We start from the raw sequence: 223,453 nt of genomic DNA, 5'->3' as shown, positions 1-223,453 counted from the left end.
CGACGAGATCGATCCGAGCGAGTACGGCGACCACGAACTCCTCCCTCACGCGCTCGTCATCGACGGCACCGACGCCGACGGACCGAGCACCTATTCGTTCCGGGTAAGCGGCGCCGCCGTCCGCTCGAACTACCGAAACGCCTCGATCGACGACGAGGACGTCGTCGAGGACCGAGCCGTTCGCGGCGCGGTCGGGAACTGGCTCGACGCGTACTGGTTCGACGGCGACATCGAAGACTTCCGATTCCTCGGCGACGCGGCGGTCGACGTCCAGTACAACGCGCGCGGCCAGTAATCGGCCTCGTTTTTCCACGCGGTGCTGTCAGTCATTCGATTGCTGTCCCCGAATGCGTCGGTCACTGTCACTGATTCGTCGCGGCGGCTTCGATTTACGGCAGTCTCTTCGTGCTGAGTGTGCGTCGCGTTCAGATTCAACTGGGGGTAGCCGGCTGCAGTGCTCCTCGAGTGCGGGATGCGACCGGGGAATTACGCCGTATTGCGCGGGTACAGAATGGCTCCCGCGCCTGGAACAGCGAGCTGGCACGCGAACTGCTCCGGTACTGGATGACGGTCGCCGGGAGCCAACTGTTGGTACGAGCGGGGTGATTAAAAGTCCTTCTCGAGTGAGCGGTTCAGTTTACCGAACGGAGACAGAGTAGGGTTCGCGGTCGAGACGGTGACGGTGGCAGTCACCACGCGGCGACGGCCGTCACGGAACGGGTCAAGAACGAACGGACAACCGTGACGTGAGTCGAGTCGCGCCTGCAACGGTCGTACTGGCCGCGGAGCGATTCGAACCGTGCTCGGGGGCGCGAACGCGGGGTCGAATCGGAATCACTCGATCCGGGACAGTTTCCCGTTGACGTTGCGTTCGCGCTGCCGATTCGTCACGGCGTGGGCGACCGAGAGACACAGGAACGCAGCGACGACGACGCTCGTTCCGGCGTACCATCGGTCCCACCGATCCTGCTGGTGGGTGTCCGTGTCCAGGTACATCATCAGCAGGTCGGCGTTATCCGACAGCGAGATCAGCCCGCGATCCTGATCGTACTCGACGATCCCGGCGTCGTCCATCTTCGGGAGATGGGTCTGATAGAGGGCGACGTAGACGCGCTTTCGCTGGTCGGAGCTGAGCGCGTTGACGTCCGTATCGTTCTCCCAGGCGGCGATCTGCTCCGCCAGTTCGCCTAACGTGACCGTATCGTCGGCCTCGAGGAGATAGGTAAGGACTTCGCGGCGGCGACGGTTCTTCAGGAGTTCGAAAATGACGTCCTTCGAGAGGGATTCGTCATCATCGTCGCCGACCGACGATGCGATTTCATCGGGGAGCGAGGTATCGATCGAGGACATTAGTTTGCGCCTCCGTACGTTGTCGTTACGGGCTGGCCCGTCCGCTGCCGTCGCCAGTAGCTGCCGCAATCACCACCGAACTGTCGGGTCGACAGCGACCGCTGTACTTCCAAACGGCGATTCGCAGTCACGATTGACACACCAAGTTGTACGCCAACACTGATACTCTTAAACACGGCCACGTTTCGCACCGGCTGCAAAGGCGAGGCCGGTACGGGACGACTTCTGCGCGGTGCCGTCGGCGGACGGGTGCGACGGCGTCCCCACCCGCTGCTCGAGGCGCGACCGGGGGCGCGGTATCGGGCCCCTGTGGACGCGTATCGGCGGCGTACGTGCGAAACAGCTATCGAAGACGGAATGTTAGATTCCGCGATGTAGGTCTGCGACACGGCACTCACGAAAACGTTCGACTCCATCGACATAAATTGGACCGTCGGTTCGGTCCCGAAATCGAGGTTTACACGATGAACATTCTGTTTACGCCGCAGGGAGGCCGGAACAATCGATGGCTTTCATGTGCCACGTTCACGTTGTCAGCAATGGGTCGAGGCGACCGTGACCGGTCGCTTCGCCCGGAGACGATCGATGGGACACTACGTCGGTGCGGGCCGGCCGATCGTTTCGAGCGGGCGATCGGTGGCCCGTGCCGACGATTTTTCTCCTCTCTATCGACCGGCATCGGCGGCCACAGTAAGACCGTGTTTCCGGCGAAACCATGTGAGCCCCTTACAGTGACGGCAGCGTTGCACCAGTGTGATGACACAGTCTATTATCGGTCGCGCCAGAAACGACCCCCAGGAGACGAACGCCGAACTGTGTCCCGACTGCGAAACCGATACGATCGTCCACGATCCGGATCGCGGCGAGCGCGTCTGCGAGGAGTGCGGCCTCGTCCTGACCGAGGACCCGATCGATTACGGCCCCGAGTGGCGTGCGTTCAACGCCCAGGAACACGACGAACTTTCGCGCGTGGGGGCCCCGTTGACCCAGTCGATGCACGACCGGGGGCTGACGACGACCATCGACTGGCGCAACAAGGACGCTAACGGCCACTCGATGTCGGCCGAGAAGCAGGGCCAGATCCACCGACTGCGGGTCTGGCAGGAACGGATTCGGACGAAAAACGCCGGCGAACGCAACCTCAAGTACGCCCTGTCGGAGATCGACCGCATGGTCAGCGCGCTCGGCGTCCCCAACCCCGTCAAGGAAACCGCGAGCGTCATCTACCGACGCGCCCTCGAGCAGGACCTCATCCGCGGGCGCTCGATCGAGGGCGTCGCGACCAGCGCGCTCTACACCGCCTGCCGCAAGGAGGACATCCCGCGCAGCCTCGAGGAAGTCACCTCGGTTTCCCGGGTCGACCAGCGCGAGATCGGTCGCACGTATCGGTACATCGCGGACGAACTCGACATCAACCTAGAGCCCACGAATCCGCGCCAGTTCGTCCCCCGGTTCTGCTCGGAACTGGACGTCGGGAAGGACGTGGAAACGAAAGCCGTCGAGATCATCGACGAGACGACCGAGCAGGGCCTACACTCGGGCAAGTCGCCGACGGGCTTCGCCGCTGCGGCCATCTACGCCGCCGGACTGCTCTGCGACGAGACGATCCCGCAGCGCGCCGTCGCCGAAACCGCGCAGACGACCGTCGTGACGGTCAGAAACAGGTACCGCGAGCAACTCGAGGCGATCGACCAGCAGCCGACCGCTACATGATCGACCGCTCGTCCTCGCCGTAGGCGTCCTCGTCGACCAGCGCGTGGAGGTTGGCGTACGGGACGAAGCCGATGAACTCGTCGTCCTCGTCGTACAGTTCTAGTCCCTCGTCGGCGTGGTCGTACCGTTCGCAGACGATCTGTCCTTCCGGGAGGATAGCACGGAACATACGAGTGGCTACGCCGTCCACGCAAATATACCGTTCGCCGCCGTCGGATCGCGACGGGCCACCGGCGCAGTCACGATTCCGGCCGTCCGTCAGCGATCGACGGTAAACGCCGCGAGCTGTCCGTTGAGTTCCGACGCCGTTTCCGAGAGTGACTCGGCCGCCCCCGAAAGTTCCGAGATCGTCGCCGTCTGTTCCTCGGCGGCCGCGGCGACGCCGCTGGTCTCCTCGAGGGTGCGCTCGCTCTCCGCGGTCGCCTCGTCGACCATCGTGACGACCTCCTGGCTCGTCTCGGCCTGGGCGTCGGTCGCCTCGTCGATCGACTGGACGCCCTCGTTTGCCTCTTGGACTCGGTCGGCGATCTCCCCGAGGTGTGCGAGGCTTGCCTCGATCGTCTCGGCGCCGTCGACGACCTCCCGTTGCATCGCGCGGATTTCCTCGACCGCTTCCTGCGTCGAGGTCTGTACGTCGGTCACGATCGCGTCGGCTTCGGCCGTGGCCTCGCCGGTTTCTTCCGAGAGGGACTTGATCTCGTCGGCGACGACGGCGAACCGGCTGCCGTCCGCGCCGGCCCGCGCCGCCTCGATCGAGGCGTTGACCGCCAGCAGGTTCGTCTCCTCGGCGATCTCGTCGATCAGGTCGACGATCTCCCCGATCCGTCCGAGTTCCGCGTCGAGGGCCTCGATCCGCTCGACGATCGCCTCGGAGCGGCGCTCGAGGCGGTCGAGTTCGTCGACGGCCTCGCTGGCGGTGTCCCGACCGTCGCGGGCGCTCGAGGCGGCTCGCTCGGAGACGTCGGCGACCCCGTCGGCCGTCGACGCGATCTCCTCGATCGTCGCCGAGAGGTCGCTCATCTCGCCCCGAACCGACTCGAATCGCTCGTTTTGGGCCTCCGTGGCGGTGGCGATCTGTTCGGCCGACTCGCTGACCTCGGCGCTGGCCGTCTCGATCTCCGCGACGCTCGTCGAGACGTCCGTGCCGACCTCGTCGACCTCGTCCGCAAGTCGCTGGATGCTCGAGAGCGTCGCCTCGAGGTCGTCGAGCGTGGCGTTGAGTGCGTCGGCGATTTCGACCATCGCGTCGTGGTCGCTCTCGATCGTCACTCGGCCGGTGAAATCGCCCTCCGCGCAGCGCCGGAGGACTTCGCGACACCGCTCGGCGTCGGCTTCGAGCGCCTCGTTGCGGCGTTCGACCTGTTCGCGCTGGCGCTCGATCCGTTCGCGGCTCTCCTCGAGGTCGGCGATTCGAGTCTCGAGGCTCGTCTGCATCTCGGCGAGTGAATCACCGAGGTCGCCGGGAACCGACTTTGAGAGAACGTCGGCGTCGAACGCCTCGGTGGCGAGCGCATCGGCCTGGGCGGCGACCGTCGTCAGGTAGTCGTCCATTGCGACGAACGACCGCTGGAGATCGCCGATCTCGTCGGCCTGATCCGGTTCCGGCGGCCGGTCGTCGAGTCGCCCGTTCGCGATGCCGTCGGCCACCGCCCGGAGCTCCTGCAACGGGCGGATAACGTCCTCGCGAGCGATCAATAGCGTGTTGACGAAGGCGACGAGCGCGAGGCAGAAAACGACGCCCGTGAGGACGATCTGTCCCGTCGGAAAGACCGCGAACGCTTCCCGAGGGCCGAGAAAGACCAGCGGGAGCGCGAATACCGCAAGCGTTGAACAGAACTGGAGCACGACCGCGGCCATCATCTTCCGCTCGAGGCTCTCGGTGACGCTCAGCCGATCCATCGACCCCCACAGGAGCGATTCGTACCGCCTGCGGATCGAGCCGGACGCCCCGTCCCGCTCGGCGACCCCGTCCGAAGCAATCGTCGACATACGACGAGACATTCGCCGTCACTTATATGAATTCCGTGCGGATTACCGCGCCGCGGGAAGATCCGTCCTCAAATCCGTATCGGCCGCCTGTCAGCCCCTCAAGGCATCTCTGTCGGTAATAGCGGTTTCCGGCCAGTACGCATTTGTGGGTCTCTCGACGACCCGAGTGCATGGACCGACGTGGATATCTGGCGCTCGCGGGGACGGCAGCGACGGGAGCGCTCGCAGGGTGTGTCGGAAAAGTCACAGACGTGGTCGAAGGAACGACTGAAGAGGTCGGGCAGAAAGCCAACGAGAGCGTCGACGAGACGATGAATACCCTCACGCGCCCGCCGTCCGCTGACGTGCGGGTCGAACACGACGGCACCGTGATCGTCCGCTCGCTCGGCGGGGATACGGTCGGCGTCATGTGCGGCTTTCCGGAAACCGAGTCGCCCGTTGAAGAGGTCGAGACGAGCGAGCGTGCCGTCACCGGGCCGGGAATGCTCGAGGACTGTACCGCAGACCGCCTCGTCGGGGTGAACGAAGCCGGCGACATCAAGGTCATCGAACGACTCGACTGAGCGGATTCCGATCGCGACCGGTCCGACCGACGGTTGACGCCGTCGACGGTGTCGTTGCCCGACGTTCGGCGCCCAAGCGAAACCCGTTTACTCGCGCCGCCGATACGGACCGCCAGTGACGGACGAACCCTCTGTACCCTCGGATCGCGACGACAGCGACGGCGACGGCGACGACGACGCCGACGCAGACGAACTCACGCTCGCGCAGTTCCACGAGGCGTCCCAGCGCGAGGGCCGCCCCGTCCTCACCGCCGGCGCCGTCGCGCGAACCCTCGAGCGCTCCCACGACGAGGTCAGTGAGCAACTCGACCATCTCGCCGAGCGAGGCGACCTCGAGCGGCTCTCGGTTTCGACCGACCCCGTCGTCTGGTACCCGAGCGAACTCGAGGACCTGACCGACAAGGAACGGGTCGTCGTCTTCCCGAAGCGCCGGGAGATCGTCGTCGACCGCCCCGATCAATTCACGCGCGCGCAACTGGCGCAGTTCGCACACCTCGAGGACGGAAACGGCGAGCAGGGCTATCGCTACGTCGTGCGGCCGGAGGACATCTGGCAGGCACCCCACGACTCCTTCGAGGAGCTGGCCCGAACGATGCGCCAGGCGCTGGGCCAGCGCAACGAGCAACTCGAGGAGTGGGTCCGAAGCCAGTGGGATCGGGCCCACCAGTTCCGACTCACCACCCACGAGGACGGCTACACCGTGCTCGAGGCCAAGAGTCCGGAAGTGATGGGCAACGTCGCCCGACAGAAATTAGACGAGGAGCACGTCCACGCCCCGATTTCCGAGACCGAAGACTGGGTTCGCGAGGGAGCGGAGGCCGCGATCAAACGGATTCTCTACGAGGCCGGCTACCCCGTGCAGGACCATCGCGACCTCGAGTCCGGCGAAGAGCTCGAGATCGATCTCGAGGTCTCGCTGCGCGAGTACCAGCAAACGTGGGTCGACCGCTTCGCCGAGGCCGGCGAGGGCGTCTTCGTCGGCCCGCCGGGCAGCGGGAAGACCGTCGCCGCGATGGGCGCGATGGCCCACGTCGGCGGCGAGACCCTCGTCCTGGTGCCGAGCCGCGACCTCGCGCGCCAGTGGGCCGACACCATTCAGGAGTACACCTCGCTCGGCCCCCACCAGATCGGCCAGTACCACGGCGGGCAGAAGAACGTCCGGCCGGTGACGATCGCCACCTACCAGATCGCCGGGATGGATCGGCACCGCTCGCTGTTCGACGACCGCGAGTGGGGGCTGGTCGTCTTCGACGAGTGCCAGCACGTGCCCTCGGACGTCTACCGGCGCAGCACCCACCTCCAGTCCCGGCACCGGCTGGGCCTCTCCGCCAGTCCCATCCGCGAAGACGATCGGCAGAAGGAAATTTTCACCCTCGTGGGGCCGCCGATCGGCACCGACTGGCAGGCCCTGTTCGACGCCGGCTTCGTCGCCGAACCCGAACTCGAGATCCGCTACGTGCCGTGGGGCGACGACGAGCAGCGCAACGCCTACGTCTCCGCGGAGGGCCGCGAAAAGTACCGCATCGCCGCCGAGAACCGCGGGAAGATAGACGAGATTCGGTACCTGCTGTCGGCCCACCCCAACTCGAAGGCGCTGATCTTCGTCGACTACCTCGAGCAGGGCCGCGAACTCGCCGCCGCGCTCGAGGCGCCCTTCGTCAGCGGGGAGACGCGCCACCACGAGCGCCGGCGGCTGTTCGACGAGTTCCGGCGCAACGAGCGCGACCTGCTGGTCATCTCGCGGGTCGGCGACGAGGGGATCGACCTCCCGACGGCCGACCTCGCCATCGTCGCCTCCGGATTGGGCGGCTCCCGGCGACAGGGGACCCAGCGGGCCGGCCGGACGATGCGCCCCGCCGGCGGCGCGCTCGTCTACGTGCTGGCGACGCGGGGCACGCGCGAAGAGGACTTCGCTCGCCGGCAGCTCCAGCACCTCGGCCGCAAGGGGATGACCGTGCGAGAGCAGACGGTCGAGCCCGAGCGGGAGCGGGAGGACGACGAAGCGGCGGACGAGCAAGCGGATGCGGAGGCAGCCGAACGCGACAGCGGGGATGCAGCCGAGGGCGACGTCGTCGATGAAAGTGAACCCGAAACCGAACCCGACCGCTAACCGACGTCGGCGATCGGCGGCGCGTCCGGCTCGACGGCTTCGACCCGTTCGACTTTCTCGACCGTTCGCACGCCCACGCCGTCCTCGAGCGCCGGTTGAACGCGATCGGCGTCGACGTGACCGGACGGGACGGCGGCGCGGACGCGGAGGTCGACGGTCGTGTCGTTGAGCCCGGGCGAGACGTTCCGGATCTCGGCGTCGACGACCGTCTCGACGGCCTCGACTCGCTCGACGACGCGGACGGCGCCCTCGGCGAGGTCGCCCGGACCGCCCAGCGGGACGCGGACGGTGAGGGTCGCGACGATTTCGGTCTGATTCTGCTGCTGCGGTTGGTTGGATAGGTCGGTCATAGGCCCCCGTCGAGAGTCGAACTCGACGTTCGGCCGCGTTGCCGACCGGACGACGACTCGAGTATCGTCCGGACGGACGCGGCCGCGTGTTGACCGATACACCACGGGGGGAAGAGCGCCCCCGCTGGCCGAACGTCGATACCGTCTACAGTGGATCCGAACCGAACGCTCCCCTCACGGGGTGTGGGGATCCAGAGAACGGCGTCGGACCGTCCGGCCGAGCGGCGACGAGTTCCGTTATGCGGCGCGGACGGTTCCGACGTCGACACCGATCCCGGAGAGCTTCGGGATCGAATTACGCGACCGACGGACCAGCCCGCGCGCGCCGGACTCGAGGGCGAGAATACCCTCGGGCCCATAACGAGCGTGGAATGCGCCACCCGTCCCACGGTTGCAGGAACCCGGGAACGCGGTGACGAGCGCGGTGGTGGTCATCGGTCGGAACCTACACGGACAGTGTGGCGCCACTGACATAATTATTTCCACAGTTTGGTAACACACGGCACAGTCATATCGGTCAGCGAGAGCGACAGTCACCCGAGGCCAATATTCAAGGTACCGCGTTCGAAGACTAGGTAGCATGAACGACGCGGCCTCGATCGCCCGAGCGCGAAACCGAACGCGAAATCGAGAGGTGGTGAGCCGGTGAGCGACGACGAGAACCAGCGCGAGGTGCTCGTCGGCGAGACCGACGCCGGCGAGGACCTGTGGCTGCCGGTCGTCGAATTGCTAACCGGCCGCGGGTTCGTGACCGGCAAATCCGGCTCCGGGAAATCGAACACCGCCTCCGTCATCGCCGAGGAACTGCTCGAGGCCGGCTACCCCCTCCTGATCGTCGACACCGACGGGGAGTACTACGGGCTCAAGGAGGAGTACGAGATGCTCCACGCCGGCGCCGACGAGGAGTGCGACATCCAGATCGGCCCCGAGCACGCCGAACAGATGGCGACGTTGGCCCTCGAGGAGAACGTGCCGATCATCCTCGACGTGTCGGGCTACATCGAGGAGGGCGTCGCGGACGAACTCATCCGGAAGGTCGCCCGCCAGCTGTTCGTCAAGGAGAAGAAGCTGAAGAAGCCCTTCCTGCTGGTCGTCGAGGAGGTCCACGAGTACATCCCCGAGGGCGGCGGGGTCGGCGAGACCGGCAACCTCCTGATCAAGATCAGCAAGCGCGGCCGCAAGCACGGCCTCGGCATCGTCGGCATCAGCCAGCGCCCCGCCGACGTCAAGAAGGACTTCATCACGCAGGCCAACTGGCTCGTCTGGCACCGGCTCACCTGGGACAACGACACGAAGGTCGTCGGCCGGATCATCGACACCGAGTACGAGGAGGCCGTCGCCGAACTGAACGACGGGCAGGCGTTCGTCCAGACCGACTGGATGGACGCCGACGTCCGCAAGGTCCAGTTCCGCCGCAAGCGGACCTTCGACGCCGGCGCCACGCCGGGGCTGGACGACTTCGAGCGTCCGGAGCTCAAGTCCGTCTCGGACACCCTCATGGGCGATCTGCAGGAGATTTCCGAGCGCAAGGAGCGCGAGGAGAGCCGCATCCTCGAACTCGAGAACGAACTCGAGAAGAAGGAAAAACGGATCGAGACCTTGGAGGACGAACTCGAGTCGGCTCGGGACATCTCGAACGCCGCGAAACAGATGGCCGACGCCCTGACGCGCCCGGAGACGTTCCAGACGCAACTGCCGGACCGGGACGACGGGGCCGAGGAGCGCCGGCTGCACGACGAAATCGTCGCCCTCGAGGAGGAACGCGACGAACTCGAGGACGCGCTCGCCGAGCGCGACGAGCGGATCGAGGCGCTGGAGGAGGAACTCGCCTCCCGAGCGGAGACGATCGATCGGCTTCGCGAGGCTAACGAACAGCTTCGCGAGCGAGTGCGCGACCTCGAGGACGAGACCGACGGCGACGGCGAGTCGATCATCCAGGTCAGCGGCGACGACCTCGAGTACGGCTACGCGTCCGTCGACGGCGACGACGAGGGCGAACTGGTCGTCGCAGGGGACCCCGAATCGGCGACGCAGTCGAGCGGCGACGGCACGGGCGTGCCGGAACGCGGCCCCCTTACCGGCTACGAGCGCGGGGATTGGCCGACCGTCGAGCACGAACGAGCGTCGACCGCCGGGAAAGATCAGAGCGAGCGAGCGACGGCCCGCGGCCGGAACCACGAGCGCAAGCGCAGTTCCACAGTAGTCAACCGCGGGGAACGGGCAGACGGGACGGACGATGCCGAATCGACCGCGGCCGACGTCGAGGCCGCCGTTCCCGACTACACGCTCGCCGGCCAGCACCAGCCCGGCCACGAGCTCGTGAGTAAACTCGAGGGCACGTCGGTCGGCGAGTCCCTCGAGCGCGCCAGCGAGGGCTCGCGGTGTTCGATCGAGACGGCCGGCACCGTGCTGATCGTCTTAGCGCGCGAGGGACCCCTCCAGGCGGCACCCATCGCGAAGCGGGTCGATCGCTCGACGATCGCCGTGCAGAGCCTCCTCTCGGAGTTGCGCACCGAATCGGTACTCGACAGGACGGGAGAACGGTCGTACGCGCTGGCGGACGATGCCTCCGAGGAGATCGCTTCGCACCTCGAGGACAGCGAGAAGCGCGAGGAGCGTGAGCGGACCGACTAGAGCGATCCCGCGAGTTGCCCGACAGCGAGTCCCAGCGTTACGCCCACGGCGAGCCAGAGGGCGCGTCGCGGTTCGATCCGATCGGTGAGGAGACTGGCGAGGAGGCCGACGAGCGCTGCGCCGAGAAATCCGGCGAGGAGTTGCCGGGGGTCGAGGACGGTCATAGCGGGTCTTCTCAGAACGGATACAAGAAGATATCGCGGCGAGCGAGGCGCGTCATAGCTCCGTAATTCGGCGCAGAACTATCTCGAGAGCCGGTCGCCGATCGCCTCGAGCGTCGACGGCTCGATGTGCTGGTGGACCGGCAGTGCGACGATCGTACTGGAAAGTCGTCGCGCGGTTTCGTAGGCCGGATCGTCGCGGACGGTCGTCGAGAGCCGTGGCCAGGTGTACGCCCCGATGCCGTGGTCCTCGAACGTCGCCACGAGGTCGTCGGGATGATCCGCACGGACCGGGAACGCCAGAGGGCAGATTCCCTCGGGCAGGTCGTCGTAGACGACCGCGAGGTCGTCGCGGTCGGCGAGGATGCGGTGCCACGTCCGATAGTTCGCCCGCCGTTGCTCTCGAATCCAGTCCGGATCGGCGTTCTCGAGGACGTACTTCGACAGCTTCGACATCGGGGTCTTCCCCTCCTCGTATCGCTCTTCGGGGGTGCCGACGGCCGGCGGATCGTCGCCTTCGTCGCTCTCCTCGAGCGTCGTCCCGCCGTCGGGTTCGGTCCTGTCGCTTTCGGGCGGTTCGGTCTCGGTCCCGTTCCGATTTGCGTCCCGACGGTCGTCGTCGACCTGAGTGGAGCCGCCGAGCAGCGCCCCGAGCGACGCGCCGATTCCGCCGACGCCGTCGAGAACGTTTCGGACGGGGGATTTGAGCACGAACGCGCCGTCGCCGAGACCGACGCGACCGCGGACGCCGGCGCTTTCGGACGGTTCGTAGGCGTCTACCGCCGCGTCGCTGTTTCGGTAGAGGACGGCCCCGTTCGGAATCGGGAGCAGTTTCCAGAGACTCGTAACGCCGATGTCCCCGTCCGTCCCGAGCAATCGTCCATTAGCGACGGAAATCGGGGCGTGTGCGTTGTCGTCGATATGGTAGCAGCCGCGTTCGTCCACCAGCGCCGCCACCTCCTCGAGTCCGGGCTGCGGAAAGCCGAAGTAGTTGACCGACATGACGGCCGCGGTTTCGTCGTCGATCCGGGCCTCGAGGTCGGCGAAGTCGGGGGCGAACGAGGGGCGCACGCGGTAGTACCGCGGCTCGAGGTCGAGATCGCGGAACGGTTCGGCGACTGCGTCGGGCAGGTAGGCCGGAATGAGGACGTTCTGACCGGATTCGACGAGTCCGGCGAGACCGTCCCGAAGCGCGACCTTGCCCGAGCCGTAGTAGGTGTAGGCCCTCGCGTAGTCGTCGAAGACCGCCTCGAGTCCCTGGTCGTTCCGGCTCGCGAGCGATCGGACGGATAGCGTCGGCGTGGCGCGGTGCATGCGTAACGGACGGCCGATCGGCGGCCGCGTAGTACGTGGATTCAGTACGCGAATACAGCCTTAGTGATGGGGGTGATACACCCGGTCGCGCGTCGACAGGCACGGCTTACACCCCCCGCGGGTCGTGTGAAGTATTCGACATTCGTGACTGAAAACCTAACTTACGGTCTGCAAGCACTCGCATAACAAAGCGCGGGTAGACGAACCGATCAGTTATGGTAGATTCGACCGACGAAGATGATCTTCGCCTTCTCGTCGTCGGGCTCGACGCGGGGTGTCCGCCGATACTCGAGTCGCTGTTCGAGTCGGACGAGGTGCCGACGTTACGGCGGATACTCGAGTCCGGCTCCAGCGGGCCCCTCGAGTCCCAGATCCCGCCCTGGACGGCCAGCGCCTGGCCGTCGCTGTACACCGGGAAGAATCCGGGCAAACACGGTGTCTTCGACTTTCTCTCGTTCAACGGCTACGACTGGAACGTGGTGAACTCGACCCACGTCCGGGAACGGCCGGTCTGGGAACTCCTCTCCGAGCACGGGATCACGAGCGTCGTCGTCAACCTTCCCGTCACCCACCCGGCCCGCGAGTTCGACGGGGCGCTGATTCCGGGGATGACCGCCCCCGAAGATCCGGACTGCCATCCCGACGGCATTCTCGAGGACGTCAAACTGGAGTGTGGCGGCTACCGGGTCTACCCCCAGAGCGGCCCCGAACCGGACCAGTCGATCGAGGGGTACGAGCGAACGATCGAACTCCGGGGGAAAGCCTTTCGCTACCTCTGTCGGCGGATGGAACCCGAGTTCGGCTTCCTCCAGTTCCAGCAAACCGACTCGGTCTTCCACGAGCGACCCGGAGACAAGAAGGCCATCGAAGCCGTCTACCGCGAGGTCGACCGGCAGGTCGAGCGGACCATCGAGGAGACCGACCCCGAGAACATCCTGATCGTCAGCGACCACGGGATGGGAAAAGTCACGGGCCACGAGTTCCGCGTCAACGAGTTCCTCCGCGATCGGGGCTACCTGCAGGCCCACCGGGGCGGCGAGGGGATGCCCGACTGGTCCAAGAGTTGGGAGAACGACCTGCTCTACGGCGAGGACGCGGGCAGCCACGAGGAAACCACCCTCGAGAAGGCGATGAACGTCGCCGCGCGGGTCGGGGTCACGACCCAGCGCGTCGCGAACGCGCTCGAGCGAGTCGGCCTGAAGAAACCGATCGGCAGGCGGGTGCCCAACGACCTGATCCGGGCGGCCAGCGAGCAGGTCGACTTCGCCGACTCGGAGGTCTACATGCGCTCGAAGAGCGAACTCGGGCTCCGGATCAACCTCGAGGGCCGCGAGCCCGACGGGAAGGTTCCCGAATCCGAGTACGAGCGGGTCCGCGAGGAAGTCGTCGCGGAGCTGTCGGCGGTTCGGACGCCGGACGGCGAGCCGATGTTCGACGCCGTCGGTCCCCGCGAGGAGTTCTTCGACGGCCCGTACCTCGATGAGGGACCGGACGTCGTCACGGTACCGGCGGCGTTCAACAACGCGGTCAGCGCCGACCTCGGGAAGGACCTGTTCGGCGAGCCGATGGAGTCGTGGAACCACAAGCGGACCGGCGTCGTCGGCGCAATGGGGTCGACGTTCGACGAGAGCGCTTCGCTCGCGGACGCCGACGCGTCGATCTTCGACGTCGCACCGACGATCTGCGCGCTGTTCGACGTTCCGATCGACGCCGAGATGGACGGCGAAACCCTGCCCGTCGTCGAGGACGGGCCGGAAGCGGAGTACCCCTCCTACGATCCCGAACCGATCACGGCGACCGAGGATCGGGCCGTCGAGGACCGCCTCTCGGACCTGGGATACCTATGACCGTCGAAGTCACGACGCTCGACCCGTGGACCGACGCCGACGAGTGGAACCGCTACGTCGAGCGCTCGGACGGCACCAATCCCTTCTTCCGAGCCGAAGCGCTCCGCTTGCAGGCCGAGGATACGGGCACGACGCTGCACCTCCTGACCGGGTTCAAGGGTCAGGAGGCGATCGGCCTCTTTCCCGTCTTCGAGTACTCGAAGGGGCCGATCAGCGGCGCGTTCTCCCCGGCGCCACAGTCGTGGTCGCCATACCTCGGGCCGGCGACGCTGAACCTCGCAAAGGTCAAACGCCGGAAGGCCGATCAACGGATCCAGCGGTTCCTCGAGGGTGCCATCCGGTGGATCGAACGGGAGATTTCGCCGCTGTACACGCGGGTCGTCGCCGCCGAGTTCGAGGACGTGCGCCCGTTCTCCTGGAACCAGTACACCGTCAAACCCGGCTACACGTACGTCGTCGATCTCGAGGGCAGCGAGGAGGACCTCCTGAATCGATTCAGCAGCGACGCCAGACAGAACGTGCGCACCGCCGACGAAGACGCCTACGTCGTCGAGGAGGGCGACGCCGACGACATCGAGCGCATCGTCGAGAAGGTCGCACAGCGCTACGAGAGTCAGGGGCGGTCGTTCCACCTCAACCCCGACTTCGTCCGCTCGGCGTACGCGGTGCTCCCCGAGGGATCCGTGCGGCCGTACGTCTGTCGCGTCGACGGCGAGTTCCTCGGCGGCATCCTCGTCGTCGAGTCCGATACCACCAGGTACCGGTGGCAGGGCGGCGTCAAACCCGACGCGGACGTCGACCTGCCGATCAACGACCTGCTGGACTGGACGGTGATGCGCGACGGCCTCCGCGCCGGCCTCGAGCGGTACGACCTCGTCGGCGCGGGCGTGCCGAGCATCAACCGCTACAAGGCGAAGTTCAACCCGCGCCTCGAGACCAATTTCACGATCACGTCGGGCGCGTTCGGGATCGATCTGGCGATCGATCGGTACCGAAAGCTCGGCTAGCGCCTGAAGTATCGAATCGGCCGTTTTCGTTCGACGTCACAGTACGATCAGACGACGAACGGTGTCACTCCGCGATCCGGTACTTCGACTGCCGGGCGTCCTCGAGACAGACGCGGCTGGCGATGCACTCCGCGTCCTCGAGTTTGCCCAGCGCGTAGCGGACGGTGCGGGCACAGAGGCGCGACTCGGCGGCGATCTCCTCCTGGGTCATCGCGCCCTCGTACTCGAGAACCTTGTAGACGAGCTTCGCGCTCGGCGGGAGCTCCGCGATCGACGTGGGAGAAGCGGCGTCGTCGGCGTCGGAATTGGACTCAGCGGCGGCGTCGCGATCGGCGTCGTGGTCGGTCGCACTCATAGCAATGCTGTCCCGGCCTACGCGCTCGCTCGTATATACGCTGGCGACAGTTCAGAAATATAGGGGGCCGCTAACGGCCGCGTCGGGCTCGAACGGGGCCAGTACCGACGCGGGACCGAACGGGAGTCGAGCCGGACTCGAGCGGGACGCTCCCCGATCGAGACGGCGCAGACGTGTTCATCCGGGGTGCAGTCGGTAGTCCCCACATAGTAAGGCGCTCCGTCGCATCACCGACGCGTATGTTCGGAACCAGCGGTATCCGCGGCACCGTCGGCGAGGACGTTACGGCGGACCTTGCGCTTTCGGTCGGCCGCGCGGTCGCATCGGAGGGATACGACACCGTCGTCGTCGGGCGAGACGTCCGCGAGAGCGGCACCCTGCTCGTCGACGCGGTCGCGTCGGGGCTGCGCGAGTGCGGCGCCGACGTCCTCGAGGTCGGGATCGAGTCGACGCCGACGATCGCGCGGTCGATCGAGCACTTCGACGCGGACGCGGGGATCGTCGTGACGGCCTCGCACAATCCGGCGCCGGACAACGGACTCAAGCTCTGGAACCCCTCGGGGAAGGCGTTCGGCCCCGAGCAGCGCGACGCCATCGAACGTCGAATCCGCGAGGACGACTACGACCTCGGGGCGTGGGACGAACTCGGCGTCCGTCGTCGCCGGGACACCGCTCGCGAAAACCACGCCGCGGCGATCGCGGCCGCCGTCGACCTCGAGTCGACCCCGAGCGTGATCGTCGACCTCGGCAACGGCGCCGGCGCGGTCACGGCTGAAGTGCTCGCCGACCTCGGCTGTCACGTCCGAACGCTGAACGGCCAGCAGGACGGCTCGTTCCCCGGCCGTCCCAGCGAACCGAACGAAGAGACGCTCGAGACGCTGGCCGCGCTCGTCGCCGAGACCGACGCGGATCTCGGCATCGCTCACGACGGCGACGCCGACCGGATGATGGCCGTCGACGAGACGGGGACCTTCGTCCCGAAGGACGCCCTGCTCGCGCTGTTCGCTCGCGAGGCCGCGGGCGAGGGCGACCGCGTCGCCGCACCGGTCGATACCAGCCTCGCGGTCGACGACGCACTCGCGGCCGTCCGCGCGACGCTCACCCGGACCAAGGTCGGCGACGTCTACGTCGCCGAGCGGACGACCGAGGACGGCGTCGTCTTCGGCGGCGAACCCAGCGGCGCCTGGATCTGGCCCGCCGAAACCCGGTGTCCCGACGGCCCGCTCGCCGCCGCTAAGCTCGTCGAACTGGTCGCCGATCGCGGCCCGCTCTCTGAGCTCGCCGGCGCGATCGAGCGGTACCCGATCCGCCGGACGTCGCTCGAGGTCGACGACAAAGCCGCGGTGATGGAGGCGGTTCGGACGCGCGTCAGCGATCGCTACGACGACGTCGACACGCTCGACGGCGTCCGCGTCGAGACCGACGACGGCTGGTTCCTGCTCCGCGCAAGCGGTACGCAACCGCTCATTCGGGTGACTGCCGAAGCCCGCGAGGCGGACGCCGCCGAGCGGGTTTTCGAGGAGGCGCAGGCACTCGTCGGCGATGCGCTCGAGGCGACGACGGCGGAGACGAGGACGGAGTAACGGTCACGGACGGTCCGGTAGCGCTTGCATCGCTCGTCGGTATCACTGAGGTGCTGTGAACGTGCCAGAGACAATCAGCAGCGGCCGTCGGTAGCGTCGATACGGACACGATCGCGCCACTGCAGCGCGAACAAGCGAAACTAACCGGTTATCTGGCTTCTTCGGGGATGAAATCGGACGTCTTCATCTCACGATACGTCGCACAGTCGGGACAGGCGTGGACGACGTCACGATTGTCCCCGAAGACGCGTGCGAACTGCCGGGTCACCTGGTTCCCACAGTTGACACAGCGGGGGGCGCTCGTGTGTTCTCGAGACGTCATCGGCGTCCACTTCGCGTCGGATGGTTCCGTCGACATCAACAGCCCGTAGCCACAGAACGGTATTTACTATAGACCCCATAATTCCGTCTGAGAAGGTTAGTCACTCGTTGCGACGGGTCACAGTCGGTGATCGAAACGAGTTAGATATCGGCAGTATCACGCGCTAATTCGCGATAAATATCGTATTTCTGCCGGGTAAGTAGGTGTTACTCATTGGCGTGTTGATGATTGAATCGGTCGTCGCGACGGTACCGATCCCGGTGGGCGTCCAATCGCTGATCAGGGGTCGTGAGAACCGATACCGATAGCCAGTACCGAGCGAGTCAACCGGACGTGACACCGACTCCGAGCGCCATCGGCGTGGCTCGCAACGTCCGAGTAGAACCCGTATAATTATCCCCCGAATCGGCGTACGGTGGGGCATGAAAGCTGTCGTTCTCACGGCGGGTGAAGGGACGCGGATCAGACCGCTCTCCGCGTCAGTGCCGAAACCGATGCTGCCCGTCGCCGATCGACCGCTCGCCGCCCACACCGTCGACGCGGCCGTCGACGCCGGCGCGGACGAGATCGTCCTCGTCGTCGGCTACGAGGCCGAGACGGTGCGGGAGTACTTCGGCTCGGAATACCGGGGCGTCCCCGTCAGCTACGCCGTCCAGGAGGAACAGGCCGGCACCGCCGACGCCGTCAACGCCGCGCGCGAGCACCTCGAGGGACCCTTCGCCGTCCTCAACGGCGACAACCTCTACGACCCGGCCGCGATCGAACGCCTGTTCGAGGCCTGTCCGGCCGTCTGCGCCGTCGAGGTCGACGAGCCGAGCAACTACGGCGTGTTGAGCACGACCGACGGCACGATTACCGACATCGTCGAGAAACCGGCCGAGCCGCCGACGAACCTCGCCAACGCCGGCGCGTACGCGTTCCCCGCGGACGCCCGCGAGTGGCTGGACGTCCCCGCGAGCGAGCGCGGCGAACACGAGATCACGGACGTGCTCGGGCGGGTCATCGACGAGTACGCCGTCACGCCGGTCACGCTCGATCGCTGGATGGACGTCGGCCGCCCCTGGGAACTGCTCGAGGCAAACGAGTGGAAGATCGGCGAGCTCGAGCGGCGCCTCGACGGCGCGGTGAGCGACGACGCCCACCTCGAGGGCGACGTGGTCGTCGAGGAGGGCGCGACGGTGAAGCCGGGCGTCGTGATCGAGGGCCCGGCCCTGATCCGCTCGGGCGCGACGGTCGGCCCGAACGCGTACGTCCGCGGCGCGACGCTGATCGGCGAGGGCGCGAAGGTCGGCAACGGCGTCGAGGTGAAAAACAGCGTGCTCTCGCCGGGCGCGACCGTGGGTCACCTCTCGTACGTCGGCGACAGCGTCCTCGGCCGGGACGTCAACTTCGGCGCGGGGACGACCGTCGCGAACCTGCGCCACGACGAGGCCGACGTCAAGTTCACCGTCAAGGGCGACCGCGTCTCGACCGGCCGCCGGAAGTTCGGCGTCGTCGCCGGCGACGACGTGAAGACGGGGATCAACACGAGCCTCACGCCGGGGCTGAAACTCGACACCGGCGCGACGACGAAACCCGGCGAAGTCGTCGAACGGGATCGATAACGGCCACGGTTCTGCTTCTGACTCGAGGTTACGTCGTCGCCGGTAGCGTCCTCTAGTCGCGGCGATCCGCACTGAACCGTAGCTATCAGGTAGTGACTTTATATATTCACGAAGAGCTAGCCTATCTGGAGGGTGTCGATCGGTATCATTCGGATCACCGACCCTCCAGTTCCGATTCCGACGTCGTCGAGTGTGGGTCGTTCATCTCGGCGCCGTGGGACGACGGCTACGGGGGTGGCCGAGCGTCCTGCGGCCTCGGAGACTCCCACTCGGTGGCGCACCGTTCACGCTCGAGAGGCGTTCCTGTGGGGACGGGGGACCTATCCGAAACGCTGCCTCGTGCTCGTCCATCTGCGGGCTGCGACGCGGCTATCGACCCAGTGACGACCGGAGCGCGAAGCCGGACCGGGAACAGTGCAAGTGACGTCCAACCCCGTTTATACGAAAATTCGGTTTCTAGAAAAGACCAGTTCGATCCCGATGTGGATGACCGTCGACCGCAACAGCGCCGTTACTCGACCGTGACGCTCTTCGCGAGGTTTCGGGGCTTGTCGATCGGTCGATCCAGCAGGTCGGCCGCGTAGTAGGAAACGAGCTGGAGCTGCACGTTCGCCAACAGCCCCGCGAGGTCGGGATCGGTCTCGGGGATCTCGAGGTGAGCGTCCGCCACCTCGACGGCGCGGTGGTCCTCGGGACAGACCGCGACAACCGGTGCGCCGCGGGTCTGGGCCTCCTCGGCGTTTTTCAGGGTCTTCTCGTCCTCCTCGCCGGTGAAGATCGCGAAGACCGGCGTCTCCGGCGTCACCAGCGCCAGCGGCCCGTGCTTGAGTTCGCCGGAGGCGAAGCCCTCGGCGTGCTCGTAGGTGATCTCCTTGAACTTCAGGGCGCCCTCGAGCGCGACGGGGTAGCCGAGGCCGCGGCCGATGAAGAAGTACGACCGGCTGTCCTGATAGCGGCTGGCGATCCACTCCGCGTCGGAGTCCGTGAGTATCCCCTCGATCTGCTCGGGCATCGTCGCGAGGTCGGGCAGCAGCGCTTCGAGGTCGGCCGCGGGTTCGCCGGCGGCGTCGTCGGCGATCCGCTGGGCCAGCAGCGTGAGCATGACCGCCTGGGAGGAGAAGGTCTTGGTCGCGGCGACGCCGATCTCGGGGCCGGCGCGGATGAACAGCGCATCGTCGGCCTCGCGTGCGGCCGTGGAACCGACGACGTTCGTGACGGTGAGGGTGTCCGCACCTTCGGATTTGGCCTGGCGGAGGGCGTTGAGTGTGTCAGCGGTTTCGCCGCTCTGGGTGACGGCGATGACGAGCGTGTCCTCGTCGACCGGCGGCGCGGCGACGCTGTACTCGTTGGCCAAAAGCGCCGTCGACTCGACGCCGGCCTGGTTCAGCGCGAGCGAGCCGTACAGCGCCGCGTGGTAGGAGGTGCCACAGGCGATCAGCTGGACGCTCTCGATTTCCTCGAACGCGCCGGGTTCGAACCCGTCGAGGGCGATCCGGCCGTTCTCGGGGTCGATCCGGCCCTCGATCGCCTGCGCCAGCGAGGTGGGCTGCTCGTGAATCTCCTTGAGCATGAAGTGGTCGTACTCACCCTTGCCGGCCTGTTCGGGGTCCCACTCGACGGTCTCGGGCTTGCGCGTGATCGGGTTCCCGTCGAGGTCGGTGAACTCGACGCCGCTCTCGTCGACGACGACGACGTCGCCGTCCTCGAGGTAGACGACGCTGTCGGTGTACTCGAGGAAGGCGGGGACGTCGCTGGCGAGGAAGAACTCGTCGTCCTCGACGCCGACGACCAGCGGCGATCCCTTTCGGGCGGCGTAGAGGACGTGTTCGCCCGAGAGCATCGCGGTGACGGCGTAGCTGCCCTCGAGGTCCTCGACCGCTTTCCGGAACGCGGCTTCGTTGTCCAGTCCCGAGTCGAGATAGTACTGAATGAGATGGGGGATGACTTCGGTGTCGGTGTCGCTCGTAAACTCGTGGCCCTTGGCCTGGAGCCACTCCTTGAGTTGCGCGTAGTTCTCGATGATCCCGTTGTGGACGACCGCGACGTCTTCGGTGCCGTCCGTGTGAGGATGGGCGTTCTCGTCGGTCGGCGGCCCGTGGGTCGACCAGCGCGTGTGGCCGATGCCGACGTCGCCCTCGAGCGGGTCGTCGATCGCTTCCTTTAGCTCCTCGACCTTCCCGGAGCGTTTCTCGACGTCGATGCCGGAGCCGTTCTGGATCGCGACGCCGGCCGAATCGTACCCTCGGTACTCGAGGTTCTCGAGGCCAGTTAGTAGCGTCTCGAGTGCGTTGCCGTCGCCGACGTGCCCGATTATTCCACACATCTATCGATCACCGTGCAGCGTGGCGGCGAACGTCGGTTAGCGTGTGACTCGATGCACCGGTCGACACAGTCGAGGCCGACTCCGGACTCGGATGCAAACTCGATTCCGGGGCGGAACTCGCGCGTGCGTAGATATCGCTGGCCGTCCGTGACGATCGCGCTGGCGGCGTGCGTGGTCGATCGTCCGCGGAGACCCGTCGAGATCGGAACTGATACACGGACATGAGAGGAACCAGGTAAGCCGAGCCCATTACTATAGATTGGCTACCGATCCCGGTAGCGATGGAGTACTCTCGAGCGGTCGCGCAGTCAGTTTCCGACCCGTATTCCGCGGACAGTAATTTAATTTGACCACTATTGTGATCGTATGTTCCCTTCGAGGGTTGCATTCGAACACACGACTCTAAAATACGGAGATCAGCTGAAGTATGTCAACCAAACACGACCGGACCGAAAACGTACGGCCTCCCGAACGCGTATATAACCCCCGATGAACCGACGGTTCACGCGGCAAAACGTCGGTTAAACGATTCGGGGAGATCGCTCCCCGGAAACGAGGTATAGACGGAGCGAACCGTATACGATCCGATTCGACCTTCGAAAGTGGTCAGATATGGGTTTTCGGTCCGCTATTGGAGACGATCCCGACTCGATTGGCGCACATTCGTTGCGTACACGACACTGATCGGGTACCTTACCGGAAACCCCCCGTTTTATTACGCCCCCGTCCCTCGTCCGCGACTACGATTCGGTTCAGTCGTACTGATCGCTTTCCACCCGTTTCGACGCTCTCTCGAGTTACGATCTAGATGGTTCAACCGCTACTCACTGACGTCGGACTGCCGCTCGAGCAGCCGGTGCTCGTCTTTACGGTCGCGATGGCGATCTTCCTGGTCGGCCCGTTGCTGGTCAAACGCCTCGGGCAACCGGGGATCGTCGGCGTCGTTCTCTTCGGCGCAGCGATCGGCCCGGACGCACTCGAGTTCGTCAGCCACTCGGACGCGATCGTCTTGCTCGGCGAGGTCGGCCTGATCTACCTGCTGTTTACCGTCGGCCTCGAGCTCGACATGCAGGGGTTCAAGGAGGCGCCCGAGAACGCGGCGATCTTCGGCCTGACGAGTTTCGGCCTGCCGTTCGTCGTCGGCGCCGGCGTCGTCTACGCGGTGCTCGGCCTGAACCTCTGGGCCGCGCTGTTGCTCGCGTCGGTCTTCGCCTCGCACACGCTGCTGGCGTACCCGATCGTCAACCGACTCGGCGTGACGAAAAACCGGGCGGTCGCGGCCGTCTTCGGCGGTATCCTCTTTACCGATACGCTCGCGCTAATCGTCCTCGCGATCGTCACCGGCGCCGTCGGCGGCGATCTGACGCCGTGGCTGTTCGCACGGGTCGGCCTCTCGCTGGTCGTCCTGTTCGGCGGGGCGCTGTTCGTACTGCCGCCGGTTTCGCGGCGGTTCTTCCAGACGTTCAGCGAGGAGAGCTACTTCGAGTTTCTGTTCGTAATGGTCGCGATCTTCGCCACCGCGAGCCTCGCCGAACTGCTCGAACTCGCGCCGATCTTAGGCGCGTTTATCGCCGGTATCGCACTAAACCGGCACATTCCGGAGGGCGGCACCCTGATGAACCGCATCGAGTTCGTCGGCAACGCCTTCTTCATCCCCTTCTTCCTGCTGCACGTCGGGATGTTCGTCGATCCGACGGTCATCCTCGACGGCCTCGAGACGCTGTGGATCGCCGCCGTCATCACGGGGATCATGTTCGTCACGAAGTGGACCGCCGCCTGGCTCGTCGCCGCGGTCCAGGACTACACGCCGACCGAACGCACCGTCATTTTCGGGCTCTCGACCGGCCAGGCCGCAGCCGCGCTGGCGATCACGCTCATCGGCTACGACCTCGGGCTGTTCGGCGCCGCCGTGCTCAACGCCGTCGTCCTGATGCTGGTCGTCACCGCCGTTTTGAGCCCCTGGCTCACCGAGCGCAGCGCCACGACGTTGGCCCTCGAGCGCGACGTCGGCGGCGACGACGCGGCGACGGATCCCACGATCTTGTTGCCGCTGTCGCACGACGCCGAACACCAGGGACGGCTCATGGAGCTGGCGTTCGTCATCAGGGGCGACCGCGGCACCGAACCGGTCCACGTGATGACCGTCGTCCAACCCGACCGAAGCGACGATGCGACCGAGCGTGAGATCGCCGCAGTTACCGAGGAACTCGAGGAGTTAGCCGAGGTCGGCAGTGCGGCCGAAGTGTCGGTCGAGACCGAGACGCGGGTCAACCACAACGTCGCCTCGGGCATCGTTCAGGGTGCCGTGGAGGTACAGGCCGATCAGATCGTCATGGGCTGGGACGCCGCGCGGAGCTTCCGCCACCGGATCTTCGGCAGCATCATCGATCAGGTGTTAGAGCGGACGAACCGGCCCGTGTTGGTCTCGCGGCTCGGCCACCCGATCAACACGACGCGGCGAATTCACGTCGTCGTCCCCATCGGCGTCGACCACCACGAGGGGTTCTACGAGGCCGTCCACCTCGTCAAGCGCCTCGCGGCGACGCTGGGTGCCGAACTGAACGTGATCGTCGTCGACGGCTCGGCCCACCAGTTCGAGCACCTGTTCGAGATGGTCGACGAGGAGGCCGCCGCCGAGTTCAGTTCGCTCGACGGCTGGCACCGGCTGGTCCCTCGCCTCGAGGGAGAAACCGACGACGACGACCTCATCGTCACGCTCTCGCCGCGGCGGGGCGACGTCGGCTGGCGGACCGAACTCGAGGGGTTGCCGGCCCGGTTGGCCGAGCTTCCACCGGCGTCGTTCATCACGATTCACCCCCGCCGCGGCGAGCCGGAGTACGACCGGCAGTTCCTCCGGTTCAAGTAGCGCTCGCGGGGCGAGACCGCACTACGGCGTCGGGTGCCAACGACTCCCGGAACTACCCCCGAACCGCCACACCTTTGAGGGGCGGCGTCGTGGTCTACGTATGGGTTTTGGTAGCTACGACGAATCCGAGCAACAGCAACAGACGAACGACGACGATGACACCGCTGAAGCTGTAAACGTCCACGAGAACGACCACAACGGGGAGATGTCCTTCGAGTCGGACATCTCGACCGACGAACTCGTCTCCCAGCTCGGCTCGATGAAGGACGACGCCGACGACGACGAGTAACGGCAACCACGACGACCGCACCCGCGGCCGCTTCACCGCGCGCGATACCTCGGACGCGAGTTCGCGGCTTCGGACGCACAGTTACACTCTTACACTCGGGTCGAGGGATCGAACTACACTCGAGCCGATATTCTCGATCGGCCGTATTTTCACGCCTCGCGCTCGAAAGCACGTCGTACTGATCGCCCCTCGAGCGACTAGCAACTGGTATCCGAACCCAACCAAGAACCCGAAGACGATCGGCCGTTAGCGGCGGGAGAGCGTCGACTCGCAGAGTTCGCCGATCGCCCGGCGAAGGCGCTGGGAGATGGCCGACTTCGAGACGCCGAGTCGGTCCGCCAGTTCGTCCTGTGAGATGCCGCGGGGGACGTCGAAGTACCCTTCCTCGTGGGCGACCGCGAGCAGTTCCTGCTGTTTCTCGGTCAGCGCGACGACGCCGTCGTCCTCGTCGTCCGAGACGCGGAGGTGATCCACCGTCAGCGAGATGCCGCGCTCTCGGCAGTACTCGTTGAACGAGACGAGATCGTCGCGGCTCGGGAATCGTAACTGGACGCACCAGCCGGCCCGGCAACTGGTCATCTCGAGCACGCGCCCGCCGACGGCGGCCGTCTGCTCGACGAACGTCAGCGTCCGATCGGCGACGGCGACCCGGTAGACGCGTCGATCCGTGTAGCGGTCGACCAGGACGGGATCGGCGGCGGTCGGGTCCGCCTCGAGGGCGGCCTCGAAGGCGTCGAATTCGGCGCCGTAGACGGTTAGAAAGACGACGGTGCGGTCGTTTTCGACGGTGGTCCAGTAGTCGGGTTCGACGGTGACGTCGGTCGCGCGGCGGAGGGTCGGGCGGAGGAAGAGGTCGGCGTGATCGAGTCGGAGTTGCGCGACGATGCCGCCGTCGGCTTCGGAGCGGACGCCGGTGCGGTCGACATCGGCCGCGTCGCCGGTTGGCGCCTCGGCATCGGTCTCGGCGGGGGCTTCGGCCCCCTCGGCGTCCGGGTCAGTTCGAGCGGCGGACTCGACGTCGGAGAGATCGATGCTCACAGCAGCATCCGCCATCCGGATGGACGACAGGTATCGGTGTAAGTTCGTATTACCGGGGACACGCTCATCGAATGCGTGATTCGACCGCGAGTACATGGTCGTAGACGCTATACACGGAACCGATCAATCGGCTGTCGTCAATACTGATTCACGCATCGGTTATCCGTCAGCTACGCGCTGAAAGAAATAGTGTCTTACCGGCCATCGTCGGCCGGATAAGGTCGAACTACACTGGTCGACGGTCACTCCCCGGTTCCCTGTTGCGGAAGAAATAGCGTATTACCCTCGCCCTCACCCACACTCTCACTCTTCGCCCCGCTCGTCGAACAGCAGTTCGAATAGCTTGTGCTGGGCCAACCGAAGATGACGGCTGAACGTCGGCTGGGAGATCCCCAGCGTCTCGGCGACCTCCTCGCCGGTGCTCTCGCGGGGCCAGTCGAAGAACCCGCCGTAGTAGGCGGCCTCGAGCGTTCGCAACTGCCGTTCCGAAAGGCGGTCGCGGAGTTCGGCGTCGAACGGGCGCGCGGGCGGGACGGACCGGTCTCGCTCGCGGCGTGCGGCCAGTTCGGTCCCCGAGTGGGTGCGCTCGATCGTTCGGACGAACGCGCGCACGTCGACCGTGCTCGCGAGTTCGATCACGAGTCGAGCTCGGTCGTCGACCGGCTCTATCGAGCGCAACACGCCGCCGTACTCCGCGAGGGTCTCCGCGACGGTCGACGCCGACAGGCGGATCTCGAGAGGGACTCGATTGCGACTGGTTTTGTCATCCCCGCCATTTTCGTCATCACCGTCGTCGTTGTCGCCGACCTCCCGAAACGACTCGACTGCTGAAATCCCGTCGAGCGTCGTCTGAATCGCCGCCGGGTCGGCGTCAGCGATCGTGCAGTACACCGTCGAACCGCCCGACGTCCGCGGGACGACCGTCCGGACGTCGATTCGACTGCCGACGCCGCGAGCGATCGCGGACAGCGGCTCGGACTCGTCGCGGACGACGATCTCGAGTTCGGCGACGCTGTCGGAAAGCAGGGCGCGCTTGCGCTCGAGCGCGCCGATCGCGTGGCCGGCGACGCTCGCGAGGTGCGTACAGGCCGCCCGCAGGTCTTCGTCGAACGCCGCGGACCGGGTCGCGTACGCGGTCAGCGTCCCGTACTGGAACTCGTCGTGTTCGATCGGGACGCTCAGCGCCGCACGGAAGCCCCGCTCGAGCGCTTCGCGGTGGACGTCCGCCCCGTTCTCGCGATCCCGGACGGCGGCCTCGAGATCGTCGACGACCGTCGGCTCGCGGCGCGTCGCAGTCCGGACGGCCGGATCGTCCGCGTCCGCCTCGAGCGGAAGCGATGCCGACTCGAGGAACTCGCCGTCGCGACCGGCCCACGTCGACGCGGTCAGCGTCTCGCGGCCCGCGGCGGTTCGGCCGACCCACGCCAGTTCGACGCCGTCGTCGCGGTCGCGGTCGCCGTCGGTCCCGTCGGCGGACGAGAGCGACAGCACGCCGTCGCAGAGTCGCTGTTCGACAGCCTCCCGTGCCTCCGCTGCGAGCAGGTCGCGCTCGCAGGTCCGGAGTCGCTCGTCGCGGGCGAGGGCCGACTCGAGACGCGTGCGATCGCGGCGGCAGTCGCGAACGCGGGCCCGCTCCGAGAGCCGGTCGAGAGCGAGTGACGCCGCATCCGCCAGCGCCGCCGGAGCGTCGAGATCCAGCGCCTCGAACGCCATCGGTTCGCTGCTGGTCGCCAGCACGACCGCGCGGTCGTCGACCGGGACGGCGAGCACGCGCTCGGCCCGGATTCCGGACCGAGCCAGCGCCGGCTCGAGGGCCGAGCGGTCGTAGACGGTCGGCTGGTCGATGGCGAAGGGGTCCGTACCCCCGCTCGAGCCGGCGTCCGGTTCGTCCCGATCACGGTCGTCGAACGCCGGCGGATCGCGCTCGATCGGCGGCAGTTCGACCGCCGGCTGTCCGTCGCGGGTCGTCATCGCCGCGGGCCTGAGTCGGTCCTCGTCGACGAGGTACCAGGCGGCTAACTCGGCGTCGGTGGCAGCACGAAGTCCGTCGACGACGGCCTGACGGACGTCCGCATCGGTCTCCGCGCGAGCCAAGTCGGCGAGCGCATCCTGAACTGACGAGAGCGCCGCGGCCCCAGAACGGCGCCGATCCCGGACGACACAGAGCGTCCGCTCTCGCTCGTCGTCGGGAAGCGGCGCGACGAAGACGTCGACGGGCCGTCCGTCACCGGCCTCGAGACCGTCGGCGTCGCTCGGTGCTGCAGACGCGTCCGACTCGGATCGCTCACCTCCACCTGCCACGAGGCGCCCGGTGATCGGCTCCATCCAGCGGACGATCGGCGATCGGGCGCGCTCGCGAACCGTCGCCGCGAGGGCGTCGTCGAACAGCGCGTCGACCTCTCGGCCGACGAGCGTCGTCGCGTCGGTTAGTTCGAGCAGCGCCGCGTTCGCCAGTTCGATCGTCTCGCCCTCGAGCACGGCTACTCCGTCCTCGAGCGCGTCGATCGTCGACTCGAGCAGTTCGAGGCGGTCGCGCTCCTGCCGTCCCTGCGGCGACTCGAGTGCCGACGTCCCGGGTGGCTTCCGGTCGCGAGCGAGGACCGTCAGCCCGTCGTCGTCGGGCGCGGCCACCACCTCGAGTCGGCGTTCGCCGACCGCCGCGTCGAAGCGGACGGTCGATCCGGTCGTCGCGGCCTCTCGAAGCCGGCTGGAGAACGTATCGCGGATCGACTCCGGCAGCAGGGACCAGACGACGGTCCCCGGCCGCGGCTCGCCGTCGAAAAACCGCCGCGCGGCCGGGTTCGCGTACCGCAGCTCCCAGTCGGGTCCGAGCGCGAACACCGGTCCCGGGAGGCGGTCGATCGCCGCTCGGACGCCGTCGTCGCGGCCGGCGGGACCGACGGCTGTGATGGTGACGACGAGGCCGTCGATCGCCGGTGCCGCGAGGCGGTCGGCGCAAGTCAGTTCGACGAGCCGCCACCGCCCGTCGCCGTCGCCCAGCCGCAGCGTCCGGCGCTCACTCGCACCGAACGGCGCCGCTGCGACGGCCGCGAGCAGGTCCCGAGCGTCGTCGCGGTCGTCGGGATGGACAAGCTGGGTGAGCGTCGTGCGCTCGAGTTCGTCCGGCGTGTACCCCAGTCGCGACTCGACGGCGGGGCTCGCGTACGCGATCGCGCCGTCTTCGTCGACAGTCAGGACGAGCGCATCGGATCCCTCGAGAATAGCACGAGCGCGCCGGTTCAGGTCCGATTTTTCGGTGGCGAGCCGCCAGCGCTGTGCGGCGTTTCGAACGCGAGTCGCGACGACGGCGCTCGAGTCGTCGGTTTCGACGACGTCGGTTGCGCCGGCCTCGAGCGCCCGGTCGGCCGACGCCCCGTCCGTGACGGCGACGATCGGCGCGTCGGTTCGGGCCGCAAGGCGCTCGAGCCGAGCGGGGCCGTCCCCGCGATCCGCGGCACCGGGATCGGCCCGAAACTCGCAGACGAGACAGTGGACCTCGGTCTCGGCCAGCCGCTCGAGCCCCTCCGAAACCGACCGCGCCCGGACCAGCGCGCCCGAATCGAACGCGCCGGCGAGAGCGTCCACCGTGCGGTCGATCCGAGGCGAGTCGCCGACGACGAGCACGCGAACGACATCGCCGACCGTCGCGGTAGCGCCGTCGCTCATCGGTCGCTCACCTCGCGCGTGTCGCTGATCCTATTGCGCGGGCGCTCGAGGTGCGTTCGATCGGCGGTCCCGCCGGAACGGCAGCCCACAGTGGAGGCCGATTCCGTCGCCGGCGGGTTAATTATCGATCTCGTATCGACGGGTAGCACCGGATTACGGGGCGGGCCGCCCGGCGAGTATCGTGCAGCGCCAGTCTCGGCGGTTCGGGCGGCGATCGGCTCGGACGATACCGCTACGTCTCCCGAACGACGACGACCGGAACCGGCGCGTTCCGGACGACTTCCTCGGCGACGCTGCCGACGACCAACTGATCGAGTCCGGAGCGTCCGACCGTGCCGACGATGATGAGGTCGATCGGGTTCTCCTCGGCCGCCTTGACGATCTCCTCCTGCGGGACGCCGTGGCGGATGGTCGACGTGACATCGAGGCCCGCGTCGGCCGCGGTCCGTTCGGCCTCCTCGACCGCCCCCACGGCCTCGCCCTCCTCGTCGTGGCGCATCTCGTCCCGGGTGTCGGTTGCGTGGGGGCCGTCTTCGGACACCGAGAGGATGTGCAGATTGGCATCCAGTTGTCGCGTGAGTTCGATCGCGTGTTCGGTCGCCTGGCGTGCACCCTCGCTGCCGTCGGTCGCGAGCATGATGTCCTGATACATCGTTGTCGGTAATTCGACAGGCGGAGGGATACCTTTCAGACCTGCGGGTGCCGGGGAGAGGGCGCGGTTCCGGGCAGTACGCGACACCGCTCAGAAAACGACTGTCCGTTCGTGACTGCAGTACTCGCACTCGAAGCACCGCTCGAGGCCGCATCCCCCGCTCGAGGTCGCCGTCCGCGGGCCGACACTCGCCCGCTCGGGCGGGTCAGATCACGTCGAGGATGACCACCGCGAGGTAGAGTTGCCCGAGGCCGGCGACGATCATGATCGCCCCTGCGAGGCGCTTGAGGCGCTTCCCGTGGGTGACGAACCGACCGGCACCCGCGAGCAGCCCCATCCCGGTGGCGACGGTCAACGAGACCATCAGGACGACGATGCTCCCGACGTAGGTTCCGACGACCGCGATCCCCGACGCCGCCGGCAGCGACAGCGCCTGCGCGACGACGCCGACGAACAGCGGCGCGACACAGCCCGCCGCGGCCAGCGCGTAGCCCGCACCGAAGACCCCGAACCCGAGGACGCTCGAGCGCCGCTGGGGCAGCGGCACCGACAGCGACGGCGCGCGGTCGAAGACGACCAGCAGGCCGAAGACGACCAGCAGCGCGCCGATCAGCGGCTCGAAGTAGACGATGTTCGAGAGCGTCGCGTGGCCGATCCAGAACGCGGAGCCGAAGAGCACGGCGAACGTCCCGAGCGTGCCGAGTCCCGCGACGATGCCGCGGCCGAGTGCACCGCCCAGCGAGGCCCGCTCGCCGTCGGTCTGGTTCACGTAGAAGCCGACGTAGCCGGGCAAAAGCGGATACGCACACGGGGAGAAAAACGTCGAAATCCCGGCGATCAGCGCGAACGTCAGCGACTCGAGGGTCGTCGCGTCGACCATGTTAGCCGTCGCCGCCCTCCTCGCTGGCGTCGATCGCGGCCTCGATCTTGCCGACGAGTTCGTCGGCCGACTTGACGCCGTCGTCGGCCCACAGCACCCGCCCGGACGCGTCGATCGTGACCGCGGTCGGGTAGCCCGACTCGAGGTAGCGCGCGCTCAACTCCGCGGCGGGGTCGACCGCGATGGGCCAACTGCCGTCGTGTTCCTCCCACCAGGCGGCGAGTTCGTCGTGACTGATCCCCTCGTTCGTGACCGAGACGAACTGGACGTCGGTATCGGCGACCCGCTCGTGGGCGTCGGCGAGCGCCGGCATCTGTTTCTCGCAGGGCGAACACCACGTCGCGAACAGGTCGATAAAGGTCGGCCGACCCGGTTCGGGGACGAGCATCTCGCCGGGCTCGCTGCCCGGCGCGTCGATCGTCTCGAGCTCGAGGGGGTCGGCGGGTTCCTCCTCGTCGTCGCTCTCGGCCTCGCCGGTGAGTTCGTCGACCGACGGAAGGCCGTAGACGGCGACGGCTCCGGCGCCCGCGAGCACGCCCGCGCTTCCGAGCCCGGTGAGGAGGTCGCGTCGGTGCACGATCGATCACTCCCGTGCGACGGTTCGTGCGTCGTCGACGATGTCCTCGATACCCGCCATGTCCGTGTTGAGCGCCTGCGGGTACGATCGTTCCACGACTCCCTCTTTGTTGGCCAGCAGGATCAGGTTGATGTGCTGGAAGGTGTACTCGCCGTGGTCGTGGTCGTCGTGGCCGCTTTCGTTGCCCTCGTGGCCGTCGCTCTCGTTGCCGGCACCGCCGTGTCCGCCGCCGGCGCCCGGTTCGCCGTCCTCGATCCGCTGCAGTCCGAGTCCGAACGTGTCGGCTGCGTCCCGGGCCGCCTCGTTCGTCTCCGGGCGAAGGAAGTGCCAGTTGTCGGCCTCGTGGTCGACCCCCTGCTCGGCGGCGTAGTCGGCGAGCACGTCGGGCGTGTCGCGTTCGGGATCGAACGTCATCGCGAGTAGGGCGATGTCGTCGGCGTACCCCTGCTGGGCGGCGTCCTCCTGAATGCGACGGAGCCGCGTCATGAGTGCCGGACAGGCACCGTCCGGACACGAGGTGAAGAAGTAAGTCATGACGATCGCCCGCTCGCCGGCGAACTGGTCGCGGGTGATCGTCTCGTCGGCGAGCGGATCCGGGAGCGAAAAGGCGGGGAACTCCTCGCCGTGGACCGGGTAGGCCGCGACGTCGGGATCGCCGCGCGACTGCTCCGGCGGCCCGAGTACCGTCCCGTCGTCGCCGAGTCCGACGACGCCCATCGCGTCGTCGAGACAACCGGCGAGTCCGACGGTGCCCGCCGCCCCGAGCGCCTGCAGATACGTCCGTCGTTCCATATCTGTCTCGTAGGATGGCGAGGTCAAAGGTTCGTTGGTACGCCTCCCGAAGGGACCGCGTCCCGGCCGTCCAGTTTCACTCCCGCAACTGATAGGCGCCCTCACACCACCAGCCGCGGCCGCCGCGTCGGAAGGCCCACCTTCGCTCGAGAACGAGGCCGACTGCGGATAATCAAACCCTAGTCACCGTTTCACCCGTTCGACGACGTAAACGACAGTATACCGATTCGAACGGTCCGGAACGGAACGCGTTCGGCAGCGTACGGCTGGTATAACTAATCGGGGTGTCAGCATACACCCGATGTATGTCGCAAGCGAACCGCTCGGCCATGCAGATCGGCTGTCCCGAATGTGATGCGACGATCGCTGCATCGCTGCCCGCCGGCCCCGGTATCAGCGACACCGGGTCGAACCGGCTCCAGGGCCGGGAGACCTGCTGTCAGAACTGCGGCCACGAACTCGAGCTGTACTACTACTGAGCAGCCGGTTCGGCTGCTTCACCCCTGCTTCTTTCGTCGCCTATCGTCGCCCCTTTTTGTCCGGGCGCGACACGCGAGCGGCGTCGCAGAATCGCGACTCGGCGAGCCCCGGAGTCACCGACTGCCGGCGCCGGTTTCCCAGCCGCGCGGCGAGTCGTTGAGTCGCGCCGCGCCGTCCTCGGTGACGACCACGAGGTCCTCGATCCGGACGCCGAACCGATCCCCGAGGTAGATCCCCGGCTCGACGGAGAAGACCATTCCCGGCTCGAGTTCCCGATCGTTTCCGTCGACGATGTAGGGCGCCTCGTGGACCTCGAGGCCGACGCCGTGGCCGGTCCGGTGGACGAAGGCGTCGCCGTAGCCGGCGTCTTCGATGACCTCGCGGGCGGCCCGATCCACGTCCTCGGCTGCGACCCCGGGCTCGACGGCCTCGACCGCGGCCTGCTGGGCCTCGGCGACGACCTCGTGGACGCGCTCGTACTCCGCGGGCGGCTCGCCGACGACGATCGTTCGGGTCTGATCGCCGGGATAGCGAGCAGTTCCGCCCTCGAGATCGGCGGCGACGAACGCGCCGAAGTCCAGCACGATCGGATCGCCGCGTTCGATCTCCCGATCTCCGCTGTGGTGGTGGGGTCGCGCGCCGTTGGGCCCCGACGCGGCGATCGTTTCGAACGCGGGCTCTTCCCCGCCGTACTCGGCGAGCAAGCGCTCGATTTCGGCGGCCAGTTCGGCCTCCGTCCAGCCGACCAACTCGTCACCCCGCTCGCGGACCTCGAGCGAGACGCGATCCGCGATCTCGGCGGCCCGGCGGAGCGTTTCGAGTTCGAGGTTATCCTTTCGAATTCGAAGCGGCTCGAGGACGGCACTCGCGAGGCCGAACTCGGCGTCGGGCAGGAGCGTCCGCAGGTCCTGAGTGAACGTCGCCCACATGCGATCGTCGACGAGGACGGTCGGTTCGCGGTTCGCACTCGAGTCGGCGTCTTGACTCGCGTGTGTGCGTACATCGACGTCCATGTCTTCGAGCACGTCCATGTCCTCGAGCGTCCGCGCAACCGTCCCGAGCGGCCCCTCCTCGTCGTCCCACAGTCGCAACTCGAGGGTCGACGGCGGAAGCGCGGCGAGTTGGGACTCGTACATCGTCGGTGCGACGAGCGTCGGCTCGGCATCCATCCCCTCGCGGGGCACGAACAGCAACAGGTGCCGTTCGGACGGCGATTCCTCGAACCCCGTGAGGTAGGTCAGGTTCGGACTCGGGAAACAGACCGCGAGGTCGGCGGCTGCCTCCTCGAGTCGGCGCCGGCAGGCGGCGAGTCGCTGGTCGAACGGCGTGTCCACAGCCATGGCCGAATCATCGGCCGACTGCGGGAAGTAGGTTTAGGGACCGGATCGCGTCCGGGACGGGCTTGCTCGCGGCGTGCCGTCGGGGACGGTCGCGGACTTCGTTTCAGGCGGTCGCGACCAACTGTGGATCGTCCGGAACCGACAATTTCCGCGTATAGCAGCCGTCAGAGGCGCACTCGTCGAACGAACGCTCGGGGAGACGTATCCCGACGAGTCATTAAATCCCCATGCGATCGCAGGCCGCGAATCAACCCGTCGCCGGACTGTGGATACGCAGCGAATGCGATTCCCTGAAGAGCGTTTGTCGTCGACGAATTCGTATCGGGGCCAGGTCGGTGCCGGCGGACGCGGTCGGGCGATCGAGGACCCCCGATCGGACGGCCCGAACTGCCCCGGCTCGCTGATCGTCGTTTCGAACCGGCAGCCGTACCGTCACGAGTACGAGAGCGACGGTGACGGCGATGACGACGAGCGCGATCGATCTATCACCGTCGACGAACCGGCCGGCGGGCTGACCGCGGGGCTCGATCCGGTCGTCCAAGAAGCCAACGGGACCTGGATCGCCTGGGGCGACGGCGACGCCGACTTCGCGGTCGCGGACGACGACCACTGCGTCGAGGTTCCGCCCGACGAGGGAGCGTACACGCTGCGTCGAATCGATCTCTCCGAGGAGGCCGTCGAGTCGTACTACTACGGTTTCAGCAACCGCGTCCTCTGGCCGCTCTGTCACGGCTTTACCGACCTCATCAACCACCGGTCGAACGACTTCGACTGGTACCGAACCGTCAACGAGCGCTTCGCCGATGCGGTCGTCGAGCACGCAGCCGACGACTCGATCGTCTGGCTGCAGGACTACCACTTCGCGCTCGCGCCGCGACTGATTCGCCAGTCCGTCCCCGCGTCGACGACCGTCGCGCAGTTCTGGCACATCCCGTGGCCATCCCCCGAGACCTTCCAGCAGTGTCCCGCCGCCGGCCACGTCCTCGAGGGGCTGCTCGGGAACGATCTGCTCGGCTTTCACGTCGACTGGTACGCGACCGAGTTCCTCGACTGCGTCGAGCAGTACCTTCCCTCGGCCAGCGTCGATCGCCGCGAGGGGACGGTTCGCTACGACGGACACACGACACGGGTCGTCGCGACGCCGATGGGTGTCGACGCCGACAAGTACGATCGCGACGCCCGTGCGGTCGACCGATCGCAACTCACCGACATCCGTACTGAGTACGGGATCCCGGACGACACCGTCCTCGGCCTCGGCGTCGACCGCCTCGACTACGCGAAGGGCATCCCCGAACGGTTCGCCGCGCTCGAGCGCTTCTTCGAGCGGAACCCGGACTGGCGCGGCGAGTTCACCTTCGTCCAGAAGTCGACGCCCTCGCGGACCGACATTCCGACCTACCAGCGGTACGGCGAGCACGTCCGTAGCGAGGCCGACCGAATCAACTGCCGGTTCGGCACCGACGACTGGCAGCCGATCGTCTACACCGAGGATTACGTCGAACACGAGGCGCTCTGTGCGCTGTACCGCTACGCGGACGTAATGGTCGTCAGTTCGCTGGCCGACGGGATGAATCTGGTCGCCCAGGAGTACGTGGCCGCGAACGTCGACGGCGACGGCACGCTGCTCCTGAGCGACCGGGCGGGCGCCCACGAACGACTCGGGCCCCACGCGCTCACGATCGATCCGACCGACGCCGACGGGACGGCCGCTCAGCTCGAGCGGGCGCTCTCGATGCCGATACACGAACGGCGACAGCGGATGCAAACCCTGCGGACCCGCGTGTTCGATCACGACCTCGAGGCGTGGATGGACACGCAGTTCGACTGGATTCGACACGTTCACGGCGAACAGTCGACGGCGACTGATTCGAACGAGGATAAGGGCGAGAACGAGGACGACGACCGCGACTCCCACGAATGGACGACGACGGCATAACGCACCGCGTCGAAGCCGACGACCGAACGCGTCCCCGATCGATGACGACTGACGACACCGTTCCCGACCCGCTCGAGGAACAGCTCCCGGCCGTTCGAACGGCGCTTTCGAACGCCTCGCGGTTACTCGCGTGTCTGGACTTCGACGGCACGCTCGCGCCAATCGTCGAGGAGCCCGACGAGGCAGCGCCGACGCCGGCGAACGAAGCCGCGGTCGAGGCTCTCGCGGCCGAATCGGCGGTTACGACCGCGATCATCAGCGGCCGCGCGCTGACCGACGTCCGCGAGCGCATCGACGGGCCGTCGATCTACGCCGGCAACCACGGGCTCGAGCTCGAGCGGCGAGGCTCGGTCGCCGTCCACCCGGTCGCTCGCAAGCGGGCGACGCGGATCGAACGCGCGTGCGAGACGCTCGAGACGGCCCTCGAGCCGATTCCCAACGCTCGAATCGAGGACAAGCGGCTAACCGCGACGGTTCACGTCCGGTCCGTCCCCGAGGCCGCACACCCCGTCGTCGAGCGCCGGACGCGCGAGGTCGTCGACCGGTTCGGCGGCGACGCGCTCGAGATTTCGGGCGGAAAACAGATCCTCGAGATCGAGCCGTCGATTCCGTGGGGCAAGGGGAACGCCGTCGAGTTGATCGACGCGGAACTGCCGGAGGACACGGTGGCGCTCTATATCGGCGACGACACGACCGACGAATCCGCGTTTCGGGCCGTCGAACCCGACGGCGTCGGCATCTTGGTCGGCGACGACGAGCCGTCGGCGGCCTCGACACGGGTCGCGTCGCCGGCGGACGTGGCGTCGTTTCTGGAGTGGCTCGAGACGACGGGGGTCGAACTGCTCGCGGAGTGAGGACGGGAAGCGCCACCGGGGTCGTGAAACCGACAGGGGCAGGCCGGGCACGATCAGGGCGAGTGGGGGACGTCTATCGCCGTCGCGTCGGGGGTCCGGGAGAACTGCCGTGATCGTGCCCACGCGAACGATCAGTACCGTAACCAATAATTCTTCCGATGGTAATAACCACTAGAACGGCGCCTGAGAGCCGAAAGTATTAGTTACCACTGGAAATATAGTTGCACCTACGAGAGTGAACTAGAGTGAAGCTACGTCAACCAACTGACTTCCTGATCCTCGAGGCTCTCGAGGACAAGGGACGAAACGTCGCGACGAACCTCGCAGAGCACACGGGGAAGAGTCGGAAGAACATCAACACGAGGCTGCCGGTGCTCGAGGACTACGGACTCGTCGAGAAGATCGGCCCGGCCGAGCGGTCCGGCCTCTACGAGATCACCTCGATGGGGAAGGCGGCGTTGGTCTACCGCGACCAGTACGACGAGGTCGACGACTTCGAGTCCCTTATCGAGGGACCGAGCGCCGGCGACGTCGAGGTCGAGGGCGACGCCAACGCGCAGGCGGAGTTCGCGCGCGGCGAGCCCGAGGACGACGACGAGTAACCGAACGGACAGACGCGGTTTCGGTTTCTGTGTTTGCCGTCGCTACGATCGCAGTATTCGAAGCGCACAGCGCCGCGAGTACGCGGGCCGATCAGGGTCGCCGCCACGAATTCACGAGCCGAGACTGGCCAGCAGCGGCCGCTAGCTCCCGGCGTGCACACGACGAGAAGGCGAAACTCAGCGCGCGCTCGCGACCGGTCGGGTCCGGATAGTCGGTCCCGCACCGCGAGCGATCGGTCTCGTGGTCGGGATCGAAGGCGTACGCGCTTATCATCGGCGTTGCGACGACGGCATCGCCGGCCCGGAACGCGACGCCGTGTTCGTGTTTGAGACCGAGCGCGTGGCCGACCTCGTGGACGAGCACCTGCATCGTCCGCGTCGCGTCCGTCATCGGCGCGATCCGGCGCGGGTCCGGTTCCGCCCCCGATTCGCTATCGCCGCCGGCGCCACCGAACAGTTCGTCGAACGGCTCGAGGTCGTCGATGTACCGGGCGCCGCCGACCGACGCGACCCGGGGCAGCCCGTAGCCGGTCGGCGCGCGTCGCATCCCCCCGTCCGTGACGAGCAGGTTGACGTCGGCGGCCGGCCGGAGGTCGCGCGCGCCGAGCGCCCCCGCGGCGATCGCCAGCGGCCACTCGCCGCGGCGCGTAACCTGTGCGCCGTCCTCGGTCGATACCGGGACGGTCCCGCCGATCGATAGCTCGACCGTCCAGAACCCCAGATCGAGGATCCGGCCGAGGTACTCGCGAATGCGGTCCGGTACGTTGTCGTAGTCGGCCGCCCGGTCCGAGAACCAAACGCGCACCTCGAGGGTCTCGCCGCCGGCGCGGGTCGCGTACGCGAACGTTCCGAGCGACGCGACCGATCCGACCGCCCCGAGAAACGCCCGTCGATTCACGCCGCGTCGTTCGACCGGGACGGTCTATGCCGTCCGCGTTTATATCGGTACGCTTTATATTCCGCCCGGGCGGTCAGTCGCGCCGGCGGGCAGGTTCGACGCATCCGAGCGGCGCCGATCGACGCCGATCGCCGCGTCAGCGGCGCGTCTCGAGCGACGGATACCGGGTGTCGACGACCCGCGCAGCGTCGCCCGCCACGCGGATCTCGACCCACGTCGGCAACGACGTCGGCTCGATCGCCGTCAGCATGAGCAAGCCGCCCTCGGTCGTTTCGACGAGGCGGCGATCCGGCTCCCGCTGACGAATGCAGCGGCGCCACGTCCCGCGCCTGAGGTTTCGCGTCACTTCCCAGTCGGTGTAGTAGTGGCCGTTCGAACCGGCGTAGAGTCCGTCGATCGGTGCGTCGCCGATCACGGGTCGTCCACCACCGACAGCACCAGTCTCCAATCGTCGGCCGATCGCAACGTCGTCCCTTCCATCCCGCTCGAGCGGTATCGAGCGTCGTCCATCGACGCTCGGGTTTACATGGTCGACCTTTATGAAATCATGACTATCCGCTTCCGCTGAACGTGTGCGACACGTTCGCGTCCGCGTCCGTCCGGAACCGGTCGAAACGGAGCGTCTGCCCCGGGAACAACGAAACCCACATTACGGAGACGACCCCACCTGCAGGTAGTGACCCGCGTCTGTCTCATCGGGAAGCCCGAGAGCACCCTCCGCTACGAACTCCTCTCGCGCGAGACCTCCCGCGAGGCACTCGCGACCTACGACCTCGAGCGGCCGTTCGAGAACTCGCTGGCCGTTCGGACGGTTAGCGTGGGCGCCGCCGTCTCCCTGCTGAACGACCTCGACTGGTATCTCACCCGATTCGTCGACGAGGCGCTCGTCCAGGAACCGAGCGTGAGCGACGAGGAGTGGCTCTCCCGCTCGCTGGCCGAGCAACTCCGGAACGGCGACGTCGACCCCGAGACGACCGCCGAGTACTGCAAAGTGTACGGACTCGAGGTGGACGAGCCCGAATCTGCGGCCGAAGCAGCGGCCGGCCCGGAGTCGGCGTCAGGCGGATCGGCACGGAGTGACTCGGAAGCCGCCTCGAGCGAGAACGGGGACGAGACCGCCGCCGACGCTGCCGCCGATCCCGACGGCAACCGCGGGCGACCGCGGCTCGTCGAACCGCTGTACGTGCGCCGGACGGACGGCGAGTTGCCGACGTACGACCTCCGGGACGTCGACGAGACGCTCGTCGTCCGGCTCACTGAAGAAGAATACTCTCCCTAGCGGGGGAAGTACGGCTACGACGCGACGTTGTCCTCCGTCTCGCTGTCGTTTGTTGACCCGGTTTCGTTCCCGCCGTCGGCGGTATCCGACTCGGTTTCGGTCGCAGTATCGTGGCCGGCGCCGATCCCGTGTTCGTTCCCGTCGTCGTCGACGATCCGCACCGAAATCTCCGTCACCGGCACCGACTCGAACGTCGCGCGAACCAGCAGTCCGACCGTCGTCTTCGCCTGCGCGCAGTACTCCGTCTCCTCGGACACGTCGCGGACGGCGGCCTCGAGGTCGAGAACGTCGTCGCCGTCGCCATCGATGACGTCGATCGACTCGAGGACCATCTCGTAGCAGTGGCTCGGTGCGTCGGCCTCGAGCGGGACCAGCACGCTATTCTCGAAGGTCGTGTCGGCGACGAACTCGGCGACCGGATCCTCCTCGAGGCCGCGGTCGGCGAGCCAGCCTTCGGCGCCGTCCTGCGTTACGAACAGCGCGGCGTCCGGTTGCGTTGGCGTTTCGGGATACTGGTAGGAATGGGTCTCGTACTCGAAGGAATTGTCGTCGGAGCCGTCGGTCCCGGATTCGTCCTCGGACTCGTTTCCGTCGCCGGATTCGTTCCCGCCGTCCGACTCGTCGTCGGAATTGCCGGAGTCGGACCCGGGGTCAGCGTCGCTGCCGTCGTCGAGGTTCTGGATACAGCCCGCGGAGAGGGCGAGTGCACCGCTCGTGCCGAGGAGGAGCGCTCGCCTCGAGCAGGTCGGCCGCGAAGTCGGGGATGTCATCTCGACCGAACGTAGACGCGGGTGACTAAAGACCGTTTGCGTAACTAAAAGAAGCGTTTTTCCTATGACGCCCTTCGATAATATCAATATCGGCAGAGGAAATCGAGGCGACCGGAGCGGCGAAAGCGGGGCGAACGATCAGTCGAACAGGCCCGTCGAGAGGTACCGCTCGCCGCTGTCCCAGAAGACCGTCACCACGAGCGGGCAGTCCTCGGCCGGCTGGCCGCCGTCGGGTTCGGGGGTCGCCGCCGGCTCGTCGAACGCGCCGGGAACCTCCGGACACTCGAGGTCGGGTTCGGCGATTTCGCGGGCGATGCGCTGGGAAACGAGGCTCGTCGCGCCGCTGGACTGGCCCACGAGGATGCCTTCGTCGCGGGCGAGGCGGCGACACTCCTCCTCGGCGTTCTCGAGTCGAACGGTTTCGACGCGGTCGATCAGGTCCAGATCGAGGTTGTCGCTGACGAAGCCGGGCCCCATCCCCTGGAAGTCGTCCTTGCCGGACTCGCCCGTCGAGAGGACGGCGTTGCGCTCGGGTTCGACGGCGATGATGTCCATGTCGGGGAACTCCTCCCGGAGTCGACGGCCGGTGCCGGAGATGGTACCGCCGGTGCCGACGCCGGCCACGAAGGCGTCGATCTCGCGGTCGCCGACCTGTTCGACGATCTCCTCGCCGGTCGTCTTGTAGTGGGCTTCGGGATTCGCGGGGTTCTCGAACTGCCCTAACTGAACCGCGCCCTCCGCCTCGAGTTCGTCGGCGCGAGCGCGGGCGTCTTCCATGTCGCCGTCGACGAGCTCGAGGTCGGCGCCGTAGGCGGCCATGACCTGCCGGCGCTCCTCGGATTTGTCGGCGGGCATGACGATCGTGAGGTCGTAGCCGCGGGCGGCCGCGACCAGCGACAGGCCGATGCCCGTGTTGCCGCTGGTCGGTTCGACGAGCCAGTCGCCGGGTTCGATGCGCCCCTCGCGTTCGGCCGCGCGGACCATCTCTCGAGCCGGCCGATCCTTGGCCGACCCACCGGGGTTGAAGGATTCGACCTTGGCGGCGACGGTCGCCCCCTCCGGCGAGTCGACCTGGACCAGCGGCGAGCCGATGGTGTCCAGGATACTCCCTTTCATTAGCAACCCCTAGTGCGTTCGAGCCATAAACCGGTGCTGGACTCAGGCAGGACGTGCCGGTGTATCGGTTAGTTGCGGAACGCGAGCATCCAGTACGTGCTTCGAGCGTAATGCACACCTCGAAAGCCCCTGGTCCGCTCGACTCGATGGGCTCGGTGCGCGCCTCGGCTCGCGTCCGGTCGTCGCTCGCCTGCGGTGCTTCCGTCGCCCGTCTTCGTCCAGCGGACCAGCCCCTTTCAGTCCCGCCCGCGGCGGTCGGTCGGCCCGCTACCGAAGCGGCTGGCGGTCACGCGAGCGCACGTGCAGAGCCTGCCAGAAGCACGGTCGTTAAGCCCCCCGACGAACAATCCGTGCGTATGAGTCTCGAGACCATGAACCCGAACCCGACGTGGGACGCAGCGTCCTACGAGGACGCCGTCGACACGCTCGAGGAACACAACGACGAACTGGTGTACAAGGTCTGGGGCGGCGACTGGTGTAAGGACTGCCGCGCCCTGCTGCCCGATTTCGGCGCCGCGCTGGACGCCGCGGAGGTTCCCGAGGACCGCATCGAGGAGATCGCGGTCGACGAGGACAAGCAGGGGCCGGGCGTCGACGAGTACGGCGTCGAGTACATCCCGACGATCGTCGTCGAGAACGACGACGGCGAGGAGATCACGCGGTTCGTCGAGGAGGAGGACCTCCCGCCGGCGATCTGGCTGGCCCAGCGACTCGAGGACGAACTGGCGTAAGCGATCCCGTTCTCCGTTCGGTTCCGTGCCGGCGTTCGATTCCGTTCGCTGACGTTCTGGCACCCCATCAGCGGTGCGTTTCGACTCCGAGAAGGGACCAGCACTATCCCGTTCGGCGTCGGACGTGCACCGTCATGGCAGCCGACGCGGACGATCGGGTCTACTACGTGGTAAGCGACCTCCACATCGGCGGCGACGAACAACTCGGCGAGGTCGACTTCCTCGAGGAGTTGCTCGACTTTCTCGAGCGGCTGGCGACGACCGACGAGAACGCGGAACTGGTCATCAACGGCGACGCGTTCGGGCTGTGGGAGTTCACCGAAGTCGACGGATTGGCGAAGTTCGACGTACTGACCGACCGGTATCCCGATCTGTTCGAACAGTTGCGCGAGACGGGCGAGTCGATCCCGATTACGCTGTTGCCGGGCAACCACGACAACGAGCTCGCGGCCTACGACGAGTACGTCGAGCGGTTAGCCGAGTACAACGTCGATCTCGTCCGGGCCGAGTCGATCACCCGACCGGTCGGCGATCGGACGATTTACTTCGAACACGGGCACCAGCGCGATCCCAACAACCGGTTCGAGGACTTCGGCAATCCGTACGAGACGCCGCTGGGCTACTACTACAACACCAACGTCACGAGCAGGGCCGGCCGGCTGTCCGAGCGGGGGCGGTTCAACTGGCTGAAGGACGTGCAGGCGGTGACGCCGACCGAACGAGTCCCGCGCTGGCTCCTCTCGAAGTACTTCTACCGCGAAATGAACCCCCTCCTGCGCTACGCTGTGATTCCGATCCTGCTGCTGTTCAACGTCAGCGTCCTGCTGGCGGTGCTGGCCGGGCTGGACGTCGCCGGCGTCTGGACGATGCCCGTCGAGGCGGCCGACGCGGCGCTCGCCCGACTCGGTCTCGTCGGGGAGGCGGTCCACTTCCTCCTCGTCGCCAACGCGGCGATCGCCGGCGTGTTGGTGCTCGCGGGCGTGCCGCTCTACCTCATCCTCCGCGACGTCGGGAAGACGGTCGATCGGTTCGGCGTGTTCGAGACGGACCTCACCGTCGACCCCGACGAACCGTACGCGGCGGCCGCCCGCGAGGTGTTCGCCGAGCGCCCCGAGACGGCGGTCTTCTGTTACGGCCACACCCACCGCCCGCTGCTGAACGACGTCGAGGGCCGGTTGCTCGTCAACACCGGCACGTGGCTGAAGCGCCTCCACCGCCGCGACGTCGTCGCCGGGCTGCTCCCGCCGGTGTTCTATCCGTCCTACCAGCTGTGCGCCGTGCGGATCGCCGCCGAACCCGACGGCGTCGCGGTCGAGTTCGAGCGGATCGAGAAGGACGATCCGAGCGCTGACGAGATCACCCGCACCGAGCGCCTGCTCACGCTGGGCCGAGAACCGACGCCGGCCCTCCCCGATCGAGCGGTCGTCGGCGACGCGGATCTCGAGTCCGCAGCCGATGCGGACGACTGAGCGGACGGGAGAACGTGCCACCCGCTCGGTCCGTCAGAACGGGCTTTCGTCCTCCTCGAGCGTTTCCGCTTCCGCACCCTCGGCCGCCGCGTTGTCGCCGAGCCACTCGAGGGCCTCCTCGACGTCGTGGGTCGGCGGCGAACAGGTCCGGTTCCGGCAGACGTACAGCGTCGGCTCGCCGTCGCGGGCCTCGCGGCCGGCCCAGATCGGCGGCGCCTCCTCCAGGTGCAGATGGTCGAGCCACTCCTCGAGTTCGCCCTCGGTCGCCGGTCGGCGCGCGAACAGCCGATCGGGGAAGTACCGCGAGGCGAACCGGTCGCGCCACTCGTCGGGGAGGTCGTCGGCCGCGACGGTCACCTCGAGCGCGCCGGACTCGAGGCGATCGGCGGCGAGACAGAGCGTCGTGTGCTCGAGCGAGTTGGCTTCGATCTTGTTCGCGTGGGTCTCGAGGACGGTCGCCGCGATCTCCTCGAACTCCTCGTCGGCGAACTCCGCGAGTGCGAGCAGGACTTCGACGGCGACGCCGGTCGCGGCGGGCGTCGACTGGTCGCCCAGTTCCTGCGGGCGGGTGACCAGCGACTCGCCGCTCTCGGGGGTGAAATAGAGCGTGCCGCGGTCGGCGTCCCAGAACTCGGCCTCGATCGTGCGGGCCAACTCGAGCGCGAATCGGAGGTGGTCGACATCGCCGGTGGCCTCGTAACAGCCCAGTGCGCCGCGCGCGAGGAAGGCGTAATCCTCGAGGTAGCCGTCGACCTTGACGTCGCCACCGTGAGACTCCGTCTCACGATCCTCCGACCGTGGCTCGGAGACGTCCTTGTACCGCCTGTTGAGCCGCTGCTCGTCGACGTCCCAGAGCCGATCCCGGACGAACTCGAGGGCCGCAACGGCCATATCGGCGTACTGGTCGTCGCCGAGCACGAGCGCGGCCTCGGCGCAGGTCGCGATCATCAGGCCGTTCCAGCCCGCCAGCACCTTCTCGTCGCGGTTCGGCCGCGGCCGTTGCTCGCGGGCCGCGAACAGTTGCTGGCGCGCAGCGTCGAGGCGCTCCTGTACCTCGCTGGCCTCGAGATCGTACTCCTCGGCGAGGTCGTCGATCGAGCGGACGCGGTTGGGCTGGTTCCGGCCCTCGAAGTTCCCGGACTCCGTGATATCGTACCGGTCACAGAAGAGGTCGGCCGTCGTCTCGTCCTCGAGCGCGTCGTGAACTTCCTCGGGCGTCCAGACGTAGAAGGCGCCCTCCTCGCGCTCGCCGGTCTCGGGGTGCTCGCTCTGCGCGTCGAGCGTGCTGAAGAAGCCGCCCTCCTCGTGGGTGAGTTCGCGGTCGACGAACGCGAGCGTCTCCGCGACGACCTCGGCGTAGCGCTCGTCGCCGGTGAGCTGATAGCCCGTGAGGTAGGCTCGCGGAATCTCGGCGTTGTCGTACAGCATCTTCTCGAAGTGAGGCACCGTCCAGTCGCGGTCGACGCAGTACCGGTGGAACCCGCCGCCGACGTGGTCGTAGAGGCCGCCTGCGGCCATCGCGTCCAGGGTTTCCTCGAGCACCTCGCGGTACTCCTCGCGACCGGTGCGGTCGTACGCGCGGGCGAGGGCCTGGAGGCGGGCGGGCTGGGGGAACTTCGGCCCGTCCGAACCGAAGCCGCCGTACTGGCGGTCCGCGCTCCGGAGTGCCGTGTTGGCGGCCGTTTCGAGCACCTCGCTCGAGGGCGGTTCGGCCGCGCCGCCTGCGCCCGCACCCTCGGGCGTCTCCTCGAGGCGGTCCTTCGCGGCCTCGGTCCACTGGTCGGCGCGGTGTTCCATCTCCTCGCGGTCTTCGCTGTTCCACGAATCGCTGATGCGCTCACAGAGGTCGAGGAACCCGGGCTGACCGCGCTGGCCCTCGCGGGGGAAGTAGGTCCCGATGAAGAAGGGCTTGCCCTCGGGAGTGAGCCACGCCGAGAGGGGCCAGCCGCCCCGCCCGGAGACGAGCTGGCAGACGGTCATGTAGATCGAGTCGATGTCCGGGCGCTCCTCGCGGTCGACCTTGACCGGGACGAAGTTCTCGTTGAGAACTTCGGCGACGTCCTCGTCCTGAAAGCTCTCTTCCTCCATGACGTGACACCAGTGACACGCCGAGTAGCCGATCGAGAGGAAGATCGGCACGTCGCGCTCGCGGGCCGCCTCGAGGGCCCGTTCGTCCCACGGTTGCCAGTTGACGGGGTTGTCCGCGTGCTGGCGCAGATAGGGGCTCTCCTCGTCCTCGAGCCGGTTTCGCCGGGTCGGGGTATCCATGCGCGACCCTAGGTGGGCGGCCGGTAAAAGACCCGGGCTCGCGGAATCGGGATCGGACCCTCGGCAGTCGCTACGCGTCGTTTGCGGCGGCTGCCGACTCGTCGGACTCGCCCGAATCACTCGAATCGGCCGCTCCGACGCGACGGACGGTCGTCCGCAGGAGGGACAACTGCGTGCTAAACAGTTGCGCGCCGACTTCGAATACGTAGCACGCACCCGTCTCGAGCGAGTCGCGCGTAAAGACGATCGTCGTCGACCGGACCTGCGTTGCCGTGAGCGTGGATCGGACGACGTAGCCGCGGTACTCGTCGGGCTGGGTGAGGACGGAAACCGTGTCCCCGTTCGGCAGCGCGAGGAGGTCGACGACGATCGGGGCCGGAAGCCGATCGACGACTCGGCCGGTCATCCCGGGCTGATAGTCGTTCATCGGAACCAGTACGAGTCGATCCGGCTCGTCAGTCTCGTCCGGCGAGCCGCCGTCGGCCGAACACGCGCCGGGATCGGCCTGCAACCGGATCGATTCGGCCGACCGCCCGCCGGCTGCGTCGGTCGCGTCCGATCGATCGTTCGTCGCAGTGGACACTGGATCGGCTCCTGGTACGTCTGACTCGCTCGAGCCGTTGGCCGCTGGTTTGGGCGTCATGTGTTGCTGATATGGTATTGGTTCTGTTTCGCTGCCGCTGGCGTCGACGGTCGCGCCGCCGCTCGGTCGGTTCGGTCTTCGACTGGCAACGGGACGGTGTTTCATTCATCCGCAATCACCCGGAACCGGCACCCGTCGATAAAAATAAAGGCCGAAGCGTTATTCTAGCGACGTCGAAATGAGGTTCAGTCGGCTGCTGAACATCTGTGCGTCTTCACCGAGCGAGCCGGATTCGCCGCTCTCGAAGGTCTGGTCGCGGGTGAACAGGAGCACCGTGGGACCCTGCGGTCCGTCGTCGGCCTGGTACCGGACGACGTGACCGTTGTACTCGTCGGGCTGTGAGATTTCCGGGACGGTCTCCTCGTCGGCGGTCTGGAGGATTCGGACGGTCGTCGACGTCTCGAGCTGTGAGACGACGTCGAAGCTCTCGCCGGCCTCGTAGTCGTACGTGAACACTAGGACCTGTCCGTCATCGTCTTGAACCATGTTAGTCACCTCCCTCGACCGTCGTTTCGTTCTCGGTTGTCGTCTCGTTCTCCTCGGTCATCATGTCGCTGTCGCTGGTTTCGCTATCGCTGGTGTCGGTGCCACCGCCACCGCTGGAGACCGACGTACTCATGAGGTTCAGGTCCGAGCTCAGCACCGACGCTTCCTCGCCGAGCGTCCCGCTGTCACCGGCGCTCAGCCCTGCACCGCGCACGAAGAGGAACGTCGTGATGCCGGACTCCTGCCCGATGTCGTACCGGATGATGTGCCCGGTCCACTCGTCGGGCTGGGAGATCTCCGACACTGTTTCCCCGTCTAATTGGAGGATCTCGACGGTCGTACTCTCCTGTAGCTGGGCGATGACGTCGAAATCCGCACCAGGATAGAGATCCGTCGCGAAGACCGCTATCTGGTCCTCCTGTGCGCTGACCGTGGCTGTCCCGAACCCGCCGAGCGCTAACGCGCCCGTCGCGAGGGCACCCTTCGCCATGAACGACCGCCTCGAGTCGCCTGTCGTGTCTTGTTCGCTCATTATTTCTCTCACACCCCGTTTTGGGGCGGACTGACCTTGACCGAGTTGTCGAATAAACGCCGCCGACCGTTTCTTTCCGTATCAATTAATTTAATCAGCCTGGGAGTATCCGCGAGTGATTGCGTTCGAAAGACGTTCGTTGCGCCCAATTCGCTGGGTTTAGGAAGACACGGTCGCTGACAGTTTCCCGGTCGAAAAATCGGATTCGCGAAGAACTGTCACCGCGCCACGAGCATCAAAAACGCGACTGACATCGTTTGCGAGTGGAAAACCGGAATTGCGTCGGTCGCCGAGCGAAACAATGGCGACGGTGGCTACCCGCCGATAACTGACCGTCGGTAGGTCGGTATAGCCGTCGGGCCGAGAGTAGCAGACGAATGCGCGCGCGGTCAAACGCGTAATCATCGGTAGTCGTGAACGAGCGTCCGACACGATCCACCACGAGTCCGTCGATCGTGTCGATTGCTAAACTACTTGCGGCGATAGCGGTGATCCATTCGCGAAATTGTCACCTTCCGAGTAAACAGAGCGATCGTGACAGCGGTGGAACGGGTTGTCCGTCGAACGCGCGTTCCTGCGACAGTCAGGCCGTATGAGAGACGGACTCGGCAGCGATACGTCACTCAGCGTGATGAACTCGGGGAGTAGCGATCGTGCACGGATCGACGCCAGTCCGGTGGAATCGAGCCAGTTCGCCCCGAATCGCCTCGTTTGCACTTGTGGCGTCCGAACGGCGATCGGAGCGGGTTCGAGACGCAGTTCCGACGAGACGCTCAACGGCGCCGTCCGGCGGCGACGGAAACTCTCCCTTTGCGACGGTAACGGGCATCATATCGAGTACGCCTCCGAAAACAACACCGAGATACGTCAGAAACGGTAGTAGACTTTATCGGTTTCTGCCGTCGACCACTGTCGATCATGGTAGCTCATGACAATGAACGGCCGTCCACTCGAGCGATCCGGCGTCGACGGTTCGTCCGAACGGTGGCGGCCGGAGCGGGGCTGGGTGCGATCGGCGGCCGTTCGGCGGCACAACGAGGCGCAGGCGGGAGCGATGCGACGCGCTCCCCTCCTGCAGCCCAATCCGAAGCGGCTCAACGGGCAGATGACGAAACAGCGGTTCTGTACACGTACCGGAAACGGCGTGCGCTCGAGGTGCTCCTGTCCGATCCCGAGGTCCACGCCGCCGCCGCGGACATGATCTCGAGTTACGAGGCGTACGAACCGCTCGCGAATCGCGACACCGTCAGCGTCCAGGGGTGTCCGGACGTCGAGATCGAGGGCGGCCTCGAGGAGGGGCGGTTCGACGTCACCGCCCTCGAGCGACAGGTAGCCTACGGCCACGTCGATCGGGGGACGGACGACCTCGTCGCGCTGACGATCACCGAGCCGCAGGACGTCGCCTGGCGCGCCTGGGAGGCGACCGACTTCGAGTCCGAACAGCTAGCGCGAGTTCTCGAGGACTCACGGGTGCAAGCGGCCGTCGACGGCGCCGACTGGTTTCCGCTGTTTACCGTCTCCGAGGCGATCACGTCCGCCAGGGGAATCGAACACGGCGGCGTGAATCCGGTCGTCCTGTTCGTCGCGGACGGCGACGCGACGCGGGCGGTCGTCGCCTACGTGGACATCCGAGACGGCAAGGTGGGCGACGTCGTCGACGTCAGCACGGTCGAGCGGTTCGCCGAGTATCCGCCGCACGAACTGGCCGCCAGCCTCGAGCCCGCCGAGGAGACCGTCCTCGACGCCGTCTCCGGCGTCCCGTTCGAGCGGCGACCGTGGTACACCGCGGACGACGGCAGCCATCGGACCGAGGACCCGCCCCAGTCGTTCGACCGGGACGACTGGACCATCGACTGGGAGCCGCCGGGCACCCACGGCGCCGAGATCACCGCCTCGTATCGGGGCACCCCGGTCTTCGAGCGCCTCGAGTCGCCGGTGACGTTCACCGGCTACGGGCTGCCGGAACGCGACGGCGAGTCGACGTTGGAGTGGTTCTTCCCGGACGACGAACCGGTCTTCAGCGGCGAGTTGCTCCGCTGGGACGTCCACAGTCTCGAGTTCGGCGGGCCGGGGCCGCTCGGCATCGTCGAATACGACGACGCGGACGATCGGCCGTCGGGATTCCGGTTCAGATCGCACTACGAGACGGGAGCGCAGGCGCCCGACGGGCAGGACCACCACTCCGGCTACCGGTTCGGCCAGTCGAGCCACGAACTCGCCTACGACTTCTGGGCGGACGGCGTGGTCACGCCCGTCTGGAAGCGACAGGGACCGGGATTCAGCACCGAGTACGCGGCTCCCGCGGTCGGCGATGCGGACGACGATGAGGACGGTGCTACTGCTGACACCGACGACACGGATGCTGCCGATGTCGCCGACGGCGAGGAACCCGAGTACGCCGTCGCCCACCACTCCATCTCGGCGATCGCGATGGATCCCGTTCCGGGGACCACGGACAGCGTCGCGGTCGAAGTCGTCGACGAAACCGGCCGATCAGCCCCCGAAACCGAGTTCTATCTCGTCGGCACCCCGGATACGGTCGTCCGATTGCGGAACCCCGAGGGCTCGGAGACGATCGAACTGCCGCTCGAGGACGGTACGGAGGTGGTCGTCGCCCGCCGCGCTGCCGGCGAGATTCCCCAGCAACAGCGACTCGAGGAGCCGTCGGTCGAGTCAGCGTTCTACCACCCGGCACAGTACATCGGAGACGAGCCGATTCAGGGCGAACGCGTCATCGTCTGGCTCCTGCGAGAGGCCCCGACGGCGGCGCTCCCCCATTCGACCGGAACCACGTCCTTCGTCGCTCAGAGCGCGATAACGCTCTCGGGGTACTGAACGGCGGCAGGAAACTATCGGACACACGGGTGCAGTCCGAGCCGGTCGACTCAGTAGCCGAGTCGATCCAGCGTCGCCTCGAGTTGCCCGACGTACCGACCGCCGAAGAGGTGGCCGTGGACGAGCAGCGGATAGAGCCGGTAGACGTACCGCCGCCGATCGAAAAAGCCGGACTCGAGCGGACGGTGTTCCCGATACCGGTCGACGAACGCGTCGCCGAACGTCTCGGTCCAATCGATAAACGCGAGTTCGATCTCGGGGTGGGCGTAGTAGGTCGCCGGATCGAGAAACGCCGTCACCCCGCCGTCGCGCGAGAGGACGTTCGTCGTCCAGACGTCGCCGTGGATCAGCGCGGGTGCGTCGGGTTCGACGAGCAGCGACTCGAGGTCGGCCGCGACCGCGTCGATGCGCTCGTCCAGCGCCGCCGGGAGCGATCCGCCCTCGAGCGCGAGGGCCGCGACGTGCTCGAGGCGATGCTCGCGGTAGAAGTCGATCCACGAGTCGGTCCACGGATTCGGCTGGCGGACGGGGCCCGTGAGGGTATCGCGCTCGAACCCGAACGCGTCGGCGGTGTGTTCGTGCAGGGCTGCGAGGTGATCCGCCGCGTCGCGGGCGACTTCGGGGTCGTGGTCGGTCGTTCCCTCGACGTACTCGAGGACGAGCAGGTCGTCGGCGGCGTAGTGTACCTCGGGGACGGGCAACTCGCTTTCGCGGGCGAGCCGCCGGAGCATGAACGCCTCGACCTCGAGCGGCGTGTCGCCGACCTTCGCGACGACGGGCGGGCCGTCCGCACGGTCGATCCGGTACGCGGACCCGATCTGTCCGCCCTGTAGTTCGACGGCGTTCGTGGGTTGCACCTCGAGCGCGTTTGCGACGGCGTCGGCGATCGAGTCGGCTGTCGTCATCTACTCCCGAACGTACTCGACGAACGCGAAGCCGTCGCGCTCGTCGCGCTCGATTGCGGTCCACGCCTCGCGATCCCAGTCGGGGAATCGGGTGTCGCCCTCCGGATCGTCGTGAACCTCGGTGACGATCAGCCGATCGAGCGCGGGCAGGAACTGCTCGTATACCGTCGCGCCCCCGGCGACGAAGATTCGGTCCGCGCCGTCGTGACGCTCTCTCGCCGCCGCCGCGGCCGCCTCGACGGCTTCCGCGAGATCGGTCGCGACGACGGCGTTCTCGGGCGTCTCGAGGTCCCGACTCGTCAGCACGACGGTCGTCCGTCCCGGGAGGGGTTCGCCCAGCGCCTCGAGGATGCCCTCGTAGGTGATCCGCCCCATGATGACGGGGCGGTCCATCGTGGTCTCCTTGAAGTGCTGTAGATCCGCGGGGATGTGCCAGGGCATGTCGCCGTCCTTCCCGATGACGCCGTTGTCGGCGACGGCGACGATGCCGACGAGCTCGCGGTCGAGGTCGAGGTCGATCGGAACGACGTCGGCTTCGTCCTCGCTCATTCGGCGACTCCGAACTTGATCCCCTCGTGGGACTCGTAGTCGTTGAGTTCGACGTCCTCGGCGGTTAGCTCGTCGATCGAGACGTCCGCTACCTCGAGCGTCGGCCGCTCGAGCGGTTCCCGCGACAGCTGCTCGAGCAGGCCGGGGACGTGATCCATGCGTTCGTTCCCCTCGGCTTCGGGCGGCGCCTCGGACTCGAGCCACTCCTTGACCGCGCGGTAGTCCTCGCGGTCGTCGACGTCGGCCAGCCGGGACTGGAGGTCTGCGAGGTTGTCGGCGTACCACTCGCCGCGCTCGCCCTTGCCGCAGTAGACGTGGGCGTCGACGACCGTATGGGCGAAGGTGCCGGGTTCGAAGCCGGTCTGCTGGGCGACGACCTTCGTCAGCAGCGCGTACGCGGCGATGTTGAACGGAACCCCGAGCGCGATGTCGCCCGAGCGCTGGGTCAGGTGGCAGTTCAGCCGGTCGCCCTGGACGTTGAAGACGAAGGAGTAGTGACAGGGCGGCAGCGTCGAGACGGCCGCGTTCGCGGGGTGCCAGGCGTTGACCACGAGCCGGCGCGAGTTGGGCGAATCCGAGAGCGTGTCGATCACGTACTGGAGCTGGTCGAACGTGCGGCGGCCGTCGTCCTCCGCAGTGACCCAGCGGTTCGTCTCGTCCGGCCAGGACTCGCCCTCGAGTTGCGCCTCGCTTTCGGGAATCGGATAGCGACGCCAGAAGCGCCCGTAGGCGGTATCGAGGCGTCCCTCCTCGTCGGCCCAGGCGTCCCAGATCTTAGTCTCCTCGCGGAGGTTGCGGATGTGCTCCTCGCCGGAGAGGTACCAGCAGACCTCGTGGAGCATCGAGTTCCACCGGTAGCCGTCCATCTTCTTGGTGGTCAGGAGCGGGTACCCCTCCTGGAGGTCGACCTCGTAGTGCTCGCTGAACGACGAAATCGTGTCGACGCCGGTCCGGTTGGGTTTGTAGGTCCCCTCCGAGAGCGCCGCGTCGACGAGATCGAGGTACTGTTGCATTATCGCCTCATTTGGAGTGCCCGTACATAGTGGGTTCGGACTGATCGAACCGACCACTTTCACCGCGCTGTCCAAACCCTCTTTGTCCCCCCGCGCCTCCCGACGACTAATGACCGCTCGAGCCGGCGCTCGCCTGCTCGCCCTCCCGCCGTCGGCGATCGTCGACCGGCCCGCCGCGACCCTCGCGGACGTCGATCGGACCCTCGAGCCCGACGCCGTCTGGGTGCTCGGCCCGTCCCGCGAGCCGCAGGCGTTCGCCGCGGCGCGACGGGCGTTCGACGCACCCGTCTTCCACCCGCCGCTCGAGACCGGCGACGGGGCCGTCCACCGGCGAGAGGTCGACGACCGCGACGTCGCCGTCGTACAGAGCGTACGAGCGATGCGGGCGTCTCCGGACGACATCTCGAGCGCGCTCGAGTCAGCAGACGACGGTACCGCGCTCGTCTGCGACAACGTCGCGACTTCGACGCGACCGACGGCCCTCGAGACGACCCTCGAGGGCGCCGACGCCCTCGCTGCGGCGCTGCCGACCGGCCGCGTGACGACCGTCCTGACGGGCGGCGAACCGGCCGGCTACGACGAACTGTGGAACCTCGAGGTCGACGGGACAGTTCGAAGCGTCGATCACGATCCTGCGATCAACTGCGAGCCCGCTGGCGATGACTGCGTCTCTGTCCGCGTGCAGGGAGTCGGGGACACCGAGGGTTACGGAGGCGAGCAGTCGGTCGCGCTCCTCGAGTTCACCGCCGACGGGATCGGCGTCGACACCTACGACGTCACCGACTTCGGCCTCGAATCGGTGTCCGGGATCGGTCCGAAGACCGCCGGACGCCTCGCCGAGCGCGGCGTGACGACTCGCGCCGAGTTGCTCGAGACGCCGGTCGAGACGCTCGCCGAACTCCCGAACGTCGGGTGGGACCGCGCTCGGCGGATGCACCACCACGCGACGGTCCTCGAGACGGGCGAGCCGCGGCGAGTAACGGATGAGTCGCTGCCGGGCGAGAACTGGTCGACGCCGCCGCTGTGTGTAGACATCGAGACCGACGGGCTCTCGCCGACGATCATCTGGCAGATCGGCGTCTACGACCCCGCCGCGGATACGTACCAGGCGTTCGTCGAACGGGACGATCCGAACGATCCAGCGTCGGTGCTCGAGGCCTTCTGCGACTGGCTGCTGGGCGTCCACCCCAACAGGGCCCTGCTGACCTGGAACGGGTGGCACTTCGACTACCGCCACCTGGACGCGTTCGTGGCGAAACACGTCCCCTACTACGCCGAGGAGTGGGACTCGATCCCCAAACTGGACCTCTACCTGTGGGCCGTCCGCAACGAGAACGCGATTCTGCCCGGCCGGACGAACAAACTCGAGTCGGTCGCCGGCGCACTCGGCTACGAGGACGCGGGGACGGGCCTCGACGGCGCGCAGACCGCGGCGGCCTACCAGCGGTTCATGCGGACCGGCGAGCCGCTCGAGTGGGACCGCCACGAGGCCTACTGCGAAGACGATTGTCGAGCACTGTGGCACGTCTACGAGCGGCTTCAGGACGCGCCGCGGGTTTCGGATTCCGGTGCGACGACAGGCTCAAATTCGGGGACTGCGGAGGCATCGTCTTCAGAATCGATCTCGACGCAAAGCGACACCAGCGAAACGAGCACAGCCGACAGCGAACAGACCGGACTGGGTGATTTCTAGATGAGCGACCGAGCGGGCGAAACCAACGACAGCACAGGAATTCCGATCACCGGCGACGAACTGACGAACACCTTCCCCGGTTACCGGTCGGACGACGACGTTTCGGTCCTCGAGTTACCCGGCCGAGACGCCCAGACGGTTCCGAACGAGGAGATCCTCCGGCCGGAACTCGCGGAGCCGCTCGCAAACGACCTCTACGCCCATCAGGCCGAGGCTCTCGAGGCGCTGGCGCGCGAGGAGAACGTCTGCGTCGCGACGAGCACCTCCTCGGGGAAGACCCGCATCTACGCGCTCCAGATCGCGCGGAACTATCTCGAGGCGCGGGCTCGCGGCGAGGACTCCACCGCCTACGTCCTCTACCCGACGAAGGCGCTCTCGCGGGACCAGGAGCGTGAGTTGAACGACCTCTTCGACGATCTTGGGCTCGAGATCTCGGTCCGGGTCTACGACGGCGACACGGAACGCGGACAGACCCGCCGACAGATCCGCGAGGAGGCCGACGTCATCATCTCGAACTTCGCGGGTGTGAATACGTATCTGCACGACCACGACCGCTGGGCGCGCTTCCTGTCGGCCTGCGACCTCGTCGTGATCGACGAGTCCCACACCTACACCGGCGTCCACGGGATGCACGTCGCCTGGATCGTTCGGCGGTTGAAACGGGTCCTCGAGTACTACGCGGCAGATCCGCAGTTCGTACTCACGAGCGCGACGATCGGCAACCCGGGCGAGCACTCCGAGGCCTTGATCGACGAACCCGTGGCCGTCGTCGACGAGGACGGCTCGCCGACGGGACCGCGGGATCTGGTGCTGTGGAACCCGCCGCCACGGGCGCGAGAGGATACGGAGGACGAGCGGGACGAGTGGAACGAACAAGACAGTAATGAGACAACACAGAGCGACGGCGGCGAGGACGCGGTCGTCGAGCGCGTCCCCGCCACCGTCGAGGCCCCGCGGCTACTCTCGCATCTCACCTACCACGACGCCCAGACGCTGCTGTTCTCGCCCTCGAGGAAGCTCGCGGAACTCTCGGTCAAGCGGGCGTCGAAGCACCGCCACGACAACCGCCGCTACTACGCGAATCCCGACCGCGGCAGCGCCATCGAACCCTACCACGCCGGCCACTCGCGGAAGAAGCGCCACGGGACCGAACACCAGCTCAAGACCGGCGTGTTGGACGGGGTCGCCTCGACGAACGCCCTCGAGCTGGGGATCAACATCGGCGAGATGGACGCCACCGTTCAGCTGGGGTATCCCGGCCAACGTCAGTCGTTCTGGCAGCAGATCGGCCGCGCGGGACGGGGTACGAAGCGGGCCCTCTCCGTACTCGTCGCTGAACACCGCACGCTGGACCAGTACGTCGTGACCAACCCCGACTACCTGCTCGAGAACGACGTCGAGGACGCGGTCGTCGACGCGGACAACGACGCCGTCTTCGCCCAGCACCTGCGCTGTGCGGCCGACGAACTCGCGATCGACGAGTCGGATATCGGTCGGCTCGCCGAGCGCGAACGCCTCGAGCGGGCGCTCGAGATGTGGCGCCGCGCCGGGCAGTTGCAGGGGAGCCTCGAAACCGGCGTTTCCTACGTCGGCTCGCCCCGGCCCCAGCAGTCCATTTCGCTGTACGCGACGACCGGCGAGGAGTACGAGGTCGAACTAGCCGACGGCGTCGACGAGGGGTACGACCCGCAGATGGAGCCGCTGGCGGAGGAGCGCGTCCTGCGGGACTTCCACGAGGGCGCGGTCCGCCTCCATCAGGGCCAGCAGTACGAGGTCGTCGACGTCGAGCACGACGCGCCCCGGCCCTCGGTGACGGTGCGGCCGACGGACGTCGACTACTACACGCGAACGCGGACCGACGTGACGGTGCTGGACGCGGTCTCGGAGGAATCGCGCGAGATCGGCGACTTCACCCTGCACTTCGGCCGCGGCCGGGTACTGGTCTACCACGGCACCTACGACAAGGTCGCCGTCCACGGCGGGAAGAAGAAAGAGCAGGCCATCCCCACCGACAATCCGCCGCTGTCGATGGAAACGCAACTCTGCTGGCTCGAGGTACCCCAGTACGTCGAGGACGCCCTCGTGGAGAAGTACCGCGAGTTCGAGGTCCCCGAGATGGACGGCGACCTCGCGCAAACGGCCCACCTCGGCTACGCGGGCGGGCTCCACGCCGCCGAGCACGCGACGATCGGCGTCGCCCCGCTCGAGTTGATGGTCGACAAGCGAGATCTGGGCGGCCTGGCGACGCTGACGATCGACTCGCACCTCGATCAGTCGCCGAGCGAGACGGACGGATTCGGGACGGCAGCCCCGGACGGCGACGCACCGCAGAACATCGCCGCCGCGGAAGCCACCGTCAGAGAGATCGCGCAGGGCCTCGAGCGCGAGCCGGCCAGCGGGTGGTTCATCTACGACGGGATCGACGGCGGCCTCGGGTTCGCACGGGCGATCTACGAGAACTTCGAGGCCGTCGCCCGGCGGGCCCGCGAGCACATCTCCGACTGCGACTGCGGGCGCGTTGACGGCTGTCCCGCCTGCGTGATGGACGAGCAGTGCGGGAACGACAACCAGCCGCTGCACCGAGACGCAGCCGTCGACGTGCTGGATCAGTTGCTGGGCGATGCCGACGAGGACGCGCTCGAGGCCCACCTCCCCGACGAGGAGTACGGCGGCGAGCGGCGGCCGCCGCTGTTCTACGCGTAATTCTGGTTCGGCAGCGTTACAGCCAGAAGTATCCGGACGAGTTCCGCAGCGTCCGGATCTCGTACAGCCCGCGGCAGAACAGTACCAGCCATCCGAGCAGCAACGCGGCCGCGAGACCGACGCTGAGGAGGCGAGGCACCGGAACGAGCGTTCCCTCGTAGAGGGCGAGCACGAGATGGAATCCAGCCCAGCAACAAAACGCCGGAACGATGTATCGCCGGCTCCGGTTCGTCTCGATAACTCTCGAGAGGACTGCGAGCAGGAGCAGACCGAATACCGGGATGGCGAGTGCGACGACGTTCGAAACCCCGCCGAACCACTCGAGCATTGAGGATAACTGGTAGGGACGGTATCGTGATTCTTCTGATGACTCGAGCGTCACCGCTCCGAGTCAGCAGCGGTGGCGAGCACTCGATCGGCGATCGAAACCTCGCCGTCGGTCGCGTACACCCAGAGGCAGATCAGTGCAACTCCGAGGAGTAATCTGACGGCCCAGAGTTCGATACCCGTGAGGAACGACGGGTCGCCGGTCAGTTCGGCGACGACGACCGACGGCAGCGTCAGTTCCGGATCAGTCGAGAGGGGTTGCTGGCGGATGCTGAGGTCGGCGAGGCCGCCGAAGTGCACGCCGATCGGGAGCGCCAACCGGCCCGTCAGGACGTACGCCGTCGCGAACAGGATACCGCCGATAGCGCTCGTGACGACGGCCATAGGGCCGCCGCCGAGTAGATGCAGCGCGCCGAAGACGGGAAGGCTGACGACGACCGCACCGACGACGGCGACCGTCGCGTTCGACGCTCCGGAGCGAAACCCTTCGACCGCGTTCCCGATCACGATCGCCCGAAAAACGATCTCCTCGAACGCATTGTTGGCGAGCAAAAAGAGCAGCAACACCAGGACGACGAGTCCGCCCAACGGCGGGGAGTCGACGCCGACGCCCGTCACCGACGGACTGAGAGCGACGTCCCCTCGAGCGGCCAGGTAGCCGATCGCTCCCGCGGCGGCGACGACGCCGATGAGGATACCGGCTGCGAAATCTCGGAGCCATCGGCCCGACACGTCGAGCCCGTAACTCGAGAGGGGGCGTCGATCGAGTCGCGACGCGACGAGTAGGCCGGCGACGCCCGCGAGGGCGATCACCGCCGACAGCGCGACGAACAGTACCGCGGTTGCGACCACCCGCGACGTTCCGTCAGCGATCGGCTCGAGGAGACCGGCCGCAAAGCGGTTGACCAGCGACTGACCGGCGGCGTAGATCGCGACGGCGACGAGGAGCGGGACGAGCACCCGCCAGAGAGCACGCAACCGTGCGCCGCTCGAATCGTACAGCAGTCTCTCGCCGATCGACCGATCGGGTGAGTCGTCGATCGTTGATTCGGCCATGGATCCGACTACCGGATCGGGGATCAAATACCGTCTATCGCGGCTTCAGAAACAGAACCCGCGCCCGCCGAGACCACCCGTGGCCGCGGGTTCGCGAGCGGGGCGGCGACCGAGCACGCGGGTCAATCGTCGGGACGCCCCCGACTATCGCCCGCTCGTGATCGACCGGGATCCATCGTAATCGCGCGGAGGATACAGAGGAACGCGAAGACGTTCGTCACCTGGTACACGGTTACCGTCTCGAACTCGGAGACCGCGACGACCCTCGTGACGACCGTCATCGCGAGTTCGGGGACGATTATCGCGGCGAATCCGATCGCGAGGAACAGCATGGGGCGGCTCCGGTTCCGCCGATAGCCCCGAAACGCGACGCCGACGATGGCGAGGCCGAGAACGGTCAACACGAGAAACAGACTTCCCTGGACGATCGCTTCGAGCGATAGGTCGGTGGTCGGAATCATTGTTACATCTCCTCGATGAGTCTGGTGAATCGGTCAGCGGGCGTGTCGTTGCGTTCGACGGTCAACTCGAACCCCTCCTCGGTGAGATCAACCGTCAGGCGCCGGACGTTCGTCCGATACACCTTGTAGTGATTGCCGTCGCGCTCGGGCACCGTCGACGCCGAGACGAGGTCGTGTTCGCGAAGCGTCTCGAGCCGTCGATAGATCGTCACCGTCGAGACGTCGCAGCGGTCGGCGAGCGCGCTCGCCGAGAGCGCTTCCGTGCGGGCGTGAACGAGGATAGACCGGGCCACGTCGTCTTCCAGAACGCCCCCGATAGTTTCGACGTCGCAGTCCTCGCCCATGGCAGACAGTCCGTTTCGGGCGCCGTAAGGTAAACCCCGCAGCTTCAGCATCTGAAGTCGCGAGCGCGGCGGTTCGAGCGGGACGGCGCGTCGAGGCGTAACGCGCACCGACGACTCGGATAGTCGCGATCGTGCATACTTTTGCTCGAGAAAAGAGCAACGCTTACAGGTTCGTGCGTTCCGCTAGCGACCATGCGAGAGAACGTGCTCCTGATCGGCGGCGGCGGGCGCGAACACGCTATCGCCCGCGCACTCGAGGATAGCGAGGCCGACCTCTACGCCTGCGCCAGCAACCGCAACCCCGGTATCGCCGCGGTCGCGACCGACTTCGAGACGCTCGAGACGACCAACCCCAAGGCAGTCGTCGAGTACGCGGAAGATGTCGATGCGACGATCGCCGTCATCGGCCCCGAATCGCCCCTCGAGGCCGGCGTCGCGGACGAACTCGAGGCCGCCGGCGTCTACGCCTTCGGGCCGAAGGAAGAAGACGCCCGCATCGAGACGGACAAGGCGTTCCAGCGGCGGTTCATGCAGGAAAACGACATTCCGGGCTGTCCGGACTTCGAGACCTTCGACGACATGGAGGCCGCCTGCGACTTCATCGACGAGTACGACGGCGATCTCGCGATCAAGCCCGCCGGCCTCACGGGCGGGAAGGGCGTGAAAGTCATCGGCGATCAGGTGACCGCCGAGGAGGGCAAGGCGTACATCCGCGAGTCCGATTACGACCGAATCGTCCTCGAGGAGCGACTGATCGGCGAGGAGTTCACCGTCCAGGCGTTCGTCGCCAACGGCGAGTTCCGCACCGCGCCGGCGGTGCAGGACCACAAGCGCGCCTACGAGGGCGACGAAGGCCCGAACACCGGGGGGATGGGCAGCTACTCCGACGCGACGACGCACCTGCCCTTTATGACCGAGGACGACTACGACGAGGCCGTCTCGATCATCGAGGCGACCGTCGACGCCCTCGAGGACTACCGCGGGATCCTCTACGGCCAGTTCATGCTGACCCGCGACGGCCCGAAAGTCGTCGAGTTCAACGCCCGCTTCGGCGACCCCGAGGCGATGAACACGCTGCCCGTCCTCGAGACCGACTTCCTCGACGTGCTGACGGCTGCTCGAGACGGCGAGTCGCTGCCGAAACTCGACTTTGCCGAGCAGGCGACGGTCTGCAAGTACGCCGTCCCCGAGGGCTACCCGACGGATCCCGAGGCGGGAGCGAAGGTCACGGTGGACGAGGAGAGCGCCGGCGACGCGCTGCTGTACTACGCCAGCGTCGACGAGCGCGACGACGGCATCTACACGACCACCTCTCGTGCCTTCGCCGTCGTCGGCCTCGCCGATTCGATTACCGAGGCCGAAGAAATCGCCGAGGACGCCCTCGCGGTCGCCGGGGACGAGGGACTGCACATGCGCCACGACATCGGCAAGCCCGACCTCGTCCAGCGACGGATCGACCACATGAACGACCTCCGCGGCGAGTAAGAGCGGACGGCCGCGGGGCGCTCACGTAGCGCCTACGCGCACACCGGAAAACAGCGATTCTACGCCTGCCCTTCGTTGCCTTCGTCGGTGAACTCCTCGGTTTCCTCGGAGACCGACGACTGGACGTCGCCCGTGTCGACGGGCGTATTCAGTTCGTCCTGGTTGATCGCGTCGTCGAGCGTCTGCGTGTCGGTCACCGCCTGCAGCCCGTCCTCTTCGACCGCCGACTTGATCGACTCGGCGTCGATGGCCGAATCGAGCGTCGCGTCGTTGGCGTTCGTCTGGGATTTCAGCGCGCGGCGGACGGCCACGTAACCGACCAGCACGAGCCCGCCCGAGGCGATCGCGCCCGGAATCCCGTAGCGTTTGTACCCGAACTTGACCGCTTTCTTCCCGACGGTAAAGGCGCCAATCATTGTACTCAGTCTTGTCCCGGACGCGAGAAGAGGCTGGGGCTTTCGTACGACGATGCGGGTGTGTCGTCCTCGAGACGGTCGCTATCGGTCGAACTCCGGTGCCACGTCTGCAGCTGCCTCCCGGAGCAACCGCAGACCGAGGTCGATTTCGCGCTCGGTGACGTCGAGCGGCGGGAGCAGCCGCAGGGTCTTGTGCCCGCAGCCCAGCGTCAGGAAGCCGCGCTCGAAGGCCGCCTCGAGAACCGCATCGCGGCGCTCCTTAGTATCGAACTCGACGGCGAGCATGAGGCCGCGGCCCCGGACGTCGACGGCGCCGGGGAGGTCGCCGTCGTCGATGGCATCCTCGAGTCCCGCACGTAGTTGCTGGCCCCGTTCGCGGACGTTCGCGAGCAGGTTCTGCTCGTGGATAATGTCCATCGTCAGCGCGCCCTGCATCGAGGCGATGACGTCGCCCGCGCCCCACGTCGAGGAGAGGCGGCTCTTCTGCTCGGGGAAGACGTCGGAGCGAGAGATCGTCGCGCCGACCCGCAGCCCCTTCCCCGCGGTGATGACGTCCGGCGTGAGATCGAGGTGGTCGACGGCCCAGAGTTCGCCGGTCCGGCCGACGCCGGACTGGATCTCGTCGACGACGACGGTGAGGTCGTAGCGGTCGCGCAGGGCCTCGAGATCCCGCGCGAACTCGTCGTGGGCGACCCGGTAGCCGCCCTCGCCCTGGATCGGCTCGAGGATGAGGAAGGCGACCTCGTCGGGGTCGATCACGCCCTGATCGGGGTGGAGCTTGTCGGCGACGACGTTGCCGCCGGGACCGTCGGTGAGCCAGCGGGTCTCGTAGGCTTCGTCGCTCGCTGGGTAGGGAACGCTGACTACGCCCGGGACCTCGGGGTAGCCGCGACGGTGGACCGTCTTCGAGCGGTTGAGCGAGAGCGCGCCCAGCGTCCGGCCGTGGAACGCGCCCTCGAAGGTGAACGCGCGGTGGCCGCCCGCGGCGTAGCAGATCTTGATCCCGTTCTCGACGGCTTCTGCGCCGGAGTTCGAGAGGAAGACGCGATCCATGTCGTAGTGGTCCGTCGCGGCGACGAGCCGGTCCATCAACTGTGACGGGCCGGGAAGCTTCGCCTCGGCCGGGGGCTCGCTGCCGTCGGTGCTCACGTAGAAGTCCTGGCCGGCGATCTTCAGCGGATCGACGAGGTCGAACGCCTCGAGTTTCTCGCGGAGGGCCGGGTTGTTGTATCCGAGCGGCGCGGCGGCGACGTGACTCGTGAAATCCAGCAGGACGTTGCCGTCGACGTCGGTACAGAAGGGGCCGATCGCCTCGCGGCTCGTATCCCAGACGAACTCGTAGACGTAGGTGCTCGGCGCGGCGAACTCGTGGTGGTAGTCGACCCACTGCTGCGCTCGCTGGCCGGGGAGCGCCTCGACCTGCGGTTCGACCGTCTCTCTGTCCATACCGTCCGTTTCGCGGAGGGCGAAGTAAAGGGATGCGACTGCCTTCCGGTTAGACGATGAAGACGAGCGACGCCAGCGAGCCGCCGAGCAACAGCGCGGCGCTGTAGATCGCGACCTGATTGCGGAATCCGTCGTTCGACGACGTCGCCGCCAGCATCGCCTTCACGAGGATGCTCGAGACCGTCGCGAGCAGGATAGCGATCGTCGCCTCGGCGGCTGCGAGTTGGCCCCCTCGGTAGAGGACGACCGCCGACGTGGTCGCGCCGGCGCTCGAGACGAAGCCGCTGGCGACGGCCGTCGCGTAGAAGCCGAGTGTGCCGAACGAACTCTCGGCCACCGACCCGAACACGAGCACGACGAGGAAGACCGCGCCGAACGCGAGGGCGTTCTTGAGGGAAAAGGGGCTCTCGAGGTCCATCTCGCTGGACTCGCCCCAGTCGGCGGTCAGGCCGGCGATAGCGAACGCGACGACGATGACGGCGCCGAGCGGGACGACCGCCTCGACGAGTACAGGACTTCCCCCGCCGATCGTGAACCCGACGGCGATCGCGAGATTGCGCGCGGCCATCGCGGCGTTCGCGAGTAGAATAGCGGCGACGGCGTAGGAGGCGGCGTCGGGCCGCTGGCGGACGTGATCGAGCATCGTCCCGACGACGGCCGTCGACGACGCGAGGCCGCCGAAGAAGCCGGTAACGGCGATGCCGCGGTCGCCGTAGGTCGAGACGATCGCGTAGTTGGCGATCCCGATCCCCGCGACCGCGACGACCATGAGCCAGATGACCGTCGGCTCGAGGTCGATCGTCGTGACGCCGAGGTTGAGTTCGTAACTGGACGGCAACAGCGGATAGATAACGAACGCGAGGATGGCGAACTCGGTCGTCGACCGCATCTCCTCGCGGGAGAGGCCCCACGCGAACTCGTGGAGTTCGCGCTTGAGGACGAGCAGCAGCGACGAGAGCACGGCGACGGTCACGCCCTCGATGATGTACTGTGCGGCGACGAGCGCGCCGACGCCGTAGGCGACGAGCATCGAGACCGAGGTCGTCAACGACAGGCCCGTGTCCTCGTCCCCGAGCAGTCCCTGGACCGCCAGTAGGACGCCCTGAACGATCACGAGGAAACCGCCCAGGACGAGCAGTCCCTCCCCGACCGCGGTCTCGAGCGAGAGGATCGTAAAGACGGCGGCGAGCAGGCTGATCAGCGAGAACGTTCGGATGCCAGCGGATTTCTGGGACCACTCGCGCTCGAGGCCGAGGAACATCCCCAGTGCGCCGGCCAGCGCAATCCGCACGACCGTCTCCTCTAGCGGCGGATCGGCGAGTTGCAGCGGAACCTCGTTCACTCTCGGACATTCGCCCCGACCGTACATAAACGGCGTGCTGGCGGCGGAGCACGCGTCAGGTGGGCGAATCGATGGCACCGAACCGTTGGCGGTTCGCGCTACTCCCGCGGGTCTCGCAGCCGCGATCCATCTCGAGGGCAGTGCTCGTAGCTCTGCTCGGTCGTGCGGAAGTCGCAGTCGGGACAGTGTCGCACCGCCCGAGCGGCAGAGTCGGTACGGCGGCCGCGATCGAAGAGGAACGGAACGAACGGCAGGAACAGAAACAGCAGTACCGTCTCGAAGTAGATCCACGCAGCGACGCTGACGAGTCCGCCGAGCGCGAGGCCGGCGAGTGCGGTGAGCGTTCGCGACGAAGCCACAGCCCCGGGTTAGAGGTCGACGTACTGGGATTCCCACTCCCGACGCGCCTCGAGTTCGCGCCGGCCGCGGCGCGTGAGCGTATAGAAGTTCGTCCGGCGGTCGCGCCGTCCCTTCTCGACGAGGCCCTTGTCGACGAGCGTGTCGAGGTTCGGGTAGAGACGCCCGTGATGGATCTCCTTCTCGTAGTACTCCTCGAGTTCCTCCTTGATGGCCAGCCCGTGGGGTTCTTCCTCGCCGGCGATCACGTAGAGTAAGTCGCGCTGAAATCCTGTCAGGTCGTACATTGGGAAAGTCCGACTCGGACTTACTGTCGAATTTTAATAAGGCTATCGGGTCGTTACGAGTGAAACGGAGCAATACCGGGGGAATTCCCGGGGCGTGAGCATCGTTTCGAATGATAATCGCCATGACTGATTTCCCCGCGACGCATACATAACGTGTCGTTCATGTTTACAGTACGGTGAATTTATTTCGGTATATTTATATTGGATTGAGCGAGACAGCGGCCAGTTGAACGGTATCGATTACTGTGCAGAACGAAGCAGTCGCTCGGACGTGTAGTAAACAGGAAAGCAAATCGCGTGACGGGAAAAACGTCACGCGATCGCTTGCCGCCCTGAATTGGTCCCCGCTGACGCTTCGGCCCTCCAAGCGAAGCGTCACCTGAAAGAATTCGTCGATAGGACTTAAATGTAACGGAACTAGACGTGTCGGTGAACAGTCACGGATTCACATGTGTTCCTCCTCGAGCACCCAGCCGAGTGCGCGCTTGTAGTAGGTGAACATCTGCTCGACGCCGTCGTGGCGCATCTCGTCGCTCTCGAGGTGCTCCGTGAGAAATTCGTACTGTTCGCGGATTTCTTCCTCGTCGCGCATACAGGGGACTACCGGAGACAGCACCAAAATAGTAGGGCGCAGACCGGTTCGGTGCTCCGTCTTCGAGACGGACCACCGTCGGTTCGACGGATATCGAGTTCGAACGGAATTCCCTCGCGGTGTCTTCGGCGGTGAGCGGCCGCAGGGACTTACTCGTCGCTCTCGTTATCGTCGCTTTCGTTGTCGTCAGTCTCGTTGAGGGCGCTCTCGTTGCCGTCGGTCTCATTGCCGTCCATCTCGTCGCCAGCGCCGCCTTCGCCGAGAGTCAGCGTAAGTTCCTCGTCCTCGCCATCGATCGTGACCTCGTCCTCGGCTTCCTCGCCGTCTGATTCGGCGGTGACGGTGTAGTCACCGTCCTCGAGTTCTTCGAACTCGACTTCGCCGTTTTCGTCGGTCTCATCCTCCATGGTCTGGCCCATACCGCCCATCTCGTCGTCGGTCTCGTTGCCGTCGGTCTCGTTGCCGTCAGTTTCGTTGCCGTCGGTTTCGTTGAGGGCGCTCTCGTTGTCGTCGGTTTCGTTGTCGTCGGTGGCGTTCTCATCCGTCTCGTTGCCGTCCATCTCGTCGTCCATCATGCCACCCGCTCCGTCGCCTTCGACCGAAACGGTGGCACCTTCGACGGGCTCACCCTGGTCGTCCTCGACGGTGACCGTCAGCGTGTAGGTTTCCGTCTCGGTTTCGTTGTCCGTTTCGTTATCTTCGGTCTCGTTCTCGTCGCCGAGCCCGCTCTCGTTGTCCTCTTCGTCGGTCGTATCCATCCCGTCTTCTTCGGTTTCGTTGCCCTCTTCGCCGCCGTTTCCGCCGCCGCCGTCGGTACAGCCGGCCAGCACGAGCGCGCTAGTTGTACCTGCCGCGGCGACGAATTTGCGTCGGTTGAGTCTTTGATGGGACATATCCCCGGATAGAACGTTCCGGTTGGTTTCAGTGCGGCCTGCAACTGCCGTACGTTAATCACCTATTGAACGTCATCCGGCGTCTCGTGACGGTCAGCGACGCTATACCGTCCGTTTCCGAAAACCGTCATCAGTTCGAATACTCCGGACCGGGAGACACTCGTCGTGAGATGACGAGTCACCGGGTTGAGAGCGACCACCGGCGCTCCGGAGGGACTTTTTGGATGCCGGCCCTATTGCCGGCCATGAAGATCAGGGGCGAGCGCGAGTGCAAGGAGTGTGGGACTCGCTGGTCGTACTACGAAACCGGCAGCATCGGCTGTCCCGCCTGCGGCAGCATCCGCAGCGTCGGAATCGACGAGCGAACTGAGCACACCGACCTGCAGGTTGCCTTCGATTTGACGGCGGTCCGCAGCGACATCGATGACGTCCCGACCGACGACCTCGCGGAACGTGCACAGGAACACTGCCGGGACTACGTCCGACGCCGCGGGTTCGTCAACGCCGGCCAGCTTCGCGACCTCGACGATACCTACCTCGCCGCGACCGAACTGCTCCACGTCGCAGACATCGTCGCGCGCGAAATCCAACTCGACGACCGCGAGGAATTGTACTTTCTCTCCCTGCTTCGCGACGCCGACGACGGCCAGCGTCCGCCCGTCGAGGAGGTACCGACCACACTCCGGACGGCCCGCGGACTCGCCTACGCCAACGCCGTCCGCGAGTACCGCCGCGACGTCCGCACCTGGGTCGACGAACGCGATCGGGACCTCACCACGAGCGAGCGCACCGCCCTCGAGACGCTCGGCGAACACGTCAAACGGATCCGGATGCTCGACGGCGATATCGAGTCCCGAACCGCCGAGCAGTTGATCGACGCGACCCGCGATCTGGCCAACGGCCTCCGGGGCGACGAACTGGCGTTCGGGCGGGCGCAGGACCGACTCGAGGGTCTCGAGTTCACGGCGGTCGAGTAGCGAGCGGGCGTTGCGCGGGAGCAGAAAACAGGACCGAAGATCGGCGGAAATTGAGGAAGCAACTCGAGACGACCGCAGTCAACAGCGATTCAGGGCAGGTCGACGTCGATATCTTCCTGCAGGCTCGCGGCCTTGACCGTGTTGTAGAGCAACATTGCGCGGGTCATCGGACCGACGCCGCCGGGGACCGGCGTGATCGCGCTCGCCTTTTCCTTCGCGCTCTCGAACTCGACGTCGCCGACCAGTTCGTACCCTTTCTCGTTATCGGCGTCGACGCGGTTGACGCCCACGTCGATCACGACCGCGCCCTCGCCGATCATCGAGCCGTCGACCAGTTCCGGCACGCCGGCCGCGGCGACGACGATGTCGGCGCTGCGAGTCTTCTCGGCGAGGTCGTCCGTGCGGGAGTGACAGACCGTCACCGTCGCGTTGCCGTCTTCGGCCTTCTGGATCAGCAGGTTCGCCAGCGGTTTGCCGACGATATCGGAGCGGCCGACGATCGTCACGTCCTTGCCCTCGGTCTCGACGTCCGCGGCCTCGAGCAGTTTCTGGACGCCGTGGGGCGTGCAGGGGCGGAAGCGAGCGTCGCCAGCGACCAGCCGGCCGACGTTCTCGGGGTGGAAGCCGTCGACGTCCTTCGCGGGGTCGACTCGGCGGATGACCTCGCGGTAGTCGACGTGGTCCGGGACGGGTGCTTGGACGATGTAGCCGTGGACGTCGTCGTTCTCGTTGAGATCGGCGATTTCGTCGTACAGCGTCTCCGGCGGGGCGTCGCCGTCGACGTCGACGTGGTAGCTCTCGATGCCGACCTCCTCGCAGTCGCGCTGTTTCATGTTCACGTAGGTCTCGCTGGCGGGGTCGTCGCCCATCAGCACCGTCGCCAGCCCCGGTCGCGCGCCCGCGTCGGCGAGCGTCTCGATGGCGTCGGTCAGGTCTTCGCGAATCTGGCTCGCGACGGCGTTGCCGTCGATGATCTCGGTCTCGGTCTCGGTTTCGGTTTCGCTCTCGCTCATACTCGAGACGGCGACCGCGAGACTCATTAACCCTCGGATTCGTGCGCAGAACGGGGGTTCTACTGGCTAATAGTATGCACGAGTGTGAATATGTAATCCAAGTCACGTTGGCAAAGACCGCTCGCTCGTGCCGATTCCGACGACCGATGAATCAGCCGAATCGCGACGACTGCGAGGCGGCGACCAGAACACTCTTAGCTGCGATCCGCCGTTCCGGGCTCCGAAACCTCCCACTCGGCCGTGTCCCGTTCGTCGGTGACGACGACGGCGTACGCCTCGAGGAGATCATCGTACTCGTCGGTCCCGGCTGCCGCGACCAACTCCTCGGCTTGGCGCTCGTGGACCGCCTTCGCGACCTCGAGCGCGCCGAGATCGACGTCCACGTCGCGTTCCTCGAGGGCCGGTGCCAGCCGTTCCGTCCAGGCGTCGTCGGGAAGTAGACAGACGGCTCGGTCGTCGACTGACAGCGGCGGCTTGCCGGCGACGTGATCGCCCGCTCCGACGAGGTCGTGGGTCTCGATGGCCTCGAGGATGCCGACGACGTCGGCCTCGGGAACGTCGGTCGGCGCGTTGGCCATGACGTCGTCGAACGCGAGCGGATCGATCGGCGCGTCCATCGTCTCGGGCCGGGGCGTCGGGTCGCCGTCGCGCTCGTGCTCGATGGTCCCCTCGGCGATCGGATCGCTGTCGTCGGGCGTGTTCGGCAGCGGTTCGGCGCGGTACGGTTCCCCGTCGTCGAATCGGACCGGAACGAGGCCGATCGTCTCCGCGGCCGTGATCGCGTCGAACAGCAGGGGCTGAGAGGGGTCGTACGCCTCGAGATCGAGCCCCAACCCCTCGGGCGGCTCGGCCCGAACGAGCGGGTCCGGGACGGGCGCGACGATCTCGCCGCTTTCCTCGAGCAACTGGCGCGGGTAGGGCGCGTCGGCGACCTGCGCGTCAGGGATGGCGCTACAGACGAGCATCGGCTGGTCTTCGTACTCGTCGACGTCCCAGTCGATCTGATCGCCGGCCGCGGCGTCCATGAACTCGGTGACCGGCGTCAACTCGAGCGCCAGCTCCGAGGCCGCCGATTCGTCGGTCTTCCGGAGTTCGAGCAACCGATCGTCGTCGAGAATAGTTCCGGTCGGGCGCGTGGACATAGCGGCGGTACGACCGGTCGGGGCAAAAGCCGCGTGCCGGCGAGTGACAGGGAGCGCGAGCGTGCTCGAGCGCACCTCGGGTGTCGGCCAAGAGTGATATCTGGTACCACACCGTGTTACAGTTTTATTAAATTTGCCAGTGTGTCACAGAGTATGACGGACCCACTCGGTCGCGCCGTCCGCGACCACTACCGAGGCGAGCGATCGGAACCGCTGCTCGACCGCGATGGCAACGACGTGCGCGAGCACCGGATCGAGGAGTGGTACTTCGGCGACCACGAGTCGGGCGCATGGCGGGACCAGTGGATCGAGGGACCGGTTCTCGATATGGGCGCCGGTGCGGGACGTGACGCGCTCTACTACCAGGAGCGGTACGAGACCGTCGCGATCGAGGTCAGCGAGCGCCTCGTCGAGACGATGCGCGACCGCGGCGTCGAGGACGCCCGCCGCGGGGACATGTTCGCGCTCCGCGAGCAGTTCGACCGCGACCGGTTCCGGTCGGCGCACGCGATCGGTACGCAGATCGGGTTAGCCGGATCGATGGCGGGCGTTCGCGAGTTCCTCGTCGATCTCGCACACGTGACGACGCCCGACGCGACCGCCGTCCTCGACAACTACGCGCCCGAACTCGAGGCCACGAGCGACGCCTTCGCCTACCGCGAGGATCCGACGCCGGGGCTCGCCTACCGGGTCTACCACCTCGTCTACGAGGACGCGGTCAGTGAGACGCTGCTCTTTCGACTCTTCAGCGTCGATCGGCTCCGCGAGGCGACGATCGGCACGCCCTGGGAAGTCGTCGCGACGAACTACGGGGACGCGCAGTGGCGCGCAGCGCTCGAGAAGGCGTAAAACGAGACGGGAGATGTGAGAGCGCAGTCGGTTCGGGGGATCCGAGCGGGGGTTACTCGTACAGCGGGTTCGCTTCGCAGAGTTCCTCGACTTCCTCGCGGACCTCGGCGATGACCTCTTCGTCCTCGAGGTTGTCGATCACGCGGGCGATGAGGTCGCCGACCTTGCGGCAGTCGTCCTCGTCGAAGCCGCGGGTCGTCAGCGCCGGCGTCCCGGCGCGGATGCCGCTCGGGTCGAACGGCGAGCGCGTCTCGCCGGGGACCGTGTTCCCGTTGAGGACGATGCCGGCCTCCTCGAGCGCCTCCTCGGCGTCGCCGCCGGAGGTGTCGGGGTGGCTCTCGCGCAGGTCGACCAGCACGAGGTGGTTGTCGGTGCCGCCCGAGACCAGCGAGAAGCCGTGCTCGGACAGCGACTCGCCCAGGGCCTTCGCGTTCGCGACGGTCTGCTCGGCGTAGTCCTCGAATTCGGGCTGGAGCGCTTCCTTGAAGCCGACCGCCTTGCCGGCGATGTTGTGCATCAGCGGGCCGCCCTGGCCGCCGGGGAAGACCGCCGAGTCGATGTCGTCGGCGTACTCCTCGTCGCACATGACGATGCCGCCGCGGCCCGCGCGGATCGTCTTGTGGGTCGAGCCGGTGACGAAGTCGGCGACGCCAACTGGCGAGGGGTGGACGCCCGCCGCCACGAGGCCGGTGATGTGGGCGATGTCCGCGAGGTGGAGCGCGTCGACGTCGTCGGCGACGTCCTGAATGCGCTCCCACTCGATCTCGCGGGGGTACGCGGAGTAGCCCGAGACGATGATGTCGGGGTCGAATTCCGCGGCGTGCTCCGCGAGGCTCTCGTAGTCGATGTAGCCCGTCTCGGGGTCGACCTCGTACTGCTCGACCTCGTAGAGCTGGCCCGTGAAGTTCGCGGGGTGGCCGTGGCTCAGGTGGCCGCCGTGGTTCAGATCCAGCGACAGGATCTTATCGCCGGGCTCGAGCATCGCGAAGTAGACGGCTTGGTTGGCCTGCGTGCCGGCGTGGGGCTGAACGTTGACGTGCTCGGCGCCGAACAGCTCCGTCGCGCGCTCGATCGCGAGTTCCTCGACGTCGTCGGCGAACTCGCAGCCGCCGTAGTAGCGCTCGCCGGGGTAGCCCTCGGCGTACTTGTTCGTCAGGGCGCTCCCCTGGGCGTCGATGACGGCCTCGCTGGCGTGGTTCTCGCTGGCGATCATCTGCAGCGTCGACCGCTGGCGGTCGACCTCGTTCTCGAGCGCGTCGGCGACGTCGGGATCGACCTCCCGAACGTGGTCGTGTTCCATGTGCGTTGTGCGAACTGGGGACGGCATAAGTGTACCTTTTCGCCCGATTCGAGCCGTCGGGACGGTCCCCGGGAACCCGAGGGTCCGAGTGTGGGCAACCCGCACGACCGACACCGATAAGTAACGGTAACAGTCAGTAAGACTAACTGAACGGGGTGACATGCAGTAGAGTACATGATCGAGTGGGAACTGGACCGCGAGACGCTCTACGCTCGCGACGTGGACAGCGCGACGGTGGCGGTCCGCGGCGAGTTTTCCGTCGTCGACGACGCGGTCGAGATGCCGCGACCGATCGACGAGAGCGTCGTCGTGACCGCGAGCGAACTCCAGTTTCCACACGCCGTCTGCTACGCCTTCGCGCTCGAGGCCGACGACCGGTACGAACTCGATCCGAACGGCGACCCGGTCGCGCTCCCGTCGGGCGAGTACGTTATCGACATCGACGCCGAAATCAAGGTCTACCTCCAGTTTACCGGCCGGGCGATCATCGAGCAGACCGACGACTTCGAGTCGATCGTCGTCTCCTTCCCCGAGCGAACGTCGGTGACGGTCGGCTTCCGGAGCCGCAACGAACTGCCCGTCGGCTCGATGACGGTGCCGGACGAGCCGGCGGCGATCGCCGAAGCGATTACGCACCTCGGCGCCGCCCACCGGACCGACGGCCCCGACCGGACGTACCCGACGCTTCGCGGTCATCCCCCGCTGCTCGAGCCCGGCGACGAACTCGAGATTTCGGACTGTCTGCGCGCGGACCTCCCCGAGACGGGGATCGAACTCGCCGTGCCGCCCCGGTACGAGCCGCTGTACGTGACGGCGCCGCTCGCGTACTACCTGCAGGCGTCCGTCCACGTCACCGATACGCTCGAGGGGGCGGACTGTCCCGACGGCGCGCGGCTGCGACTCCCCGAGCAGGGGATCGAGCGCCACCTTCCCGCGATGCCGGCCCTCGAGAGCGACGTCGAGCGGCTGCTCCGGAAGACGTTCTTTCTGGACTGCCTGGTCCGGAACGCGGGGCCGTACGGCACCGCCCTCGGCGAGTGCAGCGTCCTCGACGCGCTCGGCCTCGAGAGCGAGTCGCTGTACGAGGCGTCGCCGGACGAACGCCTCGCGGCGTACCTCGAGGTCCCCTACGAGGCGATCGAACACCGACTGCCCGAGTGGCACCTCGCGACGTACGTCTGCCCCTCCTACGACAGCCTCGAGACGCTGCCGTTCCTGCTCGATCGAATGAGCCTGATCTACCGGCCTCGAACCACCGAACTCGAGGGGAAGGAACTCGTCGAACGCTCGCTCGAGGAGTTCTATCGCGGTCGCGATGAGGTTGCGGAGACTGAGACCGGGACCGTAGACGGGAGCGGGACTGGAATCGAGAAAGGGCAGGTAACTGCGACCAGGAACGGGTTCGACGCACCACCGCAAATCGGTCGGAAACCTGAACTCGAGGCCGACTACCGCACCAGGGCCAGTAGCGGTCAGGTCGCCTCCGTCGACATCGTCAAGCCGGAACTCCGGCACGGCCGCACCCACGGCTGGCTCGCCGAGGGCGTCCCGATCGACGTCTTCAAATCCGCCCCCGAAGCCTACCGGAATCGGCTCGACTACCTCGAGCGAGCGGACGAACGCGAGTCGACGTCGATCCGCGTCGTCCTCAACGATCCCGAGATGGCCGGCGAACACGACGACGTCGCCGCGATCTACCGGCGCCGCGCCCAGGAGCGCTCGATGGACGTCACCGTCGAGGAATCGCTCGAGACGGCCGAACTCGCTCGCCTGTTCGAATCGGAAAACGACTTCGTCCACTACATCGGGCACTGCGAGACCTGCGGCCTGTGCTGTCCCGACGGATCGCTCTCGATTTCGTCGCTCGACCGCTGTCGGACCCAGACGTTCTTCCTGAACGCCTGTGGCTCCTTCTACGAGGGACAGAAGCTGGTCGAGAAGGGCAGCGTCGCCGGCGCGGTCACGTTCACGAAGGTCCTCAACGACCACGCGATCAAGGTCGGCTCGGCGTTCGCTACCTTCCTCGTCCACGGCTTCAGCATCGAACGCGCCATGCGCCTCGCGAGGCGCCGGATCATGATGGGGAAAGACTACGCGGTCGTCGGCGACGGCACCCACTCGCTCGCACAGGGAACCAATCCGTTCCCCACGACGATCACGATCGAACCGCTCACGGACGGCCAGCGGGCGCGCTCGCGATCGAGACGGACGGAGTCCAGAACGGGCGCGGGAACAGCGTCGACCGCGCGCTCGCGTCCGCGGTCGAGCGGTGACGCGGATACTCCCCGGTACCTGGTGACGTTCGACTGCTACTCGACGCGGACGACCGGGTCGTACTACGTCCCACACGCCGACGCCACGGCCGCGACGCTGTGTGGCAACGAATCGAACTTCGTTCTCTCGGCGCCGGAACTGGCGGCCCTGCTCGAAAATACGGAGGCCGCCGTCATCTACGACGGCGACGTCTACTGGTCGCGGGAACTGTGCGCTCGGTTCGAATGACGGTCGCTACGGACCGCCGTAGGTGCTGACTCCTTTCGATCCTGCAGGTGGGACAACCCGAACGTCGTCCGTTCGGACACGGGGGGACTGGTCGGCAAGCGATCGAGGGGCCAACCGCTGCGTATCGCGATCACCCATACGCTCTTGTGGTCACACAGGAATCACATAACAGTTGGCATAATGAAAAATACGTATTTGGAAGATAATAACGATCCCTAATCGCCAGCAGTAGCCGGAATCGCGTTAGACGACCGCCATATACTGTAATCTGACCAACGAATGATCGGACAAAAATTACCGTTAGATGGCCCAACAGCAAAGTTATCGCGTGCAAATGGCCACCAAAATTAAGTAGCGAACATCCGTTTACTTCTGTAGAGAGATGACCTCGAATTTACTCAATCACCAGATTGACGATATCCTCGAGTCCATCCTAACGGACGCGAGTGGGGACATTTACATGGTCAATCCGTCCCGGGATGCGATCGAGGAGTTCGTCGGCGTTGCGACCGGTTTCGACGGCACGTTGCCGACGGTGCACATGCTCGCCGACGAGCGGACGCTGAAGGAAGTGATGGACGACTTCATCGTCGCCTCGAACGCGGCCGACCTCATCAGCGAGGACGCCCTCGCCCTGCGGACGCTCGAGGAGGCGCCCGAGAACTCGCTGGTCATCACTGAGGATCGGATCGTCGCGATCGTCCACGCCGGCGACCGCGTCGGCGGGCTCATCACGGACGACGAGAGTTTCGTCGAGGACACCTACGACACCTACGCCGAGCGCTGGGAGGCAGCCTCGACGTACAACCTCCGGACGCCGCCGATCTCGGACGTCCGCGAAACGCTGTCCGAGGAGATCAGCCCCGAGGCCGAGGCCGACTTCACCGCGATCTTGGACTCGCTCGAGACGGCCCGCGGCGACGGGGACGGCCTCGACGAGGTCACGATCTCGCTGCTTGTCGCCGCCAAGAACGAAGCGCTGCTGTACGACATCAGCAAGTGGGGCGAGGACGTCGGTATCGCCTCGAAAGCGACGTTCAGCCGGACGAAGACTAAACTCGAAGACATGGGCCTGATCGACACCGAGAAGGTCCCGATCGACGTCGGCCGCCCGCGCCTGCGTCTGAAGATCGGCGACGAGCGCCTGCAGGAAGCGGATAACGGCCAACTCGCGACGGTGGCACAGTCCATCCTCAACTAGAACCGAACTTTTGCGCTGTCGTTCGGAAGACGCTTCGCGTCTTCCGTGATGACGAGACGCCTTCGGCGTCTCGAACCACGTGCGGTCGCTTCGCGACCGCACTCGGCAAAACTTCGATGAAAAGCACTCCTCCTTCCGTTCCGAACGCGTAGCGTTCTCCACGTCAGTCGTCGGCCCGCTCACGGCTGCGCCGTTCGCGGTTCCGAGCCGGCAGTGCCGCCTCGCTTCGCTCGCTCACTACGTTCGCTCGCGGTGAGTACCGGGCGACGGCCTGCCCTCCCCCGAGTCGTCCGTCTCTCGTGGTGCTCGAGACGGACTCCCGGCCTAACGATGGCGGATACGGTCGGTCAGCAGCGGCGGATGACGCAAACCCCAAGTCCCAGCCGCGAGAGGGGACGCGTATGTACGAGGCCGTCCACGCCCACCCCGACGGACAGAGTACGGTCGCCAGGTTCGCCCGCGCGGCCGCCGACTACGGCTTCGAGGGCGTGGTCGTGCGCAACCCGTCCGGCGCACGCGCCGACTACGACCCCGACCGGATTCGCGAGGAGTACGGCGTCGACGTCGTGGCGGGCGTCGAAATTCGGGCCGACAACCCCCAGCAGGCCAGCGGCGCGGTCGGCAACTACCGGACCGACGAGACCATCGTCACCGTCGCGGGCGGGACCCCGGCGATGAATCGCTTCGCCGTCGAGAACGAGAAGGTCGACGTACTCGCCCGCCCGATGGCCGACGAGGGCGACGTCAACCACGTCCTCGCGAAGGCCGCCCTCGAGAACGGCGTGCGCCTCGAGTTCGATCTCTCGCCGGTGCTACGAACCCACGGTGGCCGCCGAGTCCGCGAGTTGCAGTCGCTGCGCAAACTCGCTGAAATCGTCGACTACTACGACGCGCCCTACGTCGTGAGCGCGACGCCGGACTCGCACCTCGAGCTCCGGGCCCCGCGGGAACTGGCGGCGCTGGGCGAACAGATCGGCCTCTCGAGCGAGTTCGTCGAGGAGGGGCTCGCCGAATGGGGGCGGATCGCCGAGCGCAATCGCCACATCCAGTCCGAGTCGTTCATTGAGCCCGGGGTCGAACGGGGCAGGTATGAAGAAGGATCTTGAGGACCACGCCGCCCGGTTCGACGAGAAAGCCAGCGAGTACGACGAGTCCAAGTCGGACGAGTACCGCGCCTGCGCGAACCTCGTGATCGAACACGCCGCCCCCGAGTCGACGGACGTCGTCCTCGACCTCGGCACCGGAACCGGCGCCATCGCGCTCCCGCTCGCCGAGGACGCCGAGCGGGTCGTCGGCCGCGACATCAGCGAGGGCATGATGGAGGAAGCCCAGCGGAAGGCCGACGAGGAGGGCCTCGAGAACCTCGAGTTCGACTACGGTACCTTCCGCGAACCGGAGTACGACGACGCGGTCGACGTCGTTACCTCGAACTTCGCGATGCACCACCTCTCGGACGACGAGAAGCGCGAGGCGATTTCGGTCATCGCCGACCTCGAGCCGCGCAAGTTCGTCCTCGGGGACGTGATGTTCTTCGGCGAACCAGACCCGGCGGAACCGTTCTACTCGCCCGAGGTCGACGATCCGGCGACGGTCGGCGACCTCGCGGACGCCTTTACTGACGCCGGCTTTTCGCTGACGGCCGTCGAGCGCGTCCACGACCAGGTCGGGGTGCTCGTCGCCGAGCGGACGCCGGCGGCCGAGTCCGACGCTGAGGCCGTCGAAAGCGACGAATGAAGCACCTCCCGAAACACCTCCGGCCCCGGTGGCGCTACCTCGCCGTCGGACTCGAGACGTGGCCCGACGAGTCGATCGACCGGCGGGTGTTCCAGCGGGAGGTGTGGTACGCGGGCCAGAACCTGCTGGGCGATCCGGGGAGCGCGGACGCCGATCTGAGCGTCGTTCGGTTCGAGTTTACGGACGGAATCGGTGAGGCGATTATCAAAGTCCGTCGCGGCGAGACCGAACCGGCCCGCGCGGCGATCGCCTGTATCGACGAGATAGACGGTGCTGCCGTCGGAATTCGGGTCCGCGGTATCAGTGGCACGATCCGTGCCGCTGAAGAAAAGTATTTAGGTCGACGCGGGCAAGTTTCCGAGGAGAGAAACGTCGTGTTCGGGAACGAGGAGCGGGTCGCCGTCGTGCGAAACGAAGTCGCCGACGTGCGACTCGAGGAGTCGTTCGCGGGTGCGACAGACCTCGATTACGACTACGATTCAGATTTAGCGTGATACTATGCAGGGACAAGCCCAACAGCAGGCGTACGACCGCGGCATCACGATCTTCTCACCGGACGGTCGACTCTACCAGGTCGAGTACGCCCGTGAGGCGGTCAAGCGAGGAACAGCAAGCATCGGTGTGCGGACCCAGGACGGCGTCGTACTCGCCGTCGACAAGCGCGTCCCGTCGCCGCTGCTCGAGGACTCGAGCGTCGAGAAAATTCACAAGGCCGACGACCACATCGGCATCGCCAGCGCCGGCCACGTCGCCGACGCCCGCCAGCTGATCGACTTCGCGCGTCGCCAGACGCAGGTCAACCAGCTGCGCTACGGCGAGCCCATCGGCGTCGAGACGCTGACCAAGGAAGTCACCGACCACATCCAGCAGTACACCCAGGTCGGCGGCGCCCGCCCGTTCGGCGTCGCGCTGATCGTCGGCGGCATCGAGAACGGCGAGCCGCGCCTCTTCGAGACCGACCCGTCGGGGACCCCCTACGAGTGGAAGGCCCTGGCCGTCGGCGCCGACCGCAGCGACCTCCAGGACTACCTCGAGCAGAACTACGACGAGGAAGCCGACTTAGACGGCGGCATCCAGCTCGCGCTGGACGCGCTCGCGTCGGTCAACGACGGCTCCCTGCTTCCGAGCGAAGTCGGGCTGGCGACCGTCGACGTCGAGACGGAGGAATTCGAGCAGTTCGACCAGGACAAGATCGCGACCCACCTCGAAGAGAACGACCTCCTCGGCAGCGAGGAGGAAGAAGAAACCGACGAGTAACGACCCGTCGGCGTAATCGAGTCTCGAGTTCGGCGGGGGATCCCGGTTCGGGTCCCCCACCGATTCGACCGCGACGCGACCCCGCTTTTGCGACCGAGTCGACGTCGGCCCCGACACGGGCCGGGTTCGGCCCGAAACGTCCGTCCGGAGAGTTCCAACCGTGTTCGCACCTGAGCGGCAGCAAGACTTTGGTTGCGGTTGCGAGCCCGGTTCCGATACTCGAGCCGAACCGTCAGGAAAAGCTCTTTTAGTCGGCCGGAGGTATGCTCCGGTATGATATCACTCGACGAGGCGGTGACGGCGCGACTCGAGTCCCACGGGGCGCGCTTCGAAGTCCTCGTAGATCCGGACGCGGCACTGGCGATCAAACGCGGCGAGTTCGACGGGGACCTCGAGGACGTTATCGCCGCCGAAGACGTCTTCGAGGACGCCTCGCGGGGCGATCGGCCGGCCGAGAACGACCTCGAGAAGGTCTTCGATACGACCGAGCCCCTCGAGATCATCCCCGAGGTGATCAAAGAGGGAGAAATTCAGATCACGGCCGAGCAGCGCCGCGAGATGCAAGAACAGAAGCGCCGGCAACTGATCGACACGATTACGCGCAACGCGGTCAACCCGCAGATGGACAACGCGCCCCACCCGCCCGAGCGCATCGAGAACGCGCTCGAGGAGGCGGGCTTTACGGTCGATCCGATGGAACCGGTCGAAAGTCAGGTCGACGACGCGCTGGACGACCTGCGGCCGGTCATCCCGATCCGGTTCGAGGAGGTGACGGTCGCCGTACAGATCCCCGCCGAGCACGCGGGTAGCGCGCAGGCAAAGATCCGGCAGTTCGGCGATCTCGAGCGCGAGGAGTGGCAGTCCGACGGCTCGTGGATCGGCGTGCTCACGTTCCCCGCGGGGCTGCAAAACGAGTTCTACGACGTCGTCAACGAGCACACGAGCGGCGAAGCGGAGACGGAGATCATCAAGGACAAGGACGACATCAAGACGCGATAGCGCGTCGCGGGGCGGGAGCAACCGTTTCGAGCCCGTCGGCCGATTGCTTTTCCGCTGTGTCAGTCGATCCGAGACGGCCGATTACCCGCGGTGAAAGCCGATCAGAAAGCCGCTCGCGAATCCGGTGCCGATCGTCAGCGTCGAGAGCACCGACTCGAGCCACGGCGTCGCGACTCCGTCGACCTGTTCTCCACTACCGACGAGCCCGGCCGAGAGCCGCTCGTAGTCGACGATAACGATCCCCTGGGACTCGAGGTAGCGAAAGGCCATCAACTGGATTCCGACCACGATCGCGAGGACCTTCGCGACCCGCTTCGTCCCGAAGCCGACCAGCGCACCGATCACCAGCCCGCCGCCGAACTCGAGGGCGAGCGTTGCGGGATCGACATCGATCATCGCCACGACCATTCGAGTCGGCGATAATGACTGTTGTGATCGCTGTCCACTTGGACGGTATCGGATTTCGATTCGGGTTCGTCGCTGCGGAATTCGGCTGCTTTCGGCCGTGACGGGCTCGTCCGACGACGACGGGCGCGGGATTCAAGGCGGTCGGATGCGTACGTGCATCTATGTCACTCGTTCGGTCAACGGAGGTGTGCGGCCGGCATCGTTAGCGTGTCGAGGGTCCCGCGGCATCGGTCCCAGCGTCGACCGTCCGCGGCCCTCGAGCAGCCGTGCAGTCGGCTCACGACGGACACTGACGAAGCGCCGCCGCTCGGCTCGAGTCGCGTCTCACCCTCGAGCGAGCGACGTGACGACCACCGTCCGACTCACGCACACTCACATCCACTCGCATGAACGCGATCATCGCCAAGCGCGTCGACTCCGGAACGCCAGATACGACCGAAATTCGCGACCTCGCTACCGCGGCCGGCTACACGGTCGTCGGTGAGATCTCCCAGTCGCGGAAGGCCGATCCCGCCCTTCAACTCGGGGAAGGGAAGGCCGAGGAACTCGCCGCGGTCGTCGAGCAAACCGGGGCGACGACCGTCATCTTCGACAACCGGCTCGGTCCCTACCAGACCTACAACCTCGGCCAAATGCTCCCCGAGGGCGTCGAGGTCATCGACCGATTCACGCTGATCCTCGAGATCTTCGGCCAGCGCGCCCAGACCCGGAAGGCGCAGCTGCAGGTCGAACTCGCCGAACTCCGCTACGAACTGCCCCGCGCCGAAGCGAAGACCAGCCTCGCCAAGCGCGACGAGCACCCCGGCTTCATGGGGCTGGGCGAGTACGACGAGAGCCGCGAACAGGACATCAAGGACCAGATCAGCCGGATCAAGGACGAACTCGAGCGCATCGAACAGACCGAGGAGCAGCGTCGGGAGCGTCGCCGCGACTCGGGCTTCGATCTGGTCGCGCTCGCGGGCTACACGAACGCCGGCAAGTCGACGCTGCTGCGCCGGCTCGCGGCCGACCTCGACGTCGACGAGAACGAGGGGCTCCACCGGGACCTCGACGCGACGGCCGAGTCCCAGGACAAGCTGTTCACGACGCTGGGGACGACGACCCGCCGCGCGGACATCGAACCTCGCGACGTGCTGGTGACCGACACCGTCGGGTTCATCAGCGACCTGCCCCACTGGCTCGTCGAGTCGTTCAAGTCGACGCTCGATTCGGTTTACCGGGCGGATCTCGTCTTGCTCGTCGTCGACGTCAGCGAGGATATCGACGAGATCCACGAGAAACTCGTCACCTGTCACGACACCCTCTACGAGCGCAACGAAGCGCCGATCGTGACCGTGCTGAACAAGATCGACAAGGTCGACGACGACGAACTCGCGGAGAAGCGGCGGGCGCTCTCCTCGCTCGCGCCGAACCCGGTCACGGTCAGCGCACAGGAGGGCACGAACGTCGAAGCGCTGCTCGATCGGATCGATGCGGAGTTGCCCGACTGGGAAGCGGAGCGACTCATGCTGCCGATGACCGACGATACGATGAGTCTGGTCTCGTGGATCCACGACAACGCACACGTCGACGACGTCACCTACGGCGATCAGGACGTCATCGTTTCCTTCGAGGCCCGCCCTGCAGTGATCTCGCAGGCGCGCTCGCGCGCGGGCGAGTTGCGGACGACGGCGGCCGAGTCGGCCTAACCGCCCGTCGCAATCCCTATCCTATAAATTGCTGACTCGAGTCCCGTAGGATATGGAACGTGTTGCAATCATCGGCTCGTCCATGACCCAGTTCGGGCAGCGGGACGCCTGGATCCTGGACCTCCTCTCGGAGGCCGGGCTCGAGTGTCTCGAGGACGCGGGTGTCGACGCCGCGGACGTCGAGCACCTGTACGTCTCGAACATGGCGAGCGGCGAGTTCGAGGGCCAGACGGGCGTGATGAACGCCGTGGCACAGGACCTCGACGCGGTACCGGCCTACACCCAACGCATCGACCAGACCAGCTCCAGCGGCGGCGCGGGGATCTACGCCGCCTGGCAGTCCGTCGCCAGCGGGGCCAGCGACATGACCCTCCTCGTCGGCGGCGAGAAGATGACTCACAAGACGACCGGCGAGGCCACCGACGTCATCGCGTCGCTGACCCACCCCGCCGAGTACAAACACGGCGTGACCCTGCCCTCGTTTGCGGGCCTGACCGCGCGCCACTACTTAGAGCGGTTCGACGCGCCCCGCGAGAGTCTCGCGAAGGTCGCCGTCAAGAACCACAAGAACGGCGTCGACAATCCGAACGCGCAGTTCCGGAAGGAGGTCGATCTCGAGACGGTGCTCGAGTCGCCGATCGTGGCCGACCCGCTGCGGCTGTACGACTTCTGTCCGATCACGGACGGCTCGGCGGCCCTGATGCTCTGTCCCGAATCGGTCGCCCGGGAGTACACCGACGACTACGTCGTCATCTCGGGCATCGACGGCGCGACGGATACCCACGTCGTCCACGAACGCGAGGATCCGACCGTAATGGGCGGCGTCGTCGAGAGCGGCGAGGGCGCCTACGAGATGAGCGGTCGCGGCCCCGACGACATCGACGTGGCCGAACTCCACGACATGTTCACCATCCTCGAGTTCCTCCAGATGGAGGGGCTGGGCTTCGCCGAGCAGGGCGAGGCTTGGAAGCTCGTCGAGGAGGGCTACACCGAGCGCGACACCGGCGAACTCCCGATCAACACCTCCGGAGGGCTCAAGTCCAAGGGCCACCCGCTCGGCGCCAGCGGCGTCGCGCAGGCCGTCGAGATCTACGAACAGCTGATGGGCGAAGCCGGTCCGCGACAGGTCGAGGCCGACGTCGGCCTCTGCTGTAACGTCGGCGGCTTCGGCAACTGCGTCATCACGACCATCATGGAGGCAGCACAATGACGATGGAAGCCACCAAGTACGAGGACGGTTCGATCAGCTACCCCGGCCACCCGCGCGGCCCCGGCGGCGCGGAGCCGGCGGAAACGATCGACCTGAGCGAGTACACGGCCGAGGTCGTCACGTGGACGACCTCGACGGCAACGCCGCCCGGCGTCCGCGAACCGAACCACCTCGCGATCGTCGAGTTCGACGTGGACGGCGAATCGGTCCGCGCGATCGGTCAGCTTACGACCGGCGATATCGAGACCGGCGACGAAGTCCGGCCGGTCCACGTCGACGAACTCCGAGAACCCGGCGCCGGGATCCGCGAACCCGAGAGTCAGGACTGGGACGGCTACCGCTTCGAGCCCGTCGAATAGGGCGTGCGAGCGCCCCGCGGCTCGCGGCCGCCCTCACCTGCGGAACGCGTCTTTGAGGGCGTTCGTGAGCCGCTGGAGCAGCGATTTCGAACCCGGTCTCGAGGCCGATCGGCGGCGGCGGTCCGGCGGCGTCGGTTCCGAACCCCGGTCTCGCTGCGGGTCGGTCTCGGTCGCCGCCGATGATGTGTCGCAGTACGGACACGCGTCGTTCTCGTCGGCGTAGTACGGCAGGCCGCAGTCGTCGCAGGTCGTTCGCGCTCGCTGGGTGGCTGGTTCGGTACTCATTGGCCCACCGAAACGTGCGCATTGATCACTATTAGCATTCCGACCGTACACGCGGCGCCGCAAATTGTAATTGCCTGTTGGAGGGGCGGCGCGTGCGAGTCCGCGGCAGGCGCCGACGATAAACACGGGACTACTCACTCGCTTCTCGAGAAAGATTCGCGGTCGTATATCACGGAGCGAGCGGCGTTAGTCCCGTCGCTCGTCGAAATTCGAATCCGGGCAGGTAGCAGCGGTGTCAAGCCGAACAGTCGACCCCGGAGCTGAGATCACGTCGCGTCGTCGGCATCGTCTTCGTCCTCGTTCCCCTCGTCGGGCGTCGAATCGGGGCCGCGTTCGTTCGCGGTGCCGTTTTCGCCGTCCGCAGCGGGGTCGCCCTCGTCGTCCGCAGCGTACTGATCCTTGAGCGTCTCGAGTTCGGCGTCGACGTCGACGTTCGAGTTCTCGGATTCGGCATCCGTGGCCGCGCTCTCGCTCTCGCTCTCGTCTCGGTCCGCCTCGGCTCCGTCGGGCGTGCCCTCTTCGATGTCGATTTCAACCGCCGACGAGTCCGATTCGGGCTCGGTCGACGTACCGTCGCTCGTCGCCTCGCGAAGCCGGGCGTCGACCTCGTCGCGGAGTTCGCGCGCGTCGGTCAGCAGCGACCGCGCCTCGTCGTCGGCCGGGAGCGTCCCCTCCGACGCCGCTCGCTGGAGTTCGGCGAGTGCAGTATCGAGCCGCTCGAGGGTCGTCTCCCGGAGCCGGTCCGCGCGGTCGCCGCTCGCGGTCGCCGCGTCGGCCGTCCGATCGCGAACGTCGCGTTCCGTCCTGACGAGTTTGAGCCCGCGCTGGAACGCCTCGAGCGCGCGAACGCTCGACTCGAGGGCGGTGAGGGCGGCGGGGACCGCGACCTCGTCGGCGAAAGCGAGCAGTTCCCGCGGCGTCGGCGGGCGAAGCGGCGGTCGCCATCCCCGGCGTTCCCGGCCCCCCGTTCCCCGGTCCGACTGATCGAGTGCCTGCCGGAGATCCTCGAGGGTCCGCGTCAGTTCGCGGATGGCGTCCGCGAGGTCGTCGTCCTGATCGGCCATAGACGCACTACGAGAGCCGGGATAAAAAGTCGGCCGATTGTCAATGGATGATATTACGCAGCCCGGACGTTTTTGAAACGATGAACGGCCGAAATATTTATTTCAACGACGGCTATCCGTTAGTCCGGATGGACGGTGAGTACGCGAGTGGGGGAGAGACGCGTGCAGCGTTCCTGCGAACGTTGCCGGCGCTCAAACGGGACGGGAGCAACGTCCTCGTCGTCGGCGAAGACGTGACTGCAGTCCACGAAGTCGCCTGCCGGCAGTTGTGCGGCTGTGGAGACGGTAATCACGACGACGGCAACGAGTCGGTGACCGGCCGGTCCCGGTATCGCGTTCTCGTCACGGATCGGGCGGACCGCCCCTCGCACGATCCCGCGCCAGACGGAACGGTCAGATGGATCGAATACGCACCCGATGCCGACGGCGAGCCGTCAGTCGACGACACGCAATACGCCGGCTGTAGCGATCGACTCGAGGCACTCGGCCTCGAGATTATCGAAACCATCGACGAACTCGACGCCGCGGCGGACGGGCTTTCCCCCGCTGAACTGCGGGTCTGTATCGACTCACCGATGCCGTTACTCCGAAGGTACGGCGCCGAGCGCGTGTTTCGCCTCCTGCACATGACGACCGCTGCGATCGAACACGTTAACGGAATGGGCCACGTGCACCTGCCGCTCGCCCGGACCCACGAGACCGTCGCGCTGCTCGAGCCGCTGTTCGATGCGGTCGTCGAACTCCGGGAGCGAGCGGGAAGCTACGAACAGCGGTGGCGACTCCGCGAGCAACGGACGCGGACCGAGTGGCTATCGCTGTAAGCGGTCGGTGAGCGATCGTCGATTCGTGATCCGGTCCGAACTCGAGTACGATCGGGCCCGGCCTCAACTCCGACAGAGCGGCCGTCACCGCCGATCCAAGCGCTTTTACCCACCCCGTTCCCCTGAACAGGTGTGCGAATCGAGAACAGCTTCATCCCGGTCCGCGGGGTTGGCGAAACGACCGAACGCCGCCTGTGGGAACGGGGAATCACCCACTGGGACGAGTTCGACGGCAGCGTCGACGTCGTCGGCGACACGCTCGCCGACCGGATCGAGACGTTCATCGACGAGGGACGCGCCCACTTGGAGCGCGGCGACGTCTCCCCGTTCGCCGAGCGGCTCCCCTCCGCGAGCCGCTGGCGACTGTACGAGAACGTCCGCGAGCAAACCTGCTTCCTGGACATCGAGACGACCGGGCTCGACGCCTCGTGTCACGACGTTACGACGGTCAGTTGCCACCGCGGCGACGAGACGAAGACGTTCGTCAAGGGACGGGACCTCACGAGCGAGCGCCTCGAGCGAGAACTCGAGGCCTCGTCGCTGCTGGTCACGTTCAACGGCGCGCGGTTCGACGTGCCCTTCCTCGAGACCTGCTACGACATCGACGTCGACGTGCCGCACCTCGATCTCATGTACCCCTGCAAGCAGGTCGGCCTCGACGGCGGGCTGAAGGCGATCGAACGCGAACTCGGCATCGACCGCGACATGCCGGAGCTCAGCGGGCGCGACGCCGTCCGCCTCTGGCACGAGTACGAACGCGGCGACGAGGGCGCACTCGAGACGCTCGTCGAGTACAACCGCGCGGACACGAAGAACATGCGACCGCTGGTCGATATCGTCACCGACCGACTCCACGAGGAAGTTTTCGAAGCGGCGCGCACCACGATGTAGCCGTCGGCGCCGATCGTCGCCGTCGTGTGGCGTTTCTTGCTGTCACTAAGTCTACGCGCGAGCGACCGGGCGTGACAGGCGACGCTGATACCGAGCGGTACGCCTACGGTGCTGGCAGTCATCGCTGCTTATATGACAACTGAGTACGAGTACGACGTCAGCATCGACGTTCGGCTCCGCGACATCGACTTCATGGGCCACGTCAACAACGCGACGTACGCGACCTACCTCGAGCAAGCCCGCGAGGCGTACTTCACCGACGTGCTCGGCGTCTCGCTCGTCGACACCGGCACCGTCCTGGTAAACCTCGAGATCGATTACGTCCGTCCGATCGATGCCGACGCCGACGTCACTATCGCCCTCCGGGTCCCAGAACTTGGCACCTCGAGTCTCCCGATCGAGTACGAGATCCGAGCGGACGGCGACCAGGCGGCAACCGCACGAACGGTCCAGGTGCTCGTCGACGAGGAGACGGGCGACTCGCGGACACTGCCGGACGAGTGGCGACGACGAATCGACGCGACTCGAGGGTAAGCGGCGCTCAGCGGTGTCGTGTGCTGGACGTGTCTGAAGCTACGGGGTTACTGCTGTGGATCGTCGTCGTGTACTTCGACGTCACCGTCACTCGTTACGACGACGTGGTAGTCACAATACGTGAATTCGACGCGACCGGCGGTTCGAGCGGTCCCGTCCGTTCGCGGCGCGAAAAGCGAATCGAGGGCTTCGGGGTTGATCGCGTCGTAGAGCGCTTCGTACTCCGGAGGTTCGATATCGGTCGGATCGACGCCTTCCCGTTCGGCGACTGCGGCAATGACTGCAAAACTAAGCGACTGGTCGTCGGCTGCTTCCGAACGATCGACTGAGAGTAGCATTGGCCGGACTCTTTCTTCGCCGAGATATAAATCCTCTGGCCCTGTTCCGAAAGCAATGGACGGATTTGATCGTAGATGTATTTATTCGACCGCTATAGTACTATTTGGGCAGAGATGGAGAGATGATATTAGTATTGTAATTCGTTTTGAAACCTTTCAAGCAGGAATATTCGCCGAACAAGCAGGGGTTGTAAGCCGTTTTTGCCGACGAATGAGGGACAGTTCGGTTTCAGTTGCTGTAATCGCATCGCACTCCGAGATCGACCAGCGATAGCATCAGACAGATGTTGAGGCTAGTTGTCGGCCGTGTAGTCCGTTGAGACAAAACACCCGGTCGCCGATCTCGATAGACACCGTCCCTGTTCCCGACTCAAGCGGATCAGTTGTCGGGAAACGGCCGGTCCGATACCTTTATCACTGCTGTGAATGAACGTTCAATCGGCGAGGGGATGGGGGATCCACTATCGGTGCCCTGACAGCGCCTGTTCGCCCGGACAGATCTCCGCCTCGCCACCGTCGCGGGTATCACTGCCCGTGATACCGCGACCCTTCCGATCACCGACGGGACGGATCACCGGTTTGCCCGGCCGGTGATTCGGTCGCCGTTTGTGTGCCATAACTCACGGACCGATTTTTTGATCGACTCCTTCGGACGCTTCAATCGCAGTTGTGAGTCACGTCGCGACTCTATCTGTCGGACTCCAAACCGTATCGAACAGTCCTCCATCCCAAACATTATCACCGATGGTAACATACCGGATGGTGGTGTGGTGACAGTCAGTGTCACCCACCGAGTGGACGTCCCCCATTCCGACCCCCATTTCCCACTCACAGCGGTATTCTGTGGTCGGCTTCGCGGTTGGCTTGTGGATGCATCCGTGTTCAGTCTCGCCCACGCACGTGCTGCTGACCGACTGGCTGCTGGTTCAGACGCAGCGATCAACAGCAGCCAGCGAATCGCTATTGTCTTCCAACGACTGACAGCACATTCACGATTGCCGGTTCAAAATCCGCGTAACGTAGTGAACCGCTTCGAGACTTCCCGCGGGGTTGGGCTTCGGTCCGAGTTGCCGGCATACTCCGACCACTGGAGTCGAGCAATACCAGATAGGAAGGTTGAACTGACGGAGTCAAGCCAGGGGTGGGATTTGAACCCACGAAGTCTCGATTACAAGTCGAGTGCATGAACCGCCCATGCTCCCCTGGCGCGGGTCGTTGGTTACTCGTCCTCCTTTGAGTGTGTATCGTTTTCGGATTGCGCCGGTCGGTCATCGCGATCCGTGAGTGACCGCTCCATCGTCACGCGAAACGTGTCGAAGCCCCGTTCCCTGTAGAACCGGCGTGCGGCCTCGTTGTCGGCCATAACCTCCAAAATCACGACCTCGGCCCCCCGATCGGCGAGCGCGTCCTCGGCCGCCTCGAGCAGCGCCGCACCGGTCCCGCGATCGCGGTGGATCGGTTCGACGTAGATGTTCGAGATCGTTCCGCGGGTGGCGTCGAGGTCGAGGGTGCCGTGCTCTATGGAAAACGAGACGAAGCCGACGAGGGCGCCTTCGGTTCGAGCGACGAGCAGCCCGTCGGTGGCCTGGTGGGCGGCGAGCGTTTCGCGCATCCGATTTCGATTCGCGTCCGCGCGCACGTAGGAGTCGTACGCGCGCTGTCCGCGGGCCAGTCGGACCCACAGCTCCGTGACGGCCTCGACGTCGTCGCTCGTCGCGGGTTCGATCGTTACGTCAGCCGACATGGATGGAAAGCAGGGTCGAGAATCGGCGTCGGCCGCCGGAGACGTCTCATCGTCGGGTCCTCAATCGCCCCCGCCGAAAGGTCTTTTCATCGCCTCGAGGAGAGCGTGGGAAGCCCGGGGACGAGGGACGGGAGGGGAGACTGGAATTCGAACGCGCCCGCTACACCGCTCGGCAGTCCGGACAGACGAGTTGGCCGTTCGACTCCTGGAGCGACTCGGCTAACGAGCCGCAGGCCTCGCAGACGCCCTGCGTCGTGTACTCGTCGCCCCCGTTGGCGAGGGCCCGGTCGTCGGCCTCCGCAGCGGTGGATTGGGCCGCCGGGTCCTCCGGTCGCTGTCCGGGTTCCGATCCCGGCCCGGGCCCCGGAACCGCACCGTCCGAACTCGAGCGAGAGCGGGGTGCGACCGTCGCCTGGAACGAACTCGCGGCGGCGATGACGTCGCGCTGGGTGACGACCCCGCGGACGCCCTCCTCGTCCTCGACGACGACGTTCCGGATGTTCTCGCGGGTCATCAGACTCGCGGCATCGGTGAGCGAGCGGTCCGGTGCGACCGAGATGACCGGCGTCGTCATGACATCGCCGACGGTCAGCTCGCTCGGCTCGCGCTCGTCCGCGACGAGGTCGAGCAGGTCCCACTCGGTCATGATGCCGACGGCGTCGGCGCCGCGTACGACGAGGACACAGCTCGCGCGCTCGTCTCGCATGAGTTGCACGGCTCCGCGGACCGTATCGGACTCGCTGACGCCGACGTAGTCGGTCGTCAGGACGTCCGTGACCGACAGTTCCGATTCCATGTGTGAACGATACGCACAGACAGGCTAAAAGCTACCCCCGCTACGCTTAAGCGAGTCGCCGGCGAAGATTTACGGATCGGGGGTACTGGCTATTCCCACTCGAGATCGATCGGCTACTCCCACTCGAGTTCGACCCGGGTGCCGTCCGCCCGGCAGGTCTCGAGGGCGTGCTTTGCAGCGTAGCCGGCCTCGTGGGCGCTGTCACCGCGACCGACGCCGACTTGCAGGTCGACGTCGACGGCCTCCGCGACGTGGTGGATCGCCTCCTCGTAGTCGGGTTCCTCGAGGTCGGGACAGACGACGATGACGTTGTCGCCGCCGACGAAGAAGGAGAGGCTGTCGTGGGTGTGGCGCATGTGGCGCATGAGTTCGGCGTAGCCCTGTTCGATCTCGATGAACGTGTCGAAGGCGTTGAGTTCGTCCGTGTAGGTCCCCGTGGCGTTGATGACGTCGAAGTGGGCGATCTGGACGTCACCCTCGGTTCGGTGGCCGTCCTCGATGGCGCGGCCCTCGAGGACCTCGCGGCGGTCCTTGTCCTGGGCGCTGCCGGCCTCCTGCAGGCGCGTCGTCGCGTCCGAGAGCGCCTGCACGGGGGTCGTGCCGGTCGCGACGCCGAGGCTGAGCGTGACCGGATACCGGTTGCCGATCGAGTCCTGCAAGCGCGCGTGGTCCTCGATCGAGAGCCCGTTCGTGACGGCGATCATGTTGTCGAAGCGGGTGAAGAAGACGTAGCCGTCGCGGGCGCCGACGAACTGAGAGATATCGGCGTACAGGCGGGACTGCATGGTCTGCAGGTCGGTTTCCCGACGAGGCTCGGGCGTCACCGTCCACGGGCCGTAGTTGTCGATCTGAAGGAGCGTAACCTGCGTGTTAGTCACTGTAGGCCCACGTTTCGACGCCCGTCGTATAAGTGATACGTAATCCAGATTCGTGATGCGGGACGCGATGCCACAATCCGCGTCCGGGACGGCGGCTCCCGTTCGATCGGGCGGTTACGCGTGTTTCTTCTCGGGGTTGACGCCCTTCGGGTGGTACATCCAGAAGTCACCCTCGCGCATGGCGTTGCCGACGGCCTTGTGCATCTGCACCATTTCGTCGAACTCCTCGGCGTCGACGTACTCGAAGATTTCACGCATCGCGACGACCCGCTCGTGGTTGACCCGGATCGGGTAGTCGCCGTACTCGTCGACGAACTCGGCGACGTTGAGCGGGAAGTCCTCCTCCTCGTCGACCTTGTCCGCGATGATCCGCATGTCGTACTTGCGGCGTCCCTCGCTGCCTTCCTCGCCGTCGGGATCGACTGGCCAGTCGCTGCTCATGGTATACTCGGACGTGTGTAGGGGTCCCGCAAAAGGGTTACTGTTACTGCCGTTCGTCGCGACCGACGGCCGTCCGGACGACAAACGCGGCGGGATACGACGACCACGGGATCGGAGCGCGGTGACCGACGTGACAAAGAGGGGATATCGGGGTCGCTAAACGCTCTCGAGGCGATGACTCTCCGAGAAACTGCGTCGATAGCGCGCTGATTTTACCGTCGCTCCGATAGTGATGTGTGACATAAATATAATACAGATTAAAGATTTTTCCGGGACTGGGTGGTGGAGCCGGTGTCGACCCAGCTATGCCAGGTGACCCCTCATCAAGGACGGACGGACGGGACGGCAGTCGTATCGATCGGCGGCGGTTTCTCGCGCTCGCAGGCGCGAGCGCCGGGGCACTTTCGCTCGGTGCCTCACCGGCAGCCGCCACCGAGACACCCGAGGACCTCGCGTCGGCCGACCTCGACGGCTTCGACTGCGGCCAGCCGACGTTCGAGTGCGGCCAGCAAGTGACGGCTGCGGGCGGAATGGTCTCGGCCGAGGATCCGCGCGCGTCGGCGGCCGGCGCTCGCGTCCTCGCCGAGGGCGGTAACGCCATCGACGCCGCCGTGACGGTCCAGTACGTGCTGAACGTCGTCTCCCCGCAAGGGTCGGGTATCGGCGGCGGCGGGTTCATGGTCGTCTACGACGCCGAGAGCGACAGCGTCCACTGCATCAACAGCCGCGAACGCGCGCCGCGGGACGCACACCCGGAGATGTTCCTCGACGACGGGGAACCGCGGGATTTCGACGCGGCCATCCAGCGCAGCGAGGCCATCGGCGTCCCCGGCACGCTCGACGCCCTCGAGACGGCCCGCGAGCGGTTCGGGACCCGGCCCCGCCAGCGGCTGATTCGGCCCGCGATCGACCTCGCCGCCGGCGGATTCACCGTCGACGAGTACCTCTCCGAGGTGATCGCGGAAAACCGGGACAAGTTCAACGACGCCGCGCGCGAGGTCTTCCTCGACGCGAACGGGAACGTCCCCCAGCCCGGCGACAGGCTCGTCAACGAGGACTTCGCGGAGACGCTCGCGTTGATCGCCCGCGGCGGCCGCGACGCCTTCTACGAGGGCCCGATCGCCCGCGACATCGCCGCCACGGTCGAGAGCCTCGAGGGCGGCCCCGGCATCGACGAGCGGGACCTCGCGGAGTACTCGGTGACGATCGACGAACCGGTGCGCAAGGAGGCCTACGACTTCGAGATCGTCGGCCAGCCCGTGCCCACCTCGGGGCCGACGACCATCGCGATGATCATGCGGATGCTCGAGTTCCTCGGGGTCGAGGAGTACGACATCCGCGCACCCGAGAAGTACCACCTCATCGCCGAGGCGAACCGCGTCGCCTGGGCCGACCGGGACCAGTACATGGGCGACCCCGAGTTCGTGGACGTGCCGATCGAGGGGCTGCTGGACGACGACTACCTCCGGCAGCGCGCCGCTCGGATCGATCTGGATAGCGTCATCGCCGACTACGCGGCCGGCGAGCAGGTCCCGCCGGGCGTGCCGGCGGGTGCGCCCGAGCGGTTCACGCCCGACTGGGCCGCGACGGCGTCGACCGCCGACCCGGTCAGCTCGACCGCCCACTTCACGACCGCCGACCGCCACGGCAACGTCGTTTCCTACACGACGACCATCGAACAGCTCATGGGCTCGGGGAAGATGGTCAACGGCCGCGGGTTCATGCTCAACAACGAGCTCACGGACTTCGACTTCGAGCCCGGCGGACCGAACCAGGTCCAGCCTCGCAAGCGCCCGCTGAGCAGCACCAGCCCGACGATGGTCTTCCGCGACGGCGAGCCGATCTTCACCGCCGGCTCGCCGGGCGGCTTTACGATCATCACCAGCGTCCAGCAGGCCATCCTGCACCGGCTCGTCTACGGCCTCGAGCCGCTCGAGGCGATCCGGGAGCCGTCGATCTTCAGCGCCAGAAGCTACGACGTCATGTGGGAGCCGGAGGTTCCGGCAGCGGCCGTCGAGTACGGCGAGGCGCGCGGCCAGCCGTGGGCCGACGAGCCTGAGACGATCGGCAACGTGCAACTGATGGACATCGGTCCAAATGGGTTTACGGGGGCTGCGGATCCCGCTCGAGACGGACTGGCCGTTGGGGTGAATCTGCCCCAGGCTCGAGGGCGGAGTCCTGACGAGCACCCCGAATCGAAGCGGTCGAAACAGTCGAAATCGAAGTCCGAGGGTCGCTGACGGACCCGGCGATCCGTTCGCGGCCTCGGGATCGACTCGTCGCCGTCACTACAGATTATTTTTCTCGAGCACCACCTTCCGTTCCTAATCTTGGCTTCGAATCATGTACCCGAGACTGAAGATTTCCGCCTCCGTCGGCTGATTCGACAGAAGCGTCGCCGCTCGAGCGGGCGATCGGAACGTCGTCGATCCGGCGTAGGGCATGGCGTAGGCTGCCTCGAGTGCTCCGTCCCCGTCGGTTGCCAGATCGAGCCCGTCCGCGAGGAACCGATCGCGCTCGAGGCCGTAACAGAGCGCGACCGAATCGGTCGCGGTGACGATTCCGACGTCCGACGGCGCGTGCTCGGCACCGTCTCCGTCGACGATCGAGGGGAGAGCCCCGGATTCGCCGAGCCCCGAACCCTGCAGCCAGAGGTCGAAGCGCGCGGACGGATCGACGTCGGCATCCGCCTCGAACGACGCCAGTTCCTGCGCGACGTCGGCGTGGTCGGAATAGCACAACGACCGAAGCGACGACGTGCCCGAGCCGGCGATCGGAACCGTAAATTGCTGCTGTTCGCCGGACTCCAACGCGATACCGTCCGTCGTCCGACCGAGGCAGACCTCCTCGAGCGCCGCGTCGTCCACCGCGCCGTCGCCGTCGTCCCCGAGCGCGAGCGCCGCAGCCTCCTGCTCGGCGACGTAGGCACTGGGATCGCAGGGCATCGCGTACGCGGCAAGCAGGTCGGCACCCTCGCTGCCGTCGGCCGTTTCGACGCGACACTCGAGTTCGTCCCCCGAAAGCAGGCGCTCGCGATCCAGCGCGCGGAAGACGGTCGCCCGATCGGTGGCCATGCTGCCGTCGGGGTAGTCGCCGTCGGCGTAGCCGCCGAAATCGCCGATGTACTCCCACGCCGCGTCGTCGCCCTCATCCCCAGCGCTCTCCGCAGTACGGACCGCTAGTCGGTGGTCGTGGAACCCGAAGCCGTCGCCGATCAGCCAGAGGGCGAATCTGTCGGCCGGGTCGAACCCGTCCTGCGCCTCGAGCGTGGCCAGCCACGCGTACAGGACCCGATCGCGGGCGATCGTCAGCGTATTGACCGAGTCGCCGTCGACTTCGGCGCCCTCGACGTTCGGGACGAACGGGTCGAACCCGCTTTCGGTCGGGACGTACCCGTTGCGGACGTACCAGCCGACGCCGGCCGCGCCGGCCTCGAGCGAGGCCCGGAGGTTCATCCGCAGCGCCTGCTTGCTCGGCGTGTGGTTCGGGTTGACGGTGTGGCTCTGCCCGAGGTAGAAGACGGGCCGCTCGAGTTCGGTCCGGACGTTCGAGACGAGGCTGCGCACGGCCGCGTTGGCCGGCTCGGGACCGACGTCCTTCTCGTACCAGCCGCGGTAGAAGTCGACGAACCCGAAGTCGGGATCCGCGTCGTGTGCCTGCAGCCCGTCGGCCAGCGCCGCGAACACCTCCGGACGCTTCGAGTCGACGATGTACGGAAAGTGGACGAACGGTCCGACCTCGAGAGCGTCGTTGGCCTCCCGGACGGCCGACGCCTGCGCGGCGAAGATTTCGGGGCCGTACTCGAGCAGGTTCTGGACCGCCGCCTCGTTCCACTCCCCGCCCTCGACCCACTCGCCCATCACGGGGGCCTCCTGCCAGCAGATCGCCCGGCCGGAATCGAACAGTTCGCCGTGTCGCCGGGCCACCGCTCGGAGCTGCTCGAGGTGGGCCTCGCGGGCCTCGCCGTCGGTCGCGAGCCGGTCGGCGGGCACCTCGCTCAGCAGGCCGACGTTGAGCCAGACGTCCAGTCCGAACTCGCTCGCGGCGACCATCGGCTCTTCGAGTTTCTCGACCAGCGGCGTCTCGCTGGAGTGCGTGGCCACGAGGACGACCGCGAGGTCGTGGCGTCGCGCGAACGCGTACAGGTTCTCGCGAACGGGCTCGTCCTGCCACAGGCCGGCGCCGAGCCAGAGGAAGTCCTCGCGGGGACCCGACCGTCGACTCGAGGCCGGCGGCGCGGTGGAGTCGGCATCACTGGGCCCGTCGGACGATTCGTCGCGAAGTCCGCGGTAGCCAGCGTAGCCGCCTGCCAGTCCAGTTCCGAGCACTCCAGCAGCGAGATAGCCCCGGCGGGAGAGGGCAGCGTCGATACTCGTATCGTCCGTAGCGTCGTCGACCATGGGTATGGTTGTCGCTCGAGCGCGCGATAGGACCGGGCGCTCGATACCGCCCCGTATCACGGTCGGCGGCTTCAGCGTTGGCCCGGCACCGTCCACGCGGCGGTGCGGTAGTCGCTCCGTACACCCACCGACGAACCCGGCGGCCGCTCCGCTCCCCTTCTCGAGCACGGGCCGAGCACCCAAAACCGAGCAGAATCGACGAACCGGAAACGGACCGCACCTCGCCTCAGTCGTCGGCCGCCACCTCGCTTTCCTCGCCCAGCACGTCCTCGCGGTGTTCGTCGAGCAGCGGCGCCCGGCCGCGCGGTTCCGGCGGCGTCGCGGTCATCTTGATCGGGTTCCCCGCGATCTCGACCGTCTCGCCCGCTCCGGGCTGTTCCACCGGCACGAGCATGTCCCGATCGTGCACGTGGGGATCGTCGAAGATTTCCTCGGTCGACTGGACCGGCGCGGCCGGTACGCGGCCCTCGAGTCGGCCGACCAGCTCGTCGGTTTCGAGGCCGCTCGCCCAGTCGGCGATCTGCTCGCGGAGGTGCTCGCGGTGCTCGAGGCGATCGGCGGCGGTCGGATGGGCGTCCGCGAGGTCCTCGCGGTCCATCGCGTCGCACAGCGCCTGCCAGTGGTTGGTGCCGAAGGCGGCGATGACGGCGTACCCGTCGTTAGTTTCGAACGCGTCGTAGGGAAACAGCGTCGGGTGGGAATTCCCCTGCCGCGTGGGCGCCTCGCCGGTGTAGGACTGCTGGTAGATCGCGCGCTCGGTGAGGCTGAGCATCGAGTCGTACATGCCGGTGTCGACGTACTGCCCCTCGCCGGTCTGTTCGCGGTGATTGACGGCCGCGAGGATGCCGATGCAGTTCAGCGTCGCGGTGAAGAGGTCGCCGATGCCGGGGCCGACCTTCGTCGGCGGCCCGTCCTCTTGGCCCGTGATCTCCATCACGCCGCCCAGCGCCTGCGCGATGAGGTCGAATGAGGGCTGGCCCTGCCGGTCCGTCTCCCCCGTGCGCGGATCGCCGAACCCGCGGATCGAGGAGTAGATCAACCCCGGGTTGTGCTCGCGCAGCGTCTCGTAGCCGAGGTCGTACTTCTCCATCGTGCCCGCGCGGTAGTTCTCGACGACGACGTCGGCCTCCTCGACGAGCGAGAGGAAGTCCGCGCGGTCCTCCTCGTCGCCGAAATCGAGCTCGAGGCTCTTCTTCCCGCGGTTGACGCTCTGGAAGTAGCCGCCGTAGGCCTCCTCGTCGGGATCGGAGACGTACGGCGGGTTCGAGCGGATGAGATCGCCGCCGGGGCGCTCGATCTTTACCACGTCCGCGCCCATGTCCGCGAGCAACATCGTACAGTACGGGCCGGCGAGCACCTGGGTCAGATCCAGCACGCGCAGGTTCGAAAGCGCACCCATGGAGCCACCGTCCCGGGCCGGACGCAAAAACCTTTACTATCAATAATGATGTTGTGGCTGTATGCCACACTGTTCGGTTAAACACCATTAAAGAATATTATCATGGAAGATCATTAACTTTATAGCCCGCGCTCTCATCGTCGCGAATACGATGTCCGGAACGGTCGTCCTCGGCGTGATCGGCTCCGACGCTCACGTCGTTGGCATCACGATCCTAGAGCAGGCGTTCAGCGCGGCAGGCTTCGACGTCGTCAACCTCGGCGTCCAGACCTCCCAGGAGGAGTTCGCCGAGGCAGCCGTAGCACACGACGCCGAGGCCGTACTGGTCTCCTCGCTCTACGGACACGCCGAGCAGGACTGCCAGGGCTTCCACGAGGTCTTGGAGGACGCGGGCGTCGAGGCCGTCACCTACATCGGCGGCAACCTCGCCGTCGGCCAGGACGACTTCGAGCAGACGCGGCGCACCTTCCGCGAGCTCGGCTTCGATCGGGTCTTCGACTCCGAGACCGACCCCGAGGAAGCCATCGCCGCCCTCCGGCGGGACCTCAAGATCACACCGACCGAGTCGGAACGCGCCACGGTGAGTTCGTAGATCTCGATGATACGCGACGAACGCATTCCGGCCGACCAGCTACGGCGCATCGACGAGGAAATCCGGTCCGACTGGCCCACCGGCGACGAGGTCGACTTCGAGGAAGCAATTCGCTACCACGAGTCGCTCCCCGACCGTAAGCGGTTCGCAGACGTCCTCGAGTCGGCGGACAAACCGCTCCTGCAGCCGCGGGCGGGCGTCCCCCGCCTCGAGGACCAGATCGAACTGCTCGAGTACCTCCACGGGGAGGGGAAGGCGGATCTGCTCCCCACCACCATCGACTCGTACACGCGCGACAACGAGTACGAGAAGGCCCAGGAGGGACTCGAGAATGCCCGCGAGACCGGCGAGGACACCTTGAACGGCTTTCCTGCGGTCAATCACGGCGTCGAGGGCTGCCGGAAACTGATAGAGGCGATCGACGCCCCGATCGAGGTCCGCCACGGGACCCCCGACGCCCGGCTGCTCGCGGCGATCACCTTCGCGGGCGGCTTCCAGAGTTTCGAGGGCGGTCCGATCTCCTACAACATTCCGTACACCAAACGGCACGGGCTCGAGGAGACGATCGAGCGCTGGCAGTTCGTGGACCGCCTCGCGGGAGCCTACACCGAGCGGGGCGTGCGGATCAACCGCGAGCCGTTCGGTCCCCTCACCGGCACGCTCGTGCCGCCGTCGATCGCGATCGCGATCATGCTGATCGAGGGGCAACTCGCCGCCACGCAGGGCGTGCGCTCGATCACGCTCGGCTACGGACAGGTCGGTAACGTCGTCCAGGACGTGGCCGCCCTGAACGCCTTACAGAAGCTCGGCGACGAGTTCCTCCCCGACGAGGTCGTCGTCACGACGGTCTTCCACGAGTGGATGGGCGGCTTCCCGCCGGACGAGGCCCGCGCGAACGGCGTCATCGGCCTCGGCGGGATGACCGCCGCCATCGCACAGCCCGACAAGGTCATCACGAAGTCGCCCCAGGAGTTCCAGGGCGTGCCGACCAAGGAGGCCAACGCCGCCGGCCTCCGCACCACGAGACAGGTCATCGACATGGCGATCGAGCAGAACATCGACATCGACGGCATCCAGGAGGAACAGGACCTGATCGAACGCGAGACGCGGTGTCTGATGGACACCGTGCTCGAGCACGGCGACGGCGACGTAGTCCAGGGGACGCTGAAAGCGTTCGAGTCAGGCGCGCTCGACGTTCCCTTCGCACCCAGCGACAGCGCGAGAGGCGCCGTGCTCCCGGCCCGCGACGACGACGGCCGCGTCCGCATCTTCGAGTGGGGCGATCTCGCGATGGACGACGATATCAAGGAGATCCACAAGGCCCGGCTCTCCCGGCGCGCCGACACCGAGGGCCGCGATCAGTCCTTCAGGATGGTCGCGGACGACGTCGACGCGATCAGCGACGGGAAGCTCATCGGCCGACCGCAGTCGCGGTCGCAATCGACCTCGCAGGGTGATATCTAATGACGACCGAGACGACGATTACGGCGATCCACGCGACGCCCGGCTACTCCGGGTTCTTCTTCGACGACCAGCGCGCGATCAAGCGGGGCGCCCGCCAGGACGGATTCACCTACGACGGCGACCCCGTAACCGAGGGGTTCGACGAAATCCGCCAAGCCGGCGAGACGCTCATCGTCGACGTCGAACTCGAGGACGGTACGACGGTGCGGGGCGACTGCGCCGCGGTGCAGTACTCCGGGGCCGGCGGCCGCGATCCGCTGTTTCAGGCCGACGAGTACGCGCCCGTCGTCGAGGGCCCCGTCGCCGACGAACTCGAGGGCCGGGACCCGACCGCCTTCCTCGAGAACGCGGAGGCACTCGAGGAGTTGCAAGTGAACGGGGATCGGCTCCACACGGCGATCCGCTACGGCGTCTCGCAGGCGCTGTTGGCTGCGGCTGCCGGCGCACAAAACACCACGCGGACGGACGTGCTCGCCGACGCACTCGGCACCGAGCCCGCGACCGAGCCGGTGCCGGTCTTCGGCCAGTCCGGCGACGACCGCTACACCAACGCCGAGAAGATGTTCGTCAAGCGCGTGCCCGTCCTGCCCCACGGGCTCATCAACAGCCGCGAGAAGATCGGCGCGGACGGCGAGACCCTGCTCGAGTACGTCGAGTGGCTCGGGAAACGCTCCCAAGAGTTAGGCCCCGACGACTACGAGCCGCGGTTCCACATCGACGTCTACGGCATGATCGGTGAGCTCTTCGGCCCGCCCTACGACCGGGTCGAGGTCGTCGACTACTTCGCGGATCTCGAGGCAGCCGCCGCGCCGTACCCGATCCAGATCGAGGGGCCGATGGACGCGGGCGGCCGCGCCGAGCAGATCCACGCGATGGTCGAACTGCGCGAGGGACTGGCCGATGCCGGCGTCGGCGTCGACATCGTCGCCGACGAGTGGTGCAACACGCTCGAGGACGTGCGGGCGTTCGTCGACGCGGGTGCGGCCGACCTCGTGCAGGTCAAGACGCCCGATCTGGGCGGCGTCCAGCGCAGCGGGCGGGCGGTCCGCTACTGCGAGGGGACCGACACCCGCGCCTACCTGGGCGGGACCTGCAACGAGACCGAGACGTCCGCACGCGCCTGTGCGCACGTGGCGTTGGCGACCGACGCCGCGCAGGTGCTCGCGAAACCCGGCATGGGCTTCGACGAGGGGTACATGATCGTCGAGAACGAGATGCGGCGGACGGTCGCCCGCCGGGAGCGAGCGCAGCGACGGACCGACGCCTCGGCCGAAAGCGACGAGGTGACTGCCGATGACTGATGACGACTCGATCGAGTGGACCGACCCCGACACCTTCGCGCGGGCCCTCGAGCGCGCCGAAACGAAGGAGAAGGGCAACTACTTCGAGGACTTCGCGGAGGGCGCCGTCCTCGACCACGACCGCGGCCTCCGGCTCACCCGCTGGGGCAACGAGACGTGGATGAGCCAGACGCTGAACCACGATCCGGCCTACTGGCGCACCGACGCCGCCCGCGAGCGCGGGTTCGACGAACCGCCGATCCATCCCGACTACCTCACCGCGGCGACGCTCGGGATCACCGTCGAGGATTTGAGCGAGAAGGGCGGCTACTTCCTCGGGCGGACGGACGTGCGATTCCCCGGCGCGCCCGTCTCGCCGGGCACTGAACTCCGCGTCGAGAGCGAAGTCGTTTCGACAGCAACCTCGAGTTCGCGCCCGCAGTACGGCATCGTCACTTGGCGGACGCGGGGACGAGACGCCGAGACGGACGACGTCCTCTGCTCGTACGAACGGACGAACATGATCCCGCGCCGGGAGCCGCTCGAGACCGACGGAAGCGGCGCGGCGGCGGCCGAGGACGATGGCGACGGCGACGACCCCGCACCTGACCTCCCCGAGACCTTCGTCACCCCCGACGGCGGCTCCTACGAGGACTTCGTCGCGGCCCTCGAGGACGCCGCCGACCGCGACGCGGCCGTCGCTTATCGCCACGAACGCGGCCGCACGCAGGACGACGTCACCGTGGCCTCGCTGCCGCTGGCGACGCTCAACACCGCCAAACAGCACCACAACGCCGACGCGATGGCCGACGCGCCCTCGGGCGACATCGTCACCTACGGCGACGTGACCCGCTCGACGGCGCTCGGTCACGCTCGCTCGGACGAACGGACCTGGCGCGAGGTCGGCTTCGACGACGAGTCGTTCCACACCTTCGTCACCCCTGGCGACACCGTCTACGCGTTCACGCGGGTGCTCGAGGCCGACGACGACTCGAGCGCGCCCGAGGAGGCGGGCACGGTCCGCTTCGAACACGTCGCGTTCAACCAGAACGACGAGCCCGTCTACTCGGGTATTCGAACCGCGGAGATTCAGAAGCGATCCCGATAGCACACCGACGACACCCACCGGAACACCCCCATCCAACCCACAAATCCACAGATGACGACCGACGACACCGACACAGACATCCGACTCTGTCGAACCTTCCAGACCGCACCGGCCGCCGTTCCCAAAGAGGACTCGGCGAAGTACCTCACCTCCGGCCTCGAGGCCGACGGCTTCCAGGCCCCTGACTGGCTCGTGCCCGACTTAGAGGACGGTACCGCGCCGGACATGAAGGCCGAGGGCCTCGAGAACACCATCGAGCAGGTTCCCCGGTACGAGTTCCCCGGCGAGATCTGGCCCCGCGTCGAGTGGAGCTACGAGGACGAAACGTACCGCGAGAAGGGCCGCGAGCAGGTCGACCGACTCGTGGCCGAGATCGGCGACGAGATCGACGGCGTCGTCGTCCCCAAGGTCGGCCGCCTCGAGGACGTCCGACGTGCCGCCGAGACCGTCGCGGAGGCCGAGCGCGAGCACGGCTACGCCGACGGCTCGATCGGGCTCTCGATCATCGTCGAGACCGGCCGGGCGCGCTCGGATCTGCGCGAAATCGCGAAGTTCGGCGAGGACTCCCGGCTCACCGCACTCGTGTTCGGGCCCGTCGACTACACCGCCGAACTCGGCGGCCGCGACTTGGGCGACGGCCGTCCGCGCTGGGACGGGCTGCTCGAGGCGCTCTCGAACGAGGCCAGCGCCGCAGGACTGCTCTCGATCGGCGGCCCGTTCGACGACCTGTTCAAGGAACGCGCCGGCCTGACCTACTACAACGCCGAGGCGTACGCCGATCAAGTCGAACACGAGGCCCGGTTGGGACTGGACGGTTCCTGGTCGCTGTATCCGAAGCAGACGATCCAGGCCAACACGATCCACATGCCCACGCCCGAAGAGCTCGAGCGCGACGTGCACAAGATCGAGCGGTTCAACGAGGCCAAACGTGAGGGGACCGGCGCGGTGACGATCGACGGCCAGATGGTCGACGAGGCGACGTTCAAGAACTTCGTGAACACGGTGCGGACGGTGCGGACGATCGACGAGCGCCGACCGGACCAGACCGCCGAGTACTACGACGACGAGTTACTCGAGCGCGCGCTCGAACTCGAGTTGTCCTACCGGTAGCGCGCTTCCGCACCTACTCGAACGTCCACGCCGTCTCGACACCCGACGGGTTCTCGAGGGTTTGATACACGACGCAGTATCGCTCGGTATACTTCTGCAGCGCTGCTTTCGTCTCCTCGTCGACGTCACCCTCGACCGTGACGTCGAGACGAAGCTCCTCGAAACCCACTGGGGCGTCCTCGTCGACGCCCATCGTGCCCCGGAGATCGAGGTCGCCGCTGGCCTCGACGCTGATATCGACCTCGTCCCCGATGCCGAAGTTCTCCGCGACGGCCTGGGCCGTGAGCTGGGAACACGCCGCCAGCGCCCCCAGCAGAAGATCGCCCGAACAGGCGCCGGACCCGGGCCCGCCGGCGCCCTCGTGTAACTCAGCCTCGTAGATCGCACGCCCGATGTCGACGTTGCACGCTCGAGCGTCGTCCTGCTCCTCGCCGGTCGCCGTGAGGGTGAGCTGTGCCGCTTCCGGGTTCGTTTCGTACTCTCGCTTTAACGGCTCCTGCTTGTCGTGTAAGCTATTATCTACCATGGTTGGTCGATCACCGCCGTGGGAAATTAATCTACGGGCTCGAATCGGAGTCGGACAGCTCGCCGGGATGGAATCGTCGATTCGCGCCGATCGTCACTCGGAGGACTCCGCGGTCCGCGGTTCCTCGCGGACCACCAGCGAGTCGACCCGAGCCCCCTCGACGGCGGCGACCTCGAGCGCGTAGTCGTCGACTTCGATCCGGTCGCCGACCTCCGGCGCGCGGCCCAGTCGATCGAGGACGAGCCCGCCGATGGTACCGAACGTCTCCGCCTCGAAGTTGGCGTCCAAGTGCTCGTTGACCGCCGATACCGTGACCCCGCCGTCGACGACGTAGGCGCCGTCCCCGCGCCGATCGATCGACGGCTCGTCGGCATCGAACGTGTCGCGGAGGTCGCCGACGATCTCCTCGACGACGTCCTCGACCGTGACCAGTCCTTCGAAGACGCCCCACTCGTCGATGACCGCAGCGAGTTGGACCCGGTCGCGCTGGAGTTGCTCCAAGAGATCGACCGCCGGCGTCGTTTCGGGAACGATCGGCAGCTCGTGAGCGATGTCCCCTGCGGTCAACGACTCGAGGGACTGCTCGTCCTCGAGCGCTCGTAACACGTCCTTGGTGTCGACGAAGCCCACCACCTGATCGGGGTCGTCGGCATCGACGACGGGATACCGGGTGTGGCCCGCCTCGAGGATCAGCGATCGAACCGCTGCAACTGACTGATCGCTGGTGACGGTGATCGCGTCCGGCCGCGGGACCATCACTTCGCGGACGTCAGTGTTGTCGAGTTCGAAAATCTGGTCGATCATCTCGACCTCATCGGTGGCGATCTCTCCCTGCTGACCGGATCGAGCCAGTACGGTCCGAATTTCGTCCTCAGAGAGCGTCTCGTCGGTTTCGGAGGCCGGCGGGATGCCGAGCAATCGGGTGAAGCGATTCGCCGTCCCGTTGAAGACGATGATGCCGGGGAGCAGCACGTAGTAAAAGAACTTCATCGGCGGCGAGACCAGCAGGGCGACTCGCTCGGCCTCGGCGATGGCGACCGTCTTCGGCGCGAGTTCGCCGAAAACGACGTGGAGGAATGTGATGAAACCGAAGCCGACCGCAAAGGCCACGAGATGCAGGGCGCTCTCCGGGAGTAGGGGTGCGAGTACCGGCTCGAGCAGCGCTGCGACGGCCGGCTCGCCGAGCCACCCGAGCCCCAGCGAGGCGATAGTGATGCCGAGTTGAGTAGTCGCGAGATAGTCGTCTAAGTTGTCGACGGCATCTTGCAGGAGCTTCGCTCCGGTCCGACCCTCGGCGACGAGTTGCTCGACGGCTGAGGAGCGGACGCGAACGTAGGCGAACTCCGAGGCGACGAAAAAACCGTTCAGCGCGACCAGCAGGAACGCACCGGCCAACCGTGCGCCGGAGACTGCGAGGTCTACCATCGGGGCCACCTCCGTGCTCGCTGGTGGCGCCCCCGACCCCGACCCCGACCTCGACCCCGATCCCGACTCCGGCTTCCGTCGCTCCACACGCGTCCCGCCGGTTGCCGTTCACCCGGCGCAAACGCTGTCGCCGAATCGACAGTTTCCATACGCTGTCTTGGAAGCCCGGGAGCAATAGTTTCGGGGTGACAGACGCAACCCCAGTATCGACAACTGTCGTCGATTACTAGATCCCTCTCTTTGAAGCAGTAGTCGAGATTGGGGACCCCCAAATTCGGTCAGTCTACATACAGTAACGAGGGAGAGAACTGGTGCTCGAGTGGTCCTCGCGGCTGTTCAGCGTCACAAACACGTCGCAGAAGCGGAAGGGATGGGATTTGAATCAGAGAGGGGCTTCGCTCCGACCGTGTTCAAATCCCACCATATCGTATTTACCGCTCACGGGTTTGTTCGCGGCAGAATACGGTGGGGATGGGATTTGAACCCATGAGGCTATACAGCCACCTGCTCTCAAGGCAGGCGCGTTGGGCCGCTTCGCTACCCCACCTCACCACCTCGTACCGCATCCGTTCAAAAAGGGTTATCGGTCTATCGCCGCTCGAGCGAGTCGCCGTCACCGACCACCAGTCCGAGTTCGTCCACCACGGCGGCCGTCGCCGCCGCACTTGGCCGTTCCGCCGCCTGCCGCGCCTCGAGGCCCGCGATCGTCGCGCACAGCCCCGACTCGGACCGCACGTCCGGCACCATCGGCGCAAAGCCGAGCTTCAACCCGGCGCTCTCGCTGCGGTCCGCGAGCGTAGCCAGCGCGGGCGTCGCGTACGCATCGGCAAAATCGATCGGCGCGGTGAACCCGGCGAAGTACGCTCGGCCGCCCGTCGACGGCCCGAGAATCGCGTCGTAGCGCCGCAGCGACATCGCCGCCGAGTCGATCTCCGAGCGGCTCACCAGCGGCGCCGTCGGCTCGAGCACCCCGACGCTGCCCGCGTCCTCGCGCTCGAGGAGGTGCGTAACGGTGTTGCCGATCCGCGCGGAGTGACTCGAGCCGACCTGCCGTTCGAAGCGGACGTCCCCGGTGTCCTCGAGGGCGGCAGCCGTCAACTCGCGGATTTCGGTCTCCGGATCGTCGAACTCCGGGCCGGTGAACTCGTCGGGGAGCGTCTCCTCGTCGCGGTAGTTGACCAGCAGGTCGCCGCCGCTCGAGGCGACGGTGTAGAGCACGTCCGCAACCGCAGCCTCGTACAGTGAGACTGCCTCCGCAGCGGTCAGCGGCGTGGTCTCGACGAGCGATGGAAGGACGAGTCCCCCCCGCGGCGGGTCGACGGGAACGACGACGATCATACGGATACTTCGACGGCGTCGTCCTTGAACGCGGCGTTTTCGCGACCGGTACGGAGAACTGAACCGGGAGGAACCGACCTGCTTGAGGCGAAGCAATCCGCTTACTTCTATCCACCCGTACGATTACGAGCCCGGACGACGGTTACGAACCTATGGACGCACAACCGCTCGCGGGGCTACTCGGTTGTATCGGTATCGCGGCACTGCTCTCGATCGGACTGTACGGCGCTGCGAACGGCTACCTGACTGGATCGACCGACCTACTCGCACCGTCGATCGGGACGGCTATCGTCGCGCTCGTTGTAGTCGGCACGCTGGTCGGGCTCGGGACGCGGGCCAGCCGCCGGCTGGAGACGCCGTACTGGTAGCAGGCGAGCCCGTCGCTATCGACATCTCGTCGTTACCGACCCTGCCGCCCCTTCGTCTGGCGGTAGTCCGACGCCATTAGCTCCGCGAAGTGTTCGACCCACGCCTGGGTCTGTGCGTCGGTCTGCTCCGACGGGGCGATCATGGGAACGAGTTCGAACCCGCGGCCGCGGATCGTCGTCGCGTGGGCGTCCGGCAGTTCGAGGTCCTCGACCGGCGTCGTCGTGTACTCCTTGCCCAGTTCCGCGAGCGCGCGCTCGCCGACCGGAATCAGAATTTCGGGGTTGATCATCCGGATCTCGGCGTTGAGGTAGGGCTCGCAGTTGCCGATCTCCTCGTCGGTCGGCGGCCGCTCGGGCTCGCGACAGCGGGTGAGGTTCGTACAGTAGACGTTCTCGAGTCCCGGCTCGTCGCTCGGCGAGGTCGCGTCGCAGAGAGCGAGGCGCTCGAGGATGCGCCGGAGGTCGGTGCCGTCGGCGTCGGGGTCGTCGGCGCCGTCCGCGTCGCTGCGACGGGCGACGAGCGGAATCCCGATCTCGTCGGCCGTCGGCGTCGGCTGCTCGCCGACGAACAGAAAGTCCGCGCCGACGTCGCCGTAGCCGTGGACGACCTGCGTGCGCGTCTCGCAGAGCGCGGGACAGTTCCGACACTGCTCGTCCATGTTGAACGGGTTCGCCCGGCGTTGCTGATTCGCGTCCACACTCGCGTCTCGGGCGGAACGACCAAAAGCGACGCGGCTGGCCGGCAGCGTTCGAACGAGCCGCAAAAAAACGGGATCGGCGCCGCGGGAGATCGAAAACCGAACGCCGGACCGCGATTACCCCTGCGTCTGCGCCGCGTCGATCCACTCCTCGGCGTTCTCTTCCGAGATTTCCGCGGTGCTAGCGACGGTGTGTGCGTCCGCCTCCGCGAGGTCGGTGATCGTTTCGATACCCGCCTCGGCGAGGCGGTCGGCGTACACCTGGCCGACGCCTTCGATCGACTGCAGGCTCTCTTCGACGACTTCGGTCCCGCCTTCGGCCGCGGTTTCGATCGCGTCGGTCGTGTCCGACGCCGTGTCCTCGGCCGCTTCGGCCGCTTCACCGACGAGGTCCTGAGCACCCTCCTGGGTTGTTTCGACGGCGTCTTCGGTCCCCTGCTGGGCCGTCTGCACGGTCGCGGCGACCTGTTCGGACTGCTGCTGGATGGTTTCGGTAGCCTGCTCGGTCTGCTGCTGGACGTTCTCGGTGGCCTCCTCCGCGAGCTGAGCGCCCTCGACTACCTGCTGCTCGGTCTCCCGGTGGGTTTCGAGAACCGACTCGATCGACTCGGCGACGACCGTTTGCTGTTGCTCGGTCAGGTCGTCGAACGCCTCGAGGAACTCCGACTCGAACTCGTTCCAGGCTTCGTCCTGCGTGCGTTCGAACTCGTCGAACTGCTCGTCGACGGCCGCTCGCACGTCCTGTCCGTCTCCCTCGAGCGTCGACTCGATCGCGTCGAGCTGCGCGTTCAGCAGGTGTCGAAACAGGTCGGCGCTCTGTTCGAATCCCTCGTTCAGCAGTTCCTGCGTCTGGGCCGCGTTGTCCTCGAACTGCTGATCGATCGTCGAACGGACGTCGTATCCGTCCTCGTCCATCGCCGTCTCGAACGCCTCGAGCTGGGCGTCGAAGAGTTGGCGGGCGAGTTCGGTCCCCTGGCGCTGGGCGCTTCGCTGCGCCGCGATTCCGTTCCGGAGGACCGTCTCGGTCGCGTTCTCCTGCATCTCGAGTCCGCGCTCGAACAGCTGCTGGCTCTGTTTGATCGACTGGCGCTGCAGTTCGAACGTGGCTTCGATGGGCGTGGTTGCGTTAGTCATGGGTATCACTGAGTTCGGTGACGAGGCGGGCCGGACCCCTCGTCGCCGCTTCCTATCCGAACGGAACACTCACACACGGATAAGCGGGACCCTTGCATGGTCCTGAGAGGTATTAGATGGTATCCAGTGGAGAGATGCATCGACGGCGAACGGGCCGCGGAGATCCGAGACGAGACGCCGTCGCTATCGAGAGTACCGAGTACCGGAAAACGCGATGAACGGCGATCAGCCGGTTCGACAACGATCAGGTGCGATCGACGGTGATCGGATCGACGAACGACGACCGACGGAGAGAAGCGGACCGGTCAGCGGCCGAGCCCGCCGCGCTCGTTGACCTCGAGAATGAACTTGACGTTGCGAACGATCTCCTCGGGCGTCGTCTCCTCGTCTTCGTCGTAGAGGTCGCTGGTCCGGTAGAGGATGTTCGCGAGCTGTTTGCTCTCGCTGGTCTCGCCGCGGACGTCGTCGGCGACCTGCCGCAGGAGGTCGACGCGTTCGGGGTCGGGGTCGAACTCGTCTGCGTCCGCGCTCGCGTCGCTTCCCTCGTCTCCGTCTGCGGTCACGTCGCCCTCAGTCATCGCTCCGAGACGCCGCCCGCTGCGATTGGGAGACGCTGCGCCGGTGGACGATCCCCGTGTTGTTCGCCACGTTCTCGGTGATCGTCCGGAACGACTCGCCGACCTCGCTGTCGTCGTCGAGGACGGTCGGTTTGCCGCTGTCGCCGCCCTCGCGAACGCTCGGGTCGAGCGGGATCGAGCCGAGGAACGGCATGTCGTGTTCGTCGGCGAACTCCTTCCCGCCGCCGGAGCCGAAGATGTCGTGTTGGCCGCCGCAGTCGGGACAGGCGAACGAGGACATGTTCTCGGCGATGCCGAGCACGACCGTGTCGTGCTGGGCGAACATCTCGAGGCCCTTGCGCGCGTCGTCGAGCGCGACGTCCTGGGGCGTCGTCACGATGACCGCGCCGGTGACGGGCATCGTCTGGAGCATCGTCAACTGGGTGTCGCCGGTCCCCGGCGGGAGGTCGACGACGAGGTAGTCGAGGTGGCCCCACTCGACGTCCTCCGTGAGCTGCGTAATGACCTTGTGGACCATCGGACCGCGCCAGATGACGGGGTCGTCCTCGCCGGTGAGGAATGCCATGCTCATCAGCTTGATCCCGTACTTCTCGGGGGGCATCAGCGTCTCGTCCTCGGTGGCCATCGGCGGCTCGTCGGCGTCGACCATCCGGGGCACGTTCGGCCCGTAGACGTCGGCGTCGAACAGCCCGACGCGCGCGCCGAGTTGCGAGAGGCCGGCCGCGAGGTTGACCGCGACGGTCGACTTCCCGACGCCGCCCTTCCCCGAGGCGACGGCGATCACGTTCTTGACGCCCGGGAGCACCTGCTCGTCGCTCGAGAGGTCGTCCCGGTCGGGCACGCTGGCCGAGAGGTCGGGCTCGAGGCCCGCCTCGATGAGCACCTCGCGGGCTTCGGCCGCGATGTCCGATTCGGTTGGCGAGTAGGGCGCGCCGAGTGCGAGGTCGACGCTCACCTCGTCGCCGTCGACGGTGATGTCGTTCACGAGTCCGAGCGAAACGATGTCGTCGCCGAGTTCCGGATCCTCGACCGTCCGGAGGCGGTCGCGAACGGCGGCTTCGTCCATAGAAGAGTGTACTTCCCGGCGTCGAAAAGGGTTGTGTTCCCACCTTTTTGCTGCGGGCCTTCGCTCGCGTCGCTCGCTCAAACCGCTTGCAAAAATCGGGACCAAAAACGCCGCTCGCTCCGCGGTCGTTCGCGGGTGCATTGCCTGTGTTGACCGCAGTTGCGACTTGTCGGTCGGACACGGTGGCGTCTTCCTTACGCGTTAAAATCGAACCGCGGCCCGCCGTAGGTCGGCGGATCCGGCTCGAGTTCGACGCCCTGCTCGTAGCGGACGAAGTTGAGGTAGAAGGGGCGGCCACAGCCCTCGACGGGCTCGCCCTCGAGGTCGGTGACCGGTCCGTCCTCGCCGCAGAGAAACTCGATGCCGTCGGCCGACTCGCGGTCCGGGTCGTCGGGGGCGGCGTACTCCCAGCCCGGCTGCTGTACTTTGGTGACCGAGCGGTCCGCGAGATCCGGCGGCCGCTCGAGGCTGACGACGGCGTCGCAGTGGGGACAGGTGTACCGGACGGTGACTGTCATCGGCGACTCTAGGTGCGTGAGGCAGGTAAAGTTGCGGTCGGCCCCGCCCCTCGATCCCGAACCGTTTACCGGCTCGCATCCCCAGGAACGGGCATGAGTAACGGAAGCGCCGAGTTCGACCCCGAAAAATTCGAGGAGAAGTACGTCCACTACTTCGAGGAACTCGAGACGGCGTACTCGAACGCCTACCAGCAACTGCACGGGAAGTACGATTCGACCGTTCTCAAGGCGATCGACCGGAAGGTGCTCGCCGAGAGCGAACCGTTTTACGAGGGGAGCGCGGAGCCGCGCTCCGCGGGTGAGGCGAGCGGGCAGCGCCCGCGAGCCCACGACGGCGAGTTCCGCGTCGAACTTCCCGACGACGTCGAGGACCGCGTCGGCAGCGTTGCCGACCACGAACAGTTCGACGCCGTCCTCGAGGAACTCGTCGACCGCATCGAGGGCGAGTTGCGGCGGATCTTCGGGTTCGAATCGAGCGAGTAATCGCGGCCGCGACCCGAACGACCCGCAGCCGGACGCTGACGGCGACACTACCCGGAACACCTTTGCCGTTGACGGGAAACCCCTACAGTATGATCGACGAGACGGTCGAGGAGATCCAGGAAATGCAGACGCACAGCTCCTCGGTGGTCGCGGTCCACGCGGCCCAGGCGCTCGAGGAGCTGCTCGATCGGGAGTTCGCCACCGTCGACGAGTACCTCCGGGACCTCGAGCGCAACGGCACCGTTCTCCGGCGCGCGAACGCGTCCCACGCTTCGCTCCAGACCGCGATCCGCGAGATCGTCAAAGACGTCACCGACGCGGATCCCGACAGCGTCGAGGAAGCCAAGGAACGCACGGCGAAGAAGATCGACGCCGTCGTCTCGCGGGTCGAATCCGGGAAGCGACTCGCCGCCGAGAACACGGTCGACCACCTCGAGGACGGCGCAACGCTGCTGACCCACGACTACTCCTCGACGGTGATCGAGGCGCTGGAACAGGCGACCGACGCCGGCAAGACCTTCGACGTGTACGTCACGGAGGCCCGTCCCCGGTACATCGGCCGCAAGACCGCGCGGACGCTCGCGGACCTCGAGGGCGTCGACACGACGCTGATCACCGACAGCGCGCACGGCGTCTACCTCGAGGAGTGCGACCGCGTCGTCATCGGGATGGACTGCATCGTCGAGGACACGCTCTACAACCGCGTCGGGACGTTCCCGATCGCCTCGACCGCGAATCGCCTCGACGTGCCGGTGACCGTGGTGGGCTCGGCCTCGAAGATCGTCAGCGAGGGGTTCGTCTTCGAGAACGAGTTCCGGCCGGGCAGCGAAGTCATGCCCGAGCCCGCGGAGGGGTTCGCCGTCGAAAACCCCAACTACGACGCGACGCCGGTCGAGTTGCTCGAGAGCGTGATTACCGACGAAGGACGGCGAGAACTGTAGGTTTCGTTTCGCTTTGCAGACCGCCGCTCACTCGCGCTCGCCGAACGTCCGCGGCGAGCCCTCCCGCGGGCTCGCCCACTCGACGGCGTTGCTGAGGACCCGCTGAATGTCCTCGTTCTCGTAGATGGGGAACGTCTCGTGGCCCGGCCGGAAGTAGAAGATTCGGCCCTTCCCGCGCTGGTAACAGCAGCCGCTGCGGAAGACCTCGCCGCCCTCGAACCAGCTCGTAAACACGAGGCGGTCCGGTTCCGGGATATCGAACGGCTCGCCGTACATCTCGGTTTGGGGCAGTTCGATGTACTCGTCGATACCGTCGACGATCGGATGGCCGGGGTCGACGACCCAGAGCCGTTCGGTGCCGCCGTCCTCGCGCCACTGGAGGTCGCAAGTCGTCCCCATGAGGCGCTTGAAGATCTTCGAGAAGTGCCCGGAGTGGAGCACGATCAGGCCCATCCCCTCGAGCACGCGCTCCTGGACGCGGTCGACGATTTCATCCTCGACCTCGTCGTGGGCGATGTGGCCCCACCAGAAGAGGACGTCCGTCGCCTCGAGTACGTCCTCCGTAAGGCCGTGTTCGGGTTCGTCGAGCGTCGCCGTTTGCACCTCGTCGACGGGGTCGTGTCCCTCGAGTGCGTCGGCGAGGGTCGCGTGGATGCCGTCCGGATAGACGGCCGCGGCGTCTTCGTCTTCCTGCTCGTGTCGGAACTCGTTCCAGACGGTAACGGTGACCATTATCCTCGTGTGGCCGTTCGATCCCCTTAGGTCGGCCGATCGCTTTGCGTGAAAGTCAGGATATAAGATATTATTTTAACTCGCAGTTGCCCGTCCGATTCCGGGAAAACTATCTTAATACCTGAATGAATCCCACGGAGAGAGCGTAATCAGTCACAACTCTTATTTCGGTTGCTGACCGCGTTTCTGTATGAACTGGAACCGCCCGCCTATGGGATCGAAACGAGATTTTTCTCACCGGTCGCTCGCCTCCCGTACAGAGATTTCCTCCCCCCTCGAGACGCGAGGTGACCGCGCGTGATCGGCGACGGCATCGGTATCGGTGTCGTCGGGCTGGGCGGTATGGGGCACCTACACGCCCGAACCGTCGCGGAGCTGGGAGCCTCGGTCGTCGCCGGCGCTGACCTCGTCCCCGAGCAACAGCAGCGGTTCGCCGACGAGTTCAACGCAACGACCTACGAAACCCACGAGGACCTCCTCGAGAACGACGACGTCGACGCGGTCATCGTCACGACGCCAAACCGGTTCCACGAACCCATCACGGTCGACGCGCTCGAGGCGGGGCGCCACGTTCTCGTCGAGAAACCCCTCGCACACACCTTAGAGAGCGCGGAGCGGGTCGCTCGGACGGCTGCCGAGAGCGACGCCGTCTGCATGGTCGGCTTCCACAACCGCCACGCGGCCTCGATGGCCATGTTCGAGGAACAGCACGCGCGCGGCCGCTTCGGCGAACTCACCCACGTCGAGGCCAACTACGTGCGCCGGCGAGGCGTCCCCGGCCCTGGCTCGTGGTTTACCGACCCCGATCTGGCCGGCGGCGGCGCCCTGCTGGACATCGGCGTCCACGCGCTCGATCTCGCCCTCTACGCGCTCGATTTCCCCGAGATCGTCGAGGTCTCTGGCACGACCAGAACCACGTTCGGCACCCGCGAGGAGTACGCCGACCCCGAAGGGTTCGGCGACAACTGGGACGCCGAGAGCGAGACCTACGAGGTCGACGACTCGGTCAGCGCCTTCATCCGCTGTGCCGACGGCACGACGGTCTCGCTCGAGGCCGCCTGGGCGACCAACCGCGAGGAGAGCATGGACTTCCGCATCCGCGGCACCGAGGGCGGCGCGCAGTTCGAAATCGGCGACACGAACCTCAAACTGCTCGAGACCGGGACGGCCGGCTCCGACCACTACGCCGATATCCGGTTGACCGGTGAGGAGTCGATGACCGGCTACGCCCAGCAGGACGAGCAGTTCCTCCGTGCGATCGCGACGAACTCGCCGCTGGAGACGAACACGGTCGCGGAGGCGCTGACCGTCCAGCGAGTCATCGACGCGATCTACCGCTCGAGCGAATCCGGCCGCGCCGAGGCGGTCGAGATGCCCGACCTCGAGGCCGAACTGACGCCGCGGGCGGACTGACGCGGACGCTGCGGGACGGTTTCGGTTTTTATTTGTCGTTTCTCAGGTCTTCGTCTGAGCTACAGCGGACGCGCTGGAAAGTTGATGACCAAAAGCGAAGCAGCACCTGCGAGACGCACCGCTCTCGAGCACGGTGACAGTGCCGGGCGAAAAGCGAGAGCGAACCCGGAAAGGAATCGGGGCGACCGAGACGGCGGCCTTAGACGACCTCGTCGAAGTCGTGGTGGCCGTGGATGTCGACGCCCTCGTCGGTGATCTCACAGAGGAAGACGCCGTTCCCGGAGCCGGTGTCGCGCTCGGCGGCGGACTTGATCGCGCTGGCGGCGATCGTCGTCGCCTCGTCGTTCGAGAGGTCGTCCTCGTACTCCTGCTCGAGCAGGCCGTAGGCTAGCTGCATGCCGGAGCCGGTGACGGTGTAGTCGTCCTCCATGACGCCGCCGGCGGGGTCGATGCTGAAGACGTGGCTGCCTTCCTCGTCGACGCCGCCCAGGATGGGGTGGATGGCGAAGAACGGGCCGCCGCGGGCGAAGTTGCCCGCGAGGTTCGCCAGCGCCTCGATGCTCATGTTCTCGCCGCGGCGGGACTCGTAGAGGTTGACTTCGGCTCGCAGCGTCGAGATGAACGACTGAGCGCCGCCGACGCTGCCGACGAGGGTCAAGGCGCCGGTCGGGTGAATCTGTTCGACCTTCTGGACGTTCTTGTTCGAGACGAAGCGCCCGCCGAGGCTGGCGCGCATGTCCGTCGCGATGACGACGCCGTCGGTGGTCGTGATACCGATGGTCGTCGTCCCCGTCTTGTTGACGTTGTCCAGATCGTTCATCGAGAGGTCGTTCTGGGGCATGCGCCCGACTTCCGGCGCGTAGGGGTCGGTGTCGTCGGCCAGCTGGTCGGCCGTCCGGGAGAACTCCGAGTTGTGTTGGGGTGTACGCATTGACGGAACCTTACGGCCGGAACGGTATAAAAGGCCGGCGTTCACCACGGTCGTTTCCGCTACCATCGGTGACGGCGCAGTCGACGCTCGAGGGCCACGGATCGGCGAAAGCAAATTCGTTCGGACGGCCGCGTAGCAGCCGTCAGCCGTCGAGAACGGGGATGGGGACGGCAGTCGCTCGGCGGTCGAAAGACAACAGAACGGTGCCGTGTGTTCGGATTAGGGTTGGGTGGCCTCGTAGGCGTCCTCGACGTTCTCGAGAACGCGGTGGATCGGGAAGGTCAGTCCAGCCTGGCGGGCGGCGACCGCGAGCGGCATCGCGAGGATGCCGACCACGATACACAGTTGGTACAGTGCGAACAGGGTCGCGCGGTACACGCGGGATATCATCAGCGTTCAGCCGTGGTTCAGACGAGGGTCGTATATAAGCTTTCTTGAACGCTCAAAACTATAATTATCGTTAATTTACTATTGGGTCGACGCCGTCGTGCGATTCAACCTGGGTTTCGGTCCAGACAACTCACGGTGTACTCGCGGCGAAATCCGGCTATGCAGACGGGAATCGATCCGGCCGATTCTCGTAACTTATGAGAATTATCCGATTCGCGGGCGCGCTTCGCGAGCCCCGTGGCACGCGTATTCGTGACACTACTGGCGCTGACGGCGACGAACCGCAAAGCAGGAAACCCCTCGGGCCGAGGATGTGGTATGGGCAATTATCTCGTCGCGATGGAAGCTGCATGGCTCGTCCGTGACGTCGAGGAGATCGACGACGCGATCGGCGTCGCCGTCAGCGAAGCCGGGAAACGACTCAACAGCGAAGACATGGACTACGTCGAGGTCGAGGTCGGCGCGACGGGCTGTCCCGCCTGCGGCGAGCCCTTCGACTCCGCCTTCATCGCGGCCGACACCGCGCTCGTGGGCTTGGCCCTCGAGATGGAGGTCTACAACGCCGACGGGGAGGAACACGCCTCGCGTATCGCCAAGAGCGAAGTCGGCGGTGCGCTGCGTGACGTCCCCCTGTCGGTCGTCGAGGTCGTCGAAGTCCCCGAGGACGAATAACCCGACGACTCCGCCGATCCGCGAGTACTGGCTCGACCCAAAGTACTTTTGATAACCGGTAGTTATCTATGCGTATGGAACTCCCGACGCCCGCCGACCTGCGTCAGCGTCGCACCGAACTCGGGCTGACCCAGAGCGAACTCGCCGAGAAGGCCGACGTCTCCCAGCCGCTGATCGCACGCATCGAGGGCGGCGACGTCGATCCGCGCCTCTCGACGCTCCGCCGAATCGTCAACGCCTTGGAGAAGGCCGAAAGCGACGTCGTGCGCGCGGCGGATCTGATGAACGAGGCCGTCGTCAGCGTCTCGCCGGACGACGCCGTCGCGGAGGCCGCCCGCAAGATGGAGGAGGAAGCTTACTCCCAACTGGCCGTCATCCAAGAGGGGATCCCGGTCGGCTCGATCAGCCAGAGCGATCTCGTCCACCTCGACTCCCAGGCGCGGGACGAACCCGTCGAGGAGCACATGAGCGAGAGTTTCCCGACCGTCTCGAAGGACGCGACCTTAGACGAGATCAGCAACCTGCTCGAGCACTACAAGGCGGTGATGATCACCGAGGCGGGCGAGACGGTCGGAATCATCACCGAGGCCGACATCGCCTCGCGATTTTCCTAGTTCAGAACTCCTGCTCGACGTCCGAAAAGAGGTCGAGCGACGTCCGCTTCTCGCGGTCGATATCGACGCGGAGCGTCCGATCGTCGCCGAGGTTGATCGCGATCCGGTCGAAGTTCGCGACGTACCGCGATTTGGCGTTCGGTCCCTGGCGGATCCCGTTCGCCTCAGTCACCAGGTCCGCATCCGCCAGGCGGTCGAGTTTCTTGTACGTCGAGGAAAGGGGGATCTCCGCCTTCTCGGCGATCTCGTCGGCCGTCAGCGGCTCCTCGAGCACCGCGATGATCCGACGGCACGCGTCGTCGTCGAGCGCGGCCACGATCGACTCGAGGCCGGCGGAATCGTCGGACGACGAAAACTCGAGTGACATTGGGTGCGAACGGGTTAGGAGCGAGGCCTAAAGACACGTTTGGTCGGCGGTGGCATCGCCGGTACGGTGGCTCCGACCGGGGCGTGACTGCTGTGCCCGCCCCGGTCGACGCGCCGCGGGACCCAGTCGGTGGCTACATGTGCCGGCGCGCCGACGAGTCGTCCATGAGCGACGAGCGCAAGCGTCCGTCCGCCGGTGCGGACTCAGACTCGGACTCGGCTGCCGACAGGAACGGAGACGCGGCTGCGGACCCGGTCGCGAACACGCCCGGCCAAGGACGCACGCCGGAACCGGAGCGCATCGAACCCGCCGCACCCGAGGCGTTCGGCCTCGTGCAGGTCTGGTGGGGTGACGGGAAAGGCAAGACGACGGCCACGCTCGGCATGGGGATGCGCGCCGCGGGCCACGGCTACCGCGTCCACATGCTCCAGTTCATGAAGGGCGGCGCCTCGAGCGTCGACGCCGTCCGGGGCGAGTACAACGCGATCGCGGCGCTGCCCGGCATCAGCTACGAGAACCTCGGTCACTACGGCTGGCACGGCATGGCCGACGGCAGCGACGAGGAGGACCACGAAGCGCAGGCGCAGGCAGGCCTCGAGCGCGCACGTGAACTCCTCGGGGCAGCCCGCGAGGCCGACCTCGAGACGCCGTTCCCGCTCGACGGACCGGCCGACGAGGGCGTCCACATGCTGATCCTCGACGAGGTGCTCTACGCTGCGGACCGCGGCCTGCTCACCGAGGCCGACGTGCTCGAGTTGATCGAGGAGAAGCCCGCCGATCTCGAACTCGTGCTGTCGGGCAGTCACAGCGAGCCGAGCTATCTCGAGGACCGCGCGGACCTGATCACGAACGTCCGCAAGGAGAAACACCCGATCGATGCGGGCCAGCGGGCGCGCCGCGGAACCGAGTTTTGAGTCGCCTCGGAGAGGGAGCGATAGCGACCCACACTCGGCGAACACGTTCGGTAAACCGTCGCCCTCGGTCGATCTTCCCCAGCACAGTTATTACCTACCGTTGATAATCGCCGCTGGATGGGAGCCATACGGGTAGCTGGGTTGACGAAATCGTACGGGGACGTTCAGGCAGTCGACGGGATGACCTTCGAGGTCGACCGGGGCGACGTCTTCGGCTTTCTCGGGCCCAACGGCGCGGGGAAGACGACCACGCTCCGCGCGCTCACCGGCCAGCTCCGTCCGGACGCAGGGGACGTCCGGGTGCTCGACTGCGATCCGGTTGCGGAGCCGATCGAAACGCGCCGCCGCGTCGGCATCGTACCGGAACGGGGCTCGCCGCCGAGTTTCCTGACGCCGCGGGAGTACCTCGAGTTCGTCGGCGACGTGCGGGACCTCGAGTCCGACTACGTCCGCGAGCGGACGGAACTCTGGAGCGACCGGTTGGGGTTTTGCGGGAAGCTGGACACGCTCCACACCGATCTCTCGCGCGGGCAGCAACAGAAAGTGATGATCGCACAGGCGTTCCTCCACGAGCCCGACGCGGTGTTGATCGACGAGCCGCTGGCGAACCTCGATCCGCTCGTCCAGGAGCAGGTCAAGCGATTCCTCGTCGCGTACGCGGCCGACGACAACGCCGTCTTCGTCTCGACGCACAACATCGACGTCGCCGCGGAGATCTGTACGCGGGTCGGGATCGTCGCCGACGGCCGATTAGTCACCGAGCGGACGCTCGAGGACGGCCTCGGCGACGGGGACGGTACCGAGGAGGGCTCCCTGCTTGAGGTCTTCCTCGAGCACGTCGATCCGACCGAGACGCGGGACGTGCCGTCGCTCGAGCGGGTCGCGCCATGACGGCGGACGCTCGTTCGGGAACTGCCACTCGAGCCGTCTTCCTCGCGCTCGCTCGCGAGGAGTGGCGCCTCCACGCGCGGCTGTTCGGCGGCTGGCGGTTCGGCTGCTTCCCGCTGGTCGTCGCCGCGCTGACCGCCGCGGGCGCGTTCGCGCTCGTCGAAACCGGGACCGCGGCCGCGACCGTCGTGACCGGACTCCACGTCCTCGCGCTCGGATTCGGGCTCTACAGCGGGACGGCCGCCCTCGCCGGCTCGTCGATGCTCGAGAACGTCTTCGGCCGGCTGTCGCTCGTGCTGTCGACGGCGACGACGCTGCCGCTCTCCCGGCGCCGGCTGCTGGGCCTGTTTCTGCTAAAGGACACCCTGTTCTACGGGCTCGTCTTCGTACTGCCGATGGCGACCGCTGCGGTCCCGCTCGAGGTGCGCGCGACGTCGACGGTGACAGTACTCGGCACAGTAGCCGCGGTAGTTGCGCTCTGGCTGTCGCTCTGTCTCGTCTTCGCCGCCGGGGCGACGGCGACGGTCGGGCTGATCGCCGTCCGGACGCGAGGGATTCCGACGTGGGGGATCGGACTCGCGCTCGGGTTCGTCGCGGTCCTCGGTTGGCTCGCCGGCCCGGTCGACCCCGCGGCGGTTCGCACCGCACTCGTGCCGCTGAACGGCTCGCTGCTCGGCGCCGTCGGACTGACCGCCGCGGCGGTGCTCGGGAGCGTCGCCGCGCTCGCGATCTACGATCCGACCTACGGGAAGCCGTCGCGGACGGCGGGCGACCGGTTCGGGACGATCAGCGACGCGCTCCCGTTCGGGACCGACGCGCTCGTGGCGAAGACGCTGCTCGAACTGGCGCGCTCGGCCGGCGGCGTCTGGAAGCCGTTCGTCTCGGCCGCCATCCTGTTCGCGCTGGTCGCCGCGCTCGTCGGCGTCGTCGAGTCGATCACCGGCATCGCGCCCGCGCCGGGGATCTTCTTCGGCGGCGTCCTCGGGCTCTCGGCGTTTACCACCTACAACTGGCTGACCCAGTTCGACTCGCTCGAGACGTACCTCGCCTTCCCGATCCCGATCGAGGACGTCTTCCGGGCGAAGCGAACGGCGTTCGTCCTCGTCGGCGCGCCGACGGTCGCCGTCCCCTACGCGGCGGCGATCCTGTGGTTCGACGCGACGCTCGTCGACGCCGTCGCCGGCGCGCTCGTGCTTTCGGGCTACGCGCTGTACTACTACGGGCTCACGGTCTACCTGGCCGGCTTCGACCCCAACGAGTTCCTCTTCGACGCCGTCCGGTTTTCGGCGTTCACCGCGGGCGTCGCCGTCCCGCTCGTGCCGACGCTGGTCGCCGGCTTCGTCGACGCGCCGCCGTCGCCGACGGTCGCCGCCGCGCTCGGACTGGCCGGGATCGTCGTCGGCGCCGTTGGGTACATCCTCTCGAGTCGCGCGGGCCCGCGCTGGGACGAGCAGTATCGGGACGGCGCGGGGTAGCCACCGCGGTAGCTTCCCGTCACGGTCTCGTCTCGGCCTTCGATCCGTCCGTGGCAATCGCAGCCAGCACCGCTATGGGCGATCCCGGCGTAGAAACGGCGATTCATGCGCCGACGTGACGTCCTTCGACTCGGCGCGATCGGTACCGTCAGCGGCGCCGCCCTCGGGCCGTTGGCGGGCTGTCTCGAGTCCCTCGAGCGGGAGGACGCCTGGCGGCGGCTGGTCGTCGATCCGCCCGACGGCGTCTACGTCCCGCCGAAGAGAGACGAGATGGTTCCCTACGGGTCGGAGACGATCGACGGCCGCGAAATCACGGCGCTGGCGACACGACCCCACTCGTTCTGGACGGTCACCGGCGACGAACGGACGCGGGCGGACCTGCACGACGACCACTCGCTGCACCTGATGGTCCGCGTCCGGGACGTCGCGACGAACGCGATCGTGCCGACGTCCGTGTCCGTTACCGTCCGCCGGAACGGCGAGCGCGTCGACAGGCGGACCCTCTGGCCCATGCTCTCCCAGCGGATGGGGTTTCACTACGGCGATAACGTCGCCCTCGCGGGCGACGGCAGCTACGAGGCGACGGTCCGCGTCGGCGGCGCCGACTGTCGGACGGCCGATCCGTCCGCCGATCGGCTCGGGCAACCCGCAACGGCGACGTTCGCGCTCGAGTTCTCGAGGGAAGAAATCGAGTCGCTCGAGCGAACCCTGGTCGACGCCGACGAGCGCGACGACGGCGATGCGCTCGAGCCGATGGAACCGACCGACGAGGACCGCGACCGGCCGGCAGCGGTCGCGCCGTCGATCGAATCGTTTCCCGGTGACCCTCTCACCGTAGAGACTGGCGGCGACGTACGCTTTCCGGCGGTCGTCGTCGACGGCGTGCCGGCCATCACGGACGGCCCCTACCTCGCGGTCGTGCCGCAGACGGCGTACAACGGCTACGTCCTGCCGTTCGCGTCGCTCTCGGTGACCGGTCGGAGCGGCGAGCGAACGATGATCGACGAACCGACCCGCGAGACGATCGCTCCCGAACTCGGCCACCACTACGGCCTCGCCCTCGAGGGGCTGGGGGCCGACCGGATCGACGACATCTCGTTCACTCTCGAACCGCCGCAGGTCGCCCGCCACGAGGGGTACGAGACGGCGTTTCTCGAACACGAGCGCGTGCAACTAGCGTTCGATGGGGATCGATTAGCGTAGTCTCAATCGGCCGATCGCGTGCTCGTCCGCTGCTCGGTGCCGTTCGCGGACCGCAGGATGAGCGCGCCGAGCGCGAGCAGGAGGACGCTGACGACGACCCAGTGTGGGTTCCACGCCTCGGTCCCGTGGACGACGTTGTGCAGGTCGAGCACGTAGTGATCGACGATCCCGTCGAAGACGTTGAACACGCCCGCGCCGACGACGATCGAACCGGCGAGCGCCCGCGTCGAGAGGCGCGCGTCGGTCCCGTTGACGACGCGCCAGAGTAGCGCGATGCCGATCCACCCGATTGTGAGCGTGCCGGCCGTGAACAGCCCGTCGAACATGACGTTCGTTCGGACGCCGTCGTAGGTGTACGGATCGTAGAACCCCGAGAGCAGGTGGTGGGTCTGGAGAATCTGGTGGAAGATGACGACGTCGAGGACGGCGCCGAACCCGAACCCGATAATCCCGCCGGCGAGGAGCAGCCGTCGTCGCAGACGACGCCGCTGGGTAGCCATGTACGGACTATCGGCGACGACGAGCAAAAATCGAGTCCCGACGCCTGCCACGTCGGTTCCGTGACCGGTTTGAAGAGGTCGGTTCGGCGTCGGCCCGCCGCAACCGATAGGACGATACGCGAGGCCGCGCGAATACGCGTACGCGGATGACTCGAACGCTGCTCGTCGCCGGCACCGCGAGCCACGTCGGTAAGTCGACCGTCGCCGCCGGTCTCTGTCGATTACTCGCCGATCGGGGCGTCGCCGTGGCTCCGTTCAAGGCTCAGAACATGAGCAACAACGCTCGCGTCGTCGTTCGCCCCGAGTCAAGCGACCGCGGGGAGACGACGGACGGACGCGACGCTCGAGACGAAGCCGTCGGAACCCCCGGAGAGAGCGGGGACCACGGCGACGGAACGACCCACGCCGACCGCTGGGGCGAGATCGGCGTCTCGCAGTTCGTTCAGGCGCGAGCAGCACGCACGACGCCGACGACGGACCACAACCCCGTCCTGTTGAAGCCCCGCGGCGACGCGGAGAGCCAACTCGTCCTCCAGGGCGAGGCCCACGACCACGTCCCCGTCGGCACCTACTACGACGAGTACTGGGATCGCGCGCGCGAGAGCGCCGTCGACGCCTACCGGCGGCTGGCGGCCGACAACGAGGTAGTCATCGCGGAGGGTGCGGGCAGCATCGCCGAGATCAACCTCCACGACCGCGACCTCGCGAACGTCGAGACGGCCCGGTTCGCCGACGCCGAGATCCTCCTGCTGGTCGACATCGAGCGCGGCGGCGCCTTCGCCAGCCTCTACGGGACGATCGAACTGCTGCCCGAGGACCTGCGCGAACGGGTCGTCGGCGCCGTCGTCACCAAGTTCCGCGGCGACCGCTCGCTGCTCGAGCCCGGCATCGAGGCGATCGAATCCCGAACCGGCGTCCCGATTCTGGGCGTGCTGCCCTACGACGATCCGGGACTGCCCGAGGAGGACAGCGTTGCGCTGCCGGGGCAGGAAGAACGTGGCACGCTCGGCGACGACGACGGCGTCCCCGAAGATCGCCGGATTCGGATCGCCGTCCCGCGCTTTCCGCGCATCTCCAACGCGACCGATCTCGAGGCGCTGGCGGCGGAACCCGGCGTATCGGTCGTCTTCGTTCCGCTCGATGAGGACGGCACCCAGATCGCACGCGCAACTGATCCGCTCGAGCGCGTCGACGCGGACGCCGTCGTCCTCCCGGGCACGAAGAACACGGTCGACGACCTGCTCGCGCTGTGCGAGTCGCCCGTCGGCGACGCAATCCGGGCCTTCGACGGCCCCGTCGTCGGCCTCTGTGGCGGCTATCAGATGCTCGGCGAACGCATTACGAACGCCGGCCTCGAGGGGACCGGGACCGGCGACGTCGACGTCGTCGAGGGGCTGGGACTCTTGCCAGTTGAAACCCGATTCGAGGCGGACAAGCGACTCGAGCAACGGACGGTACAGGTCGACGGCTCCGCGACGCCGCTGCTTTCGGACGTCGACGGCGAGGCGACCGCTTCGGGGTACGAGATTCACGCCGGCCGGACGCGCGCGCTCGAGGGCGTCGCCCGGCCGCTCGAGGACGCGAGCGCCGCGCGCGGCCAGGTGTTCGGAACGTACCTCCACGGCCTGTTCGACAACGTGACGGTTCGGACGGCGTTTCTCGAGGCGGTCGCCGAGTCAGCGGGCGTCGATCGACCGAGCGGTGCCAGTGGCGATCGGTCTACACGCGAGTCGGCCGCCGAGACGCCCTACGACCGCGCAGCCGCACTCGTTCGGGACCACGTCGATCTCGAGGCGCTCGGCGAACCGTTCTGCTGAGCGCTGACTACACCGATCGTAGTAGTCACAGCGGCACCGCTCAACGAACGCAGTAGGCGGAGTTCGAGCGACGCTCAGGGCGACTTCTCCCGGTACGTGCCAAGCAGTTCCTCGAGGATGATACACTCCTGGTCGGTCGAGTCGTAGTGGGTGTCGATGAACCGCTCGGCGGCTTCGTAGTTGCCGCGCAGGCCCTGTTTCCGGACGGTGATGACGGCGTCGAGAAAGAGCGTCCCCCCGTCGGCACCCAGCGCCTTCGCGTGGTCCTGTTCGGTGATATCGAGTTCCGACTTGATCTCGTCGAAGTTGAACGTCTCGACCTCGTGCTCGTCGTTGATCAGCGTGAGCACGTACTCCGCGGAGAACCGATAGAACTCGGATTTGCTCTCGAACATACCGTCTTCGACGAGCGCGTCGATCTCCTCGACGACCTCGTCGGGGTACCTGACGGTATCTTTAGCCATACGATGAACGTCCCGCCGCGGATTAATTACTGTTTCGGGAAAATATCAGCAGCTAGTGACTCGGATCGACGGGCGTCATCTCGAGTAGCGATGGAGTCGTCGGTCGAACCTCGAAAAACGCCGCGACGGACACACCGCTTCGATTTCGCGGGCAATCGCAACTACCCACAAATTTATTATTTACGGTATGCAAATCGGAGTCACGATGGCAGACGAAGCCGAACTCCGACAACAGATGATCGACGCGTTCGAAGGTGCAGACTACCCCGTCTCGAGTCCGATGGATCTCGTCCCGGCGCTGCCGAACGGGCCCGGAACGAAGTTCGAGTCCGGCGATTTCTCGATGACCGCGATGGAACTGAACACGAAGGTGTCGGGCGGGGACTTCCCCTACGACGACCCCGAATCGCTCGTCGACGACCTGCTCCAGGAACTGAAGGACAACGGCGAACTGTAACTGGAACCGGAACCGTCCTGATCTCGGACGGTGGCCGCCGCTCGCTCGACGGCGCAGTTACCCCTGCGTCTGTGAGACCACTACATTTTTATTCCGACATCCGGTTGTAAGTAGAAAGGTGCCGCTCGACGACGCACCGTCGGGCGGTATCGAACCGGGTGGACATGACACTAGATTCGCACGGGCGACCGATCGTCCTCGTTTGCGGCTCGGAAACCACCGAGAGTTGCCTCGCTGGGCCGCTCGAGGCGGCGGCCGACCGGCCGGTGCGGGCGATCGAGGCGGCGCGGCTCGCGGACGCGCTCGAGACGCTCGACGGGGCGGAGAGGAACGAGGAATCCGACACCGACGACTCGAGTGCGGCCGCCGGGGATGACGATGCCGACGCCGACGCTGACGCTGACGCCGATGCCGACGGCGGCCTTCGCCGTCCCGCGGCTGTCGTCCTCGAGACTGACGACCGATCGGAACTGCGGACGCTCCTCGAACGCGTCCGGGACGTCGCGGACGTGCCGACGGTCGCGGCGCCGCCGGCGGGCAGCGAACCGCTCGCGGCGACCGCAGTTCGGGCGGACGCGGACGAGTACGCGCCGGGCGACCACGACGATACAGTTGATCGCATCCTCGGGACGGCCGCGGACGGACCCGACCACGACGGAACCGACGGAGAGCGAGACTACCACCAGATCCTCGCCAACGAACTCCCGGACGAGGCGTTCGTGATCGGCAAGGACGGTACTTACCTCGACGCGCAGATCCGACCCGACGCCGCGGAGTTGTACACCGTCTCGTCGGACGATCTGATCGGCCGCAGGCTCGAGGACGCGTTCCCCGACGACACCGTGGCGAAACTGCGGGGATGTATAGACCGCGCGTTCGAGACCGACGAGATCCAGTCCGTCGAGTACGGGGTCGAGACCACCGAGGGCTGGCGGCGATTCGAAGGGCGGGTCGTCCCGATCGACGAGCGGATCGAGGGGCAGCGGGCCGTCGTCTGGCTGGCTCGCGACATCACCGAGCGCGCGAGACGCGAGCGCGAACTCCGCTCGCGACAGGCCCGACTCGAGCGACTCAATCGGATCAACGCGGTCATCCGCGACGCGATCGAGACGCTCGTCCAGGCGCCCACGCGGGACGCGATCGAACGGCAGGTCTGTGAGCAACTCGTCGACTCCGACCTCTACTGCGGCGCGTTGATCGTCGAGCGAGCGGCCGACGACACCCTCGCCTACCGGATCGGCGCGGGCGACGCGACGGCGTACATGGAGCGCACTCGGGACGTCGGCGCCGACGAACACTGCTCGGTCACCCGGGCCGCCGAAACGGGCGAGACCCAGATCACCGACCACATCCTCGAGTCCGAGCCGCTGCCTGCCGATCTGCAGGAGGCGGCCCGCGAGGACGACGTCAGAGCCACGATCGCGGTGCCGATCACGTACGAGGACGCCACCTACGGCGTCCTCTCGGTGCTCGCGAGCCGCACCGATGCCTTCACCGACAGCGAGGCCGCCGCCTTCGAGCTACTCGGCGAGACGATCGGCTTTACGATCATGGCGGTCAAGAACCGCCAACTCCTGCTGGCCGACACCGTCGTCGAACTCGAGTTCCGCATCGACGGCGGCGACACGTTCTCGTTCGACCTCTCGACGGAGTACGACTGCACCTGCTCGCTCGAGTGGGTCGGCACGTCGTCGCGGGGAAAGACCTTCCAGTTCGTCACCGTCGACGGCCTCGACGGCGAGACCGTCCTCGAGGAGGCACAGGCCCACGACTCGATCGAGGAGTGTCGGCTCATCCACGACGGGACGAGCCAGTGTACGATCGAGATGCGGCTGGCCGAGTCCGGCGTGCGGACGCTGGCGAACCACGGGACGACGATCCGGGACGTCGCGGTGAGCGACGGCGTCGGGACCTGCCTGGTCGAGGTGCCCCAGGACGCGAACGTTCGCGAGATCGCGGACGCGCTGTCGGTGATCTACGAGAACACCGAACTGGTCGCCCGCCGCGAGGTCGATCGCCCGGTTCGGACGGCCGCCGAGCGGCGCAACCGGATCCTCGACGAACTGACGGAGCGCCAGCTGACGACGCTTCGGGTCGCCTACTACGCCGGCTTCTTCGACTGGCCCCGCGAGAGCACGGGCGAGGAGATCGCGGAGGCGATGGACGTCACGCCGCCGACGATGCACCAGCACCTCCGGAAGGGGATGAAAACGATCCTCAACGAGTTCTTCGAGGAAGGCGACTGGACGCCCGAGGAGTTGTAATCGCGGCCGCCGGTAATTCGGGCGAACCGCTTCAGGCTTCAGGCTTCAACTCAGGGCTCGACCAGTTCTGCGTTCTTCGCCGCCTCTTCGGCGCGCTCGAACAGCTCGTCGGGTTCGGCCTCGAGCAGCGGCTCGAGGCGGGCGTTGGTCTCGGTCCGATCCGGCGCGACGCGGTTGCAGCCGGCGTCGATCGTCGAGTCGGTGAACGTGCCGATCTCGCGAGCGGTTGCGACGATGTCCTGTTTATCGCGGGTCAGCAGCGGGCGGTGGATCGGCAGCGTGGTGGCGCGACTGGTGACCGCGAGGTTCTGCATCGTCTGGCTGGATTTCTGCCCGACGGCCTCGCCGGTGACGATCCCGTGGGCGTCGATCCGCTCCGCGAGCACTTCGGCGGCTCGGTAGAAAAAGCGCCGCAGCGAGAGCATCCGGCCCTGCTCCATCTCCCGAACGAGGAGGTCTACGGTCTCGCCGCCGGGAATCTTGTAGACCTGCATGTCGAAGTTGGGCGCGTACTCGGAGAGCGTCCGTACCGTCTCCATCGCTCGAGCCTCGTGGTCGATACCGCCGTAGGCACCGAGGTCGACGTAGACCGGCACGACCGGGGCGCCGCGTTTCATCATCTCGTAGGCCGCGACCGGCGAGTCGATCCCGCCGCTGATCATCGCGATCACCTTCTCTTGGGCGCCAAGCGGGAGGCCACCGGGCCCGTCGACCTGCTCGAGGTAGATGAACGCGGCGTCTTCCCGGACTTCGACGCCGAACGTGAGGTCGGGATCGTCGAGGTCGACTTCGGGTTCGAACTCGTCCTCGACGGCTTCCCAGATCGCCGTTCCGCCGTCTCGAGCCAGGTCCTCGCTGCCGTAGGGAAGCTGCTTGTTCGCTCGCCGGGCGTCGACGGCGAAGGTCCCGCCGTCGTAGCACTCGCGAGCCGTTTCCGCGAGCGCCTCGAGGACCTCCCCCTTCTCGGTGCTCGTGGTCAGACACGGGCTCGCGGAGACGACACCGAAAGCGTCGGCTGCGGCCGCGGTCGCCGCTTCGACCGCGTCCCGCTCGGTGTGGATCAGGGGCCGGTTCCACCGGTGTTCGACCTCGCCGGGGATCGAGCGGTCCGCGAGCAGCGCCTCGAGATTCTCGATGAGGAGCCCCTCCATGCGCCGCTTGACGACGTTGCTCTTCGTGTTCAGATCCCCATGGCGAACGAGAACGGTGTCGGCTCCCGGCGGATGCATGCAGGGGGATAGACGATTGGGGCTATAAGGGGGTTACGAGGGACAGCCTCGCGTGGGACGCGACACCGGGGAGTCGGTCGAAAAGAAAACCGAGACTCGCGGGAGCCGCGGCGCACGACCCGACTCGGTCAACCCAGGACGTAGCGGAGGTTCGGGTCCCTCTCGACCAGCCGCTGGCCGCCGGCGCGGACGTTCTCGAGGTAGCGGTCGACGCCGAGGATGCGCCCGGCGCCGAAGGCTGCGAGCGCCAGGAACAACACGGCGTAGGCGTTCCTTCGAGGGTAATTCCACCGTCGCGGCTCTCGAGTCGGTTTCGGGTTGTTGTAGACATCCGGAACGGACGGCTGGAGCGGCCGTTAGCTCGCGGACTCGCCGATCGAGGGGTTCACACGGCCGGTGTGGGCGTAGATTCCGGCGAGGAGTACGACCCCGGCCAGTACCGGCAGGATCGCGCTGAGCCCGTAGACGAACTCGAAGCTGACGAGGTTGACGAGCGGCAGAGAGACTAGCGGTCCGAGACCGCCGCCGACATCGCCGAAGACGTTGTTCGTCCCCATCGCGCGGCCGACACGCTCCTCCGGCGTGAGATCGGCCAGCAGCGCCGTCAGCGGGCCGCCGACGCCGCCCTGGCCCGCGCCGATCAGGAGGCAGGCGAGCACCAGTACTTCGAAGCTCCGTCCCATCGCCAGCGCGACGAAGCCGACGAACGACGTGAGGAGGAATCCGAGCATGACGGGGACGCGAGCCCCGACGGCGTCGGAGAGCGCGCCGCCGCCGAGCGTGAACACGGAGCCCGAGAGCACCGTCGCGGCCATCAGCATTCCCGAGGAGCCCTGCGCGTTGAGCCCGAAAATCGCGATGGCTCGCTCGTCGAGCAAGAGGACGAGCGTCGAGAACAGCACGCCGATGTACGCGAAGTAGAGCCCGAAATTGACGAGGCCGACGGTCAGCGCGGGGACGGTCGTCTCGATGTCCCAGGGCTTGACAGACTTCTGCTCGCTGTCGACGTGGGTCTCGGGGACGATCAGGAACGCGATGACGCTCGCGAGGCCGGCGAAGGCGGCCGCGAGGACGAAGGCCTCGACGTTCCCCCAGACGTCGCTGACCAGCCCGCCCAGCACGAGCCCGGCGGGGAAGCCGAACGTGATCCCGGCGCGGACGATGCCCATGCTCGTCCCCCTCGAGTCGGCCTCGCTGACGTCGGCCGTGATCGTGTACGCGGTCGCGAAGACGAGCGCACTGCCGATGCCCCAGAGAATGCGGGCGACCATGAACCAGAACTCGGGAACGTTCGGCAGAAACCACAGGACAGACCCTCCGGCGGCGAGCGCGACGACGTAGCCGAACGTCGCGACACCCTCGATCGCCAGGCCGGCGATGAACGGTTTGCGGGTGCCGATCCGGTCGACGAGCGAGCCGGCCGGCGCGTTCGCCACCAGCCGGGTGAACCGGTTCGCGCTCAGGATGATCCCGACCAGAAACGACGAGATGCCCAGCACCTCGCCCAGATTGGGGAGGATCGGAAAGACGACGCCGCCGCCGAACCCGACGAAGAAGGTACTGGCGACGACGGCGAGGACGACGCGGTTCGAACTGGCCGACGGACGTGACACCTGAGGCTCACCGCTGTTTCGTTTCGATACACGAACGCACGCTGCGGGACGGTTTGGATGTTGCGCTGGCGGCAGCCTCGAGGCTGGGAGCGATCGCAGCACTCGAGACGCGAGCGTCCATGGACTCCAGACGCGAGCGTCCATGGACTCCAGACGCGAGCGTCCATGGACTCCAGACGCGCGCGATCAACGAGTGCCGGACGACGGCCGGCTCAGTACGTGGTGAGCTCGCCGTCGATGACCTGCCGCGTGATGTCGGTGACGTTCGCGAGTTCCCGATCGACGATGGCCTCGATGTCCGCTTCGACGTCCTCGAGGTCGACGCCGTCGGCGGTGACGACGTGGACGTCGGCGACGTGGGGCTGATCGATCGGGCGGCCGATCTGTGAGAGCAGGCGAACGCGCAGGTCGCGGATACCGTCGACGTCGGCGACGACCTCCTCGGCGATCTCGGTCGAGAGCAGGTTGTAGATCTTCCCGATGTGGTTAACGGGGTTCTTCCCGCTGGTCGCTTCCATCGACATCGAGCGGTTGGGCGTGATGAGCCCGTTCGCGCGGTTGCCGCGGCCGACGGAGCCGTCGTCGCCCTGCTCGGCGGAGGTGCCGGTGACGGTCAGGTAGATCGATCCCTCCTCGTAGTCGTCGGCGGTGTTGACGTGGACGTTAACGTCGCGGTCGGTGTGGTCGGTCGCGACGTCTTCGACGAACTCCTCGACCGCGTCGACGGCCTCGATATACTCGTCGAGGTCGGCGATGTACTCGTCGATCATCGCCGCGGCGACGGTGACGTCGATCGTGTCGCCCTCGCGCTTGCCCATGAGCTTCACGTCGGGGCCGAGGTACGGGTTTTCGTCGGCGAACTCACCGTTGAGCCGTCGCTCGGCCTCGAGGACGATCTGCTCGGTTTCGGTCAGGGGTGCGTGGCCGACGCCGAAGCTGGTGTCGTTGGCCATCGGGACCGAGACTTCGTCCTCGCCGAAGACTTCCTGCAGGTCGCCGCTGCCCTCGCCGAGTTTGACGTCGACGACGATGTCCTCGCCGACGTTCAGCTGGGGAATCTCGGACTCGAGGTACTCGCGGGCCGCTCGCAGCGCGATCGTCTCGGCGGGGATCGTCTGGCCGTCGTAGTGTTTGGTCGCGCGGCCGACGATCAGGAGATAGATGGGGTCGACGACCTCGCCGCCGCCGAAGGCGGGCGCGGCTTCGCCCGCGACGAGTTGCGTCTCGTCGGTGTTGAAGTGCAGCACCTCGCCGACGCGGTCGATGTACTCCTGGGCGAGCGCCTCGGAGACCGCCTCGGCGACGCCGTCACAGATGGTGTCTGGGTGACCGATCCCCTTTCGCTCGACGATTTCGACTTCTTGATCCTCGACTGCGTGCCGGTCGATCGGCTCGACCCGGATGTTCCGCTCGCTCATTGGCGGTCTTTCGAAGAGCGCGGTTCTATAACTTGCGGAAACAGATTCCGCTTGGAAAATACTTGTTAGTAATACGCACGGCAAGCGTTGCCGTCACGACTCCAGCAGTAAGCCGAGGTACGAGGTCCGAATCTGGTCGGCCGGATCGAGGGCCAGCGACTCGAGGACGGCGTAGGCGCCCTCGCGGGCTGGCTCGAGGTCGGCTTCCCGCTCGACGTCGGTTTCGACCTCGACGTACTCGCCGACGTCGTCGACGGCGTCGAGGGTGATCGTGTAGGTGTACGCGCGCCGGTCGCCGTCGTCGCCGACCGTGCGCTCGAGGGTGTAGTGCTCGCGCTCCTTGCGCACCGTCGCGGCGGGGGCGAATCCGAGGTTCGTCAGCACGGCGTCCATCTTCTCGCCGTCCGCGACGCCGGTCTCGATCTCCTCGCGGCTCTTGGACTCGTCGTCGAGCAGCGGCCCCTTGTAGGTGATGCGGCTCTCGGCGTCGGTTTGATCGGCGTCGGGCCTCGACTCCCGGCGAATCCGCAGCGCTTCGTCGGTCTCCGGAAACGATCGGTGGGGCGCGTCGTAGTAGGTATCCTCCTGTACGACCGTCCCCGCCCGCTCGGCCTCGAGACGGCGCGCCTCGTCCTCGCCGTCGGAACCGCCCCCGCGCTCGAGGCGCTCCCGAACGGCCGCGAGATCGGGGTCGGCGGGCACCTTGACTTCGACCTCGTACATTGCGCTCGTCTGCCTCGAGTGGGCGACCGACCGAGTAAGTATCGGTCGCGCTCGGCCTCGCGGGAAAACGTCGCCCTTAAATGCAGACGGCGGGACGTACAACGTATGACCGAGGAAGAGGAGGCCGAGCTAGACGAGCAGGCCGATGACGTCGAAGCAGACGCAGAAGACGCCGAATCCGAAGCCGAAGGGCTTCAGAACGGCGACTTCGTCGAGATCGAGTACACCGCCTACACCGTCGACGGGGACCAGCTCGTCGACACGACCGATCCCGAGGTCGCCGAGGAAGAAGGCGTCGACGACCAGGGACAGGAGTTCAAGCCGCGCACGATCGTGCTCGGCGAGGGTCACATCTTCGAGGCCGTCGAAGACGACATCGTCGGCTCCGAGCCCGGCGACGAGGGGACCGTGACGGTCCCCGCCGAACAGGCCTTCGGCGAGTACGACCCCGACGACGTCCAGACCGTCAGCGCCGAGAAGATCGACGAGGACGACCGCTACCCCGGCGCGAACGTCCAGGTTGACGGGCAGCAGGGCTACATCAGCACGATCATCGGCGGCCGCGCCCGCGTCGACTTCAACCACCCGCTCGCGGGCGAGGACATCGAGTACGAGTACGAGGTCGTCGAGGAAGTCGAGGACCGCGAGGAGAAGGCCGCCGGCCTGTTCGAGATGTACCTCGGCATGGAGCCCGAGCTCTGGATCGAGACGGACGAAGTCGAGGAAGAGGTCCCCGTCGAACCCGACGAGGACGACGAGGACGCCGAGCCCGAGTTCGAGACCGAGGTCGTCGAGAAGGAGACACTCTACCTCGAGGCCACGCCCCAGATGACGATGAACCAGCAGTGGATGATGGGCAAGCAGCAGATCGCTCAGGACATCATGGGCAAGGTCGACGTCGACCGCGTCATCGTCCAGGAAGTCATCGACGGCATGGGCGGCATGGGCATGCCCGGCATGATGGGCGGCGGCATGGGCGGTATGGGCGGCGGCGACATCGAGGAGGCCCTCGAGGACGCCGACGTCGACGCCGACGAGATCGTCGAAGAGCTCGAAGGCGCCGACGAGTAAGCGCGACGCCGACTCGCGTTCTGCCGTTTTATTCTGGAACCGCGTAGTCCATCGGCTCGGTTTTCCGGCACCGATCTCGTTCTCGAGTCCCCGGTTTCGTCCGTGGTAGCGGATCGTAATGCGGCTCCGCTGGCAGACCGTCCCGCGGACCGCACACGTGCACCTGCGCGGCCCGGATTTTTCGCTCGCAGGCTCGTAGATCGACGGACACGATGGCCGACTCGTCGAGCGACGAGGCCGAATCGACGCTCGAGGCCGGGCCCGACGATCTCGCGCAGTGGCTCCGTTTGGACGGCAACCGGGTCGCGATCGCCGCCGGCGTCGCGACCGGGCTGGGGGCGCTCTATCTGGCGCTGACGGTCAGCGGGCTCGCGCCGCTGTCGGATACCCAGTCGCTGTTCTACGCGTTCAGCGGCCTGATATCGGGCAACTTCACGCTGATCACCGTCGTCGTCTCGATCAATCAGTTACTGCTCTCGCAGGAACTCAAGCCGCCGGGGGAACTCGAGTCCGAAATCGCCGAGACGGTCGACTACCGCGAGGAGATCGAGTCGGTGGCGAACCGGACCGCGCCGGCCGAGCCGTCGGGCTTTCTTCGGCTCGTCATGGAAAGCACCCGGCAGGACGCCCAACGGTTGGGCGGGCTCGCCGCGAACACGTTTCCGGACGACGCCGCCGGCGAAATCGACGACGTCGTGGCCGGACTCACTGAGGAGTTCGACCGGATCGACCGTCTCGTCCGGGAGTCAGACGAGGGCATCTTCAACACGCTCTCGACGCTGCTCGAGACGAACTTCGCCCACGAGATTCGACGGCTCGACGAGGTCCAACGAGCGTACGAGGACGAACTGTCCGACGAGGCCGACGCCGCGATCGACGATCTGCTCGATCGGCTGCGGGAGATCGACATCGCCCGGCAGTACTTCAAATCGGTCTACCTGCAGGTCGAACTCTCGCGGCTTTCCCGGAACCTCCTCTACGCCGGAGTGCCCGCCGTCGGGGTCGCGATCGGGATGCTGTTCGCGCTGACGGGGTTGTCGGGGCCGCCCTTTGCCCGATCGGTCCAGCGGGTGGTCTTTCCGATCGCCGCGGCGGTCGGCTCGTTTCCCCTCGCGTTGCTGTTCGCGTACATCCTGCGGACGGCAACGGTTACGGAGCGGACTGCGGCGATTACGCCGTTTACGACGCCCGAGCAAGAAGTTTGAACTGCGAAGTATCGAGTTGCGCCACCGCTGGAGCGGTCAGGCGATATCCCGACTCGTGTCGATCTCGACTTCCTCCGTGAGCTCGAGTTTGATCGCCTCGGTCGGCTGGCCGCCGTTGCGGAACTTCGGGATCGTGAGGTGGTTCTCGAGTTCCGTCCCGGTAATGTCCGTCGTGAGATCGAAAATGGCGTCGGCGGCGTGGAACGTCCGCGCTCGGTTTGCGGGTGGGTCCTGTCCCTTCAGGCAGTGCAGTACCGCGATCGATCCCGTCTCGACCATCCGACGCTTGAGGTCGTTGAGAAAGTCGATGTACTCGTCGGTATCCGTCCGCTCGAGCGTGTTCATCGTGTCGATGATGAGGTTCGCACCGTCCGGCAGCGCGTCGACGAGTTGTCGGGCCGCCTCGAGCGGCGCGTCGCCGGTGACGTGTCTGATCGTCGGACTGCCGACGGCCGAGGGCGAATCCTCGATGGCGTACTCGACGGTCTCGGTCGACCGTTCGGTCGTCAGATAGAGGGTGCCGCGCGCGGCCGTCAGTTCGTACAGGAGCAGTTCGGACTGGCTGGCCGGCAGCGCCGTATAGGCGATGACACTCCCCGGCGGGAGGCCGCCGTCGAGTTTCCGATCCAGCACGTCGATGCCGGTTTCCAACCGATCCACCATACGATTGTACGTAGTTTCCCCAGTGCCCGGATAATTCTTTGCCTTCGCGTTCGACCCACAACGGCGTTGAACCGGCGGGATAGGGTTATTTTACTAACATGTAAACGGCGTCGGGATCGGGATCGATTCCGAGGTGTCGTTGCTAATTACGACCGAGCGCAGCGCCGACTCCGAATGGAGGGATTCAAGGGGCCGGCAGAAGCCTACACGAACGAAAAGGAATGCGCCACGATCACCTCATCACGAGCAAACAGCTTTCGCGGGGGGACATCGAAACCGTCCTCGATCGGGCGGCCGAGATCGACGCCGACCGGGCGGCCGTCGCCGACCGCCACGCGGGGAAACTGCTCGGGCTCCTCTTTTTCGAGCCGAGCACGCGGACGAAGATGAGCTTCGAAACCGCGATGAAGCGCCTGGGGGGCGACGTCGTCGACATGGGTTCGGTCGAATCCTCGAGCGTCAAGAAGGGGGAGACGCTCGCCGATACCGTTCGGGTCATCGAAGGCTACACCGACGCGCTCGTCTTGCGCCACCCCAAACAGGGCGCGGCGACGATGGCAAGCGAGTTTATCGACGTCCCGCTGCTGAACGCGGGCGACGGTGCGGGCCACCACCCGACCCAGACCCTCCTCGATCTCTACACGATCCGGGAGAACGCCGGCCTGGACGACCTCACCATCGGGATCATGGGCGACCTGAAGTACGGCCGAACCGTCCACTCGCTGGCCTACGCGCTGACGAACTTCGATACGAGCCAGCACTTCATCAGTCCCGAGAGCCTGCAACTCCCGCGGGAGGTCGTCTACGACCTCCACCAGCAGCAGGACGCCCAGATCCGCGAGCACGAATCGCTCGAGGAGGTCCTGCCCTCGCTGGACGTGCTCTACGTCACCCGCATCCAGCGCGAGCGGTTCCCCGACGAACAGGAGTACCAGAAGGTGGCCGGCGAGTACCAGATCGATAGCGAGACGCTCGAGGCGGCCGACGACGACCTGACGGTGATGCACCCGCTGCCCCGCGTCGACGAGATCGCGCCGGAGATCGACGAGACCGACCACGCGGCGTACTTCGAGCAGGCACACAACGGCGTTCCCGTGCGGATGGCGCTGCTGGATCTCCTGCTAAGCGACGCCGAGGGACAGGGAGGTGAGACCGATGAGTGACGACCACGACCACCACGACGGCAACGCGGACCACGAACTGCGCGTCAGCAAGATCCAGGATGGCACCGTCATCGACCACGTCCACGGGGGTCAGGCGCTGAACGTCCTCGCAATCTTAGGCATCGACGGCAGCGAGGGCGAGGAGGTCTCGATCGGGATGAACGTCCCCTCGGACCGGCTCGCGCGCAAGGACATCGTCAAGGTCGAGGGCCGGGAACTGAGCCAGGACGAGGTCGACGTGCTCTCGCTGATCGCGCCCGACGCGACGATCAACATCGTCCGCGAGTACGAGGTGATCGAGAAACACCGCGTCGAGCGCCCCGACGTCGTCGAAGGCGTCCTCTCCTGTCCGAACCGCGGCTGCATCACGACCGGCGACGAGCCCGTCACCTCGCGGTTCGAGGTGCTCGAGGACGGCGTTCGGTGCGCGTACTGCGAGACGATCGTCCGCGACGAGATCGCGTCGCTGATCGAGACGAACTGAGACCGGAACGGAAACCGAAACTGCAATTCGGTCGGGGTCGACCGCGTCGACGGTTGCGGCAACGACGACGGTCGACCGTCATTCGTTTCTAGAAAGTCATCCAGAATATCTAAGTGGTTTCCGCGCGTTCGTTCGGGTGTACATGTCGCGTACAGTCAAACTCTTGCTCGCCCTGGTCGTCATCGTCGCCCTCTGGAAAGTCGCGTTCAGCGGCTCGTCCGACGTCGAAGAGATCGACTACGAACCGACCGAGTAACGGCCCGCTCGCAACGCAGTCGTACCGTAACCGAACGGCTTACGGCGACGGCGTCGTACCCTGAGCTATGTACGGCGTCGTCACCCGAAACGCCGAAGAAGTCCGGTGGCCGGAGTTCGACCGCGGATTCTACGAAGTCAAGGACGTGACCGGCCGGTCCGCCGAACCGATCGACGACGGGATCAACATGGTCTCGTGTTTCGCCGACAACGCCGCGGCGGACGCCGATCCGTCGCTCGTCCCCGTCGACGACTTCGGCCGACCGGCGACGCGCGACCGCCCGCAGTTCGACTGGGACTACGTCTGTCCCACCCGCACCGACTACCGCGAGGGACTGCTCGAGATCATCGACGACTGCGTCGCGGCCAACGAGGACGTCCGGCTCGACGACGTCGGCTTCCCGCGGGCTGAGTACTGTCACTGCGGCGTCTGCGAGCAGGCGTTCGAGGCGAGCGAGTACGACGACCGCCTCGAGTGGCGCGCCAGCGTCGTCACCGAGTTCGTCGAGGAGGCGGTCGACCGCATCCCCGGGAAGACCTACATGACGCTCTATCCGGACCCCTATCCCGGCCACCTCTACGAGCGGGCCGGGCTCGATCTCGAGGCCCTCGAAGACTTAGTCGACGAGTTCGTCGTCCCGCTGTACGACACGCACTACGGGACGACCTATTGGCTCGAGACCATCGCGAAGGGCTTCGAGAGCGCGCTCGAGACGCCGTTCAATATCGAGTTGTACGCGGTAAACGTCGATGTCGACGACCTGATTCACGCCCTCGAGGTGGCCGAGGCGTACGGTGACGGCGTCCTGTTCGGCTACGAAGCTTCCAACGCGCGGGCGGCGCTGCGGCGCCGCCGCGCCGACGAGCGGGAGGGGAAATCGTTCGGCGAGCCGAACTCCGAGTCGTAAGGTACCAGCTGGTCTCGAGACCGTCAGGGAGAGATCCATCGGGTGTTGCACGAGACGCCATCTGGCTTCGGCGACCGCTAAGCTGCTGTTACCACACTAAGCATCCGTTCACGCTCGAACTGGAGCTGATTACTCCCGCAGAACTCGAGTAGGATTCACCCTCGCTGGCCGTGGGGAATCACCGTTTCCGATCGTTTCGAACGGTTGGCCTCGTGCTACCCGACTGGAACCGACGGCGACCTTTATTGACTGCTCCGTCGCCCAGGACGACTGCGGGTCGGCGGGCGTCGAGGGGACGGCAGCGACGGTGATAGGTGAGCGCTACACCGTCAGCGCGACGGCACAGCGCCGATAGCCGTCCTAGCCGGATCCTCACAGTGCGAGCGGAGCGTATCCTTACGCGACGGAGCCAACCAATGACAGACCAGCAATCCAACTCCAGCACGGACCCGACCACACAGATGCAACGAACGACGATGAATCAGGGACAGGAGGCCCTCGAGCAACTGCTGAACCTCCAGCGAAGCATGGCCCAGATGACCCTGAGCGCGCTGCAGTGGCAACAGACCGCACAGGAGCAAGGCATGGAGATGACCCAATCGATGCTGGATCAGGTTCCGGGCCAGGAGTTCACGCGGTCGATGCTCGAGAGCTACCTGCAGGGGATGGAGGCGATGGCGCCGGAGATGGAACGCGCGCTCGAGCGGGGTGCCGCGGCGGGAATGGCCGCACAGGCGGGTTCGCAGTCTCAATCGGGGACCCAGCTACAGCCACAGCCCCAGTTCCAGTCTCAGCCCCAGCCTCAGGCCCAGCAACAAGCGCAAGCGCAAACACCGCCGACGCGCCGGACACAACGGAGCGAACAGCGGCCGTCGATGGAGGGCCAGAGCACACAGATGGGCCGTCAACAGCCGTCACCCGAGATGGGTGCTCGGTCGACTACTGACCAACACACCGAGCGAGCACGCCACCAGAGCGGACGGCAACCACAGCAACGGCAGTCCCAGCAGCCGATGGAGGCCTACCCGCAAACGGGTGAGTGGATCGATCAGGGGCAGTCACAGCCACGATCGCAGCCACAGCCTCACCAAAATCAGGGGATGACCTACGGCGGGGAATCCGCCAGCGCGACCAGCCCCGAACACCGCATGCAGGAGGCCCAGTCCTCGGGGCAATCGACCACCCGCCGCGATCAGGAACGGCGACCGGAACAGCGAAACGACCAGTCGGGACACCCCGCCGGACGGAGCTCCCCACAGCAGGGTCGCGGTCAGCAAAGCCAGCACCCCCAGTACGACCAGCGCGGCCAGCAAACGCAGCACGGACAGCGTCGCCAGCAATCACCCGACCAGTCTCGAGACCAACCCTCACAGCGGATCGACAGCGGAACCGGCGGTTCGAACTCGAGTCGGGGCCTACAGCGCGCCGGCCAACGACGGGCGATGAACCAGCAACCGACCCAGACTCAACGGGGCCCGGAGGCGACCGACCGCGGGATCGACGCGACTCGAATGGAACACGAGCAGGACCGCGACAGCCAGGATCGCAGCCAAAACCGCAACCGCGAGGATCGGACCAGCGAGCGCTCTGGGGGGGCACACGAGCCCTCGAGCGAGCGGCGGCGAGGACGAGACGCCGACACCGGAAGCGACTACCAAGAGCAGAGCGAGAGCAACGCACGAGAGGAGTAACGGGCGACTCAGACGGGGAGCAGATCGATTTTTCGCCGTCCTCGAGAGCGGACTACGCCGGTGGCTATCGGTCAGTTAGCGGAAAAAGGTAGCACTCGGCCCGGGGCGACCGGATCACGGACCGGCTCAGCGAGTGGTCGTGTTGCCGCTGTCGCCGATGTGATCGTCGTCATCGTCGTCGTCGCTCATGAGCCCGTCATCGTCGTTATCGTCGCCGATCAGGTCGCTGTCATCGTCGTCGCTCATCAGGCCGTCGTCGTTGTCGTCGCCGATGAGTTCGTCGTCATCGTTCCGTCGCCGCCCTTCGTCGCTCCGGCGGCTCTCGTCGTCACCGATGAGCCCGTCATCATCGTTATTGTCGCCGATCAGGCCGTCGTCGTCATCATCGTCGCCCATCAGTCCGTCGTCGTCGGTGATGCCGGAATCGGTGCCAGTGCCGGTGCCGGTGTCCGTTCCAGTATCCGTGTCAGCCGTTCCGGCCGGTCCGGATTCGAGGTCGCTGGACCCCGGAGACCCGGTCGTATTGGATTGGACATCGTCCGCATCCGTGCCCCCTGTTCCGGTGGTGTCGGTTGTTCCGGCCGTTCCTGCTCCCATCCCCGTCTCGGATCCAGTCTGGCTCCCGGATCGCTCGAGGTCGCTCTCGAGGCGGATTTCGTCGTCGGTAACCCGCGCGACCGCCTCCTCCTGGAGCGGGTAGGCGTCCTCGTCGGCGCCACCCCAGCCGAGCGTCGCCTTGATGGTGTCCGTAATCCCCGGGTCCGGTTCGACGTGTGCGGTGCCGTGCTCGACGTCCGCGACGATCCCGACCTTGTCGCCGTGTGCGTTGACGACGTCTTTGCCGATGTCGTCGTCGGTAAATTGTGCCATTGTGTTTCAATTACCGTCGGAAACGCCCAAGTTGGTGGTGCTTGCGGTGGCTTGCGACGATCCGGGCCGCTCGTTTCCGTCTCGAGAGCGATCCGGTCGAAGCGATGCGAGGCTGAGCGCCGACTGCAAAATTACTGTGACTGTGTGAACTCTCCGCCCGTCCACATCGCGGGACTCGTGTAGTCGCTCGACGAACACGAGTCGAGAAAACATCGAGGGGACGAGTTAGCTGTTCGAACCGCCGAACGCGGGCCGTCCCGTTCAGTCCGAGGGCATCGGCGGTGCGGTCGTCTCCTCCTCTGCGACGTTCAGCTCCGAGGTGACGAGCGCCCGGTACGCGCGGCGGAGTCGCTCCGAGAGCGCCTGGTGGGAGATGCCGAGTTCGTCGGAGAGTTCCTGCATCGAGACCTCGCGCGGGATCTCGAAGTAGCCGTGATCGATCGCCGCGACGAGCGTCTCGTACTGGCGCGCGGTGAGCCCGCACTGGGAGTGGGTCTCCTCGGCCACGTCGAACAGGCGGACGATCGTCGGCGTCACGTCGTTGTCGACCAGTCGATCGTAGAGCGTACTGACCGACTCGCGGTCGACGACGCGGACGCTCAGCAGCCACGTGTCGTTCGAGGCCGAGGCGGACAGTACCGTCCCGCCTTCCTCGAGGACGACCGTGAACGGATCGACGGTGTCCGGATCGAACTCGATGTCGTAGAGCCAGCGATCGCCGTCGCTGCTGATCATCGTGTACTCCTCGATTTCTGTGGATTCGGCGAGAGCGGCCTCAACGTCGTCTTGTGACGCCCCCGAGAGCCAGAGCCCGTGCCCGCTCGAGGCGATGACGCGCTCCATCTCACAGTTCAGTGATGGAACGGCCTCGAACAGCTCGCCCAATCCGGTTCCGTCGGCCGGAATCTCGATGTCTGCGATTGATGTCATGAACTCATACTCTGCTACAGCAGGGATCGCAATAACCCCACTTCCAAAGAGATTAGCAACGCCGATAGCGACTATCTGGATTTTTTATCGCTTCTTTCTCGTTCCGTCGAAAGTCAATAATTCCGAGGCGTTCCGACGAGCACGCGCACGGCGACGACGGCGAGCAGCGTCACCGCGAGCAAGGCGAGCGCGATCGGCACGATCGCCTCGAGCCCCTGGGAAATGTAGGCGACGCGGATCTGGGTCGGCATCGTCCGCGGATTGTACGCGACCATCATCGTCGCGCCGAACTCGCCGAGCGCCCGGACGAACGTCAGCACGATCCCGGCGGCGATCGCGTTCCGGGCCAGCGGCAGCGATACCGCACGGATCGTCTCGAGGGGCCCGTAGCCCATCGTTCGGGCGACCTCCTCGAGCCGCGGGTCGACGCCGTCGAAGCCGGCCTTCGCGGTGACGACGAGGTACGGCGCGGCGACGAACGTCTGGGCGAGTATCACACCGGCGCGGCTGTCCGTCAGGGGGACGCCCAGCGCAGCGGCCGCGGCGCCGATCGGCGTGTAGCGGCCGACGACGGTCAACAGCAACACGCCGCCGACGATCGGCGGAACTACGAGCGGGACGACGACGACGGCCTCGACCAGCCGCTTGCCCCGAAAGCTCGCTCGCGAGAGAACGTACGCGAGCGGGACGCCGAAGACGGTCGCGATGACCGTCGAGACGGGCGCGGTGAGCAGCGAGTTGCGAATCGCCGTCCGAACGGCGGGGTCCGCGAATCCCGCCAGGACGTCGATCGACCCGATCTGCAGGACGAAGACGACGAACGGGACGAGGAAGTACGCGAGCAGGACTGCGCCGAGCAACGCCGGCACGAGCAGCCCGCTCGAGGTGCGGCCGTACCCGAGTTCGATTCCGAATCGGGCGTCGCCGGTTCGGTCGCCGTCGATCACGCCTCGAGCACCTCCGCTTCCGACGTCGTCTCGGTTTCGGTTTCGGTCACGGTTCGAGCGGTAGCGTCCTCGAGCGCCGCCGGCACGTCGCCGTGAGCGCGCGGAAGCGCGTCGCCGACACGCAACCCGCGGTCGGTGAGCAGCGACGGGTTCGACGCGAGAAAGTCGACGAACTCGCGGCCGGCCGCCGGCGCGTCGCCCGCGTCACACACCGTCGCGCCGTAGACGACGGGCGAGCCTCGAGTCGTGTAGTCGTCGTCGGTCGTGTAGCTCGCCTCGGCGTACCGATCCGCGTAGTCGGGGTTCCCGAAGTTGTACGCGTCGGGGAGCCGACGGTAGGGCAGGTCGTGTTCGACGGCCATGTTCTCGTAGGCGACCGCACAGGCCCGGTTCCCCGCTTCGAGGCCGGCCAGCAGATTCGCCTCGTCGGGCTCGCGGTAGACGCGCTCGAGCATCGCCTCCCGAAAGCCCTCGAGGCCGTGTTCGCGCGCGGCCAGGTCGAACAGGTGGACGGCGCGGTAGCCGAGCGGGTCCAGATCGGGATCGCTGATCGCGATTTCGTCCGGTCGGGCGTCGGTGAACACCTCGTACCACGGTTCGCCGTCGGCCAGCCGGGCGCCGAGGGTCGTCTCCGGCGCGTAGGCGATCACGACCTCGTTGGCCGCGAAAGCGAGGTCCCAGTCGGCGTACTCGGGCCGGAGCCGGTCCCGAAGCAGGTCGATATCGGCGCTGATCGCGACGTCCGGTCGCTTGGTCCCGTCACGAATCATGCGGACGACGGCGTTCGAGCCGTGGTACTCGCCCTCGTACTCGACGCCAGTTTCGGATCGGAACGCGGGGCCGACGCCGTTCTCGAGGACGGTCGCGAGGCTGCCGGCCGAGAGAACGCGGACGCGGTCACCGTCGGCGAGACAGCCGGCCGTGCCGACGACACCCAGCGTCGTGCCGGCCAGCGTCGCGAGGAGAGCGCGACGGCTCCCGGTTGGACTCCCGGCGGTGCCGTCGGCGCGTCGCATACGCGGTCATCGAGTCGCGCACACAATATAACTGATTTCAGTTCCTATTTTGTGGGAACGTAAACGCATATGTTTTCTTCAACGGCGATACGCGAGCGAGTTCGCCCTGTGACTGCGGTGAAAACCAGCGCGGTTACGGCCACCAATCGGCGGGTCACTCGAACTCGAGCGGGTCGACCGAACGGATCGCTTCGACGAGGGACTCGAGGCCGTCGTCGCGGCGGCCGATGACGGGCCCGCCGATGTCGGCCGGCGATCGATCCCCGACGAGGATCGTCGGCAGCGGTGCCGCCGAAAACCCCTCGACGAGGACGATGTCGTAGCCGCGGCGCTCGAGGCGCTCGAGGGTGCTGGCGAGCGCCTGCAGTTCCCGCCGTTCGGACGGGTCGAGGTCGGTCCTGGGCTCGAGATCGAACGGATTCACTCCGGGTTCGTCCGGCGGATCCCGTTTCCCACGCGTCGTGATGTCGAAGGTCAGTTCGGGCGTAATGCCGACGACGGTTTCCGCGCCCGCGGTCCGGTGACGGTGCGTGTCCGCGCCCGGCGTGTCGATCTCGATGTCGTGGTGGATCGACTTGACGGTCGCGACGCGGCTATCCTCGGCCAGGCGCGGCACGAGTTCCTCGACGAGCGTCGTCTTCCCCGAATCGCTCGGGCCAGCAAGACAGACGACTCGCAGTCTCGGCCTCGAGTCGGCGCTCATACGAGCGAGATTCGGGGAGCGGCGTTAAGACGCGTTCGAACGACCGCGGCCGGCTCCGTCAACGGAGACAGCCACGGCCGCCACGGACTCGGACCGCTCCGCGACTGTCGAACGGAGCGGGCCGGCGCCGCGCTCACATCGGGCCGTCGCGATCGCCCATCGGCATCTGATCGCTTCCGGGCGTCGGGCCGGCCGATGGACCCCGGGGCTGGCCCTGCCCCTGGGCCGGCGACTGCGACGGGCCGCCGCCGCAGGTACCACAGCGGAAGTCGCCGTCCTGCTGGGTGAAGTCCTCGAGCGGCGACGGCGGCGTCTCGGGGAAGACGTCCGGCTCGACGCCGAACCGCTCGGCGTCGGCCTCGACCAGGGCCACCACGAGGTCCGCCAGCGCGCGGTAGAACGGGTCGTCGGCGTCCTCGTGGACCGTCTCGCGGAACCGCGGGAGCCACCGTCCGAGGTGGTCCTCGAGGAAGTCCGCCTGCGCGTTCGCGACGATCTCGACGCCCTTCTCGTCGCCGGTCTCCGCGAGGTAGGCCGTCTGTAAGGCGAGGTGGGAGACGAACTCGAGTTCGACACAGAGGTGGTCGACCCGCTCGCGGTTGCCCGCCTCGAGGTCGAGGTCGAAGGCGCCGTAGAAGCCCGCGATGTCCGCGAGCGTGTCGGTGTTGGTCACGAGCGTGCCCGGTCCGTACTCGACCTCGTACTGCTGGATCTCCCCGCCCTGCTCGAAGCCGAACAGCGCGGCGTAGGTCGAGTAGCAGTCGTCGATCGCGTCGGGGTCGGTCGGGCTCTCGGCGGCGACGGTTTCGGCGGTCTCGCGGAGGTCGTCGTCCCCCAGCGCCGCGGCTGATTCGACGAGTTGGTCGTCGAACTCGTCGGACTCCATCGCCTCGCGGAGGTCGTCGGTCGGCCGGTCGAACGCCAGCGACGCGAGCTTGTAGAGTCGCGCGCGGTGGACGTGGTGGTCTGGTTGGGTCATGGTGGTGTTGGTGTCGTCGGTGGTCGGTAGGCGGTGAGCGCGGTCAGCGGTGTTACGTGATGTCCAGTCGGTACGCGTTGTGCTGGTCGTCGAAGCGATCGCGCTCGTACTTCGGTTCCTCCATCGGGACGCGGGCGACCGTGTGGCCGTCCTTGTCGTAGCCGATGGCTTCCTCCTCGGTCACTTCGAACTCCTCGATGCGCCACTCGGTCGAGCCCATCAGCTGGATCACGCCGCGGAGCTTGCGGTACTCCTCGTCGCCGCGGCGAGCCTTGCGGTAGGTCTCCTGGGCCTCCTCGACGCCCGGGCCGAACATCTGGTAGAGGTAGTCCGTCGGCACGTTGATCGGCGGGATGTAGTAGACGTTCGGCTCGAGGCCCAGCTGTGGGTACAGCGGGAGCGCGACCTCGGCCTCGTGGACGAGGTAGTCGACGGGTGCGGAGGGGTCGGCCTGCTCGGGCTGGTTGACCCAGCCGTGCATCCGGATCTTGCCCAGGCAGTTCTCGAAACACTGCGGGACGAGTCCCTGCTCGACCTTCGGGTAGCAGCCGACGCACTTCTGGGAGTTCATCTCGACGGGGTTGTAGATCGACTTCCCGTAGGGGCACGCGCGGACGCACTCCTGGAAGGACTGGCAGCTCTCCTCGTCGAGCAGGACGATGCCGTCCTCCTGGCGCTTGTAGATGGCCTGGACGGGACAACCGCCGGCGCAGGCGGCGAACGTGCAGTGGTTACAGACCCGCGGGAGGTAGAAGAACCACGTCGGGTGGTGGTCCTCCTCGATGTGGGTGTCGGACTCGACGGCCTCGCCTGCGGGTTCGTCCTCGCCGAGGTTCGGCTGGGCCCAGTCCTCGTCCTCGGGGATGTAGCCCTCGATCCCCTCGCTGTGCATGGTGTCGGGATCGTCGTCCATCGCCATCGACTCCCAGTCGAAGTCGCGGACCTCGAAGATCGTGTCGCCGTCGTAGACGCCGTCGGAGCCCCACTCCTGGACCCCGAGCCGGTCCAAGATCTCCTGGTCCCACCCGAGCGGGTAGGAGCCGTAGGGCTTGGTCTCGACGTTGTTCCAGAACATGTGCTCCTGGCCCTCGTTGTTGGTCCAGGTCGTCTTACACGACAGCGAGCACGTCTGGCACGCGATACACTTGTTCAGGTCGAACACTGCTCCCCACTGTCGCTCCGGACGCGCTTCCGGGTAGGGGTACTCCATCTCGCGGCCGATCTGCCAGTTGTATACTTCTGCCATTGTAGATCACCTCGTCGTTAGTCGGATTCGCTCGTGTAACCGCCCTGCAGGTACTGTTCCATCCGGTCGTCCTCCTGGGTCGGCCGGACGCCCTCATCGACTGGTCGCCAGTTGCCGCCGGGCTCGCCGTCCTCGTTCACGCCGCCGTCTTCGGCCTTCTCGATCTTGACGAACGATTCCTTGGGCGCGCCGTTGGCGGCGTGGACGTCGGGCTCGAAGCCGACGTCCATGTTCTGGCCGAACATATCCTTGCGCGGGAGCGTGTCGGTCAGCCACGTCCGGCGGAGCCACGTCGAGGTCATCGACTGGTGGCCGCCGCTGCGGTACATCGACACGTAGTTCGTGTCCTCGGATTGGGCCTTGCCGTCGTCGCGCTCCTGCTGGGCCTCGTAGGACTTATGCGAGGTCTGGCTGACGTTCATCCAGCTTCGAGTGACGCCGCGCGGGAGGCTCGGCTGGAAGCGGACCCGCATCAGCGCACGGGTGTACTCGGTCTCCTCGTCGTCGGGGTCGTACCCCGGGAACGGACGGTCCGAGGGGTCGGCGTCGACCCACACGTAGTCGCCGTCCTGTAGGCCCTCCTCGCGGCCGTCCTCGGGGTTCATCTCGACGTATCCCTCGCCAACGAACGGCTTTCGCTTGTCGAAGGAGTCGCGCTCCGTCTTGCGACCCTGGTCGCCGAAGTTACTCCACCAGACCGCCATCTCCTCGAGGTCGGCCCCGAAGGTGTGGGTCCCGTGGCGGTACTTCGGCGTCATGTAGACGTAGTCGTAGCCATCGTCGACGTCGGTCAGCGGGTGGCTGGTGTCGACCAGTTCCGACGGCGACCGGACCTCGTTGCGGACCTGGCGGTCGTTGGTGTCGCGAGCCTTCTCCTGACTGTCCCAGTCGCGGTCGTCAGGCGTTTCGGGCGCGACGACCGGACTGTCGCTGTCGTCGACGATGACGTTCGGCTCGTAGGGGGTCGCGTCCATCGGCTCCCGGTGGAGGGGGATGTGCTCGCCGGCCTCGGCGAACTCCTCCTCCTCGCGGAAGAACTCGAGGCGGCCGGTCTTGGTGTACCAGGGCTGGTCGTCCTGGGTCTGCTCGTTGCCGACGTGCTTGGGGTAGGTCCGGGTCATGATGATCGCCGGCGTCCCCTCGCGGGCGTCGGAAAGCAGGTCCTCGACGTCGTACCCCTTGACGGCGTTGGAGTTGTCGAGGATGCGCTGGATGTACGGCTTAGCTCGGTACTCCTCTTCGTCGATGAACGCCCAGTAGTCCTCGAAGCGGTCGTCGCCGGTGAGTTCGGCGAGCTTCCTGGCGACGCCCTTGTAGTGTTGGGTGTCGTTCAGGGTGTTGTAGATCCGGTCGATCTCCGTCTCCGGCATCGTCGTGATGAACGGATTCGTGACGGAGGCGGTGATGTCGTGGACGTGGTGTTCCGCCCACGAGTCCGCCGGGAAGACGATGTCGGAGTACTCGCAGGTCATCGACCACCACCACTCGTTGGTGAAGAACGCCTCGATGTTCCCGGTGCGCAGGGCCTTCTCGATGATCTTGTAAGCGCCCTTCGCGTTGCCGAGGATGGAGTTCGACCCCGACACCCAGATCGACTTCGTGGGCGTGTGCATGTGCGAGTCGCCCTGGAAGTATTCGCCGTCGACCTTCAGCGGCTTGTCGAGGTTCGTGTAGAAGTGCGCCGAGTGAGCGTCCCAGCGCTTGTCGGTCGATGCGGGTTCGTCGGGATCGAGTTCGGGATCGAACGGGTCCTCGTTGGCGTACTGGCCGACGCCGTTGAAGTAGGCCATCCGGTAGTTCCCGGAGTAGGAGCCGACGTTGCCGGTCTGGTAGCCGACGTTGCGCGTCAGCGACGCCAGCAGGAACGCGGCGCGGCCGTGCTGGTCGGCGTTCGCGTAGTGGTTCGGCCCCATCCCGGTCAGCAACATCGTGCTCTGCTGGTTGTCCGCGAAGTCCTGCGCTAAGTTCTTGACGGCCTGCGGGTCCGTCCCAGTGACCTCGGCGGTGGACTCGAGGTCCCAGGTCTCGGTCAGGTGCTCCTTGATGAGATCGAAGACCGTCCGGACCGCGACGATGCTGCCGTCGGCGAGTTCGACCTCGAACTCGCCCTCGATGGTCGCCGGGACGTCGAAGTCGTCGCCGACGTCGTCGCGAGTGACCGGCTCGAACTCGCCGCTCTCGTCGTTGCGGACGACGAAGTCGCCCCACTCGCGGCGGAGTTCCTCGGTGATGACCTGCTCGTCGATGTCGGTCACGTCGACGCCGGGGCGATCGGCGTCGTCGGCGACGGCGTCGGTCTTCTCGAGGTCGGCGGGCTCGTAGTCCGCGAAGACGTCGCTGGCCCGCAGGAGTTCGTTGTCGTCCATCCGGACCAGCAGCGGCAGGTCCGTGTGTTTGCGGACGTACTCCTCGTCGTAGAGCTCTGCTTCCATGATTTCACGGGCCGCGCCGAGGAACAGCGCCGAGTCGGTCGCCGGGCGGACCGTGATGAGTTCGTCACACTTCGAGGCCGTGGCGTTGTAGTCGGTAAAGATGCCCGTGACCTTCGACCCCTTGAGCTTGGCCTCGGTCAGCCAGTGACAGTCGGCCATCTTCGAGGTCAGGAAGTTGATCCCGTCGAGTACGATGTGGTCCGCGTACTCGATCGAGGCGAGGTCGAAGTCGACCGTCTGCTGGCCGGTAACCATCGTGTGGCCCGGGGGCAGGTCGGTGTGGAACGAGTAGTTGTCCAGCCCCATCGCGCCCAGGGCTTCGTCCTCGGAGACGTCCCGGACGTAGTTGTCCAGCAGCGCCATCGAGTTGGCGTTACGGTACTGGCCGAACAGCTTGATGACGCCCAACAGCGGCATCCCGCCGCGGAACTTCATCGTCCGGACGCCGGCACCCTGGGTCTCCTCGACGACGCGCTCGTCGTAGCCCTGCTCGAGCAGCGACTGCATGCCGCTCTCGCCGCTGTACTGCTGGGCGAGCTCGAGGAAGGTCCGGGCGGCGTACTCGTGGGCCTCCTCGTGGGAGACCTCGATGAAGTCGTCCTCGCCGCGCTGGGCGTACTCCTCGGGCATGGAGCCGTCGTCCTCGCGCGGGAAACCGTCGTCGACCCACTGCATGAAGCCCTCGCGGATCATCGGGGCCTTGACGCGGCGCTCGTTGTAGAAGCGCTCGACCATCGCCAGGCCCTTGTTACAGACGCGGGGGTCCCAGCGCTGGGAGGACTGATTGCCCTCGAGGTCCGTCGCCTCGCCGTAGTTCATCGACGGGCCGAGGCGCGTGATCTGGCCGTTCTTGACGGAGGCCTCGAGATAGCAGTTGTGGGTGTCGTTCGGCGTACACGTCAGCATATAGGAGTCGTCGGGCTCCCAGATGTCCCGATACTTCTGATCCCACTCTTCGTTGGGATACTCCTCGAGCGGGTTCATCGCAACCTCGGGGCCCTCCTCGGCGTCGGCCTCTTCGGGCTGCAGGCGCCGATAGCCGAGGAAGCCGAGTCCGGACGCACCGGCAAGCCCCGCGGCCGCCGCGCCGAGTTCGCGGCGGGTCAGTTCGAGCCCGCCGTCGTCCTCGTCACTCATCGTACCACCTCGCACGTGTCGTGCGCGGATGGGCGGCGGGCGAGCCGTTCGCCTGCCGGCGCGGACAGCGACAGTCGATCGTTGATCGTCCGTGTACCATCACGGTCGGTACTGCGGACTCTACTCTTTAACCGAGCGCGTCTATTCCCACGAGTTGAGGACGCTACCGCCAGAATCCTGCTAATAGTGGGTCTTTATAATAGGGCAGAAATGACGCGACGAGAGTGCAGACGGACCGGCAAAATCAGCGGTGAGCCGAGCGATCAGGTCGCCGGTTCCGACACCGCCGTCGACGACGCTGACGGCTCGAGTTCGACCAACCAGCCCTCGTAGCCCAGATCCTCCACGTCGGTTCGCTCGAGCGAGCGGCCGTCGCGTTCGAGGCTCTCGTCGACGACCGAAACGAGGTCGTCGGGTTCGCCCCGCATCACGACCGACACCGGCCCCTCGGTGACGCCGAGTTCGGTGACGACCTGCCGGTGACAGGTTTCCGGCGGCAGCCCCCGCAGGTCGACGGCATCTTCGGGAACCGCCGGCCCGGCTTCGTGCTCGAGGAACGATTCGACGGTCGCCCGCAAGTCGGCGATCGCTCGCTCGCCCTCGGTCTCGGGGTCGGCGAACGACGCCGCCGTCGGCTCTCGCAGGGCCGGATCGAAGGGCACGGGTGCTACGTCGGCGTAGGCCGCCTCGACGACGTCCTCGGCGATCGTCTCGGGATCGGCGTCGTCGAACGGCCCCGCTGCGTCCGCGACCGAGCCGACCATGTTGGGGACGACGCCGACCGTCGGCACGTCGTTGGCCGTGTACAGCGCCGCGGTGCGCTGGGTCGCTCGGACGCCTTCCTCGGTCGGCGTGCTCACGAGCAGGCCGCCGTCCAGCGGCGCCTGCTGGACGATCGTGTAGACCGCGTCGCCGATCCCCGGCGGGAGGTCGACGAGCAGCACGTCCCGGTCGTCCCAAGCGGCGTCGCCAAGCAGGTCCTTCACGACGTCGTGGACCATCGCGCCGCGCCAGGCGACCGGTCCGTCCTCGGCGATCAGCTCGATGCTGACGACCTGAATCCCGTCGACCTCGACGGGCATCGGCTTCCCCGACGGCGACGATTGGACCGGCCCCTCGGCCTCGAGCAGGTCCGGCGCGTCGGGCGCGTAGACGTTCGCGTCGAAGACGCCGACGTCCAGGCCGGCCTCGTTGAGCGCCCGCGCGAGCGAGACGGTGACGGTCGTCTTGCCGACGCCGCCCTTCGCGCTGCCGACGGCGATGAGGGAGTCGACGCCGGAGACTGGGAGACCGGTCTCAGGGGCGTCCGAGCCGGCGGCCTCGACGCGGACGTGGATCACGCCGTCGGTCGCCAGTCCGGCGCCGCGCAGTTGGTCGGTGAGGCGGTCCGCCAACACGCGACTGACCGGTTCGAAGTCGACGGTGAAGGTGACGATACCGTCCTCGACGTCGACGTCCTCGATCAACTGTTCACTGACCGGATCGCCGCCCATGATCTGGACCTCGCGGACGCGGTCGATGACCGCCCGTCGGATCTCGTCGTCCGTCTGCGGTGTCTCGTCGGGCATACTCGAGCGTTCAGTCCGGCCCAGTATTTCACTCGTCGGGAGTTCCCACGACGCGGGAAGACGTGCGAGCGTCGATCGACGGTGACGATTTCGGTCTCGAGTCGGCCGCGGTTGCCGCCGCAATCGACGCCGCTCAGACGACCCCGAGATCGAGTAGGGCAGCGGCGACCAACCCGGCAGCAGCGAGTATCGTTTCGGGGACGACGGGACCGCGGCGAATCCGTTCGCCGTCTCGAGCGTACATCGCGTACACGAACCGGAGTCGCGGCAGTATCGCGAGGAGAACCAGGAGGTAGCGCGGATCGACGTACCCCAGCCCGATCGGAACGACGAGCACCAGCAGTTGCACGAGCGTCCAGGCGAGGACGTAGTGACCGGTTCCGCGAACCCCGAGGACGACCGGAACGGTTCGCACCCCGGCTTTCCGGTCGCCGTCGATATCCCGGAAGTCGCCGACGATCGACGTCGTGAGCGCGATGAGTCCGAAGAACGCGACCATGACGACGTCGAGGACCGCGATCGTTCCCGTCAGACTGCTCGTCATCACGAGCAACAGCGGTCCCGAAAAGAGCGCGACGACGACGTTCTTGAGAACGAATCGCTTTTTGAACCGAAACGGCGGCGTCGAGTACGCGACTCCCGTACACAGGTAAAAGAGTACGACGGCAAGCGGGAGCGGGCCGAGATAGGCGGCCGAAATACCGACGGTCGCCACCAGCGCCGTGCCGAGATAAGCGATAATGACGCGTCTGTACGTCTCGTCCAACACGGGATTGTAACTGTCGTTCAGCCTGTCTTCTTCGACGTCGGTGAAGTAGTTGTACAGATAGACGATTCCGTACGCGAGGACCATAACGACCGCAGCGAGCGTCGCGGTAGTCCAGTCGAACGCGCCGGGGTGAAGCAACGCCCCGGCGACCGCCACCGCGAGGCAGTTTACCGCCGGCCTAATCCGGAGCACGGCCAAGAACGTTCGCAGTTTTGTGCGGACTGTCTGTAGCGTCTCTCCTGGTGCATCCGTCCCCTCTGTCGAAATCATCTAAATCCATTCACATATACGGCACACCGACATTATTTGTATCGGTGACAACCAGTGGCAGAGAGGACCGGCGGACATCTCACATCGAATCGAAATCGTCCTCGAGACCGACCACAACGTGGTTCTGTCACCAAACCGGTCAGCAAACGGCAGCCGTGACGGTCCGGATTTCGGTCGACCGTCGGATGCTGTCGCTCGATCATCCCCGAGAATTAAGTATGTGATTCATGGTAACAAGTATATGAATCCTCGCGAGGAGCAGGCCCTCCGACTGATCGCCGATCGGCAAAACCGGGCGATACTGACGGTTCTCAACGACGCCGCGCAGCCGCTCACCGTGGCCGAGTTGGTCGACCGGCTCGTGACGGCGGAGACCGAGCGCTGTGATTCCGTGGAGACCGAGGCCGACCGGAGGCGAATTCGCATCTCGCTTCACCACAACCGACTCCCGAAACTCGAGGAAGCGGGCCTCGTCGAGTACGACCGCGCGGCGAACGTCGTCTCCTACGAGCGCTATCCAGCGGTGGATACGGAGATCCTGGAACTGGAGATGATCGACGAGTTACTGTCCTATTTCAATACCGGCACCGGGATCTCCGACGACACGATCGGCGTCATCGAAGGCCGGGATGCAGTAATCGAATACGGCCACCACCTCACCGACGCGGCAGAGGACGAACTGTTCCTCATGTACGAGTCCGACGAACTGTTGCGATCCGCGTGTCTCGAGCACGTCGATGCGGCCCTCGAGCGGGACGTCGACGTTGCGCTCGGCTCGAAAAACGCCGAGGTGCTCGAACGAACGCGCGACCGCCTGCCCGACATTACCGTCTGGGAACCGCAACTGGACTGGTGGAACGAGCCGGGAACGTATCCGACGGTCGGACGACTCGTCTTCGCCGACCGGGAGCGAATTATGCTGGCCATTCTGAAGGCGTCTGATCTCGACGGCACGACTACCGAAATGGCAATCGTTGGCGAAGGTCCCGAAAATCCGCTGGTCGTCCTCGTGCGGCAGCTACTCGGCCCGCGACTCGACCATCTCGACTACCAGAGCGAGAATTTCCTGGACAACCTTCCGTTTGAATCGTGACGACTATTCGAGACCTCGGACTTACGTATGACTGAGACACCACGCACGGACGGCGGCAGTACCGACGATTCGACCCCCCGACTGCAGCTTTCGTACACGCTCGAGGACGGCGAAGCACCCAGTACCGGCGTCGTAAAGGCGGCAGCGATCCTGACGGACACGTCGCCGCTCGACCTCGAGCCGCTGTACGACGTGATCGATCCCGACCACTTAGACGGCATGTTTGAATCCCCGGACGGCGGCACCGTCTTCATCGAAACCAGATTCGTCTACTGTGGCTGTACGGTGACCGTGACGCCGGAGACCGTGTACCTCGAGCGGATCCGCGACGACTGTTGATCTGGTGGGCTGCTCGAGCGGGCGACAACAATTCGAGAGATGCAGAAAAGGAGGGTTAGATGTATTAGTAGCCTTCAAATTTTGAGGCTGTTTCTCGATACTTCGAGTACTGGGCTCTCGCCCATGCAATAGCAGCAGAAGTGTCGTTAACGAGTGTTCCTTTCACTCCACCGTCTTCGTACACCGTGATACCAGCGTATGTAGATGTGTCTTGTTCGGTTAGCCAGAGGGCGTATGGAAGTGATTCACCGATAACATATGCATCGACAGTATCAAACTCCATGAGTGCTGCAAAGTCATCCTCATAATTCTGTTCTATGGCTTCAAGAAGGGAAGTTTCGAGAATCAGTTCCAACTCAAATCCGCCCTCTGTGAGTCGCTCGATGAAGTTATCAAAATAGCTGCGCTGGACAACAGGTGCTGTTCCGATCATCCTACTTGCTTCTTCTAATAGTTCCGTGCCGGGTTGATGTGCGATATCTGGAGTTCGAGTTGACGAATACACATCTGCTTCAGCGAGGAACGCTTTATCGAGAGTATCCGCTGGAAGTGTGTTTAACAGCGCGGTATTCGCTTGAATTCGCTCAGTCTCTGCCCGGTACTCACGATGGAATTGAAGTGCTGCCTGTCCCGCCATAGTGAGTTGGAACTCCGTTTCTGCCGGTTGGGTGGGTTCGACACACTTCACATCGAGTAGTTCATCGATTGCTCGATTGATCGTTGAGCGAGAATAATCTAATTCATTTACAAGATCGGGTTTCGTTTTCGGCTCGTCAGAGAGGGCTTCAATAAGCCGGTATCGCTTCGAAAAGATGTCTCGCAACTGTTCAGCCTCTGTACTCACCATATCGTACTGGACCAAGTTGGTGGCTTTAGGTCTGATTATTCTCTTCCGGTACCTGAGAGAATATCCAGATCCTGGTCACTTGGCCAGTGAGTACATTTACATTACACATATCACAACTATCGTGCGGGGTGGACGGAATGGGGGTCCGAAGTTACTGTCAGAAGGAGGGGGTGGCGATATGAGCACGTTTTGGAACTCTGAAACAAGTGCTTCACCGGAAGAAACCACGATCCCGAGGATTACACTCTCGGGAGTTGGGCTTGGAGTAGCTATAACAAGTGCTACTGAGGACCCCAACTCCCACAAAAACGGCTGCAAGGGCGACCAGAATACGTAGTGAGTTCAAATTAATCTAGGAAAATACTACAATAGCCACTATGGAAAATAAAACCCAATCATTCTCAACCGAGGTCCAGTCCGCAGATACAATTTTTGCTCTTCTGAGCAATCAACGCCGACGATACGTCGTTAATGTACTTTCCGAACAAGAGCCCCCGATAGCACTACACGATCTTATCATTTCAGTATCATCATTGGAAGCAGAGACAGAACCCGAGAATATTGCAGCAGAAACGATTGATGAGGTAGCTACTACATTAAACCACGTTCACTTACCGAAATTAGACGACGCTAACATCATCAGCTACAACACGGAGACAAATACTGTTACTTCTGTTCAAACCGAGAAACTCAAACTACTCATGAGTTCCGTTGAGGATGTTCAACGGGTTTACTGTTTGGAAGCATAGGTGCAGTGAACAGATCGCCTGCAGATATGCAGAGGAGCGCCGGCAATTCATGATAGCGCGCGATCGTTCGACGCCCACAGTTTTAATTCGTAATCCACCGATTCCCGTGTCGCCAACTCTGGCCCGGTCAGCCAGGCGTTGCGAAACGATTCACAGAAAGTTGGTCAGTTCAGGCTCAACCCTACGCATGCTTGCGATTATCTCGTACTCCAGAACACAAGCGAAGGAAGCGGGCCGGGCGCGATTTGAACACGCGACCGTCTGATTAAGAGTCAGACGCTCTGCCGGACTGAGCTACCGGCCCTTGCATCTGCGAGTTTTCGCCGGTCGTTAAAATACGTTTCCCTTGAAGACCGGCGTGGCAGGCGCCGACACGTGCCGTACCACGGTCGAAACTACGCAACCGACCGTGACAGTATCGCAACGTAACAATCTTCGGGAGCGTTAAGTGCGGTCGGTCCCACCACACGGGCAATGAGTACGGGGGTTACGATCTCGTCGATCTCTGACTACGCGATCTTGGGCTGCGGGAGCGTCGGCTACGCCGTCGCCGAGGAACTCGTCGAGCAGGGGAAGGACGTCCTCATCATCGACCGCGACGAGAGCCGCGTCGAATCCCTCCGCGACCAAGACTTAGACGCCCGTACCGCCGATATTCGCGAGCCCGAGGCCGCCGACCTCGTCGCCGAGCGCGACGTCGTCCTTATCCTCGCCTCCGACGTCGAGTCGAACAAGCAGGCCGTCGAACACATCCGCGACCAGAACGACGGTCAGTTCGTCGTTGCGCGCGCGAGCGATCCCGTCTCCGGCGACGAACTCGAGGAGCTGGGCGCCGACATCGTCATCAACCCCTCCTCGGTGATCGCCGAGTCCGCCCTGCGTGCGCTGGAATCCGGCGAACTCGAGTACAACGCCGGCAAACTGGCGGACCTGCTCGAGGAGACCTCCACGCGGCTGGCGATCATCACCCAGGACAGTCCGGATCCGGACTCGATCGCGTCGGCGGCGGCGATGCAGGCGATCGCGGACCACCTCGGCGTCGAGTCCGATATCATCTACCTCGGCGACGTGGGACACCAGGAGAATCGGGCGTTCGTCAACCTGCTCGGCATCGACCTCGTGCAGTGGGACGAGATCGAGGACTACTCGGTGTACGACACCGTCGCGATGGTCGATCACGCCACCTCCGACGAGATGGACCTCCCCGTGGACGTCGTGATCGACCACCACGAGCCCGAGAGCGACTACGAACCGGAGTTCGTCGACATCCGGCCGAACATGTCCTCGACGTCGACGATCATGACGAAGTACATCCAGGAGTTCGACATGAACGTCTCCGAGGAGGTCGCCACCGCCCTCCTCTACGGCATCCGCGCGGAGACCCTGGATTTCAAACGCGACACGACCCCCGCCGACCTCACCGCGGCCGCCTACCTCTACCCCTTCGCGAACCACGACACCTTAGAACAGGTCGAATCCCCGTCGATGTCCCCCGAGACGCTGGACGTCCTCGCGGAGGCCATCGCCAACCGCGACGTCCAGGGGAGCCACCTCGTCTCCAATGCCGGCCTCGTCCGCGACCGCGAGGCGCTCACCCAGGCCGCGAGTCACCTCCTCAATCTCGAGGGGGTTACCACCACCGCCGTCTTCGGCATCGCCGACGAGACCATCTTCCTCGCCGGCCGCTCGAAGGACATCCGCATCAACATCGGGAAAGTGCTGGACGACGCCTACGGCGAGATGGGCGAGACGGCCGGTCACTCGACCCAGGCCAGCGCGGAGATTCCGCTGGGCATTTTCACCGGCATCGAGATTTCGGACGATACCCGCGACACGCTGCTCGAGTTGACCGAGGAAGCGGTCAAGCGGACGCTGTTCGACGCGATGGGCGTCGAAGGAACGGAAGGGTCGAACGGCTCCTGAAGGTCCGAAACCAGCCGCGCTCAGTCGTCGTCGATTGCACCGGGCTGTCGGTCCGTGAATCGCGCATTCTGAACCGTCGGCAGCCGCCAGTCGTAGGTCACCGCCACTAACCGCGTCCCGACGGTCACGATCGCACACGCCGCGGCGGCGAGACTGCCGGTCGCGCCGACGGCGGTCGCGATCCAGTACGCACTGCCGCCCAGTACCGCGCAACTCGCGTAGAAATCCTCGAAGAGGATGAACGGCGACCGGTCCAACAGAATATCTGCGAACGCGCCGCCGCCGACCGCGTTGATCGTCGCGATGGTGACGACGCCGAACGCCGAGACGTTCGCCTCGGTCGCGACGATCGCGCCGGTCGTCGCGAAGGCGGCGAGCCCGATTGCGTCAGAAACGAGCGTGATCGGGTGGGTGTCGACCGACGAAAAGACGATGTTCAGTGCGATCGCTAATCCGACACCGAGCAGCCCCAGTGCGATCTCGAGCGGAGACTGCAACGCCAGCGGCACGCGCGTCACGAGGAGGTCCCGCGTCGCGCCGCCGGCGAACGCCATCGTTAGCCCGACGACGGCGATGCCGAACAGGTCGAACTCCTCGCGAATCGCCTTCGTCGAGCCGACGAGAGCGAACGCGACCAGCCCGATCGTGTTCATCGCGGCGAATGGATCGCCGAACAGTACGGTGAGAAGCTCCGAACCCATTAGCGCCGGCTACGTGGACCACTGTCTTGAGGGCACCGCCACGGCACGGAACGGGGCGGGGAACCGGAACAGGACGGAAGACGAGACGAGGAGACGAGACTGGCAACCGCTCGGACACCACCGTCGACTCGAGGAGAGGAGACTGGAGTACCAAATCGACTCGAGAAGCGACCCGGAAATCAGGCCAGCAGCTCGTCTTCTTCCTCGTCGGGTTCGCGGACGCGCTCGACGACGTCGTTGACCAGCACGACGTCGCCGACGGCTCGGACCCACCGATAGGGAACGATGACGCCCTGTCCCGAGCGCGCTTCTTCGGTGAACAGTTCCGAGTTGAGGTTGCCGAGCGCGAGTCCGGTGACCGACTGTCCGTCGATGTTCAGCTGCAGATCTTCGATCTCGCCGACGAAAACGCCGCCGTTCGAGTACACCTCGCGGCCGACGATCGAGGTGATCTCCTGGGGAGTGTCGTCCATCTCTACCATGTCTTGCTCCATGGGGGGCGGACTCTTAATTGTTGGTCAGACGTGGCAGTCTTCCGAGGCGAACAGTCGCGGACGAATACAAAAATCCCTCCGCGTGCTGACAGCTGAGGGCGAGTCAGTTCGACTCGAGCTCCAGGATCGAGTCGACGGCCGCGTGGTCGGTGAGCAGTTCCTGCATGCGCTCGACGGTCTCCTCGTTCTGCGTGCGACCGCTGCGGACGACGTCCTCCGCGCGCTCGACGGTCGTGAGCGTGTCCGTCTGGACCGACAGAACCGGGACGCCCTTCTCGGCGGCCTGGCCGAGGACGGCGCCCGACGGTCGGTGGCCGCCGGTGAGGATCAGACAGCGGACGCCGGGCGCCTCGAGCGCGGCCGTGTGAATTTCGGCGCGGTCCCCGCCGGTGATGACGGCGGCGTTTTTCGTCCGGCGGAAGCGACGCAGGGCGCTGTCGGCGCCCATCGCGCCGACGGAGAACCGCTCGACGAAGGCGTCGTCGCCGTCCTCGACGAGCATCGACGCGCCGAGTTCGCTCGCGAGGTCCTCGACCGTCACGCCCGCGAGCGTCCGGTCGCTCGGCAGCACGCCGAAGACCGGCACGTCCCGGCCCTCGAGGAAGGGAACGACGTCGGTCTCGAGTTGGTCGTAGGCGGCGTCGGGGACGTCGTTGAAGACGACGCCGGCGAAGCGGTCGCCGAACGCGTCGGCGGCCGCGAGGACGTCGTCGACGTCGCCGGGCTGTTTGTAGGGAGCGACGAGCACCACGCGCGCGTCGAGCAGGTCCGCGACGTCGACGTCCGTGAGGTCGACGATGCCGCCGACCTCGTACTCGCCGCCGCCCTCGACGAACATGCGGTCGGTATCCGCCGCGAGCGAATCGAACGCCTCGCCGACGCGCTCGCGGAGTTCCTCGGGATCCTCGCGGCCGCGGATCGCCTGCTCGATGAAGGTCGGCGAGTAGACGACCGGCTCGAGGTCGTGCATCTCAGCCTCGAGGTCGAGCAGTTCGCGCGCGAGCATCGGGTCCTCGTCCAAGGTCTTGCCGACGTTGCTCTCGAGGCGCGTCCCCTTGGGCTTCATGTAGCCGACGCTGTCGCCCTCGGCCCGCGCGAGCCGGGCCAGCGCCAGCGTGATCGCCGTCTTGCCGACGCTCTCCTCGAGCGAACTGACGAGGATCGTGTCCGTCGCGCCGTCAGTCGCCGCGGCGCCGTCGGTGGTCTCGGTGTCCGTGCCGGTCGTGCCGTTGTCGGTATCAGTATCGGTGTCAGTGTCCGGGGTGTCGGTATCAGTCATCGTTGAGTTCCTCCGTGTCCACGGTGAGTCGCAGGTCGATCGCCTGTACGCCGTCGGGGCCCGCCACGAGCGGGTTCACGTCGAGTTCGAGGATCGACGGGAAGTCGGTCACCAGCTGCGAGAGCCGTTGGACCGTCTCGACGATCGCGTCGACGTCGGCCGGTTCGCGGCCGCGAGCGCCGCGCAGCAGCGGCGCCGCCTGGATCTCGTCGATCATGTCGCGCGCTTCGTCCTCGCCGATCGGCGCGACGCGAACCGAGGTGTCCTCGAGAATTTCGACGAAGATGCCGCCGAGCCCGAACAGCAGCAGCGGGCCGAACTGCGGGTCGCGGTTCATGCCCACGATGGTCTCGGTCGATTCGTCGACGTCGAGCATCTCCTGGATCTGGACGCCGATGATCGTCGCGTCGGGCTGGTAGTTGCGCGCCCGGGAGACCAGATCCTCGTAGGCGTCGTAGACGTCCTCGTCGCCGACGCCGACTTTCACCCCGCCGATGTCGGACTTGTGGGTGATGTCGGGGCTGACGATCTTCATCACGACGTCGCCGTCGATCGACTCGGCGACCTCGCGGGCCCGATCCGGATCGTCGACGATGTCGCCCGCCGGCGTCGGGATGCCGTAGGCCTCGAGCAGGTCCATCGACTCGACGCCCAGCCGGTTGTCGTCGCGGTCGGCCGCTCGCTCGAGAATTTCGCGGGCGCGCTCGCGGTCGACGTCGAACTGTGCCGGTTCGTCGACCGTCCGCTCGCGGACGTCGCGGTACCGCGCCAGGCCGTCGAGTCCCGCGACCGCACGCGAGGGGTCGAAGTAGTTCGGGATGCCGAACTCCCGCAGCACCTCCTCGGCCGCGCGGGCCCGGGCGCCGCCCATCAGGCTGGTGACGACGGGTTTCTCGTACTCGTCGCGCTTCTCGATGACCGTCTCGGCGAGGCCGTCGTACTCGAGCACCGCCGTCGGCGCGGCCACGACGACCGCACTGCCGACGTTCGGATCCGCCAGCGCGATCTCTAAGGCCTCGCCGAACCGCTCGACGTCGGCGTCCCCGATGGCGTCGATCGGGTTGTAGACGTTGGCCTCGTCGGGCATCGCCTCGGCGAGTTTATCGATCGTCTCGTCGGTGAAGTCGGCCATCTCGAGGGAGGAGTCGCCGACCGCGTCGGTCGTCAGCACGCCCGGACCGCCGGCGTTGGTGATGACGGCGACGCCGTCCGAATCGGGCTCCGGCAGGCCCGAGAGCGCCCGCGCGTAGTCGAACAGTTCCTGGACCGACTCGGCGCGGATCACGCCCGCCTGCTCGAGGCCGGCCTCGTAGGCGCGTTCGCTCCCCGCAATGGCGCCGGTATGGGAAGAGGCGGCCTGCGCGCCGGCGTCGGTGCGGCCCGACTTCACGAGGACGATCGGCGTGTCGTCGGTTACCTCCCGGGCCGTCCGGACGAAGCCCTGTCCGTCGTCGATGTCCTCGAGGTAGCCGATGATGACGTCCGTCTCGGGGTCGTCGCCCCACTCCTCGACGAAGTCGGTCTCGTCGAGGACGGACTTGTTGCCCACGGAGACGACGTCCTTGAAGCCGATCCCCTCCTCGTTGGCCCAGTCGAGAACGGCGGTGATGAACGCGCCCGACTGGCTCATAAAGGAGATCGACCCCTCGCGGGCGTTCTCCGGGCCGAAGGTGGCGTTCATGCCGATCGGCGTCGACATGACGCCCAGGCTGTTCGGCCCGACGACGTTCAGGTCGTACTCGGCGGCGATCTCGCGGAGTTCGCGCTCGCGTTTGGCTCCTTCGCCGCCGGTCTCGGAGAACCCGGCCGTGATGACCACGACGTTTTTCGTCCCCGCCTCGCCGAGTTCCCGAACCGTTTCGAGCACCACCGGCGGCGGGACGACGACGACCCCCAGATCGATCGGTGGCGCGCTCGCTACGTCTTCGTAACACTCGAGCCCGAGTACCTCGTCGCGTTTGGGATTGACCGGGACGATCTCGCCCTCGAAATCCGACTGCAAGTTCTCGAGGATCGCCCGACCGACTGCACCCTCGCGGTCGGTGGCACCAACCACGCCCACGGTCTCGGGTCTGAAGAGTTCGGATAACCGTCCCATCGGTCGAGGGTTCACTCCGGACGGAGTTAAACCCCGTTCTCATTCCCGCCGCGCAGGCACAGAATCTTCCTGATAAATACACTGAGATGCCTGTTTTCGACAGACTTCGGATGTGGTTGAATAGCACCCAACTCGGCGGATCGAGTCAGCGCCGACTTCGTTCGTGTCGGTGCGGCCCACTCGATTACCGTCGGCGCTAACAGTGCTCGAAACCGGCTGCTCGAGGAGTCAGTGCATCGAAATCGCGGTCGCCGATCGATCCGAGAGGAAGATCGCACTCAAGTAAAACAGGATGGCGACCACGATGATCGAGCCGCCCGAGGGCAGGTCCAGCCCGAGTGCGAGCGCGAAGCCGCCGAGTACCGCGCACTGACCGAACAGGATCGAACAGTACAGCGTCTCGCGGAAGCTGCGGGCGAGCTGGGAGGCCGTCGCGACGGGAATCACGAGCATTCCGGCGACGAGGATCACGCCCAGCACTTGCATCGCGCCGACGACGACGACCGCGGTCATCACGATCAGCAGGGTGTTGTACCAGCGGACGTTGAGGCGGGCGACGCGGGCCGCCTGCTCGTCGAACGTGATGAAGAGCAGTTGCTTGTAGGTCGCGGCGACGACGGCGACGACGGCGACGCTGAGAATCGCCATCATGCGCGCGCCGTCAGCCGTGACGACCGAGAGGTTTCCGAAGAGGTACCCCTCGATGTCGATCGCGATCGACATGGACGAACGGCCCCAGCTGATCAACAGCGTGCCGACGGCGAAACTGCCGGTCAGCATGATCGCGATCGGCACGTCGCCGAACGCCGTCGTGTGCTCGGTGAGCCACTGGACTGCGAGCGCGCCGAGGACGCCGACGACGAGCGCGATCCACAGCAGCGAGCCGTTCCAGCCGGTTAGCCCGATGAAGATGAGGCCGACCGCGACGCCCGCGAAGGCGGTGTGGGCGAGCGTCTCTCCGATCAGCGCCATCTGCCGGTGGACGAGGTAGGTGCCGACCAGCGGCGCGACGATGCCGATGCAGACGCCCGTCGCGATCTGGCGCCACATGAACGCGTGCTGGAAGACGTTCGTCCCCAGGTAGTAGTCGAGCCACATCCCGGCGATGAGGAACTGCTCGAACAGGAGCGCGGCCGGCGAGAGGACGTGTCGAAGCCAGTCGAGCGCCACGAACCCGACCATCGCGGCCGCGAGGGCCGCGACGAGGCCGAGTCCCGCGAGTTCGATTCCGCGGCGCGGCTCGAGCGATCGGATGGAGCTGCTGTTTGACTGCGCGTGTGGCTCTCCGTCCATCGTTCCCGTCGTGCGTTCGTCCCTGCTCATCGTCAGTGGTGGTGATGGACGACCGTTCCCGTCGCCCCGTAAGCCTCGCTCAAGGCGTCGCTCTCGACGAACGACTCCGTGTCCCCGTGGTGGTACAGTTCCGTGTTGATACAGGCGATGCGATCCGCCCGGTCCGTGACGACCCCGATGTCGTGCTCGATCAGGATGATCGTGATCCCCTCGTTATTGAGCGACTCGAGCAACTGGTAGAACGCGTCCCGCGACTCGGCGTCGACCCCGACCGTCGGCTCGTCTAACGCGAGCAGATCGGCCTCGGAGGCTAAGGCTCGCGCGATGTAGGCGCGCTGGCGCTGGCCGCCCGAGAGCTGGTTGAGTTGTTGGTCCGCGAGGTCGGTAATGCCGACCGTCTCGAGCGCCTCATCGGCGATAGCCCGATCCTCGTCGGTCAGCCGGGAGTGGCCGACGTGGGCGAACCGGCCCATCCGAACGCACTCCCGAACGGTGACGGGCATGGTACCGCCGCCGCTCGTGGCCTGCTGGGAGACGTAGCCGATGCGTTCGCCCTGCTCGAACTCCTCGACCGGCTGGCCGAACAGTTCGACCGAGCCGCTGTCGGGACTAAGCAGCCCGAGCATGATCCGCAGCAGGGTCGTCTTGCCGGAGCCGTTGGGGCCGATCAAGCCGAGGAAGTCACCCGCCTCGACGGTCAGGCTCACGTCGTCGACGGCGGGTTGCTCGCCGTAGGCGAACGAGACGTGCTCCAAGTCCACGACCGGGGCCGGGGCCGGGTCCGCGTTCGCAGTCACTGTTGTCTCACCCACCTCTCAGGGACGCTGGTACTTCGGTCTTCCACTTCCGCCGCGGCGTCACCGCTCGAGTGACGCCGGCTCCACTCACGGGTACAGCCGCGTTGCAGTTGCCGGTTCATTCCGTCACTCCTAGCGCTGCTCGGAGCGCCGGCAGGTTCAGTTCCGTCATCTGCTCGAGCCAGCCCCAGTCGCGGTCGTTCCACTCGGCGGTGGTCCCCGCCAGCGGGCTGATCGGCTCGGCCGACTCGGCGTGGCTGTTCTCGAGGAGGTGCGTGACCTCCTGGGGCAGATCGTCGCTGCCGGTCGCCTCGAACGGGTCGTACAGGATCGTCTCGATCTCGTGCTCGTCGATGAGGGCGATCGTGTCCGCGAGCTGTCCCGTGGTGATCTCCGCGTTGGGCGAGACGTCGACCGGCGTGTGCAACTCGAAGCCGTAGCGCTCCTCGAGGTAGCGGAACGAGTCGTGCCCGGCGAGGACGCCGACGTCGCGGTCGGCCTCGGCGACGAGCGACTCGAGTTGGTCGTCGACGTCCGCGAGCTGCTGTGCGTACGCGTCCGCGTTCTCTCTGTAGGTGTCTTCGTTGTCGGGATCGGCTTCGGCGAGTCCGTCCGCGATCGTCCCGACGATGTCCTGCGCGAGTACGGGGTCGACCCAGACGTGGGGGTCGTAGAACTCCGCGCCGCCGTCATCGTGGGTATGGTCGTGGTCGTCGCTGTGGTCGTGTCCGTCCTCGTGATCGTCGGTACTCTCGCTGTCGTGATCGTGGTTGTGTTCGTCCTCGTCCGAATGACCGTCGTGGTCGTGTTCGTCGTGGTTTTCGGTACTCTCGTTGGTATCGTGGTCGTGCTCGTCGTCGTGTTCGTCTTCACTCCCGTGGTCGTGATCGTGTGATCCGTCGAACGCCAGCAACTGGTCCTCGAGTCCGGCCATCCCGTCGATCAGCGTGACGTGATCGTAATCGGTCTCGAGTTGCGAGGCCACGTCCTGCGCCCAGGTGAACTCGGGCGAGTCGAGATAGACGAAGACTTCCGAGTCCGCGATATCGGCGGTGAGATCGCCCTGGGGCTCCCAGCCGTGGCCGATCTGGCCCGTCTCGACCGGGTTTTCGATCGAGAGCTGATCGCCGGCAACGTGCTCGCTCCAGTCCGCGAGGGCGAAAAATGCCGCGTAGCCCCCCTCGGGACCGGATCCGGCATCGGGTTCGCTCAGACAGCCGGCGAGGCCGGCGAGCGACGAGAGCGCGAGCGACCCGGCACCGGCCCGCAGCACCGAACGACGTGACAAGTTCATACGAGGGAGTACGGGCTCGAGCATAAAAGGGTTGTTATCCTACGCGCCGTTGTTAATAACTCGTGGCAGCTAAGACAGGTATGTTAGTAACTGGAAGCAGTAATCGGCCGATGGCGAAAAGACACGGTCCAGTGTACGGCGATCACGACCGCGAGCGCGAGCACGACAGCCTCACTCGCGCTCGATAACACCGATTCGAAGCGTCCGAACCCGGGCCAGCCCGCCGCGGAGCCGCCGTTTCCACTCGGGTTCCTGTCGTCGTTCCTCCTCGAGTTCCCGGCGGAGTCGCTCGTTTTCGCTCTCGAGGTCGCGGTTCGTCGCCTCGAGAGTATCGACACGCGACTCGAGTTCGTCGACCCGGTCCTCGAGCCGGTAGCGCCGGCTGCGCTGGGCCGCGAGGTCGTGTTGCAGTTGGTCGCGCTCGCGGACGACGGTCTCGAGTTGCCCGGTCAGATGCTCGCGTTCTCGCTGGACATCGTCGATCATCGGCGGCCGTTTCGATTCGGGGATCGTTTCGAACTCGTCGACTGCGTCCGTCTCGTCTGTGTCTTCGTCCGCATCTGCTTCGGGCTCGAGTCGACCTGCGCTGACCGCGTTGACGACGCCGCCGAGCAGCAGGATGAGCCCGCCGAAGTAGAGCCACGTGAGCAAGAGGAGGATAGCGCCGAGCGGGCCCGCGCTCTCCGAACTCCCCGCGAAGGAGACGTAGACCTGGAACAGCGACTGGAGGGCCGTCCAGCCGACGGCGGCGACGGCGGCGCCCGGCAGCACCTCGCGAGCGGTGACGTCGGCGTCGGGGAAGTAGTAGTACATCGGGAGGAAGGCGACGGTGAGGACGCCGACGAGTAGGAGCGGCTGGAGCACGCTGATGAACGGAATCGTCGGGAAGAACGCGAGGACGATGCTCGCCGCGACCGCCGCGAGCAACGCGCCGCCGAGCGCGCCGAAGACGATCAGTCCGTCGCGGAGCTGATCGATAAGCGAGCTCTCGGCCGTCGTCTCGTAGATTTCGGAGAAGGCCGTATCCAGCCCGCGGAAGATCTTCAGCGCCCCCCATAACAGCACGACGAGGCCGATAATCGACGAGCCTGCCGACGCGGGCGAATCCTCGATCGCGTTCTCGATGATCAGTTGGCCGCTGTCGGGGAGAAAGCCCTCCGTCGCGGCGGTGACTTCGGTGGCGAACTGGTCGCCGCCGACGATCGTAACGAGGAAGAAGACGAGCACCAGCAGCGGCAGCAGCGAGATAAACGCCTGATAGGCGATACTCGCGGCCATGAACGTGACGTTTTTCTGTTGAAAGCCGGCGGCGACCGTCTTGCCGAACGAGACGGATCGCCTGATATCGGGAGCCATAGAAGACGAACGGCCGTGAGCGACGTAGGACATTGGCTTGCATGTTCGCCGTACGTTTTTTTCGGCTGGGGACGCGTCATCCCCGCTACTCGTCGATCAGCGATACAGCGATCGGACCGCGATACCAGTCAGTAGACCGGCGAGGATTAGGCACACCGAAAACATAATCGCCGTATATCGTAATAGATCTTTGCGAAGGCAGAATAATTGTTTTTGACTGGATAAACTTTAAGTGGCTCGCGGGCCATGTATTGCATACGATGAGCACCCAGAAGACCGTCCGTCAGTCCGCCGATACCGTCGAGGAGAACAAACTCCGCCTCGAGCAGGAGAAAGCCGAGCAGATCGTCGACGCGCTGAACACGGAGTTGTCGAACGCGTACGTGCTGTACCACCAGCTCAAGAAGCACCACTGGGTCGTCGAAGGCGCCGAGTTCCTGCCGCTGCACGAGTTCCTCGAGGAGGCCTACGAACACGTCGAGGAGGGCGCCGACGAGATCGCCGAGCGCGCCCAGGCGCTGGGCGGCGTCCCCGTTTCCGGCCCGACGAACCTCGAGGACCGCGCCACCGTCGAGTTCGAGGGTGAGGACGTCTACGACGTCCGCACGATGTTCGAGAACGACCTCGAGATGTACGGCGACATCATCGAGTCGATGCGCGACAGCATCGAACTCGCCGAGAACCTCGGCGACCACGCGACCGCCGAAATGCTGCGCGAGATCCTCGTCGACCTCGAGGAGGACGGCCACCACTTCGAGCACTACCTCGAGGACGACACGCTGGTCCTCGAGGAGGCGACGAAGTAAGGCCGGCTTCGGGCGGAATCACGGCGGGCAGCGTCTAGCGGCGGCAGACTGCCTCGTTTTTACCAGGACACGCAGTCGACGGAAGCAGTGACGAGTGCGAGAAGCGGAGAAACGCGGTTGTGTGCCGATACGGTGGGCGGCGGCTGGTTCGGCCGCTATCCTGATCGCGGTCCGATCGAGAACCCGTTGTAACCGTTGCGATCGAATCCAAACGGGCCGTTCAGGGCTCGAGATCGACGGTTAGATCGGTCGCGATCCAGCCGTCGGAGTTGTCGCGTTCGGTAAAGACGACTTTGCCGGGGCGGGTCTCGTGACTGGTCACGACCGCCGCCGGCTCCTCGGGTTCTTCGGTCTCGGGTTCCTGCCTGCGAGCGGGTACGTCCATCACGCTGAGTTAGGTGAGCCTAATTCTAAAAAGGTTTTGGTCGGCCTAAGTTCTCTGGAATTGTGAGGTTCGCCCCCGCTGCGTCCTCTCGTGACCCAGCAGGAGTACGAAAGCCATCTCAGGGCTCGAGACGCCTGATTCGAGGGCCACTTCCAGCAGCCACTTCCTCGAATCGAGACCTGATGGCTGACTTTCAATCCGCTCGAGGTCGTCCTATCACATATGGAGTTCGACGTGATTCAAGGAGACATCGCCGCACAGTCCGCTGACGCGCTCGTCAACGCCGCGGGTACGAGTCTCCGAATGGGCTCGGGCGTCGCCGGCGCGCTCCGTCGCGGTGCTGGCGAGGAGATCAACGAGGAAGCGATGGCGAAGGGACCCGTCGATCTCGGCGAGGTCGGCGTGACCGACGCCTACGAACTGCACGCTGACTACGTCATCCACGCCGCCGCGATGCCCCACTACGGTGACGGCCAGGCGACCGCAGAGAGCATCCGCGACGCCGCGCGGAACTCCTTGGAGAAAGCCGACGAACTCGGCTGCCGATCGATCGTTCTGCCGGCGCTCGGTTGTGGCGTCGCCGGATTCGACCTCGCCGACGGCGCTGCGATCATCGGCGAGGAGATTGCGAACTACGAGCCCGACGTGCTCGAGGACGTCGAGTTCATCGCGTATAGCGACGAGGAGTACGATACGATCCGCGCCGCGACGGGGAAAGCCGAGCAGTCCGAGCTGTCCGAGGAGGGCGAGTCGGATCGGTAGCTCGGTAGCGACGCGACGCCGGCGATGCGCTCGAGCGTTAGGACAGCGAGAGCCCGCGAATCTCGACCGAATTGCCGTCCTCGACACGGCCGATAATCCGTCCGTCGGTCTCCGCGACGAGGTCGTCCGCCTGATCTTCCGGCAGCGAGACGACGAAGCCGGTTCCCATGTTGAACGTTCGGTGCATCTCCTCGTCGGTCACGTCACCCTCGTCCTGGACGAACTCGAAGATCGGCTGGGCCGGCAGCGGGTCGTCGATCACGTACTCGCGCTCGCCCATCCGCAGCAGATTCGTCCAGCCGCCGCCCGTGACGTGGGCCGCCGCGCGAACGTCGTACTCGTGCATCGGCTCGAGCAGGTCGGTGTAGATCCGGGTCGGGCACAGCAGTTCCTCGCCGATGGTCCGCTCGGGATCGAGGGGGAACTCGTCCGTGTACTCGTACTCGCGCGTGACCGCCTCGCGAGCGAGCGTGAGTCCGTTCGAGTGGATGCCGTTCGAGGGGAACCCGACCAGCGCGTCGCCGACCGCGGCCTCGCCCTCGAGTACCTCGTCCTTCCCGGCCAGCCCGGCGCAGGTGCCCGCGAGGTCGAACCCCTTTACGACCTCGGGCATGACCGCCGTCTCGCCGCCGAGCATCGTCAGATCGGCCCGCTCGAGGCCGACGGCGAGCCCTTCGCCGATCTCGTTCGTCAGGTTCTCGTCGGGCTCGTCGATCGCGAGGTAGTCGACGAAGGCGACGGGCTCGACGCCCGCGGCCACGAGGTCGTTGACGTTCATCGCGATGCAGTCGATGCCGATCGTGGAGTAGTCCTCGATCGCTTCGGCGACGAGCAGTTTCGTGCCGACGCCGTCCGTGGCGAGTGCCAGATAGCGATCGCCGATGTCGATCAAGCCGGCGTACTCCGTCCGAAGGTCGCTGCCGAAGGCCTCGAGCAGGGCCGCGGTCGCGTCCTCGCTGGCTTCGATGTCGACGCCGGTCTCGGCGTAGGTAAGTCGGTCCTCGTCCGCCTCCGCGCTCCCGTCGTCCGCTGGGTCGGTCATGTGTGAACGACCTCTCGGGGTGAGCAAAAGATCACCGGTCCCCGGTCCGGCGAGCGGCGATTCGACGCCGCTCTGTCGGGACCCGCGACTCGAGTTCCACAGCCCCTGCAGCTACCGACGGCTACCGAGCCCTGGGGAGCGGCAAATACGGCTAAAGATATTTCCGTATCCGAAGCGGAGGAAAACGCTGATACCGATCATGATGGCCACGACCCACGCGCTGATGGGTGTTGCACTCGTGGCGCTCGTCTTCCCCGAAGTCGGCGCCGCGCCGACGGCGGGGGTCCTCCTAGCGGCGTTCGTCGGCGGGATCGTCCCCGACCTCGATATGGGGGCAGCCCACCGGAAGACGCTGCACTTCCCGGTCTGCCTGCCACTCGCGGCCGCCTTCGTCGGCGGCGGCCTCCTCGCGAGCGGCGCGACCGGAAGCCTCGCGCTCGGCCTGTTCGCGTTTCTCCTCTCCGCGGCGCTGCACTCGGCGATCGACGTCTTCGGCGGCGGCGTCGAACCGGAACCCTGGAAGCGAACCTCGAACAAAGCGGTCTACAACCACGTGCTCGGCCGCTGGCACCGACCGAAGCGGTGGGTCCGCTACGCCGGCGCGCCCGAAGATTTCCTGCTGGCTGCCGTCTGCGGAACGGTCGCGATCCGCGCTGCGGCGACCACGCCGGAAATCGATCGCCTCCTGTTGGGAACGCTCGCATTTTCGGCCGCGTTCACGCTCGTCCGCAAGCGGATTCCGGACCTGCTGTCCTACGCGAACGCGTCGCTGTCGTACTCTCGGTCGTAGCGCCGAGCCGGTCGACCGGGGCTGCGATCACGGCCACGACCACGACCGCAGCGCCCGAGGTAGCTTCAAAGGGGCAGCGGTCCAACCTCGAGGCGATGCCCGAGGTGCCAACCGAGTGAACCGTCTCCCGCTCTGGAAACTGACCCGCAATCCCGTCGGCCGCGCACTCTACGACCGCGTGAGCGGCCGTGGCCTACAGTTTGCGTCTCTCGAGTTGTACCGGCGGCCCGCCGACACTGACGAGGGAACGGCCGACTCGAGCGCGACGGCCGGCGACGACTCCGCGCGGCTCGAGTTCACTGTCCACGAGTCCGCGGCGACCGTCGACGCCGACGTGCCGTACAAACCCGCAGAGGCCGACGAAGCCGACCTGCTCGTTCTCGGCCACTTGGACGGCGAGGTGGTCGGCCAGGTCTTTCTGAACCGCGACGAGACCTACGTCCACGAACTCGAGGCGCGGCTGTCGATCGACGGCGCGTACGTCTGGCGGCTCTACGTCGACCCCGACTACCGGAATCGCGGGTTCGGGGCCGAACTACTCGCGGGGGCGATAGCCGCCGTTCGCGATCGCTGGGGCGTCGTGGATCTGTACGCGCTGATCGCGGACGACAACCTGCCGTCCCGTCGGCTGTTCGAGGGTCACGGATTCGTTCCGGAATCGCAGTTCCGGTACGTTCGAGTCGGGGCGTTTTCGAAACGCTGGCAGTCGCCGTCGCAGCGATGAGTAGAGGCGCTCGCCCGCTGCTACGAAGGGTTTGATTCGATACCGTGTCGATATAGTTGTCTATATAGACTACGTCGAATAAATTTATCCGGTAGCTTTCCGATGGCCTAGGTGCCTGCCATGAGTGACAGCGAACCGCCGATCGGGTGGGGACGAATCCGGGACTGGCACGCGCGGTCGACCGAATCGGTCGGGTTCTCGGACAACGCGTTTGTCCGAGCGATGGCCCCCGCGGACTACTGCAGCCTCGCGTCGCTGCTGTTCGCCTGGGCCGCCACGCTACTGATCGTCTCCGGGGAATCGAACTGGGGCGTCGTCGCCATGTTCGGCGCCTTCCTCTTCGACAAGCTCGACGGGGCGCTGGCCAGACGCGGCTACGGCTCCGACTACGGCCTCGAGATCGACTCGTTCATCGACGTCTTCACCTATCTGGTGACCGCCGCCTTGCTCTACCACGTCGCGCTCGCACCCAACGTCGTCGTCAGCGCGGTCGTCGGCTTCGCGATCGTCGCCTTCGGCGGCCTGCGACTGGTGCGCCACGTCGACGAAGGCTTCGGCGCAGACGACAACGGGAGCTTCTACCGCGGGATCACGGTCGTCCACGTCAACGTCGTCGTCGTCCTCGCGTACCTGCTCGCGCAGTTCGGCCCCGGCTGGATCGGCTGGGCCGCTGCCCCGGTCGTCGTCGCGGTCTCGCCGCTGATGATCTCGGATTATCGCTGTTACAAGACCGACGTCGGCCACGCGCTGGTCGCAGTCGGCGGAATCGCCGCGGCGGTCGTCTGTCTCGCGCTCGAGCTCGGATATCTATGACTCGAGCGAACGCGAGATCGGGACGTGAAACGGAGTTGAACGCGAACTCGGAAACGGAACTGGAACCGAAACCGGAACTGGAGTCACACCCAACCCCCAACGCGACCGTTTCGCTCGATCTCCACGTCCACACCGAGGAGTCCTACGACTGCGAGACGCCGCTCGTGGACGTCCTCGAGCGCGCCGCCGAGGCCGGTCTCGACGGGCTCTGTATCACCGATCACGACGCGATCGAGCAGTCGCTGGCGGCCGCCACGATCGCCCCCGAGTACGGCCTGTTCGCGATCCCCGGCGTCGAGGTGTCGACGCGGGACGGACACGTCCTCGCGCTCGGCGTCGAGACCCGACCGAAACCGGGCCGGTCGTTCGGCGAGACCGTCGCGGCGATCCGCTCGCGCGGCGGCATCGCGATCGTTCCCCACCCCTTCCGGCGGAGTCGACACGGCGTGCCAGCCGACGTCATCGACGACTGCGACGGCATCGAGGTCCACAACGCGATGTGCGTCACCGGCGTTCGCAACCGGCAGGCCGCCCGGTTCGCCGACGACCACGGGTTCGCCGGCGTCGCGGGGAGCGACGCCCATACTGCTCGCCTGGTCGGTCGGGCCGTGACTGACGTCCACCTCGAGCCGGCGGCAGGAACCGACGGCGATCCGACCGCGATCGATCGGGGCCGCGTCCTCGAGGCGATCGCCGACGGTCGAACGACCGTCCGCGGTGGCCTAGCCTCGCCCGCGAGTTGCGTTCGCAAGTACGCGCAGAACGTCTCCGTCAAGTTTCGGACCGGCGTCCGAGTCGGTATCGGCCGGCTGAAAACGGGAAACGTCGACTAACGTCGAGCAGCCCGTCTTTCTACAGGAAGATTACGTAGACCGCGAGCGCGAGACTCGGCGCGAACACGAGCGCGAAGACGCCCTTGTTCCACTCGAGGACCGATCGCCCGTCCAGCGGGCCGAACGGGATCATGTTGAACGCGGCCAAGAAGAGGTTGATCCAGAGCCCCATCTGTCCGATCGTGCCGACGACGCCGGGGAACAGCACCAGCGGGAAGAACAGCAGGGCCAGCAGGAGGTTCGTAATCGGGCCGGCGAGCGCGATCATCGCGTTCTCGCGCTGGGTGATCTGGCCGCGGTGGTAGACGGCGCCCGGTGCGGCAAAGAGGAAGCCGGCCAGCGCGCTCATGAGCGCCAGAAACAGCATCTGGTAGTCGGCCCGAAACTCCGCGATCTGGCCGTACTCGACGGCGACGACCTTGTGGGCCAGTTCGTGCAACAGGAAGGCGACGCCGACGGTCACCAGACTCAGCCCGGTCATCGTCGCGAGGTAGACCACGTCGATGGCGTTCGTCCGGATCGGCGTCCGCAGCAGGGCGAACGCGAGGCTCAGCGTCAGCCAGGCGACCCCGAGGTCGAACAGCTCCTGATCGCTGAAGGTCAACTCGGGCTCCGGCTGACGACCGGTTCGCGAGGGCGTGCTCACGTCAGCACCTCCCGGAGCAACTCGAGGCTGTTCTCGGCGCCGCGGACGAGTTCGCCCATCAGCGCGTCGACGCCGCCGATGTCGGGCGCGAGCCAGGGGAGCACGATCAGCGGGAAGAGCACGCTCGCGATGATGCTCCCCACGTTCGTCAGCGCGACGATCATGATCAGGCGGAACAGCGGCACGTCGAACATATCCTCGAGCGCCTGCCCGATCGGTCGCTCGGTGTCGTCGACGATCTCGTTTAGCGTCTGGATGTCGCGGACGTTGACCGGTCGGTGTTTGAGTTCGATGTAGCCGGTGAACCAGCCCGGCGCGAGCAGCGGGTTGATGCTCGTCAGCCAGGCGACCAGCCCGCCGACGCCGGCGCTGGTCCAGCGCGCGCCGGCGAGGCGAGCCAGCACGAACGCGAAGGTCCCGTTGAACAGGAACCACGCCGCGAACAGCTTGAGCAGGAAGGCGTTCTGAACGCCCGCCATGACCAGCAGGAAGAAGAACACGACGAACCCGAGCGTCAGGAGGTAGCCGACGAGCTTCGCCGGCGAGAACCGGCTGCTCGAGGCCGTCCCGGTCAGCGACTCCTTCGCCGGGAGCGTCTCGGGGTTCTCGAGGTAGCGTTCGATGCCGGCCTTGTGGCCCGCGCCGACGATGGCCAGCACCTCGTAGCCCTGCTGGCGGAGGTCGTGGAGGTTGTGCGCGATGTAGGCGTCGCGCTCGTCGATCAAGGCGTTTGCCCCGCCGGGACTGAACTGGCGGAACTCTTCCATCATCGCCGAGACGACGTCGCCGTCGGTCATCTCCTCGATGTCGATCTCGTCGACCTCCTCGACGTCGCCGCTGAAGGTGTCGAGGACGACCCCGAGCAGGGCACCGACGGCCACGCCGACCCCGAGGCCGGCCAGGACGCCGACCGTCCCGCGGATGACGTAGGTGCCGGCACCCTCGAAGGCCGCGCCCGATATCGGACCGACGGAGGCCCCGCCAAGCGAGATCGGCCCGATGGAGACGCCGGTCACGACCAGCGCGAGACAGGCCGCGATGCCGGCGAGGACCGCGACCGCAAGTTGGCCGGCGAACGTCTCGAGGAGTCCGCCCGCAGCGTGCCCGAGCCGCTCGAGCGACGGGAGAAAGAGGAAGCCGCCGATGAGCCCGAGGAGGGCGCCGACGCCGGCCGCGCCGACGTACTGGAGCGCCGTCGACCCCGTGATGCCGAGCATGAGGAGGTCGGCCACGCCGAAGTACGGCGCGAGAAACAAGGTGAAGACGAGCCCGAAGAGGACGCCGGTGGCGGCCCCGATCGCGAGGCCGATCGTTCTGGGATCGGTGATTCCCAGCGCGAGCCCGCCGACCATCTTCAGTTTCTCGGTGAACGATAACCGCTGCCAGAACCGCTGGATCGTCACCTGGATGTCGCGGTCGACCAGCGCGACGCCGCTGCCGTTGCGCTCGGCCGCTTCGATTCCGGCTTTCATGTCCGCGCCGGGTTCGATGTCGAACTGATCGCCGAGCCGCGACTGGACGTACGAGAGCATCCAGTAGGCCAGGAACTGGAACACGGTGTTGCCCGAGAGGAGGTCCTTCGCCTCGAGATCATCGGGAGTGCCGCCCTGCATCTGGCGGTAGCGTCCTTCGTCGAGTTCGACGGCGACCACGTCGGGGCGTTCCCGATCGACCGCTTCGTGCACGTCGTCGACGCTCGCCTGCGAGACGTGTGCCGTCCCGAGGACGGTGACGGAGCCCTCGTCGTCTGTGGAGGGGGACGCCGGGGGCTCCGGCACGTCGGCGTCGCCTGCATCGCTCATTAGCGGGTAAACTCCGCCCCGACTTTTACCAGTATCGGACTCGATAGTCGTGTGAGCACGGCACAGGGGGGCGCCCGACCACCAGCGGGCACTTGACCACAGCCTCGAGCGGGACGGTAAGACTCACCTGTCCGCTTTCGAAACGACGGGTAATGACCGATCTCATCGAGACGGTAATCGAGAACCGCGAGATGGTACAGCCGAACCACGCCAACATGCTCGACGTGGCCCACGGCGGCAACGTGATGAAGTGGATGGACGAGGTCGGCGCGATGTCCGCGATGCGGTTTTCGGGAGAGACCTGCGTCACCGCTCACGTCAACCGGATGGACTTCGAGCGCCCCATCCCGGTCGGCGACACCGCCTACATTACGGCCTACGTCTACGACGCGGGCACCTCGAGCGTCAAGGTCCGGCTGGTGACCGAGCGCGAGGACCTGCGCACTCGAGAGCGCGAGAAGACCACCGAATCCTACTTCGTCTACGTCGCGATCGACGAGCACAACGAACCGACCGAAGTCCCCGAGCTGACGGTTACTACGGAAGAGGAAGAGCAACTTCGGCAGGAAGCGCTCGCGGGGGAGAACGGAAACGGCCACGAGCCGAACCTCGAGAACGGCAACCACTGAGACCGGCCCGCGTTCCGCCGCGGGGTTCAGTCGCGACTGCCACAGCCGCGCGACAGCTCACTCGAACCGCACCGTCTCCGCCCCCGGATCGATCTCGACGCGGCCGCCGATCGGAATCGGCGTCGTCGGCCAGGTGTGACCGAAGTCGACGTCGAAGACGATCGGCACATCCGGATTGTACGTGGCGAACACGCCCTCGACCGCCTCCCGCTGTTGCGCTCGATACTGCTCGCGTCGCTCCGGCGGTCGATCCTCGAGGTGCGACCGCGCCGGCGGTCGCCCGACGAGGACGCCGGCGAACCGCTCGAGCAAGCCGCGCTCACCCAGTGCACGGAGGACGCCCTCGACCCAGGACGGCGCCGGTAGTTCCTCCGACGTTTCGATCGCCAGGATCGTCCCGTCGAGCGCGTCTTCGTCGGGCAGGTATCGGTCGGCGAGGAACTGCTGGTCGAGAATCTCGAGACAGCCGCCCCAGACGCGCCCCGAGACGGGGGCGTCGCCGCCAGCCCACCGCCAGCCGGGGTTGGGTTCGGTGTCGCGGTGCTCCGCGAGCGAGTCCGGGTCCGCCCAGTCGCCGGGCGCGTCGGTGAACCGCTCGGCGGGCCGAAGGTCGCCGAACGACTCCTCGAAGAACGCCCGTTCGGCGTACTCGACGGTGTGATCGAACATCGCGCCGTCCATCGCCAGTTCGGTGAAGACGCAGGGCCCGTAGTAGGAGACGATCCCGAGGTTCCAGAGGTACAGCGCGAGGTTCGTGTTATCGCTGTAGCCGTAGAATCGAGTCGGGTTCTCGCGGAGGATTTCGGGATCGAGATGCTCGAGGACTCGAATCTGGTCGTTCCCGCCGATGAGTGCGATGATCCCGTCGATATCAGGGGCTGCAAAGGCATCGATCAGGTCCCGAGCGCGCGCTTCGGGATCGTCGGCGAGGGCCTCCGGCGCCATCGAGACGGTGGGATACTCGACCGGCTCGAGGTCGAACACCTCGCGCAACCGCTCGAGGCCGAGTTCGTAGACGTGGGGAAACTCGTCGGTGGGGTTCGACGACGGTGCGACGACCGCGATCTCGCTACCGCGCTCGAGCGGCGGCGGGGTGACGAACGATGACATCGGTCACTGTCACCACTGACGGACGTGTCGAATAAATAATCCGATGTTCCGCCAGTAGCGGACGAGACTGCAGACTGAGTCGCGAACGACGGAAGAGAATCGGGGTTACTCGTCGGCGGTTCGGCTCTTCGCCTTCTCGACGTACTCGCCCGCGGTGTCGCGCGTTTCGGCGACGAAGATGCCGACGAGTGCACCGAGCGCGCCGCCGGTACTCGCCGCATTTCGACTGAACAAGGCACCGATTCCGGCGCCGATACCGGCGCCGATGGCCGCGTATCGTGCACGTCGCAGGACGGTCGTGATTTTCGCCTTCATGTGTCGTATATAGGGGCTGATACGGGTAAATATGTTTGGCCGAGTTACAGTCACGACGGCTGACTGTGCGGTGACGCTCAGAGGATCGTCTCGACCTCGGCCAGCGACTCGAGGACGTAGTCCGGTTCGACGGGCGACTCCGCGAGGTCCGCCCGGTCCGTGACGCCGGTGAGCACGACGGCGGTCGTCATCCCTGCGCGGGCGCCGAGTTCGATGTCGGTGTCGAGGCGGTCGCCGACGACCAGCGTCCGCTCGGGGTCCGGGTCGTTCAGCAGCTCCAGGGCTGCCTCGGCAGCCGTCGCGGAGGGTTTGCCGAGGATGGCGTCCGGCTCGCGGCCGGCGACGGCTTCCATCGCGGCGAGGATCGCCCCCGAGCCCGGAATCGCGCCGTCGTCGACCGGGATCGTCGCGTCCGGATCGGTCCCGTAAAAGGGGACGTCGCCCTCGAGCGCCCGCAGCGCCTCGCGGAGCGCGTCGTAGGAGAACTGGTCGTCGAACGAGCCGAGGACGACGTCGGCCGCGTCGGGCACCGCGGAGAGGGTGACGCCCGCCTCCTCGAGCAGTGCCTCGAGTCGCGGGCCGCCCACGAGGTAGACCGCGTCGTCCGGATGGCTGTCGGCGAGGTACGCGGCGGTGATCGTCGCCGAGGTGAGCACGCGCTCGGGATCGACGTCGACGCCGAACGGCGCGAGTTTCTCGCGGTAATGGTCGCCGCCCCGCGTCGGGTTGTTCGAACAGAGGACCCGCGAACAGCCCGCATCCTCGAGGGCGCGGATGCCGTCGGTCGCGCCGGGTAGGAGTTCGTCGCCCCGGATGATCGTCCCGTCTACGTCGAGAATCGCCGCCTCGTAGTCGCTCATCGATCGGTGATACGGGCGACGACCGATTGAGTGTTGGGGCGAACGGTAACAGTAGCCGGGCAGCGGCGATTCTCAGTCCGAGCGCTCGAGTTCGGGTTCCGGGCCGGAGTCGGATCCGGAGCCGAACTCGAGGTCCTCGGTGTCGATTCCGGCCCGGTCGGCGCGCTCGTTGGAATCGATCAGGCGCTCGAGTTTCGCTTCGAACTCCGCGTCAGAGAGTTCGCCCGCAGCGTAGCGCTCCTGCAGCCGGGTAACGGGATCGCGGTCGTCATCGTCGGCCGAGGCGGACTCCGTCGCGGTGCGATCGGCGTCGGTCTCGGCCGACCGCGCTTGCACGTCGTCGGTCTCCTCGGATCGCGTGAGGTACCAGACGAGTATAAAACTGAGAACGAGCAGCGCCAGCGTTACGACACCGTACACCGGCCCGGCAAGCACGAACGCCGCGATGACCAGCACGTCCCCAAGGACGAACTTGATCGCGAAGAGTTCCGTGAGACTGTAACTCCGACCGCCGGTCTCACTGGCCATACGGGACCTACGGCGGCCGGACGAATAACTGTAGGGATACCACCACTTTCGGCGACGCGCCTGCGGTCGGCGCGCGAGGTGAGAATTCTTATCCTTCGACCCGGCCTACGGACAGGTATGACACTCGAGGTCGAACCCCCCGAGCCGCCGGAACTGGAGTTCGTCGACCCGAACGAGTACGACGACGCGACGATCAGCGCCGACGGCGACGTCGACTACCGCCGCGAGGAACTGCAGGAGTTCCTCGAGACCGGCGCCTGGGAAGAAGCGTTCGACGCGTGGCGCGAGGACACCGATCTCGAGGAGCGGGAGTACGAGATCGCCCGCGACCTCGATCTGTTCTCGCAGTTCGACTTCTTTTGGGACGACTTCGCCGACCGCGTCGGCTACCACGCGCCCGGGATTCCGGAGGACTGGCAGGCCCGGGAGTACCATCCCGAACTCGATACGTGGGGCACCGTCTCCTCGATCAACGCGGAACTCACGGAGTTCGGCCAGGTCGTCTCGGAGGTGCTCAAGGAGGAGTACATCGACTGGGAAGCCGAGTACGAGCCGCCGGAGGATCTGCCGGACTTCGACTGAAAAGAACTGCGCGTGAGCTGCGGTGAAGCGACTACTCGCGGGCGACCGCGATGTTTCTCACGGCACCGTCGCATTCGGGACAGGCCTCGAGCGATTCGGCCGTCTCTCGGTAGCCGCAATCGCGACATTCGTAGTACGATCGGTCGGGTGAGTACGGATCCATGTAGACCATAGCTCAACGGGAACCAATACCACAGAAAAGGATTGTGCTGAAACAGTCTAGTACCGATCTGTACAATCACAGTCGGATAAATCCGGTTAATTACCGACCGTTCGTCAAATTCTGAGGTCGCCGAGCGCGAGGGAATCGCCTCGTGGTCGGTCGACGGCGAAGGAATAATTCGGCCCCCTCGAGTGCGGAATCGGTCATCAGCAGCCGGAACGTGCAGGGACAACGACAGTTGGAATCGCTGACCGATCGTCACGCGTGGTCGACTATGAGCGAGTCCGACTTCGACTCCGACTCCGCCGACGTCGAGGCGGCGCATAGTTCGGCCACGACCGATCACGAGACGATCCGTCGCTGGGTCGAGGAGCGTGACGGCACCCCCGCCCACGTCGAGGCGACGGCCGAGGGCGACGATCCGGGCTTGCTGCGGCTGCAGTTCCCGACACGAAACGCGATCACGACGAACTCGAGCCGATCCCCTGGGAGAAGTTCTTCGACGAGTCCGAGGCCGAAAACCTCGCGTTCGTCTATCAGGACGAGACCGAGGGCGGGCGGATGAGCCGTTTCTACAAGTTCGTCGACCGCGAGTCGGTAGGCGAGAGTGAGGCGTAAGCGGCGCGACGCTCGAGGGTCGCAATACACCGGCTTCGCCCGCCGCGTCGGCTGACGAGCTGTCCGACGCTTAGCCCGTCCACTCGCCGCCGATGTCGCCGGCGATGTTCGTTCGCCATCGGTCGAATCGGTGTTCACACGCCTCGTTCTCGTCGATGTGATCGACGAATCCGGCGCCCGGCGACGGCAGTTCGTCCCCGCAGAAGGGACAGACGATCGGATCGACCCACTCTCGAGTACCGTTCGTTGACATCGTGCCTCGACGTACTCGAACGTTCTATATAAGGCTCTGCTGTATATATTCAATATACCTAGGTAGTCATAAAATACCCCTAGAAGATTCGTTGAAACCGGACGATCGACGGGCGTCGTGACGACCGGCGTCGGCGACGCGGACCGCAACCGGTGGTTTCTCGTCACCCGACGGCGCTACACTGACAGGAACGCGATGGAATCGGTATCGACGACGGTCCGACGGCTCGTCCGGTTCGACGTCCTTGCGCTGACGGCCGCGATCTGGTTTCTCGCGAAGTTTCTCCGGTACGCGTTCCCGCCGTTGTTCGGCGCCTTCCAGACGAGTTACGGCGTCTCGAACGCCACCCTCGGAACGGCGTTTACCGGCTTCATGCTCGTCTACGCGGTCATGCAGTTTCCGTCCGGCGTGCTCGCGGACCGACTCGGCTCGGTCGTCGTCGTGACGGCGGGCGCCCTGATCGCCGCGACCGCAGCGCTGACGCTCACCGTCGACGCGCCCTTTGCCGTTCTCGTCGCGGCGATGCTCGTCATGGGCGGCGGCACCGGCGTGCACAAGACCGTCTCCGTTCGGCTCCTCTCTCGAGCCTACCCCGAGCGGACGGGCAGAGCGCTCGGCGTGTTAGACACCGTCGGAACCTTCAGCGGCGTCGTCGCCCCGACAGCGGTGATCGCAGTGGCCGGCCTCACCTTCGCGTTCGGCGAGAGTTGGCGCTTGATCTTTCTGGGCGGCGGCCTCGTGGGCCTGACACTCGCGGCGCTGTTTCGCGTTCGAGTGCCGAAGCGTGTACCGGACGAAACGACCGCCGACGGCCCAACCGGGGGCGTCGACGCGATCGACCTCGGCACGTACACCAGACTCCTCCGAAATCGGCGGTTCGCGACGTTCGCGCTCCTGACGGTGCTGTTTTCGTTCACCTACAACGGGCTCGTGGCCTTTATTCCGCTGTACCTGACGGACGCGGCCGGCTTCACGGACGCGACGGCGAGTCTGCTGTACAGCCTGTTCTTCCTCGTGAGTTTCGTCCAACTCGGCACCGGCGAACTCAGCGATCGACTAGGGCGACTCCCGATCATCGCGTGCTCGCTCGGCGTCGCCGCGGTCGCGCTGATCGCGTTCATCTCGCTGACCGGAACCGCCGGCCCGCTCCTCCTCGGCGGGACGCTCGTCGCCGTCGGCGTCGGCTCGCACGGGTTCCGACCGGTCCGCGGGGCGTACCTGATGACGGTCATTCCGGACGACATCGCCGGCGGCGGGCTCGGCGCCGTCCGGACGCTGCTGATGGGGGCAGGGGCGATCGCGCCGGCGATCGTCGGCACCGTCTCGGAGGTCGCCGACTTTCGATCGGCGTTCTGGCTGCTGGCGGCGACGGTCACCGGCGCGACCGCCCTCGCCGTCTTCCTGCTGGCGACGGACCGCGGCGTCGATCGCTACCTTCGCGCCGTCCGCTCGATCGCGCGCCGGTGAGCGCGGTCCCGATACGACCGAACCATTGCTCAACACGCTATCACGATCGAGCAGTGAATATTATTTCTTTCTCGAGTACAAATCCATACCTACCTTAATACCGACAATTAGTCTTCGAGTAACCAGACCGGATTGATAGATGGTAGAAGGTATGTACCGAATATCTGGTATCGAACCAGGGTAAGTTATGACACACAGCGTTCAGAATATGTATATTTATATGTCGAGGTGAGTGGGTGGTAGGTATATGTCCGAAACCGGGACGGAACCCCGTCCACTGGCGACACAGCTCCCCGATCCGGCGACTGCGCAAAACGTCCGCTACAACCCCTCCCTCGAGGAACTGCGCGACCTCGCCGCCCACGCGGAGACGACGACCGAGTTCGGCTCGCCGTCCTACGTCAGCGAGGTCCGGTCCCGAAGCGCCGACCTGACGAAAAACGCCGTCGACCACGAGTTTACCGACCGCGATCGCGACCTGCTCTCGGCCGCGGTCGCCCGCGCGGGCGACCGCGAGATGGTCTGCGTCGATCGGCTGATGGGCCGCCACCCCGACGCGACCTTCTGCTGCCGGCTGTTCGTCCCGGTCGATCACGCCCGCATCGCGCTCGCGTGGGCGAACCTCTTCGAGCCCGCCGACGGGCGCGAGCCGGACCTCTACACCGTGCAGGATCCGGACTACGACGAGACCGCGATCCGCGTGCTCCCCGACGAAGGCGTGACCGCCGTCCTCGGCACGGACTACATCGGCGAGGCTAAGAAGTCTTTCCTCCGGCTGTTCATGTACCGGATCAAGCAGCAGGGTGGGCTCGGCCTCCACGCCGGGAGCAAGCGCGTCCGGGTCCGCGACGCCGACGGCGACCTCCGGACCGTCGGGCAGGTCTTCATGGGCCTCTCCGCGACCGGGAAGTCGACGCTGACCTCCCACGGCTGCTGGCTCGAGGACCCCGAGGACGCCACAATGTTGCAGGACGACGTCTGTGGACTCCTCCCGGACGGGACGGTCGCCGGCAGCGAGGGCGAGGGACTGTTCATCAAGACCATCGGCCTCGATCCGGACGAACAACCCGAACTCTACGCGGCTGCAACCCACGAGTCTGCGGTCCTCGAGAACGTCGCCGTCGACGACGACGGCACCGTCCACTTCGACGAGGATCGGTACACGTCCAACGCCCGGGCGATCGTCCGGCGCGATCGACTCGAGAGCGCCGACGAGGAGATCGACCTCGAGCGACTCGATCAGGTCTTTTTCATCACCCGAAACCCGCTGATGCCGCCGGTTGCGAAGTTAGACGACCGGGAGGCCGCCGTCGCCTTCATGCTCGGCGAGTCGATCGAGACCAGCGCCGGCGACCCCTCACGCGCAGGGGAATCGATTCGCGTCGTCGGGACGAATCCGTTTATTATCGGCTCCGAAGGCGAGGAAGGCAACAGCTTCCAGGACCTCATCGACGAGTTAGACGCCGAGTGCTACATCATCAACACGGGCTATCTCGGCGACGAATCCAAAGATATCGGCGTCGAGGAATCGGTGACGATCCTGACCGAAGCCGCCCGCGGCACGATCGAGTGGACCGACGACGAGCGCACCGGGCTGACGATTCCCGACGCCGTACCCGGACTCGAGGTCGAGGAGTACTACGTCCCGGACCACGTCGACGACTACGAGGCCGCGGCCGCCGACCTGCGAGCGGAGCGCCGCGAGTACCTCGAGCAGTTCGAGGACCTGCGCGAAGAGATCACGGACGCCGTGTACTGAGGCGGGCGGATTCCTCATCAGTCAACTGGTAGAGGGACCACGGCCCAGTTCTTTGGGCTTCATGTCAGCGACCAGCGGCAGCGATTGCCGCACAAGAGTAGCGTTATATGCGTGCAGTTCTCACGGTCCCCTAATGAGTGCACAGGTCCGAGCGCCGACGGCTCGCGTATGCGAGCGGTGCGAGCGCGCTGAGTACTGGGACGAGGAACTCGAGGCATGGCAGATCGACACCGACGACGGCGAAAAGCAAGTCGGCAATCCCCACTGTCTCCACGAGTGGGACATCAACGGCGCGTTTAATCCAGTCGTCGACAACGCCTGACGTCTCGTCTCGTTCGATTTGCGGTCTCGAGGCAACGCCATCAAACGACGAAGCGACGAAGGATCCTTTTTGAGCGACCCCGACGTAGCCGACGATAATGCCGACGGTCTACATCACGGCGCCGCCGGATCACGCCGACGACCTCGCCGAACGGTTGGTCGACGAGCGGCTGGCCGCCTGCGTCAACCGACTGTCGACCACCTCGACGTACCGCTGGGAGGGCGAAATCCATCACGACGACGAGGTCGTCCTGCTCGCGAAGACCACCGACGAGGCGTACGACGACCTCGTCGATCGCGTCCGCGAACTGCATCCCTACGACGTGCCGTGTATCGAACGGTTCGACGAAGCTGCTGTGCTCGAGTCGTTCGCGGAGTGGCGGGCAGAGAGCGTCGACGGGCGCGACTAACGGCGTACTGGCCGTAGTGCGCTCGAGGGCCACAGCACGCGTTGTCCTGATCGGTGATCGGTGTACGTGAGCCTATCACAGGCGACGACTGCCCGAAAAAGCAACCCTTAAAACTCGCGCACGGGTTGTGACAGGTATGGCTGGAACCATCGAAGTGCTCGTTCCGGGTGGCCAGGCCGATCCCGGCCCGCCGCTCGGTCCCGAGCTCGGACCGACGCCCGTCGACGTACAGGCGGTCGTCCAGGAGATCAACGACCAAACCGAAGCGTTCGACGGCACGGAAGTTCCCGTCACCGTCGACTACGAGGACGACGGCTCGTTCTCGATCGACGTCGGTGTCCCGCCGACGGCGGAACTGATCAAGGACGAAGCCGGCTTCGAGACCGGCAGCGGCGAACCCCAGGAGGACTTCGTCGCCGACCTGTCCGTCGATCAGGTCAAGCAGATCGCCGAGCAGAAACACCCCGACCTGCTCGCCTACGACACGAAAAACGCGGCGAAGGAAGTCGTCGGCACCTGCGCCTCGATGGGCGTGACCATCGAGGGCAACGACGCTCGCGAGTTCAAGCAGCGAGTCGACGACGGCGAGTACGACGACGTTCTCGCCGAATAACGGTTCTGGTCCGGTTCGGAAACCGCCCGACGGGCTCGTTTTCTGCCGTTCCGACCGTGCCGTGCGATAGCGACGCCCCGAAAGCCGCCGGCTCGGCCGGCCCGGACACCTACCTCGCGAGTGTAACGGATGGACCGCGTCAGACGGGCGTCAGACGACTTTTGCAGCGTCCGTCGATTGAGGGACTGGCTGACGGTGGTTGTATCGACGGCCGACGCCTCGAGCCGAACGGCGAGAATCCGGCAGCGTCGAAATCGAACGATCGAGAACGCAGCGGCCAGAACGCGGCTCAGATCTTGTTTGCGGGCGGGACGGTTCGCTCGTCGGGTCGCGTCGACCCGCGGGCGGCGAACAGGGTGCGCGCCCCGGCGCCGACCCCGAGCGCAGCAGCGAGTACGGTTAGGGCGACCGTCGCCTCGAGTGCGCCCCCGGCTGCCCCGGCGAGGAGACTGCCGACGAGGACGCCGGTACACAGCCGGTCGTCGCCAACCCGCGCTGCGATCGATTGACCGATCGCGACGAGTCCGACGGCCGAAAGCGGCGGCAGCGTCGCGAGCCCGAGGACAACCAGCGGGATGCCGAAGAAGACGCCGACGCTCTCACCGGAGATGAGGTAGCCGGTTCCCGCGAGGGAGGCGACGACGAGCGCGGTCGGCAGCCCGATACAGATCGAAATGACCGGGCTCCGGCGGGCAGTCTGGACCGATCGGGAGCCGTATCCCTGCACGAGTCCGAGCACGAGCAGTGCGAGCAGGGCTGCCGTAAGGAATTGTCCGCCCGCACGCACGGGGAGCGCGAGCGATCGATAGACCTCGATCCACTCGGCACCCAGGAACGCGAGCGGGCCGGTCGTCGCCGTTCCGGCGCCGCCAACCGTGTATATACTTTCTGGCCACATACGTCTACAACTATGGTTCAGTCTAATATTACCTTTGGTTGGTGGAGGTCGTTGTAGCTGGGCGTTCACGCTTCCGGACGTGATGGCGGAGCTCGCGCCGACCGCTGTGAGATCGAGCGGTGGCGTATCGGATGTGACAGCGCCGCACGCTACCGGTTAGACGGACCCGCGAGGATCGCAGTTCGACGGGTTTAAGTTCGACATGGCATTTGCTTCAACAGAGACAGGCCTAGCCTGTTTCACTGACCCGTAGGAGCAACCCTGCGTACTACGGAGGTGAACGATGGCAGATTCGGATATTGAAACCGCAGTGGCTCGCGCACTCGAGGAGTCGCCGGACCGGAACTTTACCGAGACGGTGGACCTCGCGATCAACCTGCGCGACCTTGACCTGAACGAACCGTCGAACCGTGTTGACGAGTCCGTCGTGCTCCCGTCCGGAACCGGACAGGAGACGCGAATCGTCGTCATCGCCGAAGGAGAAACCGCCGTCCGCGCCGAGGAGGTCGCGGACGAGGTCCTTTCGGAGGACGACGTGGCCGACCTTGACGACGACGAAGCCAAGGATATGGCCGACGAGACGGACTTCTTCATCGCCGAAGAGGCGATGATGCAAGATATCGCCCGGCACCTGGGTACCATCCTCGGTCCCCGGGGGAAGATGCCGGACCCGCTCTCGCCCGACGAGGACGTCGTCGAGACCGTCAACCGGCTCAAGAACACCGTGCAGCTTCGCTCGGGTGACCGACGCACGTTCCACACGCTCGTCGGCTCCGAGGAGATGGATGCCGAGGACGTCGCCGACAACATCGACGTCATCCTGCGACGCCTGCACGCCGACCTCGAGAAGGGGCCCCAGAACATCGACGCCGTCTACGTCAAGACGACGATGGGGCCGTCCGTGGAGGTGGCCTAATATGAGCGCACAGGCTGAACGCAAAACCGAGAACCTTCCCCAGTGGAAGCGAGAAGAGGTCGACGAACTCGCCGACCTGCTCGCCGACTACGAGAGCGTCGGCATCGTCGGCCTCACCGGTATCCCCTCGAAGCAGCTGCAGGACATGCGCCGCGATCTGTACGGCACCGCAGAGCTGCGCGTCAGCCGCAATACCCTGCAGATCCGCGCGCTCGAGGACGCCGGCTACGACGACCTCGTCGAACACGTCGAGGGCCACGTCGGCCTGATCGCGACGAACGACAACCCCTTCACCCTCTACAAGGAGCTCGAGGCGTCCAAGACGCCCGCTCCGATCAACGAAGGGGAAGTCGCCCCGAACGACATCGTCATCCCCGAGGGTGACACCGGGATCGATCCCGGTCCGTTCGTCGGCGAACTGCAGAGCATCGGCGCGAACGCGCGCATCGAGGACGGTTCGATCCAGGTCATGGAGGACTCGACGGTCCTCGAGGCCGGCGAGGAAGTCTCTGCGGATCTGGCCAACGTCCTCAACGAACTGGGTATCGAGCCCAAGGAAGTCGGGCTCGACCTGCGCGCCGTCATCGCCGACGGCGTGCTCTTCGACCCGGAGGACCTCGACATCGACGTCGAGGCCTACGAGAGCGACATCGCGACGGCCGCCGCTCGCGCACGGAACCTCGCGATCAACGCGGAGTACCCGACCGCGGCGACGGCGCCGACGCTTATCGCCAAGGCCACGGGCGAGGCCAAGAGCCTCGGCCTGCAGGCCGCGATCGAGGACGAAGCCCTCATGCCCGACCTCGTCAGCAAGGCCGACGCACAGGTTCGTGCGCTCGCCGCCCAGATCGACGACGAGGAAGCCCTGCCCGAGGAACTGCAGGACGTCGAGGCGCCCGCTGCCGAAGCTGACGCTGAAGCGGCCGCCGAGGACGAGGGCGAGGACGAATCGGCAGACGAAGAGGACGACTCCGAGGCCGAGGACGCCGACACCGACGATGACGAAGACGACGGTGACGGCGCAGCCGGTCTCGGCGAGATGTTCGGCTAACGACCACTAACGGAGGATACAACAATGGAATACGTATACGCTGCACTCATCCTGAACGAATCGGGCGAAGAGATCAACGAAGACAACCTCACCGACGTGCTCGACGCCGCTGGCGTCGACGTCGAAGAGTCCCGTGTCAAGGCGCTCGTCGCCGCACTCGAGGACGTCGACATCGACGAAGCGGTCGAGGAAGCCGCTGCCGTCCCCGCCGGCGGAGCCGCCGCGGGCGGTGCCGCTGCGGGCGGCGCCGAAGGCGGTGCCGAGGAAGAAGAAGCCGAAGAAACCAGCGACGTCCCGGACACGACGGACGAGGACGAGGACGACGACGAAGACGAGGGCGCCGGCGGCGAAGGCCTCGGCGAGCTCTTCGGCTAAGTCGGTTCCGACGAGTTAGACAACCTTCCGATTTTTTGGCGCGTCCACGACCGTAGAGCGGCGGTGCTGTGACCTGCTTGCGGTTACAGTTGTCTGAGGAGTAGCGGCTCGAGCGTCGACGCCACCGCCTCCGTAGCGGGACCGACGATCGGACGATAGCGATCTGATTCACGACTGCCGAACGTACCAGATCCCGCCGCGGCGATCGAACCACTCGCCGACGGCGACGTGGGGCAGGGCGATGAGGCAGACGAAGAGCGTGTAGAAGGCGACCAGTCCCGGCAGGAGTTCGCCGCCGCCGAGCGGATTCGGGACGAGAATCCAGAGGAGCCCCGCGACCGCCGCGGTCGCCGCGCCAACTGCGAGGACGGCGCCGGCGGTCGCGCGTCTCGAGGACTCGACAGCGTTCGGTCCGGGCCGCGTCGCCAATCGCTCGCGCGCGAGTTGTCGCAGCGAGTACCACAGCGGGAAGTACAGTCCGACCGCGACGATGGGCGGGACGACGACGAAGTACGTCAGCAGGAGCGTCGTTTCGGCCGCGTCGGAGAGCCACGACCGCGAACGGGCGGGCTCGCGCTCGAGCGATCGAATAGCGTCGACGGTACCGAGTGTGACGTATCCGACGATCGCCGTTCCGAACACGGCGCCGACCAGTAATCGGACGGCCGGCAACGATTCGCGGAGGACGACCGCCGCACCGGGATCGACGACGCTCGCAATGTACGCCGCGGTCCCGTAGAACGGTCCCGGATGAGCCAGCAGCGGGACGATCAGCACGCTGCCGCCGCGGACGAAACCGGCCAGAATTCGCCGAGTACGGCGTGGTCGTCCCTCGAGCCGATTGCGCCCCGCTATCGCGTCGAGCACCCGCAGATCGCCGTAGCCGGCCTTCGCGATCGCAGCGGTAAAGCCGATCCCCAGTGCGACGATCGGCGTGAGAAAGAACGCCGCGACGAACGCGGCCAGACAGAGCAGGTACAGCGCCACGTACCGGACGCCGAACCGAACGCCGCGCCCGCGGAGGTTGACGACGTGCTCGTACCCGCCGTGGGGAAGGTTCAGCCCGATCATTCCGACGAGGTAAACGAGCAGTTGCGCCTCGAGCGAAAGTGACCACCCGGCGACAGCGCCGAGGCCGAATCCGAGAACGAGCGCAAGCAGCGCGATCCGCGACCCCTGGATGCCGAGACGTTCGAGCGACAGACGGGACCGTTGTCGCAGCAACACGGTCTGCATGGACCGGCATACGAACGCGCGATCCTTGACGACTGGCCGACGTCGGACGGGTGTTTTTCCCAGTTGGCCCGATTCTTTACGTCGGTCCAGTCGCCACGCTACGGTGAGACCGATCGAATGACCGAACTACTGATCTATCGCCGCGGGACCCGATGACGCTGAGCTACCTCGAGTTTCACGCGGCGTTTCTGTGCCCGCCGATCCTCGCGCTGGGCTGGCTCGCATACCGGCGGGCCGAATCGTCGCAGGCGCGACGCCGGTGGAGCCGTCGAGTCGGAACCGGACTGGCGATCATCGTCGCCCTCGCGGTCGTCTACACCACGCCGTGGACGAACCTCCTGATCCCGCAGGGCGTGTGGTGGTACGGCGAGGGCGTCGTTCGCGGAACGCTCTGGCACACGCCGCTCGAGGAGTACCTCTTTTTCGTGCTCCAGCCGATCCTGACCGCGCTCGTGCTGGTGCAGTTCGGACCGCCGGGGTCCGAGCGGTCGGTGGAACTGGGACTGAAACTGGAGCTACCGGGCCGACACCGTATCGCCGGCTGCTGTGCCGGCCTCACCGTCATCGGTCTCGGATGGGAGCTGCTGAGTTCGGGGTCGACCGAGACCTACTACCTCGGTGCCCTGGTGCTGTGGGCCGGGCCGATCCTCACGCTGCAGTGGGCGTTCGGAGCACCCTACCTCTGGGCGATCCGACGGTTCGTCGGGGTCGCGATCGCGCTACCGACGCTCTACCTCTGGTTCGCCGACCGGCTCGCCCTCGAGTGGGGGCTCTGGATCATCTCCGAAACCCACACGACCGGCTACGCGCTCGCCGGCCTCCCGCTCGAGGAGGCGCTGTTTTTCCTCGCGACGAACGCCTTCGTGGTCCAGGGGATCGTCCTCTACGCGTGGGTCGTCGAGCGAGCCGACGAACTGCCCTCGGTCGACGATCTCCGGCGGATTGGACGCCGCTCGAGCCGACCGGTACAGAGAGTGGAGACGAACCGAGAGACGGAGCCGGAACCGAACCCCGACGCTGACTCAGCCGATGCTCGCTGACGTGGCGAATCGGGCTTCATCGGAGACGGATACGGCGGTGAACGCCCGTCGACGGGCGGCGGGTGCGAGCCACGTGGCGGGACTGGTCACAATCATTTTGGGACTCGTAATCAGCGTAGTCGCTGACTCGATCCCGCTAGTCTATCAGTACGCACCGCTGGCCGCCAGCGTCGTCGTACTCGGGCTTCCCCACGGTGCCGTCGACCACCTTGTCCTGCCGCGTTCGCGGGGCCAATCCGTTACTCCTCGAGCACTGGCACTCGTCGGGGGCTGCTATCTCGCGATCGGCGGCGCGTACGCGGCTCTCTGGTTCGTCGCCCCTGCGGTCTCGTTCGCGCTGTTCATCCTCCTCACCCTCGTCCACTGGGGCCAGGGCGACGTCTACGCGCTGTGCGAACTGACCGGCGTCAGCTATCTCGAGACGCCCGCTCGGAAGGGACTCGCGCTCGTCGTCCGCGGCGGCCTGCCGATGCTCGTGCCGCTCGTCGCCTTCCCCGATCAGTACGGGTTCGTCGCGGGTTCCCTCGTCAGCCTGTTCGATCCCGGTGCGGCGGCCGCGCTCGAGGGCGCGTTCCGACCGGCGGTTCGCCACGCTATCGGCGTCGGCTTCGGAACCCTCGTCGTCGCCACGCTCGCACTCGGCTATCGCCGGACGGACGACCTCGAGCCCTGGCTGCTCGACGCGAGCGAGACGCTCGGCCTCGCGGCCTTCTTCGACGTCGTGCCGCCGATCCTCGCGATCGGCCTCTACTTCACCGGCTGGCATTCGGTGCGGCACATCCTCCGGACGCTGCTGGTCGACGACGCGGCGGTCGCGGCGCTGGCAAATGGCGACGTTCGAGGCGCGATCGGTCGATTCGCACGCGATGCTGCGCCGCTGACCGCCGGTGCGCTCGCTGTCTTCGCTGCACTGGCGGTCGCCGTTCCGCGGACACCCGCGACGGTCCCCGACGTTGCCGCGCTGTATTTAGTCGGCATCGCCGTGCTGACGCTGCCCCACGTGGTCATCGTGGCGCTGCTCGATCTCGAGCAAGGACTCTGGACGGGGCAGTAATATGGTCGACACCGCTCGAGCGCGAGCCCGGATTTAAGTACGAACGGGCGGCCAGCACGAACGATGGCTGGGCCAGTCGCTGCGGCGATAGCCGCATCTAGTGCGTCGGCGGCAGCCGCGTCAATCGCGCCGATCGATCTGGCCCTCGATCCACGGCTGACAGCGCAGTTGCTCGCGTGGACCCTCGCCGGCTGTCTGCTCGGGGGTTGTAGCGGCCTCGTCCCGGGCCTGCACGCCAACAACTTCGCGCTCCTGCTGGCCGGCGTCGCGCCCGCGGTGCCGGGCCCGCCGCTGTTCGTCGGCTGCGCGATGCTCGCGGCCGGCGTCGTCCACACCTTTCTGAACGCCGTCCCCGCGATGGCGCTCGGCGTCCCCGACGCCGAGATGGCGATCACGGCGCTGCCCGGCCACCGGATGGTTCTCGAGGGCCGCGGCTACGAAGCGATCCGGCTGTCCGCGCTGGGGAGTATCCTCGCCGTCCTCGCGGCCGTGCCGCTCGCGGTACCGATCACCAGAGGTGTGACGGCCGTCTATCCGACGGTCCGGGCGCACCTATCGCTCGTCTTAGCCGCGGTCGTCGTCGCGCTGATCTCCGCCGAACGAACGTGGCGCCGGATGGTCGGCGGCGCCCTTTCGTTCGCGCTCGCCGCCGGCCTCGGCTGGCTCACCCTCGATCTCGAGCCGACCGCGCCCCTCGAGGCCGGCGGGACGCTCGCGCCACTGTTCGCGGGGTTGTTCGGCGCGCCGGTGTTGATCGATGCGATATTCGGGAGCGGGATTCCGCCCCAAGACGGCGAGGGAATCGCGACGTCGAAGCGGCTCGTCGGGACGACAGCGCTCGCGGGCGCGCTGGCGGGTGCCGTCGTCGGCTACATACCCGGCGTCTCAGCGGCCATCGCCGCCGTCGCGGTGCTGGTAGTCGTCCCCGGCGGCGCCAGCGACCGCGGCTACATCGTCGCAACCAGCGGCGTCGACACGGCGAACACCATCTTCGCTCTCTTTGCGCTGGTCGCCATCGGCCAACCGCGAACCGGCGTGATGGTTGCCTTCGAGAACGTGAACGCGCCCCTCGAGCTACCCGTCCTGATCGCGAGCATCGTCGTCGCCGGACTGCTCGGCTTCGTCCTCGTAATTATCGTCGGCGACGCCTACCTCGAGGTAGTCGGTCGACTCACGTACTGGAAGCTCTCGGCGGCCGTACTCGCGCTGTTGCTCGTTCTCTCGGTGCTGTTCGCCGGTCCGATCGGCATCGCAATCTTCGTCGCCGCGACGGCGATCGGACTGGTTCCGGTTCGGCTGCGAGCCCGGCGCGTGCACCTGATGGGCGTACTGATCGGGCCACTGATGCTCGGACTCTGAATCCGACGGTCCCCTTTTCGCGCACTACGCGTCGCTCGAGCCCGCCGTCCGCGCGGCGTCGACGAGCGATTCCACGCGCTCCCTCGAGACGGGGTTCGTCGTCTCGCCGTCCGCCTTGAGCGCCGTGCCGACGATCGCGCCGCTGGCTCCCGCCCCAAAGCAGTCCCCTACCGTCTCGCGCGTGACGCCGCTGCCGATGAGTACTGGGGCCTCACGGTCCGCAAGCGCGTCGGTGACACGCTCAACCTCCTCGAGCGACGTCTCGGCGCCGGTTCCGGATCCGGAGACGATGACGCCGTCCGCGCGGCCGCGCCCGACCGTCTCGAGGGCGGCCCGTCCGATGTCGGTCTCGCCGATCGGCGTCGCGTGCTTGACGTGGACGTCCGCGAGGATCGCCACGTCGGCGTCGATACGATCGCGTAGCCGGACGGTCTCGTGGGCCTGCCCTTCGAGGACGCCCTGGTCGGTCGCGGCCGTCCCGACGTGGACGTTGACTCGGACGAACTCGGCGCCGGCGGCGGCCGCGATCGACAGCGCCGCCTCGGCGTCGTTTCGCAGGACGTTGATTCCCACCGGGACGTCGACCGCGTCGGTTACCGCCGACGCGACGGCGGTCATCTCGGCGACGACGTGGGGCGGCACCGACTCGGGGTAGAAGGGCGCGTCGCCGAAGTTCTCGAGCACGATGCCGTCGATGCCGCCGTCCTCGAGTCGGCAGGCGTCCTCGAGGGCGCGCTCGCGGATCGCCGCGCGGTCGCCGTCGAAGGCCGGGGCGCCGGGGAGAGGTGGCAAGTGTACCATGCCCAGAACCGGCCGGTTGGCCTCGAACCGGTCCGCAAAAGGTGTCACTTCAGTCATACCGGAAATCGCATCTCGAGGTGGTTATACGATTCGTCGTCACGTCGTCGACGAATCCGCGCTCATCGGGACGACGGATGCGACCGCGGACCGAACGCGATCGGTACGCAATCGCAAGCCGGCAAAGCCGTCGCCGTCCGCGGTCGTTTTTCCTCCGCCGTCACTACGATCGACCGTCCATGGCTGACCTCTTCTCCGACCTGTCGTTGCGCGATCTCGAGATACCCAATCGACTCGCGGTCTCTCCGATGTGTCAGTACAGCTGCGATACCGACGGGCTGCCGACCGAGTGGCACCGCGTGCACCTCGGGAGCCGCGCCGTCGGCGGCGCCGGGATCGTCATGACCGAGGCGACGGCCGTCGAACCGCGCGGCCGGATCACGCCCCACGATCTGGGCATCTGGAGCGACGAACACGCCGAAGCCCTGCAGCCGATCACCGAATTTATCCGCGATCAGGGCGGGGTTCCGGGCATCCAACTGGCCCACGCGGGCCACAAGGGGAGCAAGACCCGGCCGTGGGACGGCAACGTCCCGGTCTCGCCGGACGAGACCGACCCTGACGGCGCGGAGGGGTACGAAGTCCTTTCGCCCTCTCCCGACGCCTACCCGCCGTTCGCGGGCGACCGCCCGGCCATGCGGAAGGCCGATCAGGACGACATCGAGGGCGTGATCGACGCCTACCGCGCCGCCGCCGAGCGCTCGCTCGAGGCCGGGTTCGAAATCGCCGAGGTCCACGCGGCCCACGGCTACCTGCTCCACGAGTTCCTCTCGCCGGTCACGAACGACCGCGACGACGACTACGGCGGGAGCTTCGAGAACCGCACGCGGCTGGTCCGCGAAGTCGTCCGGGCCGTCCGCGACGTCTGGCCCGACGAGAAGCCGGTCTTCGTTCGCATCTCCGGTACCGACTGGCTCGAGAACCGTGAATCGTGGGATATCGACCAGTCAGTGCGACTGGCCGGCGACCTCGCCGACCTCGGCGTCGACCTGCTCGACGTCAGTTCCGGCGGGCTCCACCCCGATCAGCGGGTTCCCGGCGGGCCGAACTTCCAGGTCCCGCTGGCCGAAGCGGTCCGCGAGGGCACCGACGACCTCGCCGTCGGCGCGGTCGGCGGCGTGACCGAACCCGAGCAAGCCGACGCGCTCGTCCGCAACGGGCGCGCGGACCTCGTGCTCGTGGGGCGAGAATTCCTGCGCGACCCCTACTTCGGGCTGCGCGCGGCCGGCGAACTCGAGGACGACGCGGCCCAGGAGTGGCCGGTACAGTACCGGCGGGCGGTGCAGCGGTAGCGACGGCGATAGCTCGATTCAGTCGCCGCCCGTTGCCCGATCCTCGAGCGACGAGCGACCGCGGTCGGCGCCGATTCCGTCCACCTGCAGCGCCTCCGCGCGGGCCGCGTGCACGCGCTGTGGGAACGGGATCGAGATCCCTTCGCGGTCGAACGCGGCGTCGATCGCCTCGATCACGTCGGTTCGCGCGTCCAGTCGCCGGCGCATCGTCGGGTCGCCGATCCAGGCCCGACACTCGAGCACGATCGCCGAATCGCCGAACCGTTTGGCGATCACCTGCGGATTCGGATTGTTCTTGACCGACTCGAGGTCGCCGACTGCGTCCGTAACGATCGACCGAGCGTGCTCGATATCGGCGTCGTAATCGACGCCGACTTCCACGTCGATCCGAAGTTGATCGTTCTTCGAGTAGTTCGTCAGTTGGCTGTCGGTCACCTCGTCGTTGGGGACCAGAACGTGTTTGTCGTCGAACGTCTGAATTTGGGTGGTAAAGAGCGTAACGTCGGTGACGATGCCGGAAGTCTCGTTGACCCGAATCCAGTCGCCGACGGTAAACGGTCGAGTGAAAAGCAGGATGAATCCCGCGAGCATCGCCGCCAGGGTCTCCCGGGCCGTCAGCGCGACGACCGCGGTGATCGCGCCCGCGCCGATGAAGATGTTGGTGAGGTCGATCCCCCAGAGCGTGAAGATCACGGTCCCCGCGGCGGCGACGATACCGATATCGGCGACGTGGTAGGCGACCTCGCTCTGGTGTTTCGTCAGCGCTTTCGTCTGGGCGAGCTTGTCGATCGACCGGTTGACGAACCGGATCGCGAGGTAGGCCGTCAGCGCGATCGCGACCGTCACGAGCTGGTAGGTGGCGATCATCCGGTCGACGGTCATCATCTCGAGGGTGGACTCGAGGATGCCCGAGACCCACCAGACGAGGGTGAAAGCGTACACCGACGAGACGACGACGGCGCCGACGACCAGTACCGAGGATATCTCCGCGAGTTGCCGCCCGTACCGGCGCCTTACGAGGGGACGCATGCGAGACGCGGCGACGAGCCCGAGCCCGACGAAGACGACGAGAAGGGCCGTCGCGAGCAACTGGATCTCGAACGCGGTGAAGTGCGTCTCCTGAAAGCGCCGGATCGGGTCCGGTCGAAGCGAAGTTGCGACTGCAGAGCAGAAGTGGTCCACGTCGACAATTCGGGTACGGGAGGCGCGCATTTGTGCCCGGAGCCGGCAGTTTCAACCTCCGGACGTCGTCGCATCTTCTGGCACCCTCCTCGGCGGGCGCGGTCGGTGTCCGTCGTTCGCTGACTCGAGCGTCTCAACCGAAACGCGTCCCGCTAGTCGTCTTTCCACTTGATCGAACAACCCTGCGAGGGCTGCCACTCGAGGTCGACGTCCTCCCCGGCCAGCACGGCGTCGATCGCCTCGCGGATGTGGAACCGCGTCGGTTGGTCGTCGGGGTTCAAGGCGTCGTCGAGTCGGCCCTGGTAGACCAGGCGGAACTCGTCGTCCTCGTCTCGCGGCTCCGCCGCTCGATTCTCCGCGGCGCGTGGCGCCGCGCGTTCGAACAGGAACGGATCGGGCGTACAGACAGCACCGTACTCGGCGGCGACGTCCTGGCTCTCGTCGCGCAGGTAGGCGTCGTACCGAATGCGACCTTCGTCGACGAACTCCTGCATTTTCTCGAGGGAGTCCTCGGGGTACTCCTCGGCGTCGTTGGGATTGATTCCGACGACCGAGACGTCGTCGTACTCCTCGGCCAGTTCGTTCAGCAGGTCGAACTTCGCCTGCGCGTACGGGCAGTGGTTACAGGTGAACACGAGCAGCAGCGCCTCGCTGTCGGCGAAGGACTCGAGCGTGTACGTCTCCCCGTCGACGCCCGGCAATTCGAAGTCCGGCGCGGCGTCGCCGGCCTCGAGTTCGGTGTCGGACTCTTGCAGGACCATATCGAACCGTTCAATCCGTCGATGCTTAAGAATCCCGCTCGCGGGATCCGCCCGGACGACTGCGCCGACGCGTGCGACCGCAAAAGCGAGCCGTCTGTGACGGCGTACCTATTTGTACCACCCGCAGCATCGATGGACTATGAAGACGCTCGAGATCACGGACGAACAGTACGCGTTCATCCAGCGACTCCGGCAGGAGATTTCCGAGGAGGTCGTCGGCAAGTACGGCTTCGTCCGCGAGCGGGACGCGGTCCAGTTTCTGATCGACAACATCGACGGCGAGGCCGACGTGGACATCGAGATCGACGAGGCGTTTCACTCCTCGGCGACCGACGACGTCGCCGGTTCGGTCGGTGCCGCGATCGAAGCGGACGGCGAGTCGGTCGGCGAAGAGGTGTCCTACGACGAAACGGCCGATCCGGCCGATCCCGACGAGGCCGAGGATGACGACGACACCGACGAGTCGAACGACTCGAGTACGAACACGGACGACTCGAGCGTCGAGTCCGGCGGCGGCGAGGGAGATGCTGACAGCAGCGACAACGGGAGCGAGAGCGAGAGCGGCGACGCCGACGACGACGAAATGCTCGACGAGATGATGAGCCTCCTCGAGACCCACGACGACAAGTGGGAGGAGTCGTCCTCCGCGGACTACCGGTACACCGTGACGCTGCCCGACGGCTCCACCGAGGACGTCCAGACGAAAGACGACGTGCGGGCGCTGCTGTTCAAGAACTACCGGTAACGCGTCGAGTCGCGTCTCGAGTCTCGGTTCCCGATCCTCGTCTCGACCGCCCGATCCTTCCTCGTTTATCGTGGGAAAGAACAACGTTTTTACTCGCGCTTGCGTTTTCACGCGGTATGAGCGAACGCGAGGTGCTCGAGTTGCTTCGTGAGAACGCGCGATACTCCACCGCCGACATCGCGCGAATGACCGACCTCGAGGAAGACGAGGTCGAGGCAGCAATCGCGGAACTCGAGGCAGCGGGCGTGGTTCGCGGCTACCAGGCGGTCGTCGACTGGGACAAACTGGAAGACGAGCGCGTCCGCGCCGAGGTCGAGTTGAACGTCCGCCTCGACCGCGAGACCGGCTACGGCGACATCGCCGAGCGCCTCGCACGATTCCCGCAGGTCAAGGCCCTGCGGCTGGTCAGCGGCGACTACGACTTCGACATGGAGGTCGAGGGCGACTCGATCCGCGAGGTCTCCCAGTTCATCAGCGAGAAGGTCGCGCCCGTCCCCGAGATCACCCAGACGGTCACCCACTACGTGATGACCTCTTACAAGGAGAACGGGATCGAACTCGGCGACGGCGACGAGGACGACCGGCTCTCAGTTTCGCCCTGACCCACCATGACCTTCGAACTCTCAGATCGCGTGCAGGCGGTTCCACCGTCGGGTATCCGGCGGTTCTTCGAGATCGCCGAGGAGCGCGACGAGGTCATCTCGCTGGGCGTCGGCGAACCCGACTTCTCGACGCCGTGGGCCGCCCGCGACGCCGCGATCACGTCCCTAGAGCAGGGGAAGACCTCCTACACGGCCAACCGCGGCAAGCGGGAACTCCGCGAGGCGATCAGCGACTACGTCGCCGACCGGTTCGATCTGGGCTACGGCGCCGACGAGGAGATCATCGTCACGGCCGGCGCGAGCGAGGCCGTCGACCTCGCCTTCCGCGCGCTGGTCGATCCCGGCGACACCGTCGCGATCGCCCAGCCGTCGTACATCTCCTACGAGCCGGGCGTGATCTTCGCCGGCGGCGAGGTCCTGTCCGTCCCGACGAAGAAGGAAGACGACTTCCGGCTCACCGTCGACGCCCTCGAGGCGGCCGGCGCGAGCGAGGCCGACCTGCTCGTCCTGTGCTACCCGAACAACCCGACCGGCGCGATCATGCGCGAGTCCGACCTCGAGCCGGTCGCCGAGTTCGCCCGCGAGCACGACCTGACCGTGCTGGCCGACGAGATCTACGCCGAACTCACCTACGAGGGCGACCACACCTCCATCGCGACGCTGCCGGGCATGCGCGAGCGGACCGTCGTCTTCAACGGGTTCTCGAAGGCCCACGCGATGACCGGCCTCCGGCTGGGCTACGCGCTCGGCCCCGCCGACGTCATCGGCGCGATGAACAAGATCCACCAGTACACGATGCTCTCGGCGCCGACGACGGCCCAGCACGCGGCCCTCGAGGCGCTGGATTCCTGCGACGGCGACGTCCGAGAGATGGTCGAGCAGTACGATCGGCGCCGCCAGTTCGTCCTCTCGCGGTTCCGCGAGATCGGGATGGACGTCTTCGAGGCTAAGGGCGCGTTCTACTGCTTCCCCGAAGTTCCGGAGGGCTGGACGGCCGAGGAGTTCGCCGAAGCGGTACTGCGCGAGCAGGGCGTCGCCGTCGTCCCCGGCGACGTCTTCGGCGCCGGCGGCGAGGGCCACCTCCGCGTCTCCTACGCGACCGGCCTCGACGACCTGCGCAAGGCGCTGAACCGACTCGAGGCGTTCGTCGAAGACCACGTCTGACGGCGGTTCGCGGACAGCGGAAGGGATCTGCCGGGCGCTACCAGCACCGTTTTCATCGTCGCCTGCGCGTTCGTCCGTATGGTCGACTATCGCCCCATTCCGGATCGCCGGGAGCTCTTCCACGAGTACCGGATGTACGCTTTCGCGCCCGAGCAGGGGCCGCCGGCGTACGACCCCGAGGAACACGACACGCCGCGTGCGCTGCTCGGCAACCCGCGCGGCGTGTTCGCCGACGGCGAGACGGGCCCGGACGCCGATCCGCGCTGCGTCTGTCGCCACTACTGGCTGAACGCCCGCGTTCGCGGCGACCGCCATCCGACCGCCGGTCTCGCGGCGGTCGCGACCCCGCCCGAACACCGCCGCGGCGGCTACGTCGGGACGATGCTCGAGCGCTCCCTCGAGGAGTACCGCGAGCGCGGGGACCGATTTTCGGTTCTTTGGCCGTTCGAGTACGCCTTCTACCGGCAGTTCGGCTGGGACACCAGCAACCGGATCGCGTTCCACGAGTGCGAGCCGACCGACCTCTCGTTCGCGACGGCGGCGGTCGACGGCGATCGTGAGGGATCGTTCTTCCCCGTCGATTCCGACGAGTACGATACCCTCGAGCCCGCTTACGAGCGCTACGCCGAGCGGTACGCGCTCGCGCTCGAGCGCGACCGGGAGTGGTGGCAGTGCCGGCTGCTCGAGAACTACGATACCGACCCGTTCGTCTACGCCTACGAGCGCGACGGCGACGTGCGAGGGTACCTGATCTACACGATCGACGACGAGCCGACCCGCGAGGGCCGGACGCTGGACGTCTTCGAGCCGGCGTTCGCCGATCACGACGCCCTGCTGGCCCTCCTTTCGTTCTGCCACAAGCACGATTCGCAGGTCGAACGCGTTCGGCTCCGGCTGCCTACCGACGTCTCGCTGCTCGATATCGCGCAGCGCCCGGATGCCTTCGAGACGACGGTCAAGACGGGGCCGATGGTACGGATCGTCGATGTCGCCGAGACGCTCTCTGCGCTGTCCTACCCCGACCTCGAGGCGCCCGCATCGGTCACGCTCTCGGTGACGGATCCGGTCGCCGACTGGAACGAGGGGACGTTCGCGCTCTCGGTTTCGGACGGCCGAGGGACGTGCGACCGAGCTGCCGAGGAGACGACCGACGCGCGCCTCGACATCGGCGCCCTCTCGCAACTCGTCGTCGGCTACCGCTCGGCGACCGACCTCGAGCGAACTGGACGGCTCGAAACCGGCGACTCAGCCACCCTTGAGACGCTCGAGGCGCTGTTCCCCGAGACGGCGGTCTACCTCGGCGATCGGTTCTGATGCGGTAGGTGCGTCGACACTCGTCTCGGTCGCAGTCCGCACCGGCCTCGAGTGTCGCGCCGACCGGCACAGATCGCGTCAATCTGCAACGGCAGGTCGAACCCTTGTCCGCGTCCCGACCCTGGATCGAGGCGATGAGCGACTCCCAACACTCACTCGAGGATACGACCGTCGCGATCTTCATCGCCCCCGAAGGGACGGAGGAGATCGAGTTCACCGAGCCCAAGGACGCCGTCTCCGAGGCCGGCGCAACCGTCGACGTCCTCGGGAGCGAGACCGGCGAGGCACAGACCGTCAACGACGATCTCGAGGAGAGCGAGATGTACGAGGTCGAGAAGACCTTCGACGAGGTCTCCGCGGACGATTACGACGCGGTGATCGTCCCCGGCGGCACCGTCGGCGCGGACACCCTGCGCGCGAACGAGGACGCCGTCGAACTGCTCCGCTCGCACGTGACGGCCGGCAAGCCGGCGGGCGTCATCTGCCACGGGCCGTGGCTGCTGGTCGAAGCGGACGTCGTCGACGGTCGGACGCTGACCTCCTACCCCAGTTTGCAGACGGACATCCGCAACGCTGGCGGCGAGTGGGTCGACGAGGAGGCCGTCGTCGACGACGGACTCGTGACCAGCCGCAACCCGGACGATCTCGAGGCCTTCTGCGAGTCGATTCTCGAGGCGTTCGCCGGGGCGTAACGTCGCCGAATCGTCGTCGATCGGTCGACCTCCGTTTTTGACTGTTCTCGAACAGCTTCGAGCGGAACGCGGCCGGTACGCGGATAGTCATCAATGGGTATATGTCCCGACGTTCCGTACGGTTCGGCCACGACAGTCAAATACGGCCTTCGTGAAATACTGCTTGACTGTTGGGCAATGGTGACAGTGAACGACAACCTTCACGCGAGCGGGATCGACGCGCGGCCACCCGCAGGTGTAGGTTGGTTCAGCCGTCCGAATTCTGATCCGGGCTCGGACTCGAGTTCGGGTTCGGATTCAGATTCGATCGCGGGTGATCGACCGTGACGCGGCGATCGATACCGGCGCTCGACCGGATTACGGACGCATTCTTCGCCCTCGATACGGATTTCCGCTTTACCTATCTCAACGCGCGCGCCGAGTCCCTCCTCAAGCGTTCGCGCGCGGAGCTGATCGGCCGAGTTATGTGGGACGAGTTCCCCGAAACCGTCGAGACGCAGTTTCCCGACGGCTTCCACCGGGCGATGGACGAGCAGGTCCCCGTCTCCTTCGAGGTCTACCACACCCGACTCGAGACCTGGTTCGAGGCCAAGGCCTACCCCTCCGAAACCGGGCTCTCGGTGTACATGCGCGACGTCACCGAGCGCAAGCGCCAGGAGACGTCGCTGGCCCAGCACGCCGCCGTCGTCGAGGCCATCAGCGACGGCGTCGTGACGCTGGACCGCAACCGGGAGATCGTCTCGGTCAACGGCGCCATGAAACGGATTCTCGGCGCCGATCGCGAGGACCTCGTCGGCGAACACGTCGAGATCCTCCCGGAGCTGGCCGCGATCGACGACGACGACGCGGTCGAGATCGGCCGCGCGATCACCGACATCGACATCGGCACCGCCGAAACGCGCCGCCTCGAGGCGCCCTTTACCGCCGCCGACGGCACGGAGCGGATGGGGGAGTTCCGCTTCGTCCCGATCGAGGACGACGCGGCGACCGTCGCCTGCGTCCTCCGGGACGTCACCGACCAGCACGAGTACGAGCGCGTCGCCGCCTCCTTACACCAGGTCACGCGGTGGCTCCTCGACTCCGACGACCCCGAGGAGATCTGTGCGATCGCCGTCCACTCGGGCAGCGACCTGCTCGATCTGCCGATCAGCGGCGTCTGGCTCCTCGAGGAGGAACACGGCTACCTCGAGCCGGTCGCCGGCACCGCCGGTGCGCACGACGAGTTCGGGGGCCTCCCGCGGTTCTACCCCGGCGAGGGGTTGGTCTGGGAAGCCTTCGAGGCCGGCGACGTCGAGCGGTTCGACGACCTCGCGTCCCGGGAGGAACTCTACAATCCGGAGACGCCGATCCGCTCGGAGATCATCGCTCCGATCGGTACCCACGGCGTCCTCATGACCGGCGCCCTCGAGCCCAACCGGTTCGACGAAACGGACGTCGAACTGATCTCGACGCTCGTCGAGAACACGCGCGCGGCCCTCGATCGGGCCGACCGCGAACGCGTGCTGCGCGAGCGAACCGCTGAACTCGAGCGCCGCACCGAACGCCTGGAAGGCGTCGCCGACATCCTCTCGAACGACCTCAAGCGCCAACTCGAGACGGTCGCCGAAGCCCTCGAGGACGGCGAGGACCGTCGATCCTCGAGCAGTCGGACGCAGTCCGACGACGCAACCGACGACTGGCAGTTCCCCCTCGCGGAGGACTCCGTCGAGACGACCCTCGACCGCGCCGAACGGCTCGTCGACGACGTCAAGGAGTTCGCCCGCAACGCCTCCTCGGTGCGGACGCGCAGTCGGATCCACCTCGAGAGCGCCATCGAGGAGGCCCTCGATGGCTCGCGACTGGACGACGACGCCGTTATCGTCGAGCGGCCGGCGACGCTACGGGCCGACGCCGACCGGTTCGTCCACCTCCTCGAGACGGCCTTCGACGACGTCGCGTCTCGGAGCCGCAGCCGCAGCGATGTGACGGTCTGGATCGACGTGATCGGCGTCGAGAATGCCGACCGGTCGCGGGGCTTCTTCATGCGCGACGACGCGGCCGAGGTACATCCGGGAACCCACGACCGGCTGCTGGATCCCAGTACCGACGACGAGACGGCTATCGAAGGGCTCGGACTGGCGCTCGTCAAGGCGATCGCCGAAGCCCACGACTGGACGCTCTCGATCGAACGCGGTTCCGAGGGCGGCACGCGGATCGAGATTCGAGACGTGATGACGCTCGAGGTTCCGGAACCGGAATCACGGCCGGAGTCGACCGTCGACTAACCGACTCTGCACAAGTATCGTCGCGGCAGTTAGTCGTCGTCATCGCAAAGTACGTCGCGCATTACGTCGCGGCAGTTAGTCGTCGTCATCGCAAAGTACGTCGCGCATTACGTCGCGGCGGTAGCGATCGCTCTCTGCTGCGAACAGATCCGCCATCGTCTCGTCGGCGCGGGTCCGCGCCACCGCCAGCCGATCCTCGAGGGCGGCGTAGCGCCGGCTGGCGGCGAGTTCGGCGTCGTGTCGGTCGCGATCGAGCAGCGCCCGCTTCGAGGCGAGTTCGTAGAAGGTGCGGAGGTGGTCGTCGTAGATCGCCTGCAGTGCGAGTCGGTCGACGACGCGCCGGAGGTCGGTCGACGAGATCGGTGCAACGAGGGAGTCGTCGACCGCTCGCCGGACGGTCACGGTGGAGGGGGCAGACGCAACGATCATCGCAACACGACAACCGAGATCGCGGTCGTGGATCGGTTGTAGAAGCGTTTCGATACCAGGGCTCGAGTCCGACGCCGACGGTGAAAGCCGCCGATCGAAGACGACGACGTCGACCGCCGCACTGATCTCGTCGACCGCGTCAGCCTCGCTTTCGACCGCCTGGACGTCGTACTCGTCCTCGAGCCACCCCGTATAGCGGGCTGCGAGGGCTGGATCGGGCTCGACGAGCAGGACGGATGGGGGTGACGACGGGGACGGGGACAGGGACGGGGTATCGATATCCATCGGCGAATCGACCGCGAACGGGTCGTTGGAGGAGTCGTACCGAAGGCGTATTAAAATACCGGGAGTTCACCGAGATAATATTACTACCGTCGCCCGCTCACTCGAGTTCGCGCTCGATCGTCGCCCGCCGGTCGCGGATCGTCGTCGCGTCGGTCTCGAGCGTTCGATCGCCGGCGGCGATCGCGAGCGAGCCGTCGGTCGTCGCCGATCCCAGACCGGTGACCGGCGCGATGCCGTCGAACACCTCGCGGACCGCGTCGGGTGCAGCGGTCTGGATCAGGACGCGGCCGGGCTGTTCGTGGAACAGCGCGCCGATTGAGTCGTCCGCGGGCAGGGTTACCTCGAGACCCGCCTCGTCGGAGACCATCTCGGCGAGGGCGACCGCGAGGCCGCCGTGGCTGACGTCGTGGGTCGCGAGCGTCGCGTCGTCGTTTGCGACCTCGGCGACGGTCCGGACGAGCGCCGACGGCTCCTCGGGGAGCGCGGGGAACGCGTCGCTGCCGTCGAATCGAGCGAGGTACTCCGAGCCGCCCAGCGCGAACTCGCCGTCCTCGAGCGCGATGTCGCCGACGAGCAGCAGTTCGGCCTCGGTGTCGGGCGCGACCGTCAGCGGCGGCGCGTCGTACCCGTCCTTCGCGCCGACCATCGCGAGCGTCGGCGTCGGCGGGATCGGTCCGGCGACGGAGTCGTTGTACAGCGAGACGTTCCCGCCGACGACGGGCGCCTCGAGCGTCGCGCACATGTCGGCGAGGCCGTCGACGATCCCCTTGAAGCCGCCGTAGACGTCGGACTTCTCGGGGTTGCCGCCGTTGAGGCAGTCGACGGCCGCGAGGGGCGTCGCACCCTTGGCCGCGACGTTCGTCGCGTTCTCGAGGGCGACCGCCTGCGCACCCTCGTAGGGGGCAGTATCGGTCCAGTTCGGTGCGGCGCCCGAGGAGATGGCGAGGCCCGTCCCCGCTTCGCGGACCGCGATGATCGCGGCGTCGTCGCCCGGCCCGACGCTCGTCCGGACGCCGACCTCGTGGTCGTACTGGCGGTAGACCCACCGCTTCGAGGCCGTGTTCGGACTCGCAACGACCGTCTCGAACGCCTCCTCGAGATCGACGTCGGGCAGGTCGGTTTCGGGCTGGGTCGGCTCCGCGGCCGGCAGGTCGTTCATCGGCGCGCCCTCGCCGAGGAACTCGGCGTCGACGTCGACCACGGGCTCGCCTTCGAACGTGCAGGTGTAGTTGCCCTCGGTCACCTCGCCGATCACGGAGCAGCCGAGATCGAACCGTTCGGCGATCTCGCGCACGCGGTCGACGTTCTCGGGTTCGACCTCGTAGCACATCCGCTCCTGCGATTCCGCGAGCAGGATCTCGAGGGCGTTCATGTTCGGCTCGCGCTGGTGGACCCGCTCGAGTTCGATGTCGGCGCCGAGGCCGCCCTTGGCGACCAGTTCGCTCGAGGCGCCGCCGAGGCCGGCCGCGCCGAGGTCGCGGGCCGATTCGATCAGGCCCTCTTCGATCAGTTGCTCGTTGGCCTCGATGAGAAGCTTTTCCGTGTACGGGTCGCCGACCTGGACCGCGGGTCGGTCTTCGGTTTCGGCGTCCTCCGAGAGGTCCTCGCTGGCGAAGGAGGCGCCGCCGAGGCCGTCCCGACCGGTGCCGTTCCCGACGAGGACGAGCTTATTTCCGGGTTCCTGCGCAACGGCTGTGACGAGTCGCTCCTCGTCGGTCAGGCCGACGCAGGCGACGTTGACCAGCGGGTTGCCCTCGTAGTCGGGGTGGAAATCGACGCTGCCGGCGACGGTGGGGACGCCGATACAGTTCCCGTAGTGGCTGATTCCCTCGACGACGCCCTCGAACAGATATTTGGAGTGTTCGCGGTCGAAATCGCCGAAGTACAGCGAGTCGGCCAGCGCGATGGGGTAGGCGCCCATCGAAAGCGTGTCGCGGACGATGCCGCCGACGCCGGTTGCGGCGCCGTCGAACGGGTCGACGTAGGAGGGGTGGTTGTGGCTCTCGATACCCATCGTGATGTAGGTGTTCTGGGTCTCGTCCCCGCGCCCCTCGTCGTCCGTATGGTCCGGCAGCGCGACGACCGCCGCGTCGTCGCCCGGCCCGACGACGACCTGCTCTCCCTCGCTCTCGAAGGCCGACAGCAGGGGTCTCGAGGAGCGGTACGCGCAGTGTTCGCTCCAGAGGTTCTCGAACAGCGCCGCCTCGGCCTGGGTCGGCTCCCGCCCCAGTTCGTCGACGACGAGTTCGCGGTCCGAATCGGCAAGACTCATTCATCTAGGTGGTGAAAGCCGGCCGGTAAAGGGGTTTCTATATGCACCTTCGTGTATACTACTCCGGATCGTCGATACTCGATGGCTCGAGTCGGGACGAGATCCGTCCGTGGACGCCGTGAGAGACGGTCGCAACCGTCGCTCTCAAGGTCAACCGTTACTCCCGCCAGCGCCCTCCGTTCTGACGTCATGGGAAGAAGCAGACCCACGTCCGTCCTCGAGAGAACGCTCGAGTTCGATCCGCCCGGCTCGCGTCGGCTCCGCCTGGCGTTTGCCACGCTCTGGGTCGTCGATCTGATCGCCGCGGCTTCGTTCTTCGTCGTTCCGTACGCGAGCGAACTCAACCCGGTCACCGTCTTCTTCTACGACCTGTTCGGGCTGGCCGGCGTCGCGCTCGCGGCCATCTGTTACGCCGCGGTCGTGGTCGTCGTCGGTAACGTCCTCTCGGCGCCGATCGACGGCCGGTTCGTAGCGGGCGCCGTCGTGTTGTACGCCGCGTTCGCGTTCAACAACGTCGTGCTACTGCTGTTCCGCCAGGCGCCGCTGGAGATGGCCGTCGTCGCGCTGTGAGTCGGCGCTCGAGTTTGGAGGAATTCGACCGCCGGCCCCGACTACTGGTAGGCTTCGAACTCCTCGCCGAACAGGAGGAAGTAGCCGGTGCCGACGACGCCGATGACCGCGGCGATCGTAAAGGCGAGCTCCGCGCTGACGAACTCCCAGAGGTAGCCGCCCAGCGCGGCGCTGGGGATGACGATCGTGTTTCGGAGCAGGTAGTACGTCCCCGTCACGCGACCGCCGGCACCCTGCTCCGCGGGGCCGACGATCAGTGCCTTGTGTGATGGGAGCCCGGCGAACCGCAGCCCGGAGAACGCGAACACGAGGATCATCGCCGCTGCGGTGTTGGTTGTGAACTCGGGGACGTTAATCAGGACGATCGGGAATATCGCGTAGACGGCGAAGCCGAGCGCCACGACGGGCTTGAGTCCGACGCGCTCGGCGACCTTGGCCGCGGGGACCATCACGAGCAGCGCGACGAGCATCTCGACGCCCAGCAGGTAGCCGAAGAAGGCCTGCGGGGAGAGGTCGATCGCGTAGGAGAACCCGCCGACAGCGATCGTCGTCTCGAGGCCGACCTCGTAGAGCCGGGTCACCACGAGCACGAAGAAGGCGTAGACCATCCCGTTAGCGAACCGGACGAGCGTGTCGCCGACCAGCAGCGGCCGCAGCGGGTCGGGCATGTCCCGCAAATCCTGGACGATCTGCTCGAGGCCCGCGAAGGAGCCGCCGATCGAGTCCTCGCTGGCATCGTAGAGGACGTGCTGGATGGCGGTTCCCAAGACGCCGAAGACGACCGCGACCGCGAGGACGAACTGGAAGCTGGTGGTGAAGTCGGGGTGGAAACCGATGAGCACCGCGGCCAGGACGGGCCCGACGAGGAAAGCGGTCCGACGGAACGTCTCGGTGCTCGCGAAGCCGGCCGCCAGCCGCGAGGGGTCGGTGGCCTGCTTGACGACGGCGAAGGTCGCCCCGAGGCCGAACGACTTCCAGGCCTGCGCGAGCACCAGTCCGACGAAGATCCAGAGCCAGGGCTCGATCGTGACGGGGCCGACCGCGATCGGATCGAACTGCCCCGCGACGAGCCAGAGCGCAAAGCCGAGCGTCGACAGCAGTCCGAACAGCGTCAGCGCGTACCGCGAGCCGATCCGATCCGAGATCGCGCCGCCGGGATACGGGTAGACGGCCGAGATGATATTCCCGAACGTGCCGAACAGCCCGACGACGAACCCCGACGCGCCCAGTGCGACCATGTAGTCCGGCAAAAAGCGACTCGTCATCTGGAAGCCGAGGCTGAAGGCGAACATCGCCAGCGACAGCACCAGCACGTCCCGCTCGAGGGCGAAGAACTGGCGGAACGTATCCAGAGCGCTCGGTTCCTGTTGGTCGACTTCGATCTCTTCCGTCCCCATCCTCGGTCACCGGCGTGTACTCGCCGTTGACCGGGGCAACGGTCGCGTCCGTAATAGGAGTACCGTGTTTGGTACGGTTTGATTCGATTTTGATCGAACTCAATACTCGTACATAGTAGTCAGTATGCGACCGTATTCGGCTATAACGGGGATTCTTACCGCCTTTTGAGTAGTGGAGTCGGAACCATTAATTGAAGAGCCACTCAACTAATCGGCGATGGCACGAGCGACGGAACGACTCCAACGCTATCTCGAGTCGGAACTGGACGAGTGTCGCGACGAAGACATCGATTGCCGCCTCGAGGAACTCGACGCGCTCGAGGCGACGATCGGCGAGGATCGGGTCGAGACGGAACTGGACGTCCTCTCGGCGATGGGAAACGAGACGCGCTACCGGATCGTCCGCGCGCTCGTGGCAGCCGAGGAGGAGCTGTGCGTCTGCGAACTAGACGCGATCGTCGACGTCAGCGAGAGCGGGCTGAGCCACGCGCTCTCGGAACTCGTCGACGCGGGGCTCGTCTCCGGTCGCAAAGACGGCCGCTGGAAGAAGTACCGGGCGACCAACCGCGCCGTGGCGCTGGTCACGGTCCTCGACGGGTGCGTAAGCGATGAGTAGCGAGACCGTCGACGCCACGGGCCACGAACACGGCCCGAACTGCGGCTGCGAGAGTTGCGGCGATCCGCGGTCGATGGATTTCCTCGATAAGTACCTCACCGTCTGGATCTTCGCCGCGATGGCGGTCGGCGTCGGCCTCGGTTACATCGCGCCCGAAGTCACGCAACCGATTCGAGACCTCCACTTAGTCGAGATCGGCCTCGTCGCGATGATGTACCCGCCGCTGGCCAAAGCCGACTACGGGAAGCTCCCGACGGTGTTCAGCAACTGGCGGATCCTCGGCCTGAGCCTCGTCCAGAACTGGCTCATCGGCCCGACGCTGATGTTCGGGCTCGCGGTCGTCTTCTTCAGCGGGCTCGTACCCGGCCTCCCGGCCCGTCCCGAGTACTTTCTGGGGCTCGTGTTCATCGGGATGGCCCGCTGTATCGCGATGGTACTCGTCTGGAACGAACTCGCGGAGGGCTCGACCGAGTACGTCACCGGCCTCGTGGCCTTCAACAGCCTCTTTCAGATCGTCACCTACGGCGTCTACGTCTGGTTCTTCGGACTCGTCCTGCCGCCGCTGCTTGGCATGGAGTCGCTCGTCGCCGGGATCACGACCTTCGACGTGACGCCGATGCAGGTGTTCTGGGCCATCGCCGTCTTCCTCGGGATCCCCTTCGCCGGCGGCGTCCTCACCCGGTTCGTCGGCACGCGAACGAAGGGCGAGACGTGGTACGACGAGGAGTTCGTCCCGAAGATCGACCCCCTGACGCTGGTCGCGCTCCTGTTTACCGTCGTCGTGATGTTCGCCACGCAGGGCGAGAACATCGTCGCCGCGCCCGCGGACGTCCTGCTGATCGCCGTCCCGCTGACGATCTACTTCGTCGTGATGTTCCTCGTCAGCTTCGGCATGGGCCGGGGGATCGGGGCCGACTACTCGACGACGACCGCGATCGGCTTCACCGCCGCCTCGAACAACTTCGAACTCGCGATCGCCGTCTCCGTCGCCGTCTTCGGCGTCGGCTCCGGCGTCGCCTTCGCCACCGTCGTCGGCCCGCTCATCGAGGTGCCCGTCCTGCTCGCCCTAGTCAACGTCGCGCTGTACTTCCAGCGGCGCTTCGACTGGGACGGGTTCGAGACCGGCAGCCTCGAGGAAGCGAACGCGCCGTCGGCATCGCCGACCGACGACTAACGGATTACGACCCACCGCCTACCTACCACTATGTCCACCGACCACACAGAGACCGACTCCGAACCCGAGACCGACTCGAGCACGACCACCGTCGCCTTCGTCTGCGTCCAGAACGCCGGGCGCAGCCAGATGGCGACCGCTTTCGCCGAACGCGAGCGCGAGCGCCGGGACGCCGACATCGACATCGTCTCCGGCGGAACCGATCCGGCCGATACCGTCCACGAGGAGGTCGTCACCGCTATGGGCGAGCTCGGCATCGACCTCAGCGATCGAACGCCTCGAGAGATTACCCCCGAAGACCTGCAGGACTGCGAGTACGTCATCACGATGGGTTGCTCCGCCGAGGGCGTCTGTCCGGCGACCTGGAGCGGCGAGAACCGCGACTGGGACCTGACGGATCCCCACGGAGCCGACGAGGAGACGGTCCGCGAAATCCGGGACGAAATCGAGTCCCGCGTCGAGGCGTTGTTCGACGAACTGTAGCTGAAACCGACGCCTACCGTCTCCCCGATCACCGCGGCGGTCCGATCGGCTGCCGCCTCATTCAATCGAACCGACCGTTTACTAATCGGATAACTTTTGATCGCGCTACCCGAACGTCGACCCGTGCTGTCGGTCGAACTTCACGCCCACTCGTCGCTGTCGTACGACGGCCGGGACTCGGTCGAACTCATCTTAGAGCAGGCCGAGGCCGTCGGCCTCGACGCGATCGCCGTCACCGATCACGACGAAATCGACGCGAGCCTCGAGGCCGCCGAACGGGCCCCCGACTACGGGCTCGTCGGCATCCCGGCGATGGAAATCTCGAGCAAGGCGGGCCACATCCTCGGCCTGGGTGTCGAGGAGGCGGTGCCGCCCGGACTCTCTTTCGAATCCACGCTCGAGGCGATCCGCGAGCAGGGCGGGCTGGCGGTGATCCCCCATCCGTTCCAGGAATCTCGCCACGGTGTGATGGCCCGAATTTCTCGGGAAGAACTCGCGAAAGGCGACGCGATCGAAGTCTACAACTCCCGGCTACTAACCGGCCGCGCGAACCGGCAGGCCGACCGTTTCGCGCGCTCGCGAGACCTGCCCAGAACCGCCGGCAGCGACGCCCACATCAGCGAGATGGTCGGCCAGGCGATCACCCGCGTCGACGCCGAGGAGCGATCCGTCGACGCGATTCTCGAGGCGATCCGCGACGGGAAGACGTCCGTCGAAGGCAAGCGGACGCCGTGGCATATCAGCCTCCAGCAGTTCGCCGGCGGCGTGACGCGCCGCATCCGAAGCGGCATCCTCGGGGTGTTCCGATAACGATGGCAACTCTCCACGGTGCCGACGCCGAGACGGTTCGCGAGGCACTCGAGCGCGGCGAGCCGCTGCCAGGGACGGCCGGCTTCGCGGGCGAGATCGACGGCAAGCTCGTCCGGGACGTGCTCGGTCGGGAACCGCTGTTTCTCGAGGGCACAGAGGCGACGGCCACAGGCGAGACCGAGGACGACGCGTGGGCGTTCGAACCGACCGCGCTCGAGGATCCCACGCCGGTTCCTGCGGGTGGGGTGGTGGACGCCGACGAGGCGGGACGCGTTGTCCCGGCCGACGTCGAACGCCGCTGGACGCTGCCCGATCCAGATCCCGAACCCGATCACGAGACCGCCCTCGAGGCGCTCGACGATGCGATCCGAACCGCGACCGACACCGCTCGAACCGCCGAGCGCGAGATTGCCGTCGCCTTCTCCGGCGGCGTCGACTCCGCGCTGGTGGCCGAACTGCTGGACGCGCCGCTGTACGTCGTCGGCTTCCCCGACAGCCACGACGTCGAGGCCGCACGTACGGCCGCCGAGGCGATGGGCCGCGAGCTGACGGTCGTCGAACTCGAGCCCGCGGACCTCGAGCGCGCGGTGCCCGAGATCGTCCGCGCGACGGGGCGGACGAACGCGATGGACGTCCAGATCGCCCTGCCGCTGTACCTGGTCGGCGAACGGGTCGCCGCGGACGGCTACGACGCGCTCGCGGTCGGCCAGGGCGCGGACGAACTGTTCGGCGGCTACGAGAAGGTCGTCCGGCTCGACCACCGCGTCGACGCGGAGACGACCCGTGGTGCCGTCCGCGAGCAGATCCGGAGTTTGCCCGACCAGCTTCCCCGGGACGTGCTGACGATCCGAGCGACCGGCCTCGAGCCGGTCGCGCCGCTGCTCCACGACCGCGTGGTCGAGGCGGCGCTGCGGCTGCCGGATGACCTCCTGGCCGACGCGGAGACGCGAAAGCGGGCCTTCCGCCAGGTTGCCTCGCGGTACCTCCCCGAGGAGGTCGCGATGCGGGACAAGAAGGCGGTCCAGTACGGCAGCCTCGTCGCCCGCGAACTCGACCGACTCGCGCGACAGAACGGCTACAAGCGCCGGATGGACGACCACGTCTCGAAGTACGTCGCGTCGCTGCTCGAGAACGAGGTCGAGGGCGAGGGTGAGGTCGAGGACGAGTAACCCGGATCAGGACGGCAGCGGGCACAGACTCGCCGTAAAGACGACCCGCTCGTCGGTTTCGTTTTTCGCGCCGTGATCGACGCCGCGCTCGTGGTGAACGACGCCCGGCGCCTCGATTTCCTCGCTCTCGTCGCCCTGCAGGACCGTCACCGTCCCCTCGAGAACGTGGAAGACGTTCGTACTCTCGCCGTGTTCGTGGGGTTCGAGTTCCGCGCCCGGGCCGAGCGCGAAGGCCTTCACGAGCACGTCGTCGGTGACGACCAGTTCCGCCGTTTCGACCTCGCCGTCGGCCGGCTCGAGGTCGGCGACGGCGTCGCCGTACGCGTCGAGTGACGTGGACATAGCTGTAGCAGGACGATTCGATACCGACGCTATAAACGATACCGCTCGGCGCCGCTCGGCTGGTCGGAAACTCAGTCTTCGGTTTCGGTCGGGAGCGCGTCGGCGGGCTCGTCGGAGGTGTGTTCGGCGACCGTGCGACGGTTGGCCTCGCCGATGCGGTCGGCCGCTTCGGCGACGACGTCCTCGACGTGCTCCTGTACCGGACTCTCGTCGTCCTTGACGATCGGGCCTTCGCTGCCGTCGGCGCCGAAGTCCGGGTGGATCGGGATGCGACCCAGCAGCGGCGCGTCGTAGTTGTCGACGATCGTGTCCGCGCCCTCGGTGCCGAACAGGCCGTGCTGGTCGCCACAGGACGGGCAGACGAACGAACTCATGTTCTCGACGACGCCAAGCACCGGCGTGTCGTGCTTGTTGAACATCTGGATCCCCTTGCGAGTGTCCTCCAGGGCCATCTCCTGGGGCGTCGTGACGACGACCGCGCCCGTCACGGGCATCGACTGGAGCAGGTTCAGCGTCGCGTCGCCAGTCCCCGGCGGCAGGTCGACGATGAGGTAGTCGAGGCGGCCCCACTCGACGCCCTCGAGGAACTTCATCATGAACTTGTTGACCATCGGGCCACGGAGGATGGCAGGGTCGTCCTCCTCCTCCATCATGAAGCCCATGCTGATCACGCGGACGCCGTCCGAGCGCGGCGGGACGATGTCCTCGTCGGGCGTGACGCCGGGTTCGCTCTCGACCGGCAGGATCTTGGGTACGTTCGGCCCGTGAATGTCGGCGTCAAGCAGGCCGACCATCGCACCGCGCTTCTCGAGGCCGGCGGCGATGTTGGCCGCGACGGTCGTCTTGCCGACGCCGCCCTTCCCCGAGGCGACCGCGATGACGTTGCGCACTCGCGGGAGGACCTGATCGTCGAAGCCGTGTTCCTCGCCGACGTGGGCGCGCAGGTCGGCCTCGAGGCCGACCTCCTCGCAGAGCTCGCGGACGCGGTTGCCGATCTCCATCTCCGAGGGCGCGTAGGGCGCGTTGAACGCGAGCGAGATCCGCGCGGTCTCGTCGTCGATCACGACATCGTTGACCAGCCCGAGCGTCACGATATCCTCGCCGATATCGGGGTCCTCGATGTCCTCGAGTTTGATTTTGAGTTCGTGTTCTGTGATACTCATAGTGCGTCGATGTGCGTGTCCGAATAGAAGTAGCCGACGGGGATACGTGTGATGGTTTGGGCCCCTAGCGCCGCGGCGGTATCCGGCAGTAGCGACGAGTCCACGACCCGCTCGAGCCGTCGCGTTATCCCGGGCCGACGGCGCCGATGGGTTCCGGCATGCCCCCGTAGAAGAGGATCCCGATCAGCATCGTCAGGAAGAACATGCCGACCCACATCGACGTCGTCAACCCGACGAGGTACGAGACGCCGAGCAGTCCCGTCTTGGTGTTTCGCGGCGAGCCGACGAACCACGCGATGATCATGACGTAGACGGGAACGAGGATGACCGCGAAGATGAGCCAGGTTCCGGTGTTGGGAAACCCGGTCACGCCCGCGGTCCCCTCGTACCCGTGGTACAGGGCCTCGAGTGTTGCAGGCCCGGCTGGGGAGGTCATACGTTACGTTTCACGATCGCTGTCGTGGTGGTGGTGCCTGCATTTGCACGGTTGCCGCTACCCAGTAAGCACCGTTGGAGTTGCACCGTTGAGAATTCGCGTCGCTAGCGAGAGGCGGTCACAAAAGAACGAAATCGGTCGAACGGCGGTACGGACGGCGACGCGACGGTCCTTACGGACCGGGCGCCGCGAGCGGCTCGGGCATGCCGCCGTAGAAGACGATGCCGATCAGCACGGTCAGGAAGAACATGCCGACCCACATCGACGTCGTCAGCCCGGCGAGGTAGGAGACGCCGAGCAGTCCCGTCTTCGTGTCGCGGGGTTTGCCGGTGAACCATGCGATGAGCATGATGTAGATCGGCACAAGGATCAGCGCGAAGATGACCCAGGTCCCCTCGTTGACGAAGCCGGTGAAGCCCGCGGTCCCGTCGTAACCGTGGTACAGGACCGACGAGACGGCAGCGGCGAGCGTCGTGGCGAAGCTCATGCTTTCACCTCCGGTTCGGACGCAGCGTCAGTCGCTTCCTCCTGTCCGTGCTCGTGGCCGTGGTCGCCACGCAGGTGTTCGATCGCGTGGAGTTCGACGACCGGAACGAGACGGGAGATGCTGAGGAAGAACATTACCACCAGTCCGATCGTGCCGGCCAGCGAGAGCCACTCGATCGCGCTCGGGAAGTAGGTTCCCGGCACGTTCCAGTAGATGTCGAAGTGGGGGTGCAGGAACCCTTCCACGACGAACAGCAGCTTCTCGAGGAAGGTCGCCGTGAGGACGACGAAGCCGGCGGCGAGCGCGCGGCCCTTGCTGAACAGGGCGGGTCGGATGCCCTGCAGGAAGATGAACACGAGCGTGCCAAGCACCATCAGCATCGAGGTGATGTAGATGGGGTGGCCGAGCTTGCCCTCGGTCGCGTGGGCCTGGTCGAGCGGGCCGAGGAACGACCCGTTGACCAGCTGCTGGAGCTGGAACCAGAGGAACAGCAGGCAGAAGAACCCGAGCCACAGGAGCAGCCCGCGGAAGATGTCGTCCGTGATGATGTGATCCCAGTCGTAGGCGCGACGGAAGGCGTACGACAGCAGGATCACGCCGCTGATCGCCGACGTGAGTGCGATCGAGAGGAACTGCGGCCCCTGAATCGCGCCGGTCCAGGCCGGCATCGCCGGGAGCAGCGAGAACAGCCACGGAATGACGCCGCCGTGGAGCAGGAGCGGGGCCATGATGATGACGGCGGCGGCGAGCCACCAGACCATCCGCTCGATGACCTCGTCTTCCTTCTCGGTGTAGCCGATCGTCATCAGCTTGTAGATCGGCTCGAACTGGTCCGGCAGCTGGTCGCGCAGCCGGTTAACGTCGTAGCGAAGCGTCAGGCCGAGGTAGGTCGCAGTCATCACGAAGTAGGCCGTGATGACGGTCACGTCCCACACCAGCGGCGAGTTGTTGACCGTGATGTGGTAGTGACCGAGGACGCTCGTGACCATCCGGTCCGGGCGACCCATGTGGACCAGAATGTAGAAGCCGGCGGCGGAGAGGCCGGCCAGCGTCAGCATCTCGGCGAGACGGGCGACCGGCATGTATCGGTCCATGCCGAGCAGCCGCACGGACGCGGAGAGGATAATCCCGCCGTGGGCGATCCCGACCCACCAGATGAACGCGCCGATGTACAGGCCCCAGGTGGAGCCGCCACCGCTCCCCCAGTCGCCGAGGCCGGTGACGATCAGCCCCTGCTGGAGCTGGTAGGCCCAGGCGACGAGGAAGACCCCGAGCGCCAGCGCGGAGACTGCAGAGAGCGCGATGAACTTCTTCGAGAACTTGTTGACCGGGCGGAGGATGTCCGCCTCGGAGGGTGTCTTCGTGCTCATAGCGACACCCCCGCGTCGCCGACCGTCCCCTCGTCGAGGACGTCTTCCTTGCGGTTGTCGACCATCGCGACCTCACTGCCGTCGGAGCGCGTGTAGGTCACGTCGCCGTAGCTGTTCGGCCCTTCGACCTGGTGGGCTTCCGGACCGGGCTCCTGCCCGATGTACGTGATGTTCGGGTTGGTGCCGATATCCTCGAGCAGCTTGAACTTGTTGCTGGGGTTGCCGGCGTACTCGCGCAGTCGGCTGCCGGCGTCGTCCTCTTCGCCGTCGCCGAGGCGCAGTTCCGACAGGACCTCCTCGCTCTCGAGGTCGACGTACTCTTCGAGCGCGTCGAGGGACTCGAGGATCGACTGTTCGGTCTCGAGGATGCTGTTGTTCTCCTCGTCACCGGGACCGAGCCGCTCGCTGACGATGTCGATCGCCTTCATGACGCTGACGAGTTCGCTGTCGATCTCGAGCGCCTCGAGGGCGGATTCGAAGTCGTCGTCGTCGCTGAGGGCCTCGTCGATCTCGTCGACCGACGGGACGGAGTAGCTGATGTCGATGATCGCGCGGCTCTTGCTCGGGTGCTCGCGGTGCTGGTAGGCGTCGCTGCGCTCGCTCTTGACGTTGCCGAACTGGATCGCGTCCGGCGGGCAAGCGCGTTCGCAAGCGGTCGTGCCGACGCGCTCCTCGCCCTGCTGGCCGTCCTGCATGGACGGGCACATCGTACACTTGCTCATCGTGCCGCGGGGCGACCGACTGTCGACCCAGCGGTCTTCGCCGTTTTCGTACTCGGCGTGGGTGATCTCCTTCGGATCGTCGACCTCCGCGCCGTCGTGACCGGTGATGTCCTCGTGGGCCACGTCGGGTTCGTCCCACTGGAAGTAGTTGACACCGTAGGGACAGGCGACCTGACAGTACCGGCAGCCGATACAGACGTCGTAGTCGGTCAGCACCAGGCCGTCCTTGTCGCGGGTGTGACGGGCCGTGGTCGGACAGACCTTCTCACAGGGCGCGTCCGTACAGTGTTGACACGGACGCACGAGCATGTTCTGCTCGACCCCGCCCATCACGTCGGGGGCCGGGGAGCCGCCGGCGGTAAGTTCGTCCTCGAAGGCCATGACGTACATCCAGTTGACGCCCTGGTCGAGGTCGTTCTCCGACGCACAGGCGGTCATACAGGAGAGACAGCCGTCACACCGCTCGAGGTCGATCGTCATCCCCCACTGGGTATCGCGCTCGTGGACCTCCTGGGCTTCGGTGTGGCCACCGTGGCCCCCTTCCTCGCCCTCGGCTTCGGCGATGCTCTGCTGGGAACCGGCTTCGGCGGTCCCCCACGCGCCGAGCCCGACGGCCGCTGCGCCGGCACCCATCTTCTTCATCGCGCCGCGGCGGGTATCCTCACCGTCGCCGCTGAACTTGTCGAGCATCCGGCCGACCGTCCCCTTGGCTTCCTCCTGGGCGGCCTCGAATGCGTCAGCGGTTGGGCGGTTGTCCTCGCCGAATTCCTCCATCACGTCCTCGTGATATTTCTCGTGGAATTCGGCCTCGGAGAGCTCGCCTTTGGTGACCCGCATCGCGTCCTGGGCCATCTTCATACCGAGTTCCGTATCGTACTCGGTATCGTCGAGCATCTCCTCGAGTTCGTCTTCCCACTCGCTTCCGAGTGGGTGGAATGATTCATCGTCCGTACTCATTCAGTTAGAACACCTCTGTATACGCCGTTTTCGTGAGGCAGTAACTTGCTGGGGTGCACTTTAACATATCTATCTGTGCTCCTCTAGTCCGGGACTCGCAACTAGATGCGGTTCAAATGTAGAGCCGATTTCCACGGCGCGAGAATCGGACCGAACATATTCGCTTCTATAAATACTATCGCTATCCGACCCTGTTACGTCTCGTGGCGAGCGTTACCGTAAGCCGTTACGTGGAACCGGCCGCATCATAAATCGCGTCACAGCCCGGAAACCGGCTCGTGGACGGCCCGGACGATCGTTCGGCTCAAAATACTTGTCGCGAGCGCGTCGATCGTCGCATATGACCGACGATCAGCAGCGGACGCCGACGGAAACGCGCTCACTCGACGCGCTCGAGCAACGGCCGCACGCGCAGGTGTTCGACGGCGAGCCAAAGACCGTCCGGCTCGCGCTCGAAGAAGGCGACGAGATCGCACCGCATCAGCATCCGGATCGGGAGATCGTCTTCCACGTGCTGGAGGGGCGCGTCTCGATCGCGCTCGGCGACGACGATCACGAGCACGAGGTCGCGGCGGGCGACCTCATTCGGTTCGACGGCGCACAGGACATCGCGCCGACCGCGCTCGCGGATACGACGGCGGTGCTGGTCCTCGCACCGCGGGCCGCGGCTGGCGACGAGGCGGCGTAATCAGTCCGCCGCGAGTTGTTCCTCGAGGGACTCCTCCTCGTCGAGCCCGGGGAGATCCTCGACGAACCGCTTGATGATCGCCTCCTCGGCCCGGTGGAGCGTCTCGCTGCAGGTCGATTTCGCGATCTCGAGGTGCTCCGCCAGCTCCGTCAGCGAGCACTGTCGCGGGGTGTCGTAGTACCCCTTCTCGACGGCGGCGGCGACGACCTCGAGTTGGCGCTCCGAGAGGAGTTGACTCTCGTGGAGTCGCTCGCGGACGTTTTCGATGCGGTACTGGAGCCCGAAGTGCTCGAGTTGCTCGGCGAGTTCGGCCAGCCGGTCCCGCGAACCCGTCACCTCGATGGTCGCCTCGCCGTCGGAGATTTCGACGGGGAGTTCGATCGGCATCCCCGACTCCTGGGAGGAAAAGAGCAGGAGCGGCGCGGTCGTCTCGAAGTGGACCGTCGCCTCGTTGTCGCTCCACTGGGCGAGCGTGAGTTCGGTGATCTGTTCGTGCTCGGTCATATCGTCGACGATCTCCGGTACCTTCGAGCCGGTGATCCGAACGAGCGCGAACCCCGTGTCGGAGCCCGGAACGCCCGCCAACACGCGAAAGGTCGCGTCGGGATACTCCGTGGAGAGTTGCTGGATCCAGATTTGGTCGGGCATCGTGATCGTCAGTGTCGCCTGTGCCATACGCGAATAGTCTAGGCGTAGGTCTATACCCGTAGCTACGAATATGTTCGTCGGAATTCCTACGGCGTGGGAATTCTCCCGCACGAACACGTTCGCAGGAATGCCCAACACGAATCCGACGGTATCCACGACCGATGGCAACGAACACCGCTGACCGCACGCTCGACGTGCGCGAGATCGACGGCCCGCCGTTCGACGACATCATGTCGGCGCTGAGCACGCTCAACGCGGGCGACCGCCTCGAGTTGATCGCGCCCTTCGAGCCCAAGCCGCTCTACAACGTGCTCGAGTCCCGGGGCTATACCTACGAGAGCGAGCAGCGCGACGGGGTCTGGTACGTACTCATCGAGGAGGCCTAATCCGAGACGACCGCGATCGCCCCCGATCCAGGAGGCGAACCTGTTCGGGCAAAGGCCGACGGGTGCGCCGATCCGACACCCACCTGCATGACCCGACTCGACGTCAGGGATATCCCACCGGTGAAGCGTCACCCGACCATCCACGAGGAGTTCGAGGACCTAGCGCCCGGCGAGACGCTGACGATCGTCAACGACCACGAGCCGAAGCCGCTGTTCTACGAGTTTCAGGCCGAAGTCGAGAGCTTCGACGCCGACAACTACGAAGTCGAGCGGGTCGGCTCGGAGGAGTTCGTCGCGAAGTTCCCCAAGGTAGAGGCGTAGCGCCACAGCCGCGGTCGGCCGCGGCTTCCCGACCGAACACGTACGGCACGAAAGATAGCTCGCTGCCCGCCGATCGTTCACGTATGCAGTCACCCGCGTCCGTCGTCGACCGCACCGACGCACCGTCCGACCGACCGCGAGAGACGATCGACGTGCGATCGCTCGGCCCGCCGGAGCCGCTCAAACGCACCCTCGAGACCCTCGTCGATCTGCCCGACGAGACGGTGCTCGTCCAGCGAAACGACCGCGTCCCGCAGTTCCTCTTCCCGAAACTCGAGGACCGGGGGTACGCCCACGAGAGCGTGGAACTCGAGGACGACGACGAGGTCGTGACCGTCATCTGGTCGCCCGACGCCTGAGCGACGCTCGTCGTTGTCGCTCGCTTTTCGCCGCTACTCGGCCTCAAAGTGCTCGAGCAGCGTCGCCGTCAGCCGTTCGGGTTCCTCGTGTTGGACCCAGTGACTCGTCCCCTCGAATAGCTCGAGGCGCCGTCCCTCGCGGGCGCAGTAGTCGTAGCTGTCGACCGCCAGTTCGGTTCCCAGCGCCGCGTCGTCGGTGCCCCAGGCGAGCAGCGTCGGCGCGTCAACGCGCTCTCGCGGGACGGTCGTCGAGTACCTCGCGCTCGCACGATACCAGTTGATCATCCCGGACAGCGCGCCGTCCTCGCTCCACGCGCGCCGATAGCGTCCGAGGTCCGCGTCGGCAAACGTCCCCGGCGCCGCCGTCTCTCGGAGCGCGCGCTCGAGGAGTCGGAAGTCGTCGTACCGACAGACCAGTTCGGGAAGCCAGGGCACTTGGAAGCAGGCGGCGTACCAGCTCCGGCGCAACTGTGCGGGGTTCGATCGGAGGTGCTGTCGAAACACGGTCGGATGCGGTGCGTTGACGATCGCGAGCCGATCGACCACTGCGGGGTGGCGAAGCGCGAGGTCCCACGCGACCATCCCGCCCCAGTCGTGGCCGACGACGTGTGCGGCGTCTCGGCTCTCGGAGTCGATCAGTTCGACGATATCTCGAGCGAGTTGCTGGCGGCGATACGCGCGCACTGACTCGGGCTTCTCGCTCAGATTGTAGCCGCGCTGGTCGGGGACGAGCACCCGATAGCCGGCGTCGACGAGCGGCTCGAGTTGGTCGTGCCAGCCGTACCAGAACTCCGGGAAGCCGTGGAGCAAGACGACGAGCGGGTCGTCCGGATCGCCGGCGGCGACGACGTGGAGATCGACGCCGTTGACCGTCCGCACGTCGGTCGTCGCGTCGACTGCCGATAGCACCGACGCCGCTGCTTGCGGGGACGCTGCGTTCGCACTCATATCCGTTCGTACGACGCCGCAGGCTTTCAATCGCCGCCGTTGTGACGCGGCGATACCGATCGAGAACTCGAGGGCGAACATGTTCGCACACTTTCCTTCTCCAAGGGAATCGTCGAGGGGTCTGAACGTATGACCACCGTATCTGGAAATGAGGAGAAGGACAATGACCACAACCGCAGCCAACCGACGGCAGTTCATGCAGGCGCTCGGGGCAACAGGCGTCGTCGCAATCGCCGGTTGCCTCAGCAACGACGACGTGTCGGGGAACAGCACGACGACCGAACCCGCGGCGGTCGACGAGGGACTGCCGGCGGCGAAGGCTGCCGACGTCGACCGGATCGCCCGCGATCCGACCGACATCCCGGCTCCCGTCGACTGGACGGAACCCCGCGAACACGACATCACGGTCCGCACGGAGCGCGTGACGGCCGAAATCGAACCCGGCGTCACGTTCGACTACATGACCTTCGAGGGGCAGGTCCCCGGACCGATGATCCGCGTCCGCAAGGGCGACCGGGTGAACCTCACCGTCGAGGTGCCCGAGGACATGAACCTCGAGGCCCACAACATGGACTTCCACGCGGTCTACGGGCCCGGTGGCGGGGCCGAAGCGACGACCGTCGCCCCCGGCGAGAACGCGGCGACGATCAGCTTCACCGCCGAGTACGCCGGCGCGTTCATCTACCACTGTGCGGTCCCGAACCTGGACCAGCACATCAGCGCCGGCATGTTCGGGACGATCCTCGTCGAGCCCGAGGAGGGACTCCCCGAGGTGGACCGGGAGTTCTACCTCGGCCAGCACGAGATCTACACCGACGGCGAGGTCGGCGAGCAGGGCCACCACGCCTTCGACTTCGAGGGCATGAAGACGGAAGACCCGACCTACGTCGTCTTCAACGGCCAGGCCTACGGCCTCACGGAGGACGGAGTCGGGCCGATGGAAGCCGAAACCGGCGAGACCGCACGGGTGTACTTCGCCAACGGCGGCCCGAACTTCACCAGCGCCCTACACCCGATCGGCAACGTCTGGCGAAACTACTACCGGGACGGCGACCTGCTGAGCGAGCCCGACCGAAACATCGAGACGGCGCCGGTCGCGCCCGGGACCACCACCGTCGGCGAGATGGAGTTCCCGGTCCCCGGCCCGGTCAAGATCGTCGACCACGCGCTGACCCGCGCCGGTCGCCGCGGCGCGATGGCCGTCATCGACGTCGAGGGCGAAGAGAACCCCGAGATCTACGACGAGACCCCCGGTGAACGGGAACAGTGACGGGGCCGCCGGGCCCCTCTTTTTCTGCTCGGTGACTCGCGACGATCACGAGACACATCGAAGTTGCTCGAGGAGACAGGCACTCGAGAGCGTCGAAGAACCGGAGCAGCGGCCGCGCTTCTACGTCCAGACCTGCAGGCAATCCGTCGAGCAAAAGTGCAGGTCGATCTGGGCGTCCGGGTCGGACGCGACGTGTGTGGTCAGCGTGTATGCGATCTCCGACTCCGACTCGCAGTTATCGCATTCGCGGTGCATACCGAACCCGTAGCGACGCACTATATTCAGTATGGGCCGATTATCAGGATTAAGATCGTATTGGTCTCGCCAACAGTCGGCGAAACACGGTATTCGCATCGACGGGCAGACGCGGGGCGACGGGACGCGATGCGGGATCAGGCCGGTGCGCCTTCTCCCGCCTCGAGGAGTTCGTGGTACCGATTGCGAATCGTCACTTCGGAGATGCTCGCGACCTCGCTGACGTCGTTTTGCGTGACCTTCTCGTTCGTCAGGAGCGCGCCGGCGTAGACCGCGGCGGCCGCGAGGCCGACCGGGGACTTGCCGCTGTGGATGCCCGAGTCCTTGGCCGTCTTGAGCAGTTGGCGGGCGCGGCGCTCGGTCTCGTCAGGGAGGTCGAGGTCGCTCGCGAAGCGAGGCACGTAGCTCTCGGGGTCGGCCGGCTGGACCTCCAGGCCCAGTTCGCGGATGACGTAGCGGTAGGTGCGGGCGATTTCGTCCTTCTCGACGCGGGAGACCGCGTCGATCTCGTCTAAGCTGCGCGGCGTGCCGGCCTGCCGAGCCGCGGCGTACAGCGAGGCCGTCGAGACGCCCTCGATCGAGCGGCCGGGCAGCAGGTCCTCCTCGAGCGCGCGGCGGTAGATGACGCTCGCCGTTTCGCGGACGTTCTCGGGGAGCCCGAGCGCGGAGGCCATCCGGTCGATTTCGCCGAGCGCCTGCTTGAGGTTGCGCTCCTTGGAGTCGCGGGTGCGGAACCGCTCGTTCCAGGTGCGCAGGCGCTGCATCTTCTGGCGCTGACGGCTCGAGAGCGAGCGGCCGTAGGCGTCCTTGTCCTGCCAGCCGATGTTGGTCGAGAGCCCCTGGTCGTGCATCATGTTGGTCGTGGGGGCCCCGACCCGGCTCTTCTCGTCCTTCTCGGCGGCGTCGAAGGCGCGCCACTCGGGTCCGCGATCGATTTCGCCTTCGTCGACGACGAGCCCGCAGTCCTCACAGACCGTCTCGGCGTGCTCGGCGTCCGAGACGAGTCGACCGCCACACTCCGGACACTGTTCCCGTTCGCCCGCCTGCGCTGTCGACTCCTCCTGGGTAGCCTGGCGTTGCTCGTCGCTGCGAGTTCGAATACTGGTGTCAGTCATTGTGTTGAACGTCAAAACGTCGGTGAAAACGCTCGAATCCGTAGTGCTCCCTAGTAACGAACGACGGTCACTTAAATACTGCGATACGATGCGCTGCCCGCAGAACGGCCCGATTCCCCGCGTCGACCGGACCTCGAGACG

At 66.2% G+C, this 223,453-nt stretch carries 220 protein-coding genes, 3 tRNA genes and 1 pseudogene (1 of these 224 running past the window's edge); 103 read left to right on the top strand and 121 right to left on the bottom strand.

What is annotated here, in order from left to right; all coding sequences use genetic code 11:
- A protein-coding gene (locus ATJ93_RS01625; protein ID WP_120242898.1) for a hypothetical protein crosses the window boundary here: on the top strand, positions 1–295 show its end. The gene continues 1,514 nt to the left of window position 1, outside the view; the window shows 295 of its 1,809 coding nt (coding positions 1,515–1,809); the start codon falls outside the window, past its left edge; its stop codon occupies positions 293–295.
- Positions 296–834: 539 nt separating this feature from the next.
- Here the strand turns inward: ATJ93_RS01625 and ATJ93_RS01620 are convergent.
- Positions 835–1,350, bottom strand: a complete 516-nt coding sequence (locus ATJ93_RS01620; protein WP_120242897.1) for a DUF7344 domain-containing protein — start codon at positions 1,348–1,350, stop codon at positions 835–837.
- Between the two features lie 756 nt (positions 1,351–2,106).
- On the opposite strand from ATJ93_RS01620, the gene ATJ93_RS01615 reads away from it, so the two are divergent.
- On the top strand, positions 2,107–3,063 hold the full coding sequence (locus ATJ93_RS01615) for a transcription initiation factor IIB (protein ID WP_120242896.1): 957 nt from the start codon (positions 2,107–2,109) through the stop codon (positions 3,061–3,063).
- Here the strand turns inward: ATJ93_RS01615 and ATJ93_RS23440 are convergent.
- Both ATJ93_RS23440 and ATJ93_RS01610 read right to left on the bottom strand, forming a co-directional pair.
- The gene (locus ATJ93_RS23440; protein ID WP_170155497.1) at positions 3,056–3,232 is read right to left on the bottom strand and encodes a hypothetical protein; all 177 of its coding nucleotides are present in this window, start codon (positions 3,230–3,232) and stop codon (positions 3,056–3,058) included. The genes ATJ93_RS01615 and ATJ93_RS23440 overlap by 8 nt on opposite strands.
- An 89-nt stretch (positions 3,233–3,321) precedes the next feature.
- Positions 3,322–5,052: a methyl-accepting chemotaxis protein gene (locus ATJ93_RS01610; protein ID WP_120242895.1), complete on the bottom strand. Its 1,731-nt coding sequence runs from the start codon at positions 5,050–5,052 to the stop codon at positions 3,322–3,324.
- A gap of 170 nt (positions 5,053–5,222) precedes the next feature.
- Here ATJ93_RS01610 and ATJ93_RS01605 point away from each other — a divergent pair, with 170 nt between their 5' ends.
- Positions 5,223–5,615, top strand: a complete 393-nt coding sequence (locus ATJ93_RS01605; RefSeq protein WP_120242894.1) for a hypothetical protein — start codon at positions 5,223–5,225, stop codon at positions 5,613–5,615.
- Positions 5,616–5,730: 115 nt separating this feature from the next.
- Positions 5,731–7,725, top strand: a complete 1,995-nt coding sequence (locus ATJ93_RS01600; RefSeq protein ID WP_120242893.1) for a DEAD/DEAH box helicase — start codon at positions 5,731–5,733, stop codon at positions 7,723–7,725.
- On the opposite strand, the gene ATJ93_RS01595 is transcribed toward ATJ93_RS01600, so the two are convergent.
- Complete coding sequence (locus tag ATJ93_RS01595) at positions 7,722–8,075, bottom strand: hypothetical protein (protein ID WP_120242892.1); 354 nt, start codon at positions 8,073–8,075, stop codon at positions 7,722–7,724. The two genes, ATJ93_RS01600 and ATJ93_RS01595, sit on opposite strands and share 4 nt — an antisense overlap.
- 645 nt (positions 8,076–8,720) lie before the next feature.
- Between ATJ93_RS01595 and ATJ93_RS01585 the strand changes: the two genes are divergently transcribed.
- A complete protein-coding gene (locus ATJ93_RS01585; protein WP_120242890.1) occupies positions 8,721–10,709 on the top strand; it encodes a helicase HerA domain-containing protein in 1,989 nt (662 codons plus the stop codon).
- Here ATJ93_RS01585 and ATJ93_RS23435 read toward each other — a convergent pair.
- A complete protein-coding gene (locus ATJ93_RS23435; RefSeq protein WP_170155496.1) occupies positions 10,706–10,873 on the bottom strand; it encodes a hypothetical protein in 168 nt (55 codons plus the stop codon). The genes ATJ93_RS01585 and ATJ93_RS23435 overlap by 4 nt on opposite strands.
- Before the next feature lie 78 nt (positions 10,874–10,951).
- Positions 10,952–12,184: a DegT/DnrJ/EryC1/StrS family aminotransferase gene (locus tag ATJ93_RS01580; protein WP_120242889.1), complete on the bottom strand. Its 1,233-nt coding sequence runs from the start codon at positions 12,182–12,184 to the stop codon at positions 10,952–10,954.
- A gap of 215 nt (positions 12,185–12,399) precedes the next feature.
- On the opposite strand from ATJ93_RS01580, the gene ATJ93_RS01575 reads away from it, so the two are divergent.
- Together ATJ93_RS01575 and ATJ93_RS01570 are read left to right on the top strand one after the other, a co-directional pair.
- Entirely contained in the window at positions 12,400–14,031 is a 1,632-nt protein-coding gene (locus tag ATJ93_RS01575; protein ID WP_120242888.1) for an alkaline phosphatase family protein, read from the top strand.
- On the top strand, positions 14,028–15,038 hold the full coding sequence (locus ATJ93_RS01570; RefSeq protein ID WP_120242887.1) for a lipid II:glycine glycyltransferase FemX: 1,011 nt from the start codon (positions 14,028–14,030) through the stop codon (positions 15,036–15,038). The genes ATJ93_RS01575 and ATJ93_RS01570 overlap by 4 nt, the downstream gene beginning before the upstream one ends.
- Positions 15,039–15,102: 64 nt before the next feature.
- On the opposite strand, the gene ATJ93_RS01565 is transcribed toward ATJ93_RS01570, so the two are convergent.
- Positions 15,103–15,393 carry a helix-turn-helix domain-containing protein gene (locus ATJ93_RS01565; RefSeq protein ID WP_120242886.1) on the bottom strand — a complete coding sequence of 97 codons (291 nt, stop codon included), beginning with the start codon at positions 15,391–15,393 and terminating at the stop codon, positions 15,103–15,105.
- A gap of 239 nt (positions 15,394–15,632) precedes the next feature.
- Here ATJ93_RS01565 and glmM point away from each other — a divergent pair, with 239 nt between their 5' ends.
- Positions 15,633–16,976, top strand: a complete 1,344-nt coding sequence (gene glmM, locus ATJ93_RS01560; RefSeq protein ID WP_120242885.1) for a phosphoglucosamine mutase — start codon at positions 15,633–15,635, stop codon at positions 16,974–16,976.
- A 148-nt stretch (positions 16,977–17,124) separates the two neighbouring features.
- Here the strand turns inward: glmM and ATJ93_RS01555 are convergent, their stop codons facing one another.
- Positions 17,125–17,334, bottom strand: coding sequence for a DUF7563 family protein (locus ATJ93_RS01555; protein WP_013880584.1), 210 nt, complete (start codon positions 17,332–17,334; stop codon positions 17,125–17,127).
- A 386-nt stretch (positions 17,335–17,720) separates the two neighbouring features.
- Between ATJ93_RS01555 and glmU the strand changes: the two genes are divergently transcribed.
- Positions 17,721–18,902: a bifunctional sugar-1-phosphate nucleotidylyltransferase/acetyltransferase gene (glmU, locus tag ATJ93_RS01550; protein WP_120242884.1), complete on the top strand. Its 1,182-nt coding sequence runs from the start codon at positions 17,721–17,723 to the stop codon at positions 18,900–18,902.
- A 511-nt stretch (positions 18,903–19,413) separates the two neighbouring features.
- Here the strand turns inward: glmU and glmS (ATJ93_RS01545) are convergent.
- The gene (gene glmS, locus ATJ93_RS01545) at positions 19,414–21,225 is read right to left on the bottom strand and encodes a glutamine--fructose-6-phosphate transaminase (isomerizing) (protein ID WP_120242883.1); all 1,812 of its coding nucleotides are present in this window, start codon (positions 21,223–21,225) and stop codon (positions 19,414–19,416) included.
- Positions 21,226–22,033: 808 nt separating this feature from the next.
- On the opposite strand from glmS (ATJ93_RS01545), the gene ATJ93_RS01540 reads away from it, so the two are divergent.
- Together ATJ93_RS01540 and ATJ93_RS01535 are read left to right on the top strand one after the other, a co-directional pair.
- Positions 22,034–24,091 (top strand): cation:proton antiporter, encoded by a 2,058-nt coding sequence (locus ATJ93_RS01540; RefSeq protein ID WP_120242882.1) that lies wholly within the window; start codon positions 22,034–22,036, stop codon positions 24,089–24,091.
- Positions 24,092–24,191: 100 nt separating this feature from the next.
- On the top strand, positions 24,192–24,380 hold the full coding sequence (locus ATJ93_RS01535) for a DUF5786 family protein (RefSeq protein ID WP_120242881.1): 189 nt from the start codon (positions 24,192–24,194) through the stop codon (positions 24,378–24,380).
- Between the two features lie 246 nt (positions 24,381–24,626).
- On the opposite strand, the gene ATJ93_RS01530 is transcribed toward ATJ93_RS01535, so the two are convergent.
- The 6 genes from ATJ93_RS01530 to ATJ93_RS01505 all read right to left on the bottom strand — a co-directional run bounded on the left by ATJ93_RS01530 (position 24,627) and on the right by ATJ93_RS01505 (position 31,985).
- Positions 24,627–25,418 (bottom strand): helix-turn-helix domain-containing protein, encoded by a 792-nt coding sequence (locus tag ATJ93_RS01530; RefSeq protein ID WP_120242880.1) that lies wholly within the window; start codon positions 25,416–25,418, stop codon positions 24,627–24,629.
- Positions 25,419–25,721: 303 nt separating this feature from the next.
- The gene (locus ATJ93_RS01525) at positions 25,722–29,084 is read right to left on the bottom strand and encodes a bacterio-opsin activator domain-containing protein (protein WP_120242879.1); all 3,363 of its coding nucleotides are present in this window, start codon (positions 29,082–29,084) and stop codon (positions 25,722–25,724) included.
- Between the two features lie 232 nt (positions 29,085–29,316).
- Positions 29,317–29,736, bottom strand: a complete 420-nt coding sequence (locus ATJ93_RS01520) for a universal stress protein (RefSeq protein WP_120242878.1) — start codon at positions 29,734–29,736, stop codon at positions 29,317–29,319.
- A 205-nt stretch (positions 29,737–29,941) separates the two neighbouring features.
- The gene (locus tag ATJ93_RS01515; protein WP_120242877.1) at positions 29,942–30,616 is read right to left on the bottom strand and encodes a cytochrome c biogenesis protein CcdA; all 675 of its coding nucleotides are present in this window, start codon (positions 30,614–30,616) and stop codon (positions 29,942–29,944) included.
- 1 nt (position 30,617) lies between these two features.
- Complete coding sequence (locus tag ATJ93_RS01510) at positions 30,618–31,193, bottom strand: TlpA family protein disulfide reductase (RefSeq protein ID WP_120242876.1); 576 nt, start codon at positions 31,191–31,193, stop codon at positions 30,618–30,620.
- 6 nt (positions 31,194–31,199) lie between these two features.
- Positions 31,200–31,985: an SCO family protein gene (locus ATJ93_RS01505; RefSeq protein ID WP_120242875.1), complete on the bottom strand. Its 786-nt coding sequence runs from the start codon at positions 31,983–31,985 to the stop codon at positions 31,200–31,202.
- Positions 31,986–32,290: 305 nt separating this feature from the next.
- Between ATJ93_RS01505 and ATJ93_RS23430 the strand changes: the two genes are divergently transcribed.
- Positions 32,291–32,464 (top strand): hypothetical protein, encoded by a 174-nt coding sequence (locus ATJ93_RS23430; RefSeq protein WP_170155485.1) that lies wholly within the window; start codon positions 32,291–32,293, stop codon positions 32,462–32,464.
- Between the two features lie 114 nt (positions 32,465–32,578).
- On the opposite strand, the gene ATJ93_RS01500 is transcribed toward ATJ93_RS23430, so the two are convergent.
- Positions 32,579–33,799 carry an aminopeptidase P family protein gene (locus ATJ93_RS01500; protein WP_120242874.1) on the bottom strand — a complete coding sequence of 407 codons (1,221 nt, stop codon included), beginning with the start codon at positions 33,797–33,799 and terminating at the stop codon, positions 32,579–32,581.
- A gap of 286 nt (positions 33,800–34,085) precedes the next feature.
- Here ATJ93_RS01500 and ATJ93_RS01495 point away from each other — a divergent pair, with 286 nt between their 5' ends.
- The 3 genes from ATJ93_RS01495 to ATJ93_RS01485 all read left to right on the top strand — a co-directional run bounded on the left by ATJ93_RS01495 (position 34,086) and on the right by ATJ93_RS01485 (position 37,197).
- The gene (locus ATJ93_RS01495) at positions 34,086–35,741 is read left to right on the top strand and encodes an alpha,alpha-trehalose-phosphate synthase (UDP-forming) (protein ID WP_120242873.1); all 1,656 of its coding nucleotides are present in this window, start codon (positions 34,086–34,088) and stop codon (positions 35,739–35,741) included.
- A gap of 41 nt (positions 35,742–35,782) precedes the next feature.
- Complete coding sequence (gene otsB, locus ATJ93_RS01490; protein WP_120243883.1) at positions 35,783–36,595, top strand: trehalose-phosphatase; 813 nt, start codon at positions 35,783–35,785, stop codon at positions 36,593–36,595.
- Positions 36,596–36,840: 245 nt separating this feature from the next.
- The gene (locus ATJ93_RS01485; RefSeq protein WP_120242872.1) at positions 36,841–37,197 is read left to right on the top strand and encodes a winged helix-turn-helix domain-containing protein; all 357 of its coding nucleotides are present in this window, start codon (positions 36,841–36,843) and stop codon (positions 37,195–37,197) included.
- 91 nt (positions 37,198–37,288) lie between these two features.
- On the opposite strand, the gene ATJ93_RS01480 is transcribed toward ATJ93_RS01485, so the two are convergent.
- Both ATJ93_RS01480 and ATJ93_RS01475 read right to left on the bottom strand, forming a co-directional pair.
- On the bottom strand, positions 37,289–38,095 hold the full coding sequence (locus ATJ93_RS01480) for a peptidase M10A and M12B matrixin and adamalysin (RefSeq protein WP_120242871.1): 807 nt from the start codon (positions 38,093–38,095) through the stop codon (positions 37,289–37,291).
- Positions 38,096–38,231: 136 nt separating this feature from the next.
- Positions 38,232–38,510, bottom strand: coding sequence for a hypothetical protein (locus tag ATJ93_RS01475; RefSeq protein WP_120242870.1), 279 nt, complete (start codon positions 38,508–38,510; stop codon positions 38,232–38,234).
- 261 nt (positions 38,511–38,771) lie between these two features.
- Here ATJ93_RS01475 and ATJ93_RS01470 point away from each other — a divergent pair, with 261 nt between their 5' ends.
- A complete protein-coding gene (locus ATJ93_RS01470) occupies positions 38,772–39,374 on the top strand; it encodes a DUF5804 family protein (RefSeq protein ID WP_120242869.1) in 603 nt (200 codons plus the stop codon).
- Between the two features lie 14 nt (positions 39,375–39,388).
- Here the strand turns inward: ATJ93_RS01470 and ATJ93_RS01465 are convergent, their stop codons facing one another.
- Both ATJ93_RS01465 and ATJ93_RS01460 read right to left on the bottom strand, forming a co-directional pair.
- On the bottom strand, positions 39,389–40,144 hold the full coding sequence (locus ATJ93_RS01465; protein WP_120242868.1) for a hypothetical protein: 756 nt from the start codon (positions 40,142–40,144) through the stop codon (positions 39,389–39,391).
- 138 nt (positions 40,145–40,282) lie between these two features.
- Positions 40,283–41,260, bottom strand: a complete 978-nt coding sequence (locus ATJ93_RS01460; protein WP_120242867.1) for a PLP-dependent cysteine synthase family protein — start codon at positions 41,258–41,260, stop codon at positions 40,283–40,285.
- Between the two features lie 356 nt (positions 41,261–41,616).
- On the opposite strand from ATJ93_RS01460, the gene ATJ93_RS01455 reads away from it, so the two are divergent.
- Positions 41,617–41,991 carry a TlpA family protein disulfide reductase gene (locus ATJ93_RS01455; protein ID WP_120242866.1) on the top strand — a complete coding sequence of 125 codons (375 nt, stop codon included), beginning with the start codon at positions 41,617–41,619 and terminating at the stop codon, positions 41,989–41,991.
- Between the two features lie 134 nt (positions 41,992–42,125).
- Positions 42,126–43,460: a metallophosphoesterase gene (locus ATJ93_RS01450; RefSeq protein WP_120242865.1), complete on the top strand. Its 1,335-nt coding sequence runs from the start codon at positions 42,126–42,128 to the stop codon at positions 43,458–43,460.
- Positions 43,461–43,493: 33 nt separating this feature from the next.
- Here the strand turns inward: ATJ93_RS01450 and ATJ93_RS01445 are convergent, their stop codons facing one another.
- The 4 genes from ATJ93_RS01445 to ATJ93_RS01430 form a co-directional block, all read right to left on the bottom strand.
- Entirely contained in the window at positions 43,494–45,728 is a 2,235-nt protein-coding gene (locus ATJ93_RS01445; protein ID WP_120242864.1) for a thioredoxin domain-containing protein, read from the bottom strand.
- 70 nt (positions 45,729–45,798) lie between these two features.
- Entirely contained in the window at positions 45,799–46,311 is a 513-nt protein-coding gene (locus ATJ93_RS01440; RefSeq protein WP_120242863.1) for a hypothetical protein, read from the bottom strand.
- Between the two features lie 219 nt (positions 46,312–46,530).
- Positions 46,531–46,857 (bottom strand): hypothetical protein, encoded by a 327-nt coding sequence (locus ATJ93_RS01435; protein ID WP_120242862.1) that lies wholly within the window; start codon positions 46,855–46,857, stop codon positions 46,531–46,533.
- Between the two features lies 1 nt (position 46,858).
- The gene (locus ATJ93_RS01430) at positions 46,859–47,389 is read right to left on the bottom strand and encodes a calcium-binding protein (RefSeq protein ID WP_120242861.1); all 531 of its coding nucleotides are present in this window, start codon (positions 47,387–47,389) and stop codon (positions 46,859–46,861) included.
- A 918-nt stretch (positions 47,390–48,307) separates the two neighbouring features.
- Here ATJ93_RS01430 and ATJ93_RS01420 point away from each other — a divergent pair.
- Positions 48,308–50,224, top strand: coding sequence for a hypothetical protein (locus tag ATJ93_RS01420; RefSeq protein WP_147376613.1), 1,917 nt, complete (start codon positions 48,308–48,310; stop codon positions 50,222–50,224).
- A 50-nt stretch (positions 50,225–50,274) separates the two neighbouring features.
- Here ATJ93_RS01420 and ATJ93_RS01415 read toward each other — a convergent pair whose 3' ends face one another.
- The 3 genes from ATJ93_RS01415 to thyA are packed head-to-tail and all read right to left on the bottom strand — an operon-like array spanning position 50,275 to position 52,691.
- A complete protein-coding gene (locus ATJ93_RS01415; RefSeq protein ID WP_120242858.1) occupies positions 50,275–51,129 on the bottom strand; it encodes a fructosamine kinase family protein in 855 nt (284 codons plus the stop codon).
- The gene (locus ATJ93_RS01410; protein WP_120242857.1) at positions 51,130–51,678 is read right to left on the bottom strand and encodes a dihydrofolate reductase; all 549 of its coding nucleotides are present in this window, start codon (positions 51,676–51,678) and stop codon (positions 51,130–51,132) included. It abuts the gene before it with no gap.
- A complete protein-coding gene (thyA, locus tag ATJ93_RS01405; protein WP_120242856.1) occupies positions 51,675–52,691 on the bottom strand; it encodes a thymidylate synthase in 1,017 nt (338 codons plus the stop codon). Before thyA ends, ATJ93_RS01410 begins: the two co-directional genes overlap by 4 nt.
- 109 nt (positions 52,692–52,800) lie before the next feature.
- Between thyA and ATJ93_RS01400 the strand changes: the two genes are divergently transcribed.
- Both ATJ93_RS01400 and ATJ93_RS01395 read left to right on the top strand, forming a co-directional pair.
- On the top strand, positions 52,801–54,384 hold the full coding sequence (locus ATJ93_RS01400; protein WP_120242855.1) for a ribonuclease H-like domain-containing protein: 1,584 nt from the start codon (positions 52,801–52,803) through the stop codon (positions 54,382–54,384).
- The gene (locus tag ATJ93_RS01395) at positions 54,385–57,087 is read left to right on the top strand and encodes a DEAD/DEAH box helicase (RefSeq protein WP_120242854.1); all 2,703 of its coding nucleotides are present in this window, start codon (positions 54,385–54,387) and stop codon (positions 57,085–57,087) included. It begins immediately after the preceding gene.
- Positions 57,088–57,103: 16 nt separating this feature from the next.
- Here ATJ93_RS01395 and ATJ93_RS01390 read toward each other — a convergent pair whose 3' ends face one another.
- From ATJ93_RS01390 to ATJ93_RS01375, 4 genes are all read right to left on the bottom strand, one after another.
- Positions 57,104–57,415 carry a hypothetical protein gene (locus ATJ93_RS01390; RefSeq protein WP_120242853.1) on the bottom strand — a complete coding sequence of 104 codons (312 nt, stop codon included), beginning with the start codon at positions 57,413–57,415 and terminating at the stop codon, positions 57,104–57,106.
- 50 nt (positions 57,416–57,465) lie between these two features.
- Positions 57,466–58,470, bottom strand: coding sequence for a CPBP family intramembrane glutamic endopeptidase (locus ATJ93_RS01385; protein WP_120242852.1), 1,005 nt, complete (start codon positions 58,468–58,470; stop codon positions 57,466–57,468).
- A gap of 122 nt (positions 58,471–58,592) precedes the next feature.
- Positions 58,593–58,931 carry a DUF7521 family protein gene (locus ATJ93_RS01380; protein ID WP_120242851.1) on the bottom strand — a complete coding sequence of 113 codons (339 nt, stop codon included), beginning with the start codon at positions 58,929–58,931 and terminating at the stop codon, positions 58,593–58,595.
- 2 nt (positions 58,932–58,933) lie between these two features.
- Positions 58,934–59,275, bottom strand: a complete 342-nt coding sequence (locus tag ATJ93_RS01375) for a winged helix-turn-helix domain-containing protein (protein WP_120242850.1) — start codon at positions 59,273–59,275, stop codon at positions 58,934–58,936.
- Positions 59,276–59,467: 192 nt separating this feature from the next.
- Here ATJ93_RS01375 and purD point away from each other — a divergent pair, with 192 nt between their 5' ends.
- Complete coding sequence (gene purD, locus ATJ93_RS01370; RefSeq protein ID WP_120242849.1) at positions 59,468–60,760, top strand: phosphoribosylamine--glycine ligase; 1,293 nt, start codon at positions 59,468–59,470, stop codon at positions 60,758–60,760.
- 59 nt (positions 60,761–60,819) lie between these two features.
- Here purD and ATJ93_RS01365 read toward each other — a convergent pair whose 3' ends face one another.
- The 7 genes from ATJ93_RS01365 to ATJ93_RS01340 all read right to left on the bottom strand — a co-directional run bounded on the left by ATJ93_RS01365 (position 60,820) and on the right by ATJ93_RS01340 (position 66,093).
- The gene (locus ATJ93_RS01365; protein WP_120242848.1) at positions 60,820–61,176 is read right to left on the bottom strand and encodes a hypothetical protein; all 357 of its coding nucleotides are present in this window, start codon (positions 61,174–61,176) and stop codon (positions 60,820–60,822) included.
- Positions 61,177–61,257: 81 nt separating this feature from the next.
- A complete protein-coding gene (locus ATJ93_RS01360; protein ID WP_120242847.1) occupies positions 61,258–62,622 on the bottom strand; it encodes an aminotransferase class III-fold pyridoxal phosphate-dependent enzyme in 1,365 nt (454 codons plus the stop codon).
- 49 nt (positions 62,623–62,671) lie between these two features.
- Positions 62,672–63,964, bottom strand: coding sequence for an MgtC/SapB family protein (locus ATJ93_RS01355; protein ID WP_120242846.1), 1,293 nt, complete (start codon positions 63,962–63,964; stop codon positions 62,672–62,674).
- Positions 63,965–64,062: 98 nt separating this feature from the next.
- Entirely contained in the window at positions 64,063–64,323 is a 261-nt protein-coding gene (locus ATJ93_RS01350; RefSeq protein WP_120242845.1) for a hypothetical protein, read from the bottom strand.
- Between the two features lie 9 nt (positions 64,324–64,332).
- Complete coding sequence (locus tag ATJ93_RS01345; protein ID WP_120242844.1) at positions 64,333–64,608, bottom strand: PadR family transcriptional regulator; 276 nt, start codon at positions 64,606–64,608, stop codon at positions 64,333–64,335.
- 445 nt (positions 64,609–65,053) lie between these two features.
- Positions 65,054–65,200, bottom strand: a complete 147-nt coding sequence (locus ATJ93_RS23425) for a hypothetical protein (protein ID WP_013880625.1) — start codon at positions 65,198–65,200, stop codon at positions 65,054–65,056.
- A gap of 149 nt (positions 65,201–65,349) precedes the next feature.
- Entirely contained in the window at positions 65,350–66,093 is a 744-nt protein-coding gene (locus ATJ93_RS01340) for a hypothetical protein (RefSeq protein WP_120242843.1), read from the bottom strand.
- Positions 66,094–66,338: 245 nt separating this feature from the next.
- Here ATJ93_RS01340 and ATJ93_RS01335 point away from each other — a divergent pair, with 245 nt between their 5' ends.
- Entirely contained in the window at positions 66,339–67,070 is a 732-nt protein-coding gene (locus tag ATJ93_RS01335; protein WP_120242842.1) for a DUF7117 family protein, read from the top strand.
- An 89-nt stretch (positions 67,071–67,159) separates the two neighbouring features.
- On the opposite strand, the gene folD is transcribed toward ATJ93_RS01335, so the two are convergent.
- Positions 67,160–68,083: a bifunctional methylenetetrahydrofolate dehydrogenase/methenyltetrahydrofolate cyclohydrolase FolD gene (gene folD, locus ATJ93_RS01330; RefSeq protein WP_120243882.1), complete on the bottom strand. Its 924-nt coding sequence runs from the start codon at positions 68,081–68,083 to the stop codon at positions 67,160–67,162.
- Positions 68,084–68,277: 194 nt separating this feature from the next.
- Positions 68,278–69,225 (bottom strand): hypothetical protein, encoded by a 948-nt coding sequence (locus tag ATJ93_RS01325; RefSeq protein ID WP_120242841.1) that lies wholly within the window; start codon positions 69,223–69,225, stop codon positions 68,278–68,280.
- 153 nt (positions 69,226–69,378) lie between these two features.
- Between ATJ93_RS01325 and ATJ93_RS01320 the strand changes: the two genes are divergently transcribed.
- Positions 69,379–70,074 carry a methyltransferase domain-containing protein gene (locus tag ATJ93_RS01320; RefSeq protein WP_120242840.1) on the top strand — a complete coding sequence of 232 codons (696 nt, stop codon included), beginning with the start codon at positions 69,379–69,381 and terminating at the stop codon, positions 70,072–70,074.
- A gap of 52 nt (positions 70,075–70,126) precedes the next feature.
- Here ATJ93_RS01320 and glyA read toward each other — a convergent pair whose 3' ends face one another.
- A complete protein-coding gene (gene glyA, locus ATJ93_RS01315) occupies positions 70,127–71,374 on the bottom strand; it encodes a serine hydroxymethyltransferase (RefSeq protein WP_120242839.1) in 1,248 nt (415 codons plus the stop codon).
- Between the two features lie 174 nt (positions 71,375–71,548).
- Here glyA and ATJ93_RS01310 point away from each other — a divergent pair, with 174 nt between their 5' ends.
- The 7 genes from ATJ93_RS01310 to ATJ93_RS01280 all read left to right on the top strand — a co-directional run bounded on the left by ATJ93_RS01310 (position 71,549) and on the right by ATJ93_RS01280 (position 79,067).
- A complete protein-coding gene (locus tag ATJ93_RS01310; protein WP_120242838.1) occupies positions 71,549–73,876 on the top strand; it encodes a hypothetical protein in 2,328 nt (775 codons plus the stop codon).
- A gap of 382 nt (positions 73,877–74,258) precedes the next feature.
- Entirely contained in the window at positions 74,259–75,077 is an 819-nt protein-coding gene (tbsP, locus tag ATJ93_RS01305; RefSeq protein WP_120242837.1) for a transcriptional regulator TbsP, read from the top strand.
- A gap of 401 nt (positions 75,078–75,478) precedes the next feature.
- A complete protein-coding gene (locus ATJ93_RS01300) occupies positions 75,479–76,183 on the top strand; it encodes an RNase P subunit p30 family protein (protein ID WP_120242836.1) in 705 nt (234 codons plus the stop codon).
- On the top strand, positions 76,167–76,811 hold the full coding sequence (locus ATJ93_RS01295; RefSeq protein ID WP_120242835.1) for a class I SAM-dependent methyltransferase: 645 nt from the start codon (positions 76,167–76,169) through the stop codon (positions 76,809–76,811). Before ATJ93_RS01300 ends, ATJ93_RS01295 begins: the two co-directional genes overlap by 17 nt.
- Positions 76,808–77,305, top strand: a complete 498-nt coding sequence (locus tag ATJ93_RS01290; protein ID WP_120242834.1) for an Rpp14/Pop5 family protein — start codon at positions 76,808–76,810, stop codon at positions 77,303–77,305. The genes ATJ93_RS01295 and ATJ93_RS01290 overlap by 4 nt, the downstream gene beginning before the upstream one ends.
- Positions 77,306–77,309: 4 nt before the next feature.
- Positions 77,310–78,068: an archaeal proteasome endopeptidase complex subunit alpha gene (gene psmA, locus ATJ93_RS01285; protein WP_120242833.1), complete on the top strand. Its 759-nt coding sequence runs from the start codon at positions 77,310–77,312 to the stop codon at positions 78,066–78,068.
- A gap of 273 nt (positions 78,069–78,341) precedes the next feature.
- A complete protein-coding gene (locus ATJ93_RS01280) occupies positions 78,342–79,067 on the top strand; it encodes a ribosome assembly factor SBDS (protein WP_120242832.1) in 726 nt (241 codons plus the stop codon).
- Between the two features lie 81 nt (positions 79,068–79,148).
- Here the strand turns inward: ATJ93_RS01280 and ATJ93_RS01275 are convergent, their stop codons facing one another.
- Positions 79,149–79,463: an FUN14 domain-containing protein gene (locus ATJ93_RS01275; protein ID WP_120243881.1), complete on the bottom strand. Its 315-nt coding sequence runs from the start codon at positions 79,461–79,463 to the stop codon at positions 79,149–79,151.
- 398 nt (positions 79,464–79,861) lie between these two features.
- Between ATJ93_RS01275 and hflX the strand changes: the two genes are divergently transcribed.
- The 3 genes from hflX to ATJ93_RS01260 are packed head-to-tail and all read left to right on the top strand — an operon-like array spanning position 79,862 to position 82,732.
- On the top strand, positions 79,862–81,163 hold the full coding sequence (gene hflX / locus ATJ93_RS01270; RefSeq protein ID WP_120242831.1) for a GTPase HflX: 1,302 nt from the start codon (positions 79,862–79,864) through the stop codon (positions 81,161–81,163).
- Positions 81,164–81,215: 52 nt separating this feature from the next.
- The gene (locus tag ATJ93_RS01265; protein WP_120242830.1) at positions 81,216–82,373 is read left to right on the top strand and encodes a thiolase family protein; all 1,158 of its coding nucleotides are present in this window, start codon (positions 81,216–81,218) and stop codon (positions 82,371–82,373) included.
- A complete protein-coding gene (locus ATJ93_RS01260) occupies positions 82,370–82,732 on the top strand; it encodes a PhlB family protein (protein WP_120242829.1) in 363 nt (120 codons plus the stop codon). Before ATJ93_RS01265 ends, ATJ93_RS01260 begins: the two co-directional genes overlap by 4 nt.
- A gap of 33 nt (positions 82,733–82,765) precedes the next feature.
- Here the strand turns inward: ATJ93_RS01260 and ATJ93_RS01255 are convergent, their stop codons facing one another.
- Both ATJ93_RS01255 and ATJ93_RS01250 read right to left on the bottom strand, forming a co-directional pair.
- A complete protein-coding gene (locus ATJ93_RS01255; protein ID WP_120242828.1) occupies positions 82,766–83,017 on the bottom strand; it encodes a hypothetical protein in 252 nt (83 codons plus the stop codon).
- Positions 83,018–83,283: 266 nt separating this feature from the next.
- On the bottom strand, positions 83,284–84,081 hold the full coding sequence (locus ATJ93_RS01250) for a DUF7547 family protein (protein ID WP_120242827.1): 798 nt from the start codon (positions 84,079–84,081) through the stop codon (positions 83,284–83,286).
- A gap of 128 nt (positions 84,082–84,209) precedes the next feature.
- On the opposite strand from ATJ93_RS01250, the gene ATJ93_RS01245 reads away from it, so the two are divergent.
- From ATJ93_RS01245 to ATJ93_RS01235, 3 genes are all read left to right on the top strand, one after another.
- Entirely contained in the window at positions 84,210–84,902 is a 693-nt protein-coding gene (locus ATJ93_RS01245) for a DUF7504 family protein (RefSeq protein ID WP_120242826.1), read from the top strand.
- A 132-nt stretch (positions 84,903–85,034) separates the two neighbouring features.
- Positions 85,035–85,793, top strand: coding sequence for a ribonuclease H-like domain-containing protein (locus tag ATJ93_RS01240; protein WP_120242825.1), 759 nt, complete (start codon positions 85,035–85,037; stop codon positions 85,791–85,793).
- A 132-nt stretch (positions 85,794–85,925) separates the two neighbouring features.
- Positions 85,926–86,327, top strand: a complete 402-nt coding sequence (locus ATJ93_RS01235) for an acyl-CoA thioesterase (RefSeq protein ID WP_120242824.1) — start codon at positions 85,926–85,928, stop codon at positions 86,325–86,327.
- Positions 86,328–86,374: 47 nt separating this feature from the next.
- On the opposite strand, the gene ATJ93_RS01230 is transcribed toward ATJ93_RS01235, so the two are convergent.
- The 6 genes from ATJ93_RS01230 to ATJ93_RS01205 form a co-directional block, all read right to left on the bottom strand.
- Positions 86,375–86,665 (bottom strand): HalOD1 output domain-containing protein, encoded by a 291-nt coding sequence (locus ATJ93_RS01230; RefSeq protein WP_120242823.1) that lies wholly within the window; start codon positions 86,663–86,665, stop codon positions 86,375–86,377.
- A 1,133-nt stretch (positions 86,666–87,798) separates the two neighbouring features.
- Positions 87,799–87,872 (bottom strand) — tRNA-Thr (locus ATJ93_RS01225).
- Between the two features lie 12 nt (positions 87,873–87,884).
- Positions 87,885–88,409, bottom strand: coding sequence for a GNAT family N-acetyltransferase (locus ATJ93_RS01220; RefSeq protein ID WP_120242822.1), 525 nt, complete (start codon positions 88,407–88,409; stop codon positions 87,885–87,887).
- Between the two features lie 160 nt (positions 88,410–88,569).
- Positions 88,570–89,205, bottom strand: coding sequence for a CBS domain-containing protein (locus ATJ93_RS01215; RefSeq protein WP_120242821.1), 636 nt, complete (start codon positions 89,203–89,205; stop codon positions 88,570–88,572).
- A 113-nt stretch (positions 89,206–89,318) separates the two neighbouring features.
- The gene (locus ATJ93_RS01210; RefSeq protein ID WP_120242820.1) at positions 89,319–90,083 is read right to left on the bottom strand and encodes a GTP cyclohydrolase III; all 765 of its coding nucleotides are present in this window, start codon (positions 90,081–90,083) and stop codon (positions 89,319–89,321) included.
- A gap of 114 nt (positions 90,084–90,197) precedes the next feature.
- Entirely contained in the window at positions 90,198–90,524 is a 327-nt protein-coding gene (locus tag ATJ93_RS01205) for a DUF5785 family protein (RefSeq protein WP_120242819.1), read from the bottom strand.
- Between the two features lie 305 nt (positions 90,525–90,829).
- On the opposite strand from ATJ93_RS01205, the gene ggt reads away from it, so the two are divergent.
- Positions 90,830–92,764, top strand: a complete 1,935-nt coding sequence (gene ggt / locus ATJ93_RS01200; protein ID WP_120242818.1) for a gamma-glutamyltransferase — start codon at positions 90,830–90,832, stop codon at positions 92,762–92,764.
- Between the two features lie 84 nt (positions 92,765–92,848).
- On the opposite strand, the gene ATJ93_RS23420 is transcribed toward ggt, so the two are convergent.
- Both ATJ93_RS23420 and mct read right to left on the bottom strand, forming a co-directional pair.
- Positions 92,849–94,924 carry a hypothetical protein gene (locus tag ATJ93_RS23420; RefSeq protein WP_170155495.1) on the bottom strand — a complete coding sequence of 692 codons (2,076 nt, stop codon included), beginning with the start codon at positions 94,922–94,924 and terminating at the stop codon, positions 92,849–92,851.
- Positions 94,925–95,150: 226 nt separating this feature from the next.
- Positions 95,151–96,323, bottom strand: a complete 1,173-nt coding sequence (mct, locus tag ATJ93_RS01190; RefSeq protein ID WP_120242817.1) for a succinyl-CoA:mesaconate CoA-transferase — start codon at positions 96,321–96,323, stop codon at positions 95,151–95,153.
- Between the two features lie 136 nt (positions 96,324–96,459).
- Between mct and glmS (ATJ93_RS01185) the strand changes: the two genes are divergently transcribed.
- The 5 genes from glmS (ATJ93_RS01185) to citE are packed head-to-tail and all read left to right on the top strand — an operon-like array spanning position 96,460 to position 101,877.
- Entirely contained in the window at positions 96,460–96,915 is a 456-nt protein-coding gene (glmS, locus tag ATJ93_RS01185) for a methylaspartate mutase subunit S (protein WP_120242816.1), read from the top strand.
- A gap of 6 nt (positions 96,916–96,921) precedes the next feature.
- Positions 96,922–98,379, top strand: coding sequence for a methylaspartate mutase subunit E (locus tag ATJ93_RS01180; protein WP_120242815.1), 1,458 nt, complete (start codon positions 96,922–96,924; stop codon positions 98,377–98,379).
- Positions 98,379–99,680, top strand: coding sequence for a methylaspartate ammonia-lyase (locus tag ATJ93_RS01175; protein WP_120242814.1), 1,302 nt, complete (start codon positions 98,379–98,381; stop codon positions 99,678–99,680). Before ATJ93_RS01180 ends, ATJ93_RS01175 begins: the two co-directional genes overlap by 1 nt.
- Positions 99,673–100,767 (top strand): 2-methylfumaryl-CoA hydratase, encoded by a 1,095-nt coding sequence (gene mch / locus ATJ93_RS01170; protein WP_120242813.1) that lies wholly within the window; start codon positions 99,673–99,675, stop codon positions 100,765–100,767. The genes ATJ93_RS01175 and mch overlap by 8 nt, the downstream gene beginning before the upstream one ends.
- A gap of 51 nt (positions 100,768–100,818) precedes the next feature.
- The gene (gene citE, locus ATJ93_RS01165; RefSeq protein WP_120242812.1) at positions 100,819–101,877 is read left to right on the top strand and encodes an L-malyl-CoA/beta-methylmalyl-CoA lyase; all 1,059 of its coding nucleotides are present in this window, start codon (positions 100,819–100,821) and stop codon (positions 101,875–101,877) included.
- A gap of 13 nt (positions 101,878–101,890) precedes the next feature.
- On the opposite strand, the gene ATJ93_RS01160 is transcribed toward citE, so the two are convergent.
- The 4 genes from ATJ93_RS01160 to ATJ93_RS01145 form a co-directional block, all read right to left on the bottom strand.
- A complete protein-coding gene (locus ATJ93_RS01160; RefSeq protein ID WP_120242811.1) occupies positions 101,891–102,403 on the bottom strand; it encodes an OsmC family protein in 513 nt (170 codons plus the stop codon).
- 93 nt (positions 102,404–102,496) lie between these two features.
- A complete protein-coding gene (locus tag ATJ93_RS01155) occupies positions 102,497–103,828 on the bottom strand; it encodes a hemolysin family protein (protein ID WP_120242810.1) in 1,332 nt (443 codons plus the stop codon).
- A gap of 463 nt (positions 103,829–104,291) precedes the next feature.
- A tRNA-Ser gene (locus tag ATJ93_RS01150) sits at positions 104,292–104,375 on the bottom strand.
- A gap of 41 nt (positions 104,376–104,416) precedes the next feature.
- The gene (locus tag ATJ93_RS01145; RefSeq protein ID WP_120242809.1) at positions 104,417–105,166 is read right to left on the bottom strand and encodes a hypothetical protein; all 750 of its coding nucleotides are present in this window, start codon (positions 105,164–105,166) and stop codon (positions 104,417–104,419) included.
- Positions 105,167–105,318: 152 nt separating this feature from the next.
- Between ATJ93_RS01145 and ATJ93_RS01140 the strand changes: the two genes are divergently transcribed.
- Positions 105,319–105,534 carry a hypothetical protein gene (locus ATJ93_RS01140; RefSeq protein ID WP_120242808.1) on the top strand — a complete coding sequence of 72 codons (216 nt, stop codon included), beginning with the start codon at positions 105,319–105,321 and terminating at the stop codon, positions 105,532–105,534.
- A 32-nt stretch (positions 105,535–105,566) separates the two neighbouring features.
- Here the strand turns inward: ATJ93_RS01140 and ATJ93_RS01135 are convergent, their stop codons facing one another.
- The 5 genes from ATJ93_RS01135 to ATJ93_RS01115 form a co-directional block, all read right to left on the bottom strand.
- Positions 105,567–106,193: a uracil-DNA glycosylase gene (locus tag ATJ93_RS01135; protein WP_120243880.1), complete on the bottom strand. Its 627-nt coding sequence runs from the start codon at positions 106,191–106,193 to the stop codon at positions 105,567–105,569.
- Between the two features lie 156 nt (positions 106,194–106,349).
- Positions 106,350–107,366 carry a helix-hairpin-helix domain-containing protein gene (locus tag ATJ93_RS01130; RefSeq protein WP_120242807.1) on the bottom strand — a complete coding sequence of 339 codons (1,017 nt, stop codon included), beginning with the start codon at positions 107,364–107,366 and terminating at the stop codon, positions 106,350–106,352.
- 305 nt (positions 107,367–107,671) lie between these two features.
- Positions 107,672–107,944 (bottom strand): hypothetical protein, encoded by a 273-nt coding sequence (locus ATJ93_RS01125; protein ID WP_120242806.1) that lies wholly within the window; start codon positions 107,942–107,944, stop codon positions 107,672–107,674.
- Positions 107,937–109,010 (bottom strand): Mrp/NBP35 family ATP-binding protein, encoded by a 1,074-nt coding sequence (locus ATJ93_RS01120; RefSeq protein ID WP_120242805.1) that lies wholly within the window; start codon positions 109,008–109,010, stop codon positions 107,937–107,939. Before ATJ93_RS01120 ends, ATJ93_RS01125 begins: the two co-directional genes overlap by 8 nt.
- A gap of 194 nt (positions 109,011–109,204) precedes the next feature.
- On the bottom strand, positions 109,205–109,528 hold the full coding sequence (locus ATJ93_RS01115) for a hypothetical protein (protein ID WP_120242804.1): 324 nt from the start codon (positions 109,526–109,528) through the stop codon (positions 109,205–109,207).
- A gap of 93 nt (positions 109,529–109,621) precedes the next feature.
- On the opposite strand from ATJ93_RS01115, the gene ATJ93_RS01110 reads away from it, so the two are divergent.
- Both ATJ93_RS01110 and ATJ93_RS01105 read left to right on the top strand, forming a co-directional pair.
- Positions 109,622–110,011, top strand: a complete 390-nt coding sequence (locus ATJ93_RS01110) for a DUF5783 family protein (protein WP_120242803.1) — start codon at positions 109,622–109,624, stop codon at positions 110,009–110,011.
- A gap of 89 nt (positions 110,012–110,100) precedes the next feature.
- Positions 110,101–110,952 (top strand): translation initiation factor eIF-2B, encoded by an 852-nt coding sequence (locus tag ATJ93_RS01105; RefSeq protein ID WP_120242802.1) that lies wholly within the window; start codon positions 110,101–110,103, stop codon positions 110,950–110,952.
- A gap of 27 nt (positions 110,953–110,979) precedes the next feature.
- Here the strand turns inward: ATJ93_RS01105 and ATJ93_RS01100 are convergent, their stop codons facing one another.
- Positions 110,980–111,684, bottom strand: a complete 705-nt coding sequence (locus ATJ93_RS01100) for a ThuA domain-containing protein (RefSeq protein WP_120242801.1) — start codon at positions 111,682–111,684, stop codon at positions 110,980–110,982.
- 297 nt (positions 111,685–111,981) lie between these two features.
- On the opposite strand from ATJ93_RS01100, the gene ATJ93_RS01095 reads away from it, so the two are divergent.
- A complete protein-coding gene (locus ATJ93_RS01095) occupies positions 111,982–113,097 on the top strand; it encodes a Gfo/Idh/MocA family protein (protein ID WP_120242800.1) in 1,116 nt (371 codons plus the stop codon).
- A gap of 199 nt (positions 113,098–113,296) precedes the next feature.
- Here the strand turns inward: ATJ93_RS01095 and psmB are convergent, their stop codons facing one another.
- Positions 113,297–114,028, bottom strand: a complete 732-nt coding sequence (psmB, locus tag ATJ93_RS01090; protein ID WP_120242799.1) for an archaeal proteasome endopeptidase complex subunit beta — start codon at positions 114,026–114,028, stop codon at positions 113,297–113,299.
- Positions 114,029–114,247: 219 nt separating this feature from the next.
- Entirely contained in the window at positions 114,248–114,418 is a 171-nt protein-coding gene (locus ATJ93_RS23415) for a hypothetical protein (RefSeq protein WP_170155494.1), read from the bottom strand.
- Between the two features lie 318 nt (positions 114,419–114,736).
- On the opposite strand from ATJ93_RS23415, the gene ATJ93_RS01085 reads away from it, so the two are divergent.
- On the top strand, positions 114,737–115,090 hold the full coding sequence (locus ATJ93_RS01085) for a DUF555 domain-containing protein (protein ID WP_013880678.1): 354 nt from the start codon (positions 114,737–114,739) through the stop codon (positions 115,088–115,090).
- Positions 115,091–115,164: 74 nt separating this feature from the next.
- Positions 115,165–115,704 carry a CBS domain-containing protein gene (locus ATJ93_RS01080; protein ID WP_120242798.1) on the top strand — a complete coding sequence of 180 codons (540 nt, stop codon included), beginning with the start codon at positions 115,165–115,167 and terminating at the stop codon, positions 115,702–115,704.
- Position 115,705: 1 nt separating this feature from the next.
- Here the strand turns inward: ATJ93_RS01080 and ATJ93_RS01075 are convergent, their stop codons facing one another.
- The gene (locus ATJ93_RS01075; protein ID WP_120242797.1) at positions 115,706–116,071 is read right to left on the bottom strand and encodes a transcriptional regulator; all 366 of its coding nucleotides are present in this window, start codon (positions 116,069–116,071) and stop codon (positions 115,706–115,708) included.
- Between the two features lie 137 nt (positions 116,072–116,208).
- Here ATJ93_RS01075 and ATJ93_RS01070 point away from each other — a divergent pair, with 137 nt between their 5' ends.
- The 4 genes from ATJ93_RS01070 to ATJ93_RS01055 all read left to right on the top strand — a co-directional run bounded on the left by ATJ93_RS01070 (position 116,209) and on the right by ATJ93_RS01055 (position 120,551).
- Entirely contained in the window at positions 116,209–116,985 is a 777-nt protein-coding gene (locus ATJ93_RS01070; RefSeq protein WP_120242796.1) for a cob(I)yrinic acid a,c-diamide adenosyltransferase, read from the top strand.
- A 117-nt stretch (positions 116,986–117,102) separates the two neighbouring features.
- Positions 117,103–117,876 (top strand): ABC transporter ATP-binding protein, encoded by a 774-nt coding sequence (locus ATJ93_RS01065; protein WP_120242795.1) that lies wholly within the window; start codon positions 117,103–117,105, stop codon positions 117,874–117,876.
- Positions 117,873–119,348: a hypothetical protein gene (locus ATJ93_RS01060; protein WP_120242794.1), complete on the top strand. Its 1,476-nt coding sequence runs from the start codon at positions 117,873–117,875 to the stop codon at positions 119,346–119,348. The genes ATJ93_RS01065 and ATJ93_RS01060 overlap by 4 nt, the downstream gene beginning before the upstream one ends.
- A 105-nt stretch (positions 119,349–119,453) precedes the next feature.
- Complete coding sequence (locus ATJ93_RS01055) at positions 119,454–120,551, top strand: iron transporter (protein WP_120242793.1); 1,098 nt, start codon at positions 119,454–119,456, stop codon at positions 120,549–120,551.
- 2 nt (positions 120,552–120,553) lie between these two features.
- Here ATJ93_RS01055 and ATJ93_RS01050 read toward each other — a convergent pair whose 3' ends face one another.
- Entirely contained in the window at positions 120,554–121,051 is a 498-nt protein-coding gene (locus ATJ93_RS01050) for a DUF2243 domain-containing protein (protein WP_120243879.1), read from the bottom strand.
- Between the two features lie 146 nt (positions 121,052–121,197).
- On the opposite strand from ATJ93_RS01050, the gene ATJ93_RS01045 reads away from it, so the two are divergent.
- Entirely contained in the window at positions 121,198–122,868 is a 1,671-nt protein-coding gene (locus tag ATJ93_RS01045) for a cobyric acid synthase (RefSeq protein ID WP_120242792.1), read from the top strand.
- A gap of 74 nt (positions 122,869–122,942) precedes the next feature.
- Here the strand turns inward: ATJ93_RS01045 and ATJ93_RS01040 are convergent, their stop codons facing one another.
- Positions 122,943–123,332 (bottom strand): CopG family transcriptional regulator, encoded by a 390-nt coding sequence (locus ATJ93_RS01040; protein ID WP_013880687.1) that lies wholly within the window; start codon positions 123,330–123,332, stop codon positions 122,943–122,945.
- 205 nt (positions 123,333–123,537) lie between these two features.
- On the opposite strand from ATJ93_RS01040, the gene ATJ93_RS01035 reads away from it, so the two are divergent.
- Both ATJ93_RS01035 and ATJ93_RS01030 read left to right on the top strand, forming a co-directional pair.
- On the top strand, positions 123,538–123,789 hold the full coding sequence (locus ATJ93_RS01035) for an MTH865 family protein (protein WP_120243878.1): 252 nt from the start codon (positions 123,538–123,540) through the stop codon (positions 123,787–123,789).
- A 164-nt stretch (positions 123,790–123,953) separates the two neighbouring features.
- Complete coding sequence (locus tag ATJ93_RS01030) at positions 123,954–126,053, top strand: bacterio-opsin activator domain-containing protein (protein WP_120242791.1); 2,100 nt, start codon at positions 123,954–123,956, stop codon at positions 126,051–126,053.
- Between the two features lie 50 nt (positions 126,054–126,103).
- Here ATJ93_RS01030 and ATJ93_RS01025 read toward each other — a convergent pair whose 3' ends face one another.
- The 5 genes and pseudogenes from ATJ93_RS01025 to cyaB all read right to left on the bottom strand — a co-directional run bounded on the left by ATJ93_RS01025 (position 126,104) and on the right by cyaB (position 131,036).
- The gene (locus ATJ93_RS01025; protein WP_120242790.1) at positions 126,104–127,282 is read right to left on the bottom strand and encodes a tRNA sulfurtransferase; all 1,179 of its coding nucleotides are present in this window, start codon (positions 127,280–127,282) and stop codon (positions 126,104–126,106) included.
- Between the two features lie 128 nt (positions 127,283–127,410).
- Positions 127,411–127,548: pseudogene (locus tag ATJ93_RS01020) on the bottom strand (DoxX family protein); the annotation flags it as partial.
- A 90-nt stretch (positions 127,549–127,638) separates the two neighbouring features.
- Positions 127,639–128,895 carry an MFS transporter gene (locus ATJ93_RS01015; protein WP_120242789.1) on the bottom strand — a complete coding sequence of 419 codons (1,257 nt, stop codon included), beginning with the start codon at positions 128,893–128,895 and terminating at the stop codon, positions 127,639–127,641.
- Between the two features lie 212 nt (positions 128,896–129,107).
- Positions 129,108–130,313, bottom strand: a complete 1,206-nt coding sequence (locus ATJ93_RS01010; RefSeq protein WP_120242788.1) for a methionine adenosyltransferase — start codon at positions 130,311–130,313, stop codon at positions 129,108–129,110.
- Positions 130,314–130,406: 93 nt separating this feature from the next.
- Positions 130,407–131,036: a class IV adenylate cyclase gene (gene cyaB / locus ATJ93_RS01005; RefSeq protein WP_120242787.1), complete on the bottom strand. Its 630-nt coding sequence runs from the start codon at positions 131,034–131,036 to the stop codon at positions 130,407–130,409.
- Positions 131,037–131,141: 105 nt separating this feature from the next.
- On the opposite strand from cyaB, the gene ATJ93_RS01000 reads away from it, so the two are divergent.
- The gene (locus ATJ93_RS01000; RefSeq protein ID WP_120242786.1) at positions 131,142–132,107 is read left to right on the top strand and encodes an FKBP-type peptidyl-prolyl cis-trans isomerase; all 966 of its coding nucleotides are present in this window, start codon (positions 131,142–131,144) and stop codon (positions 132,105–132,107) included.
- A gap of 212 nt (positions 132,108–132,319) precedes the next feature.
- Positions 132,320–133,312, top strand: a complete 993-nt coding sequence (locus ATJ93_RS00995) for a hypothetical protein (protein WP_211334008.1) — start codon at positions 132,320–132,322, stop codon at positions 133,310–133,312.
- Between the two features lie 36 nt (positions 133,313–133,348).
- Here the strand turns inward: ATJ93_RS00995 and ATJ93_RS00990 are convergent, their stop codons facing one another.
- Complete coding sequence (locus ATJ93_RS00990) at positions 133,349–133,975, bottom strand: RAD55 family ATPase (protein WP_120242785.1); 627 nt, start codon at positions 133,973–133,975, stop codon at positions 133,349–133,351.
- 221 nt (positions 133,976–134,196) lie between these two features.
- On the opposite strand from ATJ93_RS00990, the gene pyrB reads away from it, so the two are divergent.
- From pyrB to ATJ93_RS00970, 4 genes are all read left to right on the top strand, one after another.
- The gene (gene pyrB / locus ATJ93_RS00985) at positions 134,197–135,138 is read left to right on the top strand and encodes an aspartate carbamoyltransferase (protein ID WP_120242784.1); all 942 of its coding nucleotides are present in this window, start codon (positions 134,197–134,199) and stop codon (positions 135,136–135,138) included.
- The gene (pyrI, locus tag ATJ93_RS00980) at positions 135,131–135,622 is read left to right on the top strand and encodes an aspartate carbamoyltransferase regulatory subunit (protein ID WP_120242783.1); all 492 of its coding nucleotides are present in this window, start codon (positions 135,131–135,133) and stop codon (positions 135,620–135,622) included. Before pyrB ends, pyrI begins: the two co-directional genes overlap by 8 nt.
- A gap of 323 nt (positions 135,623–135,945) precedes the next feature.
- A complete protein-coding gene (locus ATJ93_RS00975) occupies positions 135,946–136,785 on the top strand; it encodes a hypothetical protein (RefSeq protein ID WP_120242782.1) in 840 nt (279 codons plus the stop codon).
- A gap of 416 nt (positions 136,786–137,201) precedes the next feature.
- Positions 137,202–138,476, top strand: coding sequence for a hypothetical protein (locus ATJ93_RS00970; RefSeq protein ID WP_147376611.1), 1,275 nt, complete (start codon positions 137,202–137,204; stop codon positions 138,474–138,476).
- 126 nt (positions 138,477–138,602) lie between these two features.
- Here ATJ93_RS00970 and ATJ93_RS00965 read toward each other — a convergent pair whose 3' ends face one another.
- The 10 genes from ATJ93_RS00965 to ATJ93_RS00920 form a co-directional block, all read right to left on the bottom strand.
- A complete protein-coding gene (locus tag ATJ93_RS00965) occupies positions 138,603–139,346 on the bottom strand; it encodes a PRC-barrel domain containing protein (protein ID WP_120242780.1) in 744 nt (247 codons plus the stop codon).
- Between the two features lie 261 nt (positions 139,347–139,607).
- On the bottom strand, positions 139,608–140,276 hold the full coding sequence (locus ATJ93_RS00960) for a helix-turn-helix domain-containing protein (protein WP_120242779.1): 669 nt from the start codon (positions 140,274–140,276) through the stop codon (positions 139,608–139,610).
- Positions 140,277–140,389: 113 nt separating this feature from the next.
- Positions 140,390–141,223, bottom strand: a complete 834-nt coding sequence (locus ATJ93_RS00955) for an ABC transporter permease (RefSeq protein WP_120242778.1) — start codon at positions 141,221–141,223, stop codon at positions 140,390–140,392.
- Positions 141,220–142,239 (bottom strand): extracellular solute-binding protein, encoded by a 1,020-nt coding sequence (locus ATJ93_RS00950; RefSeq protein WP_120242777.1) that lies wholly within the window; start codon positions 142,237–142,239, stop codon positions 141,220–141,222. Before ATJ93_RS00950 ends, ATJ93_RS00955 begins: the two co-directional genes overlap by 4 nt.
- Positions 142,240–142,393: 154 nt before the next feature.
- Positions 142,394–142,942, bottom strand: a complete 549-nt coding sequence (locus tag ATJ93_RS00945; protein ID WP_120242776.1) for a molybdopterin-guanine dinucleotide biosynthesis protein B — start codon at positions 142,940–142,942, stop codon at positions 142,394–142,396.
- 133 nt (positions 142,943–143,075) lie between these two features.
- On the bottom strand, positions 143,076–143,921 hold the full coding sequence (locus ATJ93_RS00940) for a TorD/DmsD family molecular chaperone (protein ID WP_120242775.1): 846 nt from the start codon (positions 143,919–143,921) through the stop codon (positions 143,076–143,078).
- 52 nt (positions 143,922–143,973) lie between these two features.
- Positions 143,974–145,167: a 4Fe-4S dicluster domain-containing protein gene (locus ATJ93_RS00935; protein ID WP_120242774.1), complete on the bottom strand. Its 1,194-nt coding sequence runs from the start codon at positions 145,165–145,167 to the stop codon at positions 143,974–143,976.
- Positions 145,168–145,184: 17 nt separating this feature from the next.
- Positions 145,185–148,736 carry a molybdopterin-dependent oxidoreductase gene (locus tag ATJ93_RS00930; protein WP_120242773.1) on the bottom strand — a complete coding sequence of 1,184 codons (3,552 nt, stop codon included), beginning with the start codon at positions 148,734–148,736 and terminating at the stop codon, positions 145,185–145,187.
- Between the two features lie 263 nt (positions 148,737–148,999).
- The gene (locus ATJ93_RS00925) at positions 149,000–150,304 is read right to left on the bottom strand and encodes a P-loop NTPase (RefSeq protein WP_120242772.1); all 1,305 of its coding nucleotides are present in this window, start codon (positions 150,302–150,304) and stop codon (positions 149,000–149,002) included.
- A 133-nt stretch (positions 150,305–150,437) separates the two neighbouring features.
- Positions 150,438–151,343, bottom strand: coding sequence for a UbiA family prenyltransferase (locus tag ATJ93_RS00920; RefSeq protein WP_120242771.1), 906 nt, complete (start codon positions 151,341–151,343; stop codon positions 150,438–150,440).
- Positions 151,344–151,584: 241 nt separating this feature from the next.
- Here ATJ93_RS00920 and ATJ93_RS00915 point away from each other — a divergent pair, with 241 nt between their 5' ends.
- Positions 151,585–152,436, top strand: a complete 852-nt coding sequence (locus ATJ93_RS00915) for a DUF7344 domain-containing protein (protein WP_120242770.1) — start codon at positions 151,585–151,587, stop codon at positions 152,434–152,436.
- Positions 152,437–152,463: 27 nt separating this feature from the next.
- Positions 152,464–152,775 (top strand): HalOD1 output domain-containing protein, encoded by a 312-nt coding sequence (locus tag ATJ93_RS00910; RefSeq protein ID WP_120242769.1) that lies wholly within the window; start codon positions 152,464–152,466, stop codon positions 152,773–152,775.
- Positions 152,776–152,839: 64 nt separating this feature from the next.
- Here the strand turns inward: ATJ93_RS00910 and ATJ93_RS00905 are convergent, their stop codons facing one another.
- Positions 152,840–153,622: a helix-turn-helix transcriptional regulator gene (locus tag ATJ93_RS00905; RefSeq protein WP_120242768.1), complete on the bottom strand. Its 783-nt coding sequence runs from the start codon at positions 153,620–153,622 to the stop codon at positions 152,840–152,842.
- Positions 153,623–153,999: 377 nt separating this feature from the next.
- Here ATJ93_RS00905 and ATJ93_RS23210 point away from each other — a divergent pair, with 377 nt between their 5' ends.
- Positions 154,000–154,371, top strand: a complete 372-nt coding sequence (locus ATJ93_RS23210; protein ID WP_147376610.1) for a DUF7344 domain-containing protein — start codon at positions 154,000–154,002, stop codon at positions 154,369–154,371.
- Positions 154,372–154,601: 230 nt separating this feature from the next.
- Here ATJ93_RS23210 and ATJ93_RS00900 read toward each other — a convergent pair.
- Positions 154,602–154,675 (bottom strand) — tRNA-Lys (locus tag ATJ93_RS00900).
- Positions 154,676–154,845: 170 nt separating this feature from the next.
- Here ATJ93_RS00900 and ATJ93_RS00895 point away from each other — a divergent pair.
- On the top strand, positions 154,846–156,294 hold the full coding sequence (locus ATJ93_RS00895; protein ID WP_120242767.1) for a DHH family phosphoesterase: 1,449 nt from the start codon (positions 154,846–154,848) through the stop codon (positions 156,292–156,294).
- Positions 156,295–156,314: 20 nt separating this feature from the next.
- On the opposite strand, the gene ATJ93_RS00890 is transcribed toward ATJ93_RS00895, so the two are convergent.
- From ATJ93_RS00890 to ATJ93_RS00855, 8 genes are all read right to left on the bottom strand, one after another.
- Complete coding sequence (locus tag ATJ93_RS00890; RefSeq protein ID WP_120242766.1) at positions 156,315–156,995, bottom strand: trimeric intracellular cation channel family protein; 681 nt, start codon at positions 156,993–156,995, stop codon at positions 156,315–156,317.
- Positions 156,996–157,174: 179 nt separating this feature from the next.
- Positions 157,175–157,468, bottom strand: a complete 294-nt coding sequence (locus ATJ93_RS00885) for a PRC-barrel domain-containing protein (protein WP_120243876.1) — start codon at positions 157,466–157,468, stop codon at positions 157,175–157,177.
- A gap of 124 nt (positions 157,469–157,592) precedes the next feature.
- Positions 157,593–158,768, bottom strand: coding sequence for a phosphotransacetylase family protein (locus tag ATJ93_RS00880; protein ID WP_120242765.1), 1,176 nt, complete (start codon positions 158,766–158,768; stop codon positions 157,593–157,595).
- Positions 158,761–160,866, bottom strand: coding sequence for an acetate--CoA ligase family protein (locus ATJ93_RS00875; RefSeq protein ID WP_120242764.1), 2,106 nt, complete (start codon positions 160,864–160,866; stop codon positions 158,761–158,763). The genes ATJ93_RS00880 and ATJ93_RS00875 overlap by 8 nt, the downstream gene beginning before the upstream one ends.
- A gap of 228 nt (positions 160,867–161,094) precedes the next feature.
- Positions 161,095–162,159, bottom strand: a complete 1,065-nt coding sequence (locus ATJ93_RS00870; RefSeq protein WP_245977518.1) for a metal ABC transporter permease — start codon at positions 162,157–162,159, stop codon at positions 161,095–161,097.
- 32 nt (positions 162,160–162,191) lie between these two features.
- Positions 162,192–162,956: a metal ABC transporter ATP-binding protein gene (locus ATJ93_RS00865; protein ID WP_120242762.1), complete on the bottom strand. Its 765-nt coding sequence runs from the start codon at positions 162,954–162,956 to the stop codon at positions 162,192–162,194.
- A 118-nt stretch (positions 162,957–163,074) separates the two neighbouring features.
- Complete coding sequence (locus ATJ93_RS00860) at positions 163,075–164,250, bottom strand: metal ABC transporter substrate-binding protein (RefSeq protein WP_120242761.1); 1,176 nt, start codon at positions 164,248–164,250, stop codon at positions 163,075–163,077.
- A gap of 171 nt (positions 164,251–164,421) precedes the next feature.
- Positions 164,422–165,606, bottom strand: coding sequence for a YhjD/YihY/BrkB family envelope integrity protein (locus ATJ93_RS00855; RefSeq protein ID WP_120242760.1), 1,185 nt, complete (start codon positions 165,604–165,606; stop codon positions 164,422–164,424).
- 260 nt (positions 165,607–165,866) lie between these two features.
- On the opposite strand from ATJ93_RS00855, the gene dpsA reads away from it, so the two are divergent.
- On the top strand, positions 165,867–166,412 hold the full coding sequence (dpsA, locus tag ATJ93_RS00850; RefSeq protein ID WP_120242759.1) for a DNA starvation/stationary phase protection protein DpsA: 546 nt from the start codon (positions 165,867–165,869) through the stop codon (positions 166,410–166,412).
- Positions 166,413–166,632: 220 nt separating this feature from the next.
- Here the strand turns inward: dpsA and ATJ93_RS23410 are convergent, their stop codons facing one another.
- Positions 166,633–166,797, bottom strand: coding sequence for a DUF7331 family protein (locus tag ATJ93_RS23410; RefSeq protein WP_170155493.1), 165 nt, complete (start codon positions 166,795–166,797; stop codon positions 166,633–166,635).
- 222 nt (positions 166,798–167,019) lie between these two features.
- Here ATJ93_RS23410 and ATJ93_RS00845 point away from each other — a divergent pair, with 222 nt between their 5' ends.
- Positions 167,020–167,559: a macro domain-containing protein gene (locus tag ATJ93_RS00845; protein WP_120242758.1), complete on the top strand. Its 540-nt coding sequence runs from the start codon at positions 167,020–167,022 to the stop codon at positions 167,557–167,559.
- A 37-nt stretch (positions 167,560–167,596) separates the two neighbouring features.
- Here ATJ93_RS00845 and purM read toward each other — a convergent pair whose 3' ends face one another.
- Positions 167,597–168,601: a phosphoribosylformylglycinamidine cyclo-ligase gene (gene purM, locus ATJ93_RS00840; RefSeq protein WP_120242757.1), complete on the bottom strand. Its 1,005-nt coding sequence runs from the start codon at positions 168,599–168,601 to the stop codon at positions 167,597–167,599.
- A gap of 199 nt (positions 168,602–168,800) precedes the next feature.
- Between purM and ATJ93_RS23405 the strand changes: the two genes are divergently transcribed.
- The 4 genes from ATJ93_RS23405 to ATJ93_RS00825 all read left to right on the top strand — a co-directional run bounded on the left by ATJ93_RS23405 (position 168,801) and on the right by ATJ93_RS00825 (position 171,761).
- The gene (locus ATJ93_RS23405; protein WP_170155492.1) at positions 168,801–169,391 is read left to right on the top strand and encodes a metal-dependent hydrolase; all 591 of its coding nucleotides are present in this window, start codon (positions 168,801–168,803) and stop codon (positions 169,389–169,391) included.
- 115 nt (positions 169,392–169,506) lie between these two features.
- Complete coding sequence (locus ATJ93_RS23400; protein WP_170155491.1) at positions 169,507–170,115, top strand: GNAT family N-acetyltransferase; 609 nt, start codon at positions 169,507–169,509, stop codon at positions 170,113–170,115.
- A 120-nt stretch (positions 170,116–170,235) separates the two neighbouring features.
- The gene (locus ATJ93_RS00830) at positions 170,236–170,928 is read left to right on the top strand and encodes a CDP-alcohol phosphatidyltransferase family protein (RefSeq protein WP_245977491.1); all 693 of its coding nucleotides are present in this window, start codon (positions 170,236–170,238) and stop codon (positions 170,926–170,928) included.
- A gap of 35 nt (positions 170,929–170,963) precedes the next feature.
- Entirely contained in the window at positions 170,964–171,761 is a 798-nt protein-coding gene (locus ATJ93_RS00825; protein WP_170155490.1) for a CehA/McbA family metallohydrolase, read from the top strand.
- A 19-nt stretch (positions 171,762–171,780) separates the two neighbouring features.
- Here ATJ93_RS00825 and ATJ93_RS00820 read toward each other — a convergent pair whose 3' ends face one another.
- Both ATJ93_RS00820 and ATJ93_RS00815 read right to left on the bottom strand, forming a co-directional pair.
- Positions 171,781–172,407: a zinc metalloprotease gene (locus ATJ93_RS00820; protein WP_120242753.1), complete on the bottom strand. Its 627-nt coding sequence runs from the start codon at positions 172,405–172,407 to the stop codon at positions 171,781–171,783.
- Positions 172,404–174,209, bottom strand: a complete 1,806-nt coding sequence (locus ATJ93_RS00815) for a TraB/GumN family protein (RefSeq protein ID WP_120242752.1) — start codon at positions 174,207–174,209, stop codon at positions 172,404–172,406. The genes ATJ93_RS00820 and ATJ93_RS00815 overlap by 4 nt, the downstream gene beginning before the upstream one ends.
- Positions 174,210–174,361: 152 nt before the next feature.
- On the opposite strand from ATJ93_RS00815, the gene ATJ93_RS00810 reads away from it, so the two are divergent.
- Positions 174,362–174,838 carry an acyl-CoA thioesterase gene (locus ATJ93_RS00810; protein ID WP_120242751.1) on the top strand — a complete coding sequence of 159 codons (477 nt, stop codon included), beginning with the start codon at positions 174,362–174,364 and terminating at the stop codon, positions 174,836–174,838.
- A 57-nt stretch (positions 174,839–174,895) separates the two neighbouring features.
- On the opposite strand, the gene ATJ93_RS00805 is transcribed toward ATJ93_RS00810, so the two are convergent.
- The 4 genes from ATJ93_RS00805 to ATJ93_RS00790 form a co-directional block, all read right to left on the bottom strand.
- Positions 174,896–175,948, bottom strand: coding sequence for a S66 family peptidase (locus ATJ93_RS00805; RefSeq protein ID WP_120242750.1), 1,053 nt, complete (start codon positions 175,946–175,948; stop codon positions 174,896–174,898).
- Positions 175,949–176,053: 105 nt separating this feature from the next.
- Positions 176,054–176,263, bottom strand: coding sequence for a hypothetical protein (locus ATJ93_RS00800; RefSeq protein ID WP_120242749.1), 210 nt, complete (start codon positions 176,261–176,263; stop codon positions 176,054–176,056).
- Positions 176,264–176,340: 77 nt separating this feature from the next.
- Entirely contained in the window at positions 176,341–177,123 is a 783-nt protein-coding gene (locus ATJ93_RS00795) for an HAD-IIA family hydrolase (RefSeq protein ID WP_120242748.1), read from the bottom strand.
- A gap of 72 nt (positions 177,124–177,195) precedes the next feature.
- Positions 177,196–177,651 (bottom strand): SHOCT domain-containing protein, encoded by a 456-nt coding sequence (locus ATJ93_RS00790; protein ID WP_120242747.1) that lies wholly within the window; start codon positions 177,649–177,651, stop codon positions 177,196–177,198.
- Between the two features lie 117 nt (positions 177,652–177,768).
- Between ATJ93_RS00790 and ATJ93_RS00785 the strand changes: the two genes are divergently transcribed.
- A complete protein-coding gene (locus tag ATJ93_RS00785) occupies positions 177,769–178,233 on the top strand; it encodes a hypothetical protein (RefSeq protein ID WP_120242746.1) in 465 nt (154 codons plus the stop codon).
- A gap of 31 nt (positions 178,234–178,264) precedes the next feature.
- On the opposite strand, the gene ATJ93_RS00780 is transcribed toward ATJ93_RS00785, so the two are convergent.
- Both ATJ93_RS00780 and ATJ93_RS00770 read right to left on the bottom strand, forming a co-directional pair.
- Positions 178,265–178,405: a rubrerythrin-like domain-containing protein gene (locus tag ATJ93_RS00780; protein ID WP_120242745.1), complete on the bottom strand. Its 141-nt coding sequence runs from the start codon at positions 178,403–178,405 to the stop codon at positions 178,265–178,267.
- Between the two features lie 679 nt (positions 178,406–179,084).
- Positions 179,085–179,267 (bottom strand): DUF7501 family protein, encoded by a 183-nt coding sequence (locus tag ATJ93_RS00770; protein WP_120242744.1) that lies wholly within the window; start codon positions 179,265–179,267, stop codon positions 179,085–179,087.
- Between the two features lie 195 nt (positions 179,268–179,462).
- On the opposite strand from ATJ93_RS00770, the gene ATJ93_RS00765 reads away from it, so the two are divergent.
- The 5 genes from ATJ93_RS00765 to ATJ93_RS00745 all read left to right on the top strand — a co-directional run bounded on the left by ATJ93_RS00765 (position 179,463) and on the right by ATJ93_RS00745 (position 183,837).
- Positions 179,463–180,734, top strand: a complete 1,272-nt coding sequence (locus ATJ93_RS00765) for an MFS transporter (protein WP_120243875.1) — start codon at positions 179,463–179,465, stop codon at positions 180,732–180,734.
- 247 nt (positions 180,735–180,981) lie between these two features.
- Complete coding sequence (locus ATJ93_RS00760) at positions 180,982–182,493, top strand: phosphoenolpyruvate carboxykinase (ATP) (RefSeq protein ID WP_120242743.1); 1,512 nt, start codon at positions 180,982–180,984, stop codon at positions 182,491–182,493.
- Between the two features lie 133 nt (positions 182,494–182,626).
- Positions 182,627–182,815, top strand: coding sequence for an HEWD family protein (locus ATJ93_RS00755; protein WP_120242742.1), 189 nt, complete (start codon positions 182,627–182,629; stop codon positions 182,813–182,815).
- Between the two features lie 97 nt (positions 182,816–182,912).
- Positions 182,913–183,224 (top strand): divalent-cation tolerance protein CutA, encoded by a 312-nt coding sequence (gene cutA, locus ATJ93_RS00750; protein WP_120242741.1) that lies wholly within the window; start codon positions 182,913–182,915, stop codon positions 183,222–183,224.
- A gap of 136 nt (positions 183,225–183,360) precedes the next feature.
- On the top strand, positions 183,361–183,837 hold the full coding sequence (locus ATJ93_RS00745) for a 50S ribosomal protein L11 (protein WP_120242740.1): 477 nt from the start codon (positions 183,361–183,363) through the stop codon (positions 183,835–183,837).
- Positions 183,838–184,126: 289 nt separating this feature from the next.
- Here ATJ93_RS00745 and ATJ93_RS00740 read toward each other — a convergent pair whose 3' ends face one another.
- Positions 184,127–184,735, bottom strand: a complete 609-nt coding sequence (locus tag ATJ93_RS00740) for a hypothetical protein (RefSeq protein ID WP_120242739.1) — start codon at positions 184,733–184,735, stop codon at positions 184,127–184,129.
- Positions 184,736–185,018: 283 nt separating this feature from the next.
- Between ATJ93_RS00740 and ATJ93_RS00735 the strand changes: the two genes are divergently transcribed.
- Genes ATJ93_RS00735 through rpl12p form a run of 3 tightly spaced genes read left to right on the top strand, consistent with a single transcriptional unit; the run spans position 185,019 to position 187,077 of the window.
- Positions 185,019–185,651, top strand: coding sequence for a 50S ribosomal protein L1 (locus ATJ93_RS00735; protein WP_120242738.1), 633 nt, complete (start codon positions 185,019–185,021; stop codon positions 185,649–185,651).
- Position 185,652: 1 nt separating this feature from the next.
- The gene (locus ATJ93_RS00730; RefSeq protein ID WP_120242737.1) at positions 185,653–186,702 is read left to right on the top strand and encodes a 50S ribosomal protein L10; all 1,050 of its coding nucleotides are present in this window, start codon (positions 185,653–185,655) and stop codon (positions 186,700–186,702) included.
- A gap of 24 nt (positions 186,703–186,726) precedes the next feature.
- Positions 186,727–187,077, top strand: coding sequence for a 50S ribosomal protein P1 (gene rpl12p, locus ATJ93_RS00725; protein WP_120242736.1), 351 nt, complete (start codon positions 186,727–186,729; stop codon positions 187,075–187,077).
- A gap of 168 nt (positions 187,078–187,245) precedes the next feature.
- Here the strand turns inward: rpl12p and ATJ93_RS00720 are convergent, their stop codons facing one another.
- The gene (locus ATJ93_RS00720) at positions 187,246–188,313 is read right to left on the bottom strand and encodes a Brp/Blh family beta-carotene 15,15'-dioxygenase (RefSeq protein WP_120242735.1); all 1,068 of its coding nucleotides are present in this window, start codon (positions 188,311–188,313) and stop codon (positions 187,246–187,248) included.
- Between the two features lie 152 nt (positions 188,314–188,465).
- Between ATJ93_RS00720 and ATJ93_RS00715 the strand changes: the two genes are divergently transcribed.
- The 3 genes from ATJ93_RS00715 (at position 188,466) to ATJ93_RS00705 (ending at position 191,766) form a co-directional block, all read left to right on the top strand.
- Positions 188,466–189,353, top strand: coding sequence for a lycopene cyclase domain-containing protein (locus ATJ93_RS00715; protein WP_120242734.1), 888 nt, complete (start codon positions 188,466–188,468; stop codon positions 189,351–189,353).
- A complete protein-coding gene (locus ATJ93_RS00710; RefSeq protein WP_120242733.1) occupies positions 189,343–190,407 on the top strand; it encodes a Brp/Blh family beta-carotene 15,15'-dioxygenase in 1,065 nt (354 codons plus the stop codon). The genes ATJ93_RS00715 and ATJ93_RS00710 overlap by 11 nt, the downstream gene beginning before the upstream one ends.
- A gap of 63 nt (positions 190,408–190,470) precedes the next feature.
- A complete protein-coding gene (locus ATJ93_RS00705; protein WP_120242732.1) occupies positions 190,471–191,766 on the top strand; it encodes a tripartite tricarboxylate transporter permease in 1,296 nt (431 codons plus the stop codon).
- Between the two features lie 24 nt (positions 191,767–191,790).
- On the opposite strand, the gene ATJ93_RS00700 is transcribed toward ATJ93_RS00705, so the two are convergent.
- Positions 191,791–192,624 (bottom strand): BtpA/SgcQ family protein, encoded by an 834-nt coding sequence (locus ATJ93_RS00700; RefSeq protein ID WP_120242731.1) that lies wholly within the window; start codon positions 192,622–192,624, stop codon positions 191,791–191,793.
- Between the two features lie 179 nt (positions 192,625–192,803).
- Here ATJ93_RS00700 and ATJ93_RS00695 point away from each other — a divergent pair, with 179 nt between their 5' ends.
- Positions 192,804–193,916 (top strand): NADH:flavin oxidoreductase/NADH oxidase, encoded by a 1,113-nt coding sequence (locus tag ATJ93_RS00695; protein ID WP_120242730.1) that lies wholly within the window; start codon positions 192,804–192,806, stop codon positions 193,914–193,916.
- 18 nt (positions 193,917–193,934) lie between these two features.
- On the opposite strand, the gene ATJ93_RS00690 is transcribed toward ATJ93_RS00695, so the two are convergent.
- Both ATJ93_RS00690 and ATJ93_RS00685 read right to left on the bottom strand, forming a co-directional pair.
- A complete protein-coding gene (locus tag ATJ93_RS00690) occupies positions 193,935–195,128 on the bottom strand; it encodes a mechanosensitive ion channel family protein (protein WP_120242729.1) in 1,194 nt (397 codons plus the stop codon).
- Between the two features lie 122 nt (positions 195,129–195,250).
- Positions 195,251–195,859 carry a thioredoxin family protein gene (locus tag ATJ93_RS00685; protein ID WP_120242728.1) on the bottom strand — a complete coding sequence of 203 codons (609 nt, stop codon included), beginning with the start codon at positions 195,857–195,859 and terminating at the stop codon, positions 195,251–195,253.
- Positions 195,860–195,998: 139 nt separating this feature from the next.
- Here ATJ93_RS00685 and ATJ93_RS00680 point away from each other — a divergent pair, with 139 nt between their 5' ends.
- The 6 genes from ATJ93_RS00680 (at position 195,999) to ATJ93_RS00655 (ending at position 202,640) form a co-directional block, all read left to right on the top strand.
- Positions 195,999–196,604, top strand: a complete 606-nt coding sequence (locus ATJ93_RS00680) for a hypothetical protein (protein ID WP_120242727.1) — start codon at positions 195,999–196,001, stop codon at positions 196,602–196,604.
- Positions 196,605–196,720: 116 nt separating this feature from the next.
- Positions 196,721–197,206: an Lrp/AsnC family transcriptional regulator gene (locus ATJ93_RS00675; protein WP_120242726.1), complete on the top strand. Its 486-nt coding sequence runs from the start codon at positions 196,721–196,723 to the stop codon at positions 197,204–197,206.
- 6 nt (positions 197,207–197,212) lie between these two features.
- Complete coding sequence (locus ATJ93_RS00670; protein WP_120242725.1) at positions 197,213–198,370, top strand: pyridoxal phosphate-dependent aminotransferase; 1,158 nt, start codon at positions 197,213–197,215, stop codon at positions 198,368–198,370.
- Positions 198,371–198,448: 78 nt separating this feature from the next.
- Entirely contained in the window at positions 198,449–199,684 is a 1,236-nt protein-coding gene (locus ATJ93_RS00665) for a GNAT family N-acetyltransferase (protein WP_120242724.1), read from the top strand.
- Positions 199,685–199,818: 134 nt separating this feature from the next.
- Positions 199,819–200,376, top strand: coding sequence for a type 1 glutamine amidotransferase domain-containing protein (locus ATJ93_RS00660; protein ID WP_120242723.1), 558 nt, complete (start codon positions 199,819–199,821; stop codon positions 200,374–200,376).
- Positions 200,377–200,699: 323 nt separating this feature from the next.
- Positions 200,700–202,640, top strand: coding sequence for a PAS domain-containing sensor histidine kinase (locus ATJ93_RS00655; RefSeq protein WP_120242722.1), 1,941 nt, complete (start codon positions 200,700–200,702; stop codon positions 202,638–202,640).
- A 75-nt stretch (positions 202,641–202,715) separates the two neighbouring features.
- On the opposite strand, the gene ATJ93_RS00650 is transcribed toward ATJ93_RS00655, so the two are convergent.
- Both ATJ93_RS00650 and purL read right to left on the bottom strand, forming a co-directional pair.
- Positions 202,716–203,354 (bottom strand): HalX domain-containing protein, encoded by a 639-nt coding sequence (locus ATJ93_RS00650; RefSeq protein WP_120242721.1) that lies wholly within the window; start codon positions 203,352–203,354, stop codon positions 202,716–202,718.
- A gap of 97 nt (positions 203,355–203,451) precedes the next feature.
- Positions 203,452–205,626 carry a phosphoribosylformylglycinamidine synthase subunit PurL gene (gene purL, locus ATJ93_RS00645; protein ID WP_120242720.1) on the bottom strand — a complete coding sequence of 725 codons (2,175 nt, stop codon included), beginning with the start codon at positions 205,624–205,626 and terminating at the stop codon, positions 203,452–203,454.
- 189 nt (positions 205,627–205,815) lie between these two features.
- Between purL and ATJ93_RS00640 the strand changes: the two genes are divergently transcribed.
- Entirely contained in the window at positions 205,816–206,196 is a 381-nt protein-coding gene (locus ATJ93_RS00640) for a hypothetical protein (protein ID WP_120242719.1), read from the top strand.
- A gap of 41 nt (positions 206,197–206,237) precedes the next feature.
- Here the strand turns inward: ATJ93_RS00640 and ATJ93_RS00635 are convergent, their stop codons facing one another.
- Positions 206,238–207,593 (bottom strand): MFS transporter, encoded by a 1,356-nt coding sequence (locus ATJ93_RS00635; RefSeq protein ID WP_120242718.1) that lies wholly within the window; start codon positions 207,591–207,593, stop codon positions 206,238–206,240.
- 217 nt (positions 207,594–207,810) lie between these two features.
- Between ATJ93_RS00635 and ATJ93_RS00630 the strand changes: the two genes are divergently transcribed.
- The 5 genes from ATJ93_RS00630 (at position 207,811) to ATJ93_RS00610 (ending at position 211,845) form a co-directional block, all read left to right on the top strand.
- Positions 207,811–208,209: an ArsR/SmtB family transcription factor gene (locus tag ATJ93_RS00630; RefSeq protein WP_120242717.1), complete on the top strand. Its 399-nt coding sequence runs from the start codon at positions 207,811–207,813 to the stop codon at positions 208,207–208,209.
- The gene (gene arsB / locus ATJ93_RS00625; protein ID WP_120242716.1) at positions 208,202–209,383 is read left to right on the top strand and encodes an ACR3 family arsenite efflux transporter; all 1,182 of its coding nucleotides are present in this window, start codon (positions 208,202–208,204) and stop codon (positions 209,381–209,383) included. Before ATJ93_RS00630 ends, arsB begins: the two co-directional genes overlap by 8 nt.
- A 30-nt stretch (positions 209,384–209,413) precedes the next feature.
- Positions 209,414–209,866 carry an arsenate-mycothiol transferase ArsC gene (locus tag ATJ93_RS00620; RefSeq protein WP_120242715.1) on the top strand — a complete coding sequence of 151 codons (453 nt, stop codon included), beginning with the start codon at positions 209,414–209,416 and terminating at the stop codon, positions 209,864–209,866.
- 123 nt (positions 209,867–209,989) lie between these two features.
- On the top strand, positions 209,990–210,676 hold the full coding sequence (locus ATJ93_RS00615) for a PHP domain-containing protein (RefSeq protein ID WP_120242714.1): 687 nt from the start codon (positions 209,990–209,992) through the stop codon (positions 210,674–210,676).
- 2 nt (positions 210,677–210,678) lie between these two features.
- Positions 210,679–211,845, top strand: a complete 1,167-nt coding sequence (locus ATJ93_RS00610) for an asparagine synthase C-terminal domain-containing protein (protein ID WP_120242713.1) — start codon at positions 210,679–210,681, stop codon at positions 211,843–211,845.
- Between the two features lie 6 nt (positions 211,846–211,851).
- Here the strand turns inward: ATJ93_RS00610 and ATJ93_RS00605 are convergent, their stop codons facing one another.
- The 6 genes from ATJ93_RS00605 to ATJ93_RS00580 form a co-directional block, all read right to left on the bottom strand.
- Entirely contained in the window at positions 211,852–212,187 is a 336-nt protein-coding gene (locus ATJ93_RS00605) for a cupin domain-containing protein (RefSeq protein ID WP_120242712.1), read from the bottom strand.
- Positions 212,188–212,258: 71 nt separating this feature from the next.
- On the bottom strand, positions 212,259–213,350 hold the full coding sequence (locus tag ATJ93_RS00600) for an Mrp/NBP35 family ATP-binding protein (protein WP_120242711.1): 1,092 nt from the start codon (positions 213,348–213,350) through the stop codon (positions 212,259–212,261).
- A gap of 124 nt (positions 213,351–213,474) precedes the next feature.
- The gene (locus ATJ93_RS00595; RefSeq protein WP_120242710.1) at positions 213,475–213,786 is read right to left on the bottom strand and encodes a hypothetical protein; all 312 of its coding nucleotides are present in this window, start codon (positions 213,784–213,786) and stop codon (positions 213,475–213,477) included.
- A gap of 172 nt (positions 213,787–213,958) precedes the next feature.
- Positions 213,959–214,273: a S1 domain-containing protein gene (locus ATJ93_RS00590; protein WP_120242709.1), complete on the bottom strand. Its 315-nt coding sequence runs from the start codon at positions 214,271–214,273 to the stop codon at positions 213,959–213,961.
- A complete protein-coding gene (gene nrfD / locus ATJ93_RS00585) occupies positions 214,270–215,643 on the bottom strand; it encodes an NrfD/PsrC family molybdoenzyme membrane anchor subunit (RefSeq protein ID WP_120242708.1) in 1,374 nt (457 codons plus the stop codon). The genes ATJ93_RS00590 and nrfD overlap by 4 nt, the downstream gene beginning before the upstream one ends.
- Entirely contained in the window at positions 215,640–217,322 is a 1,683-nt protein-coding gene (locus ATJ93_RS00580) for a 4Fe-4S ferredoxin N-terminal domain-containing protein (RefSeq protein WP_120242707.1), read from the bottom strand. The genes nrfD and ATJ93_RS00580 overlap by 4 nt, the downstream gene beginning before the upstream one ends.
- Before the next feature lie 340 nt (positions 217,323–217,662).
- Here ATJ93_RS00580 and ATJ93_RS00575 point away from each other — a divergent pair, with 340 nt between their 5' ends.
- Entirely contained in the window at positions 217,663–218,010 is a 348-nt protein-coding gene (locus tag ATJ93_RS00575) for a cupin domain-containing protein (protein WP_120242706.1), read from the top strand.
- On the opposite strand, the gene ATJ93_RS00570 is transcribed toward ATJ93_RS00575, so the two are convergent.
- Entirely contained in the window at positions 218,011–218,685 is a 675-nt protein-coding gene (locus tag ATJ93_RS00570) for a helix-turn-helix domain-containing protein (protein ID WP_120242705.1), read from the bottom strand.
- Positions 218,686–218,819: 134 nt separating this feature from the next.
- Here ATJ93_RS00570 and ATJ93_RS00565 point away from each other — a divergent pair, with 134 nt between their 5' ends.
- From ATJ93_RS00565 to ATJ93_RS00555, 3 genes are all read left to right on the top strand, one after another.
- A complete protein-coding gene (locus ATJ93_RS00565) occupies positions 218,820–219,044 on the top strand; it encodes a DUF2249 domain-containing protein (protein WP_120242704.1) in 225 nt (74 codons plus the stop codon).
- Between the two features lie 87 nt (positions 219,045–219,131).
- Complete coding sequence (locus tag ATJ93_RS00560) at positions 219,132–219,365, top strand: DUF2249 domain-containing protein (protein ID WP_120242703.1); 234 nt, start codon at positions 219,132–219,134, stop codon at positions 219,363–219,365.
- An 83-nt stretch (positions 219,366–219,448) separates the two neighbouring features.
- Positions 219,449–219,724, top strand: coding sequence for a DUF2249 domain-containing protein (locus ATJ93_RS00555; RefSeq protein WP_120242702.1), 276 nt, complete (start codon positions 219,449–219,451; stop codon positions 219,722–219,724).
- A gap of 33 nt (positions 219,725–219,757) precedes the next feature.
- On the opposite strand, the gene ATJ93_RS00550 is transcribed toward ATJ93_RS00555, so the two are convergent.
- Positions 219,758–220,672 carry an alpha/beta fold hydrolase gene (locus ATJ93_RS00550; RefSeq protein WP_120243874.1) on the bottom strand — a complete coding sequence of 305 codons (915 nt, stop codon included), beginning with the start codon at positions 220,670–220,672 and terminating at the stop codon, positions 219,758–219,760.
- A 163-nt stretch (positions 220,673–220,835) separates the two neighbouring features.
- On the opposite strand from ATJ93_RS00550, the gene nirK reads away from it, so the two are divergent.
- Entirely contained in the window at positions 220,836–221,942 is a 1,107-nt protein-coding gene (nirK, locus tag ATJ93_RS00545) for a copper-containing nitrite reductase (RefSeq protein ID WP_120242701.1), read from the top strand.
- Positions 221,943–222,062: 120 nt separating this feature from the next.
- Here the strand turns inward: nirK and ATJ93_RS24285 are convergent, their stop codons facing one another.
- Positions 222,063–222,197: a hypothetical protein gene (locus ATJ93_RS24285; RefSeq protein WP_281271514.1), complete on the bottom strand. Its 135-nt coding sequence runs from the start codon at positions 222,195–222,197 to the stop codon at positions 222,063–222,065.
- Positions 222,198–222,334: 137 nt separating this feature from the next.
- Positions 222,335–223,312: a transcription initiation factor IIB gene (locus ATJ93_RS00540; RefSeq protein ID WP_120242700.1), complete on the bottom strand. Its 978-nt coding sequence runs from the start codon at positions 223,310–223,312 to the stop codon at positions 222,335–222,337.
- Between the last annotated feature and the right edge of the window lie 141 nt (positions 223,313–223,453).

It is taken from the genome of Halopiger aswanensis, assembly GCF_003610195.1.
Classification (GTDB): domain Archaea; phylum Halobacteriota; class Halobacteria; order Halobacteriales; family Natrialbaceae; genus Halopiger; species Halopiger aswanensis.
Note: the sequence above shows the minus strand (reverse complement) of the source record. Positions and strands in the feature narration are given on the sequence as shown.

What these genes read in the sequence shown, in the direction of transcription:
- ATJ93_RS01620 (WP_120242897.1), bottom strand. Translation starts at nt 1,350, where the DNA reads ATGTCCTCGATCGATACCTCGCTCCCCGATGAAATCGCATCGTCGGTC.
- ATJ93_RS01615 (WP_120242896.1), top strand. Translation starts at nt 2,107, where the DNA reads ATGACACAGTCTATTATCGGTCGCGCCAGAAACGACCCCCAGGAGACG.
- ATJ93_RS23440 (WP_170155497.1), bottom strand. Translation starts at nt 3,232, where the DNA reads ATGTTCCGTGCTATCCTCCCGGAAGGACAGATCGTCTGCGAACGGTAC.
- ATJ93_RS01610 (WP_120242895.1), bottom strand. Translation starts at nt 5,052, where the DNA reads ATGTCGACGATTGCTTCGGACGGGGTCGCCGAGCGGGACGGGGCGTCC.
- ATJ93_RS01605 (WP_120242894.1), top strand. Translation starts at nt 5,223, where the DNA reads ATGGACCGACGTGGATATCTGGCGCTCGCGGGGACGGCAGCGACGGGA.
- ATJ93_RS01595 (WP_120242892.1), bottom strand. Translation starts at nt 8,075, where the DNA reads ATGACCGACCTATCCAACCAACCGCAGCAGCAGAATCAGACCGAAATC.
- ATJ93_RS23435 (WP_170155496.1), bottom strand. Translation starts at nt 10,873, where the DNA reads ATGACCGTCCTCGACCCCCGGCAACTCCTCGCCGGATTTCTCGGCGCA.
- ATJ93_RS01580 (WP_120242889.1), bottom strand. Translation starts at nt 12,184, where the DNA reads ATGCACCGCGCCACGCCGACGCTATCCGTCCGATCGCTCGCGAGCCGG.
- ATJ93_RS01575 (WP_120242888.1), top strand. Translation starts at nt 12,400, where the DNA reads ATGGTAGATTCGACCGACGAAGATGATCTTCGCCTTCTCGTCGTCGGG.
- ATJ93_RS01570 (WP_120242887.1), top strand. Translation starts at nt 14,028, where the DNA reads ATGACCGTCGAAGTCACGACGCTCGACCCGTGGACCGACGCCGACGAG.
- ATJ93_RS01565 (WP_120242886.1), bottom strand. Translation starts at nt 15,393, where the DNA reads ATGAGTGCGACCGACCACGACGCCGATCGCGACGCCGCCGCTGAGTCC.
- glmM (WP_120242885.1), top strand. Translation starts at nt 15,633, where the DNA reads ATGTTCGGAACCAGCGGTATCCGCGGCACCGTCGGCGAGGACGTTACG.
- ATJ93_RS01555 (WP_013880584.1), bottom strand. Translation starts at nt 17,334, where the DNA reads ATGTCGACGGAACCATCCGACGCGAAGTGGACGCCGATGACGTCTCGA.
- glmU (WP_120242884.1), top strand. Translation starts at nt 17,721, where the DNA reads ATGAAAGCTGTCGTTCTCACGGCGGGTGAAGGGACGCGGATCAGACCG.
- glmS (WP_120242883.1), bottom strand. Translation starts at nt 21,225, where the DNA reads ATGTGTGGAATAATCGGGCACGTCGGCGACGGCAACGCACTCGAGACG.
- ATJ93_RS01540 (WP_120242882.1), top strand. Translation starts at nt 22,034, where the DNA reads ATGGTTCAACCGCTACTCACTGACGTCGGACTGCCGCTCGAGCAGCCG.
- ATJ93_RS01535 (WP_120242881.1), top strand. Translation starts at nt 24,192, where the DNA reads ATGGGTTTTGGTAGCTACGACGAATCCGAGCAACAGCAACAGACGAAC.
- ATJ93_RS01525 (WP_120242879.1), bottom strand. Translation starts at nt 29,084, where the DNA reads ATGAGCGACGGCGCTACCGCGACGGTCGGCGATGTCGTTCGCGTGCTC.
- ATJ93_RS01520 (WP_120242878.1), bottom strand. Translation starts at nt 29,736, where the DNA reads ATGTATCAGGACATCATGCTCGCGACCGACGGCAGCGAGGGTGCACGC.
- ATJ93_RS01515 (WP_120242877.1), bottom strand. Translation starts at nt 30,616, where the DNA reads ATGGTCGACGCGACGACCCTCGAGTCGCTGACGTTCGCGCTGATCGCC.
- ATJ93_RS01505 (WP_120242875.1), bottom strand. Translation starts at nt 31,985, where the DNA reads ATGGAACGACGGACGTATCTGCAGGCGCTCGGGGCGGCGGGCACCGTC.
- ATJ93_RS23430 (WP_170155485.1), top strand. Translation starts at nt 32,291, where the DNA reads ATGTCGCAAGCGAACCGCTCGGCCATGCAGATCGGCTGTCCCGAATGT.
- ATJ93_RS01495 (WP_120242873.1), top strand. Translation starts at nt 34,086, where the DNA reads ATGCGATTCCCTGAAGAGCGTTTGTCGTCGACGAATTCGTATCGGGGC.
- otsB (WP_120243883.1), top strand. Translation starts at nt 35,783, where the DNA reads ATGACGACTGACGACACCGTTCCCGACCCGCTCGAGGAACAGCTCCCG.
- ATJ93_RS01465 (WP_120242868.1), bottom strand. Translation starts at nt 40,144, where the DNA reads ATGACATCCCCGACTTCGCGGCCGACCTGCTCGAGGCGAGCGCTCCTC.
- ATJ93_RS01460 (WP_120242867.1), bottom strand. Translation starts at nt 41,260, where the DNA reads ATGAAAGGGAGTATCCTGGACACCATCGGCTCGCCGCTGGTCCAGGTC.
- ATJ93_RS01455 (WP_120242866.1), top strand. Translation starts at nt 41,617, where the DNA reads ATGAGTCTCGAGACCATGAACCCGAACCCGACGTGGGACGCAGCGTCC.
- ATJ93_RS01450 (WP_120242865.1), top strand. Translation starts at nt 42,126, where the DNA reads ATGGCAGCCGACGCGGACGATCGGGTCTACTACGTGGTAAGCGACCTC.
- ATJ93_RS01445 (WP_120242864.1), bottom strand. Translation starts at nt 45,728, where the DNA reads ATGGATACCCCGACCCGGCGAAACCGGCTCGAGGACGAGGAGAGCCCC.
- ATJ93_RS01435 (WP_120242862.1), bottom strand. Translation starts at nt 46,857, where the DNA reads ATGGTTCAAGACGATGACGGACAGGTCCTAGTGTTCACGTACGACTAC.
- ATJ93_RS01430 (WP_120242861.1), bottom strand. Translation starts at nt 47,389, where the DNA reads ATGAGCGAACAAGACACGACAGGCGACTCGAGGCGGTCGTTCATGGCG.
- ATJ93_RS01420 (WP_147376613.1), top strand. Translation starts at nt 48,308, where the DNA reads ATGGTAGCTCATGACAATGAACGGCCGTCCACTCGAGCGATCCGGCGT.
- ATJ93_RS01415 (WP_120242858.1), bottom strand. Translation starts at nt 51,129, where the DNA reads ATGACGACAGCCGACTCGATCGCCGACGCCGTCGCAAACGCGCTCGAG.
- ATJ93_RS01410 (WP_120242857.1), bottom strand. Translation starts at nt 51,678, where the DNA reads ATGAGCGAGGACGAAGCCGACGTCGTTCCGATCGACCTCGACCTCGAC.
- thyA (WP_120242856.1), bottom strand. Translation starts at nt 52,691, where the DNA reads ATGCAACAGTACCTCGATCTCGTCGACGCGGCGCTCTCGGAGGGGACC.
- ATJ93_RS01400 (WP_120242855.1), top strand. Translation starts at nt 52,801, where the DNA reads ATGACCGCTCGAGCCGGCGCTCGCCTGCTCGCCCTCCCGCCGTCGGCG.
- ATJ93_RS01395 (WP_120242854.1), top strand. Translation starts at nt 54,385, where the DNA reads ATGAGCGACCGAGCGGGCGAAACCAACGACAGCACAGGAATTCCGATC.
- ATJ93_RS01390 (WP_120242853.1), bottom strand. Translation starts at nt 57,415, where the DNA reads ATGCTCGAGTGGTTCGGCGGGGTTTCGAACGTCGTCGCACTCGCCATC.
- ATJ93_RS01385 (WP_120242852.1), bottom strand. Translation starts at nt 58,470, where the DNA reads ATGGCCGAATCAACGATCGACGACTCACCCGATCGGTCGATCGGCGAG.
- ATJ93_RS01380 (WP_120242851.1), bottom strand. Translation starts at nt 58,931, where the DNA reads ATGATTCCGACCACCGACCTATCGCTCGAAGCGATCGTCCAGGGAAGT.
- ATJ93_RS01375 (WP_120242850.1), bottom strand. Translation starts at nt 59,275, where the DNA reads ATGGGCGAGGACTGCGACGTCGAAACTATCGGGGGCGTTCTGGAAGAC.
- purD (WP_120242849.1), top strand. Translation starts at nt 59,468, where the DNA reads ATGCGAGAGAACGTGCTCCTGATCGGCGGCGGCGGGCGCGAACACGCT.
- ATJ93_RS01365 (WP_120242848.1), bottom strand. Translation starts at nt 61,176, where the DNA reads ATGATTGGCGCCTTTACCGTCGGGAAGAAAGCGGTCAAGTTCGGGTAC.
- ATJ93_RS01360 (WP_120242847.1), bottom strand. Translation starts at nt 62,622, where the DNA reads ATGGACAGAGAGACGGTCGAACCGCAGGTCGAGGCGCTCCCCGGCCAG.
- ATJ93_RS01345 (WP_120242844.1), bottom strand. Translation starts at nt 64,608, where the DNA reads ATGTACGACCTGACAGGATTTCAGCGCGACTTACTCTACGTGATCGCC.
- ATJ93_RS23425 (WP_013880625.1), bottom strand. Translation starts at nt 65,200, where the DNA reads ATGCGCGACGAGGAAGAAATCCGCGAACAGTACGAATTTCTCACGGAG.
- ATJ93_RS01340 (WP_120242843.1), bottom strand. Translation starts at nt 66,093, where the DNA reads ATGTCCCATCAAAGACTCAACCGACGCAAATTCGTCGCCGCGGCAGGT.
- ATJ93_RS01335 (WP_120242842.1), top strand. Translation starts at nt 66,339, where the DNA reads ATGAAGATCAGGGGCGAGCGCGAGTGCAAGGAGTGTGGGACTCGCTGG.
- folD (WP_120243882.1), bottom strand. Translation starts at nt 68,083, where the DNA reads ATGAGCGAGAGCGAAACCGAAACCGAGACCGAGACCGAGATCATCGAC.
- ATJ93_RS01325 (WP_120242841.1), bottom strand. Translation starts at nt 69,225, where the DNA reads ATGTCCACGCGCCCGACCGGAACTATTCTCGACGACGATCGGTTGCTC.
- ATJ93_RS01320 (WP_120242840.1), top strand. Translation starts at nt 69,379, where the DNA reads ATGACGGACCCACTCGGTCGCGCCGTCCGCGACCACTACCGAGGCGAG.
- glyA (WP_120242839.1), bottom strand. Translation starts at nt 71,374, where the DNA reads ATGGAACACGACCACGTTCGGGAGGTCGATCCCGACGTCGCCGACGCG.
- ATJ93_RS01310 (WP_120242838.1), top strand. Translation starts at nt 71,549, where the DNA reads ATGATCGAGTGGGAACTGGACCGCGAGACGCTCTACGCTCGCGACGTG.
- tbsP (WP_120242837.1), top strand. Translation starts at nt 74,259, where the DNA reads ATGACCTCGAATTTACTCAATCACCAGATTGACGATATCCTCGAGTCC.
- ATJ93_RS01300 (WP_120242836.1), top strand. Translation starts at nt 75,479, where the DNA reads ATGTACGAGGCCGTCCACGCCCACCCCGACGGACAGAGTACGGTCGCC.
- ATJ93_RS01295 (WP_120242835.1), top strand. Translation starts at nt 76,167, where the DNA reads ATGAAGAAGGATCTTGAGGACCACGCCGCCCGGTTCGACGAGAAAGCC.
- ATJ93_RS01290 (WP_120242834.1), top strand. Translation starts at nt 76,808, where the DNA reads ATGAAGCACCTCCCGAAACACCTCCGGCCCCGGTGGCGCTACCTCGCC.
- psmA (WP_120242833.1), top strand. Translation starts at nt 77,310, where the DNA reads ATGCAGGGACAAGCCCAACAGCAGGCGTACGACCGCGGCATCACGATC.
- ATJ93_RS01280 (WP_120242832.1), top strand. Translation starts at nt 78,342, where the DNA reads ATGATATCACTCGACGAGGCGGTGACGGCGCGACTCGAGTCCCACGGG.
- ATJ93_RS01275 (WP_120243881.1), bottom strand. Translation starts at nt 79,463, where the DNA reads ATGATCGATGTCGATCCCGCAACGCTCGCCCTCGAGTTCGGCGGCGGG.
- hflX (WP_120242831.1), top strand. Translation starts at nt 79,862, where the DNA reads ATGAACGCGATCATCGCCAAGCGCGTCGACTCCGGAACGCCAGATACG.
- ATJ93_RS01265 (WP_120242830.1), top strand. Translation starts at nt 81,216, where the DNA reads ATGGAACGTGTTGCAATCATCGGCTCGTCCATGACCCAGTTCGGGCAG.
- ATJ93_RS01260 (WP_120242829.1), top strand. Translation starts at nt 82,370, where the DNA reads ATGACGATGGAAGCCACCAAGTACGAGGACGGTTCGATCAGCTACCCC.
- ATJ93_RS01255 (WP_120242828.1), bottom strand. Translation starts at nt 83,017, where the DNA reads ATGAGTACCGAACCAGCCACCCAGCGAGCGCGAACGACCTGCGACGAC.
- ATJ93_RS01250 (WP_120242827.1), bottom strand. Translation starts at nt 84,081, where the DNA reads ATGGCCGATCAGGACGACGACCTCGCGGACGCCATCCGCGAACTGACG.
- ATJ93_RS01245 (WP_120242826.1), top strand. Translation starts at nt 84,210, where the DNA reads ATGGACGGTGAGTACGCGAGTGGGGGAGAGACGCGTGCAGCGTTCCTG.
- ATJ93_RS01235 (WP_120242824.1), top strand. Translation starts at nt 85,926, where the DNA reads ATGACAACTGAGTACGAGTACGACGTCAGCATCGACGTTCGGCTCCGC.
- ATJ93_RS01230 (WP_120242823.1), bottom strand. Translation starts at nt 86,665, where the DNA reads ATGCTACTCTCAGTCGATCGTTCGGAAGCAGCCGACGACCAGTCGCTT.
- ATJ93_RS01220 (WP_120242822.1), bottom strand. Translation starts at nt 88,409, where the DNA reads ATGTCGGCTGACGTAACGATCGAACCCGCGACGAGCGACGACGTCGAG.
- ATJ93_RS01215 (WP_120242821.1), bottom strand. Translation starts at nt 89,205, where the DNA reads ATGGAATCGGAACTGTCGGTCACGGACGTCCTGACGACCGACTACGTC.
- ATJ93_RS01205 (WP_120242819.1), bottom strand. Translation starts at nt 90,524, where the DNA reads ATGAGCAGCGACTGGCCAGTCGATCCCGACGGCGAGGAAGGCAGCGAG.
- ggt (WP_120242818.1), top strand. Translation starts at nt 90,830, where the DNA reads ATGCCAGGTGACCCCTCATCAAGGACGGACGGACGGGACGGCAGTCGT.
- ATJ93_RS23420 (WP_170155495.1), bottom strand. Translation starts at nt 94,924, where the DNA reads ATGGTCGACGACGCTACGGACGATACGAGTATCGACGCTGCCCTCTCC.
- mct (WP_120242817.1), bottom strand. Translation starts at nt 96,323, where the DNA reads ATGGGTGCGCTTTCGAACCTGCGCGTGCTGGATCTGACCCAGGTGCTC.
- ATJ93_RS01180 (WP_120242815.1), top strand. Translation starts at nt 96,922, where the DNA reads ATGATACGCGACGAACGCATTCCGGCCGACCAGCTACGGCGCATCGAC.
- ATJ93_RS01175 (WP_120242814.1), top strand. Translation starts at nt 98,379, where the DNA reads ATGACGACCGAGACGACGATTACGGCGATCCACGCGACGCCCGGCTAC.
- mch (WP_120242813.1), top strand. Translation starts at nt 99,673, where the DNA reads ATGACTGATGACGACTCGATCGAGTGGACCGACCCCGACACCTTCGCG.
- citE (WP_120242812.1), top strand. Translation starts at nt 100,819, where the DNA reads ATGACGACCGACGACACCGACACAGACATCCGACTCTGTCGAACCTTC.
- ATJ93_RS01160 (WP_120242811.1), bottom strand. Translation starts at nt 102,403, where the DNA reads ATGGTAGATAATAGCTTACACGACAAGCAGGAGCCGTTAAAGCGAGAG.
- ATJ93_RS01155 (WP_120242810.1), bottom strand. Translation starts at nt 103,828, where the DNA reads ATGGTAGACCTCGCAGTCTCCGGCGCACGGTTGGCCGGTGCGTTCCTG.
- ATJ93_RS01145 (WP_120242809.1), bottom strand. Translation starts at nt 105,166, where the DNA reads ATGATCGTCGTCGTTCCCGTCGACCCGCCGCGGGGGGGACTCGTCCTT.
- ATJ93_RS01140 (WP_120242808.1), top strand. Translation starts at nt 105,319, where the DNA reads ATGGACGCACAACCGCTCGCGGGGCTACTCGGTTGTATCGGTATCGCG.
- ATJ93_RS01135 (WP_120243880.1), bottom strand. Translation starts at nt 106,193, where the DNA reads ATGGACGAGCAGTGTCGGAACTGTCCCGCGCTCTGCGAGACGCGCACG.
- ATJ93_RS01130 (WP_120242807.1), bottom strand. Translation starts at nt 107,366, where the DNA reads ATGACTAACGCAACCACGCCCATCGAAGCCACGTTCGAACTGCAGCGC.
- ATJ93_RS01125 (WP_120242806.1), bottom strand. Translation starts at nt 107,944, where the DNA reads ATGACTGAGGGCGACGTGACCGCAGACGGAGACGAGGGAAGCGACGCG.
- ATJ93_RS01120 (WP_120242805.1), bottom strand. Translation starts at nt 109,010, where the DNA reads ATGGACGAAGCCGCCGTTCGCGACCGCCTCCGGACGGTCGAGGATCCG.
- ATJ93_RS01115 (WP_120242804.1), bottom strand. Translation starts at nt 109,528, where the DNA reads ATGACAGTCACCGTCCGGTACACCTGTCCCCACTGCGACGCCGTCGTC.
- ATJ93_RS01110 (WP_120242803.1), top strand. Translation starts at nt 109,622, where the DNA reads ATGAGTAACGGAAGCGCCGAGTTCGACCCCGAAAAATTCGAGGAGAAG.
- ATJ93_RS01105 (WP_120242802.1), top strand. Translation starts at nt 110,101, where the DNA reads ATGATCGACGAGACGGTCGAGGAGATCCAGGAAATGCAGACGCACAGC.
- ATJ93_RS01100 (WP_120242801.1), bottom strand. Translation starts at nt 111,684, where the DNA reads ATGGTCACCGTTACCGTCTGGAACGAGTTCCGACACGAGCAGGAAGAC.
- psmB (WP_120242799.1), bottom strand. Translation starts at nt 114,028, where the DNA reads ATGCGTACACCCCAACACAACTCGGAGTTCTCCCGGACGGCCGACCAG.
- ATJ93_RS23415 (WP_170155494.1), bottom strand. Translation starts at nt 114,418, where the DNA reads ATGATATCCCGCGTGTACCGCGCGACCCTGTTCGCACTGTACCAACTG.
- ATJ93_RS01085 (WP_013880678.1), top strand. Translation starts at nt 114,737, where the DNA reads ATGGGCAATTATCTCGTCGCGATGGAAGCTGCATGGCTCGTCCGTGAC.
- ATJ93_RS01080 (WP_120242798.1), top strand. Translation starts at nt 115,165, where the DNA reads ATGGAACTCCCGACGCCCGCCGACCTGCGTCAGCGTCGCACCGAACTC.
- ATJ93_RS01075 (WP_120242797.1), bottom strand. Translation starts at nt 116,071, where the DNA reads ATGTCACTCGAGTTTTCGTCGTCCGACGATTCCGCCGGCCTCGAGTCG.
- ATJ93_RS01070 (WP_120242796.1), top strand. Translation starts at nt 116,209, where the DNA reads ATGTGCCGGCGCGCCGACGAGTCGTCCATGAGCGACGAGCGCAAGCGT.
- ATJ93_RS01065 (WP_120242795.1), top strand. Translation starts at nt 117,103, where the DNA reads ATGGGAGCCATACGGGTAGCTGGGTTGACGAAATCGTACGGGGACGTT.
- ATJ93_RS01060 (WP_120242794.1), top strand. Translation starts at nt 117,873, where the DNA reads ATGACGGCGGACGCTCGTTCGGGAACTGCCACTCGAGCCGTCTTCCTC.
- ATJ93_RS01055 (WP_120242793.1), top strand. Translation starts at nt 119,454, where the DNA reads ATGCGCCGACGTGACGTCCTTCGACTCGGCGCGATCGGTACCGTCAGC.
- ATJ93_RS01050 (WP_120243879.1), bottom strand. Translation starts at nt 121,051, where the DNA reads ATGGCTACCCAGCGGCGTCGTCTGCGACGACGGCTGCTCCTCGCCGGC.
- ATJ93_RS01045 (WP_120242792.1), top strand. Translation starts at nt 121,198, where the DNA reads ATGACTCGAACGCTGCTCGTCGCCGGCACCGCGAGCCACGTCGGTAAG.
- ATJ93_RS01040 (WP_013880687.1), bottom strand. Translation starts at nt 123,332, where the DNA reads ATGGCTAAAGATACCGTCAGGTACCCCGACGAGGTCGTCGAGGAGATC.
- ATJ93_RS01035 (WP_120243878.1), top strand. Translation starts at nt 123,538, where the DNA reads ATGGCAGACGAAGCCGAACTCCGACAACAGATGATCGACGCGTTCGAA.
- ATJ93_RS01030 (WP_120242791.1), top strand. Translation starts at nt 123,954, where the DNA reads ATGACACTAGATTCGCACGGGCGACCGATCGTCCTCGTTTGCGGCTCG.
- ATJ93_RS01025 (WP_120242790.1), bottom strand. Translation starts at nt 127,282, where the DNA reads ATGCATCCGCCGGGAGCCGACACCGTTCTCGTTCGCCATGGGGATCTG.
- ATJ93_RS01010 (WP_120242788.1), bottom strand. Translation starts at nt 130,313, where the DNA reads ATGAGCGAGCGGAACATCCGGGTCGAGCCGATCGACCGGCACGCAGTC.
- cyaB (WP_120242787.1), bottom strand. Translation starts at nt 131,036, where the DNA reads ATGTACGAGGTCGAAGTCAAGGTGCCCGCCGACCCCGATCTCGCGGCC.
- ATJ93_RS01000 (WP_120242786.1), top strand. Translation starts at nt 131,142, where the DNA reads ATGACCGAGGAAGAGGAGGCCGAGCTAGACGAGCAGGCCGATGACGTC.
- ATJ93_RS00995 (WP_211334008.1), top strand. Translation starts at nt 132,320, where the DNA reads ATGGCCGACTCGTCGAGCGACGAGGCCGAATCGACGCTCGAGGCCGGG.
- ATJ93_RS00990 (WP_120242785.1), bottom strand. Translation starts at nt 133,975, where the DNA reads ATGGTGGATCGGTTGGAAACCGGCATCGACGTGCTGGATCGGAAACTC.
- pyrB (WP_120242784.1), top strand. Translation starts at nt 134,197, where the DNA reads ATGCGCCACGATCACCTCATCACGAGCAAACAGCTTTCGCGGGGGGAC.
- pyrI (WP_120242783.1), top strand. Translation starts at nt 135,131, where the DNA reads ATGAGTGACGACCACGACCACCACGACGGCAACGCGGACCACGAACTG.
- ATJ93_RS00975 (WP_120242782.1), top strand. Translation starts at nt 135,946, where the DNA reads ATGTACGGCGTCGTCACCCGAAACGCCGAAGAAGTCCGGTGGCCGGAG.
- ATJ93_RS00970 (WP_147376611.1), top strand. Translation starts at nt 137,202, where the DNA reads ATGACAGACCAGCAATCCAACTCCAGCACGGACCCGACCACACAGATG.
- ATJ93_RS00965 (WP_120242780.1), bottom strand. Translation starts at nt 139,346, where the DNA reads ATGGCACAATTTACCGACGACGACATCGGCAAAGACGTCGTCAACGCA.
- ATJ93_RS00960 (WP_120242779.1), bottom strand. Translation starts at nt 140,276, where the DNA reads ATGACATCAATCGCAGACATCGAGATTCCGGCCGACGGAACCGGATTG.
- ATJ93_RS00950 (WP_120242777.1), bottom strand. Translation starts at nt 142,239, where the DNA reads ATGCGACGCGCCGACGGCACCGCCGGGAGTCCAACCGGGAGCCGTCGC.
- ATJ93_RS00945 (WP_120242776.1), bottom strand. Translation starts at nt 142,942, where the DNA reads ATGAGCGCCGACTCGAGGCCGAGACTGCGAGTCGTCTGTCTTGCTGGC.
- ATJ93_RS00940 (WP_120242775.1), bottom strand. Translation starts at nt 143,921, where the DNA reads ATGACCCAACCAGACCACCACGTCCACCGCGCGCGACTCTACAAGCTC.
- ATJ93_RS00935 (WP_120242774.1), bottom strand. Translation starts at nt 145,167, where the DNA reads ATGGCAGAAGTATACAACTGGCAGATCGGCCGCGAGATGGAGTACCCC.
- ATJ93_RS00930 (WP_120242773.1), bottom strand. Translation starts at nt 148,736, where the DNA reads ATGAGTGACGAGGACGACGGCGGGCTCGAACTGACCCGCCGCGAACTC.
- ATJ93_RS00925 (WP_120242772.1), bottom strand. Translation starts at nt 150,304, where the DNA reads ATGCCCGACGAGACACCGCAGACGGACGACGAGATCCGACGGGCGGTC.
- ATJ93_RS00920 (WP_120242771.1), bottom strand. Translation starts at nt 151,343, where the DNA reads ATGATTTCGACAGAGGGGACGGATGCACCAGGAGAGACGCTACAGACA.
- ATJ93_RS00915 (WP_120242770.1), top strand. Translation starts at nt 151,585, where the DNA reads ATGAATCCTCGCGAGGAGCAGGCCCTCCGACTGATCGCCGATCGGCAA.
- ATJ93_RS00910 (WP_120242769.1), top strand. Translation starts at nt 152,464, where the DNA reads ATGACTGAGACACCACGCACGGACGGCGGCAGTACCGACGATTCGACC.
- ATJ93_RS00905 (WP_120242768.1), bottom strand. Translation starts at nt 153,622, where the DNA reads ATGGTGAGTACAGAGGCTGAACAGTTGCGAGACATCTTTTCGAAGCGA.
- ATJ93_RS23210 (WP_147376610.1), top strand. Translation starts at nt 154,000, where the DNA reads ATGGAAAATAAAACCCAATCATTCTCAACCGAGGTCCAGTCCGCAGAT.
- ATJ93_RS00895 (WP_120242767.1), top strand. Translation starts at nt 154,846, where the DNA reads ATGAGTACGGGGGTTACGATCTCGTCGATCTCTGACTACGCGATCTTG.
- ATJ93_RS00890 (WP_120242766.1), bottom strand. Translation starts at nt 156,995, where the DNA reads ATGGGTTCGGAGCTTCTCACCGTACTGTTCGGCGATCCATTCGCCGCG.
- ATJ93_RS00885 (WP_120243876.1), bottom strand. Translation starts at nt 157,468, where the DNA reads ATGGACGACACTCCCCAGGAGATCACCTCGATCGTCGGCCGCGAGGTG.
- ATJ93_RS00880 (WP_120242765.1), bottom strand. Translation starts at nt 158,768, where the DNA reads ATGACTGATACCGACACCCCGGACACTGACACCGATACTGATACCGAC.
- ATJ93_RS00875 (WP_120242764.1), bottom strand. Translation starts at nt 160,866, where the DNA reads ATGGGACGGTTATCCGAACTCTTCAGACCCGAGACCGTGGGCGTGGTT.
- ATJ93_RS00870 (WP_245977518.1), bottom strand. Translation starts at nt 162,159, where the DNA reads ATGGACGGAGAGCCACACGCGCAGTCAAACAGCAGCTCCATCCGATCG.
- ATJ93_RS00860 (WP_120242761.1), bottom strand. Translation starts at nt 164,250, where the DNA reads ATGAACTTGTCACGTCGTTCGGTGCTGCGGGCCGGTGCCGGGTCGCTC.
- ATJ93_RS00855 (WP_120242760.1), bottom strand. Translation starts at nt 165,606, where the DNA reads ATGGCTCCCGATATCAGGCGATCCGTCTCGTTCGGCAAGACGGTCGCC.
- dpsA (WP_120242759.1), top strand. Translation starts at nt 165,867, where the DNA reads ATGAGCACCCAGAAGACCGTCCGTCAGTCCGCCGATACCGTCGAGGAG.
- ATJ93_RS23410 (WP_170155493.1), bottom strand. Translation starts at nt 166,797, where the DNA reads ATGGACGTACCCGCTCGCAGGCAGGAACCCGAGACCGAAGAACCCGAG.
- ATJ93_RS00845 (WP_120242758.1), top strand. Translation starts at nt 167,020, where the DNA reads ATGGAGTTCGACGTGATTCAAGGAGACATCGCCGCACAGTCCGCTGAC.
- purM (WP_120242757.1), bottom strand. Translation starts at nt 168,601, where the DNA reads ATGACCGACCCAGCGGACGACGGGAGCGCGGAGGCGGACGAGGACCGA.
- ATJ93_RS23405 (WP_170155492.1), top strand. Translation starts at nt 168,801, where the DNA reads ATGATGGCCACGACCCACGCGCTGATGGGTGTTGCACTCGTGGCGCTC.
- ATJ93_RS00830 (WP_245977491.1), top strand. Translation starts at nt 170,236, where the DNA reads ATGAGTGACAGCGAACCGCCGATCGGGTGGGGACGAATCCGGGACTGG.
- ATJ93_RS00815 (WP_120242752.1), bottom strand. Translation starts at nt 174,209, where the DNA reads ATGAGCGATGCAGGCGACGCCGACGTGCCGGAGCCCCCGGCGTCCCCC.
- ATJ93_RS00810 (WP_120242751.1), top strand. Translation starts at nt 174,362, where the DNA reads ATGACCGATCTCATCGAGACGGTAATCGAGAACCGCGAGATGGTACAG.
- ATJ93_RS00805 (WP_120242750.1), bottom strand. Translation starts at nt 175,948, where the DNA reads ATGTCATCGTTCGTCACCCCGCCGCCGCTCGAGCGCGGTAGCGAGATC.
- ATJ93_RS00800 (WP_120242749.1), bottom strand. Translation starts at nt 176,263, where the DNA reads ATGAAGGCGAAAATCACGACCGTCCTGCGACGTGCACGATACGCGGCC.
- ATJ93_RS00795 (WP_120242748.1), bottom strand. Translation starts at nt 177,123, where the DNA reads ATGAGCGACTACGAGGCGGCGATTCTCGACGTAGACGGGACGATCATC.
- ATJ93_RS00790 (WP_120242747.1), bottom strand. Translation starts at nt 177,651, where the DNA reads ATGGCCAGTGAGACCGGCGGTCGGAGTTACAGTCTCACGGAACTCTTC.
- ATJ93_RS00785 (WP_120242746.1), top strand. Translation starts at nt 177,769, where the DNA reads ATGACACTCGAGGTCGAACCCCCCGAGCCGCCGGAACTGGAGTTCGTC.
- ATJ93_RS00780 (WP_120242745.1), bottom strand. Translation starts at nt 178,405, where the DNA reads ATGGTCTACATGGATCCGTACTCACCCGACCGATCGTACTACGAATGT.
- ATJ93_RS00770 (WP_120242744.1), bottom strand. Translation starts at nt 179,267, where the DNA reads ATGTCAACGAACGGTACTCGAGAGTGGGTCGATCCGATCGTCTGTCCC.
- ATJ93_RS00765 (WP_120243875.1), top strand. Translation starts at nt 179,463, where the DNA reads ATGGAATCGGTATCGACGACGGTCCGACGGCTCGTCCGGTTCGACGTC.
- ATJ93_RS00760 (WP_120242743.1), top strand. Translation starts at nt 180,982, where the DNA reads ATGTCCGAAACCGGGACGGAACCCCGTCCACTGGCGACACAGCTCCCC.
- ATJ93_RS00755 (WP_120242742.1), top strand. Translation starts at nt 182,627, where the DNA reads ATGAGTGCACAGGTCCGAGCGCCGACGGCTCGCGTATGCGAGCGGTGC.
- cutA (WP_120242741.1), top strand. Translation starts at nt 182,913, where the DNA reads ATGCCGACGGTCTACATCACGGCGCCGCCGGATCACGCCGACGACCTC.
- ATJ93_RS00745 (WP_120242740.1), top strand. Translation starts at nt 183,361, where the DNA reads ATGGCTGGAACCATCGAAGTGCTCGTTCCGGGTGGCCAGGCCGATCCC.
- ATJ93_RS00740 (WP_120242739.1), bottom strand. Translation starts at nt 184,735, where the DNA reads ATGTGGCCAGAAAGTATATACACGGTTGGCGGCGCCGGAACGGCGACG.
- ATJ93_RS00735 (WP_120242738.1), top strand. Translation starts at nt 185,019, where the DNA reads ATGGCAGATTCGGATATTGAAACCGCAGTGGCTCGCGCACTCGAGGAG.
- ATJ93_RS00730 (WP_120242737.1), top strand. Translation starts at nt 185,653, where the DNA reads ATGAGCGCACAGGCTGAACGCAAAACCGAGAACCTTCCCCAGTGGAAG.
- rpl12p (WP_120242736.1), top strand. Translation starts at nt 186,727, where the DNA reads ATGGAATACGTATACGCTGCACTCATCCTGAACGAATCGGGCGAAGAG.
- ATJ93_RS00720 (WP_120242735.1), bottom strand. Translation starts at nt 188,313, where the DNA reads ATGCAGACCGTGTTGCTGCGACAACGGTCCCGTCTGTCGCTCGAACGT.
- ATJ93_RS00715 (WP_120242734.1), top strand. Translation starts at nt 188,466, where the DNA reads ATGACGCTGAGCTACCTCGAGTTTCACGCGGCGTTTCTGTGCCCGCCG.
- ATJ93_RS00710 (WP_120242733.1), top strand. Translation starts at nt 189,343, where the DNA reads ATGCTCGCTGACGTGGCGAATCGGGCTTCATCGGAGACGGATACGGCG.
- ATJ93_RS00705 (WP_120242732.1), top strand. Translation starts at nt 190,471, where the DNA reads ATGGCTGGGCCAGTCGCTGCGGCGATAGCCGCATCTAGTGCGTCGGCG.
- ATJ93_RS00700 (WP_120242731.1), bottom strand. Translation starts at nt 192,624, where the DNA reads ATGACTGAAGTGACACCTTTTGCGGACCGGTTCGAGGCCAACCGGCCG.
- ATJ93_RS00695 (WP_120242730.1), top strand. Translation starts at nt 192,804, where the DNA reads ATGGCTGACCTCTTCTCCGACCTGTCGTTGCGCGATCTCGAGATACCC.
- ATJ93_RS00690 (WP_120242729.1), bottom strand. Translation starts at nt 195,128, where the DNA reads ATGCGCGCCTCCCGTACCCGAATTGTCGACGTGGACCACTTCTGCTCT.
- ATJ93_RS00685 (WP_120242728.1), bottom strand. Translation starts at nt 195,859, where the DNA reads ATGGTCCTGCAAGAGTCCGACACCGAACTCGAGGCCGGCGACGCCGCG.
- ATJ93_RS00680 (WP_120242727.1), top strand. Translation starts at nt 195,999, where the DNA reads ATGAAGACGCTCGAGATCACGGACGAACAGTACGCGTTCATCCAGCGA.
- ATJ93_RS00675 (WP_120242726.1), top strand. Translation starts at nt 196,721, where the DNA reads ATGAGCGAACGCGAGGTGCTCGAGTTGCTTCGTGAGAACGCGCGATAC.
- ATJ93_RS00670 (WP_120242725.1), top strand. Translation starts at nt 197,213, where the DNA reads ATGACCTTCGAACTCTCAGATCGCGTGCAGGCGGTTCCACCGTCGGGT.
- ATJ93_RS00665 (WP_120242724.1), top strand. Translation starts at nt 198,449, where the DNA reads ATGGTCGACTATCGCCCCATTCCGGATCGCCGGGAGCTCTTCCACGAG.
- ATJ93_RS00660 (WP_120242723.1), top strand. Translation starts at nt 199,819, where the DNA reads ATGAGCGACTCCCAACACTCACTCGAGGATACGACCGTCGCGATCTTC.
- ATJ93_RS00650 (WP_120242721.1), bottom strand. Translation starts at nt 203,354, where the DNA reads ATGGATATCGATACCCCGTCCCTGTCCCCGTCCCCGTCGTCACCCCCA.
- purL (WP_120242720.1), bottom strand. Translation starts at nt 205,626, where the DNA reads ATGAGTCTTGCCGATTCGGACCGCGAACTCGTCGTCGACGAACTGGGG.
- ATJ93_RS00640 (WP_120242719.1), top strand. Translation starts at nt 205,816, where the DNA reads ATGGGAAGAAGCAGACCCACGTCCGTCCTCGAGAGAACGCTCGAGTTC.
- ATJ93_RS00635 (WP_120242718.1), bottom strand. Translation starts at nt 207,593, where the DNA reads ATGGGGACGGAAGAGATCGAAGTCGACCAACAGGAACCGAGCGCTCTG.
- ATJ93_RS00630 (WP_120242717.1), top strand. Translation starts at nt 207,811, where the DNA reads ATGGCACGAGCGACGGAACGACTCCAACGCTATCTCGAGTCGGAACTG.
- arsB (WP_120242716.1), top strand. Translation starts at nt 208,202, where the DNA reads ATGAGTAGCGAGACCGTCGACGCCACGGGCCACGAACACGGCCCGAAC.
- ATJ93_RS00620 (WP_120242715.1), top strand. Translation starts at nt 209,414, where the DNA reads ATGTCCACCGACCACACAGAGACCGACTCCGAACCCGAGACCGACTCG.
- ATJ93_RS00610 (WP_120242713.1), top strand. Translation starts at nt 210,679, where the DNA reads ATGGCAACTCTCCACGGTGCCGACGCCGAGACGGTTCGCGAGGCACTC.
- ATJ93_RS00605 (WP_120242712.1), bottom strand. Translation starts at nt 212,187, where the DNA reads ATGTCCACGTCACTCGACGCGTACGGCGACGCCGTCGCCGACCTCGAG.
- ATJ93_RS00600 (WP_120242711.1), bottom strand. Translation starts at nt 213,350, where the DNA reads ATGAGTATCACAGAACACGAACTCAAAATCAAACTCGAGGACATCGAG.
- ATJ93_RS00595 (WP_120242710.1), bottom strand. Translation starts at nt 213,786, where the DNA reads ATGACCTCCCCAGCCGGGCCTGCAACACTCGAGGCCCTGTACCACGGG.
- ATJ93_RS00590 (WP_120242709.1), bottom strand. Translation starts at nt 214,273, where the DNA reads ATGAGCTTCGCCACGACGCTCGCCGCTGCCGTCTCGTCGGTCCTGTAC.
- nrfD (WP_120242708.1), bottom strand. Translation starts at nt 215,643, where the DNA reads ATGAGCACGAAGACACCCTCCGAGGCGGACATCCTCCGCCCGGTCAAC.
- ATJ93_RS00580 (WP_120242707.1), bottom strand. Translation starts at nt 217,322, where the DNA reads ATGAGTACGGACGATGAATCATTCCACCCACTCGGAAGCGAGTGGGAA.
- ATJ93_RS00575 (WP_120242706.1), top strand. Translation starts at nt 217,663, where the DNA reads ATGACCGACGATCAGCAGCGGACGCCGACGGAAACGCGCTCACTCGAC.
- ATJ93_RS00570 (WP_120242705.1), bottom strand. Translation starts at nt 218,685, where the DNA reads ATGGCACAGGCGACACTGACGATCACGATGCCCGACCAAATCTGGATC.
- ATJ93_RS00565 (WP_120242704.1), top strand. Translation starts at nt 218,820, where the DNA reads ATGGCAACGAACACCGCTGACCGCACGCTCGACGTGCGCGAGATCGAC.
- ATJ93_RS00560 (WP_120242703.1), top strand. Translation starts at nt 219,132, where the DNA reads ATGACCCGACTCGACGTCAGGGATATCCCACCGGTGAAGCGTCACCCG.
- ATJ93_RS00555 (WP_120242702.1), top strand. Translation starts at nt 219,449, where the DNA reads ATGCAGTCACCCGCGTCCGTCGTCGACCGCACCGACGCACCGTCCGAC.
- ATJ93_RS00550 (WP_120243874.1), bottom strand. Translation starts at nt 220,672, where the DNA reads ATGAGTGCGAACGCAGCGTCCCCGCAAGCAGCGGCGTCGGTGCTATCG.
- nirK (WP_120242701.1), top strand. Translation starts at nt 220,836, where the DNA reads ATGACCACAACCGCAGCCAACCGACGGCAGTTCATGCAGGCGCTCGGG.
- ATJ93_RS24285 (WP_281271514.1), bottom strand. Translation starts at nt 222,197, where the DNA reads ATGCACCGCGAATGCGATAACTGCGAGTCGGAGTCGGAGATCGCATAC.
- ATJ93_RS00540 (WP_120242700.1), bottom strand. Translation starts at nt 223,312, where the DNA reads ATGACTGACACCAGTATTCGAACTCGCAGCGACGAGCAACGCCAGGCT.